General features: G+C 52.1%; 214 protein-coding genes, 2 pseudogenes, 2 riboswitches and 1 other annotated feature (1 of these 219 cut by a window edge). Of the genes and pseudogenes, 35 read left to right on the forward strand and 181 right to left on the reverse strand.

The features are described from left to right. The 8 genes from GC101_RS35705 to GC101_RS06355 form a co-directional block, all read right to left on the reverse strand. The coding region (locus tag GC101_RS35705; protein WP_216626488.1) for a hypothetical protein at positions 1-486 on the reverse strand (486 nt) is incomplete at its 3' end. Then, positions 452-2083 (reverse strand): amino acid permease, encoded by a 1632-nt coding sequence (locus GC101_RS06325; protein WP_171716574.1) that lies wholly within the window; start codon positions 2081-2083, stop codon positions 452-454. The genes GC101_RS06325 and GC101_RS35705, both read right to left, overlap by 35 nt. Before the next feature lie 125 nt (positions 2084-2208). Then, the gene (locus GC101_RS06330) at positions 2209-2901 is read right to left on the reverse strand and encodes a cupin domain-containing protein (RefSeq protein ID WP_171716575.1); all 693 of its coding nucleotides are present in this window, start codon (positions 2899-2901) and stop codon (positions 2209-2211) included. A gap of 398 nt (positions 2902-3299) precedes the next feature. Further along, a complete protein-coding gene (locus GC101_RS06335; RefSeq protein ID WP_171716576.1) occupies positions 3300-8723 on the reverse strand; it encodes a diguanylate cyclase in 5424 nt (1807 codons plus the stop codon). Between the two features lie 13 nt (positions 8724-8736). After that, positions 8737-9903, reverse strand: coding sequence for an Asp23/Gls24 family envelope stress response protein (locus tag GC101_RS06340; protein ID WP_171716577.1), 1167 nt, complete (start codon positions 9901-9903; stop codon positions 8737-8739). A 163-nt stretch (positions 9904-10066) separates the two neighbouring features. After that, positions 10067-10534 carry a GNAT family N-acetyltransferase gene (locus GC101_RS06345; RefSeq protein ID WP_171716578.1) on the reverse strand — a complete coding sequence of 156 codons (468 nt, stop codon included), beginning with the start codon at positions 10532-10534 and terminating at the stop codon, positions 10067-10069. A 177-nt stretch (positions 10535-10711) separates the two neighbouring features. Continuing rightward, positions 10712-11191, reverse strand: coding sequence for a heme-degrading domain-containing protein (locus GC101_RS06350; RefSeq protein ID WP_042138453.1), 480 nt, complete (start codon positions 11189-11191; stop codon positions 10712-10714). A 61-nt stretch (positions 11192-11252) separates the two neighbouring features. Further along, a complete protein-coding gene (locus tag GC101_RS06355; protein ID WP_246354200.1) occupies positions 11253-12338 on the reverse strand; it encodes a winged helix DNA-binding domain-containing protein in 1086 nt (361 codons plus the stop codon). A 347-nt stretch (positions 12339-12685) separates the two neighbouring features. On the opposite strand from GC101_RS06355, the gene GC101_RS06360 reads away from it, so the two are divergent. Continuing rightward, a complete protein-coding gene (locus tag GC101_RS06360) occupies positions 12686-13756 on the forward strand; it encodes a sugar phosphate isomerase/epimerase family protein (RefSeq protein WP_343049613.1) in 1071 nt (356 codons plus the stop codon). Between the two features lie 7 nt (positions 13757-13763). On the opposite strand, the gene GC101_RS06365 is transcribed toward GC101_RS06360, so the two are convergent. After that, positions 13764-14570 carry a hypothetical protein gene (locus tag GC101_RS06365; protein ID WP_171716580.1) on the reverse strand — a complete coding sequence of 269 codons (807 nt, stop codon included), beginning with the start codon at positions 14568-14570 and terminating at the stop codon, positions 13764-13766. Positions 14571-14710: 140 nt separating this feature from the next. On the opposite strand from GC101_RS06365, the gene GC101_RS06370 reads away from it, so the two are divergent. Together GC101_RS06370 and GC101_RS06375 are read left to right on the forward strand one after the other, a co-directional pair. Continuing rightward, positions 14711-15136 carry a VOC family protein gene (locus GC101_RS06370; protein ID WP_171716581.1) on the forward strand — a complete coding sequence of 142 codons (426 nt, stop codon included), beginning with the start codon at positions 14711-14713 and terminating at the stop codon, positions 15134-15136. A 213-nt stretch (positions 15137-15349) separates the two neighbouring features. Next, positions 15350-15754, forward strand: a complete 405-nt coding sequence (locus GC101_RS06375; protein WP_039293958.1) for a CBS domain-containing protein — start codon at positions 15350-15352, stop codon at positions 15752-15754. Positions 15755-15854: 100 nt separating this feature from the next. Here the strand turns inward: GC101_RS06375 and GC101_RS06380 are convergent, their stop codons facing one another. From GC101_RS06380 to map, 5 genes are all read right to left on the reverse strand, one after another. After that, positions 15855-16133 (reverse strand): STAS domain-containing protein, encoded by a 279-nt coding sequence (locus GC101_RS06380; protein WP_197074256.1) that lies wholly within the window; start codon positions 16131-16133, stop codon positions 15855-15857. A 1-nt stretch (position 16134) separates the two neighbouring features. Continuing rightward, positions 16135-18144, reverse strand: a complete 2010-nt coding sequence (locus tag GC101_RS06385) for a methyl-accepting chemotaxis protein (RefSeq protein ID WP_171716582.1) — start codon at positions 18142-18144, stop codon at positions 16135-16137. Between the two features lie 21 nt (positions 18145-18165). Continuing rightward, positions 18166-18558: an ATP-binding protein gene (locus tag GC101_RS06390; protein ID WP_042138462.1), complete on the reverse strand. Its 393-nt coding sequence runs from the start codon at positions 18556-18558 to the stop codon at positions 18166-18168. Positions 18559-18639: 81 nt separating this feature from the next. Further along, positions 18640-20070, reverse strand: a complete 1431-nt coding sequence (locus tag GC101_RS06395) for a SpoIIE family protein phosphatase (protein ID WP_171716583.1) — start codon at positions 20068-20070, stop codon at positions 18640-18642. Between the two features lie 179 nt (positions 20071-20249). Beyond that, positions 20250-20996, reverse strand: a complete 747-nt coding sequence (gene map, locus GC101_RS06400) for a type I methionyl aminopeptidase (protein WP_171716584.1) — start codon at positions 20994-20996, stop codon at positions 20250-20252. Positions 20997-21187: 191 nt separating this feature from the next. On the opposite strand from map, the gene GC101_RS06405 reads away from it, so the two are divergent. Further along, a complete protein-coding gene (locus GC101_RS06405; protein ID WP_171716585.1) occupies positions 21188-22252 on the forward strand; it encodes a CgeB family protein in 1065 nt (354 codons plus the stop codon). Between the two features lie 59 nt (positions 22253-22311). Beyond that, positions 22312-23391 (forward strand): annotated as a pseudogene (locus tag GC101_RS06410) (glycosyltransferase WbsX family protein). Between the two features lie 15 nt (positions 23392-23406). Here GC101_RS06410 and GC101_RS06415 read toward each other — a convergent pair. From GC101_RS06415 to lspA, 4 genes are all read right to left on the reverse strand, one after another. Then, complete coding sequence (locus GC101_RS06415; RefSeq protein WP_246354201.1) at positions 23407-23724, reverse strand: hypothetical protein; 318 nt, start codon at positions 23722-23724, stop codon at positions 23407-23409. A gap of 232 nt (positions 23725-23956) precedes the next feature. Then, a complete protein-coding gene (gene cysI, locus GC101_RS06420) occupies positions 23957-25672 on the reverse strand; it encodes an assimilatory sulfite reductase (NADPH) hemoprotein subunit (RefSeq protein WP_171716587.1) in 1716 nt (571 codons plus the stop codon). 84 nt (positions 25673-25756) lie between these two features. After that, positions 25757-27628: an assimilatory sulfite reductase (NADPH) flavoprotein subunit gene (locus tag GC101_RS06425; protein ID WP_171716824.1), complete on the reverse strand. Its 1872-nt coding sequence runs from the start codon at positions 27626-27628 to the stop codon at positions 25757-25759. A gap of 259 nt (positions 27629-27887) precedes the next feature. Continuing rightward, on the reverse strand, positions 27888-28343 hold the full coding sequence (gene lspA / locus GC101_RS06430) for a signal peptidase II (protein ID WP_171716588.1): 456 nt from the start codon (positions 28341-28343) through the stop codon (positions 27888-27890). A gap of 199 nt (positions 28344-28542) precedes the next feature. Here lspA and GC101_RS06435 point away from each other — a divergent pair, with 199 nt between their 5' ends. After that, positions 28543-29247, forward strand: a complete 705-nt coding sequence (locus tag GC101_RS06435; RefSeq protein WP_171716589.1) for a DUF421 domain-containing protein — start codon at positions 28543-28545, stop codon at positions 29245-29247. A 126-nt stretch (positions 29248-29373) separates the two neighbouring features. On the opposite strand, the gene GC101_RS06440 is transcribed toward GC101_RS06435, so the two are convergent. The 4 genes from GC101_RS06440 to GC101_RS06455 all read right to left on the reverse strand — a co-directional run bounded on the left by GC101_RS06440 (position 29374) and on the right by GC101_RS06455 (position 36186). After that, on the reverse strand, positions 29374-30348 hold the full coding sequence (locus tag GC101_RS06440; RefSeq protein ID WP_171716590.1) for an aldo/keto reductase: 975 nt from the start codon (positions 30346-30348) through the stop codon (positions 29374-29376). Between the two features lie 533 nt (positions 30349-30881). Beyond that, entirely contained in the window at positions 30882-34145 is a 3264-nt protein-coding gene (locus GC101_RS06445) for an ATP-binding protein (RefSeq protein ID WP_171716591.1), read from the reverse strand. Beyond that, positions 34132-34503 carry a response regulator gene (locus tag GC101_RS06450; RefSeq protein WP_171716592.1) on the reverse strand — a complete coding sequence of 124 codons (372 nt, stop codon included), beginning with the start codon at positions 34501-34503 and terminating at the stop codon, positions 34132-34134. Before GC101_RS06450 ends, GC101_RS06445 begins: the two co-directional genes overlap by 14 nt. Positions 34504-34551: 48 nt before the next feature. Beyond that, positions 34552-36186: a GGDEF domain-containing response regulator gene (locus tag GC101_RS06455; RefSeq protein WP_171716593.1), complete on the reverse strand. Its 1635-nt coding sequence runs from the start codon at positions 36184-36186 to the stop codon at positions 34552-34554. 246 nt (positions 36187-36432) lie between these two features. On the opposite strand from GC101_RS06455, the gene GC101_RS06460 reads away from it, so the two are divergent. Next, entirely contained in the window at positions 36433-36702 is a 270-nt protein-coding gene (locus GC101_RS06460) for an ACT domain-containing protein (protein ID WP_039293974.1), read from the forward strand. 33 nt (positions 36703-36735) lie between these two features. Then, positions 36736-38091, forward strand: coding sequence for a PFL family protein (locus tag GC101_RS06465; protein ID WP_268794603.1), 1356 nt, complete (start codon positions 36736-36738; stop codon positions 38089-38091). 119 nt (positions 38092-38210) lie between these two features. Here GC101_RS06465 and GC101_RS06470 read toward each other — a convergent pair whose 3' ends face one another. The 3 genes from GC101_RS06470 to GC101_RS06480 form a co-directional block, all read right to left on the reverse strand. Continuing rightward, the gene (locus GC101_RS06470; protein ID WP_171716825.1) at positions 38211-39113 is read right to left on the reverse strand and encodes a sigma-70 family RNA polymerase sigma factor; all 903 of its coding nucleotides are present in this window, start codon (positions 39111-39113) and stop codon (positions 38211-38213) included. A 102-nt stretch (positions 39114-39215) separates the two neighbouring features. Then, positions 39216-39662, reverse strand: coding sequence for a carboxymuconolactone decarboxylase family protein (locus tag GC101_RS06475; RefSeq protein WP_171716594.1), 447 nt, complete (start codon positions 39660-39662; stop codon positions 39216-39218). A 303-nt stretch (positions 39663-39965) separates the two neighbouring features. Then, positions 39966-41420 (reverse strand): MFS transporter, encoded by a 1455-nt coding sequence (locus tag GC101_RS06480; RefSeq protein WP_171716595.1) that lies wholly within the window; start codon positions 41418-41420, stop codon positions 39966-39968. A gap of 173 nt (positions 41421-41593) precedes the next feature. On the opposite strand from GC101_RS06480, the gene GC101_RS06485 reads away from it, so the two are divergent. Then, the gene (locus GC101_RS06485) at positions 41594-42037 is read left to right on the forward strand and encodes a MarR family transcriptional regulator (protein WP_171716596.1); all 444 of its coding nucleotides are present in this window, start codon (positions 41594-41596) and stop codon (positions 42035-42037) included. A gap of 148 nt (positions 42038-42185) precedes the next feature. Here the strand turns inward: GC101_RS06485 and GC101_RS06490 are convergent, their stop codons facing one another. Further along, positions 42186-42830: a DUF1796 family putative cysteine peptidase gene (locus tag GC101_RS06490; protein ID WP_171716597.1), complete on the reverse strand. Its 645-nt coding sequence runs from the start codon at positions 42828-42830 to the stop codon at positions 42186-42188. Between the two features lie 155 nt (positions 42831-42985). Here GC101_RS06490 and GC101_RS06495 point away from each other — a divergent pair, with 155 nt between their 5' ends. Then, positions 42986-43495, forward strand: coding sequence for a YbaK/EbsC family protein (locus GC101_RS06495; RefSeq protein ID WP_171716598.1), 510 nt, complete (start codon positions 42986-42988; stop codon positions 43493-43495). Positions 43496-43497: 2 nt separating this feature from the next. After that, on the forward strand, positions 43498-44730 hold the full coding sequence (locus GC101_RS06500; RefSeq protein WP_171716599.1) for an MFS transporter: 1233 nt from the start codon (positions 43498-43500) through the stop codon (positions 44728-44730). A 145-nt stretch (positions 44731-44875) separates the two neighbouring features. Here the strand turns inward: GC101_RS06500 and GC101_RS06505 are convergent, their stop codons facing one another. The 7 genes from GC101_RS06505 to GC101_RS06535 all read right to left on the reverse strand — a co-directional run bounded on the left by GC101_RS06505 (position 44876) and on the right by GC101_RS06535 (position 54346). Beyond that, positions 44876-46582: a type 2 periplasmic-binding domain-containing protein gene (locus GC101_RS06505; protein WP_171716600.1), complete on the reverse strand. Its 1707-nt coding sequence runs from the start codon at positions 46580-46582 to the stop codon at positions 44876-44878. Continuing rightward, positions 46579-47991: a response regulator transcription factor gene (locus GC101_RS06510; protein ID WP_171716601.1), complete on the reverse strand. Its 1413-nt coding sequence runs from the start codon at positions 47989-47991 to the stop codon at positions 46579-46581. Before GC101_RS06510 ends, GC101_RS06505 begins: the two co-directional genes overlap by 4 nt. Further along, on the reverse strand, positions 47984-49729 hold the full coding sequence (locus tag GC101_RS06515; protein ID WP_171716602.1) for a sensor histidine kinase: 1746 nt from the start codon (positions 49727-49729) through the stop codon (positions 47984-47986). Before GC101_RS06515 ends, GC101_RS06510 begins: the two co-directional genes overlap by 8 nt. Positions 49730-49858: 129 nt before the next feature. Then, complete coding sequence (locus GC101_RS06520; RefSeq protein WP_171716603.1) at positions 49859-51706, reverse strand: type 2 periplasmic-binding domain-containing protein; 1848 nt, start codon at positions 51704-51706, stop codon at positions 49859-49861. Positions 51707-51736: 30 nt separating this feature from the next. Beyond that, positions 51737-52630 (reverse strand): carbohydrate ABC transporter permease, encoded by an 894-nt coding sequence (locus GC101_RS06525; protein ID WP_171716604.1) that lies wholly within the window; start codon positions 52628-52630, stop codon positions 51737-51739. Positions 52631-52645: 15 nt separating this feature from the next. Beyond that, complete coding sequence (locus GC101_RS06530; protein WP_171716605.1) at positions 52646-53605, reverse strand: ABC transporter permease; 960 nt, start codon at positions 53603-53605, stop codon at positions 52646-52648. A 585-nt stretch (positions 53606-54190) separates the two neighbouring features. Further along, positions 54191-54346 carry a hypothetical protein gene (locus GC101_RS06535; RefSeq protein WP_171716606.1) on the reverse strand — a complete coding sequence of 52 codons (156 nt, stop codon included), beginning with the start codon at positions 54344-54346 and terminating at the stop codon, positions 54191-54193. A gap of 129 nt (positions 54347-54475) precedes the next feature. Between GC101_RS06535 and GC101_RS06540 the strand changes: the two genes are divergently transcribed. Then, positions 54476-55102, forward strand: a complete 627-nt coding sequence (locus tag GC101_RS06540; protein WP_171716607.1) for a GyrI-like domain-containing protein — start codon at positions 54476-54478, stop codon at positions 55100-55102. Here the strand turns inward: GC101_RS06540 and GC101_RS06545 are convergent. From GC101_RS06545 to GC101_RS06555, 3 genes are read right to left on the reverse strand one after another with little or no spacing between them, the layout of a single operon-like run. Next, the gene (locus GC101_RS06545) at positions 55099-55779 is read right to left on the reverse strand and encodes a JHBP domain-containing protein (protein ID WP_171716608.1); all 681 of its coding nucleotides are present in this window, start codon (positions 55777-55779) and stop codon (positions 55099-55101) included. The two genes, GC101_RS06540 and GC101_RS06545, sit on opposite strands and share 4 nt — an antisense overlap. Beyond that, positions 55769-56455 (reverse strand): hypothetical protein, encoded by a 687-nt coding sequence (locus GC101_RS06550; RefSeq protein WP_171716609.1) that lies wholly within the window; start codon positions 56453-56455, stop codon positions 55769-55771. The genes GC101_RS06545 and GC101_RS06550 overlap by 11 nt, the downstream gene beginning before the upstream one ends. A gap of 14 nt (positions 56456-56469) precedes the next feature. Continuing rightward, on the reverse strand, positions 56470-57099 hold the full coding sequence (locus GC101_RS06555) for a YhbD family protein (protein ID WP_171716610.1): 630 nt from the start codon (positions 57097-57099) through the stop codon (positions 56470-56472). A 363-nt stretch (positions 57100-57462) separates the two neighbouring features. Here GC101_RS06555 and GC101_RS06560 point away from each other — a divergent pair, with 363 nt between their 5' ends. Further along, the gene (locus GC101_RS06560; protein ID WP_171716611.1) at positions 57463-57612 is read left to right on the forward strand and encodes a hypothetical protein; all 150 of its coding nucleotides are present in this window, start codon (positions 57463-57465) and stop codon (positions 57610-57612) included. 300 nt (positions 57613-57912) lie between these two features. Here GC101_RS06560 and GC101_RS06565 read toward each other — a convergent pair whose 3' ends face one another. The 9 genes and pseudogenes from GC101_RS06565 to GC101_RS06605 all read right to left on the reverse strand — a co-directional run bounded on the left by GC101_RS06565 (position 57913) and on the right by GC101_RS06605 (position 69309). After that, a complete protein-coding gene (locus tag GC101_RS06565; protein WP_171716612.1) occupies positions 57913-59751 on the reverse strand; it encodes a fibronectin type III domain-containing protein in 1839 nt (612 codons plus the stop codon). A gap of 306 nt (positions 59752-60057) precedes the next feature. Continuing rightward, a pseudogene (locus GC101_RS06570) lies at positions 60058-61389 on the reverse strand (vWA domain-containing protein). Positions 61390-61585: 196 nt separating this feature from the next. Continuing rightward, positions 61586-62200: a 50S ribosomal protein L25 gene (locus GC101_RS06575; protein WP_171716613.1), complete on the reverse strand. Its 615-nt coding sequence runs from the start codon at positions 62198-62200 to the stop codon at positions 61586-61588. A gap of 292 nt (positions 62201-62492) precedes the next feature. Further along, positions 62493-63458, reverse strand: coding sequence for an ABC transporter ATP-binding protein (locus GC101_RS06580; RefSeq protein WP_171716614.1), 966 nt, complete (start codon positions 63456-63458; stop codon positions 62493-62495). Beyond that, on the reverse strand, positions 63451-64434 hold the full coding sequence (locus GC101_RS06585) for an ABC transporter ATP-binding protein (protein WP_171716615.1): 984 nt from the start codon (positions 64432-64434) through the stop codon (positions 63451-63453). Before GC101_RS06585 ends, GC101_RS06580 begins: the two co-directional genes overlap by 8 nt. Before the next feature lie 12 nt (positions 64435-64446). Next, on the reverse strand, positions 64447-65370 hold the full coding sequence (opp4C, locus tag GC101_RS06590) for an oligopeptide ABC transporter permease (RefSeq protein WP_171716616.1): 924 nt from the start codon (positions 65368-65370) through the stop codon (positions 64447-64449). Positions 65371-65385: 15 nt separating this feature from the next. Further along, positions 65386-66339: an ABC transporter permease gene (locus tag GC101_RS06595; RefSeq protein WP_042138520.1), complete on the reverse strand. Its 954-nt coding sequence runs from the start codon at positions 66337-66339 to the stop codon at positions 65386-65388. A 58-nt stretch (positions 66340-66397) separates the two neighbouring features. Next, entirely contained in the window at positions 66398-68167 is a 1770-nt protein-coding gene (locus GC101_RS06600) for an ABC transporter substrate-binding protein (RefSeq protein WP_171716617.1), read from the reverse strand. 239 nt (positions 68168-68406) lie between these two features. Continuing rightward, complete coding sequence (locus GC101_RS06605) at positions 68407-69309, reverse strand: ArsR/SmtB family transcription factor (protein WP_171716618.1); 903 nt, start codon at positions 69307-69309, stop codon at positions 68407-68409. Between the two features lie 211 nt (positions 69310-69520). Here GC101_RS06605 and GC101_RS06610 point away from each other — a divergent pair, with 211 nt between their 5' ends. From GC101_RS06610 to GC101_RS06620, 3 genes are all read left to right on the forward strand, one after another. Then, positions 69521-69796 (forward strand): GNAT family N-acetyltransferase, encoded by a 276-nt coding sequence (locus GC101_RS06610; protein ID WP_039309214.1) that lies wholly within the window; start codon positions 69521-69523, stop codon positions 69794-69796. 12 nt (positions 69797-69808) lie between these two features. Then, on the forward strand, positions 69809-70660 hold the full coding sequence (locus tag GC101_RS06615) for a GNAT family N-acetyltransferase (RefSeq protein ID WP_171716619.1): 852 nt from the start codon (positions 69809-69811) through the stop codon (positions 70658-70660). A gap of 233 nt (positions 70661-70893) precedes the next feature. Beyond that, positions 70894-71964 carry an SDR family oxidoreductase gene (locus GC101_RS06620; RefSeq protein ID WP_171716620.1) on the forward strand — a complete coding sequence of 357 codons (1071 nt, stop codon included), beginning with the start codon at positions 70894-70896 and terminating at the stop codon, positions 71962-71964. A gap of 44 nt (positions 71965-72008) precedes the next feature. Here GC101_RS06620 and GC101_RS06625 read toward each other — a convergent pair whose 3' ends face one another. The 6 genes from GC101_RS06625 to GC101_RS06650 form a co-directional block, all read right to left on the reverse strand. Further along, entirely contained in the window at positions 72009-72377 is a 369-nt protein-coding gene (locus GC101_RS06625; RefSeq protein WP_042138530.1) for a winged helix-turn-helix transcriptional regulator, read from the reverse strand. A gap of 78 nt (positions 72378-72455) precedes the next feature. Further along, positions 72456-73202 carry a hypothetical protein gene (locus tag GC101_RS06630; RefSeq protein WP_171716621.1) on the reverse strand — a complete coding sequence of 249 codons (747 nt, stop codon included), beginning with the start codon at positions 73200-73202 and terminating at the stop codon, positions 72456-72458. 35 nt (positions 73203-73237) lie between these two features. Continuing rightward, entirely contained in the window at positions 73238-73690 is a 453-nt protein-coding gene (locus GC101_RS06635) for a flavodoxin (protein ID WP_039309205.1), read from the reverse strand. 255 nt (positions 73691-73945) lie between these two features. After that, positions 73946-74341: a VOC family protein gene (locus GC101_RS06640; RefSeq protein WP_171716622.1), complete on the reverse strand. Its 396-nt coding sequence runs from the start codon at positions 74339-74341 to the stop codon at positions 73946-73948. Positions 74342-74344: 3 nt separating this feature from the next. Next, positions 74345-74719 carry a VOC family protein gene (locus GC101_RS06645; RefSeq protein WP_171716623.1) on the reverse strand — a complete coding sequence of 125 codons (375 nt, stop codon included), beginning with the start codon at positions 74717-74719 and terminating at the stop codon, positions 74345-74347. Between the two features lie 110 nt (positions 74720-74829). Continuing rightward, on the reverse strand, positions 74830-75741 hold the full coding sequence (locus GC101_RS06650) for an AraC family transcriptional regulator (protein WP_171716624.1): 912 nt from the start codon (positions 75739-75741) through the stop codon (positions 74830-74832). A 378-nt stretch (positions 75742-76119) separates the two neighbouring features. Here GC101_RS06650 and GC101_RS06655 point away from each other — a divergent pair, with 378 nt between their 5' ends. Next, entirely contained in the window at positions 76120-76983 is an 864-nt protein-coding gene (locus GC101_RS06655) for a class I SAM-dependent methyltransferase (protein WP_039309196.1), read from the forward strand. Positions 76984-76986: 3 nt separating this feature from the next. Further along, positions 76987-77733 (forward strand): RluA family pseudouridine synthase, encoded by a 747-nt coding sequence (locus GC101_RS06660; protein ID WP_171716625.1) that lies wholly within the window; start codon positions 76987-76989, stop codon positions 77731-77733. A 55-nt stretch (positions 77734-77788) separates the two neighbouring features. Here GC101_RS06660 and GC101_RS06665 read toward each other — a convergent pair whose 3' ends face one another. The 9 genes from GC101_RS06665 to GC101_RS06705 form a co-directional block, all read right to left on the reverse strand. Beyond that, positions 77789-78226, reverse strand: coding sequence for a MarR family winged helix-turn-helix transcriptional regulator (locus GC101_RS06665; protein WP_039309191.1), 438 nt, complete (start codon positions 78224-78226; stop codon positions 77789-77791). 436 nt (positions 78227-78662) lie between these two features. Further along, positions 78663-81104: a DNA gyrase subunit A gene (gyrA, locus tag GC101_RS06670; RefSeq protein ID WP_171716626.1), complete on the reverse strand. Its 2442-nt coding sequence runs from the start codon at positions 81102-81104 to the stop codon at positions 78663-78665. A 608-nt stretch (positions 81105-81712) separates the two neighbouring features. Then, the gene (parE, locus tag GC101_RS06675) at positions 81713-83695 is read right to left on the reverse strand and encodes a DNA topoisomerase IV subunit B (RefSeq protein ID WP_042237532.1); all 1983 of its coding nucleotides are present in this window, start codon (positions 83693-83695) and stop codon (positions 81713-81715) included. 72 nt (positions 83696-83767) lie between these two features. After that, positions 83768-84757, reverse strand: coding sequence for an ABC transporter permease (locus GC101_RS06680; RefSeq protein WP_039307732.1), 990 nt, complete (start codon positions 84755-84757; stop codon positions 83768-83770). After that, positions 84750-85730, reverse strand: coding sequence for an ABC transporter ATP-binding protein (locus GC101_RS06685; RefSeq protein WP_246354204.1), 981 nt, complete (start codon positions 85728-85730; stop codon positions 84750-84752). The genes GC101_RS06680 and GC101_RS06685 overlap by 8 nt, the downstream gene beginning before the upstream one ends. A 72-nt stretch (positions 85731-85802) precedes the next feature. Then, positions 85803-86732 (reverse strand): GDSL-type esterase/lipase family protein, encoded by a 930-nt coding sequence (locus GC101_RS06690; RefSeq protein WP_246354205.1) that lies wholly within the window; start codon positions 86730-86732, stop codon positions 85803-85805. 767 nt (positions 86733-87499) lie between these two features. Further along, positions 87500-88300, reverse strand: coding sequence for a CAP domain-containing protein (locus GC101_RS06695; RefSeq protein WP_171716628.1), 801 nt, complete (start codon positions 88298-88300; stop codon positions 87500-87502). Positions 88301-88641: 341 nt separating this feature from the next. Next, positions 88642-90606 (reverse strand): WG repeat-containing protein, encoded by a 1965-nt coding sequence (locus tag GC101_RS06700; protein ID WP_171716629.1) that lies wholly within the window; start codon positions 90604-90606, stop codon positions 88642-88644. 496 nt (positions 90607-91102) lie between these two features. Then, positions 91103-91597: a hypothetical protein gene (locus GC101_RS06705; protein ID WP_171716630.1), complete on the reverse strand. Its 495-nt coding sequence runs from the start codon at positions 91595-91597 to the stop codon at positions 91103-91105. 319 nt (positions 91598-91916) lie between these two features. Here GC101_RS06705 and GC101_RS06710 point away from each other — a divergent pair, with 319 nt between their 5' ends. Continuing rightward, positions 91917-92099 (forward strand): hypothetical protein, encoded by a 183-nt coding sequence (locus tag GC101_RS06710; RefSeq protein WP_171716631.1) that lies wholly within the window; start codon positions 91917-91919, stop codon positions 92097-92099. Positions 92100-92388: 289 nt separating this feature from the next. Here the strand turns inward: GC101_RS06710 and mglC are convergent, their stop codons facing one another. The 9 genes from mglC to GC101_RS06755 form a co-directional block, all read right to left on the reverse strand. Next, a complete protein-coding gene (mglC, locus tag GC101_RS06715; RefSeq protein ID WP_039307739.1) occupies positions 92389-93396 on the reverse strand; it encodes a galactose/methyl galactoside ABC transporter permease MglC in 1008 nt (335 codons plus the stop codon). A 52-nt stretch (positions 93397-93448) separates the two neighbouring features. Continuing rightward, complete coding sequence (locus GC101_RS06720) at positions 93449-94960, reverse strand: sugar ABC transporter ATP-binding protein (protein ID WP_171716632.1); 1512 nt, start codon at positions 94958-94960, stop codon at positions 93449-93451. Between the two features lie 151 nt (positions 94961-95111). Next, a complete protein-coding gene (locus GC101_RS06725; protein ID WP_171716633.1) occupies positions 95112-96191 on the reverse strand; it encodes a galactose ABC transporter substrate-binding protein in 1080 nt (359 codons plus the stop codon). 146 nt (positions 96192-96337) lie between these two features. Next, positions 96338-97360, reverse strand: a complete 1023-nt coding sequence (locus GC101_RS06730) for a substrate-binding domain-containing protein (RefSeq protein WP_171716634.1) — start codon at positions 97358-97360, stop codon at positions 96338-96340. Then, the gene (locus tag GC101_RS06735; RefSeq protein WP_171716635.1) at positions 97357-99183 is read right to left on the reverse strand and encodes a sensor histidine kinase; all 1827 of its coding nucleotides are present in this window, start codon (positions 99181-99183) and stop codon (positions 97357-97359) included. The genes GC101_RS06730 and GC101_RS06735 overlap by 4 nt, the downstream gene beginning before the upstream one ends. A gap of 3 nt (positions 99184-99186) precedes the next feature. Next, complete coding sequence (locus tag GC101_RS06740; RefSeq protein ID WP_076243329.1) at positions 99187-100836, reverse strand: response regulator; 1650 nt, start codon at positions 100834-100836, stop codon at positions 99187-99189. A 635-nt stretch (positions 100837-101471) separates the two neighbouring features. Next, positions 101472-101936: a GNAT family N-acetyltransferase gene (locus GC101_RS06745; protein WP_042138559.1), complete on the reverse strand. Its 465-nt coding sequence runs from the start codon at positions 101934-101936 to the stop codon at positions 101472-101474. Next, entirely contained in the window at positions 101926-103116 is a 1191-nt protein-coding gene (gene purT / locus GC101_RS06750) for a formate-dependent phosphoribosylglycinamide formyltransferase (RefSeq protein WP_171716827.1), read from the reverse strand. The genes GC101_RS06745 and purT overlap by 11 nt, the downstream gene beginning before the upstream one ends. Positions 103117-103264: 148 nt before the next feature. Continuing rightward, the gene (locus tag GC101_RS06755) at positions 103265-106918 is read right to left on the reverse strand and encodes a dynamin family protein (RefSeq protein ID WP_171716636.1); all 3654 of its coding nucleotides are present in this window, start codon (positions 106916-106918) and stop codon (positions 103265-103267) included. A gap of 383 nt (positions 106919-107301) precedes the next feature. Between GC101_RS06755 and GC101_RS06760 the strand changes: the two genes are divergently transcribed. Both GC101_RS06760 and GC101_RS06765 read left to right on the forward strand, forming a co-directional pair. Continuing rightward, a complete protein-coding gene (locus GC101_RS06760) occupies positions 107302-107652 on the forward strand; it encodes a PadR family transcriptional regulator (protein ID WP_039308867.1) in 351 nt (116 codons plus the stop codon). Beyond that, complete coding sequence (locus GC101_RS06765) at positions 107642-108199, forward strand: DUF2812 domain-containing protein (protein WP_171716637.1); 558 nt, start codon at positions 107642-107644, stop codon at positions 108197-108199. Before GC101_RS06760 ends, GC101_RS06765 begins: the two co-directional genes overlap by 11 nt. 143 nt (positions 108200-108342) lie before the next feature. Here GC101_RS06765 and GC101_RS06770 read toward each other — a convergent pair whose 3' ends face one another. The 9 genes from GC101_RS06770 to GC101_RS06810 all read right to left on the reverse strand — a co-directional run bounded on the left by GC101_RS06770 (position 108343) and on the right by GC101_RS06810 (position 119180). Next, entirely contained in the window at positions 108343-108609 is a 267-nt protein-coding gene (locus GC101_RS06770; protein ID WP_039308864.1) for a hypothetical protein, read from the reverse strand. Between the two features lie 2 nt (positions 108610-108611). Then, positions 108612-109322 carry an endonuclease III gene (gene nth, locus GC101_RS06775; protein WP_042138565.1) on the reverse strand — a complete coding sequence of 237 codons (711 nt, stop codon included), beginning with the start codon at positions 109320-109322 and terminating at the stop codon, positions 108612-108614. A gap of 214 nt (positions 109323-109536) precedes the next feature. Further along, entirely contained in the window at positions 109537-112287 is a 2751-nt protein-coding gene (locus GC101_RS06780; protein ID WP_171716638.1) for an S-layer homology domain-containing protein, read from the reverse strand. An 82-nt stretch (positions 112288-112369) separates the two neighbouring features. After that, positions 112370-113026: a GerMN domain-containing protein gene (locus GC101_RS06785; RefSeq protein ID WP_171716639.1), complete on the reverse strand. Its 657-nt coding sequence runs from the start codon at positions 113024-113026 to the stop codon at positions 112370-112372. Positions 113027-113134: 108 nt separating this feature from the next. After that, complete coding sequence (locus GC101_RS06790; RefSeq protein WP_171716640.1) at positions 113135-114577, reverse strand: N-acetylmuramoyl-L-alanine amidase family protein; 1443 nt, start codon at positions 114575-114577, stop codon at positions 113135-113137. 163 nt (positions 114578-114740) lie between these two features. Next, positions 114741-116315: an N-acetylmuramoyl-L-alanine amidase family protein gene (locus GC101_RS06795; RefSeq protein ID WP_171716641.1), complete on the reverse strand. Its 1575-nt coding sequence runs from the start codon at positions 116313-116315 to the stop codon at positions 114741-114743. A gap of 218 nt (positions 116316-116533) precedes the next feature. Beyond that, positions 116534-117136, reverse strand: coding sequence for a 3-isopropylmalate dehydratase small subunit (gene leuD / locus GC101_RS06800; RefSeq protein ID WP_039308853.1), 603 nt, complete (start codon positions 117134-117136; stop codon positions 116534-116536). A 30-nt stretch (positions 117137-117166) separates the two neighbouring features. Further along, positions 117167-118591: a 3-isopropylmalate dehydratase large subunit gene (gene leuC / locus GC101_RS06805; RefSeq protein ID WP_171716642.1), complete on the reverse strand. Its 1425-nt coding sequence runs from the start codon at positions 118589-118591 to the stop codon at positions 117167-117169. 196 nt (positions 118592-118787) lie between these two features. Beyond that, on the reverse strand, positions 118788-119180 hold the full coding sequence (locus GC101_RS06810; protein ID WP_171716643.1) for a hypothetical protein: 393 nt from the start codon (positions 119178-119180) through the stop codon (positions 118788-118790). 241 nt (positions 119181-119421) lie between these two features. Here GC101_RS06810 and GC101_RS06815 point away from each other — a divergent pair, with 241 nt between their 5' ends. Further along, positions 119422-120333: a LysR substrate-binding domain-containing protein gene (locus GC101_RS06815; protein ID WP_171716644.1), complete on the forward strand. Its 912-nt coding sequence runs from the start codon at positions 119422-119424 to the stop codon at positions 120331-120333. Between the two features lie 84 nt (positions 120334-120417). On the opposite strand, the gene GC101_RS06820 is transcribed toward GC101_RS06815, so the two are convergent. Next, complete coding sequence (locus tag GC101_RS06820) at positions 120418-120615, reverse strand: hypothetical protein (protein WP_171716645.1); 198 nt, start codon at positions 120613-120615, stop codon at positions 120418-120420. 440 nt (positions 120616-121055) lie between these two features. Here GC101_RS06820 and proB point away from each other — a divergent pair, with 440 nt between their 5' ends. Genes proB through proC form a run of 3 tightly spaced genes read left to right on the forward strand, consistent with a single transcriptional unit; the run spans position 121056 to position 124355 of the window. Then, the gene (gene proB / locus GC101_RS06825; protein ID WP_171716646.1) at positions 121056-122159 is read left to right on the forward strand and encodes a glutamate 5-kinase; all 1104 of its coding nucleotides are present in this window, start codon (positions 121056-121058) and stop codon (positions 122157-122159) included. 28 nt (positions 122160-122187) lie between these two features. Continuing rightward, positions 122188-123435 (forward strand): glutamate-5-semialdehyde dehydrogenase, encoded by a 1248-nt coding sequence (locus GC101_RS06830; protein WP_171716647.1) that lies wholly within the window; start codon positions 122188-122190, stop codon positions 123433-123435. A gap of 53 nt (positions 123436-123488) precedes the next feature. Then, entirely contained in the window at positions 123489-124355 is an 867-nt protein-coding gene (proC, locus tag GC101_RS06835; RefSeq protein WP_171716648.1) for a pyrroline-5-carboxylate reductase, read from the forward strand. 107 nt (positions 124356-124462) lie between these two features. On the opposite strand, the gene GC101_RS06840 is transcribed toward proC, so the two are convergent. The 24 genes from GC101_RS06840 to GC101_RS06955 form a co-directional block, all read right to left on the reverse strand. Beyond that, on the reverse strand, positions 124463-125263 hold the full coding sequence (locus tag GC101_RS06840; protein ID WP_171716649.1) for an AAC(3) family N-acetyltransferase: 801 nt from the start codon (positions 125261-125263) through the stop codon (positions 124463-124465). Between the two features lie 144 nt (positions 125264-125407). Beyond that, entirely contained in the window at positions 125408-126175 is a 768-nt protein-coding gene (locus GC101_RS06845) for a DnaD domain-containing protein (protein ID WP_171716650.1), read from the reverse strand. A gap of 23 nt (positions 126176-126198) precedes the next feature. Next, entirely contained in the window at positions 126199-127494 is a 1296-nt protein-coding gene (gene asnS / locus GC101_RS06850) for an asparagine--tRNA ligase (protein WP_171716651.1), read from the reverse strand. Positions 127495-127515: 21 nt separating this feature from the next. Further along, positions 127516-128724: an acetate/propionate family kinase gene (locus tag GC101_RS06855; protein WP_042215445.1), complete on the reverse strand. Its 1209-nt coding sequence runs from the start codon at positions 128722-128724 to the stop codon at positions 127516-127518. After that, positions 128721-129593 carry a 3-hydroxyacyl-CoA dehydrogenase family protein gene (locus GC101_RS06860; RefSeq protein WP_171716652.1) on the reverse strand — a complete coding sequence of 291 codons (873 nt, stop codon included), beginning with the start codon at positions 129591-129593 and terminating at the stop codon, positions 128721-128723. The genes GC101_RS06855 and GC101_RS06860 overlap by 4 nt, the downstream gene beginning before the upstream one ends. Positions 129594-129725: 132 nt before the next feature. Further along, positions 129726-131228 carry an AAA family ATPase gene (locus GC101_RS06865; RefSeq protein ID WP_171716653.1) on the reverse strand — a complete coding sequence of 501 codons (1503 nt, stop codon included), beginning with the start codon at positions 131226-131228 and terminating at the stop codon, positions 129726-129728. Continuing rightward, the gene (locus tag GC101_RS06870; protein WP_246354206.1) at positions 131221-131763 is read right to left on the reverse strand and encodes a hypothetical protein; all 543 of its coding nucleotides are present in this window, start codon (positions 131761-131763) and stop codon (positions 131221-131223) included. The genes GC101_RS06865 and GC101_RS06870 overlap by 8 nt, the downstream gene beginning before the upstream one ends. Before the next feature lie 628 nt (positions 131764-132391). Next, positions 132392-133159, reverse strand: coding sequence for an aminoglycoside adenylyltransferase domain-containing protein (locus GC101_RS06875; protein ID WP_171716654.1), 768 nt, complete (start codon positions 133157-133159; stop codon positions 132392-132394). Between the two features lie 296 nt (positions 133160-133455). Continuing rightward, complete coding sequence (locus GC101_RS06880) at positions 133456-133977, reverse strand: cell wall elongation regulator TseB-like domain-containing protein (protein WP_246354207.1); 522 nt, start codon at positions 133975-133977, stop codon at positions 133456-133458. Between the two features lie 26 nt (positions 133978-134003). After that, the gene (locus GC101_RS06885; RefSeq protein ID WP_171716655.1) at positions 134004-135305 is read right to left on the reverse strand and encodes an amidohydrolase; all 1302 of its coding nucleotides are present in this window, start codon (positions 135303-135305) and stop codon (positions 134004-134006) included. Continuing rightward, a complete protein-coding gene (locus GC101_RS06890) occupies positions 135292-135945 on the reverse strand; it encodes a redox-sensing transcriptional repressor Rex (RefSeq protein ID WP_171716656.1) in 654 nt (217 codons plus the stop codon). The genes GC101_RS06885 and GC101_RS06890 overlap by 14 nt, the downstream gene beginning before the upstream one ends. Positions 135946-136222: 277 nt before the next feature. Further along, positions 136223-139081 carry an ATP-dependent DNA helicase DinG gene (gene dinG / locus GC101_RS06895; RefSeq protein WP_171716657.1) on the reverse strand — a complete coding sequence of 953 codons (2859 nt, stop codon included), beginning with the start codon at positions 139079-139081 and terminating at the stop codon, positions 136223-136225. Positions 139082-139198: 117 nt separating this feature from the next. Beyond that, positions 139199-139840 carry a hypothetical protein gene (locus GC101_RS06900; RefSeq protein ID WP_171716658.1) on the reverse strand — a complete coding sequence of 214 codons (642 nt, stop codon included), beginning with the start codon at positions 139838-139840 and terminating at the stop codon, positions 139199-139201. A 114-nt stretch (positions 139841-139954) separates the two neighbouring features. Further along, the gene (gene panD, locus GC101_RS06905) at positions 139955-140338 is read right to left on the reverse strand and encodes an aspartate 1-decarboxylase (protein WP_171716659.1); all 384 of its coding nucleotides are present in this window, start codon (positions 140336-140338) and stop codon (positions 139955-139957) included. Continuing rightward, the gene (panC, locus tag GC101_RS06910) at positions 140331-141221 is read right to left on the reverse strand and encodes a pantoate--beta-alanine ligase (protein ID WP_171716660.1); all 891 of its coding nucleotides are present in this window, start codon (positions 141219-141221) and stop codon (positions 140331-140333) included. Before panC ends, panD begins: the two co-directional genes overlap by 8 nt. 1 nt (position 141222) lies before the next feature. Further along, positions 141223-142089 carry a 3-methyl-2-oxobutanoate hydroxymethyltransferase gene (panB, locus tag GC101_RS06915; protein ID WP_171716661.1) on the reverse strand — a complete coding sequence of 289 codons (867 nt, stop codon included), beginning with the start codon at positions 142087-142089 and terminating at the stop codon, positions 141223-141225. 319 nt (positions 142090-142408) lie between these two features. After that, the gene (locus GC101_RS06920) at positions 142409-143209 is read right to left on the reverse strand and encodes a biotin--[acetyl-CoA-carboxylase] ligase (RefSeq protein ID WP_171716662.1); all 801 of its coding nucleotides are present in this window, start codon (positions 143207-143209) and stop codon (positions 142409-142411) included. Continuing rightward, positions 143199-144581 (reverse strand): CCA tRNA nucleotidyltransferase, encoded by a 1383-nt coding sequence (locus tag GC101_RS06925; protein WP_171716663.1) that lies wholly within the window; start codon positions 144579-144581, stop codon positions 143199-143201. The genes GC101_RS06920 and GC101_RS06925 overlap by 11 nt, the downstream gene beginning before the upstream one ends. Positions 144582-144591: 10 nt before the next feature. Then, positions 144592-145749, reverse strand: coding sequence for an N-acetyl-alpha-D-glucosaminyl L-malate synthase BshA (bshA, locus tag GC101_RS06930; protein ID WP_171716664.1), 1158 nt, complete (start codon positions 145747-145749; stop codon positions 144592-144594). Between the two features lie 92 nt (positions 145750-145841). After that, positions 145842-146546: a bacillithiol biosynthesis deacetylase BshB1 gene (gene bshB1 / locus GC101_RS06935; protein ID WP_171716665.1), complete on the reverse strand. Its 705-nt coding sequence runs from the start codon at positions 146544-146546 to the stop codon at positions 145842-145844. Continuing rightward, positions 146546-146968 (reverse strand): methylglyoxal synthase, encoded by a 423-nt coding sequence (mgsA, locus tag GC101_RS06940; protein WP_039309895.1) that lies wholly within the window; start codon positions 146966-146968, stop codon positions 146546-146548. Before mgsA ends, bshB1 begins: the two co-directional genes overlap by 1 nt. A 15-nt stretch (positions 146969-146983) precedes the next feature. Continuing rightward, on the reverse strand, positions 146984-147787 hold the full coding sequence (gene dapB, locus GC101_RS06945; protein ID WP_171716666.1) for a 4-hydroxy-tetrahydrodipicolinate reductase: 804 nt from the start codon (positions 147785-147787) through the stop codon (positions 146984-146986). A 33-nt stretch (positions 147788-147820) separates the two neighbouring features. Further along, entirely contained in the window at positions 147821-148342 is a 522-nt protein-coding gene (locus tag GC101_RS06950) for a tetratricopeptide repeat protein (protein ID WP_042138606.1), read from the reverse strand. 59 nt (positions 148343-148401) lie between these two features. Beyond that, positions 148402-148731, reverse strand: coding sequence for a nucleotide pyrophosphohydrolase (locus GC101_RS06955; protein WP_039309889.1), 330 nt, complete (start codon positions 148729-148731; stop codon positions 148402-148404). A gap of 167 nt (positions 148732-148898) precedes the next feature. Between GC101_RS06955 and GC101_RS06960 the strand changes: the two genes are divergently transcribed. Continuing rightward, the gene (locus GC101_RS06960) at positions 148899-149771 is read left to right on the forward strand and encodes a YitT family protein (RefSeq protein ID WP_039309886.1); all 873 of its coding nucleotides are present in this window, start codon (positions 148899-148901) and stop codon (positions 149769-149771) included. A 398-nt stretch (positions 149772-150169) separates the two neighbouring features. Here GC101_RS06960 and GC101_RS06965 read toward each other — a convergent pair whose 3' ends face one another. The 53 genes from GC101_RS06965 to GC101_RS07225 form a co-directional block, all read right to left on the reverse strand. Beyond that, positions 150170-151075 carry a sporulation protein YpjB gene (locus tag GC101_RS06965; protein ID WP_171716667.1) on the reverse strand — a complete coding sequence of 302 codons (906 nt, stop codon included), beginning with the start codon at positions 151073-151075 and terminating at the stop codon, positions 150170-150172. A 55-nt stretch (positions 151076-151130) separates the two neighbouring features. After that, on the reverse strand, positions 151131-151778 hold the full coding sequence (locus tag GC101_RS06970; protein ID WP_171716668.1) for a DUF1405 domain-containing protein: 648 nt from the start codon (positions 151776-151778) through the stop codon (positions 151131-151133). A gap of 90 nt (positions 151779-151868) precedes the next feature. After that, positions 151869-152744, reverse strand: a complete 876-nt coding sequence (locus GC101_RS06975) for a menaquinol-cytochrome c reductase cytochrome b/c subunit (protein ID WP_042138609.1) — start codon at positions 152742-152744, stop codon at positions 151869-151871. 97 nt (positions 152745-152841) lie between these two features. Then, the gene (gene qcrB, locus GC101_RS06980; RefSeq protein WP_020427667.1) at positions 152842-153513 is read right to left on the reverse strand and encodes a menaquinol-cytochrome c reductase cytochrome b subunit; all 672 of its coding nucleotides are present in this window, start codon (positions 153511-153513) and stop codon (positions 152842-152844) included. A 5-nt stretch (positions 153514-153518) separates the two neighbouring features. Beyond that, on the reverse strand, positions 153519-154073 hold the full coding sequence (locus GC101_RS06985) for a Rieske (2Fe-2S) protein (protein WP_042138610.1): 555 nt from the start codon (positions 154071-154073) through the stop codon (positions 153519-153521). A gap of 221 nt (positions 154074-154294) precedes the next feature. Next, positions 154295-154720: a DUF2487 family protein gene (locus GC101_RS06990; protein ID WP_171716669.1), complete on the reverse strand. Its 426-nt coding sequence runs from the start codon at positions 154718-154720 to the stop codon at positions 154295-154297. An 80-nt stretch (positions 154721-154800) separates the two neighbouring features. Continuing rightward, positions 154801-154980, reverse strand: a complete 180-nt coding sequence (locus GC101_RS06995; RefSeq protein WP_039309877.1) for an IDEAL domain-containing protein — start codon at positions 154978-154980, stop codon at positions 154801-154803. An 18-nt stretch (positions 154981-154998) separates the two neighbouring features. Next, complete coding sequence (locus GC101_RS07000; protein WP_171716670.1) at positions 154999-155505, reverse strand: gamma carbonic anhydrase family protein; 507 nt, start codon at positions 155503-155505, stop codon at positions 154999-155001. 11 nt (positions 155506-155516) lie between these two features. Further along, positions 155517-156605: a hypothetical protein gene (locus tag GC101_RS07005; RefSeq protein ID WP_042138613.1), complete on the reverse strand. Its 1089-nt coding sequence runs from the start codon at positions 156603-156605 to the stop codon at positions 155517-155519. A gap of 90 nt (positions 156606-156695) precedes the next feature. Beyond that, positions 156696-157283, reverse strand: a complete 588-nt coding sequence (locus GC101_RS07010; protein WP_171716671.1) for a histidine phosphatase family protein — start codon at positions 157281-157283, stop codon at positions 156696-156698. Between the two features lie 157 nt (positions 157284-157440). Next, complete coding sequence (locus GC101_RS07015; RefSeq protein WP_039309868.1) at positions 157441-158031, reverse strand: anti-sigma factor family protein; 591 nt, start codon at positions 158029-158031, stop codon at positions 157441-157443. 5 nt (positions 158032-158036) lie between these two features. Further along, positions 158037-158624 carry an RNA polymerase sigma factor gene (locus tag GC101_RS07020; protein WP_039309865.1) on the reverse strand — a complete coding sequence of 196 codons (588 nt, stop codon included), beginning with the start codon at positions 158622-158624 and terminating at the stop codon, positions 158037-158039. Between the two features lie 980 nt (positions 158625-159604). Beyond that, positions 159605-160699, reverse strand: a complete 1095-nt coding sequence (locus GC101_RS07025; protein WP_171716672.1) for a prephenate dehydrogenase — start codon at positions 160697-160699, stop codon at positions 159605-159607. 57 nt (positions 160700-160756) lie between these two features. Next, positions 160757-161854 (reverse strand): histidinol-phosphate transaminase, encoded by a 1098-nt coding sequence (gene hisC / locus GC101_RS07030; RefSeq protein ID WP_171716673.1) that lies wholly within the window; start codon positions 161852-161854, stop codon positions 160757-160759. Positions 161855-161910: 56 nt separating this feature from the next. After that, the gene (gene trpA / locus GC101_RS07035; RefSeq protein WP_039301845.1) at positions 161911-162732 is read right to left on the reverse strand and encodes a tryptophan synthase subunit alpha; all 822 of its coding nucleotides are present in this window, start codon (positions 162730-162732) and stop codon (positions 161911-161913) included. Then, complete coding sequence (gene trpB, locus GC101_RS07040) at positions 162732-163928, reverse strand: tryptophan synthase subunit beta (protein ID WP_039301842.1); 1197 nt, start codon at positions 163926-163928, stop codon at positions 162732-162734. Before trpB ends, trpA begins: the two co-directional genes overlap by 1 nt. Beyond that, positions 163925-164605 carry a phosphoribosylanthranilate isomerase gene (locus GC101_RS07045; protein ID WP_171716674.1) on the reverse strand — a complete coding sequence of 227 codons (681 nt, stop codon included), beginning with the start codon at positions 164603-164605 and terminating at the stop codon, positions 163925-163927. The genes trpB and GC101_RS07045 overlap by 4 nt, the downstream gene beginning before the upstream one ends. Continuing rightward, positions 164598-165428: an indole-3-glycerol phosphate synthase TrpC gene (trpC, locus tag GC101_RS07050; protein WP_171716675.1), complete on the reverse strand. Its 831-nt coding sequence runs from the start codon at positions 165426-165428 to the stop codon at positions 164598-164600. Before trpC ends, GC101_RS07045 begins: the two co-directional genes overlap by 8 nt. Beyond that, entirely contained in the window at positions 165418-166458 is a 1041-nt protein-coding gene (gene trpD, locus GC101_RS07055) for an anthranilate phosphoribosyltransferase (RefSeq protein WP_039301835.1), read from the reverse strand. The genes trpC and trpD overlap by 11 nt, the downstream gene beginning before the upstream one ends. 133 nt (positions 166459-166591) lie before the next feature. Further along, the gene (gene trpE / locus GC101_RS07060; RefSeq protein ID WP_171716676.1) at positions 166592-168148 is read right to left on the reverse strand and encodes an anthranilate synthase component I; all 1557 of its coding nucleotides are present in this window, start codon (positions 168146-168148) and stop codon (positions 166592-166594) included. A 347-nt stretch (positions 168149-168495) separates the two neighbouring features. Next, the gene (gene aroH / locus GC101_RS07065; RefSeq protein WP_171716677.1) at positions 168496-168867 is read right to left on the reverse strand and encodes a chorismate mutase; all 372 of its coding nucleotides are present in this window, start codon (positions 168865-168867) and stop codon (positions 168496-168498) included. Further along, positions 168861-169964, reverse strand: a complete 1104-nt coding sequence (aroB, locus tag GC101_RS07070; RefSeq protein ID WP_171716678.1) for a 3-dehydroquinate synthase — start codon at positions 169962-169964, stop codon at positions 168861-168863. Before aroB ends, aroH begins: the two co-directional genes overlap by 7 nt. A gap of 1 nt (position 169965) precedes the next feature. Further along, a complete protein-coding gene (gene aroC, locus GC101_RS07075; RefSeq protein ID WP_171716679.1) occupies positions 169966-171135 on the reverse strand; it encodes a chorismate synthase in 1170 nt (389 codons plus the stop codon). 186 nt (positions 171136-171321) lie between these two features. Further along, a complete protein-coding gene (locus tag GC101_RS07080; protein WP_171716680.1) occupies positions 171322-171498 on the reverse strand; it encodes a hypothetical protein in 177 nt (58 codons plus the stop codon). A gap of 108 nt (positions 171499-171606) precedes the next feature. Next, positions 171607-172410 carry a CheR family methyltransferase gene (locus tag GC101_RS07085; protein ID WP_039301821.1) on the reverse strand — a complete coding sequence of 268 codons (804 nt, stop codon included), beginning with the start codon at positions 172408-172410 and terminating at the stop codon, positions 171607-171609. A 27-nt stretch (positions 172411-172437) separates the two neighbouring features. Further along, positions 172438-172881 carry a nucleoside-diphosphate kinase gene (ndk, locus tag GC101_RS07090; protein ID WP_171716681.1) on the reverse strand — a complete coding sequence of 148 codons (444 nt, stop codon included), beginning with the start codon at positions 172879-172881 and terminating at the stop codon, positions 172438-172440. A 137-nt stretch (positions 172882-173018) separates the two neighbouring features. Then, the gene (locus tag GC101_RS07095) at positions 173019-173987 is read right to left on the reverse strand and encodes a polyprenyl synthetase family protein (protein ID WP_171716682.1); all 969 of its coding nucleotides are present in this window, start codon (positions 173985-173987) and stop codon (positions 173019-173021) included. Beyond that, the gene (locus GC101_RS07100; protein WP_171716683.1) at positions 173984-174844 is read right to left on the reverse strand and encodes a menaquinone biosynthetic enzyme MqnA/MqnD family protein; all 861 of its coding nucleotides are present in this window, start codon (positions 174842-174844) and stop codon (positions 173984-173986) included. Before GC101_RS07100 ends, GC101_RS07095 begins: the two co-directional genes overlap by 4 nt. A gap of 3 nt (positions 174845-174847) precedes the next feature. Then, positions 174848-175450: a UbiX family flavin prenyltransferase gene (locus GC101_RS07105; RefSeq protein WP_076243346.1), complete on the reverse strand. Its 603-nt coding sequence runs from the start codon at positions 175448-175450 to the stop codon at positions 174848-174850. Beyond that, the gene (locus GC101_RS07110) at positions 175447-176322 is read right to left on the reverse strand and encodes a UbiA-like polyprenyltransferase (protein WP_039301813.1); all 876 of its coding nucleotides are present in this window, start codon (positions 176320-176322) and stop codon (positions 175447-175449) included. Before GC101_RS07110 ends, GC101_RS07105 begins: the two co-directional genes overlap by 4 nt. Continuing rightward, positions 176315-177043, reverse strand: a complete 729-nt coding sequence (locus tag GC101_RS07115) for a demethylmenaquinone methyltransferase (protein WP_039301884.1) — start codon at positions 177041-177043, stop codon at positions 176315-176317. Before GC101_RS07115 ends, GC101_RS07110 begins: the two co-directional genes overlap by 8 nt. Before the next feature lie 27 nt (positions 177044-177070). Beyond that, positions 177071-177940, reverse strand: a complete 870-nt coding sequence (locus tag GC101_RS07120; RefSeq protein ID WP_171716684.1) for a heptaprenyl diphosphate synthase component 1 — start codon at positions 177938-177940, stop codon at positions 177071-177073. A 113-nt stretch (positions 177941-178053) separates the two neighbouring features. Continuing rightward, on the reverse strand, positions 178054-178593 hold the full coding sequence (locus GC101_RS07125; protein WP_171716685.1) for a hypothetical protein: 540 nt from the start codon (positions 178591-178593) through the stop codon (positions 178054-178056). 107 nt (positions 178594-178700) lie between these two features. Further along, a complete protein-coding gene (mtrB, locus tag GC101_RS07130) occupies positions 178701-178949 on the reverse strand; it encodes a trp RNA-binding attenuation protein MtrB (RefSeq protein ID WP_042138627.1) in 249 nt (82 codons plus the stop codon). 110 nt (positions 178950-179059) lie between these two features. Beyond that, positions 179060-179332 (reverse strand): HU family DNA-binding protein, encoded by a 273-nt coding sequence (locus GC101_RS07135; RefSeq protein WP_019909963.1) that lies wholly within the window; start codon positions 179330-179332, stop codon positions 179060-179062. Between the two features lie 364 nt (positions 179333-179696). Continuing rightward, complete coding sequence (gene spoIVA / locus GC101_RS07140; RefSeq protein ID WP_039301803.1) at positions 179697-181175, reverse strand: stage IV sporulation protein A; 1479 nt, start codon at positions 181173-181175, stop codon at positions 179697-179699. A gap of 755 nt (positions 181176-181930) precedes the next feature. Further along, complete coding sequence (locus tag GC101_RS07145; protein ID WP_171716686.1) at positions 181931-182683, reverse strand: DUF3939 domain-containing protein; 753 nt, start codon at positions 182681-182683, stop codon at positions 181931-181933. A gap of 51 nt (positions 182684-182734) precedes the next feature. Continuing rightward, positions 182735-183103, reverse strand: coding sequence for a 2Fe-2S iron-sulfur cluster-binding protein (locus GC101_RS07150; protein WP_171716687.1), 369 nt, complete (start codon positions 183101-183103; stop codon positions 182735-182737). A 25-nt stretch (positions 183104-183128) separates the two neighbouring features. Then, on the reverse strand, positions 183129-183746 hold the full coding sequence (locus tag GC101_RS07155) for a hypothetical protein (protein WP_171716688.1): 618 nt from the start codon (positions 183744-183746) through the stop codon (positions 183129-183131). A gap of 80 nt (positions 183747-183826) precedes the next feature. Further along, a complete protein-coding gene (locus GC101_RS07160; RefSeq protein ID WP_039301791.1) occupies positions 183827-184006 on the reverse strand; it encodes a DUF2768 family protein in 180 nt (59 codons plus the stop codon). A 191-nt stretch (positions 184007-184197) separates the two neighbouring features. Further along, positions 184198-184473, reverse strand: coding sequence for a stage VI sporulation protein F (locus tag GC101_RS07165; RefSeq protein WP_039301788.1), 276 nt, complete (start codon positions 184471-184473; stop codon positions 184198-184200). 66 nt (positions 184474-184539) lie between these two features. Further along, on the reverse strand, positions 184540-185580 hold the full coding sequence (locus GC101_RS07170) for an NAD(P)H-dependent glycerol-3-phosphate dehydrogenase (RefSeq protein WP_039301785.1): 1041 nt from the start codon (positions 185578-185580) through the stop codon (positions 184540-184542). After that, complete coding sequence (gene plsY, locus GC101_RS07175; RefSeq protein WP_039301782.1) at positions 185573-186190, reverse strand: glycerol-3-phosphate 1-O-acyltransferase PlsY; 618 nt, start codon at positions 186188-186190, stop codon at positions 185573-185575. Before plsY ends, GC101_RS07170 begins: the two co-directional genes overlap by 8 nt. A gap of 12 nt (positions 186191-186202) precedes the next feature. Further along, entirely contained in the window at positions 186203-187528 is a 1326-nt protein-coding gene (der, locus tag GC101_RS07180) for a ribosome biogenesis GTPase Der (protein ID WP_042138631.1), read from the reverse strand. A 173-nt stretch (positions 187529-187701) separates the two neighbouring features. Next, entirely contained in the window at positions 187702-189015 is a 1314-nt protein-coding gene (gene rpsA / locus GC101_RS07185; protein ID WP_081970066.1) for a 30S ribosomal protein S1, read from the reverse strand. A 156-nt stretch (positions 189016-189171) separates the two neighbouring features. Beyond that, positions 189172-189759: a lysophospholipid acyltransferase family protein gene (locus GC101_RS07190; RefSeq protein WP_171716689.1), complete on the reverse strand. Its 588-nt coding sequence runs from the start codon at positions 189757-189759 to the stop codon at positions 189172-189174. Continuing rightward, positions 189756-190466: a (d)CMP kinase gene (gene cmk / locus GC101_RS07195; RefSeq protein ID WP_171716690.1), complete on the reverse strand. Its 711-nt coding sequence runs from the start codon at positions 190464-190466 to the stop codon at positions 189756-189758. Before cmk ends, GC101_RS07190 begins: the two co-directional genes overlap by 4 nt. 213 nt (positions 190467-190679) lie before the next feature. Beyond that, positions 190680-191333 (reverse strand): flagellar brake protein, encoded by a 654-nt coding sequence (locus tag GC101_RS07200; RefSeq protein WP_171716691.1) that lies wholly within the window; start codon positions 191331-191333, stop codon positions 190680-190682. 187 nt (positions 191334-191520) lie between these two features. Continuing rightward, the gene (ypeB, locus tag GC101_RS07205; RefSeq protein ID WP_171716692.1) at positions 191521-192879 is read right to left on the reverse strand and encodes a germination protein YpeB; all 1359 of its coding nucleotides are present in this window, start codon (positions 192877-192879) and stop codon (positions 191521-191523) included. Between the two features lie 150 nt (positions 192880-193029). Next, the gene (locus GC101_RS07210; RefSeq protein ID WP_171716693.1) at positions 193030-193176 is read right to left on the reverse strand and encodes a hypothetical protein; all 147 of its coding nucleotides are present in this window, start codon (positions 193174-193176) and stop codon (positions 193030-193032) included. Positions 193177-193252: 76 nt separating this feature from the next. Beyond that, positions 193253-193948: a glutamic-type intramembrane protease PrsW gene (prsW, locus tag GC101_RS07215; RefSeq protein ID WP_039301765.1), complete on the reverse strand. Its 696-nt coding sequence runs from the start codon at positions 193946-193948 to the stop codon at positions 193253-193255. A gap of 150 nt (positions 193949-194098) precedes the next feature. Next, complete coding sequence (locus GC101_RS07220) at positions 194099-194713, reverse strand: genetic competence negative regulator (protein ID WP_039301763.1); 615 nt, start codon at positions 194711-194713, stop codon at positions 194099-194101. A gap of 286 nt (positions 194714-194999) precedes the next feature. Next, a complete protein-coding gene (locus GC101_RS07225; protein ID WP_171716572.1) occupies positions 195000-195371 on the reverse strand; it encodes a hypothetical protein in 372 nt (123 codons plus the stop codon). A gap of 85 nt (positions 195372-195456) precedes the next feature. Here GC101_RS07225 and GC101_RS07230 point away from each other — a divergent pair, with 85 nt between their 5' ends. Then, positions 195457-196383 carry a polysaccharide deacetylase family protein gene (locus GC101_RS07230; RefSeq protein WP_246354208.1) on the forward strand — a complete coding sequence of 309 codons (927 nt, stop codon included), beginning with the start codon at positions 195457-195459 and terminating at the stop codon, positions 196381-196383. 662 nt (positions 196384-197045) lie between these two features. On the opposite strand, the gene GC101_RS07235 is transcribed toward GC101_RS07230, so the two are convergent. From GC101_RS07235 to GC101_RS07245, 3 genes are read right to left on the reverse strand one after another with little or no spacing between them, the layout of a single operon-like run. Beyond that, on the reverse strand, positions 197046-197876 hold the full coding sequence (locus GC101_RS07235) for a metallophosphoesterase (protein WP_171716695.1): 831 nt from the start codon (positions 197874-197876) through the stop codon (positions 197046-197048). Further along, the gene (locus GC101_RS07240) at positions 197873-198250 is read right to left on the reverse strand and encodes a hypothetical protein (RefSeq protein ID WP_171716696.1); all 378 of its coding nucleotides are present in this window, start codon (positions 198248-198250) and stop codon (positions 197873-197875) included. Before GC101_RS07240 ends, GC101_RS07235 begins: the two co-directional genes overlap by 4 nt. Then, a complete protein-coding gene (locus GC101_RS07245; RefSeq protein WP_039301751.1) occupies positions 198247-198840 on the reverse strand; it encodes a CPBP family intramembrane glutamic endopeptidase in 594 nt (197 codons plus the stop codon). The genes GC101_RS07240 and GC101_RS07245 overlap by 4 nt, the downstream gene beginning before the upstream one ends. Positions 198841-198905: 65 nt before the next feature. Here GC101_RS07245 and GC101_RS07250 point away from each other — a divergent pair, with 65 nt between their 5' ends. Continuing rightward, the gene (locus GC101_RS07250; RefSeq protein WP_171716697.1) at positions 198906-199811 is read left to right on the forward strand and encodes a hypothetical protein; all 906 of its coding nucleotides are present in this window, start codon (positions 198906-198908) and stop codon (positions 199809-199811) included. 113 nt (positions 199812-199924) lie between these two features. Beyond that, positions 199925-200151: a binding site (T-box leader), on the forward strand. A 241-nt stretch (positions 200152-200392) separates the two neighbouring features. Then, positions 200393-201985, forward strand: a complete 1593-nt coding sequence (gene serA, locus GC101_RS07255; RefSeq protein WP_171716698.1) for a phosphoglycerate dehydrogenase — start codon at positions 200393-200395, stop codon at positions 201983-201985. A 128-nt stretch (positions 201986-202113) separates the two neighbouring features. Here serA and GC101_RS07260 read toward each other — a convergent pair whose 3' ends face one another. Then, entirely contained in the window at positions 202114-202965 is an 852-nt protein-coding gene (locus GC101_RS07260; protein ID WP_171716699.1) for an SDR family NAD(P)-dependent oxidoreductase, read from the reverse strand. A 152-nt stretch (positions 202966-203117) separates the two neighbouring features. Between GC101_RS07260 and GC101_RS07265 the strand changes: the two genes are divergently transcribed. From GC101_RS07265 to GC101_RS07290, 6 genes are all read left to right on the forward strand, one after another. Next, positions 203118-204077 carry a helix-turn-helix transcriptional regulator gene (locus GC101_RS07265; RefSeq protein WP_171716700.1) on the forward strand — a complete coding sequence of 320 codons (960 nt, stop codon included), beginning with the start codon at positions 203118-203120 and terminating at the stop codon, positions 204075-204077. Between the two features lie 123 nt (positions 204078-204200). Further along, entirely contained in the window at positions 204201-205451 is a 1251-nt protein-coding gene (locus GC101_RS07270) for a methyl-accepting chemotaxis protein (protein ID WP_039301736.1), read from the forward strand. A gap of 504 nt (positions 205452-205955) precedes the next feature. Then, positions 205956-206052, forward strand: a riboswitch (cyclic di-GMP riboswitch). A gap of 118 nt (positions 206053-206170) precedes the next feature. Then, on the forward strand, positions 206171-207814 hold the full coding sequence (locus GC101_RS07275) for a thiamine pyrophosphate-dependent enzyme (RefSeq protein WP_171716831.1): 1644 nt from the start codon (positions 206171-206173) through the stop codon (positions 207812-207814). Positions 207815-207865: 51 nt separating this feature from the next. Beyond that, positions 207866-208228 carry a carboxymuconolactone decarboxylase family protein gene (locus tag GC101_RS07280; protein WP_216626509.1) on the forward strand — a complete coding sequence of 121 codons (363 nt, stop codon included), beginning with the start codon at positions 207866-207868 and terminating at the stop codon, positions 208226-208228. A gap of 200 nt (positions 208229-208428) precedes the next feature. Continuing rightward, positions 208429-208779, forward strand: coding sequence for a hypothetical protein (locus tag GC101_RS07285; protein WP_171716702.1), 351 nt, complete (start codon positions 208429-208431; stop codon positions 208777-208779). A gap of 102 nt (positions 208780-208881) precedes the next feature. Further along, a complete protein-coding gene (locus GC101_RS07290) occupies positions 208882-209874 on the forward strand; it encodes a 3-oxoacyl-[acyl-carrier-protein] synthase III C-terminal domain-containing protein (RefSeq protein WP_171716703.1) in 993 nt (330 codons plus the stop codon). A 196-nt stretch (positions 209875-210070) separates the two neighbouring features. Here the strand turns inward: GC101_RS07290 and glpK are convergent, their stop codons facing one another. The 21 genes from glpK to mscL form a co-directional block, all read right to left on the reverse strand. Next, positions 210071-211564 (reverse strand): glycerol kinase GlpK, encoded by a 1494-nt coding sequence (gene glpK, locus GC101_RS07295; protein WP_171716704.1) that lies wholly within the window; start codon positions 211562-211564, stop codon positions 210071-210073. A 121-nt stretch (positions 211565-211685) separates the two neighbouring features. After that, positions 211686-213125 carry an ATP-binding protein gene (locus tag GC101_RS07300; RefSeq protein WP_171716705.1) on the reverse strand — a complete coding sequence of 480 codons (1440 nt, stop codon included), beginning with the start codon at positions 213123-213125 and terminating at the stop codon, positions 211686-211688. Then, positions 213126-213842 (reverse strand): response regulator transcription factor, encoded by a 717-nt coding sequence (locus GC101_RS07305; protein WP_039301726.1) that lies wholly within the window; start codon positions 213840-213842, stop codon positions 213126-213128. Between the two features lie 75 nt (positions 213843-213917). Then, positions 213918-215180, reverse strand: a complete 1263-nt coding sequence (gene ccsA, locus GC101_RS07310; RefSeq protein ID WP_042138646.1) for a cytochrome c biogenesis protein CcsA — start codon at positions 215178-215180, stop codon at positions 213918-213920. Then, complete coding sequence (gene resB, locus GC101_RS07315) at positions 215177-216865, reverse strand: cytochrome c biogenesis protein ResB (RefSeq protein ID WP_076243354.1); 1689 nt, start codon at positions 216863-216865, stop codon at positions 215177-215179. The genes ccsA and resB overlap by 4 nt, the downstream gene beginning before the upstream one ends. Then, positions 216862-217386, reverse strand: a complete 525-nt coding sequence (gene resA, locus GC101_RS07320; protein ID WP_042138648.1) for a thiol-disulfide oxidoreductase ResA — start codon at positions 217384-217386, stop codon at positions 216862-216864. Before resA ends, resB begins: the two co-directional genes overlap by 4 nt. A gap of 112 nt (positions 217387-217498) precedes the next feature. After that, positions 217499-218257, reverse strand: a complete 759-nt coding sequence (locus GC101_RS07325) for a pseudouridine synthase (protein ID WP_039301714.1) — start codon at positions 218255-218257, stop codon at positions 217499-217501. A 20-nt stretch (positions 218258-218277) separates the two neighbouring features. Further along, the gene (locus GC101_RS07330; protein ID WP_039301711.1) at positions 218278-218622 is read right to left on the reverse strand and encodes a peptidoglycan recognition protein family protein; all 345 of its coding nucleotides are present in this window, start codon (positions 218620-218622) and stop codon (positions 218278-218280) included. 745 nt (positions 218623-219367) lie between these two features. Further along, the gene (locus GC101_RS07335) at positions 219368-219805 is read right to left on the reverse strand and encodes a hypothetical protein (protein ID WP_171716706.1); all 438 of its coding nucleotides are present in this window, start codon (positions 219803-219805) and stop codon (positions 219368-219370) included. Between the two features lie 30 nt (positions 219806-219835). Next, positions 219836-220324 carry a spore maturation protein gene (locus GC101_RS07340; protein ID WP_042141358.1) on the reverse strand — a complete coding sequence of 163 codons (489 nt, stop codon included), beginning with the start codon at positions 220322-220324 and terminating at the stop codon, positions 219836-219838. Positions 220325-220376: 52 nt separating this feature from the next. Further along, positions 220377-221048 (reverse strand): nucleoside recognition domain-containing protein, encoded by a 672-nt coding sequence (locus GC101_RS07345; RefSeq protein ID WP_039301699.1) that lies wholly within the window; start codon positions 221046-221048, stop codon positions 220377-220379. 876 nt (positions 221049-221924) lie between these two features. Further along, entirely contained in the window at positions 221925-223175 is a 1251-nt protein-coding gene (locus GC101_RS07350; protein ID WP_171716707.1) for a D-alanyl-D-alanine carboxypeptidase family protein, read from the reverse strand. 176 nt (positions 223176-223351) lie between these two features. Continuing rightward, a complete protein-coding gene (ytfJ, locus tag GC101_RS07355; RefSeq protein WP_171716708.1) occupies positions 223352-223840 on the reverse strand; it encodes a GerW family sporulation protein in 489 nt (162 codons plus the stop codon). An 82-nt stretch (positions 223841-223922) separates the two neighbouring features. Beyond that, positions 223923-224618, reverse strand: a complete 696-nt coding sequence (locus GC101_RS36715) for a DUF2953 domain-containing protein (protein ID WP_171716709.1) — start codon at positions 224616-224618, stop codon at positions 223923-223925. 182 nt (positions 224619-224800) lie between these two features. Then, positions 224801-225403: an SMC-Scp complex subunit ScpB gene (scpB, locus tag GC101_RS07365; RefSeq protein ID WP_039301691.1), complete on the reverse strand. Its 603-nt coding sequence runs from the start codon at positions 225401-225403 to the stop codon at positions 224801-224803. Continuing rightward, on the reverse strand, positions 225372-226163 hold the full coding sequence (locus GC101_RS07370; RefSeq protein WP_042138653.1) for a segregation and condensation protein A: 792 nt from the start codon (positions 226161-226163) through the stop codon (positions 225372-225374). Before GC101_RS07370 ends, scpB begins: the two co-directional genes overlap by 32 nt. 236 nt (positions 226164-226399) lie before the next feature. Continuing rightward, entirely contained in the window at positions 226400-226867 is a 468-nt protein-coding gene (gene ribH, locus GC101_RS07375) for a 6,7-dimethyl-8-ribityllumazine synthase (RefSeq protein WP_036727378.1), read from the reverse strand. A 42-nt stretch (positions 226868-226909) separates the two neighbouring features. Continuing rightward, positions 226910-228163 (reverse strand): bifunctional 3,4-dihydroxy-2-butanone-4-phosphate synthase/GTP cyclohydrolase II, encoded by a 1254-nt coding sequence (locus GC101_RS07380; protein ID WP_042237698.1) that lies wholly within the window; start codon positions 228161-228163, stop codon positions 226910-226912. Positions 228164-228223: 60 nt separating this feature from the next. Then, positions 228224-228892: a riboflavin synthase gene (gene ribE, locus GC101_RS07385; RefSeq protein WP_171716710.1), complete on the reverse strand. Its 669-nt coding sequence runs from the start codon at positions 228890-228892 to the stop codon at positions 228224-228226. 125 nt (positions 228893-229017) lie between these two features. After that, entirely contained in the window at positions 229018-230118 is a 1101-nt protein-coding gene (ribD, locus tag GC101_RS07390; RefSeq protein WP_171716711.1) for a bifunctional diaminohydroxyphosphoribosylaminopyrimidine deaminase/5-amino-6-(5-phosphoribosylamino)uracil reductase RibD, read from the reverse strand. Between the two features lie 223 nt (positions 230119-230341). Further along, positions 230342-230514: riboswitch (FMN riboswitch) on the reverse strand. A 106-nt stretch (positions 230515-230620) separates the two neighbouring features. Beyond that, positions 230621-230686, reverse strand: partial view of a large conductance mechanosensitive channel protein MscL gene (mscL, locus tag GC101_RS07395; protein ID WP_042141359.1) — the final stretch only. Its footprint extends 336 nt past the window's final position; 66 of the gene's 402 nt are visible here — the last part of the coding sequence; its start codon lies beyond the right edge, outside the window; the stop codon is at positions 230621-230623.

Here is a 230686-nt window from a genome sequence, read left to right on the forward strand (position 1 = left end):
ATACTGCCCACTTTCGGCGGAATTAGTGGGATTTTTCCCTTTGATTTTCGCATATAGCCCACTTTCGGCGGAATTAGAGGGATTTTTCCCTTTGATTTCCGCGAACAGCCCACTTTCGGCGGAATTAGAGGGATTTATCCCTTTAATTTCCGCGAACAGCCCACTTTCGGCGGAATTAGAGGGATTTTTCCCTTTGATTTCCGCATACAGCCCACTTTCGGCGGAATTAGTGGGATTTTTCCCTTTGATTTCCGCATACTGCCGACTTCTGGAGGATGCAGTGGGACCCCTGATACGAGGACAAGTTCTTCCTTCAGCGGAAACGGATCTGCTCCAATTTCCAAAGAAAGTATCCAGTACATCATGCAAGTTATATCCACAACAGACGAATATCATAATTTCCTGCATAACCAAAAGGAGCGCAGCCGTTCTGCGCTCCGCACCTCCACCGCTACTTCTGCTTCCGCTTCTTCCGCTTGCCTCCACCCTTTGCCCCGCCCTGGCTGGAATGCCTGCCGCTCTGATCCGGGCGGTTATGACGCTCCTGTAGCCGTCCCTGATGACGATCCGTCCATTCCTCCGCAGCCTCCATCTGTGCTCTGCCTCCAGGTACTTTAACCTGCAGGGAGGGCTGCCGCCTGCGCCCGGATTCTCTCCCCTTACGCAGTGCCCCCACCGCATAAATGCCTGAGAACACCAGAACAAACATAATTCCCGCGGCCAGACCTCCCCCTTGTCCAGGAATCAGCGGCATGCTGGCAAGTATGGCGACCAGACTACCCATTGCAATCCATGAGCTGTACGGATAGCCGCGTAACCCGCGCTGGCCCTTGAAGGGTCCTCCGTTGCGCCGGCGCAGCCGGTAGTGGCTGGCCATGATAATGAAGTAGGAGAACAGCAGCGCGAAGCCGCCGGAGCTGACCAGAAACAGGTAGACTCCCTGCGGCAAAAGCATACCCAGTCCCAGCCCGGCCAGCATGGCACCGCCGGAAATGAGGATGCCCCGGTACGGGATATCCGTACGGTCCCGCATCCAGGCCGGAGTATGCCCCTCCTCCGCCAATGAGCGGAGCATCCGGCCCAGGCCGAATACGGAGGCCAGCATCGTCGACAAAATAGCAGACACCAGGACGATATTCATCACTGTCCCGGTCCAGCCGAGGCCATACAGGCTGAGAGCTGACACGAACGGGCTGATCTGCTCAGAGACCAGAGCCCGGGGCAGCAGCAGAAACAATGCGGTCATCGCCGCCAGATAGAGGCTGACCAGCAGCAGGATCGTCCGCCGGATCGCTCTGGGGATGGTGACTCCGGGATTGCCTGTCTCCGAGGCTGCCAGTCCCAGCACCTCAAATCCCGCATAGGTAAACATCACCATGAGCATGCTGCCTGCAATTCCGGCAATTCCCCCGGGGAACAAGCTCTGGCCGCGCACAACTTGAATACCGGCTGCAGCTTCGCCCCTGGTTCCAAATCCGGCAACTATAGCCACCGCAATCACAATGAAAGCAACAATGGCCAGCAGCTTGAAGGCTGCCAGTCCGCTCTCCAGCTTGCCCAGCCGTTCTGCCCCGAGCAGATTAAGCAGCGTTACCAGAACAATGATCCCCGAGCCCGCCAGCGCCAGCGGCAGCGCAGGAAACCAGCCCCGCAGCAGAATGGATACTGCCGTCGCTTCACTGGACATCGCGAGCACAAGGCCTGTCCAGTATACCCAGCCGACCGTGAATCCCGCTCCCCGGCCGAACGCCTGCTCGGTGTACGTGCGGAATGAGCCGGGTGCCGGATTCGCCACCGTCATTTCCGACAGCGCGGAGAGGATGAGATAGACCAGAACCCCTCCGATTACATAAGCCAGCAGCACAGACGGGCCAGCCGCCCGGATCGCCACGGAAGACCCCAGGAAGAAAGAGCCGCCGACCACGGTCCCCAGTGCGAGCATCGTCAGCTGCCATACAGATAATCCTTTTTTGCCCGGGTTCCCGGACTTCCGCGGCTTCTCCAGCTTCTGCAGCTTATCCAGCCTCGCCAGCTTCTCCACCTGCTCATTCTTCACCTGACTACCTTGTTTTCCTTCCTCCATAATCCTGCCTCCCGGTTTGAGATAACAGAAGTATCTGCATATTCCGGGGAAATTAGCCAGGCTGCCTGAGGGAGAAAGATAATTGGCGAGATTCTGCGGGCTCCCGGTATCCCTTGTCAGTACGTTTAGCGGCGCGGATACATCGGATAGGGATAAAAAGCTGCCGCCGGCTGCTGGGCTGTGTATGAAGGCATGCCCTTGGCGGCTTTGCCCGCATTCATACCTTCCGTCATACCGTTATATGGCATCGCCTGTGCATTGGGATGGAAGGTATTCTCTGCGGCACCGGAAATAACGCATCCCGGAGGCGGACCAAGAATAACCGATTCCTTCAGCGGCGCAACCGCCTTGGCATAATCCTCTTCATTGATACAATAAGCCCGCTGGATCACTTCTTTGGGAACTGCTCGCAGAAAGTCTGACCCATACACGATATCAGGTGTTGGCGCATCGAAGATAGTCAGGAAATGGACCTGGTCGCTCTCAGCCAGAATCCAGTGGAACCAGCCTTTGGGTAAGATGGAGACCTGTCCGGGCTTCAGATGATAGGTCATCAGCTTCTGGGTAAACGGATCGAACACGGAGGTAATCAGCTCGCCGCTGATGACGAACACCATCTCCGTCACATTCGTGTGCCAATGCGGCTGTACAATAAACCCTTTGCTCATATGCGCATTGAAGAACCCGTTCCGGATCGCCGGAAGCTGCTCGCCAAAAAGCTGTGTAATATAGTTATTGGCATCCCGTTTATAGTTAAGTACCTGGTTCGAATCGGCTGCGAGCTTCAGGTCCGGTGCCTGCAATACTGGATCCAGCATTTAATATTCCTCCTATAAGCTTAAGTTTTGTGAGCCTGTAACTCAGCTGGGCAATCGTCCAGATACTTTATGCCGGGGAGGAATCTTTTGACACAGCGGCTTCTATGGCCCAGCAGCATAATCACTCTGACAGGTGAATCAAACGGTGTCGTACGTACGAATCAGATCGCACACCGGGCAGGCGGCTCAGAACCGCTTTTTAAAAAATGTTGAGCGCCCCAATTCAGTTTTTGGACATACCGGTCACCTAGTGACACCCTTCCTTTAACGTCTAATATGATCATTTTCCATTGTAGATAAAACAAGCAACAAGGCTGAAACCCTGAATTCCGAACACAACAAAGGCTGACACAGGCAGCCATTTCATGGCATAGCCGGTCAGCCCAGACTTCATTTCATTACCTCTCAAACAGCGTAACGCAGTTGCGGCCTTCCGCTTTGGATTGATAGAGCGCATCATCGCCCAGCTTGTAGATATCCTCTTCGCGGAGCCCGTCGACAAGAACGGCCGCTACGCCGATGGATACGGTAATTCTTCCGTATTCCGGGCTAAGCTCATGCAGAATCCGCAGCTCCGCGATGCTTCTTCTGATTGCTTCGGCATATTCCCGCGACTGCTGAGGGGTGAACCCGGCCACTACAATGCCGAACTCTTCTCCGCCCAGACGGAACGCAACACCGTCAGCCCGTTCAGCAAGCTCATTCAGCAGCTGGCCGACTCTCCGCAATACGGTATCGCCCTCGTAATGGCCGTAGGTATCATTGTATTTTTTGAAATAGTCTATGTCGAGCATCAGGTAGGTCAAATGCCGTTTGTCTGCAGCTGCCTTCTCTACCTCATCCAGGAACAGCTTATTGAAGTATCTGCGGTTATACAGCCCTGTCAGCTCGTCGGTAATCGAGATTTGCTCGATCAGTCCGATATATTTGTTCAATTCCTCGTTGTTAAACTCCAATTCCTTGGTCCGTTCCGCCACGAGCTCCTCCAGATGCTCCTTATGCCGCCGCAGCTCCTCTTCCGCCTTCTTGCGCTCGGTAATATCCTTCACGGTCCCCTGAATGGCCGGTTTGTCCATATACATGATCCGGATGACCTTGTGGATTACGATGACTTCACGGGTCTTGTCCTTATGAACAAGCCGGGTCTCATATTCATCAGGCACCTGCTTGCCTTCAACTCTTCTTGCATAATAATGCGATACTTTCTCCTTCTCGGAGGGGCTAAGGAAGTTCTCGAAGGGCTGATCCAGCATCTCATCCATCTCATACCCCAGCATCTGCGCCAGGGCCTCGTTGACATATTTACACCGCTTGTCCTGGGTAATGAATACCCCGTCCTGCAGATTGTTCACCAGTTCACGGTATTTCTCTTCCGACCGTTCCAGCTCGGTATAGAGGCTGGCATTCTCCAGCGAGAATACCATTTCTCTGGATAACAGATTAATAATCTTCATCCGTTCCTTGGTGAACACGCCGGTAACCAGGTTATTCTCCAGATAGATAATCGCAATCGTCTTATTCTGGTTGATCAGCGGCATACAGACCATCGATTTCGGCTGATGCTTCACAATATACGGATCGTTCACGAACGGTGTCTCCGAAAAAGCATCATTGTAAATCAGGCTCTCCCGGCTCTCTTCCACCTGCCTGATAATGGAGACCGGCAAATTATCCAGCCGGGACGACTCATGAACAGCCACCGAAATTCTGTCAGCATCGGCTTTATATTCACCCTCCACCAGAAGATTCGCCTGGGAGGTCATCAGAATGCAGCCCCGCTGGGCGCCGGCATTCTTGATGACAATCTCCATGAGCGCTTCCAGCAGATTGTTCAGCTCAATCTCCTTGGAGATTGCCTGGGAAGCCAGGATCATTGAATTCAGATCAATGCTCTCCGTGTAGTCCGTAACCGTCCGGCCATGGAGGAATTCCTTCGTGTTAATTTTTTTGACTATAGAAGAGTATCGCTCGTTAATGAACCTGATCTTCTCTTTGGCGCCCCAGACCGAATAATAGTATACGGATTGTCTGAGCAAATAAGCGGCGAACTCATTGAACTCCTTATGATAATAGAACCGGGCTGCCAGCTCATTGCTCAGCGCCTTATAGCGTACGAAGCTCCCTTGCTCACTGGTCTCAATCGCCAAATCATAATAGCGGCTTGCCTGATTCTCGTTCCCGCTGACTCTGGCCCATTCGGCCTTCATCAGATATTCATGCTGGCGGAAGGTTCCCGGCGCATTCCTGGCCCATTTGCGGACCCGCCCGTACTCTTTACGCATTCTGGATTTAGCCTTACGTTTGCCGTTCACACTTAAATCCTTATAGGCATAAGCCAGATTCAGGAACGTATACAGGGCGAATTCCTCCATAAAAGCAGAACCGGCCAGCGTTCCGATGATCGGGTAGGCCTTATCGATATACTCCAGTGCTTCATGGTGTTTCTCATAAGTGAACAGCAGCTTCATTTTATAAATATAATAGATCGCAATTCCCGAATAATACCGCGCTTCTTCCAGCTGGATCAAATAGGCCTCTTCACTAAATGACTCACTGTTGAAGGAAGTCCGGTCCGGCAACTCGCCTGCGAGACTGCGGAAATACTGGCGGGCCAGCTGCGCTGTGGCAAGCGATTCCTTATATTTCGTATTCTCAATCATAGAAATTGTACGCGTACTCTCCTGAAGCGTAGTCGCGATGTCCATCGACGGGTTCCAGAGATTCACATAGAATGCGGAATGGGCGAGATAGAGCAGATCCCCTGTCCGCAGACTGGCTTCAATCGAGGTGCCGAACCAGTCCTGCAAGGTATCCCAGGGCTCGGTCCAGGAATGGCTGAACAGCGTATATAATACATGTGCCGCGCCTTTCCACTGCAAATCATTGAACTTGTCGTTAATCCTGATCCCGAGCCGCCCGAATTCAAAGGCCCCTCTGGTATCTCCGAAGCCGGACAATAGCATGGCGTATCCGATAAAAGCAAGCGCCGACTCGGGGGAGTTGCCGTATTTCAGGGTCAGGCCGACCTTTTTGAGCACCACCAGTCCAAACAGCGAAGTCTCACCTGAAATAAAAGATGGCGGGATAAAATTAATCAGCAGCCGCATGACCAGCTTCATCTCCGGATCTTTCATTTCCGGCGATGTAAAAATCCCTTCAGGTGTTTTTCCCCGCAGCGCAGCCTTGATCACCAGCAGCTCCTTCAGTACAGAGGCCATTCCCACCTTGGCGGGAATCCGGATTCCCAGCGCCTGCAACCCTTGTCTGCCTGCAGCGATCGATTCCGGCATCATACCCAGATACATATAATGATTGGCCTGCATTTCGTAAATTTCCGCGAGTGTTATTCTGTCTGTAGTATGTATCTGTAAAAGGCTGCAGGCCTGATCCGCCTGTTCTACATGGTGGGTGAGATAGCCGCATTCCGCATACAGTCTGTAGATCTCCGCAGTCTGCTCCCTGTCCGCCAGCCAAGAATTCTCCGGCAGCAGCAGCATTGCCGCCTCCAGCAGGATGAATGCCGAATCATACCCGTAACCAGCCTTCGCTTTTTGCGCTGCACGGAGATTAAGAGCGATCACATCCTCAATTTCAGAGCGCTCGCTGATAAATTCCAGGCCTTTATTCATGTGTGCTGCAATATCTACGATCTTGTCCTCGGCATCCCCGTTGCCATAATTCTTCAGCAGAAGACGTCCGATGCTAAGATGCAGCCTTTTCCCCCGCTCAGCGTCAAGCATCTGGTAGAAGGCCTGCTGAATCCGGTCATGGGCAAATTTCAGCCGGATTTCCGTCTGCAGCGGTGCCGTCCCTGCCTCACTCAGTGTCCCGGAGAATATGGCATAGCGGTGGTCCGCAGGAAGAATATACTCCTCGTGTACGGCCCGGCTGATGGCAGCTGCAATCACCTCCGGCGGTTCTTCACCGATCAGGGTAAGCATGCCGTAATCGAATACATTGCCGACGGCCGAGCTTAACATTAAGATCCTGCGGACATCTTCCGGCAAATTCTGCAGCTGACCCACCAGGAAATCAACGACATTCTCATTGACCGGCAGCGCCTCAATCCGCTCCAGGTCCCAGTTCCATTCCCCGCTCAGCTTATCAAAAACAAAAAATCCGCGTTTATGCAGATCCTTCAGAATTTCCGTCAGGAAAAAGGAATTGCCTTTGGACCGCTTGAAGATCAGTCCGGTAAGCTTCTGCACTCTCTCCTTACTGCTGTACAATGTGTCAGCGATAAGACTCTGCACATCCTCCTCGTTCAGAGGCTTCAGGTGGATGCGTGAAACCTCACGGCTCTTCTCTATTCTGGCGATGGAGGCAAACAGAGGATGCCCTTCATGAATTTCATTCTGCCGGTAGGAACAGATTACAAACAGCCTCTGCAGATGGTTATCCAGCACCAGCTTCTCCACCAGCTGCAGGCTGGAGTAATCCGCCCACTGGACATCGTCCAGGAACAGGACGAGCGGTTTGTCATTATGGGTGATCCCTTCCACGAACTTGGCAAAGGTCAGGAAGAAGCGGTTCGTCTCCTCGGCTGGATTCAGGGGCTCAACCTCCGGCTGAACGCCGATCCAGGCGGCAAGCTCAGGGATTAACCCGGTAATTACACTGCCGTTTCCGCCCAGCGCCTTGTTCAGCGAACGGCCGATATAACTCTTGTAATCCTCATCCGGGCTCTCCAGCAGCTGGCTAATCAATCTCCGGAAGGCCTGGATCAGCGCGCTGTACGGAATGTTCTTGTTATACTGGTCGAACTTCCCTTCCGCGAACAGCCCTTTCTCCTGGCTGATGGTCTGGTGGAGCTCATGGACCAGTGCCGTTTTGCCGACACCGGCATCGCCGGATACCAGCATCAGCTGCGAGCTCGTTTTGAGGCTGCTGCGGAAAGCATCCCCCAGGCGGGACAGCTCCTGCTGCCTGCCTACAATCTTTTGCGGAATGCGGAAGGTATTCAAGAGGTCCTCCGTACCTATCACGAAATCCTCATGCCCGGCCAGACATTTCTTCAAATCCGCCTTGATTCCGTGAGCGCTGCGGTACCGGTCTTCCGAGGACTTCTCCATAAGCTTCATAATTATAGCCGACAAGCCGCTGGATACACGGCCCCCGCTTGCCTTATAGGGAGGAATAGCCTCTTTGGCAATGATGGAATAGATCTGCTCAAGCATTTCCTGTGAATTAAAGGGCTTAATGCCGGTCATCATCTCATAGAGTACGACGCCCAGCGAATAATAATCGCTCCGGTAATCAATATTGCGGTTCATCCGTCCCGTCTGTTCAGGAGAGATGTACAGCAGGCTGCCTTCAAGCACTCCGCTGTTCTGGAATTCCCGTTTCTCCTTGGACAGCTTCACCGCAAGATCGAAATCAATCACCTGCACAATATCCTGTTCCCGGTTCCAGATAATATTGGACGGCTTGATATCCTTATGGATTACATTCTGCTCATGAATAGAAGCCAGAATATCCACAACCTTGACCGCGAGCTTCAGCAGCGCCTCCTGCCCGGGTTTCTCCTCCGCCAGAACCTTCTTGAGCGAACGCCCGTGGATATCCTCCAGCACCATGATATACAGGCCGTTCTGCTCTTCCAGCTTAAGGGGCCGGATGACTCCCTGTACGGTGTGGCTAAGCTCTGTAAGCAGCCTATATTCCTGCTTGAAGCGCATGACCGCTTCGGTTCCGGTAAATTCCGATTTTAATACTTTTAGAATGACTGTTGCTCCGGTTGTAGCTTCGCTGCATCTGTAAACCGCTTTTATATTATTATCTGAAATGGTTTCCAGTATCTGATAGTTGTCGTTAACAATCATTCCTACTCCACCTTTAGCTCTGTTCTCCCGTGACTTCGATATCGGCGTCGAATTTAAACACGTACGCGGCAATCAGCCAAATAATCCAGCAATTCAGCCCAAAGAATAAATAACCGAAGTATCCAAGAAGCGGCATCTCGGAGAAAATATGAAACTTGTCCAGATAAGGCACGGAATATTTCCAATAATTCGGATTGGTAGGGGCATCGTCATGGAACCACTCACTGCCAAAGTTCCAGAACTCCCAGAAGAAGCCGTTGAATACGGTAGCCAGACCAATCAGCATGACCTTGGACCAGTCCCCGTTCTTAATCGGTGTAAAAGGCGTCCAGTAGCCGGCAAGCGCCATCGCTGCAGACAGCATGGGAACAAGCGCGACCCACAGCACCCAGAACAGCAGATATGGATAATAACCCATCCCAAATGCCAGGATCAGCCCGAGGATATAATAAATGATCAGGAAGACTCCGGATACCTTCAGTTTAGGGCCGTTATTATACCGGGTACGGAAAAAGCGGAAGGTCTTCAGGAGCAGATACCATTCGAAGATGGCCGGAAGAACAGTCGTATAGGATAAGGAGAACCAGAACACATTGCCGAAATTGGAGAACACTTCATTATTGGGATAATACCAGTTCTCGAGTACGAAGAAATTGAGATATTCGAAGGCAAACCAGCTGAAGCAGGAGACCACAGCCAGCAGCTGCATTACCTTGGGCTTGCGCGAGATAATCGAGGCCCCGTTATTTCTTTTATACACCAGTCCGTCCAGAATCAGAATGAATGACCACCAAAGCGGAACAAACGTGTAATACTCCAAGGAAACATGCAGCTTAAGCCGTGCCCACATCAGAAACCAGCTGACCGCGAGGACCGGCAGACTCCACCAGAACCAGACTGGAAAAGGTGTAGCTGCTCCCTTCTGCCGTGGGGCCTCCTGGGTTTTCTTGAAGCCAAACAGCCGGGGGAATACAAAAACCAGCGTAATGATCAGCGCTACAACACAGGCCAGAGAGAAATAAAGCAGGCTGAATCCGGGGTCAGCTTCCACCTTTTGGGCAGGAAAGTCGCCGTAGCCGGGGGGCAATCCGTGCCATTTCGCCAGACTCCCGAATAACGGAAGCAAGAAGATCAATCCAAAAGTAACGATCAGAAATAGTGTTTTTTTCCATGTTTTCATTGTGCAATACCCCGCTTATGTATGTAGTTGAAAAGTCGAAATTTGTTGATATTCGCTACTATTCGATAACCCTCCAGATTATTCCTGCTGACGGCACACAAAAAGATGCCCCAACGTCCACTTCCATGACGTATGGAGCATCCCGTGTGAGGTTTCTATACAATTACCCCTCCAGATCGAGCTTCATGCTTAGCGAACGTATCCCGCGCTCTTCTTCCTCTTCCCCAATCGGCACAAAGCCTTGGGAAGCATAGAAACCAATTGAATTCGGGGATGAATTCACGGTAATTTGCCGGACCCCGTCTGCCTTCATCTTGTCAACCGCATGCTGCAGCAGGATCCGGCCGATCCCGGTTCCTTTGTGTGCATTCTTCACGAACAGCAGCGAGATGTGATTATTGTTGCGGAGTTCTATGATCCCTGTAACCCCCGGCCCGGACGTGGTGATGAATATCTCATGATCCTGCTGCATGCGCTTACGGATCGCGGCAAGTTCAATATACTTATAGAATTCAATAACACCCTGCGCCGAATAGTTAACGGAAATATGTATATCAAACGCCTCGCGGATTAAGGGAGTAATCAGCTTCTCCTCACCGGGCATCAACTGTCTGATTGCTATAGCTGTCATACGGCAAGTCTCCTTTATTCTGACTGGATGCTTCAACCTTCTAAGAATAGCATAATTTAGGGAAATTCGCCCAGTATTTAAGAAATAGAAAAGACAGTCCGCTTCTTCCTGCGAAAACTGCCCATTATACACCATTTCCGCCATGATCTAAGCGATAATTCAAAATTGTTGTGCGGGTTAGCTGGCTTGCGGCTTAATGATTTGCTCCAGCACGGCAACGATCATCTCATGATCCTCCTCACCGGAAAGCCCGGACACGGATATGGTTCCGGCCGCTCCGGCATCCCGGATCAGAAGCGGGAAGCACCCGCCTTCGGCGGCGTATTCCATCGGATCGACAAAAGCATTCTCCTGAATTGTGGTATTCCATGATTTATACAGCACATTCATATAATAGGAGCTGTGTCCGAAATGGTTCACTACATTGATTTTGCGGGCGATCCAGCGGTCATTGCCGGGGCCGTTCTCATCCATTTTGGCGTGAAACAGCACGGTTCCGTTCTTCCGGATATCCACCGTAATCTGCTTGTCCATGCTCTGCGCTCTGGCCAGAATTGCGCTGCCCACCTGGATGGCTGTCTGATTGCTGAACGCGCTGAACTGCAGCTCCTGTTCCTGCTTAAGTATCTGCTCCAATAATGGGGTGTAGTCTTCCATAATCAACACTTCCTTAGTCCGGTTATAGTTGTAGTAGATGGATCTAATGCAGTTAATCGGGTCATTTGAGATATTCAAGTTTGGTTAAAGGCAGACCCAGGAACAGCGCATAGCGCTCAGCGGCCTGCTGCACTCCTTCTATTCCCTTGTGATCCAAGGGGGCGAAAGGGGTTATGAACAGCTCGACACTTTTTTTCTTAATCGTCCGCTTCCAGGTTCCGGCTACCCGCCCGTCAGCTACCACCGTCGCCAGGAAGATGCCGTTATTGCCCGGCACGATCAGCGGGAACGACTCCGGCTCCAGCACGGCACTCCGGTCTTTATAGCCGAGAATATATTCATCGAACCCGGCCAGCAGATGAACACCGGCAGGCTCTGCTGCCGTTACTGCAGCAGGATCAGGCATCCAGTATTCACTGCCGTCAATCACTTCCGGTTGCAGACTGCTCCGCACTGCCTCAAGACCTGCTCTTGCATCCGTTAACGTCAGCCCTGCCCACCAGGCAAAGTCCTGCACAGTTGCAGGCCCATGCGCCGTGAAATACAGCGAGGCCAGTTCATTCAGTGACTCCTCAAATGAAAGCTCACGCGAGTATTCCACCCATTCATCCAGCAGAACGAATGTCTGCTGCTTGCCGCTACGCGGACCAAAGCAGATCAGGCCGTTATACGCACTATGCCATAGAATGTGATAGCCGCGCTGGCCGGAGATGCTGATGCCCTGATCCTCCAGCAGCTTCAGCAGCTCGGGACGCGGGAGCTGGCGTCCGCCCTTCAGTGCGTTATAGATGATCTTCCGGCAGCGCTCCAGGATCTTGTCGTCAAGTTCAAGCTGGGTCAGTCTGGCTGCCGCCTGACGCAGAATGCGCGGGGCACAGAGCTGAAGCATCCACTTCGCATTCTCCGGCGGCACGAAGTGAAGCGTCCCGCGCAGCGTCCAGGTCAGCAGCAGCTTCCTGTCCGCGATGGCCTGCTCAACCTCTATTAATCCTGCTGATGGTGTTCGCAGCCCTATAGCCCAGACGGCCTGCATATAATCCTGAGCCTGCATCGCACCGAACGCACGCACCACTTCTCCGGGCTGAAGGGATGGAGGCTGCTGAATCCGCTGATGCATCAGCCGCTGATCGGCAATACGCTTGCTCATCACAATCATTCTCCTCTGCTGTCCCTGGTACTTTCCTCCAGTATAGGTATCTGCCTATCTGCTGTCCATCTCCAATAAGTAAGCTGCTGGTAGAGCGGCCGGCAATTTGCATCCGCAAGTATAACTCTTTTGCAGGTAAAAACTGTATTATGGCGAATTATACATTCTAAATAAACCTCACTGTAGACAACAATGTTGTACGTTTTACAACTTTGAATCACTGATAGCCGGGTGTTCGGGAAGATTGTTGTATGAAATACAAGAATAATCCTGCTAAGCCGCTTGGAGACGGTGAAATCCTGCTTTTTATACAACAATTTTGGATTTTGGCCGATAGGATGAGGAAAATGTTGTACTATGTGCAGGATTCTATAAACAACCTCCTGATCTCTGCCTCAGAAGTCGATGAATCAAGGACTTCCTGCGGCAACAGCTGCCCCCGGAAGTCCAAATTTCCACAGGGTGAAGGAGTACAAATCACTAAGACATACGGGGTGAATCATTTGCAGCAATTCATGATTGGTCAATACGGAGGATTCGATTACAGCAAATTCCGCAAGGATTTCAAAGCCGGATTCTATGGAATCGAGGCCTGCTCCTTCAAGTCAGAGGAAGATTGCCTGAATCTGATCGCTGAAGCGCAGCAACACCAGTTTCACACCGGTGTCCATTTCCCGCTGCGCGCCGATCCTGCGCGGCTGCGGGACGCCTTGTTCCTCTCGCCGGATGAGTATGAGCGTGCGGAAGCGTTCCGGCACATCCAAGAAGAGCTGGATTATATGGTCAACCTCCGTCCGGGATATGTATTATTTCATTATCCGAAGCCGGTCATCCTGGATGACCGCGTGGACTGGCAGCAATGGCGGTTCAGTGACCGCCGGGAGTACATCTATGAGAGTGAAACCTCTCTGGAAGAGCTGATCCGGCACAGTGAGTATCTGTTCGACTGGCTCAGCCGGAAAGGACGAGAGTATCATTTCCAGCCTATTTTGGAATTCGACGGACTGAACAGCTATGTCTATAATCAGGATTTTCTGGAACGTCTATTAGTGAGGTATCCTGATATTAAGCTGTGTCTGGATACAGCCCGGCTGTATCAGCAGGATAGGTTTGACCCCAATTTCGATGCCCGGGCGCTCCTGAGGAGATACACCAAATACGCAGCACTAATCCATCTGTCGACTGTTCAGGTCAAGGACACCGTCCGGCACAGCCATTACCCGGCACTCCCGGAACTGAGTCCCGCAGACGGCTGGGCACCTATTGAAGACTATCTCCGCATCATCCGCGAGGAGAACAGCGGAGTGAGGATCATGTTCGAGCACCGCTCAGACCTCATCACAACAGAGCAGCTGGAGCGTTGTTATGCATGGGTGGATGGCATTCTATCCGGGGCTGCTGAAGCTTCCGGAGCTTGATATTGCTTCAAAAGAGTCTGACTGCAAGTCCCTCCCGCTCCCTGTTCGCCCATTCTTCTTCCGTGGCGAAGGGCGGCCGGACAGGCCAGTGTTTCTCCAGATTGTATTTGTAGATACAATACGCGAGCGGTATGCAGGCCATCATAGAATCTCTGGCATGCGGATTGGCCTTCCCTGCCGCATCCAGTGTTCCAAGCGCAGACTGCGCCGTGACCGTTATCGCGAATGTTTCGTCCACCAGCGCTTTGAAGCGGGTGCCGATCTCCGCGGGCGCTGCCGGATCACTGCTTTTCAGCTGCAGGGTCTTCCAGCCATGACTCGGGTATACCTCATACAGCCGCGAAGCATGATCCCGTACTTCATCGAAGGGGTAAACGGATACCGCCTCCCGCAGATTAAACAGCAGCTTCCGTCCGCCATACAGCATTCCGTGCATGGCAATCGGTGTCGAAGAGACCGGGCTTTTGGCCTGCAGCGCAATGTCTGTCACCCGCATATCCCGGCTGTTCCTGCCGCTGTGTATCACCCCAAACCGCTGCCTGAAGGACTCGCGGGTATCGTCATAAGCCCCCTTCAGGAAATTGTCCCATGATGAATGATATTGTTCCTGCAAGTAATAGTCCGGTATGGAAAAAGGAAAGTCGAGGCCCCAGGGGGCCTGGCTTGAGCGGATATAATACGCCAGATCCAGCCTGTCTTCACAGCTGAACACCCGCTCTACCGTTAATTCCCCCGCCTCCAGGTTCCCTTCAGTCACGTAAATTTTGCCCTCCGGATTCTTCGCTCCGCTGAAATCACAGCCATATATTTTCACAGCATAGTCCTCCTGTAATTCTTGTCTCCACTTGTTTCCCTATCTTAGAGTCTGCCAAGTATATTTGTAAATAGACAGGCACATGATACAATATGACAGAACCGTGCCTGCCTTAATTTAACACTAGAGGAGTGACGCATGTGGCAATTGATATTTACTTGAATTTCAACGGAAATACCCGGGAAGCTGTTGAATATTATGCTGAAGTATTCGGGACCGAACCTCCGCATATTATGACTTTCGGCGAAGCTCCTCCCGATCCTTCCCACCCTCTGCCGGAAGAGGCCAAGCACCTGGTGATGCATGCCAATCTGAGAATTGCCGGCAGCACGGTAATGTTCTCGGATGTATTTCCCGGAATGCCTTTTGTGGAAGGCAATAACATCAACCTGACGCTGATGGATACGGATGAAGATAAGATCAAAGACTGGTTCCATAAGCTTAAGGAAGGCGGCACAGTCAGCATGGAGCTGCAGGAGACGTTCTGGAGCAAATGTTACGGCAGCCTGAAGGACAAATTCGGCATCTACTGGCAGGTCAGCCACGATAACGGCCAGAACGGCTAACAATTCCAGCATTAACATATCTTTTATATACAACAAAACCAGTAAGGATATGTTCAATCTTCCCCTTGGGAGGGCGGCATATCCTTTTATTATTTGCTCTTAGCCCTCTCCCTTACGAAGTTGTAACCCAATTGTTAATGCGCTTACATCATGTTATGTGTTTTAATTGAACTAACGTTTATGTACACATCCTACTGTAAAGGAGACTAACCTATGGAAATATCCTCTTTTTTGCTGCCCAAAGATCAGGTGGCGTTTATCACTTCCTCGATCTCAATGCGGGAAGCGCTGGAGCAGCTGGAGAATCATTATTACTCGGCCATTCCGATTATTGACGAAGAAGGCAAATATGTTGGGACCTTGTCGGAGGGCGATCTGCTATGGAAACTGAAGAACACCGAGGGTCTTAGCTTTGAGAATATGACCGGGGTGACTGTGGGCACCATTCAGCGTCATGTGCATAACGAGAGCGTAGAGATTCACGCACAGATGGAGGATATGCTGACACTGGCTGCAGACCAGAATTTCGTCCCTGTGGTGGACGGCAGCGGGATCTTCCTCGGCATCATCCGCCGCAAGGATATCATCGAGTATTACACCCGGAATATTACCGATTAACATCATAACGCCGCATTAAGTGATCCGTTTCATCTGCAGCAAAGGCAAAGGCAGGACTGTCCTCCGAAGGACGGCCCTGCCTTTGTTCAAATCAGCAAGTCTATATAATCTCAAACACATGAGTCAGCCGGGTCAGCTCAAAAATCTTCCGGACATTGTCATTCATCCCCGTCAGCCTAATGGTGCCGCCAGTCTCTACACATTTCTTGTAGGAGCTGACAATCACGCCAAGTCCGGTGCTGTCAATGAAACGGCAGGTCCCGAAATCAAGCAGGAAGCTTGAATGGCCGCCAAGAATATAATTCCGAACTTCTTCTCTGAAATGTCCGGCTTCCTCAACCGAGAACAGCTCCGGCATCTCAATAATAATCTCGCTCAAGCTACTCACCCCTGATTATAAATTTCTCAACAAGAATCTCCAGTTCATTAGCCATAGCACTGATCTCTTGCGCGGAAGCCGCGAAATTATTGACCGTTGCCGCCTGCTCTTCCGTTGCACTGGATACATTCTCTGTATTCGCTGCCGCAAGCTCCGAGATCGTGCCCATGGAATCAATCAGCTTAATAATCTGATCAGAGGTTGCTACTTCATCTCTGGTAATATCCAGAATCTCCTGCACATTCTCTGTAATCCTCTCAACAGACTGAATGATATGCACGAACGCGCGGTCCGTCTCATTCACAATGCTTACGCCGCTCTCTACCGCCTCTGCAGCGCCTCTCATGGAATCTACGGCCTGGGTAATCCGCGTGACCATCTCACTAACCAGACCTGTAATCTCGCCGGCCTGGGTATGCGTCTCATCCGACAGCTTCCGTACTTCACCGGCCACTACACTGAAGCCGCGGCCATGCTCACCGGCACGCGCTGCTTCGATGGCAGCATTCAGGGCCAGCAGATTGGTCTGCTGGGCGATCTTGTTAATCGTTCCGATCATTGTGGATACCTTCTCTGATAGCCCGCTGACCGTCAGCAATAGCTCTTCCGTCTCTTGGGTGCTGCTGTGAATCGTATCCATCGCCTGCACTGTACTGATAACTCTGGCTCTGCCTTCCTGCGCTGCCTGATTCGTGTTATCGGCATTACCGGAGGTAGCCGACGCTTTACTCTGCGCCAGCTGCACCAGACTGGATAGCTGCACAAGTACCTGGGAAGCATTGATTACCGACTGGTTGTTGTTCTCGGCTCCGGAAGCAATCTCCTGGGTACTGGAGCTAATCTCTTGAATCGATGCGCTGATCTCCTCTGAAGAGGCTGCCATTTCCTCGGACATGGAGGTTAAGGATACCGAGCCTGCTCTTACCTTCTCGATAATGGCCTCCTGCTTGTCAATCATGGTGTTGAATGATTCACTCAGCATCTGCAGCTCATCTCCGGAGCGGATTGAGGTATGAACGGTCAGATCCCCGTCACCAGCCCGGCCCATGGCTCTCTCCAGCTTCTTGATCGGATTCACAATATTACGTGTGGTAAAGAAATATGCAGCCAGCATGGCAACGACGATAAAGCCCAGAATAATAATCAGTGTAGTATTACGGATTTCGTCTGCCGGAGTCATATAATCCTGTACATTGGCCGTTGTAGCTACTACCCAATTGCCTGCGGGCTGAAAGGAAACATATTTATGCACGCCTTCATAGGTGTAGAAGCCGTGTGCGGTTTCTCCGGCCTTCATCAGCCGGACCAGCTCATTCAGTTCAGCATTGCTGTTGCCGTCCAGATTCTCCTTCAGCACCTTGTCCTGCTCAGGATGCGAGACGATCAGGCCGGTGCGGTCAATCATATATCCGTATCCGTGCTCTCCAATCTTCACCCCGGTTACCGGGGAAGTGATATTCTCAAACAAGGCGGTACCGATTAATACGCCTGTAATCTGATCATTTACCCGCAGCGGTCTGGCGATCGCTACGATGTATTGATTCGTCTCCCGCGACAGAATAACTTCACTGACGGCGTCCTTGCCTTGCAGCGCTTCCTGGAAGTATGCACGGTCCGATACATCAAGCCCGGGTGATTCGGAGCTGCTGGTAATCAGCGCCTTACCGTATGTATCGGCGATGATCAGCGATTCCAATAGCTTGGCGTTGTCTTTTTGTACACCGGATATGTAATTAAATGCTGTGTTTCTTAAGGATGCAGCAGAAGGATTCCCGGCGAAATCGGCCAGCGCGCTGTTCCTGCTGGTGATGCCCAGATCATTACCTACCGCTTCCAGCTCGGCATCTACCGCTCTGGCTGTAGAATTAGTAGTCCCTCTTAATTCCTCTTCAATCGTCTTCTGCAAGGCTCCCGAAGCCAGCTGATAGGATACAGCCCCGGATATGCCCAGCGGTACGCTGATAATCAGAAATAACAGGATACTCATTTTGACTTTCAAGCTTAATTTCACCGAATTCTCCCCTTTGTAATTCTATGAGGGACAGATACTCTTGCTGATGTACATCGTATTATGTATCATCTCTGCACTGTCCGAGAAACAGCGGATCAGGTATAAACCCCTTCCCCCTTCTTCCAGTAACTCATCGCTCCCGATAGCCTCCGGGAACACCAGTCCGCTGTCCCCGGCCCCCGAATCCTCTATCTGCAGCTTAAGCAGCTGATCCATTAGCAGATACCGGATGGTAATCGGTTTGCTGCAATCGCTGAGGTTCCCGTGGTAATAGGCATTGGTTACCGCTTCGATCAGAATCAGGCGGATATCAAACGCATAGGCTTCTAAGTCAAGCTCCTGAATGATTCCGTCAATAATCATCTGATGACGCTCCAGACCGTGAAGCATCACTTCCTTATGAATAGCTCCCATGACTCACTCCTTATAAGTTCTGAAATCATCGTCCCGCGTATGTACACGCCAAGAATCCGCCCTGCAGGCAGCGCCCGTCCGTCACTGGATATTCAGGCCGAGCCAGGTGCAGTCATCCTGCAGCGCTGCTCCGGCAAATCTCTCGAGCAGATACCCGTACTCCCGCCCCAGCTCGTCACTGTTAAACAGCAGCTCCATCCCGTCACTATAAAAGCAAAACCGGTCCCCGGATTCAAACGGGATGGTCTTCTCCTCAAATTCACTGCTCTCAAACATGCCGAGCGGTGCCCCCTTAACGGTAATTCTCTCGCAGTCCCTGCCGCGGGGAACATAGAGAAACTCATTAATTCCGGCTCCGGCTGCCTTGAGCAGTCCTGTCCCGAAGTCGAGCAGGAAGCAGCAGCCCGCGATATAATCCTCGCCCAGATGCTGCAGCGCTTTGTAATTCAGATCGCGCAGTACCTGTACGGGGTCCTGTGTACATGACAGGCTGTCCATGAACAGCACCCGTAGGGCCGAGATATTCAGCGCTGCAGTAATCCCCTTACCGGTCACATCACCGATAATGCCAATGACCTGTTCTTCGTTGACCTTATGGAAGATGAAGAAATCGCCGCTTAAGGTTCGGGCCGGGATGTAGAGCTTCTCCAGAACCGCCTTGCTGTCCAGCGGGAAGGACACCGCATGCCGGTGCTCCTGAAGCCGGACTGCCCGCTCCACTTCCCTTTTACTCTCGGTAATATCCCTGAACACCAGCTGCAGCGCCTTCGCTTCTTCATATATGACCGGCACCCCGGAAATTTCAAGATCAAAGCTACGGTTGTCCTGCCGCCTGATCAGCCGCTGTTCAATGCGGAAGCGTTCTTTCAGCAGACCTGTTGTCTTGAGCTTGTTATGCTCTGCACTCTGGAAGTACACCTCATTGAAGAAATCCTCAATTCTTTTGCCGGTCAGCTCCTGCTTCTTGGCGCCGAACATCCGCTCTGTCTGCTTATTGGCGAACAGGATAGTGCCGCTGCTATAGACCAGAATAGCCTCGGGGCACAGCTCGACCAGATCTCTGTACCGTTCTTCACTTTCTCGAAGCCGCTGCTCGGAACGGACCCGTTCGCTGATGTCGTGAATTACGGTGTATACACAGTTTTTGCCCAGCATCGTCATCATGCCGGTATGAACCTCCACATCAATGGGCTCTCCGGTGGCCAGAACATGCCGGTCGATGAACACACGGTTCTTCTGGTCAGCGCCCTCAGGCAGCGCCTTCTCTACAAATTCCTGAACCCCTGATTTCGGGTCAGCCGCCAGATCGCAGATCAGAAGCTGCCTGAATTGCCGGATGCTGTAGCCGTAGAACTCGCATGCTGCCCGGTTGGCATCAGCAATTCCGCCGTTCTCCGGGTCCACCAGCAACGTAATGAGATGATTATTCTCATAGATGCAGCCATAATGCTCCATGCACTGCGCCGGACTGGGGGAGCGATGCAGATTCTTACACGGTTTATCTGTTGCCATTTCACAAGCCTCTATTCTATTCAGCTTTAAAGTCTCCCCATTATATTCAATAAAATGGAGATAAGCCGTGAATTCCGACACAGTTAGACAGAAAAACCCGGCCTGCGGCATGAAAACATGACCACAGTCCGGGTTATAACCTGACATCCTTCATTAAAATAGCAGGCAGAAGCTGATTCTTACAGCTCTGTCAAAATAATGGTGCCCTGCGGAGTTACCGCCAGCGTATGCTCATATTGTGCCGACAATCCGCCGTCAAAGGTACGCGCTGTCCACCCGTCCGCATCAACCTTGGTCCGGTAGCTGCCGGTGTTCAGCATGGGTTCAATGGTGAACACCATACCTTCCTTGATGCGCGGGCCTTTGCCTGCCGGGCCATAGTGAGGCACATCAGGCTTTTCATGCATTTCAGAGCCGATGCCATGCCCGATGAAATCACGGACTACGGAGAAGCCGCTAGCTTCCGCGTATACCTGGATGGCATGAGCGACATCACCAATCCGGTTGCCGGCCACAGCCTGCTCAATGCCTTTGAACATAGCCTCTTTGGTGGTAGCCAGCAATTTGTCCGCCTGCTCGCTAATTGTGCCAACGCCATAGGACCAGGCTGAATCTGCCAGCCACCCGTTCAAGTTGACTACCATATCAATTGTTACAATATCTCCATCCTTCAGCTCCTCGTGCTTGGGGAAGCCGTGGCAGATGACATCATTCACAGATGCGCAGGTCGCATATGGATAGCCATGATAGCCTTTTTGTTCAGGGGTAGCCCCCTGGGAGAGAATGAACTTCTCAGCAAACTGGTCAATCTCCCAGGTCGTAATTCCGGGCTTCAGCATCTGAGCGATTTGCCGGTGGCATTCGGCCAATATTTTGCCGGCCGCACGCATTTTTTCGATCTCTTCCATCGTTTTCATGATGATCATTAAATTCGCCTCTTCTGTACAGAAGCCACTACTCACAGCAATGGCTCTTGGTTATGATTTTGTAGTGCTACTCTATATTATGTAAGAAAACCGCCGGAAATCCAAATTCATTCTGTGAATTGTAGCAAATTCACTGCTTTCTCATAAAATAAAACAGTGCAGGGTTGTGTAGGGAGGGATTTCGGCAGCGCATGAACAAGAAAACGAAACACCGTATCAGAACCACCGGCAAAACCATTCGGCTGCATCCCAGATCCAGAAAGCTTATTGCTCATACGGTAATCCGGGCACTCAAAAATATAAATATAAATCAACAGAATGTATCCGCTAATCTTCCGCAGCCTGCCAGGGCTGTTGAGTTCAAAAAACTGCGGGTTCTACTCGTATCCGCCATGCCGGAAGAGGAGCTGTGGCAGACCGAACAGCTGATTGCCGACCAGTTCAGGCTGCTTACCAAAGAAGTTGTAGCCATTAAGGCATTCCAGAGCTTCTCTACAGCGCTGGTCCAGCTCAATCCGGATCTGCTGCTGGTCGTCGGAGGCGATACAGACTTCTCGGACAATGATCTGGAGGTGATCCGCAGAGCCACTCTCCAAAAGGCAATCTGGATCACCGATAGCTCCGGCACGAGCAGCTCAACCGGGCGTCTGGCAGCTCTGTTTAACTATGTCTTTACGCAAAATATGTACCATATCCCATTTTATCAGCACTCCGGCAGCAGTTCTGTTATGTATCTGCCTTTTGCTGCGGACCGGAACCTGTTCAGTCCAAAATATGTGGATGAAGCCTGCCGCTGCGATGTGCTGCTGCTTGGCGACGCACTTCCAGCCGGTATAGCCTACCTTCACGAGCTCTCTCCGCTGCTCAGCGGCTGTAAGTTATATGCAGCCGGCAAAGGCTGGGAGGAATATCCCGGAATTACCCCGGTGTCTCCTGGTACAGAGCTGCAGGATTATTACAATGGCGCCGAGATTATTATCCACTGGGGGCAGCCGCCGCTTCGGGCTTTTCAAATCGCTTCCTGCGGGGCTGTCCAGCTGGCAGAGGATCATTCCAATCTGTATGCATATATGAATCCCGGCGAAGACATCATCACATTTCACACCGGCCAGGAATTGAACGAGAAGCTCAGCTACTACCGAAATCACCCGGAGTCCGCAAGGGCGGTTGCTACCCGTGCCTTATGGAAGAGCACCTACGATTACTCATTTATGCAAATGGCGGCGAAGCTGCTGCATACTGTTTTTAACAGCTAAACGGGGAGCCCGCAACAATAACCAGTGATTACCTGCAGCAGAATTGGGAGGTAGGTGGATTGAAGCTCATCGCTTTTTTATTGCCGCAATTTCATGTGATTCCCGAGAACAGCCTGTGGTGGGGGGAAGGCTTCACAGAATGGACCAACACCAGGAAAGCTGTTCCGCTCTACTCAGGACATCAACAACCCAAGGAACCGCTCGAACAGTATTATTATGACCTGACGGACGCTGCAGCGAGAAACTGGTAGGCAGAAGTAGCCAAAGCCTACGGCATCTATGGGTTCTGCTACTACCATTACTGGTTCAAGGGCAAGCCGCTGCTGGAGCAGCCCTTGAAGCAGATTATGAAGTCCGGCGAACCGGATTTTCCGTTCTGCCTCTCCTGGGCCAATGAATCCTGGACCCGGAAATGGGACGGCGGAGAGCATGAGGTGCTGATCCGCCAGGATTATGGAGATGAACAGGATTGGGAGAACCACTTTCAAGAGCTGCTGGGTGCCTTCAGGGATAAACGCTATATCCGCATCGGCAACAAACCATTATTCATCATATATAGACCGGGGAATATTCCCCGCTGCGAAGAGATGCTGCAGTTCTGGAATACCCTTGCGCTGCAGAATGGCCTGGATGGTATTTATTTTGTCCGCACACTGGGCGGTTTCGACATTCCGGGCCAGGGCGGCTTCGATGCCAATGTGGAATTCGAGCCGCATTACACCTTTGCCCACGGCAATACAGAACGTCTGTGGAATTACATGATTATCGACGGTCAGGAGCATCTCGTCTTCGACTATGACCAGGTCTGGCTGTCAATCCTGAGCCGGTCACCCCACCGGAACGGAGGTAAAATATTTCCGGGAGCCTACGTGAACTGGGATAACACCCCGCGGCTTGGCAAAAGGGGACAGAGCTGTATAGGGGCTTCGCCGCACAAGTTCGGATGGTATCTAGCGAAGCAGATCGAGAGAGCCAGAACCCTGTATCAGAGTGAATTCCTCTTCATTAATGCATGGAATGAATGGGCTGAAGGTGCGTTTCTGGAACCGGACCAGCAGCATCGCTTCCGCTATCTAGAAGAGGTCAAGAAAGCGCTGGAGCAGACGGGGAGCCTTCCTTCTATAAATTCCCGCAGCTAGGCAGACTGTATTACACTACGCCAGATGAATAGCCAGGCTCGGCGTCCCGCTGCTGACATCGATAAAAATAACATAATCCAGCCCGTCCGTGCCTTTCAGCACGAGACCCGGCTGATTCGGCACAGGCAGAAAATAATGTCTGACCTGCTGGATTACTGCCACGCCTGCTGGTAAGGAGGGCTGGTTACTGGCTGACAGCCGGCCTACCGCCAGCACATTTCCGCCTGCATCGACATCTCCGCCGGTTGCCAGGCTGTTGACAATGGACTGGTTGCCGTTGATCTGCATATCTCCCGAAACTGTTTCATTGCCTACAATGTTTAAGGCTCCCATTATTGTTTGATTTCCATTGACCTGCAGGTCCTGCTGAATTGTCTGGTTCCCTGTGACAAGTATGCTGTCGAAGGTTGGCAAGGCTATCATCCCTTTCAATCGGTGATACTATACTATATGTGATTATCAGTAGATGGATATAGTACAACCATACATTTCATAGAAATAATAAAAGAACCTGTCCCTGTGTCATTAGGGAGCAGGTTCTTTCGTATATGGAGAAAAGGCAAACCTAGTCGTGGAAGTTAAGTCCCGAAGTAACGGCTTTGACATAGCCGCTGCGGATAACGAAATCTCCGAAATGCTCACCGGTACTGCGTTCTTTGGCATAACGGTGAATGATCGGCCCGAGAGTGTCGAGAATCTCCTTCTCGTCAATGTTCTCCTTGTACAGCTTGTTCAGCCGGTCTCCGGTAAAGCCGGCACCCAGGTACAGATTGTATCTGCCCGGGCCTTTGCCGATGAATGAAATCTCGCCAAGCGCAGGCCGGGCGCAGCCGTTAGGGCAGCCGGTCATACGGATGATGATCTCTTCATTACGCAGGCCGGCTTCATCAATGATGACTTCCATTTTATCGAGCAGAAGCGGCAGATATCGCTCAGCCTCCGCCATCGCAAGACCGCAGGTCGGCAGCGCCACGCAGGACATAGCGCTTCTGCGCAGTGCGGAATGATGGGCTCCGTCGGTCAGCCCGTATTGCTTGGCAAGCTCGGCTACCTTGCGTTTCTTCGTATGGCTGACTCCGGCAATGATCAGATTCTGATTCGGCGTCAGGCGGAAATCCCCGCCATGAATCTTGGCGATCTCCCGCAGGCCGGTCATCAGCGGATACCCCGGGACATCCTGAATCCGTCCGCTCTGGATATACAGCGTCAAATTCCATTTGCCGTCGAAGCCTTTCACCCAGCCGTAGCGGTCGCCGTTGTGGTCGAAATGATATTCCCGTGCCGGTTCAAGCGTCCAGCCCAGCCGCTCATGCAGCTCGCCCGTGAACCATTCCAGACCGTGGCGGTCGATCGTGTACTTGAAGCGGGCGTTCTTGCGGACCGAACGGTTACCGTAGTCACGCTGAATGGTGACGGTCTTCTCCGCCAGATCAATCATCTGCTCCGGACGGCAGAAGCCGATAATCCGCCCCAGCTGCGGATACGTGCTGGTGTCACCATGCGTCATCCCCATCCCGCCGCCGACCGAGACATTGAAGCCGGCCAGCTTCCCGTCTTCCAGTATAGCAATGAAGCCCAGGTCCTGGGAGAACACATCTACATCATTGGAAGGCGGCACCGCCAGGCCAATCTTGAACTTGCGGGGCAGGTACACAGGCCCGTAGATCGGTTCAACCACCTTGCTGTCCACTACCTTCTCGCCATCCAGCCAGATTTCATGGTAAGCCGCGGTGCGCGGGGCTAAGTGGTCACTGATTTTTCTGGCCCACTCGTTTACCTCGGCATGCACCTCTGACTGATACGGATTGGGTCCGCTCATGACATTGCGGTTGACGTCACCGCAGGCTGCAAGCGTAGTCATCAGCGTATCATTAATTCCCTTGATCGTCTTTTTCAGATTCCACTTGAGTACGCCGTGCATTTGAAAAGCCTGTCTTGTCGTAATACGCAGTGTGCCGTTGCCGTATTTCTGGGCCAGATCGTCCATTACGAGCCATTGCGCCGGTGTCGCCACTCCGCCTGGCGCTACAACACGCAGCATGAACTGGTAAGCAGGCTCCAGCTTGGAGCGTTCACGCTCACTGCGCAAATCCCGGTCATCCTGCATATAACTGCCGTGGAATTTCAGCAGACGGTTGTCATCCTCCGGCAGCCCTCCGGTGATCGGGTTGCTGAGGGTTTCGACAAGCGCACCGCGCAGATAATTGCTCTCCAGCTTAATATGTTCAACATCACTCGGGGGTCCGCCAATCGGCTTCACCGCTGGTTCATTGTTTGCCACTATTGATCCTCTCCTTCCGCATTGCCTCGCGCTCTTCAAGAATTGTATCGTAAGCCCAGCGGAGGTTCCTCCGCTGAATGTCATTTAATATACATCACGCTGATAACGCTGCTCCTGCTGCAGATTCTCCAGATAAGCGGCTGCCCCTTCCGGGCTTAGTCCGCCTTCCTGCTGAATTACTGTAATCAGCGCAGCGTGTACATCATGGGCCATATGCTTCTCGTCTCCGCATACATAGACGTGTGCACCCTCCTGCAGCCAGGTGTACAGCTCCCGGCTCTTCTCCAGAATGCGGTGCTGTACGTAAACTTTCTCATCCGTATCTCGTGAAAAGGCAACGTCCAGCCGGCTAAGCACACCGTCCTTCAGCATTCTCTGCCAATCCGTCTGGTAGAGGAAGTCTGTGACGAAATGCCGGTCGCCGTAGAACAGCCATGACTTGCCCTGTGCCCCCTGCTCTTCCCGTTCCTCCAGGAAGGAGCGGAACGGGGCGACACCAGTACCCGGTCCGATCATGATCACCGGCGTATCCGGATTTGACGGAAGCTTAAAGTTCGGATTGTTCTGGATGTAGACCGGCAGTGTAGCGCCCGGCTCTGCACGTTCCGCACAATGTACGGAGCAGACTCCGTAGCGTTCACGTCCATGCGACTCATAGCGTACAGCCCGTACCGTGAAGTGTACTTCATCCGGGTTGGCATTATAGCTGCTGGCAATGGAATACAATCTTGCCGGCAGCTTGCGCAGAATCGTCACGAAGCTGCGGGCCGGAACTTCCCACGGTGCGAAATCCTGAATCAAATCCAGCAGATCACGCCCATGGATGTAATTCTTCAGCTCCTGCTGCCGGTCCGGGGACAGCAGCTCCTGCAGGGCAGGTGCAGAGTTCAGCTTGGCTGCCTGCTCCAGCAGCGGTTTCGTCAGTACGGTAATTTCGTAATGCCGCAGCAGTGCTTCATGCAGTGTGCCCTCTTCCCCCTTCTTGTTCAGGGGAACGGATTCACCCGCCTCCCAACCCATGGCAGCAATGATATCCTGCACAAGCTGCGGGTGGTTCTCCGGATAGACTCCGAGCGAATCACCCGGCTCAAACGTAATATTCGAACCGGCCAGCGACAGCTCCAGATGGCGGGTCTCACGGTCTGAGCCGCGTCCGTTCAGATTCAGATTCTCCAGCACCTCGGCATGGAACGGATGGTTCCGTGAGTATGCCGATTCCAGCGATTCTGCGCTCTCGGCTGCCAGCACAGCCTCATCCGCGATCCCCGCAGCCTGCTGCGAACCGGAACCGCTTAGCGAGCGGATTACATGCTCGAACCATTCGGCTACAGGCTCATCATAATCGAGATCGCAGTCCGCACGCGGTGTTAAGCGCTGTGCGCCCAGCTCTTCCAGCTTCTGATCGAAATCTTTCCCGGTCTGGCAGAAGAATTCATAGGAAGTGTCGCCGAGTGCAAGTACCGAGTAACGCAGCTGCGGAAGCTGCGGGGCTCTTTTACTGTAGAGAAATTCATGGAAGGCACGGGCATTATCCGGCGGCTCGCCTTCACCATGGGTGCTGACCAGCAGCAGCAGATTCTCAATCTTCTTCAGTCCATTCGGCTTGAAGCTGTTCATTGCGGCAACCGTAACCTTGAAGCCCTGCTCTTCCAGCTTGCGCGAGAGGCTCGCCGCCAGCCGCTGGCAGTTGCCGGTCTGGGAGCCGAACAATACGGTCACCTCTCGGGATACCTCCGGCTGTGGCATTGCGTTGGTGGACGTTGACACTCCGGCTGCCGCCTCAGCAGCAAGGGGAAGCACCGCCGGGCCTGCTTGACCGTTGTCTCCCAGCAGAGACAACGCGGATAAATAACCGCTTAACCATACCTGCTGCGAATGGGTCAGCGTCGGCAGCAGCCGGTTCAGAAGCTCAGCCTGACTCTCATTAAAGGGACTGTTCGTAACTTGTAATTGCAACAATATCGACCTCTCCTTAACGTGCAATCTTCTATCCTCTTAACATCATGAATTCAGGCTAACACATTAATAAGAAACGATCAACGAAGCAGATAACAGGCATTTTATGGTCACGAAGCATATTAATGGTATAAAACACACAAAACCCGCCTAAATCATAGTAAAAAGCTCTGATTTAGGCGGGTTCATTACAAATAATGATAACTTGTATTAGATAAAATGATAAACCGGAATAGCCTTAGGACCGCTTTTCTTCTCCTTACCGGGCAGCTTTGTGTCCAAAGTGGTCGACCAGCAGGTAGACTGCAATCAGAATTGCCCCGGCATTAATCGCCAGATCCGCCAGATTGAGAATCCCCCCGCGGTTACCGAACACTAGAAAGTCCGTTACCTGATGGTAGATCACACGGTCAATCGCATTGCCGAGCGCTCCGCCGACCAGAAAACCGCTGGCTGCCTCAAGCAAAGGCCCGCGAATCTTGCCCTGCCGCCGGTAATAGAACACTGCCGCTACAAAAACAACAGCGATTATGGAGAAATACTTTCCGTAGCCCTGAAAGGAGCTGAAGGCTGCCCCGCTATTCTCATAATAGACGAACTGCAGGTGCGGACTCCAGAAGGGAATCCTCTCCCCAAGCGCCATATGAGTGCGGACCAGCCATTTGGCGGCTTGGTCAACCAGCACTACCAAAATGGAAATCAGATAAAAAAGCATTTGCCGCCACCTCATCCCCCTGTGATATCATCAGAATGATTTCACTTCTCGCCTTCTAGTCTATCACAGGTAAGAGCCGGGATTCATCCTGCCAGCTCCAGCGGACAGGCCGCTGTCCCGGCCAGTAGCTGCTTGTTACATGATATGGGGCATTGGTTAAACACTCTTAGATTCATTCATATCTGGAGGGTGGTAGCCAATGGAGTACGGATCGATATTCATTAAGCTGATCGCCGGTTTTATCGGATTATGGGCAATGACCCGATTGCTGGGCAAAAAAGAGATTTCCGCCCTAACCCCATTCGATTTCATCTCCGCCGTTATTCTGGGGGATCTGGTCGGCAATACGATTTACGAGAAAGAGAATTCTGTGCTGAAGCTGCTGTTTACTCTGGCTGTCTGGACGGTGCTGTCCATCACCTTCGAGAAGATTACCCAACATGTCCGCAAGCTGCGTAAGCCGCTGGAAGGCGAACCGGAGATTCTCATCCGGGATGGTAAAATAGATCTCCGGAAGCTTCGCAGTAATAATCTGGACTTCGAGCAGCTCCGGATGATGCTGCGGGCGAAGGATACCTTTTCCATTAACGAGGTTGCTTATGCGGTCTATGAAACGAACGGCTCGCTCAGCATTCTGAAGAAGCCGCAATATGAACCGGTAACCCGGGAAGATCTGGATATCGACGTGAAGGGAGTTAGTCTTCCACAATGCGTCGTTGAGTCCGGCATCATTCAGCGTCCGGCGCTTGAGAGTCTCGGCAAACACGAAAGCTGGCTGATGCAGGAGCTGCGGAAAAAGGGTTATCCTGAGCTAACGTCAGTGGCTTATGCCGAACTGAATGAAGAGGGGGAGCTGTGCGTCATCGAAGCCGCCACGAATCAGGCAAAACCCGGTGAATTCTGAGCGGCTTCTTAGACCCAAACAGTGAAAAGACTTTAACAAAAAAGGGCCGGACTACCTCCCAAAGGATAGTCCGGCCCTTTTTACTTTAATAACTTGAATTTGTATTGAATTATGGTAATTACAGTCTTACCAGGCGTAGGCTTCCGGTGCCGGCTTGCCCGGTCCGGGGAAAATCTCGTCCAGCTTCTTCAGCACAGCTTCATCCAGTACAATCTCCGTAACACGCAGCGAATCCTCGAACTGCTCTATCGTACGCGGCCCGATAATCGGCGCTGTTACAGCCGGATTGGCGAGTACCCAGGCCAGAGCAACCTGATCCTCATGCTCGCCCAGCTCCTTGCAGAGCGCGGAGAATTGCTCCAGCTGGCTGCGGTGCTGCTCCAGTTTGGCGGAGCGGGCGCTGCGCACACCCGTCTTGGACAAGGCGTTGCGGCCGAGCAAGCCTCCGGCCAGCGGACTCCATGGAATGACGCCCAGCCCCAGCTCCTTGGATGCCGGCAGCACTTCAAGCTCCGGTGTCCGTTCCAGCAGGTTATACAAATGCTGCTCGGACACAAGGCCGAGGAAATGGCGTTCTTTGGCCTTAGCCTGCGCAGCGGCGATATGCCAGCCGGCGAAATTACTGGAGCCGATATAATCAGCTTTGCCCTGGGAGACAAGAATTTCAAATGCGCCCCACAGCTCTTCCCAGGATACATTCCGGTCAATATGGTGCATCTGGTAAAGCTCAATATGATCCGTCTGCAGACGTTTCAATGAGCCTTCGAAATGCCGTCTGATCTTATAAGCGGACAAGCCGGATCCGGAATTGGGTCCGTCCTGCTCGTCGAACATGTCATTGTACACCTTGGTGGCCAGCACAACCTTCTCGCGCCGTCCGCCCCCCTGCTGAAACCAGCGGCCGATAATTTCCTCGGTCCAGCCGCGGCGTTCCTGGCCGCCGTACACATTGGCCGTATCGAAGAAATTGATTCCCGCATCCAGTGCGGCATCCATAATCCTGAACGCTTCCTTCTCCTCGGTTTCCGGCCCGAAATTCATCGTGCCCAGACATAATTGACTGACCTTCAAACCGGATTTACCCAAATAGCTGTACTTCATCGCATTTCCTCCCATTCATTTCGGTTAGGTTGTCTGCATCGGGTCTAATATAATCCTTAGAGTAGGCTCTAAGGCAAGCTTTTTGTTGAACAAACTTCAAAATACAGTATTACTGGGCCGGGTAAGCGCTGGGTTCTTCGCTCATGAGGGCCTTAGCAGCCCAGCACAGACATGTGGTTACGCGGACTGAGATTCCCTTATTTGCGCAGATCAAGGTGATTTGACGGCTATCCGGACTCAGAATCGCTTATTCGAACAGATACACCTCATTTCAAGCCTAATTGAACAATATAACGGATTCTCAGTCCGTTTCAGCTGTGATAAGAGCTTAATCGTGAATATAAGGTCTTCTCAGTCCGCTTCATCCTGCTTAACCAGCAAACTGAACAACGCATGAAGACTCCGGTGATGTTCTGTTTATGCTTATATACTCAAAAAAACAAGCCCTCCGCGAAGAAGGACTTGTTCAATGAATTTATATAATCAGCTTAAGATTGCATTCACTCTATATAACTATGTTCTCTATTATACGCCTACTGCTCAGTTCCCCCGCTGTCCGGGAAAAGAACCTCACCCGTCTTCAGCTCGATTTGCACAATATCCTGCAAGGTATTCGACAGCTCGCCCGGCGGATACGGTTTGGTCAGATATTTCTGCACTTTATCCATCATGCTCTTATCTTCCTTATCCAGCGCCGAGGAGATGACAATCGGCACATTCTCCGTGCGGGGATCATTCTTCAGCATACGGATTAGATCCCAGCCGTCCAGCTCTTCGCCGAGCATAAGATCCACAACGATAGCTACAAAAGGCGTCTTCAATGCCTGATCAAATGCTTTTTGCGGATGATAGTGGTGAGTCACTCTGAAGCCTTTGCCCTTAAGCTCCTCAGAGAGCAGCAGGGACAGGCTGTAATCGTCCTCGACGATCATCACATTCGGCTTCTGCTCCTTGTCGGCACTCCATTTATGCGGCTCCTCTTCATGACGGCTGCTCTCCGCATGGAGGACCGGCAGGCTAAACCACACCGTGGTGCCTTCGCCTTCAACCGAATCAATTCCGATCATCCCCTTCTGCTTCTCAATGATCTCCTTGCAGATCGCAAGTCCGAGACCCGTTCCGCCAATCCGCTTGGATGCACTGTTATCCACCCGGCGGAATTTCTGGAACAGCTGTCCGATCTGATTCTTCGGAATCCCCAGTCCATGATCCTGAACCCGGACCATCACCGAATCCCGCTCATTATGCAGCGTTACCTTAATCTCATTGCTGCCTGGAGAGAACTTGATGGCATTGCTCAGCAGGTTGGTCAGCACCTGGATAATCTTGTCCTTATCCACCTCGACCTCGGCGTTCAGCGCCTCATCCTCCAGAAGGATATGGTGGGTACCGCTAAGCTTGTACTGGTCAATTACACTTAGAACGGTCTCGCTGAGATTGACCGGCTCTGCATTGTACAGCTGTGTGCCGGATTCCATGCGCTGCAGGTCGAGGAAGTCATTGATCAGCTCAGTCAGACGTTTGGCTTCCTTATGAATCGTTTCCAGATATTTCAGTTGCTTCTCCGGCTTCATTGTCTTGGATAACAGCAGCTCGGTGAAGCCCAGAACACTGGACAACGGTGTCCGCAGCTCATGGCTGACGGTACTGACCAGCTCCGACTTCATCAGATCCAGCTCGTATTCACGGGTGATATCCCGGTGTACAAACAACGTTCCCACCCGCGCTTCGCGGCGGAACACGGGAATCGCATAGACGTCGACATGCTTCATCGCTTCCTTGCCCAGGGAATACTTCATCGTGCTGGAATCCACGGAGTGCTCGGACATCGCCTTCTGGTAGAACTGCCCCATCTCTTCCGATTCATTCACGCGAAGGGTGAAGTGGTCCATCCATTGCTCTTTGGGGATCAGCATCCCCTCTGCCCACACATCATAGTCGAGCAATTGGCTGAGCGCCTTGTTGATATGCTGAATGACGCCTTCCGTGTTGACGAACTGGATGCCTTCATTGACATTGTTGACAATATCCCGGTTCAGCTTGCGGCCATTCTCGATTTCCTCATACATGAACAAACGCTCGATGGCCAGCGCCACCCGGTTCATCATCCCTTGAATTTCGCTGATTTCCTCTTCGGTGAAGGAATGCCCGATTCGTGTACCGCAGAAGATCGCCAGGATCTCATCCTCGGCATTGACTACAGTTGTATAGAAATCATAGCAGTAGACTTCTTTGGCGGAGATCCCCTGCTCTCTGGGTACTCCGGTCCGTTTCACAATATAGGACTTCTCCGTACTCATCCGGTATAACATATCTTTGTTGTTTGCATCAATATAGCGCTCCACATTCTCCTGCGGAACCCCTTTGACCACCGATATCTTATCTTTGACCAGCAGGAAAAGACTGCTGTCGAACGAGTACAGCCGGTTCATGAACCTGCTGAATTTCTCGGCAAATTCCTGCTTGTCCAGCGTATAGGTAATTTCATGATTGAGCTGGTTGTTAAGCTCCAGCATGATGGTGGTCTGCTCCGTGCTTTTCAGCGTCTCAGCCAGCTCCTGCTGGACACTCTTCATGGACGTAATGTTGTTGGCAATCAGAATGTACTGGTAAATCTGACCCTCATCATTCAGATACGGCATGACCGTCAGCTGGAGCCAGACGGCAGAACCATCTTTTGCCACAATCTGTGACTCATCGCTCCATACACCGCCAGTCGACAGCTTGCGTATAATCTGCTCCAGCTGAGTGTCCGAAATATTATGCAGTTCAAACAAACGGAAGGTATATCCGATAATCTCGGCGTTCTTGTAGCCGGTGTAGACGCTAATGTTATCATTGGCATACGTGAATACGCCCTTGTTCGATAGAATGGCTACAGCGGAGGTCTGGTTCAGCGCCTTCATCATACTTTCGATTTCACTGAGTGAACGCTCCAGCTTGAACTGCTGATCCTGCAGCTCATCCTGCTGGGCATGCAGCTCTTCATTCTGCATCATCAGCTCTTCTTCTTTATCCTGGATACTCCGGGCCATATTAAGGAAGGCCTCATAGAGACGGCCGATCTCATCCTGCTTATGCAGCTTGCCGAGCAGAACAGCCTCGCCTGCCGCCAGCGAATTCGTTGCTTCTTCCAGCTTAACAATCGGATCAAGCACCACTCTGAGCATCCGCCAGATCATCAGTGTGAAGAATAAGAGCAGTACAGCGCTGAGCCCGAAGGCGATAAACGTGAAGGTATCCGCCTGCTTGATGGACTGAGAAGCCATGGCGTTCAGCTTGCTGTCCGAGCTAGATTTGAACTCTTTGGTATAGGCCAGAAATTCATTCAGAGCCTGGGTGCTTCCGCCTTGAGAGAGATTGCGGATGCCCGTATAATCATCGTTCTCCACCAGCCGGATCGCTTCAGGAAGGGTCTTGGTTTTGTATTGCTCATAGAATAATTTCAGATCATCCCGGTATTGCGCTTCTTCAGGCGACAGATTCAGAGCCGAATATTGCTCCAGAATTCCGTCAAGGCCCGTGAGTGCAGCATTCAGCAGCTTAAGCTCACCGTCGCTTTTGAGGGCAACATAACCTCTGGCCCGGAAAAAGACATCATTCAGCGTCGCCGCCAGCTCATTGATGGTCTCAGTCTTATGCTGCAATACACCGCGGTCATGCTTCAGCTTGTCCTGCTGGTTATTGATGTAGAAGAACAGGCCGATACCAGATAACATAATCGCCAGGAACAAGATGAAGATAATCCGGAAATACTTGGTTTTGATGCTCACATCAGCAAGTTTATTGTTTATCACTAAGTATGCCCTCCACGATCTGCAGCAGCTCCATCGGGCTGAACGGTTTAGGCATGAAATAACGTGCTCCGGCTTCCCTCGCCCGGTTACGGTCCATTTCCTGTGCTTTGGCTGTCAGCATCATAATAGGGGTCTTGTTCTTCAGCTCTTCATTCAGCTCACCGAGCACTTCAATTCCGGTCATCTCCGGCATCATATAGTCCAGAATCACGAGATCGTAGGGGTCGGAAGTAAGCCGCGTTAGCGCCTCAACCCCATTCTCGGCGGTATGAATCTCAACGTCCTCTAGATCCTCCAGCGTATCCTCAATCAGCATGCGCAGTACATCTTCGTCGTCCACAATCAGTATTTTTTGCATTAACACTCACTCTCACTTTCAGTTCATCCACGGCTGGATACATTGCTATTAGAACAAGAATCTGTGGGCCAGGCGCTCAATCCGGGACAGCAGCTCCGGCAGATGAAACGGCTTAATCACGTAATCATCCGCCCCCATTTGCAGGGCATGGATAATATCGCGCTGATCATTGCGGCCCGTCAGCATAATCACCAGAATGTTCACTTCAGGGTAGCTGCTGCGGATCTTCTCCAGAACCTCAAGACCGTCGAGGCCGGGCATCACCCCGTCCAGCAGAATAATGTACTTCTCCTCCGGAACATACCAGTCCGATTTCAGAAAAAGCTCGCCGTCGGCATAACTGTTCACTTTCATTCCGGCGATATTCCCCGGCTCCCAGGAGGCGAAATTGCCTGTAATAATTCTGCGGATCAGCGGATCATCATCAACAATAATTACATTGAGTACCGTTTCCCTCTGGCCCGTTAACATTCCCTCGCTGTACAAGGTTGTCTGGTTTCGTCCGCTATACTTGCTGGAATACAAAGCCTGGTCTGCCTCATCAATTAGTTTATCGGTATCCTGCTGCCGTTCGCTTATCTCTGTAATGCCGCAGGAGAAGGTAACATGGAAGTTTTCCCGTTTGGCACAGAATTCCCTTGAGGCGAATTTCTCCTGAATCCGTTCAATGACAAGCAGCGCTGAGTCCGCAGAGGTATTTGGCATGAACAGGGCGAATTCCTCTCCCCCGTAGCGGCACAGTGTATCCTCCGTACGAATTGAATCTCTGACCAGCTCCGAAAAAGTCTGCAGGACCTCGTCCCCCACAAGATGACCATACGTATCGTTGACATGCTTAAAGTAATCCAGATCCAGCAGCGCGAGCGAGAACGTCCGGCCCGTCCGTCTGAAGTCCGATGAGAGCATCTTCAGGGTCTGATTGAAATATTTCCGGTTAAAAGCACCCGTCAGCTCATCTACAATGATGGACTCCTGCCATTCTTTTTTCAGTTCAAACCGGTTCTTGATCAGCACCAGGAACAGGTCGATATCCACCGGCTTCCGGATGTAATCCATCACACCGAGCGAATAGGCATATTTCTGGACTTCCTTGGAGTGTTCACCGCTGATGATAATGATCGGAATCCGCTCTTTTTTGGCTTTGCCGATAATCTGGTTGAGCACATCAATCCCGCTGCGGTCCGGCAGCAGAATATCCAGCAGAATTAGATCCGGCTTGGTCTCATAAAAAATCTTAAGTCCGCGTTCAGCAGACAGGGCAATGCTTACATAGTAGGACTGCTTCTCCAGTGACTCGCGCAAAAAAGCCACCAGCTCCACATCATCGTCAATGACCAGAATTTCGTACTGCTGGTGGGTGCTGCCATGGGACAACGCAATTCCCGGAATCTGGGGAGGCACTGCACCTGTACTTTCAGGCTCATCAAACAGCTCCAGCAGCGGATATAAATAATCCCCCCACTCGGCTTCCGTCCAGCTTCTATGGTTATCATCCGAGAAATAGAGCAGAGAGTTGCCGGAGAACGCCTCCACCGCGTCAAGGCCCACTGTACCGGAAGTGCCTTTTAAATTATGCAGAAAGCGATAGATATCCCTTTCCTCAACTGCCGGCTGCTGCGACCACTTCTGCAAGGTTTGTCTGGTGCGCTGTTCAACCAGCTCTTTATATTTTCTCGTTGTCATAATAGCTCCTTCAGTTCGTTCCTTCAGTTCAATAGGTCATTCAAACCTTCAATTAATCATATTTTTAAGGCGGTGTCAATTTTAATCTATTTTTGTCGAATTGCAAGCTCAAATCTCTGATCAGCCCTACAAAAAAGCTTTGGTTGATAACCTTCTGTTCATTTGACATAATAATTGAAACCGTTCATTCCGTTAAAGCGGCAGTGGGCGGAGAAAACAGAGGAATCTATAATAGGAGGCTTTCAATTGAAGGGGATTATTACGGTACTGGGAAAAGACAAAGTAGGAATTATTGCCAAAGTATGTACATACCTCGCAGAACACAATCTGAATATTCTGGATATTTCCCAGACGATTGTGCAGGACTATTTCAATATGATGATGATTGTGGACATTTCAGCCCCAAGCAAATCCTTTGAAGAAATCGCACGGGATCTGCAGCATGTCGGTGAAGACATCGGTGTGGAAATCAAGCTTCAGCATGAAGATATCTTCAATATTATGCACCGGATCTAGCCGGGCGGCAAAGAGAGGAACAACCATACTATGATCTCAATTGGAGAAGTGCAGGAAACCAATAAAATGATCCGGGAAATGAACCTGGACGTGCGTACGATTACCATGGGCATCAGTCTGATGGACTGCGCGCATTCGGATATGAAGATCTTTAACCGCAATGTATATGACAAAATTACCCGTTCCGCCGAGAAGCTCGTGAAGACGGGTGAGGATCTGGAGCGTCAATTCGGCGTGCCGATCGTGAACAAGCGTATTTCCGTAACTCCGATCTCAATCGCTGCCGGCGCCGTACATACCGATACTTATGTTCCTGTAGCACAGATTCTCGACAAGGCGGCCAAGGAGGTTGGCGTCAACTTTATCGGCGGTTACTCCGCACTGGTTCAGAAAGGCTGCACCAAAGGTGACCGGATTCTGATCGACAGCATCCCGGAAGCGCTGGCGGTGACGGAACGCGTCTGCTCCTCCGTGAATGTCGGCTCCTCGCGCAGCGGCATCAACATGGACGCCGTGAAGCTGATGGGCGATATTATCATCCAGACTGCACAGCGCACCAAAGACCGCGATTCCATCGGCTGCGCCAAGCTGGTCGTCTTCTGCAACGCCGTTGAGGATAATCCGTTCATGGCTGGAGCCTTCCACGGTGTCGGCGAACGGGAATGTGTCATTAATGTAGGCGTCAGCGGTCCCGGCGTAATCAAGCGGGCGCTGGAAGAGGTGAAGGGACAGGACTTCGAAACGCTGTGCGAGACCATTAAGCGTACCGCCTTCAAGGTTACCCGTGTCGGGCAGCTCGTTGCCCAGGAAGCCTCCAAGCGGCTGAATGTGCCCTTCGGCATCATCGATCTGTCGCTAGCCCCTACACCTGAAATCGGTGACTCCATCGCCGAGATCTTCCAGGTCATGGGTCTTGAAGAAGCAGGCGCTCCCGGCACCACAGCTGCGCTGGCTATTCTTAACGATAATGTCAAAAAAGGCGGGGTCATGGCCTCCTCCTATGTCGGCGGCTTAAGCGGCGCGTTCATCCCGGTCAGTGAAGACCACGGCATGATCCAGGCTGTTCAGCGCGGTGCACTGACGCTGGAGAAGCTCGAAGCAATGACTTGCGTGTGCTCCGTCGGTCTCGACATGATTGCCATTCCGGGCAGCACCAGCAAGGAGACCATCTCAGGTATCATCGCCGATGAAGCGGCGATCGGCATGGTCAATAACAAGACAACCGCGGTCCGCGTCATTCCGGTTATCGGCAAGGAAGTCGGCGAAATGGTTGAGTTCGGCGGCCTGCTGGGTTATGCACCGGTCATGGCGGTCAACCCGTTCAATTGTGCCGGATTTGTTAACCGCGGCGGACGTATCCCTGCTCCGATCCACAGCTTCAAGAACTAGGCCATCCTGATACAGACAGGATGGCCGGTTGAGCACCGCCCTTAAGAACTTAAGAACATAAAGACCCGTTACCTCTCCCGGCAGGGATGGATAGCGGGTCTTTATGTTATGCCCCGGGATTAACTCCGCGGCGTCTCGGGATGAACTGTAATACGGCTCATTTTGGCCGGGTCCATCATTAGGTAGATGTTCTGGATCTGCTCGCCGCTCCGGTCGGGAATCAGACAGATCACTCCTTTGATCTCACCCCGATGGGTGAAGATCAGGCCTGGCTCACCATTGACGATTCCATAATGCTGCTCCCATTCCCGCAGATAATGCATCACCCTGCGTGAGGTCAGCAGCGCCAGCACGCCTTTGCGGCCGGTCATCGGCCGGAGAATTGTATGCACTTCCTGTCCGCCGCCGTCAGCAACCAGCACAGGATGTTCCCCCAGCAGCTTCAGCATGCCGCCGACATCATAAGAGGTGAACGCGGCAGTGAAGCGCCGCAGCAGATTCTCTTTGACAGCTCCGTAACCGGGAGAAGGAGAAGGCGATGTAGCCGCACGCTCCGCCTGCAGTGTGCGCTTGGCCCGGCTGAAGATTTGCCGGCAGTTGCTCTCCGTCTTGCCTACCATCCCGGCAATTTCCTCGTAGTCGTACTGGAATGCCTCACGCAGCACAAATACGGCCCGCTCCGTTGGCGCCAGACGTTCCAGCAGCACCAGAAAAGCATACGATAGGCTATCCTTCCGCTCTGCCTCCGCTTCCGGACCATCATACCCTGTGCTGACCGGCTCCGGCAGCCACTCTCCGATATAGGTCTCTCTCCGGCTCCGCGCAGAATTCAGCATATTCAGGCAGCGGTTGGTTACGCCCTTGGCTACATAGGCTTTGATATTCTGGATACCGCTCCGGTCCCGGCGCTGGAGCTCAGCAAACGTATCCTGAACAGCATCCTCCGCATCCGCAACCACACCTAACATCCGGTAGGCAATGGAGAATGCATAGCCTTTATAGTTCTGATACAGCTCCTCCATACCTAAACTCCCTGCAGACGGACTCTCAGCCTCTATGCCTTCTTTATCCCGGACCTCCACGCGCTGCCCCTCCTTCACCCTTACGGCTATCTTAATTCAAGCTCAGTTGTAGCATCCGGGGAACATCCCCGTGGTAATGGCAATCCGGTTCCAGCTGTTGATCGTATTGATCGCCATAATCCAGTCTACCATTTCCTCTTCGCTGAAATGCTCCAGCACCTTGTGATACAGCTCCTGCGGAACACCTGCCTGGCTGATCAGGGTTACATGCTCGGCGAATTCCAGCAGCACCCGTTCTTTATCAGTGAATATCGGCGCTTCACGCCAGACACTCAGCAGCAGAATATGATCGGCATAGTTGCCCAGCTTCATCAGATCCTTGGCATGCATATCCAGACAGAACGCACAGCCGTTGATTTGGGAGACCCGTATTTTGACCAGTTCATACAGTACTTTATCCTTGCTGCGGCTTCCTGCATGCTGCTCCAGTGTCATCATTGCCCGGAAAGCCGGCGCGTTAACCTCACGATAATTCATTCTCAGACTCATGTCCAATCGCCTCCATTAATGTTCTACATTACTGTAGACAAGATGGGGCTGTGGTTTGTGACAGGATAGACAAAACTTATTAACTCGGATTTATAAACAAAATTAGGCGTACGATTAAAGTTAGCTCTCGGGTGGACGCTCCGTGAACAGAACGTTGTTACAATCGCTGTTGTCCCCAGATTTAATTTATTCTCCTTAGCGGTCAAAATCCGGGGACAAAGGCGACCGCTGCCGCTTTTCCGCGGGTCATTCTGTCCTCTCCGCTGTTTAAGCGGGAAAATTCCGTAAAGTGATTTAGTTCGTTTAAGCGCTCAATCTCTTAGCCCTGCGGGACGAGAACAGCCGCCAGCCGGTCAGCAACGCCGATAACAGGCAAATGCTGGACGAGGTCATGAACACAACATGCATCCCCGAGAGGAAAATGTCCGGTCGTCCTTCGATCAGTCCGGTCACCCGGTAGCCTGCCCTGCTGCTCATCACGTTGAACAGTATGGACGTAGCAACAGTGATTCCCACAACCATCCCTACATTGCGGACCAGCGAATTCACACTGCCTGCGGAGCCAAGCTGGGTACGCGGCACGGTCGACATCACCAGTGAATTATTCGGCGAGCCGAACAATCCGCTGCCAATTCCGAGCATGGCAATCCATACACCGACCAGCAGAACCGGACTGCCTTCATGCAGCCGGGCCAGCCCGAACTGGGCAATGACCATAACAATCAGCCCGGCAAAGGTCAGCAGCTCTGAACCAATCTTATCGGACAACGCCCCGCTAAGCGGCGCGACAATAACCATCGAGATCGGAAAGAGCATCAGCAGGAAGCCTGCACTGAAGGGTGACATATTCAGCATATTCTGCGCATAGAACGGCGCAATAATGTTGAAGCAGAAGTTGGAGACAAATACCAGAAAAGCACAGAAAATACTCAGCGAGAACAGCGGATTCTTAAACAGCGACAGCTGGAGCAGCGGTTGCTTGCGGCGCAGCTCTACCATCAGAAAAGCAATAAAGGTTATAGCAGCCGCGATCAGGGAGGCCAGAATCCGGTTATCCCTGTACCCAAGCTGCTGGCCAAGCAGCAGACCGGCGAATAAAGTAACAATAAAGACAGCAAACAGCATGCTGCCGGGAAGATCGATTCTGGACTTCACCCGGACCAGATCCTTCGGCAGCACCTTCCAGCCGAGCACAATCGCAATCAGTCCAATCGGAACATTTACCCAGAAAATATATTCCCAGCCCATAGTGGAAACAATGATCCCCCCGAGACTGGGTCCGGCTATACTGCCCAGTGACACGAAGGTCCCGATCAGTCCCAATGCCTTGCCCCGTTCGGTGGACGGGAAAATATCCGTAACAATCCCCTGGCTGTTCGCCATAGTCATCGAAGCTCCGACCGCCTGAACCACGCGCGCCGCAATCAGCAGCGGCAGACTGTGGCTTAGACCGCAGAACAGGGAGCCGGCGGTGAATATAATCATGCCTAATTTAAAAATCCTGATCTTCCCGGCAATATCGCCAAGCTTCCCGAAGAACAGGATGACAGTGCAGATGGCCATCAAATATCCGGTAGTCACCCATTCTACTTGAGCAACCGGCAGCTGCAGCTCCTTCACCAGCACCGGCAGCGCAATATTCACAATACTTCCGTCCAGTGTAGACATAAATGTAAATAAATTCAGGACGATTAGAATAATCCAGCGTTTCCTCTGAATCACTGCATCCTCCTGGTATGTAGCACCTATACTGCTCATCTGCAAACACCCTCTTGCGTCATATTTCAAAACTAGTTGCATGCGCAACAAAACAGCCAATCCCAGTGTACTGCAAATTAGTTGCGCACGCAACCATATTGTTGTAGTATTTGAGTCAGACGATATTTCAGTTATCCGGAAGACGTCATTATCCCCTGAAGAGGTGTCCGCCTGTGACTTCAAACAAAGAACCGATTGGCAAGCTGATCTCCCATCTGCACCGCCAGAATCAAAAAATCCTGGCCAAAGAGCTGTTGCCCTATGGTATCGGCAGCGGAGGGCAGCATAGCTTTCTTAAGCTGATTCTGAGCCACCCGGGGATCACACAGGATCAGATGACCTGTGAAATAAAATGTGATAAAGCCACCACCGCCCGCTCCGTGAAACATCTGGAGGCCTCGGGATATATCGAACGCCGGACCGATCCCAGGGACCGCCGCTCCTCCCTGCTGTACCCGACGGCCAAAGCGCTTGAATTCGCCCCAGTATTCCAGTCACTGTTAAATGATTTCAACCGCAAGCTGTCTGCAGGCCTGACCAGTGAAGAAATTGACACTCTCATTACTTTGCTCCATAAGGTCACGCGGAATTCAGATCAGCTGAACGGGCAGAATTGACAGAAGCTTCTCCAGCGGCTGTGCAAGTTATCCAGCTCAGATTAAATAGGATGTTAAAATCCGTAAAACACAGCAGAGCAACGGTTCTCCCGTCTTCCAGGGAGCCGCTGCTCTGCTGTTCGCTTATATTATAGTCTGCTTATAATCCCTACAGCAGATATATACCGTCCAGAATATAATCCCAGCTCTCCGCATCCCCCGCACGGTTCGGAATTCCCAGAGACGCAATACCGGGCAGCGGCCAGTCACGGTCAAGCACGGACTCCAGTCCATCGACACCGTTTACAATCAGAATATGGAAATCCCCGCCGGTTAAGGTGCGCAGCACAGTCTGAAGCTCACAGGCTTCCTCATACGTGCTCCCCCAGCGGATAAACAGCGCCTTCCGGCTCATCAGCAGGGTGTCCAGCAGGCGCTGGGAACGCATGTTAATTTTTTGCTTGAAATCCGGGTAGACGTGGCTCCACTCCAGCCCCTCCAGTACCGGAAAGTCATGCACTGAAATTACATTATAATAAAAGTCCTTCACAAAATAGGATTTGACCGGCTGGACGACTTCATTGTCCACAAACACATCATTGCCATCGATCACACCCATATTCGGGAGCTCCATATACCCCGAGAAACGCTGGCCCAGCAGCCGGTTCACATCCGTAAGCGATAACGACACCACCCAGTCCAGCGGCGATGAAAATACCCGGAGGCCTCTGCGGCGCAAATGGGCTGCAGGCTCGCATGAGCTTCCCAGACTGACAATGCAATCATATCCTCCCCTGATTTCCTCAAATTTCATCCGCGCTCACCTCTCACCCTTATTTCTATATTAAATGCCGCCGGTAATTGAAATGTTTGGATCATAGATGAGGAATGTTTTGCAGAGTCTGGTGAAACAGGTTAGAATGTAATCCAATATGAAAACCATGTAATTTCAGAAAGGATGCCAAGATCATGCCGATTGCCAATGTTAAAGAACATTTTCGTAAATTCTCCCGCGAGCAGGATGTACAGGAGTTTGCTGCCTCCAGCGCTACTGTAGAGATGGCAGCCGCTGTGATTGGCGTCATTCCGGCAAGAATTGCCAAAACCCTCTCCTTCCGCGGTGCACAGGAAGATGCCATACTCATCGTTGCGGCTGGAGATGCCAAAATTGACAACAAGAAATTCCGCGAGACCTTCGGGTTCAAGGCACGGATGCTAAGTCCGGATGAAGTCCTGGAACAGACCGGACATGAGATCGGCGGGGTTTGTCCCTTCGGGCTGGCCCGTCCGCTGGATGTATATCTGGATGAGTCCATGAAGCGGTTCAGCACGCTTTTCCCGGCCTGCGGGAGCACCAATTCCGCCATTGAACTAACCTGCGCTGAACTTGCCGAGTACTCCGGAAGCCGGGCCTGGGTCGATGTCTGCAAAGGCTGGAAGGAAGAACCTACAACATTTCAGATCGGAGACAACACCTGATTATGAAACACGCTGTAACCAAAACTGTACCTTCACCAGGCAAGGATCGTTTCCCGTTATCCCTGCTGGTCCTTACACTTGGAGCCTTCGCCATCGGCATGACCGAATTCATCATTATGGGGCTGCTGCCCAATGTCGCCAGTGATCTCGACGTAACCATCTCCCAGGCCGGCCAGCTGATTACAAGCTATGCGCTGGGCGTAGCCATCGGAGCTCCTGTGCTGACTGTCTTCACCCACCGGCTGCCGCAGAAAAAGCTGCTCGTCATCCTCATGGGTATTTTCATCTTCGGCAACGCCGTATCCGTTATAGCGCCTACCTATCCGCTGCTGATTATTGCCCGGGTATTGACCGCCTTCGCCCACGGAACCTTCCTCGGGGTCGGGACGATTATCGCTTCCCGGCTGGTCCGGCCGGAGAAACGGGCAGGCGCCGTGTCTATTGTACTGGCCGGGCTTACGGTCGCCAATATCATTGGTGTACCGTTCGGAACCTTCATCGGACAGCAGCTTGGCTGGAGGGCTTCCTTCGGCGCCATCACCGTGCTGGGCATTATCTCCCTCTTTGGGATTATCCGCTTCATTCCTGTCATTGTTCAGGAGCAGACAGCCAATCTTGCCGAGCAGGTGCGCGGGCTGATGAACCCCAAGGTACTGCTAATTCTGCTTACGGGAGCGCTGGGCTGCGGAAGCCTGTTCGCTTTGTTCACCTATATCACGCCAATTCTTGAAGACATTACCGGCTTCGCCGAGCATAGTGTCACCTGGATTCTGGTATTGTTCGGAGTTGGCGTTACCCTTGGCAATATCGCCGGCGGCAAGCTGGCCGACTGGAAGCTGATGCCTTCCCTGATCGTCAACTTCGCCGTGCTGGCCGGCATTATCGCATTATTCCCGCTGACGCTGCATCACCCGGTCCTTGCCGTTGCCAACGTCTTTCTCTGGGGGATCGCCGCATTCGGAATTATGCCCGGCATTCAGCTGCGGATCATGAATCTGGCACATAAAGCACCGCTGCTGGCCACCACCTCCAGCCACTCGGCGCTGAATTTGGGGAATGCCGCCGGAGCTTATCTCGGCGGGGTGACCATTAACACACTGGGAATCGCCACGATTCCGTGGCTGGCCTCGGGCCTTGCCGTTCTGGCCCTGTGCGGAGCATGGCTCAGCTATCGCTCCACCCGGGCGAATCGGGCGGAGCATGGACTCGCTGCTGAGATCGGCAAAACTGCCTGAGGAAGCCGCGGCTTTGCCATGATAAAGTCTGCCTGAACATTGCTAAGGCCGGAGTCCTGTGAAGGGCCCCGGCCTTATTTCTGCTACCTGCATCTTTTGCACATATGCTGATCCCTGTTCACCGTTTCCTCTTTACGATTCTTGTTCACTGGCTGCTGCTGTTATCCTGCTTACTCTCGGCCTCCCGGATGTTCACAATTTGCGTGACCTCCCGCGTGATTTGTCCGCCGCCCATGCTCATCCATTTCACGGTGAATTCATCAAAAGAGCTCAGCGGCGCATCGCCGACGATAATGTTAAGGAACGTCTCACTCTCCAGCTTCTGCAGCGCCGGCCACTTCGCCGCCATATGCATCGTACTTCCGTAATACACGCTGCGCACTCCCTCAACGGCTGTTGTGGACAACACGGCCACCCCGTATTTGTAGGCGTTGGCCGCCTTCCAGCCCTCCAGATTCTTCTTCGGCTGCTCTTCCTCCGCCAGCCAGCGGTCATAGATCAGCCGGGTATCGGGATCGAGCGCATCCGGGTCGATCTTGCCGTGCAGCGCCTGCTGAATATCCGCATAATGCTTCTCAATGGCATCGCTATAATCAATCAGCAGATCGAACGGGTAATAGGCCCGCGGCTGAATACCGGTCTGCGCTGCGAAATCATCCAGCTTCCCGACCTCCTCCACGTTCGGATCACGTCTTCTTTCCAGCCGGGTGAACACATTCAGCAGCTTCACTACAGCCTCGGGATGCTCGTATCCTTTGCGGACAACCAGATACCGGTCCGTGACCGGGGCTATATGGGCTACGAATTTGCCGGACTCATCCAGCGGTGCGGCGTAGGCCCGCCATTCGGCTTTGGTATCCTGGGCAACCGCTTCCGACAACGGATAGAAGGGCATCCACCAGGGCCCGAAGAAAATTCCGGCTTTGCCGGCAATAATCGGCTCCTGGGTTTCTTTGTACAGCGCAAACTCAGGATCAATTAATCCCTGTTTGTACCATGCGGCGAGCTGGCCCAGCGCTTTGCGTGTCTCCGGGGTAACCGAACCATAGACTACGTTACCGCTGCTGTCCTTAATCCAGTTGGTCGGGAAGGAATGAAAGGCGCTGAACACTGCGTCCAGACCGTTCACATACGGTTTGGTCCCGTACACAATATTCTTGTAGGCGCTAATGCCCACGGTATCACGCTTGCCGTTGCCGTCCGGGTCCTTGTCGATAAAAGCTCTGGCGATCGCCTCAATATCCCCAAGCGTTCGCGGAGCCGGCAGCTCCAGCCGGTCCAGCCAGTCCTGGCGGACCCACAGCAGGGAGGTCGAATCTGCATGAATGGCTACATTCGGCAGTCCGTACAATCTTCCGCCCCGCTGCGCATCGGCTAGAGCTTCGCCATGCGTAGAATCGTACATATCCTTGATCAGTCCGGAGCCGTACTGCTCATACGTATCGGTCAGATCCTCAATCATGTCGCTTGATATCAGCTTGCTGAGCTGATCCCGGTCCACCACCATCGCATCCGGCAGATCATTGCTGTCTATGGCCAGCTGCGCTTTTTGTGTAAACGGCTCTTCGCCTTTCGCTTCCCAGGAATGAATGACTCTGATGTTCGTCAGGCTCTCCAGATAGCGGGAGATCGGATTATTATCATTGCTGTCGCCTGTAGTCAGCCGGGAATCCGGCACCTTGAAGCCGATCCGCATCACGACTGGCTCCTCATACCGGCCGTAAGCAGCGGCATCGGCGGCATTAGCGGCTGGCACTGCCCGTTCCGCAGGCTCCCCTGCACCGCTGCTGCGGCAGGCGGACAGACTGAGCAGCAGCAAAAGAGGCAGGGAATATCTCATGACCCGGTTCACCGCTCCCCCATCCCTTCAGCACGGTATTCACTGGGCAGCTTGCCTACATGCTCACGGAACAGCCTGCTGAAATAGCGGTCATCCTCAAAGCCGGACCGGCAGGCAATTTCGCAGACCGGCGCATGGGTATCGCGCAGCAGGGATTTGGCCAGCTCCAGCCGCATGCTCCGCAGACTATCCCCGAAGGTCTCCCCGGCAAAGCGGGCAAAGCACTGGCTGAAATAGCCGCGGCTCATATTAATGGCGGCGGCTACATCGCCCTGATTGATTTTATCCCCGGCATGGCTTTTCATATAGTTCACAGCGCTGATCAGGCAGAACATCACTTCTTTGCTCATGCCCAGCTCAATCATCCGCTGCTGAACCTGACCGGAGAACTGGCGCAGCCAGCTTTTCCACTGGCACCAGCTCCGGTTGCGTTGTGCCGATAGTGCAAGCTCTGCCGCCTCCTCCGGCTTCATCAGCAGCCCGCTCCAGCTCTGCAGCAGCTCCCTTCCAAACTCAGCAATCGCCTCCTGGCGCGGCTGCCGGGACAGAATGGCTGCGTTGAAGTCTTCCCAGGCTCCCCGCTCAAGCGTCCACCGTAGATTCAGAGCACGCACCAGCGGCTCCGGTTCCTCTGCAGCGGCAGCGGGACGATGCCTTCCGGCAACCGTTTTGAGTTCACCGTAGATCAGCTTCGGCAGCTCATATTCACCGGTATAATAGAACAGCGCCTGCGGAACCGTCCGTTCCAGAACCTCCTCCAGCTCCTTCAGCGGCTGATCACGCACGCCTTCCACAAGTACAGCTGCCCAGCCTGCTCCAAGCACGGCCGCCAGCTCACGGCGGATTTCTTCCACGGCCACACGGCAGGGAAGCGGGGTCATCCACAGGTTCTGGAATGAGATCAGCGGATGGTTCTTGACCAGTGACAGTTCAAACAGCTCCGCTTCCTTCCCTTCAGGCTCCAGGGGCAGATAGAGCAGAGCCTTGTCTGCAGACATAACCTTCAGTTCGCCGGATACCAGGGCGCCCCGGTTGCCGTCCTCCCACCTGATCCGCTCCACCAGCCTGCGGATGGTTTCGTCGGCATTCTCCACCTCCAGCAGCGTTTTCACAATATAATCGACTGCTCCAAGCCGCAGTGCCTCCTGCACATAATCGAATTCATGGTGGCAGGTGAGCACCACACAGCGGACAGCCGGAAACCGCAGCCTGACCTGGCGGATCAGCTCGAACCCTGTCATCCCCGGCATTGTAAGATCCACGAACAGCAGATCCGTCTCCTGCTGGCGGAGCAGCTCCAGTGCAGCATTGCCGTCTCCGGCTTCACCGGTGATCACCACCCCGAAGGACGGCCAGTCAATCAGCGAGATGAAGCCTTTGCGCACCAGCCGCTCGTCATCCACGACCACAGCTTTAATCATTGAAGTCCTCCTTGCTCATAATGGGTATGATGATGGATACCGTTGTCCCGCCGCTCTCCCCGCTGAGAATATCCAGGCTCATCTGCTCCCCGTAATACACGCGCAGCATCCGCATCACATAAGCGAAGCCGATGCCAAGCCCCCGTCTCCGTACGGTCTCCTCCGCAAGCAGCTCCTCAATCTTCGCCTGATCCATTCCCGCACCGTTGTCCTTTACGATGAGCTGCACTTCATTCGTACCGTGCGCGGTAATGATTACATCGACCTTGCCGTTGTCACTCAGTCCGTGATAGATGGAGTTCTCGACCAGCGGCTGCAGCAGGAACCGGGGAACCGCAGCGGACAGCACCTCCGGATCGGCCTCTACATTGAACTCGAATTCATAATCGTAACGGATGCGCTGCAGCTCCATATAATTACGGATCGCTTCAATCTCCTCCCCGATGGTGACGATGATGCTCTGCTTGCCGAGGTTATAATGCAGCACCTTCACCAGCAGGGTAACCAGCTTGTCAATCTCCTTCTGTCCGTTCAGCCGGGCGAGCCACTGCACCGTATTGAGCGTATTATGCAGGAAATGCGGATTGATCTGGCTGAGCAGCTTCTCAATCTCGAACTGGCTTTTCTGCTTCTCATTGCGGGCCACAGCCAGAATCAGCTCATTCACCTGATCCTTCATCTGCTGGAAATTGCTCAAGACAGAATCGAATTCCTCCACATTCGTGAATGCTACCGGCGTGGTGACATTCTCCGCCATGCGGATAATTTCGAGATTGACCTTGCGCAGCGGACCATAGACCCTTCTCCAGATCAGCCAGGCCAGAAATCCTGCGAACAGGAGGGTGAACAGCGCCAGCAGAATCATTTTGTAGATCCAGGTGTAAATCTCGCTGTTGAACACCGACCGTTTGACCACGGCTACAAGCTTCCAGCCCTGCGGACTCTCATAGCGGAACAAATGATAGCCATTCAGCACCTCATGCGCAGATCCGCCGCTCCGGCCGGCCTGTTGCACAATCCTTTCCGGCACTTCACCGTCAATGACATGAGTAAGGGTGCCGCTCTGATTCACCAGGAGATGATTAACCTTCATTCCGTAGGCTTCCTGATTGAAAATTTTGCGCAGCAGACTGTAATTCGTCTCCAGATAGATATACAGCTCATGCTGTCCGCTCACCCGTACGATCCGCCGCTCCGAGAAGACCACATTATCACCGACAGCATACATCGTGCCATGCGGACCGTAATAATCAGCCCCGTTATAGCGCATGAACGAAGGCAGGCTGCTGAGATCGAAGCCCCTTCGCGTACTCATGTTGGTGAACAGCACCGGATCATCACTGTCAGGCATGATATAGGCGGTCAGCCCGATATAGGGATTGGTGAAGTTGACCAGGTTGATCTTCTGATTGATCGAATTCATCATTTGCGACTTGCGGTAGATCTGCTTCTCCTGCAGAAAAGAAGACATCTCCTCCACAATCTGTCCGTCCAGCGCAAACTGCTTGGAGGCGAAATCCAGATTGTCGATGGCATTCTCCAGGCTCAGCGCTTCCTGGCGCAGACTGGCACTGATGCCGCTGCCGATTTTGCCGGACAGTATGGAATAGATGGAAGTGTAGGATATGAAGCCGACAATCAGCAGCGGCAGCAGCGTACCGATCAGCAAATAAATCACCAAAGTAGTCCGCAGGGACTTCCCCTTCGGCGGATGGCCTGCTTGCTTCTTTCCAGGCATGGGCCGGACCTCATCTCTTAATGAAAGCGTTTCAATATATAGAATCAGAATACCAGATTTTTCTTGTTCTGAAAATAAGAAGGCAGAACAGCCCGGTCGCTGCCCTGCCTATTCCCTATCCGCTGCCGCTTACTTCACACTTTTGCGGGCTTCGAACAGCTCTTCCGCTTTCTTCACCGAGAAGTCCATCACGTCCTGATAGCCGAGACCGTTAACTTTGTCATGCAATTCTTTGTTCAGCTTATCGAATTCCGCCTGATTTTTGGCGAAGACCATCTTCCAGGAGATCTGTTGGATCACAGTACCAATCTGCTTGTTTTTCTGCTCCAGCGTTTTGTCCATGGTCAGCGGCTCTTTGCCGGTGAAGCCCTGAGGAGCTACGGCGAGCAGATTATTTTTCTCAAAATATTCCTTGGCCGTAAGCACGCCCATCTTCGCTCTCCAGTCACTGTCGAGCTTCGACGGATTGCGTTCCAGTGTGGTCTGCCACAGATTGTGGTCATACGGCTCATTCGTAGCCGGATTCACCATCGCCGGAACCACGAAGGAGAAGTTCATCTGATTCGAGCCGTAATAGTAGTCGCCGCCGCCGTATTCCTCGGGAACCTGCGTGTTCTGCTGATCGGCATAAGCCTTCCAGCCGAAGTCGGTCACGACCGGCTTGCCGCTGCTGTCAATATCCCAGGCCAGTCCCTGCGGTCCATTGGAGACTGCCGTCCCGCTGCCTGCCGAGATCATTGCGCCTTCCGGTGTGTACATCCAGTTGATGAACTCCATGATACGTGCCGGCTCTTTGGCCTTGGCGCCGATGGCGATAATTCCGTTGCCGCCGTATACGTTGAAGCCTGTGGAGTACATCAGCTCATCCTTGAACGGTACAAGCGCGAACCCTTTGCCTTCTGCGGTTCTCTCCGGTGTATTGTAGTTGGCTGCGCCCAGCCACGGGAACCAGGAGAAGAGCAGACGCCCATCCTTGTATTTCGCTACCACATCATCGAACTTCTGGGTAAGCGAGTCCGGGTCAAGCAGGCCCATCTGATTCGCTTCGAAGTAGAGCTTCAGTGATTTCATATACCAGCTGTCCTCGGAGAGGAAATCATAGTACTTCTCTTCATCCGCTTTGACATACAGCGCGGTATCCGCGATTTCGTCATAGCCCATCATGTTGGCGAATTGCTTCGCCAGCGTCATTTTATAGTTGCCGTCCCAGTCGGACCACAGTGAGAACGCATAGGTTTTCTTTCCCTGCTCATTCTTCGGCTCCAGCTCCTGCATCTGCTTCAGCACCGGGAGATAGTCCTCGATCTTGCTGATTTCAGGCGCACCGAGCTGCTGATACAGGTCCCAGCGCAGGTCGGGTCCCCAGGTCATGTCCTTGCCCTCGGAAGGTCCCGACGGGTTGGTTGCCACGTTATTGCCGATACCGAAGACGGAGCTTCCGCCGCCAAAGGCCACTTTAGCCTTCTCTACCGCTTTGGGGAACTGCTTCACGATATCCGCGCCGTATTTGTCCAGCAGGCCGTCCTGCGTCCAATCCAGCAGCAGCTTGCCTTTGATCGCGTTCGGATAATGATTCTTATCATCCCCGAAGATGATGACATCGCCGAGGTCACCGGAGGCCATCATGGCTGAGATTTTGGTGTCCCCGCCGGTCAGGTTGGAGGCGACAATATCCAGCTCAATGTTGAATTTGTCTTTGATGACTTTGGCGAACCAGCCGATTTGCGGTCCGGCGTAATTGGCCGTTGTCGAGAATACGGTCAGCTTGAGCGGCTTGGAATGGTCCAGCGCCCCGTCTGCCGGAGCCGCTGTCGCCTCTGTGCCGGTGGCTGGCGTGGCTTCGGCCGCCGGCTTATCCGTGCTGGCCGCCGTGCCCGAATTGCCTGAATTTCCGTTGCCTCCGCCGCAGGCTGCCAGAACCAGCACCATTATCGTGCTTAGCAGAAGTAGCGATACTTGTCTAAATCTGAATCTCATTGCTTCATACCCCCTGATATATTAGTTCGGTCAGCCTTTGACGGCCCCGATCATGATGCCTTTGACGAAGAAACGCTGAAAGAACGGATACACAATCAGAATCGGCAGGACTACGATCATCGTTACCGTCATCCGCACCGACGTCGGAGTCTGCATATTCTGGATGCTGGCCGCCATATCCGGTGAATTGCGGATCAGCGCGGCGAGCGAGCTGGATTCGTTCAAATACCGCCAGAGCAGGAACTGCAGCGTGTAATATTTCGTGTCGGTCATCAGGAACGCTGTATCAATGAAGGAGTTCCACTGGTTGACCGCCGAGAAAATCGTAATTGTCGCCAGAATCGGCGTGGTCAGCGGCACAATGATGCTCCAGAATACCCGCAGGTATCCAGCGCCGTCCATCGCTGCCGATTCCTCCAGGGAAGGCGGAATTGCCTCCACGAAGGTTTTGACCAGAATAATGTTGAACGGGGTAATAATCGTCGGCAGAATATAGGCCAGATAATTGTTGGTCAGATGCAGATTGTGCATCGTGATGTACCAGGGGATCAGCCCCGCGCTGAAATACATCGTGACCACAATGCTGCGGTACCAGATCTGCCGGCCCCACATTTCTTTCTTGGTAAACAGATAGCCGAGAAAAGCCGATGCCCCAACCGTCAGGAACGTGCCGACTACTGTTCTGTAGACCGAGACCAGTGCCGCGTGGCTTAGCCCGCTGATCTTCAGCACCTTGAAGTAGTTGTCGAAATGAATCTGCCGCGGATAGAACTTGATATACCCTCCGGCGCTTAGATCATTGGAGCTAATCGTGTTAATGAACAGATAATAGAACGGATAAATACAGCTCAGGGTGAATAATCCGAAGAGCAGATAGATGATTCCCTGAAAGAGGGCATTGCCCGGTTTAAGCTTGTTCCGCATGTGGAATCACCGCCCTTAAATAATGGATTCGTCACGCACAATCTTCGAGAGGGTATTGGCCGCGAACAGCAGGATAACGCTGACCACCGACTTCAGCATGCTGACCGCCGTTGCGAACGGGAAGTTGTTGGCAAAAGCGATATTGTACACGTAGAGGTCCAGCACCTCGATCGTGTCCTTGTTCATCGCATTCTGGAAGGCGAAATACTGCTCCATTCCGTTATTCACAAAGTTACCGATCGAGAGCAGCAGCAGGACGAAGAAGGTAGGAATGATGCCGGGTACCGTGATATGCCAGATCTTGCGGAAACGGCTGGCTCCATCCACTTCCGCCGCTTCATACAGCTCCTGGTCAATTCCGGCAATGGCCGCAAGGTACAGGATCGCTCCCCAGCCCAGCGACTTCCACCAGTACCAGGCGATCATCGTGATCCAGACATGAGAGCTGGAGGCCAGGAAGTTGAAGCCTTCATCCGCGAAGCCGAACTGGACCAGCAGGTGATTCACCACGCCGCTGTCTACGGAGAACAGCGAGAAGGCCAGCGCATAGACGAGAATCCAGCTGATGAAATTCGGAATCGTGGTCAGCGTCTGCACCAGCTTGCGGTACCAGCCTGACCGGACCTCGGTCAGCAGAATGGCAAAGATTACGGGAAACACTGAGGTCACCAGCCCGAGTGAGCTCATCGCAACCGTATTCTTCAGCACCCGCAGCACCTCAGCTGTCTGAGTCGGATTAGCAACAATGGTCCTGAACCACTTCAGGCCGACAAAGGGCGTGTCCGACAGGGGAATGCCGGGAATGAAATCATAGAAGGCATAAATCCATCCGCTTATCGGCAAATAGTAGAAAATAAAAGTTACCGCCAGAAACGGAAGCGCCATGAAAAACAGCTTGTATTTGTTCTGCAGCTTCCTGTGGGGCGGCGGGGCCGGCTCCACACCATGCAGCAGTTCACCAGAGGGTACTCCCATATCGAAATCTCCTATATCCAGATTTTGTTTGCGCTTTCAGTCTAGCAGAAAGCAGCCTGCTATCAGGAGAGAGGAACGGCGCCCGGCGCGTGACAGCGGTAGGAGGCTATCGGACCATTTTCACAGCGCAGATGACCATTTTCACAGCTCAGCGGACCATTTTCTCAAACCTGCAGCCAAAAAAGATGTTGCCCATCAGCAGCACTCCTGCCGATAGACAACACCTGATCTTACCTGAATTGAATGGAGATATTCATGGTATCCATATCCAACTAGTAGAGCATCAGAACTGGAGATGTGAGTTGATGTTGATCCACTATCGCAGCATGTAATAGTTGTAAAATGTGCAATTAAAACAGCGAAAAAGCTTGCTGGCATCCTTTAACTGTATTCTGTACAACTAAATCTCCCGAATGGGTGCTAATCGTTCAACATATGGCAGTTTAATTGCACGAAATACAACTAAACGGATAACCGGTTGTAAATCAGATGTTTTAGTTGTACAAAGTACAGTTAAGTCTACCGGAGGAACTACCGTAATCAGGGTCACTGCAACCCCTCAGCAAGCGATTTACCTAAGTGTTCTCACAAGCTTAAATCTGATGTTATACTATCCGCATTAACTGCACAGCGGTTCCCCCCACGCCCTTCACACCCGCGCTTGCCCTCTACCTGATCCCAATGCGGTCCTTCACCAAGCGCAGCCTTGGCATCGGTAACTAATTCAATTTGTCCGTTCAACGGAAATCCTCCCAGCCCTTGCCTCCGCAGCGCTATTGTACTACCGGCTGCCTGCCAACATGACATACACCTGTCCAGTTCAGCATGGTATCCTTCATATAGCAGAATAATAATGACGAGGTGATCCGGTTGAAAGTTGAATGGAGAAAACAAGACAAATCTCTTTACCTGCCCGCTGCCGAACCCGCGCTGATTCAAGTGCCCGCCTATAATTATTTCTTACTGCGGGGTGAAGGCAATCCGAATGCTGCGCCTTTCGCTGAAGCCGTCGGCGTACTGTACTCCCTCTCTTATGCCATTAAGATGCTGCCCAAAAAAGGGCCGGAACCGGATGGGTATTACGACTATACGGTCTTCCCGCTGGAAGGCGTGTGGGATCTCAGCGAAGCCGGCCGTAAGAAAGCGGTCCTCGATAAAGACGAACTGGTCTACACCCTGATGATCCGGCAACCGGACTTTGTAACCCCGGAGCTTGCCGCTAAAGTGCTGGAGAAGGTCAAGCACAGCAAGCCGCATCCGCTGCTGCACAAAGCCGCCTTCGATAGCTTCGAAGACGGCCTCAGTGTACAAATGATGCATACCGGCCCCTACGATGATGAGCCGCACAGCTTCGCAAGAATGGAGCAATATTGCGCAGACCGGGAGCTGCGGCGGATATCTCATCTTCACCGGGAAATCTATATTTCGGATGCCCGCCGGGTCCAGCCGGAGAAGCTGAGAACAGTGCTGAGGTTCAAGGTATCGCGCCAGAATTAACGCAGTAATTTCACCGGATTCCGTACCGTTGCGCTCTTATGAATCTCTAGGGTATCACGGTACTCCACAGTATCGATCTCGCAGCCTGTGCCGATGATAACCCTTCCTCCACGCACAGTCTGCGCCTGCGTACTCTGCAGCTCAATCTGGTCCCCTTCAATCAGCCGGGCCTGAAAGCTCATTTTCTTGCCTTGTCCGGGCCTCAGCAAGGCTCCGGTCCGGCTGCGTTTGATAGAAATGCTGCTGCCGCCGACCGCATCCGCTCTGCAGGGTCCAAACAATCCCAGTTCGAGCTTCCCCGCATTAAGCAGTCCGCTCACCTCAATAATTCCGGTAAGCTGCAGCTCCTCTGCCTCGCAATCTCCGGTAACCATAATCCCGCCGGTTAGTTTGATATCATCTATCCGCAGCCCGCCGCCTGCCGTAAGCTGACCTTGTCCGCGCAGACTGGCTCCGTCGATCCGCCCCTTAACCTCACACTCTCCGGTAATCTTCATATGCTGCAGTCGCAGATTGCCGTCCACTTTGATCTCTCCGGTCTGGCTGAACTTCAGGCAATCCACATCCCCGGTAAATTTACATTCTCCGGTCACTTTGACATCCTTGAAATACCCGCCAACAGAACTGGAGGTCCCCAATATCTTCAGATCATTGCGCGTTACGGAATCATGCACCATTCTTCTCCTCCTTCTCCACACGGGCTCCGGGATGTACAGTCAGTCCCGTTCTATATTCGACCCGGCCGATGCTGCAGCCTTCCCCGATAATGACGGTACCGCCCCGGACCACATCCGCCGTTGTATATTCCAGATCAATATAATCGCCTTCAATGAGATTGGCGCGCAGCTCCAGTTTGAACTTGGGAATGATCCCTCCTAACAGCCTACCCCAGGCTGCGGAGCCGGTTTTGCGGATAATCAGGCTCTCCACCCCAATTTCGCCGGCCTCTGCCAAACCATGAAGCCCGAATTCTATCCGCCCTGCACTGAGCAGCCCGCCTACAGTAAATACCCCTTCACCAATCAGCTCCTCAACCTCACAATTACCCTTCAGCTTCAGCATGCCGTCCAGCTCACAGCGCTCTCCCCGCAGATTGCCGTCTCCGGTCAGCACACCGTTCAGCTTCATTACACCAGCCTGGAGGTTGCCCTTCAGTCTGAAATTACCGTTAATCTCCATCTCTTCCGCGGCAAGATCACCGTTCATCTTCATTACGCCGTCACATTTATAGGTATGCGCGCTCAGCGCTCCGTTAATCTTGCTTACGCCGTTGATATTCACCTTGTTATATTTGCCTCCGGCGGCTGTATTGACCCCATCCATCTGCAAATCCGGCAGCTCCTTCTTCTCCATTGCCAGTCCTCCCATTAGCTTAATCTTACTTTCAATTGTTCTGTCAGGTCGGCAAGACTAAGCCTGCTGACTACCCGGACTCCTTCATCGAAGGCCAGCTCTGCCCCGGACAGCGCCATCAGATAGAAACTGACCCCCATCTTCCGTACAAAAAACAGTTCCCAGTTCTTTCCCGCAAATCCCGGGGTATGCACTCCAAGTGTCAGATAGAGCCGGTCTGCTTCCTCCAGATTCAGCTCCCCCTTACTCAGCAGCAGATCTACAGTGAATAGATTCAGAATCTGCTCAAAGGTTAGCTGCATCCCTTCACTGTCCGGCCTGCCGAACCGCTCCAGGCTACTGTTCGAAACAATGTTACGTTCCCTTAGCTGCGCTACTGTTAATATGACCTGATGCTGAGACAAAGGCTCTGACAGCTTTCCAGCGAGTTCATCAAGAGAAAGATCATCTTTCTTCTGCAAAATATGCTGCACCCGCCCCAGTATTCGTTCCCGCGGGAAAAAAGTCTCTTGTCCGGTAAACGTGGACTTGCGGATGAACCATTCCTCAGGAATCAATTGTTTCCTCTTCCAGCGGTATAACTGGCCGTATGAGATGCCGGTTTCATCCAGCAGGTCCTTCTTGGATATTAGCTCCTCTTCCATACGATCACTCCTTGCGACCATCGTAACATAACACTGTTACGTTGTAAATAAACAAGCATCGCTTTCGCTTTATATACTTTCTTGAATTCATACTGAGGTTCACAGTGGAATTTGGCAGACAAGGACTGACACCCCACTCCTCCAGTTCCATAATTCTCCACCGCTTTTCACTGTCAATACAAGTTGCCGGTTAGCCGCTGCGGGACTGGCGGAATACGTCAATTTCAATTTCTTACACTTGATACGTTACCAGTTGACTTGGGACTTCTTAGAGTCAGGAAGCACTGTAGACGTGTAGACATAAATGTTGTACGTTTTGCAACATTGATTGCTGGATAGCCGGGTGTTCGGGAGGATTGTTGTATGGAATACAACAATATTCCCGATAAGTCGCTTGAATCAGGTGAAATCCTGCACTTTATACAACAATGTTGGATTTGGGCCGGCATATGGAGGGAAATGTTGTATTATGTGCAGGATTTCAGGAAAAGTCAGCTAGAAACATCCGGCTAGGAGAAGCTACCAGCTCCCTGCCCCGGAAAGCGGATAAACGGGGAAATTCCCGTGACAAAAGCAGCCGCCCGGAAGCGCAACTTTTTACAGGCATTAAGGATTGGTATCTTATGATAACCACTGCGGTGAACATTTGGACTTCCGGCCGCTGCCCGCCCCCGGATTTCTTGATGATTACCGCTGTTCGCGGTGGAAATCCGGTGACAAAGGCATCAAAAAAGCCAGGCAACCTATTGGCTGCCTGGCTCATCCTGCTTACTTCATGACAATAGCTCTATTCCGCGCCGCCGCTAACGCTGCTTACTGCACATAAGTGTAATGCGGCGAATCATACTGCGGGCCGGATTTCTCGTAGGTGAACCAATATTCAATACTGCTGCCGGTGCTGAGGCCGCTTACGGTCTGGCGCCAGGTTCCCGAAGACAGCGTCATGCGGTAATTCAGCTGTGCGCCGCCGTTCACCTTATAGTGGACATCGACGTACAAGGCTGACGTTACCGGTGTGATGAAGATGCTGGCCTCAGCAGCCGACACCTTCGTTACGCCTGCCGTATAATCCGCTGTCACGTGATTCCCGCTGCCGCCGGAAGCATTCGTGGTTACAGTCACGGCATTACTAGCAGCGGAGAGGTTGCCTGCGGCATCGGCCGCTTTTACCGTGAAGGTATACGCCGTTGAAGCTGTCAGTCCGCTGACGGTTGCAGTAGTTCCGGTAACAGAAGCCGCCTGGGTACCGCCGCGGTACACGTAATAGCCGGTTACTCCCGTGTTATCGGTGGATGGCGACCAGCTGAGGCTGACCGTTGTGTCTGTTTTACCTGTTGAGGCCAGATTCCCTGGTACCGTAGGTGCTGTAGTATCTCCAGGAGTGCTGCCCCCGGTCAGATACTGGCCGGTGAACGGGTTGAACCGGTGCAGCGAGAGGATCAGCCACCCGGTGCTTGATACGCAGTTCTGCTGGGCCATCACCCAGTAGCTGTTGCTTGTCCCCTTGAGCGAATACGGGATTCCGCCGAGCGACGGGCCGCTGGTTCCCTGTTTTTTGATAATCTCCGTGTTGATGGCATTCGCCTTCGTTGTATTTCCCTGCATGTAGTAGGCAAGCGACATAAAAGCCGTTCCCTCCAGCCACACATCCGCACCCGTATTACCAATCTGATTGCCGTTGTCGTCATACGCCGGGAGCACTTCATCCGTCCAGTCAAAATCATACCCGGAAAGTGTATTTCCGGCATCGTTATAGGTCAGGGTCTGCTTATAGCGCGGATTAGCCAGTGTTCCCGGTGTACCGGCCGCGTTCTCCACATAGGTCAGGCTTGCCCCGTAGTTGCGCGTTCCGTTCAGCCCGAGGGCGAGCACTCCCCAGGGATTTACATCCAGCGGGATTTTGGGATCGATCAGATTCGTATCATTCTTCCAGCCGCCCTTGAAGCGCTTAGCCGCATCATCCCAGACCACATTGTCCAGGAAGCTCTTCACACCCGTTGCCGCTGCTGTATAGGATGCCGTCTTGCTGGAATCTACAGAAGCATAGTACTGCAGCACGCGGTACAGATCGATATTATGCTCCGTCGAGCTCCAGGGCTCATCCGAATTGCTCCATGCGCTCCAGCCACCGGCGATCCCGCCGTTTGCTTTGGAGTAAGTCAGGCACCAGTCCAGCGCCTTGAGCGCCATCGGACGATAGCGGGTATCATTATACTGCTTCTCATAAGCCATAGCCGCCATGGCCATCCAGGATACAGGTCCGACATGCTTGCGGATTTCTTCGCCATAGCCATTGTTATACCAGTAGGAGTTCAGCCAATAGCCGGACGGGTCCTGGATGTCACGCATTTTGTTCAGCACCTTCTCGGCCCGGGTCCGTTCCCCTTTGACGATGAAAGCGATGGCTGCGACGGCCTGATCATACGTATAGACAATTTGCTTGGGATTGTCCGGACCCCAGAAATCCTCGAAGCTGTCAACCAATCCGTCAAAAGCATATCCGGCCGTTGCATCCTGCTGCACCTGCAGCCAGGTCAGCGCCCGGTTTGAAGCATCACTTACCGCATCCGCGCGGGCAATACCGGCAGCGGGCAGTGAAGCGCCCAGAATCAGCACGGCGGTCATCAGGAAGAGAATCAGCTTTCTTTTCATTCATATTCCTCCTTGGTCGATCTATTACTAAAGCGTTTTCAAAGGGCGGAAAAGCGGGTAAAGCTATGCCATACCATGGTATTTATCCTCATTCTCAGCTCTGATAGCGCTTTCGTCAATCTAAAACTGGGACATTTTTACTAAATGAGGCGAAACACCCGTTCGCCCCTTTTTTCGACAAAGCGAAAGTCCTGAATAGGTTTCTGCGGAATTCGTTAATATGCATTTTTTGACAGCAAGGCATGCAAAAAAAGCTCCGGAATGTTGATTAACGCTCCGGAGCCTTACTCTTATTTCAGCTGAGCTCTATGAGCGCAGGACACCCTTCTCCCGGGCTTCACGCAGCCACTTGGGATACTCATTAAACAGGCGGTCATACAAATCCTCATCACTGACCTCATCCAGATCATCCAGCGCAAAGAAATCGGCATTATCGACATAACGGCCCTGCAGATCATCGAGCTCACGCAGCACACCATAGTCCGCATTGCCGAGCCCGACAAACTGCCAGAAGATGTTATGCTTCGAGCTTTGGATCAGCAGCTTCGAGATCTTCGGTGTCTCATAAATTCCGCCGTCACTGAAGAACACAATGTAAGCAGGCAGAGCGCCCGGCTCTTCCTTCGTGTACTTCTTGATAATATCAGCCATAACCACCGGCTCATTATTGCCGATGCCCAGCCCGCCGAACATCTTCGGCCCCGGGTATGTTCTCTTCACATAATCCTCGTACCCGTGCTCATCTACACTCGGCATCCGCTAGCTCTTGGTCGCGAAGAACCATACATCCAGCCTGCCGTCGTCATCCATGCTGGCTGCCACGGCCAGAATCCGCTCAAATGCCCGCTGAACAACGCCCCTCGAATACAGCCCGGACATGGAACCTGATGCATCGAACACAACGGCCACCCTGGCCTTCTCCTGCTCCAGATTCTTCTTGCGCAGCGAGATTCCGACCTTCTGCTTCAGCAGGTCAATCTTCGTTAAGTTCAGCGGGGGCCGGGAAGCCGTCTCCTGCGCCACACTTCCCCCGGTTCCGCTATATGTAGCAGCAGCTTCCGTGTGACCCTGCATCACTTCAGCCTCCGTCTTGCTGCTATTCTCCGGCTCTTCGTCCTCCACCTCGACTCCGTGCGCTTCAGCCAGCGGCTTCAGACCGCCGTGAAACCCCCGGCCGACAGCTCTAAGCTTGAAGCCTTCGCCGTGACGGTATAACTCTGCCAGCACCAGCGAGGTCTCGGCATTACTCTGATTTATTTCATACACCAGCTCCGTGTTGGCCGCAGCCGCACTGATTCTGCAGCCCCTGACATCGGCAAAAGTCCCCGGGCCGTCCAGCGTGGCTGCGAAAACGCATTTGGCAACCGCAGATTGCCGCAGCGCATGCAGATCAATGGCAAACTCGCCGCTGTACTTGTCGATGGCATTGAACTCTACGATCCGCTTGGGATCGGCGGGCTGGTTGTAGAAAATGAAATAATCATCGGACGTAACCTTGCCGTTCTCCCCAACCATGAAACAGCTGATATCCAGCTCCGCCGGTGAGCTGCTGCAGGAAATCTTCACCGTCGCCTGCGGCGAGGCTTCATCCAGCTTGGCATTGGAGCCGGTGACCAGCTTAACGATATTCAGATTCATGAATGCTCTCTCCCTTACTTTCACAATGTATAATAGATGATTGCAGGATTCCGCTATTTAGCAAAAAGGAGCAGACAACTCCCTGATGAGGATATGTCTGCTCCCGGTTGATCAAGCTTATGATCCGCATATCAGCCGGTCTTAACGGGCTGTGGTGCGGCTTGTCCAATGAACTGGACTATAAATACATAATAAGTTACTCTTCTGTCTTGCCTTCATCAGCTGCTTCTGCCGCTGCTGGTTCAGCAGCATCTGCATCAGCAGGCTCTTCAAGGACAAGCGGAGGTGAGATCCGCACGATCAGCGTATCCTCAGGGGTAAGGATCTCCCAGCCTTCATGCTTCGGCAGATCGGAGACCAGCAATTGATCACCGATGTCGAGTCCGCTGATATCCACCTCGAAGGAAGCGGTCAGCTTGTCCGGCAAAGTACGGATATCCAGCTCATAGAGCTCTACCTGCTGGACGCCGCCGCTCTTGACACCGACAGGATCGCCGGTGAAGTGGAACGCAACCTTGGTGTCCAGTTCTGCCTTCATATCAATCTGCTGCAAGTCTACATGGAGCAAGGAACGTGACAGCGGCTGGCGCTGTACTTCCTGAATGACCGCATTTTTGGAGCCTGAACCGGGGAATTCCACTTTCAGGATCGCCCGCGGGTTTTTGCCGAGAATCTCATTGAGTGTTTTGGCTTCTGCTGTAAAGGACTGGGTATCTGAACCTGCACCGTAGACGACGACCGGTACAAGGCCTTTGCTGCGCTGGGAAGAGGTAGAGCCGGATCTTTCTGTCAAGCGTACTGTGGTATTCATGATATTCCTCCTAAAGGTTTTTTAGCGGTGCATACTTTCAGGGGCAGCTTCTGATGCTGAACAAAGCTGGCCTGCAAGCATCCGCCAAGTGGTGTCAGCATAGCTGCAAGTGATGGTTCTTCGTACAATACTGGCTTATTGCTAAGGTAATAAAAAACAAGACCAATTAGATGTCTTAAGTCTAATCAGTCTCTTATTAACCATATTTGCCTGCTGTGGAATCAGTATAGCACTGGGAAGTAGGCAAGTCAAAATAGGTTGATATTCAATTTAAATCCATATTTAATATTTATTATACTAAATGACAGGCTACAAAATGTCCTGCGCCAGCGTCCCGGAACAGCGGAATCTCCGCCTTGCAGACCTCTACGGCAAAAGGGCAGCGCGTATGAAATTTGCAGCCTGAAGGCGGATTCGCCGGGCTTGGAATATCGCCTTTCAGCACGATCCGCTCCCGCTTCAGCCGGGGGACCGGCACGGGTACGGCAGACAGCAGCGCCTTCGTATAGGGATGCAGCGGATGCTGGAACAGCTCATCCCTGGAGGCGGTCTCCACCATCGATCCCAGATACATCACGCCGATCCTGGAGCATAAATGCTCCACTACGCTAAGATCATGGGAAATGAACAGATAAGCCAGGCCTTTGCTCTGCTGCAGCTTGCTGAACAGATTGATAATCTGCGCCTGAATTGATACATCGAGCGCCGACACCGGCTCATCCGCAATAATCAGCTCCGGATTCAGGATTAGCGCCCGGGCAATGCCAATCCGCTGGCGCTGTCCGCCGGAGAATTCATGCGGGAAGCGGTCGATATGATAAGAAGATAAGCCGCAGGCCACCATGGCCTCTAGCACCAGCTCCCGCACCTCCCCCCTCGTGCATAATCCATGGTCCAGCAGCGCTTCGCCTATTGCATCGCCAACCCTCACTCTCGGATTAAGCGCACTGTAAGGGTCCTGGAAGATCAGCTGCATTTGCGGCCGGATCAGGCGCATGTCCGCAGCGGACAGGCTGTGGATGTCCACTCCCTTGAACTTTACCTCACCGTCCGTTTTATCCGTCAGCCGCAGCACTGTCCGTCCCACCGTGCTTTTGCCGCTGCCGGATTCGCCGACAAGGCCGAAGGTCTCGCCCGGCTGAAGCGTAATGCTGATGTCGTCCACAGCCTTCACATGCCCCACTGTGCGGCCCAGCAGCCCTTGTTTTACCGGGAAGTACTTCTTCAGAGATTTAACTTCCAGCAGCGCTTCAGACATACACTTCCGCCTCCTCATACAGCCAGCAGGCTACCTTCTGCCCGCTTCCGGTTTCCTGCAGCTGCGGCTGGCGGGTGCGGCAGACGTCCATGCAATGTCCGCACCGGTCATGGAAGTAGCATGAAGGCTCAAGCGCAAGCGGACTGGGCACCTGGCCGGGAATGGAATAGAGCTCCTCCAGGCGCTGGCCCATGACGGGCTTGGACTTCAGTAGCCCCCGCGTATACGGATGCTTGGGATTCTGGAACAGCTCTACCACACCGCCCTCCTCAACGATCTGGCCGGAGTACATGACAATGACATAATCGGCCATCTCGGCCACTACGCCAAGATCATGGGTAATCAGCAGGATTGACATGCCCGAGTTCTCCTTGAACCCGCGCAGCAGATCAAGGATTTGCGCCTGAATCGTCACATCCAGTGCGGTCGTCGGCTCGTCCGCAATCAGCAGCTTGGGCCCGCAGGAGATTGCGATTGCAATCATAATCCGCTGCAGCATGCCTCCGCTCAGCTCGTGGGGATAGCTGCCCATAATCTGTTCCGGACGGGATATCCCCACCTGGGTGATCAGTTCAATGGCCCGGGCCCGGGCTTGCTTCTTGTTCATTCTGAGATGAACCAGGAGCGGCTCCATAATCTGCTCGCCAATTCTCATGACCGGATTCAGTGACGACATCGGCTCCTGAAAAATCATAGCGATCTCATTGCCGCGGATGCTGCGCAGCGTATTTTTGTCCAGCCGGAGTAAATCTTCTCCCCGGAAATCAATGCTTCCCCCGGAAATCTTACCGCCCGGCTCCTCCACCAGCCCCATAATCGACATGGCGGTGACACTTTTGCCGCAGCCGGATTCACCGACAATGCAGACCGTCTCGCCTTCCCGGATACTGAAGCTTACCTCATCAACCGCGGTCACCTTCCCGTCCTCTGTGAAGAACACGGTGCTTAGACGGTCTATATTCATTAAAGGCTCCATCGTTATGGCCACCTACCTCTTCTGTTTAGGATCAAGCACGTCTCTGAGGCCGTCACCAAAGATATTAATCGCAATAACCGTGGCAAAAATCGATAACCCCGGCGGAATCCACAGCCATGGCCGTTCCTGGAAATCGAGGATATTATTCGCCGCATCAATCATGTTCCCCCAGGTCGGCGTAGGCGGCATAACCCCCAGCCCGAAGAAGCTGAGCACCGATTCGCTGAGAATCGCACCGCCGATATTCAGCGTTGCCATGACGATCAGCAGCGGAACAATATTCGGCAGCAGATGGCCAAACAGCTTCCTGCGGTCGCGCAGACCCAGCACCACGGCGGCCTGCATGAATTCGCGTTCCCGCAGGCTGAGCATCTGTCCCCGTACCATCCGTGCCAGCCCCGGCCAGTTCACCATGCTCAGCATGAGCATGACGATGTACATCCGGTAATCCGCCTTAATCTTCCATTCCGAGAGCAGCGCACCGAAGATGAACAGCAGCGGAAGGCTGGGAATAGTCATCAGCAGATCGGCGATCCGCATAATGATCTGGTCCAGCAGACCGCCGTAATATCCGGCAACCGCACCGAGCAGCGCTCCCAGGAACACAGACAGCACCATGGAAGCCAGCCCCACCGTAAGAGAGATACGCCCGGCCTGCATGACCCGGGTTAAGATATCCCGTCCCAGCGCGTCTGTCCCCAGCCAATGCTGCAGATTCGGGGCCTTGTTCATCATGGCCATATTGATTTTGTTATCCGTATAAGGCGAGAAGAACGGGCCGATGAAACATAACACAAACATAAATAAGACAACCGCGAAGCCCGCCACCGCCAGCTTGTTGTGCAGAAGCCTCCGCAGGGATTGCCGGAACAGGGAAGATTTCCGCAGGTTGACCCTTGGGGCCGTTATTTCACTTACTCTGCTGTCAGCTGCCATAAGATCCTCCCCCTCCTATAACCGGACACGCGGATCAGCCACCCGGTACAGAATATCCGAGAGCAGTGTTCCGATTACGGTCAGAATAGCCAGAAACATCGTGAAGCCCATCAGCAGCGGGTAATCCCTCAGTCCGAAGGACTTCATATACAATTGGCCGATGCCCGGCCAGTTAAAGATTTGCTCAATAATAATGGAACCCCCGAACAGCGCGGGCAGCTCGAAGCCGACCAGGGTGATCGCAGGCAGCAGCGCATTGCGCAGTGCATGGGTGAACAGCACCTTCCGCTCCTTCAGCCCTTTGGCTCTGGCCGTACGGATATAGTCCTGCTTGAGCACATCGATCATATTGCTGCGGAAATAACGGGTTAATGAGCCCAGACCCAGCAGCGTCATGACGATGACCGGCAGGGTCATATGATGCACCACTTCTTTGAAGTAGGCGAACCCGGTGGCATTGCTGCCCGTAGTCATCATTCCCCCCGGCGGCAGCCATTTCAGGTCAACGGCCAGAATTTTGATCAGAAACAGGCCAATGAAGAATGACGGGAGCGACATCGCCGCGAAGATCGCAATCATTACCAGCGTGTCGAACCAGGAGTATTGCTTATAGGCAGAAATGACGCCGATGATCACAGCAATCAGCCAGGTGAGGAACGTAGAGACAGCGGCCAGCAAAAAAGAATTCCAGATATAATCACCGAACAGCTGAAGCACCGGCTTCTGCTGGGCAAGTGAATATCCGAAATCCCCGTGAAAAGCATTGTTCATCCAAGTCCCGTAACGTTCCAGCACCGGCTTGTTCAGGCCGTAAATCTCCCGCAGCTCCGCTTTGCGCTCTGCAGTCAGCTTAATATTTCCGGTAATGAAATCACCCGGGGTAAGTGCATACAGGCAGAAGATCAGCAGCGATGCGGCAAACAGGATGATCAGCATATACAGCATTCTTTTGGTCAGATAAGTGCTCATGATCGGCTCCTTAGGATTCATCCCCTGCCCATGACGCAGGCAGGGGATGAACAATTCTTTATTTCAGAGTCCAGTTTGGCAGGCTGCCGGCAAGACCGATGAACGGACTGACCGATAGATTCTGGATGCGGCCGTTATAGGCATATACTGTTTTCTTGTAGTTGGTGAAAATAATCGGCAGTTCATCGTTGAACAGCTGATACAGCTCTTTATAGACTGCTTTGCGCTGTTCAATATCTGTAGTTGCCAGCGCTTTGTTGTACAGCTCCACGAATTTCGGATTCTCATAATCGGTGATTTCACCGTCGAAGAACTGCATGAAGCCGTCCGCCGGATCAGTCAGCATACTGGTGGAGTAAGACACGAGATCATAATCCCCGCTCTCCGTCTTGGAGACCAGCGAGTTGAAGTCAGCGAAGATTTCCGGCTGGAAGTCGATGCCGAGCGCAGCGAAGTTCTCTTTGGCCACCGCGATGAAAATATCCGAGTTCTTGCTCTTGCTCGCCAGATAATGAATGCTCAGCGGCTTCCCGTCCTTCTCGCGGATACCGCCTGCCCCTACGCTCCAGCCTGCCTCATCCAGCAGCTTGTTCGCTTGGTCCGGATCATATTTATAAGGGTTGATCCCTTCTTCTGTATAGGACCAGGAGATCGGCGAAGCCGGAATGTTGGCCACAGCACCCGCGCCTTCAGCAGCATCTACATAGATGCTCTGCCGGTCCAGTCCATAGGCAATCGCCTGTCTGACCCGCTTATCCTTCAGCTGCTCATGCTTCAGGTTGACCTGCATGTAGCCGTAAGTGCTTGGGGTATACGGAAGTATGTTCACATAACCTAGTTCCTTCAGCTTCCCGATATTTTCTTCCGTAGCCGGGAAGGATGCGTAGTCCACCTCACCCGTCTCAAGGAACTGCCAGGCATCGCCGGTCGTTGTTTTGTAGATAAAGTGCTCTGTCTTCGGTTTGCCTTTGAAGTAGTTCTCATTGGCTACAAGACGGACCTCTTGTCCGGGAATGAATTTCTCCAGCTTATAAGGGCCGTCGCCCAGCGGCTTCTCATGCAGCTTCTTGATATACTCCAGCTGGCCGAACTTATAGTCCTTGCCATAGTAAGCCTTCGACAGCACATTGGAGCCGAGAGTCACCAGCGCCGTAGCATTGGGCTGTTCCAGCGTAACCGATATTGTCTGCGGATCAATGACTTTAATGCCATCTATAGACTCTGCAGTTCCGGCTTTGTAAGCTTCGCCGCCCTTCACCTTCAGCGATGGAAGTGATGAGCCTCCGTCATAAGCTTTGTCGTACTGGATCGTCCAGGTGAACGCCACATCATCCGCAGTGAGCGGTGAGCCGTCGCTGAACTTCAGGTCTTTGCGCAAGTGGAACGTATATGTAAGCTGATCCGCCGATACCTCCCAGCTCTCGGCAAGCTCCGGAGTTGGCACACCCTTGTCATCTACCGTCACGAGAGACGCATAGAGCAGAGAGGATACATTTCCGTCATAGCCGCTCTCCTGGAAATAAGGGGTGAACGCCCCGCTCGGATCGGTAAGACCAACGATGATCGTATCGGTGCGCTTCTGGGCGACTGCGGGCAGCTTCGTAAGATCGGTTGCTGTAAAAGGCTCGCTGAGCGCACCGGCAGGTACAACCGCCGGGGCTGCCGGTGCTTCCGTACCGCCAGCCGCTGCACCCGGATCAGCTGTTGCTGCCGTGTTTGCAGGGGTGTCCGTGGATGCTGCATCCGTGTTGCCGTTCTCCGAGCAAGCGGACAGCAACAGGGAACCTGCGATTAACAATGAGGATAATAAAAGCGTACTTTTTCTCATGACATCATCTCTTTTCTCTCCATTTTATAAATGCTAACAATTCCTACCCACTAAGTATGATTAAAGACCGATAGTTCACATTATAGAAAGTAAAAGTTGTTCTGTAAAGAGAGAACTTGAAAATAATTCTTCCCGAACAGAATAAAATTGGATGATCGCAGCAAAAAAGCCAAAATCTTCTCCATAACAGAGAAGACTTTGGCTCTGGTGAGGTACAGGAATATTAGGCAACGCTATATTTACTTCAAATAAGCAAACAGCTGTTCATTCATCTGCTGAATCCCCTCAAGCCGCAGACTGTAAGAGGTGACGTTCTCTCCTTCGATATAAGCATTGAGCAGACCGGCGCTCCGGAGACTGGAGATATGATCATGGACAATGCCCTTGGACAGGCCGGCCTGTCTGGCAATTTCCGTGAACGATTTGCGTTCTCCGCCCAGTGACTTCAGGATCTTCAGCCGGCTCTTCTCGCCCAGACTGCGGAGCGTCCGGTGCATGGACGGCGAGATTTCCTCTTCAGCAATTTGAATTTTCCCGGCATAGTGACAGATCGTCAGCGGACCAAAATTATAGATAATATTGATCGGCTGGAAGTGAAACTGCGGGATCAGCACAAGCCTGCGCAGACCGTCACCCGGCATGAAATAGAATCCGTTTGTAGTCTTATTCACAAAATCGGCTACCGGGCTGCCGGCCAGCGCCTGTCTCCGTTCCTCCGCATGCTGCTGCAGCTTCTTCATGATGTCCGGACTACAACTGCTGAAGTATTGCCGGTTCCACTCCGACAGCAGGAAGACCATGCGGCTGCGGTACTGCTCCATTTGTACCGGGAATACACTGACATAACCTGCGAGAGCCTCGTACATCTCTCCTACGGACAGGCCTTCCAGCCACTCCAGCACACGCTCCACGCTGTCTTTGTCCGGACACAGATAGATCAGCAGATTAAGTAGCTTCCAGTCATTGTCGAGATCCGTCTCCTCCAGTGCTTCCAGCAGTTCGGGGCTTAAGCCGCGTGATACTTCTGCCGCCCAGGGTGTACCCAGATCTATCTTTTTACTACCCTTCTTGCATATAAACGTATGTATACTGCTGATTAATTCATATACCGGCTGAAAATGAACCTCAACCTCGTAATCCATGGCTATTCCTCCTGATGCAACTTCTATTCGTTACAGCGTTAGTGCCTTAATCTTAGGGCATCGGGAAGCCAATGTGCAAGTCATTCCGCTTTTACTGACCTTGTATGGAATACGCATGTTATATTGCTGGCATTCCTGCCATGCCTTTTCTCGCTTTTTGCCGGGCAGGGTAGTAAAATATAGGAAATACACCGGAATGGAGTGAAGAAACATGGAACAGATTGCTAAGGGAGAAGGACGTTTCTATATAGCTGGTGACGGTAAGGACCTTGCCGAGATTACATACAGAACGGAAGAGGCTACAGGTAACCTCGTGATTGATCATACCTATGTCTCCGAAGAGCTGCGCGGTCAGGGTGCCGGGGAGAAGCTTGTGCGGGCGGTCGTTGACCTGGCCCGGGAAGAGAAAGTTAAAATTGTGCCTGAGTGCCCGTATGCGGCCCATCAATTCGAGAAGCACACGGAGTACCGGGATCTGCTGACATAGGGGGAAGATAGATTGACTACGGCTGATACACTGAAAGAAATAGAAGAACTGCAGCAGCGCTGCGAGCAATATGAAGGCATTACACTCAAACTGAATTGGGACATGCTGAGGCTCCCGGCGGGAACAGGCGGAGTGGAATGGCTGGTGACCTATGAAGAGGAGCTGCTGGTCGGCTTCATCGGGTTATACAATATCGGCGGAGACATGGAAGTCTGCGGCATGGTGCGGCCGGGATACCGCCGCCGGGGCATCTTCAGCTCGCTCTGGCAACGGGCGCAGACCCTCATCTCACGCAGTAAGATTAAGACTCTGCTGTTGAATACGCCCGCGGCCTCAGCCTCAGGTACTGCTTATCTGAAGACACTGCCGCTGGAATTCAGCCACGCGGAATTTCAGATGAAATGGGATGGCGCAGCCAGGAACCGCGGGGCCTCTGAAGCAAGTTCAGCCGCCGGTAACGTTATGCTCCGGCCTGCACGTGCCGACGAGACTCCGGTATTAATCGCCTTCGACTGCGACGGATTCAACATGACGGAGGAAGACGCGGCCGAAACGTACACGCAGCTTGAGCTTGAAGGCTCCCAGGAGCATATCATTATTGAAATGAACGGACAGCCTGCCGGCAAAATGCGGCTGTGGTCCGAAGACAACGAGACCTGGATCTATGGTCTTACCGTAGACAAGAATCTGCGCGGCCTCGGCATCGGCCGGAGTGCCCTGATGCAGACTATTGAACGGGAACAGCGGAATTACAACGGTGTGAACCTCGAGGTTGCCCTGGATAATCCCAATGCGCTGAAGCTCTATGAGAGCTGCGGGTTCGTTATTCTGAACCAGCAGGATTACTACCGTGCTGCGCTCTGAACCTTAAGGCCAGCCTAGCCGGCCGGTTCAACAATAGATACTAATTGCATTTAACAAATCACGAAGCATTCTTTCCTAAGGGCCGGATCAGCCCTCAGGCAAGGATGCTTTTTGTTGTTTTTTTGATGTCCTTATGTTACCTCAAGGTACCTATATGACCTCAAAGTGCGTACTGTTCAGTACTCCTGCGGCAATACATAATGATGGAATACTTTGACGAAGGAGAGCTGCACATGAACCCTTTGGATTCAGACTTACGTAAAACAGCACTTATAATCGGCGCGAACGGCGTCATAGGGCGCAACCTGATTGATCATCTGGCTGCACTTCCCGATTGGGATATCATCGGCGTGTCGCGCCGCGGAGGGCTGGACACCAGCCGTGTGCGTTATATAGCTGCGGATTTACTCGACCCGTCGGAGAGCCGGCGGAAGCTTGGCGGTCTGGCGGAGGTGACGCATATTTTCTATGCCGCCTATCAGGACCGGCCTACCTGGGCAGAGCTGGTCGCTCCTAATCTGGCTATGCTTGTTCACGCGGTTGAGGCGGTCGAACCTGCTGCGCAACGGCTCCGGCACATCAGCCTCATGCAGGGATATAAGGTATATGGCGCGCATCTCGGCCCGTTCAAAACACCGGCACGCGAAACCGATGCCAATCATATGCCGCCGGAATTCAATATTGCGCAGCAGGATTATCTGGAAGAGAAGCAGTCTGGCAAAAGCTGGACCTGGTCGGCGCTGCGGCCTTCCGTCGTCTGCGGATATGCTCTCGGCAATCCCATGAACCTGGCGATGGTAATCGCCATTTATGCCTCCATGTCGAAGGAGCTGGGAATTCCGCTGCGCTTCCCCGGCAAGCCGGGCGCCTATCACAGCCTGCTTGAGATGACAGATGCCGGTCTGCTGGCCAGAGCAACGGTGTGGGCAGCAACGGAACCGCGTTGTGCCAATCAGGCCTTCAATATCACCAACGGCGATCTGTTCCGCTGGAACGAGCTATGGCCCAAGATTGCCTCCAGCTTCGATCTGGACACGGCGCCCCCGCTCCCGATGTCCCTCTTAATGGCCATGCAGGACAAAGAGCCGCTCTGGAACCGGATGGTCGAGAAATACGGGCTGGAGCCGAACAGCTATGCTAGTGTCTCCTCGTGGGCCTTCGGTGATTTCGTATTCTCCTGGGACTATGATTTCTTTGCCGACAGCACCAAATCCCGCCGCGCAGGGTTCCTTGAGTTTATGGATACGGAAGCCATGTTTATGGACATCTTCGCGGATCTCCGCCACCGACGGATCATTCCCTGATCCGCGCAGAACAGCCGGTCTCTGAAATTCAGAGACCGGCTGTTCTATTCTTCCTTCTGCGGTTGAGAGAGCACGACTGCCGTATCTCCGTACACTCTATCGACATGGGTATCGCCCCATCTGCACATCAGATGCAGAATTTCCTTGAGGCTCCAGCCGTAGTCGGTCAGCTCATACTCCACTCTGGGAGGCACCACATTATACGAGGTTCTTGTGATTACCCCGTCCGCTTCCAGCTCCCGCAATTGCTGCGTCAGCACCTTCTGTGTAATGAACGGCATCTGGCTGATGAACTCCCCGTTGCGTTTCTTCCCAAAGGTGAGCAAGAACAAAATGACCGGCTTCCACTTGCCCCCAATCACTTCGAGTGTCGCTTCCACTCCGGTGTTGTAGGTTCTAATTCCTTCAGACATGGGTCAAGGACACCTCCTGTGGCTTAACCATATCTTCTTTGAACGCCCCCTGCAAGGATTACGATGAAGTTCTCCTGTCTACATCAGGCCGTATCCGCGAAGGATAGGCTCATCCCGGTCATTGCGGCGGCTGCCGTTTTTCATGCAGCCTTCCGCATGCTCTTCCCGTTCCAGGAACACAGACAGCAGGCGCACATAGTCGAGCGACTCCTGAAGCGGGATACCTGCTCCGTCAAAGATATGCCGCCGTCCATCCAGAAGCGAATAGATTCCGATTGTCTCTGCCGGTTTCCCGTAGGCCTGATGACAGAAGACGCTGGCCATATGCAGAAAGCCGGTGATGACATCTTCATTCCCGCTCACCATGAATTTCTGGATATTCAGACAACGCCCCTCCTGCCCCGAGCTCCAGGCGAGCTGAAAAATCATCGCCAGTTCAATTTCAAGCTCCGGCACAGGAACATGCCACTGTTCATACAGCATCACCGGAATCTCTCCGGTGTGATTGCCGGCGACAATCCGCATCAGCTCATCGGCAACTGCTTGCTTGATATCCCAATAATGCATCAGGGAAGGAAAAGCATGACCCTTCGGCGGCCAGCGGCGCTCCAGCAGAAATTGCACAGGCGTCTCCCGGCGCACCTCAGGCTGCAGAGTGTAGAAGTCATTAAGCGTATGTCCGACCGCGTACTGGACCTGCTGTCTCCAGCGGGGAACTCCAGTGGCCGGAGCTCCGCTGCCGTTCATCTCCGCTCCGCCCAGCATGATATGCTCCATCCGGAAATCATTCAGCCGGCCATAGCGGACAGTCCCTGCATCCTGCATCTTTCCTGCGAAGCATCCTGCCCCGGCGCCCATCCTTAAGAAACCGCCGCGCAGGTCTCAATGAACTGGCGTCCGAAGCTGCGGCAGGCGTCTTTCTCTGCTGCGTTCGGCCCGTACTCAATCTTCAGGCTGGCCTGTACGATCTCGGCACCGCGTTCCTTCAGCTTCTCTTCAATCTGATCAACCGCTCCGCAGTAGATTTCATAACCGGTATCTCCGCTTCCGAAGGCGGCAGCCTTGCAGGAGCTGAGGTCGAGCTCATCCATCTCTTCATAGAAGTCAAGGAATTCATCCGGCAGCTCGCCGTCCCCCCATGTATACGCACCCAGCAGCACAGCCTCGTAAGCCTTTATCTCATCCGCATTGCAGTCAGTGACCGATTTCAGTACGGCCTCTCCGCCTGCCTGGCGTATTCCTTCCACAATCAGTTCAGCGATTTCCTCCGTATTGCCTGTCAGGCTGGCATATGCCACTAGCACCTTAGCCATCACTCTGTCCTCCCAAGGTAAATATGAAATGTATTCTGTATAGTCCATCTCAAAAGGCAACCATGTTTTGCTAATCTCATTCTATTTGATAATGATTATCATTGTCAATATTTTAAAAGCTGGCCGCTCCGGGAATTTAGGCATACTTGTCCCCGATAACAGAAGCAGCGGCAATGCCGGACTTGAACTGCTGTCCGGCATTGCCGCTGATCTTTATCCATATTTTCAGATGAAATGCATAGAAGAATGCCTAACCTATTCTCCTTTGCCGTCCGAACAAATTTCGATAAGATTCCCCTCCGGATCAGCGGTATAACAGATTCGCAGTCCATACGGTTCAGTTGTAGGCGGGTACACCGATTGGACGCCCGCCTCCATCAGCCTGTCATATTCCAGATCGACATCTGCAAAGTGAGGCACATTAAAGGTGATCTCCATCGTACCGTTCAGCCCTCCGGGATAGTCAAACTTCCGCGATAACTGGCTCTCCAACAGCTCACGCTCACACAAATTGAAATAGATGCCTCCTGCTGTCCTGACTCCTGTAAACCCTCCGCCGTCATAGTCCAGTTCCATCCTCATTAAATCTCTGTAGAACCGGACCATCTTCTCCATATCATCCACGCACAGGGCGATTGCTCCCAGCTTCATGCACTAAACCTCCAAATATCCGCCTTCCAGCAGGGTAATGCCGTTGCCGTCCGGATCACGGAAATTCATTTCTTTACCGCCGTATTCCATCGTCACCGGAGGCTGACAATCCAGCCCTTTCCCCTTAAGCTGCTCATAGGTTTCATCCAGGCTGCTGCAGGAGAATACCAGATTAACGACTCCTGTCGTGTGCTTGCCCCATTTGCTCTCGTCCCAGATAATCAGCCCCGGCTGGTTGCGGTCGAAACCAATCTTCGCGCCGTCATACTGTCCAAAGCCTTCAAAAGGAATCGGGACTCCCAGTACCTCGGAATAGAATGCCGCGAGCGCCGCCGGGTCCTTGCTGTACAGATTGATGCCGTCAAAACTTGTAATCATAACTTAAATCTCCTTCCGCTCAATAGCTGTAGTATGATCCGGCTGTGGTTAGCCTGTCTGACCTCATTGTACTTCTGTCCTGCCGGGCTTGTATTGCAAAAAAACGACATTCAGCTCCGCGCATAGCTCAGCGCATCCAGCGGTGTTCTGCCGGCAAATTTCCGGAAATTGTTGATGAAATGCGATTGGTGGCTGTAGCCGTAGGCAAAGACAATATCCTGCAGACCGCCTCTGTGCAGCGGTGTCCGGTACAGCTCCAGCCAGACATTCTGGAAGCGGACAAGATCTGCCACTTTTTTGGGCGGAAGTCCGATATGCTGGCGGAACAGGCGTTCAAGCTGGCGGCTGCTGAAGCCTGAGCTAAGCTCAAGCTCCCCTGCACTCACCACCCCGCGGGATTTAAGCATCCGATGGACAGCGTTCATCATCCCGTCACTGCTGCGGCCGGCATTCTCCAGCCTGCGCAGGAGGAATAATTCTGCCATGGCAATGCGTTCGGACATCGTATGTGTCCCCCATAGCTTGTCTCCCAGCTCCTTGCGGAAGGAACGGAAGTATTGCTCCACTGGAACGTGGACATTCAGTACATCCTGCAGCTGCTCATCTGCAAACAGATGAACCGCCCAGAAATGAAAACGGATAGCGAAACGCTGTCTCCCCGCAGGCTGCCGGGCTTGTCCCGCCTCAAATGGGGTGTCATTTATGCCGCAAAATATTCCGTCAGCCTCCCCTGTACGCTCATCCCACTCCCATATGATATCCATACAACTGTCCGGTATGATCGTTTCCGTCCGCTTATGCAAGATACTTACACTTTCACTTTCATTTTCACTTTTACTTATAACTGCTCCGTTATGCCCTTGTGCAATTTCAACGGATTGCGCTTTCTGCTGCTCACCCGGCGGCGGTACAGTCCCCCAGAAACAGCGGATGTACGGCTGCAGCAGCCTGCCGGGCAGATACTCGCCGCCCCCGGCCGGGTTCGCGGTGATCGGGTAATACAGCTCCGAAAGGTTGAACATAACATCCGGCCTCACCTTCGTAATGCTTAGGCAGCAAAGGACGGAATTACTGTTCAGCGCCTAAGCTCATTTTATTTTATAGCCGCCTGTATTAACTTCATTAATGGGTTTTGCTCCAGATAACAGCCTTGCGTAATCTGATCATACACAATCTGTGCAAGATGTGCCAGAAGCACGCCGGCCAGATTCCCCTTACATATGCTTTAGTATTTTTCATGGCGCATCCTGCTCCTGCAAACTTTTATGGGAATCTTATACATGGATGCACTCTTGGCTAAAATGAGAAATAGTCGCAGCTTTGCAACCATTATGTTTGTAGCAGCGTGCTTATATGTTGTACAATAAAGGCTAAATGACTTTTTGAAGGATGGATTAATAATGTATATAGCAAGTGACTGGAAGGACTATGAAGTGATTGATACCGGAGGCGGAGAGAAGCTTGAACGCTGGGGCGATATTATGCTGCGCCGCCCGGACCCGCAGATCATCTGGCCGCTGGCCAGCGAGAGTGCCAAATGGCGTGATGTGCACGGACACTATCACCGCAGTTCCGCCGGGGGCGGACAATGGGAAATGAAGAAGAGCATTCCGGATGACTGGAAAATCAGCTACGGCAAGCTGAAGTTCCATCTCCGTCCAACGAACTTTAAGCACACGGGTCTCTTCCCTGAGCAGGCAGCCAACTGGCGCTGGATGATGGACAAGATCGCTGCGGCTAACCGCCCGATTTCCGTGCTTAACCTGTTCGCATATACCGGCGGAGCAACCGTTGCAGCGGCAAGTGCCGGAGCCTCCGTAGTTCATGTCGATGCCGCTAAGGGCATGGTTCAGTGGGCCAAGGAGAATGTAGCCTTGTCCGGGCTTGCCGACAAGCCGGTCCGCTACATTACAGATGATGTGTTCAAGTTCGTGCAGCGTGAACAGCGCCGCGGCAGCAAATATGATGCAATTATCATGGACCCGCCTTCCTACGGAAGAGGCCCTGGCGGTGAAATGTGGAAGCTCGAAGCCAGTCTCTATCCGTTCCTGGAGAGCTGCATGGAGATTATGAGCGACCGGCCTTTGTTCATGCTGATTAACTCCTACACAACGGGCATTTCGCCTACCGTACTGCGCAATATGCTGTCAATGACCATGGGCAAGCGCTACGGAGGTAAGCTTACCTCCGGTGAGATCGGACTGCCGATTACATCCTCCGGCATGAATCTGCCTTGCGGAATTCTGGGCCGCTGGGAGGCGTAAGCCATGACCGCGCAGAACAACGGAACAACCGGGAAGTCCGGCGGCGGACAATCCCGGTTCGAGATTTTATATGAGGACAACCATCTGCTGGGCATCGTGAAGCCCGTTAACATTCCGGTGCAGGAGGATGCTACAGGCGATGCAGATCTGCTGACCCTGCTGAAGGAAGATGTGAAGGAACGTTACGCCAAGCCGGGGAATGTCTTCATGGGCCTCGTTCACCGGCTGGACCGGCCGGTAGGCGGTGCGATGATCTTCGCCAAGACCTCGAAGGCAGCCTCGCGGCTGTCTGAGAGCGTCCGCACCCACGCCTTCCACAAGGTGTACCTGACAGTCGTTCATGGCAAGCCCCCTGCATCCCAGGGCCGGCTGATTAATACGCTGCTGAAGGATGAGCGGAGCAACACGGTCAGTATTGTCCGCCCAGGAACACCGGGCGGCAAGGAAGCGATTCTCGATTATACGGTGCTCGGCAGCGCTGAGGGCTACACCCTACTCAAGATCGATCTGCTCACCGGACGCTCCCACCAGATCCGCGTACAGCTGAGCGGCATTGGCTGCCCGCTGTACGGAGATCAGAAGTATGGTGCCGCAGTGAACAGACCCGGACAGCAGATTGCGCTGTGGTCAGCACTGGTCGGGTTCCCGCATCCGGTGACCAAAGAGGAAGTTGAATTGATCTCCCTGCCTCCACAGACCCATCCCTGGAATCTGTGGACCCCGCAGAACCAAAAGCAGGCTATCCGGTAACGGACAGCCTGCTTTTGTGTGTATGCATATATATGAGGTCAACACTGGACATCTATTAAGGAGTCGAACCTTCAGGTGCCGGAGCGGGAGCCACCGCCATCTTCCCCATCAGATAGAGCAGCAGCTGCTGGTTATGTGATGAAATGGGATCGAGCGCTTCGGCAAAAAAATCACTGCGGATCTTCAGTCCGCGCGAGGTCTCGTTCTTGCCTGTCTCGGTGATGCTCACCCAGACGATCCGCCTGTCGGAGGCATCTCGTTCACGGATAATGAGATTATGCTTCTCCATCCGGTCAAGCAGCATAGTTACAGCCGCCGGGCTGGTGGCCAGATGCGGAGCCAAATCAGAAGGTTTCATCGCGTCACGTTCCTGCAGCAATTCCAGTACGGTAAGCTGGGCATCGGTCAGTGTAGGGGCAAGCTTGCTATCCATATGTAGCTTATAGTCCTTTAATATCTTATGCCAGATTTTACTGAATTCAGTGGAGTGCACACTTATTCCTTCCTTTCCCTGCGGATCTCTATCCGGTATACCTAAACATTTTCGCGAAAAAAATTCCATTTCCTGCAAAAGAAAAAAATAAAATCACGGCCGCTAGTCATTTCATTATATAATTCCTGCACGAAATACAACATTTCCCTTATGATATCGGCCTTAACCCAGAATTGTTGTATTAAATACAGCAATCCCCGTCTTATAAGGAGCTGCACGGGTTTATTCTTGTATTTCATACAACAATACCTGTGCATACCCTGGTATCCATGAGTCAAAGTTGTAATACGTGCAACATTAGGCATTCAATCCAGATCAACAACATCAATAATCCGGCTAAGGAAAATGCAAATCAAATAAACGGCGTTCGGAGCTCTGTAGACCAGAGCAGCCAAACGCCGTTTAAATTATTTAATATTCTAAGCTTCTGCCCCGGCTATTTAACTGCCGGGTACAGGCTGATGATCTCATCCTTCTTCTCGACAGCAACCAGCTGCTTGCCGATGGAACGGCGTTCACCAAGCGGTGCCGATTCGGAGGAGAAGGCATGAACCGCACCGCTCTGGGTGATGGCGGTCAGCTCCAGCGGCTCCTTGCAGTAGAAGGCCCCCACAAGTCTGCTGCCGTTCGGGCGAACCCGTTTGCCTTCTTTGAACTCGAATGTCGGCATTCCTTTGCCTCCGCGGCTCTGGGAAGGGTAATCCAGCAGCAGAGAGCGTTTGGCGTAGCCAATCTCGGTAACCGCAAGAATCTCCCCTTCGTCCTCACTGACCCAGAAGCTGGAGACGACTTCGTCGCCTTCACGCAGCTGAATCCCTCTTACCCCTGTGGCCACACGGCCCATAGGGTTGACTTCACTCTCCCGGAAGCGGATGCTCATCCCTTCACGGGTCACAAGCACGATGTCCTTGTCTCCGCTGCTCAGCGCCACTGTAATGATCTCATCACCGTCAGCTACCTTACAGGCGGCCACGGCTCCGGAACGGCTTGTAGAGTACTCCTTGAGCTCTGTACGCTTCACCTGTCCCTTACGGGTGACGAAGACCAGACTTGCCAGCGGATCCTCCAGATTGCCGACCGGCAGCACACTGACAATGCCATCGCCTTTGGCGAGACCGATCACGTTCACGATCGCCGTACCAGGCTCCTTCCATTTGAATTCCGGTATCTGATGAACCGGAAGCAGGAAGTATTGGCCCTTGCGGGTGAACACAAGCAGGCTGTCCCGGGTATTCAGGTCCAGCAGCCTGACGATATGATCTCCGTCCTTGACACCCGATGAGTGGCGCTCTCCGCCTGAACGGGTGAAGGATGGCATGCCTGTCCGTTTGATATAACCACCCTCTGAAATGGCGACCAGCACATCCTCCGCATTCACGAGAACCTCCATGCTGACCTTCAATTCCTCCACTTCACCCTGAATCAGTGAACGGCGGTCGATCCCGTATTTATCACGGATCTCCAGCAGCTCTTTGCGGATGACGGCAACCAGCTTCTTGTCACTGTCCAGAATGCCCTGCAGGACAGCTATCTTGGCATGCATCTCATCAAGCTCCTTCTGGAGCGAATGAATCTCCAGATTGGTTAACCGGTACAGCTGCAAGGTAAGGATGGAATCGGCCTGGCGTTCGCTGAAGCCGAACATCCACACCAGATTATTCTGGGCATCCTGGCGGTTCTTCGACGCCTTGATTGCAGCGATCACTTCATCCAGAATGTTCAGAGCCTTAACCAGCCCTTCCAGGACATGAGCCCGGTCCTCTGCCCGCTCCAGATCAAACTGGGTGCGGTGGGTAACTACTTCACGCTGATGGGCGATATAGGCTTCAAGAATCGACTTCAGGCCGAGCTGCTGCGGAGCCTTGTTAACGATGGCCACCATGTTGAAGTTGTAGGTGATCTGCAGATCGGTTTTTTTGAGCAGGTAGGCCAGTATACCATTCGCATCGGCTTCCTTCTTCAGCTCAACCACAATCCGCAGCCCTTCACGGCCGCTCTCGTCGCGGACTTCAGCAATGCCTTCGATCTTCTTCTCCAGGCGGATATTCTCCATGGAGGTCACGAGCCGCGACTTCACAATCTGGAAGGGCACTTCAGTGATAACGATCTGCTGCTTGCCGCCGCGCAGGTTCTCAATCTCCGTCTTCGAGCGCAGGTAGATGCGGCCTTTACCGGTACGGTACGCGTCCATGATGCCGTCGCCGCCCATAATCGTTCCGCCTGTAGGGAAGTCGGGACCTTTGATGAAGGTCATGATGTCCTCCAGCGCGATGTCCGGCTTCTGCATGACAGCGATACAGGCATCGATGACTTCACGCAGGTTATGCGGCGGAATTTCCGTGGCGAACCCGGCAGAGATCCCGCTTGTCCCGTTGACAAGCAGATTCGGATAACGGGATGGAACCACGACCGGCTCCTTTGCCGTATTATCGAAATTGTCCTTGAAAAGCACGGTGCGCTTCTCAATATCACGCATCATCTCCAAAGCGATTGGAGACAGGCGCGCTTCTGTATAACGCATAGCTGCTGCAGGGTCATCATCCATCGAACCCCAGTTGCCGTGTCCGTCGACAAGCACATGTCCCAACTTCCAGGGCTGAGCCATCCGGACCATCCCGTCGTAGATCGAGGAATCTCCATGGGGATGGTAGTTACCCATGACGTCACCGACTGTTTTGGCCGACTTGCGGTATGGCTTATCCGGCGTGTTGCCAGAGTCGTACATCGCATACAGAATCCGGCGCTGCACGGGCTTCAGCCCGTCGCGGACGTCCGGAATCGCCCGGTCCTGAATGATATATTTGGAATACCGGCCAAATCGGTCACCAACGACCTCTTCCAGAAAAGCCGGCAAAAATTGCTCTGATAAACTGCTCATTCACTTTTCACCTTCTGTTCCTCAATCTGTCCACGTTTGTAATGATTGATGATCTGACTGCTGCGCGCCTGAGATATTTGATTCGTATTGCCTCAAGGCTCTTAAGAATAAAACTAAACAAATCAGTGTTAAGCCGTAACTGCGGTGAGTTTTGGACTTCCGGCCGCTATTGTATTTAGATTTCTGATTCATACGCTTAATATAGATTGAACTTAAAATAATTCCAATGGGGATGTTGTTCATAACTGCGGTGGATATTTGGACTTTCGGCCGCTGTTGTCACCAGATTTCTTGATTGTTACCGCCTTTAGCGGTAGAAATCCGGTGACAAAGGCGGTCGCTGTCGCTCCTACAGTTCCAAAATCCCCCTCCGTTATTCTCATCTGTTATTCTCTTATTCAGTTCAAGCTATAGCGGATGAAATCTAAATACCAAAGCGGACGCTAGCGCTCCTGCAGTTCAAACTTCCCCTCGTTACAAACCACATTATTTAGCTTCGCTTTATTCTAAAGTTCTGGCGGCAATCTGCGAATATCCCATTCGCTGCGCTTAAAGCAATCATCAAAAATTAAAAACAGCGGAAGTAATCGTCACTTCCCCACTAACCCCTACTCTACTATTTCTGTAAAGTCGACGTTCTCGACAATCCAGCGCTTACGCGGATCAACCTTGTCGCCCATCAATGTGGAGACGCGGCGTTCCGCCTTGGCGGCATCCTCGATCTGCACCTGCAGCAGCGTGCGCGAATCCGGATTCATCGTTGTTTCCCACAGCTGGTCCGGGTTCATCTCACCAAGTCCCTTGTAACGCTGCAGCTCGAAATTCTTGCCGAATTCCTTCAGGTAATTCTGCAGCTCCTCATCACTCCAGGCGTAGCGGACTGTTTCCAGCTTACCCGATTTACGCGTCAGCTTATACAGCGGAGGCTGGGCAATGAAGACCTTGCCGGCATCGATCAGAGGCTTCATATAGCGGTAGAAGAAGGTCAGCAGCAGCACCTGAATATGCGCACCGTCCGTATCGGCATCGGTCATAATGATAATTTTGGAATAATTGCTGTCTTCCACGGCAAAATCAGGACCAATGCCCGCACCAATCGCCGATATAATCGCCTTGTATTCATCGTTCTTCAAGATATCCAGCAGCTTGGCCTTCTCCGGATTCATCGGCTTCCCCTTCAGAGGAAGAATGGCCTGAATCTTCGAATCACGGCCCTGCTTGGCTGAGCCTCCGGCGGAGTCACCTTCTACGATGAAGATTTCGGTACGCGTGACATCCTTGGATTGTGCAGGCGACAGCTTGCCGCCAAGATTCGAGCTCTCGCTGCGTTTCTTGCCGCTGCGGATTTCATCGCGGGCTTTGCGGGCCGCTTCGCGCGCCTTGGACGCCTGGATCGATTTCTTCAGCAGGCTCTGCGCAACCTGGGGATTTTCCTCAAGGAAGCGCGCCATTTTCTCCGAGACAATAAAGTCTACGGCACTGCGGGCAGAAGCACTCCCCAGCTGATCCTTCGTCTGTCCGACAAATTCCACATCCGACATCTTAATGCTGATAACCGCCATCATCCCCTCACGGAGATCATTGCCCTCAAGATTCTTATCCTTCTCCTTAAGCAGCTGCGTCCGCCGGGCGTAGTCATTCAGCACACGGGTATAGGCTGTCTTGAAGCCGGTCTCATGCGTCCCGCCGCTGCGCGTAGGAATCGAGTTGACGAAAGAAGCAATGGTCTCCGTGTACCCCGCATTGTATTGCAGCGCAATCTCCACTTCAATCTCATCCTTCTCGGAGCTGAAATGAACCACATCATGCAAGACATCCTTGCCCTCATTGAGGAACTGTACAAACTGGCTCGCGCCGCCCTCATAAAAGAACTCATCCTGCCGTCCGCTCCGCTCATCGCTGAGGTTGATCCGCAGGCCCGAGTTCAGGAAGGCGATCTCCTGCACCCGTTCCGCAAGTGTGTCGTAATTCAGTGAAATGCCAGTCGGGAAGACGCGAATATCCGGCTTGAAGGTGATCTTCGAACCGGTCTTATTCGTATTCCCCAGTACCTCAAGGCCAGTCACAGGCTCGCCGACATGTTCTTTCCCGTTTTTGTCGACCCAATATTCGAAGCGTTGCCGGTGGATCTTGCCTTCACGGTAAATCTCCACTTCCAGCCACTCGGACAAAGCGTTGGTTACAGATGCCCCTACGCCATGCAGACCGCCCGATTTCTTGTAGCCGGAGCCTCCGAATTTACCACCCGCATGCAGAATGGTGAAAACAACCTGCGGAGTCGGCACTCCCGTCTTGTGCATCCCGGTCGGAATTCCCCGTCCGTTGTCAATTACGGTGACCGATCCGTCCTTGCGGAGTGTAATATCAATCTTCGAGCAAAACTTGGCCAAATGCTCATCTACGGCATTGTCCACTATTTCCCATACTAAATGGTGCAGTCCCGAGGAACTCGTACTGCCAATATACATGCCGGGCCGTTTGCGGACCGCAACCAGACCTTCGAGCACCTGAATGTCGTCAGCATCGTATCCAGTCCGGCCCACTTCGGCGTTCTTAGAGACTTTTGCAAACATATCGATCTGTTCGAGCATTCATGCTCCTCCTTCTTGTGTCTTACTATCTCTATAAAATGCAAACAAACGTTTTCGTTCACTTTGTACATTCTAATTCAAAATATCCCGTTTCGTAAAGACGGCGAATGAAATGATTACTGCAGCCAGTCCCCAAATCGCCAATACTGCCATCGAAAATGCCAGTGTCATGCCCTCAATCGGTGCGGGAGTACCTGCTAAATACCCGGTAAGCTCCATATTAACCATAAATAAATATTTGGCCGCAGTCCAGGCTGAAGCCATATTCGTCAGGATTGTGCCTGCAATCAGCGCCGCCATCATCACCACTATACTGGCTGCCGTACTGCGTACCAGAACCGACACCATGAAAGCCAGCAGAGCAACAACTACGCTGACGAACCAGATCAAACCGCCCTGCATCAGCAGGTATTTCCATTGCGGCACGGCGTGAACCGTGGTCATATCGACCGTATCCCCGCTCAGCTGGAAGCCTGTGAACACCGGAACATTGAATCCTTTGTATCCAAAAGCCAGCCCCGACACCAGATAGCTGATGATAAAAGCAGACAGGACGATTAAGGAGACAAACATCATGAGGGCCGTCATTTTACTGAACAGCACCTTCCAGCGTTTGACCGGACGCGTCAGCAGCATCTTGATCGTTCCTGTCGTTCTCTCCCCGGAGACCAGATCTGAGGCCACCGCCATAATCAGCAGCGGAATGAACAGGGACACGGAATTGTCCAGAAACTCACGGGTAAAGGTAACGCCGCTCGGCTCGTTCGGATTCACATCATGATCCAGATAATACTGCAGCTGCTGGACAAAAATCCGCCGGTACGACTTCCACTCTTCCGGAATCCGGTCGCTGCCGAGGGAGTTCTGGTTATCGGTAATCTGCTGCTGGACCTCCAGCCTCCAGTCAGAGTTAAACTTATCCCGGCTGCGTTCCGCTATACGCATCTGTGCATAGGTAAACATAGGCACAAGCACAAGCAGAATGAGCAGGATGACATAAAACCGTTTCTTTTTTATGATTTTGAGGCACTCATTGCGGATGAGCGGCAGCAGGTTAGTCAATAGTTTCACCTTCCGTTAGCTTCAAGAATAGCTGTTCCAGTGTAGGGTTGATTTTATGCACAGCCCGGACCTCAACCTCTCTAGTAACCAGTACGGCGACAATTTCCGGGATTAAATCCTCCTCCATAACCGTGATCAGGGAATTCACTCCCATGCCTGCGATAATCGAGTCGTCCAGTGTTACCTCATCCAGCTCCAGCAGATGGATATCCGGCCGGCCGGTTAGTAATTCTCTTGCCCTCTTCAGCGGCTCCAGCTCCCACAGGACGTATGGAGAATTGCGGGCAACCAGCTCGTCCACACCGCCTACGGCGAGTACCCGCCCTTTACTGATGATCGCCACACGGTCGCACAGCAGCTGAATCTCGCTCAGCAGATGGCTGGAGACGAACACGGCAAGCCCTTCATCCGCGAGCTTGCGGATGAATTCGCGCAGCTCCTTGATGCCCTTCGGGTCCAGGCCGTTCGTCGGCTCATCGAGAATCAGCAGCCGTGGCCGGCCCAAAAGTGCCTGGGCAATGCCCAGCCGCTGGCGCATCCCCAGTGAATACGTGCTGACCTTGTCATGAATACGCTGATCCAGCCGTACAATATCCACTACCTCGGCAATCCTCGCCTTGTCCACACCAGGCTGCATGCGGGCGAAATGCTGCAGGTTCTCCCAGCCTGTCAGATACGTATACACCTCGGGATTCTCGACGATGGAGCCGACGTATTGCAATGCTTTTTCCGGGTCACGGTTCACATTGTAGCCGCAGACGGTAATCGTGCCCTCACTTGGCCGGATCAGGTCAACCAGCATGCGGATCGTTGTGGTTTTGCCGGCCCCGTTGGGACCGAGGAAACCGAAAATCTCGCCTTTCCGGACGTCAAACGTAACATCATCTATGATCCATTTGCGGCCGATTTTTTTGCGGACCCCATGTACGGACAGGACTACCTCCCCGGAGGCTTCTTGCATTGGTTTAGCCATCTCTATACAACTCCTTGCTGCGGTCATTTCTGTTCAGAATGTTCCCTGCCCTGCTCCATACCCTGTCCCAGGTTAATGTACAGCCTGTACAATCCGCTCACTCATCCGCTGATAACCGTCCCCGTTCGGGTGGAAGTGGTCATTCGAGAGATACTTGTCCAGATGCCGGTTGAACAAATCGAAGGTCGGAACGAGCGTCATATTGCTGTGGGTGTTGATGATATCCATCGCTGCATTGTTCCAGGCGGTTACAGCCTGATTGCCCGGAACCAGCAGGTCCGCAATATCTCCGAAGGGATTATACAATCCCACGTAATAAATCTGTGCCTGCGGATTAATCCCGGCAATGGTGTCAAGAATACTGCCCAGCCGCCCCGATGCATCAGGCAGAGCCGAGAGCAGAGACTCGGGGGTCAATTCGTCAGTGGAGGCTGTAGGCACGGGTGCTGAACCTTCTACCGTGTTATTCGCAGCGGATTCAGTCCCCAGCGGCGCTATTCCGTCCGCAGGATTCTCCGTATCTGCTGACGATTCTGCCTCTCCGCTGCTGCTGCCTGTCCCCAGAATATCCGAGCCGCGGAACAGGTCGTTGCCGCCTATAGAGATCAGGATTACATTCGCCTGGCGGAGCGCGTACTGCACACCCTCCTCCTGAAGCTTGCTCTGCAGCCCGGCTGTGGTTAAGCCGTTAATGCCCATGTTGCCGAGCAGCTCCGCCTTGCCTCCGTCCGCCGATAATGCCTCCAGCGTACGCTTCACAAACCCCTGTCCGGAATTGTCGCCGGTCCCTTTGGCCAGAGAATCCCCCAGCGCCAGTATCTTCAATTCATCCGTTGCCGCGGCTGTCGGTGCAGCTGTTTCCTGCGGGAGGGATGACAGGAGTGTCTCCCCCTTGGGGTTGATAATATCGCTTACCGCATACACAAACCCTGTAATTAAAAGTAAAGTTGCCAGGATGGATACCAGGCCCACTGCCCTCCAGGTCCATTTGGAATCGTTCAATGCTATCCCTCCGTATGCCGTTCTATTCTCCATTGTTCCACATTTTACAAACTTCTTACCTATGTAGATAAACATAATTCTTCTTTGCTTAATTTGCAAATAAAGCGGGGGTTTTGGTGAAAGGCGCGGCTGCGGTGATTTTGGACTTCCGGCCGCTGTTTTTCCCCAGTTTTTTTGATCTGTACCGCTCTTCGCGGTGATAATCTGGTGACAAAGGCGGTCGCTTCCGCTCCTACAGTTCCATAATCCCCTCCGCCGCTTCCACCTAAACGGGGTGGAGCAGGCAGGGCGGCACTATAGCGCGGCTCTGATCATGCGAAACTGCAAAACTGCAAATTGATTTATCTTCGTCAGACAAAAACCTTCATTTCCCGATCCAGAACAAAAAAGACAATGCCGGATTGAGGTACTGAGAGGCACCCGCTCTTGCAAGAAACAAGTGGAAAAATGTATCTTAGCTCTTCGATTTCTGAGGAATAAGCAACAGCAAGTGGAAAAACAACAACTATTATTGGTGTTTCTCGCTGCTTTGGGTAAATTGGGATGATTTAAGTGCTGTTTATCCAACTGCTGTTCTGGCAGGGTCCATTCGTTCATCAGTAAGTGGATGAAATCCAACTACTCCAGTTTCCTCCCATCATCATATCCACAATAGAAGACTAACTTCATTTACTAAACCTCAAAAAAAAGCCCTCCGGAAACCGGAGGACGAGTGAAGCTTACAAATGAACCATAAGAGTTTAGTAGAGTTACGTTGAGTGGTTATATTATTTGCCGATGAATTCCTGAACCCAGTAATTATTGTCGAAGCCTACGCCGATGTAGTTGAAATTCGAGCTCAGAATGTTAGCCTTATGGCCCGGGCTGTTCATCCAGGCAGTCATAACTTCCTGCGGCGTTTTCTGGCCCATTGCGATATTCTCTCCGGCTGCCTGATAAGTAATGCCGAACGCGGACATCATATCAAAAGGCGATCCGTAGGTCGGGGAAGTATGGGAGAAATAGTTGTTCGTACGCATGTCAGTAGCCTTAGCTGCTGCGACTTTGTTCAGGCTGTCCAGTGCGGAGACAGGAGCCAGTCCTGCTGCTGCGCGTTCTTTGTTCACCAAGGCTACAACCTGTTGAATGTAGCTTGAAGCGCTGTCTGCGACAGCTGGAGCTGCAGTTGCAGCTGGGGTAGCTACCGGCTTAGCTGTGGCCACAGGGGCAGCCGTCGGTGCTGGTGTAACAACAGGCTTAGCGGTTGCTACTGGCGCAGCTGTGACTTCTGGTCTAGCTGTCGCTACTGGTACAGCGGTAGCCACCGGCTTAGCGGTTGCTGCCGGAACTGTTGCAACCGGATTCTTATAAATAACGGTCTTGGATACGGTGAACGTATTCCCGTCAAATACAAATGACTTCGAATTGTACTGTGTGAAATATTCCATGAATTTTGCGAAATTCGTATCTGAAGCGGTTGCCGTAGTGGCTCCAGCTGCTGCGCTTGCCTGTAATGGAAGTGAAATGCTAAGTGCCATAACAGCGGCTACACTTCCACCTATCATTGCTCTTAAAGTCTTGCTTTTCATTCTGCCATCTCCTTATTCTTGTTGTAGAATTACCTGGCTGCCGAGAGTTGCGGACATCAATTGTTACAAAGTTGTAATTTGTTCCTCAGTCATTGTAACATAAAAAATCCGGCTGTGCGCTTCTAAATTATGACATTTTTCTTCACGGCTGAGGCTTGTCCACTTCTGTTCAAAAAGTGGAAACGGCTTTGCCGTCCTTTAATAAGCACGGTGCCGTTTCAACGAGAGATAAAAGGATACTTTATAACGCGAAGCATATATATTCTTATATTTAAGAAACCGTCCACTTCAGAACGGTCGCTTGTTCTTACAATTAATATCGGCATTCACCGGCCCCCCGCTTAATGAAAGGACTGCCAGAATTCCCCTTCAGTCGAGATCAGGCCCATAATTTCGGCATACGGAATCCGGAATGTAGGAAAGCCCGCAGCATACGGAGCAATTTCATAAGGGGCAAAATAGAGATACAGCGCTTCGCCATCCACATAAAAGGGCTGGTCAGCCGTAATGCCTTTGTACGTATCCGGAAAAACATAAGAATACTGCGGATCATCCGCAATCTGTTTTCCGACAATATCACTGAGTTTCTGCACATATTTGCTGCCAGGCTTGAACAGATCACTCAGCGTGTAAAATTTGCCGGTGCGCAAATTGATATGCTCATAGATCATAGTCGGCATTCCATGTGCCGCTCCAAACGGAAAGCGGTATCCGCTGAGCTCCAGTACCAGCAGGTTTTTGCGGAAGAAGGATACGGCAAAGTCCCCCGTATAGCTGAAATCCTGCCCCGCTCCTCCAGTTCCTGCACCCTCTGCGAGAGAGAGACTGCGCAGCTTATCATTGACTGATTTGGATATCTCAGCGACAGCAATTCCTTCTACTACCGGATAGTAGACCAGGTAATCCCTGTTCGGTTTATATTTCTTCTCCAGCACGGAGTACGGAGGTCTGAGCGGAATGACCCCATTTTGCCGCCATACCTGCTTGCCTCTGCGGTCATAGTAGGCAGTACGCTGGTCAACATCCGCACGGATCAGGTTGCCGCTGAAGGATAGAGATCCTGAGCCGGCAATGACCGGCGGCTGGGCAGCTTTTTTACCGCTTTTATCGATAAAATAGGTATCCTTGGCATCATACACCGACGCAAGCCCGTTCTGATAATTGTTCACCCCGAGCAGCGGATGGGTACTGAGAATTCTGCCTGTAAGCGCATCGGCAATCACATAACGTGAACCCCGGTACGGCTGATCGGCATAAAGCGGAGTTCCCAGCGCAACACGGTTCTCACCCAGCTGCTGGACTTCATAGTAAGTCGCCGGAATAATGGCTTTGCCTTGCTTGTCAATCAGACCGTATGCATTACCGTAGTCCTCAGCTGTGTTGATTACCGCACGCCCTTCCGAGAAAGGCAAGGCTGCCGTAAACTGCGGCTGGATGGCAATGCTGCCGTCTGTATGGAGGTAACCGTATTTCCCGTTCTCCGTAGCCTGAAAAGCAAGCAGACCTTCCCCCGGATACCCCACGAATGGATATTTATACGTATGCAGCACCGTTCCCTGGGGATCAATCAGCGCGTACTCCCCCTCAGCGACTTTGACCAGAGCCGTTCCATCATTGAAATCCCCCGCATCCAGATACACCGCTGGCAGCACCTCTTTGCCTTGGGCATCCAAATATCCGTAGTATGAGTTCCCCCCGGTTGTATTCTGCTTGGAGAACAGCGCGCGGCCTTCATGCAGCGAATTCAGATAGTCATACCGCGCGGACGTGACCTCTTTGCCTTTCTCATCAATAAAAGTATAGCCTTTGGCATCCGAAACCACAGCCCGCCCTTCGGCAAACGGAGCAATAAAGGAATATAGCGGTTTGACCTTCTCCCGCCCGGAGCTGTCAATGAGGCCGCTGTAATTCTTGCGCTGCACTACCGCCAGGCCATTCTCCTGGAAATCCTCCGCATAGTCGTATCTGGGCTCGATCACAGTCCGTCCGTCGTTATTAATGTAGCCCCACAGTGTTCCGTCTTTAAGCTTAAAAGGAGCCGGATGCAGCAGCTCTGCCCGCAGCCCGCTGGCATCTACCTCCGGAAGCACGATAAGCGCCTCCAGCGGCTTTTTGGAGTAGTCTACGCGGTATAATCCCGCCTCTGCCGGGATCGTCACGAACAGATCATCATCCGCACGGATGAAATCCTCCTCCTGCTGTGGAATAACCTCATTCCAGCCGATTCCGTCCCACCGCCATACCTCCGTCTGAATCAGACCATTGTCATTCTCTTTTCCCAGCTCGTTCAGCTTAATCCTCAGCATTCAGTCGCTCTCCCTTACAAAGGCATTTGCCTATAGAATATGAGAGTGAGGGGGAAAGGGTGTTTATGTGCCCAGAGCTGCCGATACGCGTGTGTATGAGCGTGTGCGTGGAGTGCGTTGAGAGCGTGGAGTGCGTTAGGAGCGTGGAATGCGTTGAGAGCGTGGAATGCGTTGAGAGCGTGGAATTCGTTAAGAGCGTGGAATGCGTTAGGAGCATGAGGGCTTAAAGCAAACTAGGAAAGGTGCGGCCGTAACTGCGGTGAATGTTTGGACTTCCGGCCGCTGTTGTCTCCAGATTTCTTGATTTGAACCGCTATAACGCGGTGGAAATCCGGAGACAAAGGCGGACGCTCCCGCTCCTCCAGTTCAAACTTCCCCTCCGTTACTCTCCACCTTTCTTCAGCAAAACCAAAGTCACAGGCACAAACTACATCAAAGACATAAACTGCAACCCTAAGAGCAGCACAAAAACACCCTTTCAGAGGGTGATAGCCGGTTATTCAAGGTCTGCTTCGCCTGCCCTATCACTGGTGAAATATGGTATAGTAGCTGCGCTTGCTGGCTGTTTCGTTGAAAATTTCCAACTAACTTTTATTTTGGTCCCTGATCCAGTTCCAAAATGCTTCTCACATAATAATTTGCAAAGTCCAATTGTTTTCTCATAGGTTTCAATAGGATTGCTAACAGCAAATCTGATTGAAATCTCTTCGACCTGCTCCGCTAATTCACCACAGTTCATCTCTATTTCTATAATGCAACTACCATCATCAAGAGTGTAATAGCACCTAGTGCTTTGGTAACGATGTAAATCTAATGGTGTATATGTGCCGACATTCGGAATGGAGGAAATAATTTCAGCGGTTTCAAGGAATGAATTGCCTACAACAAATCCGCCAACGATGTCTAATATATTATCCCCGTATTCATCTGGTGCCACAATCGCCTGATTTCTTTTATCAAACATCAGAAAATGATAAGATTCCTGACCCATGCGCTTCACCCTGTTCCACGATTTATCCTAAGTTAATGCCTAAATTTAAGATTTTTAAATGAGTAACCCGCTCGTTGTTATTAAAAATCTTGCACTAAATACAACATTCTCATCATTATACCGTCTCTAATCCACGATTGTTGTATAGAATGCAGCAATTCGCCTTCTCCAAGGTAAAATGCAAGAAAATTATTGTATTTCGTACAACAATACGCCCGAACACCTATATATTTATGCTTCCGAGTTGTACTGTGTACAACAATTTATACAACTGGTTACTTTGGGGGTTGCTGCTCACTTAAGCGTGGAGATATTGGGCATGGTTTTGGAGCAACGTTGCGACAAAATCATCAAGCCCAAAGCAAAAGACGTTTGCGAAATACCGCAAACGCTTAATTTGCACCACCACCACCTGGGTGAGGTGATGGGAGTAACGAAGGTAAAGTTTGGAACTGGAGGAGCGGCAGCACCCGGAGAGTTCTTGCTTTCAATCGAAATGTAAGATGAACTATAAACCCCATATAAGGTGAGAGTAACGGAGGGGATTTTGGAACTGTAGGAGCGATAGCGACCGCCTTTGTCTGCGGATTTCTACCGCGATGAGCGGTTTAAACCAAGAAATCTGCAGACAACAGCGGCCGGAAGTCCAAAACTCACCGCAGTTACGGCCAAGCCTTATCCCCAGGTTCCACAGTTCATCTTACATAGAGCATTGAACGCAAAAACTCCGGGTGCATCCAGCACCCGGAAGTCCAAATTCACCGCAGTTACAGCTAATCACCGAACCACAATTATTTCTTCGAAGAATATTTACGCATATCGAACGATACAGCCGCGATGATGATAAGGCCTTTGATGATCAGCTGGTAGTAAGGGCTGATGCCGATGAAGGTTAGACCGTAGTTGATCAGGGTGAAGATGATAACACCGACCAGGACGCCTGGAACCGTACCGATACCGCCTGTAGTGGATACGCCGCCGACTACGCAAGCCGCGATGGCGTCAAGCTCATACATGTTACCATAGTTGTTGGTAGCGCCGCCTGTTCTTGCAGCTTCAAGCACACCTGCCAGACCGTAAAGGGCCCCAGCGATAGCGTAGATGTAGATCAGGTTCTTGGATACATTGATACCGGAAACCTTGGCAGCCTGCATGTTACCGCCGATAGCGTACATGTTTTTGCCCAGCTTCGTTTTGTTGAACAGCACCCACACAACGGCCGCGACCGCCAGGGCTATGAGGACGATATAAGGTATAGAATATTGGCCGCTGCCGATAAAGCCGGAGCCGATTTTGGTGAAGTCAGGACGCAGACCGCCGATTGGCTGCGATTGGTTAGGGTCCATATCGAAGTACAGGGAGTTCAAGCCGTACACGATAAGCATGGTGCCCAGGGTTGCGATAAATGGCGGAACGTTGAGCTTGGAGACGATAACCCCGTTGATGAGACCACAGAGCAGACCGGCAACAATAGCAATCAGGATGGGCAGCCATACCTGTACTTGCGGCAGATCAGGGAAGAAGCGGCGTGAATAATCCGGTATCTGCAGCATGGATGCGGAGATAACCGCTGTGAAACCAACCACGCGGCCTGCCGACAAGTCGGTACCGGCTGTGATGAGGATAAAGGCAACCCCAAGCGCGATGATAACGCGTGTAGACGACTGAATCAGTACGTCACGCAGGGTGTTGATGGACATGAAGCTTGGTTCATATATGATGATCCCCATAATCAGCAGTACCAGCACGATGTAAATTGCGTTTTGAGTCACAAAGGACTGAGCTTTTTTAACGTTCATTAGTAGTGATCCCCCTTAAAATTACGCGAGCATATTCTCCTATCCGTACTCCTTAATGCTGTGCAGCGAGACGCATAACTTCGGTTTCCGTAGCTTGCTCGCCTTCTAGTATTCCTGTAAGCCGTCCTTCCGACATGACCATTACGCGGTCAGACATCCCCAGCAGCTCAGGCATTTCCGAAGAAATCATGATAATGCTCTTCCCCTGCTTGGCCAGGTCGGCAATGATGGTATAGATTTCGAATTTGGCACCCACGTCAATTCCGCGTGTCGGCTCATCCAGCAGCAGGACTTCAGGCTCTGTAAGCAGCCATCTGGCCAGCAGCACCTTCTGCTGATTACCGCCGGAGAGATTCATAATCTGCGTTTTGGTGGTTGGTGTCTTGGTGCGCAGCTTCTCAATCATTTTATCGACTTCAACTTTCTTCTTTCTGCCGTTCAGCAGGAAGTAAGGCGTCTTATAATGGTCAAGGTTGGCAATTGCGCCATTCTCATGAACGGACAGTACCGGGAAGATACCGGTTACACGGCGTTCCTCGGTTAACAGCGCCAGGCCATGTTTCTTGGCATCCTGCGGCGAATTGATCTTCACCTTTTTGCCTTCAATTGAGATGGAGCCGGATTTGATTGCACGAAGGCCAAACAATGCTTCAATAACTTCCGTTCTCTGCGCACCGACAAGACCACCGACACCGAGAATTTCACCGCGTCTCAGCTCAAAGGATACATCCTTAAAGGATCTTGGCTCCGGTGAGGTCAAGCCTTCCACCTTCATATAGACTTCGCCTGGAACATTCGTGCGCTCAGGGAAGCGGTTAGTAAGGTCACGGCCGACCATTTTGGAGATAATCAGATCCGTGGTAAGCTCGGCCGACGGCCAGGTACCGATCTTTTTACCGTCACGCATGATGGTTACTTCATCAGAGATTTCAAGAATTTCTTCCATCTTGTGAGATATATAGATAATAGCTACGCCTCTTTTTTGCAGATCGCGGATAATCCGGAACAAATGCTCAACTTCTACACTGGTTAAGGAAGAGGTTGGTTCATCCATGACAATGACGCGTGAATGAAAAGAGACAGCCTTCGCGATTTCAATGGATTGGACCTTGGATACGGACAGCTTGCCCACCAAAGTTTCGGGATTCAGATCAATATCCAGATCTTTAAATAAATTTTCCGTGTCCGTGAACATTTTTTTGTGGTCAATAAACTGAATCGGCCCGATGCCCTTGGTCGGAAAACGTCCTAGCCAGATGTTCTCCATGACACTGCGGAAAGGTACCGGGTGCAGCTCCTGGTGAATCATCGAAATTCCGTGCTTAAGTGCATCGTTGGAGTTAGAGATGGTGGCCTTCTGGCCATCCAGGAAGATCTCACCGGCATCCGGTGAATAGATTCCAAAGAGACATTTCATCAGTGTCGACTTGCCTGCGCCGTTCTCGCCCATAAGTGCATGAACCGAACCCGGTCTTACCTTTATGCTGACTCCGTCCAGCGCCTTAACGCCGGGAAATTCTTTAGTAATGCCGTTCATTTCCAGCAAAAACTCAGCATTTGCCATGTTGTTACGCCCCCTACGCTTTTTTTCTTTTTCCATGAGAGGCACAGCGGTTCCATCCTGTTCCCTACCCGAAAGGAATTCCGGAGAGCGGGTGACCGCCCTCCGGGATTTTTGTTTATGAAGCTTATCTGTATCTGGAGCAATCTAACTATTATTGAGCGTCAGCTACGTTGTCTTTAGTGATCTTTTTGTAGGAGATCCATACGTATTGGTTGTCAGTGATATCGAAGCCTACAGTTTCTTTGGTAGGTGTTTCGCCTTTTGCCAGCAGGGAAGCCAGGACGATTGCCGCTTTACCCTGGTTGTTGGCATCGTTCAGTACAGTACCGAGCATCGTTCCGTCTTGCAGCGCTTGAACCGCTGGAGCAGTCGCGTCAACGCCTACAACCGGCATGTATTTGTCTCCTGAGAAGTACCCTTGAGCTTTCAGAGCTTCAATTGCACCGAGAGCCATGTCATCGTTGTTGGCAAGAACGGCTTCAATCTTGTCGCCGTGGGAGCCGAGGAAGGCTGCCATTTTTTCCTGTCCTTTTACGCGATCCCACATTGCAGTATCTTCAGCCAATTTCTCAACCTTGATGCCTGCATCTTCGATAGCCTGGATGGAGTAAGTGGTACGCAGCTCAGCATCCTGGTGTCCAGGTTCGCCTTTGAGCATTACGTACTGCAGCACGCCGTCGCCGTTCTTGTCAGCTTCAGGGTGAGCCTTCCAGTAGTCAACGATCAGCTGGCCGGACATTGTGCCGGACTCTTCTGCTTTGGCGCCTACATAGTAAACTTTATCCCATTTCTTCATATCTTCTGGAAGCGGTTCGCGGTTCAGGAAGACAACCGGAATGTCAGCTGTTTTTGCTTTGTCGATGATAACGCCTGCAGCTGTGCGGTCAACCGGGTTGATCAGCATGCCGTCATATTTTTTGGTGACGAACAAATCCACCTTGTCATTTTGTGTAGGCTGGGAATTCTGGCTGTCTACGATATCTACAGTAGCGATGCCTTTGGCTGCAGTATCGATGGCGTTACGGACACCCGTCATGAAAGTATCATCAAATTTGTAGATCGCTACGCCAACCTTTGGAGTTTCAGCAGCGGAACCGGAGTTTGCAGTTGCAGCAGCGTTGCCTGTGTTAGCTTTGTTACCAGTGTCAGCAGCGTTGTTGTTGCCGCCGCAGCCTGCGAGAGCAGCACCCAGCAATGCACTAGCAAGTAAAACGGAAGTGATTTTTTTCATAATCAATTGACCTCCTGAGGATATTTCTTTTTGTTATCCCGGTGTGTCCCGGGTACATCCTTATTATGCCCTACATGAAAACGGTTGCGAATATAAAATACTACTCATTTTCATGAAAATTCTAATGTTTAAAATCTGATTTTCTCCTATCTGACAAACGGGAACAGCAGCTTCTGGTTCTCAGGCCACAGCATATTCTCCAGATCAATCAGCTTGGTGCCTGTGTCCACCCGCTCTGGAATAGTCGCACCTTCAAGCGCTTCTACAGCGTATTTCACGGCTAAATACCCGTTGCTGAAAGGGTTCTGGATCACGGTCGCCTGCACCGTGCCATCCTGCAGCGATTCCATCATGGAGGGGGAACTGTCAAACGCAACCATCTTTATGTTGTCCAATCTTAAGCTTTGTATGACTTTGGCTGCTCCCTGGGAAGCAATTTCATTCAACGTGGCAATCCCGCGCAGATTAGGATGCTTCTCCAGCATCTCCCGGGTCAGGGTTTCGGCCTCCACCGTGCTTGAGGAAGTGTAGGAGATCTGCACCACTTTGACATTCGGATAACGGGCTGCGTAATTGAGGAATCCTTTCTCGCGCTCATCCGCATCCCTGGCCCCGTAATCAATGCTGCCTGTAGACCCCGGGTCCACATTCAAAGAGGAATTGGTGAAGTTAATAATTCCGATCTCGCCATATCCCCGCAAAAGCTGAATCAGCCGCTCCGCGGACTTCTGTCCGGCTTCATAACCATTCGAACCTACATAGGCTTGAACCCTGGCCGATCCGACTTCCGCATCGACTGAGATCACCGGGATTTTGTAATATGCAGCCTGGTCTACGACCTGGGCCAGTCCCATATAGCTGCTGGCAGCGAGAATAATCACATCCGCTTTCTCTTTGATGGAGTCCTCCACCATCCCCACCTGCTCATCGATATCACTTTCCGAGTCCGGCGCTTTGAACGTCAGCTTGACATTGAATTCCTTCGCTGCTGCTTCCGCACCCAGCTTCACTGTATTCCAGTAATCCCCCTTGTTCATCTTGACAATCAGGTGGATATTACGTGTCTTGCTCGTATTGATATAAGCAGGCGACGAATTAAAGCAGGAGGACACAGAGATCCAGAGCACCCCGCATAGCAGCAAGGTCAGCCAAAAACGTATGCTTCTCACCGGTTTGTCTCCTCCTTCTGCTCATCCATGTCTTCTCCGGCCAGCCGGGCCGGGAACACAATGGTTACGATAGTACCTTCTTCAATTTCACTCTGAAAGGTTAGTCCATATTCGCGGCCATAATATAACCCGATCCGTTCATGAACATTCCGTACGCCGACTCCTGAGCCGCTTACGCTTTTGACGCCTCCGCTCAGAATCACGTTCATCGTTTCTACGGACATCCCGAGGCCGTTGTCACTGACCCTGATAATAATGAGCCCATCCTGAAGCTCAGCGCTGATGGAGATCAGCCCTTCATCCGGCATCATTTCGATCCCATGGTAAAGTGCATTCTCAACGATTGGCTGCAGGATCAGTTTAACCGTCTGGTACTGCAATACTTCATCCTGTGCCGTTATTTCGTAACGGAACTTATTTTTGAAACGGAAGCTCTGAATCACCAGGTAATGGCGGATATGATCCAGCTCCTCCTGGATAGTAATAATATTCTTGCCCTTGCTCAGACTGATCCGGAAAAATTTCGAAAGCGACTGAATCATCGTGACGACCTCATCCGTTTTGCCGCGTTCTGCCAGCCGGATGACCGAATTCAGTGTATTGTATAGAAAATGAGGGTTGATCTGCGACTGCAGGACTTCTAGCTCACCTTTGCGTTTGGTCTCCTGCTCATAGATGATCTGATCCATCAGCTGCCGGATACGCTGGAGCATCATATTGAAGCGTTTGGACAGCTGTTCCACCTCATAGGCACCGCTGACATTAATCGGGGTATTTAGGTCTCCCTCGCCCACCTGCTTAACCGTGCGCTCCAGCTTGCGGATCGGACTGGCAATCAGCCAGGACAGGAACACAGATACGGCAACCACACACACCAGGACAACTGCGAGGAACCAGGACAGAAATTGGTTCAGGTCGCGTTTGGTCGTGACAATCTCATCGTAGTAAGCAACCCCAACGATCTTCCAGCCGGTCTGGGCCAATGTACGCACGGTAATAAACCGCTTCTCTCCGGTCGACTCATCCAGATAGCTGCGGAAGGCATATTCCAGCACCGGCTCCACATTCTCATATTTGAGGCCGGCATAGATCAGCTGCTGCTGCGGATGGTAGACGATATTCCCGAGCGGATCGAGAATGTAAGCGTATCCTCTTTTACCGAGCTTCACTTGCCGGCTCAGCTCATCAATCGTCCTGAAATTGAAATCCAGCAGCAGGACACCGGTTTTCAGCTCACCCTTCTCCCTGTACTGAATCATTTTGCTGATCGATACGACCCAGGTATACCGTCCCTTGAATAAATTCTGAATATGCGGGGCTGAGTATGATATCTCCGAGGTCCGCTTGGCCGTGGTGAACCAGCTCTGGCTCTCCAGCTGAGTGTTCAGGCGCATGCTTTGACCAGGCGTACCTACTACATATTTGCCCTGCGGTGTAAAAACAGCCATGGATACCAGGTCCTCACGGCTGCTCATCAGTGTGTCCATGCGTTCATAGAGCAGCGGAGAGTCAATGGATTGACTCGTGGTGATCTGCTTCTCCGCCGTCTCAAAAATGCTGCCCATCCCTTTAACATACAGCTCCAGATTATAATTCACCTGCTCGATAATCTGCTGCATGTTGAGATTCGCATTCTCCTCCGCCGTGTTGGCAAACTTGCCGTAGAGCATAATGCTGACGATCACTGCAACGGCTACCGTTATCGCAGTGAAGGTCAGGGTAATGATGAGCTGGATGCTCCGCAGCTTGGAAGACAGGCGGATTTTGCCTCTCTTGCGGGGCTGCGGGCGAAGCGGAAAGAAAGTACCCTTCGGCTTGGTCATGAGTTATCCTCCCCGCGAGCTGTTCTTATACTCTTTGGGTGACTGTCCGTATTTCTTGCGGAAGCAGAAGCTGAAATAATTCGGATCGGCAAAACCGATCCGCTCGGCGATTTCAAATGCCTTAAGCTCGGTCGAGCGCAGCATTTCCTTCGCCGCCTCCAGGCGGATCTGCAGCAGATAGCTGACAAAGGTCATCTTCATTTCTTTCTTGAAAATACTGCTGAAATAGCCTGTGCTGATATGCAGATGCTGGCATACCTTGCCGATGGAAATGTCAGACTCCTCATAATGGGCCCGGATATAATCCTTGGCCTGGTCAATCAGCTGCTTATAGCTCGACTGCCGCTCGGAGGCAATGGTGTCCATCAGGCGGCTGCACACCGTGATAATCCACTGCTTGGCTTCCCCCATATTATTGAACTTATTAAGCTCGGTCAGCGAGGAAATGCCGGAGCCGATAAAGTCATTCGTTTCACTGCCGGATTCCTTGGCCACCCGCAGAATCGAAGTAATGATCTCCAGCAGGAAAATCTGATAATCCTGTGTCGAGACCTGCGCCGTATCCAGCCCCCCGAACAGCTCGTCCACCACTTCCCGCAGCTCCTGGACTGTACCCAGCTTGATCGTGCGGATCAGCGACTGCTGGGTCAGCTCATCATAGGCCAGCATCTGGCTGGATCTCGATTCCACATCCTCAATCCAGATCACGCGGTTGTTGCCGAGAATCAGCCGGTAATCCAGTGCCTGCAGTGCATCTCCGAAGGAATTGAACAGCAGGGACGGCATCCGGCATACTGTTCCTGCACCGGCAGTCACTGTAAGCTTCAGGAAACGCTGTACATTCTGGCGGATTTCTTCAAGGATAGCGAAGGTTCTGCCTGTGATTTCGCTCTCATCGGTTCCCTGGCTGACGGAGAGCAGCACCACATCATCGCGGTGGATGAATACCTTGCCGAAGCTGTGCTTCTGGCAGATTTCCTCAGCAATGTTCAGCACGGCAAAGAGCTGCAGATTACGGTCACCGGTGTCCCGTAAGGATACCGGTCTCACCTCAGAAACGCCGGAGCTTCTGTCCGGGCGGATATAATCAATACTGATAACAGAGGATTGGAATAGCTCCCCGCTCAGATTGATGCCGTATTCTGCGCTTTTCTCGGCAATTTCCGCGGAGCGCAGACGGCGTGACACCAGGGAGGACAGGAACTGCTCACGCAGCACCGGCAGGCTCTTGCGGTAATGCTCGCTGAGCACGAATACATTTTCCTTCTCGGCAATCTCTGTCTCAATCGCGGCTCTAACCTTCAGCAGGACATCAATCAGCTCCTGGGAAGAGAAGGGCTTAAGAATATATTCATCAATCTGCAGCTTAATCGCCTTCTGGGCATATTCGAATTCATCATAGCCGGTCAGAATGATTATCTTCGTGTTAGGGTGACGGCTGCGGATCCATTCCGCCAGCTGCAGTCCGTTCATGAACGGCATCTGGATATCGGTAACCACCACATCCGGCAGCAGCCGGTCTATCGCATCTGCGGCTTCACGGCCGTTCTCGGCCTGTTCCACCACTTCGAATCCGTATTTCTCCCAGTCGATCTGGGCGATAATACCTTCTCTTACATCTTCCTCGTCTTCGGCGAGAATTAATTTATACATGCTTCATCCCTCTTCGGATATGGTTTGGAGTTTTACAGCATTATAATAGCTGATTCAGTAAGCTCAATCTATGTTTAAATAATGAAAGCTGTAGCAGCGGATCAAGTCAAATACGGGGAGCAATTCACTATATAGGCTGAATGCATTTATTGCAAGTAAATATTATGTACATACATAGTGCAAATCCATTACAGAATGAAATTCCCCGGACCGCCTGACGCCGCTACATTCCCTGAATCACACTCTTATAGGTGAGGTACGGTCCATCCCGCTTCATGATCAATAAGTGGAATTTGGACACTTAATTTCATCATATAATCTGTCATCACCATTGTAAGTGGAAAAACAACACTTAATCCCTTGATTCGGGCACCAAGTGACGGATGCTGGATGAATAAATGTATTTTTTCCAACTACTGTTCAAGAAACGTCTGTTTCGGCAAATTTAAATGCTCTTTTTCCACTAATTACTTGAGGAAACGGCCTTGTCGCCGTGAATCATGAACAAGGATGATACCGTTTCAGCAGGAAATAGATGGATATGTTATCGGGTGAGACTTATAAATTCTGTATTCCGGCATAAAAAAAACCATCCCGCTTATGCCGGGATGGGGATGTTCGGTTACGTATAGGAATTATAGCAATGCTTTGTTAAAGCGGTAGCCTGCTGTCTTTTCGAATCCGATATGGCGGTAAAAAGCATGCGCCGGTGCACGTTCGACGCGGTTGCCGCTTCGCAGGAACAGCTGGCAGCAGCCTTGATGGCGTGCCCATTCTTCCGCTGCGGATACGAGTCTTTTGCCAAGGCCCTGTCCTCTAAGTTCCTCTGATACGATCAGCGCGGTAATTTCCGTAATACAATCTGCATGTTTGTAATAGGACTTCACCTGCCGGAGTCCGATCATTCCCACAACTTCGTTATTGAGTTCTGCGACCATTGTGCAGTGGAGCGGATCATGCTCCATGCCTTCCATTCTCTCTTTCATCACGCTAAGCGTCGTCGGATAGCCGAATTCCCGCAGAAGGGCTGTAACTCTCTCCAGATCATTCATGCCACATTTGCGAATTTGCAGTACCTGCTCCTGAGTACTACTGTTCATCCTCGTATACCTCCACTTTTAGCATAGACGCCGCCTGCTTGGCCGTCGTCCGCGCGATTTCCACATCTTCCGCTGAACTGAGTGTTACTGCCATCCGCCGTCCAGGGCGGATCTCCGGTTTGCCAAATACACGGACTTGCGTTCGGGCAAAGGTTAGTGCCTTATCTATCCCGGTTACCGCAAAAGCTTGTCCAGTTCCTTCGGCCTTCAGCGTAGCTGAAGCACCCGGTGTCAACAAACGTACCGATTCCAGCGGAAATCCAAGAATGGCTCTGACATGCAGAGCAAATTCCGACAAATCCTGCGTAATCATTGTAACCATACCTGTGTCATGCGGTCTGGGTGATACTTCGCTGAACAGTACCCCGTCCGGGGTCAGAAACAGCTCCACTCCAAAAATCCCATATCCGCCAAGCTCATCCGTAACGGCCCGGGCCATCGACTGTGCTTCGGCAAGCAGCGCTTCACTCATCTGATGCGGCTGCCAGGATTCCACATAATCGCCATCCTTCTGGATGTGGCCGATCGGCGGACAAAATATAGTTCCGCTAACCGAGCGGACGGTAAGTAATGTAATCTCACTCTCGAAAGTGACAAAAGCCTCTACAATGACGCGTGTACCTTTGGCACGTGCTCCTTCCAGAGCCGTATTCCAGCATTCTGCGGCATCCTCAGGTGTCCTGCAAATACTCTGTCCCTTGCCGGAAGAGCTCATAATCGGCTTGATCACACACGGTGTTCCAAGCTCACTTACGGCCTGGCGAAGTTCGTCCAGACTGTCAGCGAACCGGTATCCGGCGGTCGGCAGACCCAGCTCTTCAGCCGCAAGGCGGCGGATGCCTTCCCGGTCCATCGTCAGTCTAGCGCTACGTGCGGTCGGGACCACGAGGAAACCTTCCTCCTCCAGTTCCACCAGCGCTCCGGTAGCAATAGCTTCGATTTCGGGGACAATCAAATCCGGTTTCTCTGAACGGATTAATTGCTTCAGTGCCTCTGCATCCAGCATATCCAGTACATAAGAGCGGTGGGCTACACCCATCGCCGGTGCAGCTTCATAACGATCCACAGCTACGGTCTCTACGCCAAGGCGCTGAGCTTCGATAATGACTTCCTTACCCAGTTCACCGCTGCCGAGCAGCAGCAGCTTCTTGCTCCGGGCTGAAAAAGGAGCTCCCCACATTGTCGACTCCAACCTCTTTTCGCAAATTTGACTGCCGACTTCTCTATTTCTGTAAATTGTCGCAGTTTCATTGTAAATTTTCAGGCTTCTTTATTTTCATCCATCAACCAGCAGATTGCAAGCGTTCTTCGACATTTTCCTACAAACTTCACAGATGACTGTCCACCATATTGACGAAAGATTGCTCCATGAGCGATAATTCGCCGGCAATTTGGCCCCAGTGCTGCGCTGAATCACCCCCTTTCAGGAGTTCCGACATGGCCGCTTCCTGCTCGGCCAGACCTTCGCGCAGCTGCTCTGCGGCAAGGGAAAGTGCCGCCGCTGCCGCACCGGTATAGAAAGACAGCAGCCGTTCCTCCTGGCTTACTGCCGCAGCAGCAATAGCTTCTTTGAACCAGTGCTCGGCAGCTGTACGGATGTCTGCCCGTCCAGGGCCTTCAAAGAAATGACGCGGTGATCTGAAGCGGCTCCAGAGTGCTGCCCAATCCAGCGGGGCAAGGGAGCAATCGAGCTTAGCCGGCGCAGGCCAGCGCTCGTCTGGATTCTCCAGAAGCTGAAGCTCCTGACCCGGGATGGAAAGTTCTGCGGCTGCAGCCGCAGCCGCCTGAGTTACCAGCCTGCGCCCTGCCGCCTCCAGCCGCAGGGTGGTCGCCCACAGCTCCTGCTCCAGTTCACGCAGGATACTGCGCTCCAGCTCCCGGCCGCAGGAAACGAAGATATCTTTCAGGTGACCGCCCTCTTCCCGGAGGATAGAGGGATGGAACGATTCCTGAAAGGAACGGCCGAAGGAGAAGGACAGGCGCTGCCGGACATGATAGAGGAGCTCCTCACCCTCGCGGCGCAGATCCCGGATGGGCCGCTCTTCCCGCTCAAGCTGTGCCAGCCGGAGGCCTGCGTCATCCCGGCGCTTCCGGAACCGCCGGAGCCCTTCTTCCCGCTGGTCCGCTGCCATAAGCGCCATATGCTGCCATTCCTCCGCGCGGAGCCGGACCGAGCTAAGGCTATCCCTCGCCGCCGCCAGTGACAGGCGCGGCAGCTCCTCACCCGCAAATTCAGACAGCGCTTCTTCGAAGCTGTTGAATCCGGAAGCCTCGTAGGACTCCCGTACCCCGCGCGACTTGCCCTCCAGCGCGAGCAGACTGGACAAGGCATAGATCCGCGGGGAGGTCAGGCCGCCGGCACGCAGATTCTGCGTCACATGCTGCTTCACTTCTTCCAGCTCTGCCTCGTCTGAAGCGAGGTCGGACGCATTGATGATGAAGAACATTTTATCCAGGGCAAAGCTGTCCTTGATTCTTCCCAGCTGGGCCAGGAGACTGCGGTCGGCTTTGGAGAAGGCATGATTATAGTAGGTCACGAAGCAGATCGCATCCGCATTCTTCATGTAGCCAAAGGTTACACCGGTATGCCGGGCATGTAAGGAATCCGCTCCGGGGGTGTCAACCAATACGATGCCGCTCCGTGTCAGAGGGCTGTCATAATAGAGGTCGGTACTCTGCACGAAGCAGGCCCGTTTCTCATCGGCTACCAGGCTGCGGTATTCCTGCAGGCTGACCGTACGCTCTGTTCCGAGCAGCGGGCCGGATTCCTCCCAGCCCGCTGCCGCTGCGCGCAGGAATCCGGCATGCGGCAGCGAGGACGGATGAAGCCCGCCGGTCTGCAGGCGGGCCACCGCTGCAGTCCAGGTTGAGTGCTGCGGCGGTGCCAGCTGCAGCACACTGAAGGAATGGAGGATATCGTCCCAGAAATCCTCCGCAGACTTCATGGTCACGGCCGCAGTCGCGTGGGCGAATCCGCCCTCCGGGGCCAGAATGCGGCCGACGGCAGCCGTGGCGGGATGCGGAGACACGGGCAGCACCTCTTCGCCCAGCAGGGCGTTGGCGAAGGAGGATTTGCCGGCGCTGAATGCTCCGAACAGCGCCATCGTGAAGCGGCCGCCGGCGAGGTCCTCCGCCCGCGCCGCCAGGCTGCGCGCAGCCGAGGCCATGGCCGGCTCGAGGCGCAGCAGCCCGGCCGCAGCGTGCAGCGCCGCTGCGGCCTGCGTCAGCCGGCGGCGTCCGCCCGCCGGCTGTGCCGTACCCGCCGCCCACGTTGCGGCGGCGGGGTGTGAAGCCGCTGCGCTGCGCGGCGGCTTCACGGGGCTGGCGGCGCTAGGCGCGCCAGCCGTAAGGGCCCTCACCTCCGGCAGGACGCCGGGGGTGAGGGTACGGCGCGGCGGCAGCAGCGCCGCGAGTTCGTCCGCGCGGGCGGCAGCCGCGCGGTCCAGGGCGGCCAGCGCGGCGTGCGCGTGCGCCTGCCGCAGCAGGGCCGCTTCGCGGCGCGCGAGCTCCGCGCGCCGCTGGTCCAGCAGCGGCGGCAGCTGGACCAGCAGCTGCTCACCGAAGGCCAGGGCCGCGCGGCGGAACTGTGCCTTAATCTCTGCCGCAAGCGCGCGGCAGAAATTAAGCAGCGCCTCGCCCGACGACCCGGTTCCCGGCTTGACCTGATCCGCCAGCCACTGCTGGCTCACCGCCGGGAACGCCTGCTTCAGCAGCGGCTCCGCCCCTTCCTGCCACAGCCCTGCGCCTTCAGCCCAGTCACGCACGAGCTGGAGTATATGCCACTCCAGCTGGGCAGTGATCTCTCTCTGCTGAAGCCCGTGCCAGTGGAGAAGCCGCGTTGCCTGCTCCTTCTCCCGCTTCGCCGCGGTGAACAATAGCCCGCGCCGGAAACCGGGGCTGCTGCTCTCGATATAGGCTCCAGCAGCATCCCTTACATCGGCTGGCATCAGATTGCTGTTGCCAAGCAGGGCATCCAGCTTACTGCGCAGCTCCAGCCGCATCTGCTCCGGCAGCTGCACGAGCAGCTCTTCCGCCTGCGAAACCGCCCGGATCTCTGCCTCCACCTCTTCCTTATTCGCACCCCCGGCCGCTTCCAGTAACTGAGAGCGCTCCTCCTGCTGCTCCTCGCGGTAAGCCGCAAGCACCGCAGCTGCCGTATGGTGCATGGAACGGGACAGACTGTAGCCGAGCAGTTCTCCGCGCTGCTCCAGCAGAGCTGCAATTACCGCGAGCAGATCATCCCATTGGTTCAGAGGATGATCCTTCACTTTGAGTGAAGTGAACAACAGACCCGCGGAATGAATTCCCCATTCACGGAAAGCGCTTTCCACTTGTTGCCGGTATTCCACTATGGAGATTTCCAGTTCTCTGTGCTTGTCGATCTGGTTGATGATAAGGTACAGCGGCTTGCCCCAGTCACTGAGACTTTTGGCAAACGCCAGATTATTCTCCGACTGCACATGGTTGTAATCCATGACGTAGAACACGGCATCAGCCAAATGCAGCGCCGAGTGGGTCGCTGCCTGATGCCCCTCATCCGTGGAATCCACCCCGGGAGTATCCATTAGAACGCCGTGCTTCCCCAGCAGCGGGACTTCCTCCCAGACCTCAATCGCTGAATATTCAGCGCCCTGGCGGCAGTACTCCTGCAGCCGGTCTGGTGTAGTTTCTATTGCCGGTGCAGAACTCCCAGGTGCCTCCGGCTCTGCATGAAGCACTACCCGCGGAGCCCCGCTGCGGATCGATACGATATTGGCGCTGGTTGGAACCGGACCTGATGGCAGCACAGCTTTTCCGCATAGGCCATTAATCATACTGGATTTACCAGCTGAAAAATGTCCGCAGAAGGCAAGGGTCAGCTCTCCCGCCTGCTCTTTGAGCATCAGATCTGCAGCTATCTGTGCACTATTCTGTTCGCCCCAGCTCTCCAGCTGCTGCTTCAGCAGCATAAGCGTTGATGTACCGGATATTACTTCTCTCATCCTGCTCCGTTCTGCTCCCACGACAACCCCACCTTCTGCAATCTACAACATGTGCATCCAATTATATTTATAGATAAGAATTTATAGGCTTCGGACTTCCACTTATGTGAAGCTATAACATTAGTATGTTTATCTGATCAGCAAGAATAGAATAATTACATTTTATCATCAGATTGTCACAAATCAACTAGCCGCTTTTACAAAATCAGCTATAATCCTTCACGAAAAACAAGACTTCGCTGGACTAATCCCCCCTTGACAGATGATTCCAGATTTATTACTATATCCATATCGGATATATCCAACTCGGATATAACCAACTTGGATATATCCAACTTGGATATATAACTAAGGATCTTCTATTATCGGACAGGAGGTGTGTAATGACCAAGAATAATCCATTGCAAATGGAGCAATTATCTGACTCAGCTTATTATATTCTGCTCGCGTTGCTCACTCCGAAGCACGGCTATGCAATCATGAAGTACATCGAAGAGCTAACCGAAGGCGAGGTCAGGATGGGACCCGCTACACTCTATACACTTATCAAGAAGCTGCAGAAATCCGGCTACATTCTATTGAACGAGGATGAGGATGAGCGGCGCAAGACCTATCAGATTACTTCAAGCGGAACGGCTCTGGTGGAAGCTGAGATTGAACGGAGACTGCGCATGTCGAGGCACGGGAACATAGCACAGCTAAATGCTAAGGAGGCGTTGACTCATGAAAACTAATAAGCAGACACGGTATATTCCGTCTAAAGGACTGGCTTTTGCCGAGCAGAATGAAATGAATAAATTAAGCAGGTTGTCGGAGAAAGGCTGGCTGCTGGAGCGGTTCTCCCTGTTTGGTTCTGGCTTCATTGTCCGCAGAGGTCCTGCGCATAAGCAAATTTATTGTCTGGACATCCAGCATGTGCCGCAGAAGGACGAGAATGAGTACCGTGAAATGTTCGCTGACAGTGGCTGGGGTTATGTGTGTTCCGCCGGGGATATGCATATCTTCGTTGCTGAACCGGGAACCGTTCCCATTCATACAGACCGCTCAACACTCTATGAGAAATACCGCAAAATCACCCGTACCAGCAAAATTTTCGCTATTGTAGTCATGCTGCTGACGCTCATCACTTGTGTGCTGCTATATCTTTCCCGGCAGGTGTGGGACCATCAGCTGCTTCAAAACATCTCGCATGTTTCCCTGCTGCTGTGTGCCGTGTGCTTCCTGCCTTCTCTTATGGTTTACATCGCCTATTCTCTAAGGCTTAGAGCGTTCTCAGATTAGCCAACCACGCATATAACACCTAACACCCTAAGGCCTTATCTTCGATGTTTACTCAGAAATTTGCCGGGTACCAAACATATATTCTTATCGTTTAACGCAAAGAGCCGGCCCAAGGGCCGGCTCTTTGTACATATGAATTGCTATTAAGCTGTTTCCAGGACTGGAAGCAGGATTTCGAACACTTTACCGTGCTGTAGAATGGTAAGACCACGGGCTTTGTCCTTCATTACAACCACTTCAGGTTTCACGGACATACGTTCCAGGTAGAACTCAGGCACATCGCCGGAATGGCTGATTGTGATGCCCTCTACTTCCTGCTCTTCATTTTCTTCCATAGGGCTGTCCACCACACGGTCAAAAATATCGGAGAACGCTTCAAAATTATCGGTGTATACAGAAATGCACTTCATCTCTATCCCATCCTCTTCTTCATCTCTAAATCTTTGTTTGATTTCGTATGAACCTTATCTTTCCTGATTACAGCGGTTTTCATACGTTTTTTGCCTTCCCGGCATACATCCAGCAGCGGGCAGACCTGACATTGCGGATTCTGCGACTTACAGTGATAACGCCCGAAAAAGATCAGCCGGTGGTGCGTTAGCGTCCATTCGTCACGCGGCACCGCCTTCATCAGCTTTTTCTCCACTTCCAGCACCGAATCTTTCCAGCCCGCAAGCGCGAGCCGTTTGGCTACCCGTTCCACATGAGTATCCACGGCAATGGCCGGTACGCCGAAAGCGTTGGATATGACCACATTCGCAGTCTTGCGGCCGACACCCGGTAAGGTTACCAGCAAATCATGGGCCTGAGGCACTTCGCCGCCATACTGCTCAATCAGAATGGAGCAGAGGTTCTGAATATGCTTGGCCTTGTTGCGAAATAAGCCAATCCGCCGGATATCCCGCTCGAGCTCTTCAAGCGGCACTGAAATGTAGTCGATTGGAGCTTTGTACTTCTGAAACAGGTCCTCGGTCACCTTGTTCACTGTTGCGTCCGTACATTGGGCCGAGAGCAGCACCGCTATGGTTAGCTCAAAAGCGTTACTATGGTTCAGCTCGCAATGCGCATCAGGGAACATGCCTCCGATGGTATCCAGGATGTGGCGGACTTCTGCAACTTTCATAGCGTCCCCTCCACGGAGTACTTACACCCGAAGTTGATCACTCGGGCATAACTTCTCTAGATAAAAGAAATATAAGCAAAGAATACATTATATCGTATACTTCCATAGCGTTCAAGTGAACACAGCGCTGTCCTTATATTTCAAAAAAAACGTCTTGATTCAGGGCAAAAGCCTGAATCAAGACGGTGTTTCACACGGAAAATCACCAAAACGATTATTGTTTCACTATTTCCACGATCTTGTCGTTGTTGAAATACATTATAATATTATCATTTTCTTTGAGAGATTGCACGGGTAAAGTCGTGTCACCTTGATGAATATATGCGTTTGCCGCAAGCACAAACTTATAATTTTCATTCAGAGTAGCGCGTTTGGTCATCACTTCATTGGTCGCAGTCTCATAACGCGAGAAGGTACGGCTAAGCTGACTGAATACCGAGATTATGATTACCCCGCTGGCATCCTTACGCGCTAATACCCGGTCTGCTGTAGTAAGGCCGCTCAGATCAGTAGTGGTTACACCGTCCCGGGTAATTCTCACCCCTGCGCTGGCGGTGAAATTCTGCGACACTCCGGAATAATCCTTCACGGTCAAGGTTTTCGCTGCAGCGTCCACTGCTGAGATTTGTCCGGAATACTGCTTAACCGACTGCAGCGATAATGCTGTAGTCCCGTCAAAGTTAATGTTCACATAATCGCCAGTCTTTATCTCACTAAGAGTAATTGTCTGGCCGGCTTCATTGCTAAGTGGAACGGCCGCTACGTAAATATCGCTGGTTCCACTGCCTGTTTTGACAGTGACTTTGTTGGTATTGGCATTCACTCCTGCAACCTCAAGCTGTGCAGATGAAGCTACCCGCAGGACCGAAATTACCTCTTGATTGCCAGTGAGTATTGCAGTTACTGGTACATTCACCGAAACATCTGCCATAGTCGCACCTGTTTTGCCAAATATATCTACGGCAAGCGGATAGCCCATGGTCATCAGCTGGCCATTACTCATTTTGAAAACAATGGTCCTAGCCGAAGCATTAATCGCAGTCAGTGTACCGGAATATTTGGTTGATAGCTCAACCGACAGTGCCCGCTCATTAATGGCAGTCACATCCACTTTCCGGTTTTCGGCAAGTCTTGCACCCATACTGGTAATGGAAGTTGTCGGAACGCCATCATAAACCATTTTAGTACTTGTATCCAGTTTTATTACATGTGCTTTTCCATCATTATCAGTGAAGGTAAGGAATTGTGTCTTCGCATTGAAATCAACCACCGTTGCTCCGGTAAACTGATTGATTTGCCGGCTGACCACCTCAATTTGGGTCACCTGATCACTGCTGTTAAGCGTAAGCTGAACATTGTCTCCGCCAGTTTTATCAGAGATAAGATCACCCATCACAGGATTAGCCACATTCGGAATTACAATTACCGGTTTGTTGGCCAGAAGTTTAACTTCACGGCTGCCATCCGTCTTTTGATAGACAATAGTAGAATTCGTCAGCTCATAGATAAAGCCCTTAACAGTACGCTCTACACCTGAAGTAACTTCCACAGAACGGATCACGTTATCCTTAATTGTGTAGGAGACAGCAGCACCTGCCTTCAAATCAGCCGGCAGAAGAATGGAATTCTGGGAGCTGAATAGGGAAACTCCATCTTCCCACTTGAAGCTTTCCGTTGTTCCGTCTGTATTCTTGAACGTTATGCTCTTGGAAGCCGCATCTACATTCTGAATCGTGCCGGTTGCAGTCTTATTAACTACGCCAGAGGTCACTTGGACCTTCACCACTTTATGAGAACCGCTGTACGTTTCACGTGTTAATCTAATTTTGCTGCCTGCAGTAATAGATGACGGCTGGATCACTGACCCATTCACATCGGTGAATACAGTTTCGGCATCATAGTCATATTGATCGTAACCCAGAGCTGAATCCACCCAGACGATACCCGAAGAGATCTTGGTAAACGTCCCCTCCGCCTGATCGAGTTGTTGTGTAGGGTCTGTCAGTTCTACATATGCTGCGTTATAGGTTGCTCCGATAACAGTCACCTTGGTGTAGGGCTGTATCTCGTTCAGAGAGATGCGGGTCTCCGAAGTACTTGTGAAATAAGCAGTGTTCGCATTCAAAGTGAAGTCCGTAGTGCTGCCGTTACTAAATAGTGTCAGCTTGCCGTCTTTCAGTGAACTTACCGTTCCTTTGAATGTATTGTCGTAGTCAAGCGTGTTGTGTGCCTCGGCACGGCTGAAGAAGGTGGCTAGCTGGGCGCGGGTAACTGCGCCCTGCGGATCGAAGCGGTTGCCGTCCAGTCCATTGGCCAGGCCCAAATCAACTGCGGTGTTAATATAGCCGCGCTTATTCGCAGATACCTTGGAATCGTCGGCAAAACCGGTCGGTTCACCCGCTGCCGCTGCTGCAGATGCACTCTTACCCAGTGCCCGGACCAGTAATTCTGCGACCCACTCGCGGCTGGCCTTGCGCTCTCCCCAGGAGGTCTTCAGGTTATCTGCAGCCATTTCTACTGTCTTATCCAGCAGTCCCTGCTGAAAAGCCAGCACAACATAAGGCTTGTAGTAGTTAGTTACAATGAAATCAGCAGGAAGAACCACATCTGTGCTTGTGTTCACGTTGCCCTGCAGCTTCATAAAGCGCAGCGCCATCAGCACAGCCTCTTGCTGCGTAACAGAGTCACCCGGACGGAATAAACCGTTATTCCCCACAACGATGCCTTGGGTTGCCAGCTTGTAGATATGTTTCTCGGCCCAGAAGGCTGTTTTGACATCACTGAATATTCCTGCAGCTGTTGCTGCTGACTGGGGAGTTACGGCTGCTGCCGGCGTTCCGGTTGATGGGGTGTCGGCAAAAGCTGCTCCCGTGCCGCCAAGCACCATAGTGCCGGCCAGAACGGCGGACACCGCTTTAGCAGAATAAGATTGAACCTTACGCTTTAATTTTTTGTGACCGGACAATTAGATATTCCCCTCTCTATGGCTCATCTGAATTTCTATGTTGCCTACTTCGTCAGCCATTGGCCTATTTCCTGCGCAATGCTTACAATCCGTTGTTCTCACGCGTTATTGGATGCACTAGATCCACATGCCCCATCAGGCTCTCCACTTGTTCTCCGTCTACCAGAACATCGATATTCTTCACTTCTTCAAACTGGAAGAAGGTCTGGGACAACGCGCTGATTGCCAGGGCCTCACCGCCTGCACCAAGCTGTGCTTCATCCGGCTTATGGATATCCAGGACAATCTGTCCATTCGTGAATTCCAAAGATTTCAGCTCAATTTTGCTCCACAGCGGAATCTGGTCGGCATTCTTGCTGCTCTGAAGAGCCTTAAAGGCCTCTGTGTATTTGTCTTTGGCATCTGTGAAGCTGACAGAGACTTCGGCCGCCACCAGATCTGTCTGCTGCGGATCTGTATAATAGACCTTGATATTCTGGCTCTGCTTCTCTGGTGCTGCCGGCTGTTCAGTAGCTACAGGGGCTTCCGTGGCTGCCGGTTCCGGCGTACTTGTAGCCTGAGGTGCATTAGTGCTATTAGCGTTGCTGTCGTTCCCTGCGTTTCCTTCAGCTCCGCTCGATACGGAGGATGAATCCTGTCCCGCTGCATCTGCCGGTGAGGCGGTTGGTTTGTCACCGCATCCCGAAATTACTGCGAGCAGTAATACTGCTATACCTGCATATGTCAATTTCTTGTTCATCACTAAATAACCCCCTCCATATGAATACGGGCAGGACAGGGCCGCAAAGTCCTCTGACCCCAATCTATGGCCGAAATCCGACTTTGCGGCCCTGGCTGCCGCCCGCTGTTATTGAACCCCGAGATATTCCTTAATCCCGCTGACCATTGATGCAGCAACTTTGTTCTGAAGTGATTCCGTGAACAGAAGTGCCTCATCATTCTTGTTGCTGAGGTAGCCAACTTCAAGCAGTACCGCAGGCATCGTTGTCTCGCGTATAACGTGGAAGTTGCCGTAACGTACACCCCGGTCACTAAGTCCGGTAGCCTGTACAAGATACTTGTGCATCACATTCGCCAGAGCCTTGCTGGCTTCGCGCTGATAGTAGGTCTCCGTTCCGCTTGCTGCAGACGAGCCGCTGCTGTTGGCATGGACAGAGATGAATAAATCAGCTTTGAGGTTGTTGGCAATTGCCGCCCTGTCCTTCAGTTCAAGGAAGGTATCATCACTGCGGGTCAGAACCACGTCAATTTTGTTCTCCTGCTTCAGCAGCTCCGCCGCCTTCAGAATAACAGCCAGATTGAAATTCTTCTCGTATTTACCGGTAACCCCAACGGCCCCGGAATCCTTGGCGCCATGCCCGGCATCGAGCACCACCAGTTTACGCCCACTGTTGCCGGGCTGTGTAGAAGTATCTCCAGTGCTCTGCGCATTCAAATCAATGACAATCAGCTTGGAGACATCGCCCGAAACTTCAACGCTATAATTTCTCGAAGTAGTAAGGTCAATTACAAAACGTACAGTGTACGGGGCGGTACTATACAGCGAGTAACGCACACCGGATACATCCGGATAATCCGTAACCGTAAGCATACCGTTCAGGTTGGGATCCAGCTGTTGGCCTGTACCGAATACATCCGAGAAAGTGGCATTCGGCAGGTCAATTACAATCCGGTCCGGTCCGCTCACTTTGGAAACCTTCGGCTGGGTGTTGCCCTCAAGTGCAATGCTTAGCCTGTTCTCGTTGAAGCTGATTCCGTTAATCATGCTCAGGCCGCTTGCCGCATCATCCGGCGGTACTACAACGGTTCCCCCGTCTCCGTTACTTCCACCTGTTTCCGTGTTAGTATCCGGGATTTCCGGGGTAATAAGATCTACAATCTTCTTCGTATTGTCCCATTTGACTGTAAGGCCAAACTGCTCTCCGATGAATCTGATCGGCACGAGAGTTGTACCGTTCCGCAGAAGCGGTGACGTGGTCAAGACCACGGTCTTGCCGTCTACGGAGGCTGCAGTCTGATTCACGATCAGCTGCATAGTCTTACCTTGCTGTTCAATCGTAACGGTCTTGCTTGTCTGATTCCAGTCTACCTTGTATCCAAGGTTCTCAGCGATCATTCTTAGCGGCACCATAATGGAGTTGTTTACATTTTCCACCGGAACATCCTGCCCTGCGGTCAGTTCCTGTCCATCCAGGAAAATCTTGTTGGTAGCCGCAGCAGCTTGTCCATGCCCCGGCAGAATCACAACAAAGAACAACAGCAGCAACAGCATACAAGCAAATTTCTTCATTCTTCACCTCTAAGACTCTAGTATTCCGCCCCCAAACGAGCGTTCTTGGTGCTATCCTACCGACAACCTTCGACATAGTTTAGACGCCTGATGAACTTAAAAGTTGCGAATAAATACCATTAAAAATCAGGACTGTTCACACGCAGCTCCCTTGCCGCGTTACTTAAAGCCCAAGATATTCCTTAATTCCCGCTACAATTTCCCGTGCCAGATTATTTTGCATCTGCTCGCTGTACATAGCCGCTTCATTTCCCGGATTCGTCAGATAACCTGCCTCCAGCAGAACAGCTGGCATGCTTGTCTCTCTGGTGACATGCAGACTCTTCGATCTGACGCCGTTATCTTTGAACCCTGTACCGGCTACCAGATGCTTTTGCATGATTTGGGCAAGCGGAAGACTTTCGCTGCGGCTGTAATAGGTTTCACTGCCATTGACTTTGTCACGGTTCGGATACCCTACATCCAACGAATTCCCATGCAGCGAAACAAACAGCGTAGCCTTTGCAGCTTCAGCAATTTTCACACGGTCCTGCAGACCGAGAGTAACATCCGACGTTCGTGTGTATACAACATCTGCCCAGCCCTCTTGTGTCAGAATCGCTCCAACTTTTAGGATAACTGCAAGATTGAAGTCTTTTTCCGCTTTGCCTGTGAGACTGATTGCTCCCGGCTGCGTGCCTCCATGACCTGCATCAAGCGCTACAATAGGCTTGCCGGTAAGTCCTGTATTCACCGGTGTGCCAGCTCCGCTATTCCCCGTGTTGAGATCTACCGTAACCAGCCCTGTGCTGTCATCCGTACTCAGCTGGTAATTCTGGCTGCCTGCGGTTTGGATTACGAACCGGACCGTAGAAGGACTGGTGCTGAACAGTGCATAGCGTATTTCAGATACCAGCAGGTAGCCGCTTACGTCCAGCCTTCCCTGCGGACTGCCGCTGGCAGATACCCCCGGAAAGCTGCCGCTGAAATCAGAGGCAAACGCAGCTCCCTGAAAATCAACTACAATCCGGTCTGGTCCGGTAATCTTGGTCACCGTAGGCTTGGCACCTCCGGCAACCGCTACAATAAGACGGTTCTCGCTGAATACAGCCCCCTTCACTGTCGGGGATGTAACTGCAGGAGTCGGAGAGGCCGTAATACTGCCCTCGACCTCTTCAGTATTCTCTGTATTGGTCTGAGGCTGCTGTGTCGGAGCAGGGGATTGCACTGCCGCCACAGGGCCTGCAGAGGCTGCAGGTGCCACGGTAGCTGAAGGCAGCGGATCTGCAGATACAGGGGATTCAAGCGGAATTCCGCCGCTTAAGTAGACTGTTTTGTCGGAATTATCCCAGCCGACACTGAGTCCGAACTGTTCACTCACGAAACGGATAGGAACCAGTACAGTACCGCCATTCTGCTTGGGCGCGGCATTCAGCAGCAGACTTACGCCATCGGCTTCAGCCGTCTTGCTTCCTACTGCGAGCTGTACTGTCTTGCCGTCCTGCTGGACGGTTACTTTGCGGGTGGTCTGCTCCCAGAGCACTTCAAAACCAAGGTTCTCCACCACCACCCGGATCGGAATCATAACGCTTCCATTCACGTTCTCAAGGATGACTCCTTTGGGCAGTGCAAGCTCCTTACTGTCCATCACAATCCTTCCCTGGCTGCTTGCGGCAGCGGCAGCTTCATGGCCGGCGAATGACAGTAACAAGAGCGGCAGCAGCAGTAGGAATAACATCCGTTGTCCGGCTTTCTTCATCCTTTCCTCTCCCTTTTGTCAATTGATAGAACCATAGATAAGATTAAGACGACAGAAATCCCCAAAAGTTGCCTTCACAGGCAATGAATATATCGATTATAGCAAAAAAACTTCTATTTCCGACACCCGGAAATAGAAGTTTTGTGTAAAATTTGTAAAGTTTACGAATTTCTTCGCCAGATGTTCACTCTCTTCCCTGCAAGCATCCCGGCATTTACTTAGCCGAAAAGCTTGGCCGCATGACGTTCTTCGTACGCGGCAATCTCATCTGCGTGCTGAAGCGTCAGACCGATATCATCCAATCCCTGCAGCAGAAACTGGCGGCGGTGCTCATCCAGCTCAAACGTAATGGCAAGGCCGTATTCATCGCTCAATCTGTTGTTCTCCAGATCTACAGTCAGTGTATAGCCTTCATGCTCTGCGGTACGGCTGAACAGGTCATCCACCTGCGTTTCCGACAGCTTGATCGGCAGAATGCCGTTCTTGAAGCAGTTGTTATAGAAGATGTCGGCATAGGACGGTGCGATTACCACTCTGAAGCCGTAATCCATGATAGCCCAAGGTGCATGCTCCCGGGAGGAGCCGCAGCCGAAGTTCGCACGCGAGATCAGCACGGATGCTCCCTGATAACGCGGCTTGTTCATCTCAAACGCTGCATTATCATTTCCTGCTTCATCAAAACGCCATTCGTAAAAAAGAAATTGTCCAAACCCAGTACGCTCGATCCGTTTCAGGAATTGCTTCGGAATGATTGCATCCGTATCTACATTAACCCGGTCTACCGGGGCTACAATACCTGTTAATTTCTTGAATTCTTCCATTTGCTATGTCCTCCTGCTCTCTCAATTATTCTATGAGTTGACGGCTTCCGTCTTGTAATTCCAGTCACGGACATCGGTGAACCGTCCTTTAATTGCAGCCGCAGCCGCCATAGCAGGAGAAACCAGATGCGTGCGTCCGCCGCGTCCCTGGCGTCCTTCAAAGTTACGGTTGGAGGTCGATGCGCAGCGTTGTCCAGGCTGCAGAACATCCGGATTCATAGCCAGGCACATACTGCAGCCTGCTTCACGCCATTCAAAACCGGCTTCTGTGAAGACCTTGTCCAGACCTTCCTTCTCAGCCTGCAGCTTAACGCGTCCGGAGCCCGGTACAACAATTGCCGTCACCTTATCGGATACCTTATGGCCTTTGGCTACTTGAGCCGCAGCCCGCAAATCCTCAATCCGGCCGTTGGTGCAGGAGCCGATAAAGACATAATCAATACCGATTTCAGAGATAGGCGTACCTGGCGCCAGATCCATATATTCAAGCGCTTTTTCAGCAGCTTTACGTTCGTTTTCAGTGGTGAAGTCTGCAGGGTTAGGCACACTTGAGTTGATGTCCGTACCCATTCCCGGGCTGGTACCCCAGGTAACCTGCGGAATCAGCGTTTCTACATCGAATTCTACGATAGTGTCATACTGTGCGCCTTCATCGCTTACAAGACCTTTCCAGATCTCCACAGCAGCGTCATAAGCTTCACCTTGGGGCACATATTGACGTCCGCGCAGATAGTTGAACGTAGTCTCATCCGGTGCGATCAGGCCGGCTCTAGCTCCGCCTTCAATCGACATATTGCAGACTGTCATGCGTTCTTCCATCGACAGTTCACGGATTGCTTCGCCTGTATATTCGATAACATAACCAGTCGCAAAATCCGTACCGTATTTGGCGATGACGCCGAGAATCATATCCTTGGCGGTTACTCCCGGATTGCGGTTACCTGTGAAGCGCACTTCCATCGTCTTCGCCTTGGACTGCTGCAGACACTGGGTTGCAAGCACATGTTCAACTTCGCTGGTGCCGATCCCGAAGGCAAGCGCACCGAACGCTCCGTGTGTGGAGGTGTGGCTGTCCCCGCAGACAATGGTCTTGCCGGGATGTGTCAGGCCGATTTCGGGCCCCATAACGTGTACAACACCCTGGTCAATATCATTCAGATCGAACAGTCTGACACCGAAATCACGGCAGTTCTGTGAAAGGGTATCTATCTGCTGCTTGGAGATCGGATCTGTAATATTGTAGCGGTCCTTGGTAGGCACGTTATGATCCATAGTCGCGAAAGTAAGTCCCGGACGGCGGACTGGACGGCCGCTCAAGCGCAATCCTTCAAAGGCCTGCGGAGAAGTAACCTCATGAACCAGATGCAGATCGATATAAATGATGCTTGGCTTGCCTTCCTCTTGATGAATAACGTGATTATCCCAAATCTTTTCAAACATTGTCTTGTTGCCCATGAATTTCACCTCATATAGTAGAATCGTTCCATTTGGAAGAGAGCGTGGAGTCTCTCTTGAATGTTCTAAATATAACATCAGTACGTTTATAATTCCAAGATATGATTTCTATAGCACTTATAGGTTCATCCTATAGCGCACGCCTGCAGCACAAAAGCCTAATGCTGATTCTTACTCTTTAAGCTTCTGCTGTTCCTTATTGATACGTACCCGCAATGATTCCACGCTGAACGTCTATTTCCAGCTTAATCTCATTAAAAACATCTTCCAGTGTACTGCTCGGAAGCAGTGTGTTCTGCCTGATATGACTGAGTACGACAGCCGTGCTCCGCTCGAACTTGTGATAATGTTCGCTTTTGACATTGACGAGTACCTGGCTGCAGAGAGCGGTTAATTGCAGGTAATCCGCCAGCACATGCTTCTGCATGTAGGCCTGATGAGGCTGTGGCTTAGACCAGAAGCCCGTCTCCCCGTATAGATAGTCATGCTTCTCATCCAATGGCTCGATGGCCGAATTATTATGAATGAAATACCCCAGCTGTTCTTCGAGCTCGTCAAATGATTGTATTAATCTTGCCAGCACGCCCATAATACACCCCCGTTTATTCGAAGAACGTATGCCTAGAGCATGCATAAGGGCTCCTGAAGAATAATTTAAGTATATACTTATGTTCAAAATAAAGATATTTAATATGCAAATTATGTAAGAATATCAACCCGCTGAAGCACACCACCCTTTTGGTTGTCAAACATATACCTATACTAAATCAGATATCTATAGGTTATACTTATAGACAGATATCCATTCTTTATATTAAAGGAGCCTGTCCGTGGAACTCAGACAATTGCAATACACACTTCAGATCGCTGCAGAAAGAAACTTCTCACGTGCAGCAGACAAGCTGCATATCGCCCAGCCCTCACTGAGCCAGCAGCTCTCCAAACTGGAGAAAGAGCTGGGTGTTCTTCTCTTCCAGCGTAATACCAGCTCCGTTGAGCTGACCCATGCCGGGGAGAAATTTGTTGAGCAGGCCCAGGCGATCATTGATGCCGTGGAGCTGCTGCGCCAGGAAATGTCCGATATCTCCCAGCTGCGGACCGGACGGGTCGTGGTTGGCAGCATGCCGATCACCGGTGCGCATCTGCTGCCGCATGTACTGCCGGTATTCAAAAGCAAATATGCCGAGGTTGAAATCACCCTGCTGGAGGACTCCTCTATGAATCTGGAGAAGCTGACTGCCAGCGGCCAGACGGATCTAAGCCTGCTCTCCCTGCCGCTGGAGATTCCGACTCTGGCCTATGAGGTGCTTGGCGAGGAACGGATCGATCTGGCGGTCCCGCCTGAGCATCCGTTGGCAGCGCGGAGTGCTCAGGGTATCCGCACCTCACTGCATGAGCTTAAGAATGAACCGTTTATCGTGCTCAAAGAAGGTCAGGGCTTCCGTAAAATGACCGTTGAACTCTGCCGTGAAGCCGGTTTTGAGCCGCAGATTGTTTTTGAAAGCAATAATATGGAGACCGTTCAGTCACTTGTAGCCACCGGTATGGGGGTAACGCTGGTGCCCCATTTCATCGCTCGTGCTCCGCGGAGTGAATTCGTACCTGTCTACCTGCCCTTGGCTGATCCGGTACCCAGCCGTACCCTGGTGGTCGCTTACCGGCGCGGACGCTACTTATCCCGGGCCGCCGAAGCTTTCATTGAAACCTTCAAAGCAACGGTTGCCGGACTGGCGGACGAATAAACAGCAGAAAAATGCAAATGCCCATCCGGCTCCTGTCTTGAAGCCGGATGGGCATTTGCTGTATTTTCTCGGGGGAGCAATTATTTATTTGCGCAAATTATGCTGCGTGATCAGACGGTTCTGATCATCCGGCAGACGGGCTGTACTCTCATCAACCGGTCCTTTAGTACGGGAATCTCCGGCTTTATCCTCGACAAATTCTCTGATCGCCTTGTTTTGAATTTCGGCGGCTTCTTTGGCATTTTGATTCTGTTCCTGCTGGACATTAGCGCTCTTACTCAAATCAATCCACCTCCTGGTAACAGATTATAAATACTTTACCCGTCCCCCTGAAGGTCAAACATTAAATTCGCTTCCCTCCATCCCAAAAAATTCGCCGGACGGCTCTTTGCAAACCCTGCTTTCCCATGGTATTCTAAATGACAAATAGTGAAACGTGCAGACGGGACCAGTAAGAATTGACTATGATTCGCGTGCAGAGAGTAAATTCCGGAAGGCTGGGAGAATTTACCGCGGATGTCCATTCCGAATCCTACCCCCGAGCGGCCTGCCCTGCAGGACGGATACTCCCGTTACGAGAATGAAGTCGGATGAACCCTCATCAATGAAGGTGGTACCGCGGAAGTTAACCAAGCTTTCGTCCTTTGCTAAGTCTAAGGATGGGGGCTTTTTGTCATTTTCGGGCTGACAGCGATTGAAATTGGAGAGGAAAGTGAAAGACAATGACGACAAGAATCGTGGTCAAAATCGGCAGCAGCTCACTGAGCGGCCCTGAGGGCGGATTGAACCGGTCTGCGGTCGCCTTCTTCGCCGCCGAGATTGCCGCACTCCGCAAGCAAGGCTGTGAAGTCCTGCTGGTTACCTCAGGAGCGGTGGCGGCCGGATTCCGTGCCATCGGTTACCCGTCCCGCCCCAAGCTGCTGCACGAGAAGCAGGCCGCAGCAGCGGTAGGACAGGTTATGCTCATGCAGGCTTACCAGGAGGCCTTTGCCGGGCACGGTATTCCTACCGCACAGATTCTTCTGACCCGTACGGACTTCTGCAGCCGCCGCGCCATGAACAACGCCATGATGACTGTGGAGGAGCTGCTCCGGCTGGGCGCTGTACCCGTGTTCAACGAGAATGACACTGTATCGGTAGACGAATTGAAATTCGGTGATAATGATACCCTGTCGGCGCTGGTCGCCAATCTCCTGAAGGCCTCGCGGCTGCTGGTCCTGACGGATATGGATGGCGTCTACAGCGGGGACCCGCGCAAGCATCCGGATGCGGTCCGGTATCAGCATATAGAAGAGATTACACCGGAGATCTATGCTATTGCAGGCGGCGCAGGCTCAAGCGTAGGTACTGGCGGCATGCGTTCGAAGATCGATGCTGCCAAGATTGCCACCCGGGGAGGCGTTCCTGTCTTTGTAGGCAGAGTTACGGAGCCTGGTGATCTTTCACTTGCAGCTGAAGGTACAGGCAAAGGCACATATTTTGCCACGACCCTCTCCTCCCTGCCTGTCAAGAAACAATGGCTTGGATTCATGTCCACCCCGCTGGGCTCCCTGTACGTTGACGACGGCGCGGTAGAAGCTTTGCTCCATGGAGGCCATAGCCTGCTGCCGGTCGGGGTCAGACGAATCGAGGGCAGCTTCCATTCGGGAGATGTCGTAGAAGTACTCGGCCCGGATGCCAAACTGCTTGGACGGGGCATCGTCAATTATGATGATACCCAGCTCCGCAGCATCCAGGGGCTTCCCAGCCGCGAGATTGTCCCAAGGCTCGGTGAGGTGCACCGGCTCGAGGTTATCCACCGCGACGAATGGATTACACTGCGTTAAGCCAACAAAACTTTTAGGGGGAATCGTCATGAGTGAAGTGGTAAACAAAACGACGCTGGCCAAAGCGACCACAGGGGTACTCGCCAGCTTGACTACCGGCCAGAAGAATGAAGCTCTGCTTGTTATGGCCGCAGCCCTACGCGCCGAAGCGGATTACCTTATTGCCGCCAACGCTGAGGACTTGGAGCGCGGCCGGCTAAGCGGCACTCCGGAGTCGATGCTCGACCGGCTGGCACTGGATACAGGCCGGATTGACAGCATCGCTGAGGGCTTGCAGCAAATCGCCGTGCTGCCTGATCCGATTGGTGACAATCTGGAAACCATCGAACGCCCGAACGGCCTTTTTATCGAAAAGGTCCGCGTTCCGCTTGGCGTTATCGGTATCATCTATGAAGCCCGTCCGAACGTAACCGTTGATGCTGCGGGCCTGTGTCTCAAAACTGGCAATGCCGTGGTCTTGCGCGGCGGCTCGTCCGCCCTGTCCTCGAACCGTGCGATCGCAGAGGTACTACACCGCGCACTGGCGGGTACAGCAGTGCCGCCTGATGCCCTGCAGCTGATCGAAGATCCCAACCGCTCCTCCGTAGATGAAATGCTGAAGCTGAACGGCCTGCTGGATGTCATCATTCCACGCGGCGGAAGCTCACTGATACAGAATGTCGTGCTTAATGCCACGGTACCGGTAATTGAAACAGGTGCAGGCATATGCCATACTTATCTGGATGCCACTGCCGAACCCGGGATGGCGCAGCGGATCAGCCTGAATGCGAAGGCGCAGCGGCCTTCTGTCTGCAACTCTATGGAGACTTTGCTCGTTCACCGTGATTTCGCGGCCAGTCATCTGCCGGCTTTGGCAGAGGCCTTCCGCGGTGTCCATGTGGAATTGCGCGGCTGTCCGGCTACAATCGCTCTTGTCCCTTGGGCTCTGCCGGTTACATCGAAGGATTTCGCCACGGAATACAATGACTATATTCTCAATGTCAAAATCGTGGACACGTTGGAAGCGGCTCTCGGGCATATCGCCGAGTTCAGTACCAAACATTCTGAGTGCATTGTGACAGAGGATGCCGATAATGCTGCCCGCTTCCTGCAGGAAGTGGATGCCGCCGCTGTATATCATAATGCGTCCACCCGGTTCACTGACGGGTTCGAATTCGGCTTTGGTGCCGAAATCGGGATCAGCACCCAGAAGCTGCACGCCCGCGGCCCGATGGGGCTGCCTGCGCTGACTTCAAGCAAGTATATTATCCATGGCTCCGGCCAGATTAGGGGATAATCAAGTATCCATGCTTCATAAGCTAACATAACTTTTTAGGGGGACTACCAGCCATGTGTCAGCAACCATCCATACCACTTATTAATCATAATATCGTTTTTTATGGCGCAGGCTCGATGGCTGAGGCAATTGTGCGCGGAATGATCGCCCGGAACGTAGTGGAATCCGGCAAAATCATCATGCTAAACCGCAGCAGCAGCGAACGTCTGGCCGAGCTGCGCAGCCGTTATGGCGTTCTGGGCTTCAATGATCCCGAACAAAAAACAGAAGCTCTGCGTACAGCACCCGTAATTGTGCTTGCGATGAAACCCAAGGATGCCGCAGAAGCATTACGTAACCTGGGCCCGCTGCTGTCGCCGGATCAGCTCGTAATTTCCGTGATTGCCGGACTTACGATCCGCACCATGCAAGGTCTGCTGGGTACACAGCAGCCTGTAGTCCGCTCGATGCCTAACACCTCCAGCTCCATCGGCCTGGGTGCAACCGGCATAGCCTTCTCCAAGGAGGTTGACGAACCGGGCCGCCGCACAGCCCTTAATATCTTCGAAGCTGTCGGGTTAACGGCCGTTATTGATGAGGAGCGGATGGAAACCTTAACAGGGATTTCCGGCAGCGGACCGGCTTATATCTACTACATGATGGAGGCCATGATTGCCGCCGGCATCCGCGGCGGACTGCCGGTTGAGCAGAGCCGCGAGCTTACGGTTCAGACCGTGCTGGGAGCTGCCCGGATGGTGCAGCAGACGGGTGAAGAACCTGCCGCGCTCCGCAAGAAGGTCACCTCGCCGAACGGCTCTACCCAAGCCGCGATTGAAGTGCTGGAACGCGGAGATTTTTTCGAAACGGTCATCGCTGCCGTTAACCGCTGTGCCGAGCGTTCCCGTGAAATGGGATCGGCTTTGGAGAAAGAGCTGCAATAATTCTTTAGGATTAGTACATGTCCATTATTATCCCCAGTTCCACAGCAAATAGCCCGCAGTTGCTTCCCCCGAAGCAGCTGCGGGCTATTTGTTTGTCTGCCTTCCCCCTACCTATGCTGCTCCATCCAAACCGTTGCCCAATCCACCAATGACCTGAGTTCCATTAATCTTACCTCTGCATTCCCGGCCCGGTGAATCTGCAGATTCACCGCCTGCTCATACTCCTGCCCCAATGGGACAAAATCACTATCATCTACTGCCTGTGTCGGGTAAGTTACCCGCTTGCGGACACCCTCCACCAGAACTGCACTGCTCTCATTAACCATCTGCTTCCCCGGATAGTCAGCACGGGTCTCGGCCAGATGCAGCGATGTATTCTTGTCATAGCCTACGCCAATCAGAAGAATATGCCCATTCAGCTGATACAATTTGTCCAGGGGTGAACCGGCGCCAAAGATATTGCTCAGATCATGGTCTTTCACCAGATACTCCGCATGTTTGCCGAGCGCGGCAAAAGAACGGGCCGGATGGTCCGATCTGACGGCTCCCGGCCATTTCCGGAACATTTCTGCCGCTACTCCCATCCCGATCGCCGGAGTAACTTCCTTGTCGTACGCAGGCCAGTGCTTACGAATGAGCGGCCACCACTCCGCAGGCTCTTCCCAGTGCACCCCGGTCTCAGGATCGAGATTCTTCCAGGTCTGCGAAGGCATCATCAGGGTGCCGTTCACACCGACAAGCTCCAGCAGCGCACGAATTAACGTCTCCGCCCCGCCAATCACGAAACCCAGACGGCTAAGGGATACATGTACTATCAAGCTCTGTCCTTCCTTGATCCCGCAGGCCCTTAACTGTTCCACCAGCTCTTCCTTCGTAAGAATCTGCCTGGGTTCTTTACGTTCGGTCATACGCTCCACTCCCTTTTCTGAACTCAATAAATAATACAAAAAAAACAACCCCGCAGTAAGCTGCGGGGTTGTCTCCGGTATACCCTGGAAAGCAGTGCCCTTGAATTCAATTCATTCTTTGACAGGCATGGTGACGTTATGATTTCATCTTCCGCCGCTGCGGAACTTCTGGGAATAGGCTTTGACATCCTGGGCATTCTTCACCCGGTTGCGGGCCCATTCCAGCAGAATGCGGTCAATATAGCGGAAATGAACTTTCCCGGCGAAGACTGATTCCTTCAGTGCAAGCAGAATCAGCTCCTCAGGATACCGGTCCTCATCCACCCAGCCGGAAATGGACTCACATTCCATCGGAGACAGCGGACGGCCGAATTCCTTCTCGAAAATACTGAACAGGTTACGGCTCTCCTCTGCTTCGGTGCCACCCGGTACGGCCGGCCGGCCATAACCGCCCTCCGGTGCAGGTGACCCGGAATAATGGGCGGCAGCCCGGGAACCCGGCTCACTCTCAGTACGGCTGCGCTTCTCCTGCGAATTCTCCTGCGAGACTTCGGCCAGATAAGCACCGAGCTTGCCGTACAGTCCGGAGAAGTTGTAGCGCTCATAATGGATATCGCGCAGCTCATCGTTGTCTCCGTCGATGCTGATGAATCCTTCCTTCATGAGCTTCTGCAGCTCTCCGGCAATAACCGAGATACTGCGTCCGGTTACGGCCTGCAGCTCCTCAAGCGAAGGGAAATCAATCCCCTCCACTTGCCGGAACGAGAGCAGATGAATCAGCAGCATTGCCTCACTGCCGGTCAGATTCAGCTTCCGGTAATATTTCAAGAGTGCATAAGGAATGACGGCCATTCCGTTCTCCAGGCCGAAGGCTACGCCTTCGCCCCAGGTATTCCATCCTTTTCCGTCCATACTTAAGCCCCCTTTGCCCATCCTTACGGGTAAAGACGGTACAGCGTACGAGGGAAGGCAATCGTTTCACGTACATGGTCCAGACCGCAAATCCAGGCCACAGTACGTTCCAGCCCCAGACCGAAGCCGGAGTGAGGAACGGAACCGTATGTGCGGAGATCCATGTACCATTTGTAGGTATCCATCGAAAGATTATGTTCCTTGAAACGAGCTTCCAGCAGCGCCGGATCGTCGATACGCTGTGATCCGCCGATAATCTCACCGTAGCCTTCAGGAGCGATCATATCCGCGCACAGCACCACTTCCGGACGCTCAGGATGCGGCTTCATGTAGAAGGCTTTGAACGAAGCCGGATAGTGGGTAATGAAGACCGGCTTGTCGCTCATTTCGGCAATAGCCGTTTCATGAGGTGCACCGAAATCATCGCCCCAGGCGATTTCATAGCCTTTTTCGTTCAGGAACTTGATTGCATCGTCGTAGGAAATACGCGGGAACGGCGCTTTGATGTTCTCCAGCTTCGAGACATCGCGGCCAACCGCCTCCAGCTCAGCACGGCAGTTCGTAAGTACGGACTGCACCACAAAGCTGATGAAATCTTCCTGCACACGCAAGCTTTCTTCATGATCCGTGAACGCCATTTCCGGTTCAATCATCCAGAACTCGATTAAGTGGCGGCGGGTTTTGGATTTCTCCGCACGGAAGGTAGGTCCGAAGGAATATACGCGTCCGAGAGCCATTGCTGCGGCTTCCATGTACAGCTGTCCGCTCTGGGTCAGGTACGCATCCTCTTCGAAATACTTCGTATGGAACAGGTTGGTCGTACCTTCAGCTGACGTTGGAGTCAGAATTGGCGGGTCAACCTTCGTGAATCCACTCTCATTGAAGAACTGCTGAACCGCACGGATAATCTCCGCACGGATCACCATTACTGCCCGCTGCTTGGAAGAACGCAGCCAGAGATGACGGTGATCCATCAGGAAGTCAACACCATGCTCCTTGGGCGTAATCGGATAATTCTCAGTAAGATGCAATACCTCTATACCTGTAACCGTCATTTCATAACCTGACTGGCTGCGGGGCTCTTCACGGATAATTCCGGTAACATACAGTGAGCTTTCCTGGGTAAGGCTCTTGGCATCATCCCAGACCTGCTCAGGCACTTCCGATTTCACCACAACGCCCTGGATATAGCCTGTACCATCCCGAAGCTGCAGGAACTGAATTTTGCCGCTGGAGCGCTTGTTGTTAACCCAACATCCGATAACAACACTCTCTCCAACATGCTCATTCACCTTCTTGATTACACTCTTGTTAGCCATGCCTAAGATCTCTCCTCTAATTTAGCCGTTAATTCCTTGCACAATACTGTAAGTATCACGTGCAATGACAAGCTCTTCGTTTGTCGGAACCACAAGCACCTGAACCTTGGAACCAGCCGTAGAGATGCGGCGCGGATCGCCGGAGCGGACCTTGTTAGCTTCTGCATCCAGTTCGATTCCGAGGAACGTAAGATTGTTCAGTACTTTTTCACGCAGCAGGGAAGCATTCTCGCCCACACCGGCAGTAAACACGATTACATCTACGCCGTTCATGGCAGCTGCGTAAGAACCGATGTATTTACGCAAACGGTACTCGTACATTTCAAAAGCAAGCGTAGAATTAGCCTCGCCTTTCTCCGCACCGTCAATAATATCACGCATGTCACTGCTAACGCCAGAAATAGCCAGCAGTCCGCTGTGCTTGTTCAGCATGGAGTTCACTTCACCGACAGACAGCTCTTCCTTGTTCATCACATAAGGAACAATTGCCGGGTCAAGGTCACCGCTGCGTGTACCCATCATAAGGCCTTCCAGGGGAGTCATACCCATGGAAGTATCCACCGATACGCCGCCAGCAACTGCAGTCACGCTGGCACCGTTACCGATGTGGCAAGTGATAATCTTCAGTTCGCCCAGCGGACGGTCCAGATAATCTGCAGCAGCTTTGCTGACGAAATCATGGGAAGTACCGTGCGCGCCGTAGCGGCGGACTTTGTATTTGTTGTACAGCACTCTCGGAATGGCATACATATAAGCCTTCTCAGGCATCGTCTGGTGGAAGGCAGTATCGAATACAACTACCTGAGGCACACCAGGCATATTAATTTCAGTCGCTGTAATCCCCATCATAGCAGCCGGGTTATGCAGCGGCGCAAGGTCAAACAACTGGCGGATCTTCGTCTTCGCATCTGCATCTACAAGTGCGGAAGCCTTGAAGAATTCCCCCCCGTGTACTACGCGGTGCCCTACGGCATTGATCTCGTCGGTGGAAGCAATTACGCCATGTTCCTTGTCAGTCAGACAAGCAAGCACTTTGCGGATTGCTGTGTTGTGTTCAAGAATTTCGCTTACTTCAGTTACTTCCTGTTTGCCGGTTGGCTTGTGGTTCAGAATGGAGGAATCCATCCCGATACGTTCTACCAGACCTTTGGCCAGTACAGATTCATCTGTCATATTGTACAGCTGGTATTTCAATGAAGAACTGCCGGAGTTAATAACTAAGATATTCATACACGGTCACCATCCTTGTCATACTTGAAGAAGCCTTCGCCCGATTTCGCACCTAGTTGTCCTGCACGTACCATCTTCTTAAGAATCGTGGAAGGACGGTACTTGAGTTCGCCGTATTCACGGAACATGTTCTCAAGTGCAGCAAGAACGGAATCCAGACCGAAACGGTCTGCCATTTCAAGCGGTCCGTTCTGGAATTGGTAGCCAATGCGCATAGCGTCATCAATATCTTCAGGAGAAGCGACACCTTCCTGCAGCACATGCATAGCCTCGTTAATGAACAGGCAAATGAGGCGTGAGGTTACAAATCCCGGGGATTCATAGATCATTACGCCTTTTTTCTCAACGATCTCATCAACAAAGGTTTTGGTATCTTCAAAGGTGCTTTCGGAAGTTTTCAGTCCGCGCACGATTTCAACCAGATCAACCTTCGCTACAGGATGTATGAAGTGCATGCCGATTACGCGTTCCGGATACATTGTCGAGCTTGCAAGCTCAGTCAAACTTAAAGTTGACGTGTTGCTGGCAAGGATAATGTGGCTCGGACACACCTGATCGAGCTGATTGAATACCTTCTGCTTCGCTTCCAGATCTTCAACGATGGTCTCGATGACCATATCGCAGGAGCTCAGTTCAGCAAAATGTGTCACTTTTTGAATACGGCTAAGAATCAGTTTCTTCTCCGCCTGGGTAATGGCCCATTTCTCCAGCTGTTTGTCGAGACTGGTCTCGATCATTTCGTAGGAGTAGTTCAGTCTGTCTGCAGTTTTCTCCACCAGCATTACATCCAGGCCCTTGGCTGCCAGCATTTCAGCAATCCCTTGTCCCATTGTGCCACCGCCGATGACACCGATCTTTTTAAAATTCATTTAAAAGTCTCCATCCTTTCAGGTATCTATACTTTTGTATTGTACCTTGTCTGTCGAAAAAAATATGTAGCCCGACATATAATGATATCTTAGCATGTCTGAAAAGTAAAAAAAAATAACCGGCATAAAGAATTATGCCGGTAAAAGGACACTGTCACGAAATTGACAACGAAATTGCTCCCCGGAGAGAACTTCTTCCTTCATTAAAATGTCAAGAGAGTAATCAAATACATTTCTTTGCTTATTCAGCAGGTCATTCGTGCGGACCATCAGCTCATCCAGTATTTTACTATTCTCTTTCATCAGCTCTTCAGTGGTTACCATTTGCAGATTCGCAATCCCGAGGGAGGTAAGTCCCGATTTCATCATTGTTTCGACAATATTCAGCGCCTGGTCAAAGTCTCCGCGTGAACCGGTACTGCGTCCGCCGTAATACATCTCTTCGGCAGCTGCTCCGCCCAGGGCAATCATAATCTGATTCTCCAGATAATCCTTCGTGTACAGATACTGCTCGGTCTGCGGATTATGTCTTACATACCCTAGAGCTTGTCCGCGCGGAGTCAGGGTAACCTGGCTAACGCTTCCCGGACGCAGCAGCTCAGCCATAATAGCATGTCCCAGCTCATGAATCGCTACCCGCTGTTTCTCCTCATGATTCGTTTCCCGGTCCGTCTTCTCACCCATCATGACTTTATCAATCGCCATCGAGAGATGACGCTGCTCTACCTGGGTCAGATTCTCACGCATCATGTAAATCGCCGCTTCATTCATCACGCTTTCCAGCTGTGCACCTGAGAAGCCATAAGCTTCCTCGGCGATTTTATCCAAGCTTACCGTTTCATGCAGCGGTTTGTTCTTGGCATGCAGATCGAGAATCGACCTGCGGCCTTTCTTGTCCGGCATGTCCACCTGAATGTGGCGGTCGAAACGTCCCGGACGCAGCAGTGCGGAGTCCAGCATTTCCTTGCGGTTCGTTGCTGCTACCAGCAGAATGCGCGGGGCTTCATTGTTATAGATCCCGTCCATCTCGGTCAGCAGCTGATTAAGCGTCTGGTCGTATTCACGCTGCTGCCCGCCTTCACGCTTGCCGCCGATGACATCAATCTCATCAATAAATATAATGGCGCTTTGCTTATTTTCCTTAAGCGCACGGGTACGGGCATCCTTGAACAAATCACGGACGCGACCGGCACCGACTCCCACATACATTTCCACGAACTCACTGCCTGATGCCGCTACAAAAACAGAGTTGGTATAATGTGCCGCAGCCTTGGCCATCAGCGTCTTACCGGTTCCCGGAGGCCCTGTCAGCAGAATCCCCTTCAGCGGGCGAATCCCGAATTTGCTGATTTCTTCATGCCGGATCAGAAAGTCCAGTGCTTCCCGCAGCTCCTGCTTAGCGTTGTCCTGGCCGCCGATTTCTTCAAAAGTCAGCTTGGACGGCCCATTCTTCTTGCGTTTCTTATCTGCGCCTGCATTTACCGCCAGACCGCCGCGTGCGTGGGCAATAAACAGGAGGGCAGCGACCATGCCAAATGCAATAATGACAGGGAAAATGTTAATCCCGACAAAAACCATAAAAATCAGCATGACCGGAACAAATCCGGCCAGGACCTCTTTCCAATACTTAGGCATTGTTCCACACTCCCATCGTAGCCGCCGCACGCGGCAGAATGATGAACTTACTCTCTGTACCGTTGCTCAGACTCACATACACATTGTTGTCATCAATTTCCGTTGTTGCTATAACCCCGCTGTACTTGCTGTCTTGCGTCTTCAGACCATCCAGCTTGGCAGGGATTAATGTATACTTCCGGCTCTCCATCGCCTCTGCAACAGAGAACATGGCTTTATCCCAATACTCATCCAGCAAAGCGCTGGAGTTCTGTTCGACATCCAATTTGAGCGTCCGGCCGTTGATAGCTGAGCTGCCCTCTTTGGATACATACTGCACGAGCTCACGTAATTTCGTGCCCGGCTGCAAATCAAGTTTCAAAGTAACCTCATTGCGTTTAATACTAATATGGGAATCCTTCACTCCCTCATAGGATGATACAAGTTTTTGCAGCGGCTCCTGTACAGCGAACTGGCGGTACGAATACCAGCCACCGAATAACAATGCAGCGGACAGCAGAGACGTTAGCAGTACAGGCATAAGACGCAGTTTCAAGAAACGTCCTCCTCTCAAAAATGACCGAACATAAATCTATAATAATGACCAATCTAGCGTGTCTAGCGCCCTTCCGAGACTGACATGCTCTTAAGCATGTCCTGATACAAGTAGTAGTATATCACAGGTGTATATACGATTTTACATAAAAGTGTGAATATATTTAAAATTTTTGATACTAATTTCTGGATGTTTCAGTAGATTATCTTTCTTATCGGCAATAAAAGTGTACAGAATTAGCTTTGCCGGCAAGGATAACGAAAAAGAGCGCCCTGTAGGCATATTAATGCCTGCGGCGCTCTCTTTTGTATGAACATGGACATAGGAAGTCGTATTAATTCCTCCAGGTCCAAAGCTGAAGCTGGTTTGCCTCTTTATTAAGGTCGATGCTTCAAAAAAATCCGTCTGCCGCTGGTCTGCCGCTGTCGCGGACTCAGATTCCGTTAATTGTGCAGATTAGGCGGATTTGCGGGCCAAGCGGACTCCGGTTCCGTTAATTGACCGATTACATCCCAATTTGGGCTCAAATGAACAAGATAACGGAATCTCAGTCCGCTTCAATGCCAAAATAGGCTTTTTAGAAGAAATAAGGGCTTCTCAGTCCGCTTCACTCATTGTTAGTTTGAATTTACACTTTAGCTTGGTGCTGTCTGATTTCGCCGGCCATGTACTCTGCATAATCAATTAATAACGCCTGATCATATCCGCCGCCGCTTACCCCTCCGCTATATTCATCCAGGCATTGCTTAAGCAATCCGTGATATTTAGCCGGCAAATGCTGCAGCCCCCATATCCCGCCTTCCTTTTTAGAGGATATATATCCTTCCTGCAAATAATACAGCACCCGGCACAGATTCAGTGTGTAGTAGACTGGCAGATTTATAATGTTCTGCGGTGCATCTCCAATATCACCAAGAATGGAATCCAGGTAATACTGCCGGTCTACCGGCAGAAACGCTTCCCGTATAGGCTCACCATACAGGATAATCCCCCGCTGATACACGACCGCGAAATGTGCCGCCAGATCGGCATCCTCAAACCCGCCGCACAGATAATGCTCATCATTTCTATACCGGTCCAGATGAAAGTCCGAGAAATGAAACTCAAAAGGCGTCGGATGTACAAAATTTTTCAAATATTTCTTCAGTACTATAGTTAGCTCAACCCCGCGCCGGTTCGGCAGACTGTCGTGATAAGCAACCACTTTTCCGGCCAATTTCCTGCTGACCTCTACAGGCAGCTTGTCATGTACGACAATCAGCAGATCAATATCACTTCGATCCTGATGAAAGCAGCCCATAGCCAGCGAACCATGCAAATAGATCCCTGACAGATTGGTCCCAAGCTCATCCTTGAACAGTTCCACCGCTTGATCTAAATAAGCCAAAACTTCCATTTTATTCATCCCCCTGTATGCAAAATCACGAACGTTTCTGCTGCTGATTTTGTGTATTGAAGTATTGCAAATCATATGTATTTCCGTATATACGGAAAGATACTGTCAGATCATCAGCCGGCTCTACAGCCGTCAGCTTTACAGTTATAATTAAGCCATAGTTAACCCGGAGCCACAAGCGCAAGAATAATTCTAGCCGTTCTCCACCTGAAATTAACTGTACATTACAACAAAAAAGCAGGAGAACAGTGACTCTGTTTCCCCCGCTTAAATTGTAATATACTGCCTGCAGCCGCTTACCGGTTGGGCAGGCTATACCCTTCACCGATGGCACTGCCGTCTGTGAAGCGATAGAAGCTGTAATAGAACCTGCCGTCCTTTTTGTAGAACAGCTGCCAGGCATATTCTCCGTTATACACTCCCGGCAGCAGCCGCTTAATCGTAATACCCGGAAGCTGGGCAGCTATAATATCACGGATCTGCGCCTCTGAGGTCCCCTTGCTGAGCTCCTCTGCGTATAAATCGTTGTCGCCTCCGGCTGGCTGGCCGTCCTTGGTAAAGCGGACCCAAACCATCAGCTCGGTTCCTGCATCATTTTTTCCGGTAAGCACCCAGTAAATCGCATTTTCATCCCAGACGGATTTCTGTGCTTTGGATACCTCAGTTAAGCCGGCGCGCGCTCTGGCAATCTCTTTGGCTTCACTCCGCTCGTTCCACTGATCCTTCATAATGTAGGCATAAAACTGGCTTAGTCCGAACAGAAGGAGCAGAACCAGGGAAATCCCCAGCGGAAGCCATTTTCTCCTCTTCTTCAACATGCAGCTTCCTTTCCATATAACCTGTATTACCGTTTAAGCAGCCCCTCGAACGTTTCCTGCGCTTTGCGGCGGATGGCTTCTTCATCTAGTGTCAGACATTGTCTGTGCTTCACAACCAGTTTGCCGTTCACCCAGACATGCTCCACATCCTTGGCAACGGCTGAATATACCGCATGGGACAAAAGATCGGTATGCGGCAGCAAATGCGGCTGATCAATATCAATCGCAATGAAGTCGGCCTTCATCCCTGCTGCAAGCCGGCCTACCTGGTTCAGGAAAATAGAATGTGCACCATATTCGGTCGCCATCAGCAGCGCCTCTGGAGCCGGTACTGCTGTTGGATCACCGCTTACGCCTTTGTGAATCAAAGCGGCCAGACGCATCTCTTCGAACATATCCAGGTTGTTGTTGCTTGCTGCACCGTCCGTACCCAGGGAGACCTTAACGCCTGCTCTGAGCAGCTCAGGAACACGGGCTACTCCGCTGGCCAGCTTCAGATTGCTGCCGGGATTGTGGGATACGCCAACATTGTGGCGGGCCAAAATCTCAATCTCTTCATCATTCAGATGAACACCGTGGGCGATCAGGGACGGCCGGGTGAACATTCCCAGCTTCTCCAGATGAGCGACCGGACGCAGGCCGTAATCGGCCACATTCTGCTCCACCTCATGACGCGTTTCGGACATATGCGTGTGCATCGGCAGATCAAGATCATGAGCCGCCTGGACAAACTTCATGAAGAACTCCGGAGGACAGGTGTAAGGCGCATGCGGCGAGAGCATTGCAGTAATTCTGCCGTCAGCCTTGCCATGCCAGTTCCGGGCAAAAGCAATCGCTTCCGCCAGCTTATGATTCTGCACCTCTTCCGGACACAGGCCAATAACACCGCGCATAAGTACTGCACGGATGCCTGACTGCTCGGTAACCTCAGCAACCCGGTCCATATGATCATACATGTCGAGGAAGGTCGTAGTTCCGCCCTTCAGCATCTCAAGAACGGATAGCGAAGTGCCCCAGTACACATCTTCACCGGTGAATTTCTCTTCCATCGGCCACATTTTTTCCTGCAGCCAAGCCTGGAGCACCATATCATCACCGTACCCGCGCAGCAGGGACATTGCCGCATGGCCGTGGGTGTTGACGAGACCCGGCATAAACAGCAGACGGCTGCCGTCAATAACCTCGGCATCCTCTTCAATTACAGGCTTCGTTTCACCTATGTAAGTAATCAGATCATTTTCGATGGTCATATAACCGCTCAGCACCGGCTTATCGCTGCCAGGAACCAGAAAACGTCCGTCTTTAATAATGGTTTTATTGCTGCTCATCTTCAGCTTCGTCCTTTCCGTCATGCAAATAATAAGCCAGACTCTGCAGATCCGTAGTGAAATCGGCGGCATGAATCCGGATATTGGATGGAGTCTTAAGAATGACAGGGGCAAAATTCAGGATCGCCTCAATGCCCGAATCCACCAGAATGTCAGCAACGTTCTGTGCTTCACTGTCCGGAACGGTAATAATCCCGATGCGGATGCCCTGTGCACGGATGGTATCCCCCAGCTGACTCATCGGCTGAACAGTCAACGAGTTGATCTGCTGGCCTACCTTAGGCTCATAAGCATCAAATATAGCTGTAATCTTCATCGTATCCTTCAAGTAGGCATTGTAATTCGACAAGGCGTGGCCGAGATTACCTGCACCTACCAGAGCTACATTAATCTGCTGGTCCAGCTTGAGAATATGCCGGATCTTCTCAATCAGATAAGAGACATCATAACCAATGCCCTTTCTGCCGAAATCACCAAAATAAGCCAGGTCCTTGCGGATCTGGGCGGGGTTGAGATCAAGCTTCTGTCCCAGCTCCTGAGAAGAAACTGTTGAGATTTCACGTTTTTGGAGATCGTTCAGGAAACGCAGGTACACTGGGAGTCTGCGAACGACGGCCTCCGATATTTTATCCGATTTCATGTTTTCTCCTCCTAAAAGTTTTGATAGCATATGCTGCTTGATTCAACTTCGCAAAACTCGCTTCGTAAGCATTCACTTAGGTTTGATAGCATATACTTCTTGATTCAACTTCGCAAAACTCGCTTCGTAAGCATTCACTTAGGTTTGATAGCATATACTGCTTGATAAGCCGGTTATAGGAACCGTGCTCCGGGACTGCCCGTTTGGGCAGCACCCCTTGAGCGCGGGACTTCAGAACAATAATTACTTATACATAATATCAACCGGAGACGGATTATTAAACCCCGCCATCTTCAAGCCATTCTGCAATCCGCGGAACGATCTGATCCGTCAGCATATGCTCCATCTTGGGACCGGGCAGCGAATACAGGAAATACTTCCCATAATAAGATTCGATTACCCTGGTATCATATACAATAACGATTCCGCGGTCCTGCGCGGTGCGGACCAGCCGCCCGAAGCCTTGCTTGAAGCGGATTACGGCCTGCGGGACGGACAACTTCATGAACGGATTCTTCTTCTGTGCCTGGAGCAGCTCCGACTTCGCTTCAGCCAGCGGATGATTGGGCGGCTGGAACGGCAGTCTGACAATGGCCAGACAGGTCAAAGCTTCGCCGGGAATGTCTACACCTTCCCAGAAGCTGCTCGTACCCAGCAAGACTGACGCCGAACTGTCCTGGAACCGCCGGATCAGCTTGCTCCGGCTGCCGCCTTCTACACCTTGTCCAAGCACCGTGATATCCTGCGAAACCAGGGCCTCCTTCAGCGGATCATAGACCTGGCGCAGCATCTTGTAGGAGGTGAACAGCACCAGCATCCGCCCGCGGGTAGCCACGGCAGTTTCTGCCAGTGAATGGACGAGTGTATCCACAAAGCGGGCATCCCCAATGCTTCCCTTGACACTCGGGAAGTCACGTGGAATGACAAGCAGTGCCTGCTCACGGTATTTGAACGGTGACGGAAGCAGGGCTGTCATCAGACGGCCCTGCTCTGCAGCCTCACCAAGACCGAGATTATCTATCATGAACTGGAATGACTTATCCACAGACAAGGTGGCCGAGGTCAGGATGATACTCTTCTTCTTGTCGAAGAACAGCTCTCTGAGCTGGGTGCTCACATCCACCGGAACGGCATACATCTGCAGCGATTTGCCGCGGTAATTGCCGCTCCCCTCCAGCCAGTACACGATATTCTCGTCATTCAGCCCCATAAAGAAACGGATCTGCTCCCGGATGGAGGCCAGGTCCTTGAACAACCCGCCGATATCCGTCACAAGACTGTCCGAAGAGGACTGGCTGTCCGTATCACGCATCTCACTAAGCATTTTATCACCCTTGCGGATGATATCGCTCAGGCTGAGGTTAAGTGTATTCTCCAGAGCGGCCAGCTCCTCCCACTCTTTGGGCTTCTTGCCCGGCTGCAGGCGTGCGACCAGCTGGCCGGCTTCACCGGCTCCGGCATCGCTGCGTTCAGGCAGCAGGCCGAAGAGCTTGTCGCTAAGTGTATCCCATGACTCCTTGACGGTAAGCAGATCCGGATAGATCCGGTCGATAACGCCGCTCCATTCCGATGCCTGCTCACTGCCGGACGATTGCAGGGTCTGGCGCAGGGCAGGCAGCTGTCCGCTACGGCTGTCCTTGTACAGACGGGTGAGCGTATGCGCCACGGTGAAATATTTCATCTGCATTCCGAGATGTTTGCCGGCAATGTCCTCCAGATGATGCGCCTCATCAATGATGAGATGCTCGTAAGCCGGAAGCAGCTGATGCCCGGCCTTAACATCTGCGAATAACTTGGAGTGGTTAGTCACCACCACATCGGAAATCCCGGCTTCATGCTTGGCCCGGTGATAATAACATTTCCGGAACCACGGGCATGAGCGTCCCAGACAAGAGTCGGTATCACTGGCTACGGTCTCCCAGAAATCACCGCCGCGCCCGCTTAAGTTCAGCTCTTCATCATCACCGGTCTCCGTCTGGGTCAGCCAGACCATCATCTGCGCAGCCGTAAGCGCTTCTTCCCTGGGACTTGTGAAGTCCCTTTTATTAATTCTATGTTCAAACTTGCGGAGACACAAATAGTGTCCTCTTCCCTTAAAGATCGCTGCCTTGAACGGGAATGGCACAACACTCGTCAAAAGAGGGATGTCGCGCTCACGCAGCTGATCCTGGAGGTTGATCGTATGCGTGCTGACCATGACCTTCTGATTACTGCGGACACTGTGATAAATGGCCGGAAGCAGATAGCCCAGCGATTTGCCGGTGCCGGTTCCTGCTTCAATCAGCAGATGCTTATCCTGATCAAGCGCCGTCATGACCTCATGGATCATCAGCTCCTGGGCTTCACGGCTCTCATATTGCGGAAGGGTGTCCTTCAGACGTTTGGTTACCTCTTCCATATACTCCCCGAAGGTAATATTCTGCAGCGGGTTGTCAGATCCTTCCTCCCGAGGCGGAGCCAGCTCTGCCCAGTCGCCTACAGCAAGGGCCAGCTGACGGTAGAAGGTCAGGTCTCCTTCCGGCTGGAAGGTCTCCATTTCGCGCTCACGCTGCAGACCGTCGAAATACCAGGCGAGGTCACTGTCTTCATCGGCGAACAGCTCATTGAGCCGCTGGATGGTCAGGAGAGGCAGGTTGTCCAGCTCCTCCAGACATTTCAGCAGCACAAGCGCCGTCGCGAGGGCATCACTGTCCGCTTGATGGGGACGCTCATGCGTAAGGCCAAAATGGCTGCTCACGGACCCAAGCTGATAGGTAGTCAGCGAGGGAAAGCATATTTTGAGAAAATCGATAGTATCCAGAATCCGGCCCTGAAACGGCAAATAGCCGCAGCGGTCCAGCGCATTCTGCAAGAAATGAAAATCAAACGCCACATTATGTCCAACCAGCACAACATCATCGAGCAGTGGCACCAGTTCCATCATCATCTCATCAAGTTCCGGCGCGTCCTGCACATCACTGTCTGTAATTCCGGTCAAGCCCGTAATAAAAGGAGGAATGGGTGCTCCGGGCTTGACATAGGAACCATACACCCGGGAGATGGACCTGTCTTCCTCTATAATGGCAAGGCCAACCTGGATGATCTCTCCCACAGATTGGGTTCCCGTAGTTTCAAAATCAAGCACGGCAAATTTCATTATAAGTTCTATTCCCTTTCACTTGAGACTCTTTATCAGCATAACAGAAGTTACGAAAAAAGGCGATGCACACCCCTGGTGAAGCAGGGCCACATCGCTTGAACGGATGAAAATTAATTATAAAAGCGAGACCAGCTGTTGTCCGAACTGAAGCTTCCCGCCCCGCTTGCGGCAAACCTCCAGATTAACATTCGGCTCAGGAAGAGCGGGATCATGCAGCAGAGAAAGACTGAACAGCTCACTTGCTTCATTAAAGCGTTCCTGAGAAGCTCTGATGCAGCCAAGCGCATTATAAATCATCGCCTTCAGCTTCGTTTCACGGATGAGGCCGAGCATATGATTCAGATGCCCCCATGCCGTCTCCCCTTCACCCTCCTGCAGATAAGCCATAGCCAGATACAGCCGGGCAGCCAGACTGTCCGGGTGCCGGGCAGTGACTTCCTTGAACTGTTCGATACATTTGCGGTACATAAGCAGCTTATAATAACCCTGTCCCCTGACAAAAGCATCCATAGCAAGCTCTGGCGCTTCCTCCTCAGGGATTTCCTGCTCCGGCTGCGGCTGAAAATCAGCCTGATCGCGGAACTGGCTAAGCTTCTCGGCAAAGGCCAGCCATTCATCCATTACATCATCGCTGATCCTGTGGAGCATATTATATTTGGATAAAAGGTCGTTGCGGCGGGCACCCTCCGCAGTAGGATAGTCAGCACTGATCTCCTGCAGCATCTTGTTCATCTCAGCAAATAAATGTTGAAACACCGGACATCCCACCCTTACTGATAATGAAGTCAGCTTAAGCTTGCCTGACTTCATTTTTCACAAGTCGGGGTGTCTTCATCCCTGCCATTGATTACATGGCTCAAATAACGGGATTTAGGCAATCGTCGCGTGAATCTCATGATCCGCCAGCTTCACCGGCTGATTGCCGGCATCTACAAATACAACGGTCGGCTTATGGGCCGCCAGCTCTTCGGATGACAGCATCGCGTAGGAAATGATGATAACGGTATCCCCCGGCTGCACGAGACGAGCAGCTGCACCGTTCAGACAAATAACGCCGCTGCCGCGCGGGCCAGGGATGACATAGGTTTCCAGCCGGGAACCATTGTTGTTATCCACGATCTGCACTTTCTCGTTCTCCAGCAAATCCGCGGCTTCCATCAGATTCTCATCTATGGTAATGCTGCCGACATAATTCAAATTGGCTTCGGTGACGGTAGCACGGTGAATCTTGGATTTCATCATATGTCTAAACAAGAGCGTGAGCCTCCTTGGGAATAAATACATTATTGTCGATCAGGCGGGTTCTGCCGAATTTCACGGCAAGTGCCATAATGACCTCTCCGCCGGCAGCACTCAGCTTACTGCCGCCTTCCAGGCTCTCCAGATCCGGAAAAGTCAGTATTTCTGCGTAATCAATAACCGCGAGCGGGGATTCAGAAATAACTGAAACCAGCAGCGCCCGGGCCTCATCCACCGTTCTCACCTTGCCGTCCTCCAGTGCCTGGCGGACTTCGCGCAGGGAACGGAACAACACCAGTGCCTGTCTGCGCTCTTCAGCGCTTAGATAGACATTGCGTGAGCTGAGGGCCAGTCCGTCTTCTTCCCGCACGATCGGGCAGGCGATAATTTCAACATTCATGTTCAGGTCCGCTACCATCCGGCGGAGAACAGCTACCTGCTGGGCATCCTTCAGCCCGAAGAAGGCATAATCCGGCTGTACAATATTGAACAGCTTGCTGACCACCGTAGTCACTCCATCGAAGTGACCCGGACGCGAAGCTCCGCAGAGCTGTGTTGTAAGGGAAGACACCGAAACTCCCGTGCGGATCGGCTGGGGATACATTTCCTCAACACTAGGGATAAACACAATATCCGCACCCTCGCGTTCAGCAAGCGCCAGATCACGCTGCTCATCGCGGGGATAGGAAGCATAATCCTCATTAGGGCCAAACTGCAGCGGATTGACAAATATACTCATCACCACTGTGCCGCTCTTCTCACCTGCTGCGCGCAGCAGGCTGGCATGGCCTTCATGCAGATAACCCATAGTAGGTACAAAACCGACCGGCCCATGGCCGCCTTGACGCATATATTCCAGCGCTTCACGCATCTGTGCAATTGTTCTGATTACTCTCATCTTATTTCGCTCCTTTGCCGGCACCGCCGTATAGGGATTCCAGTACCGTTTCATCCGCGTTAAACACATGTTCCTCCGCCGGGAAGGAGCGGTCTTTCACTTCCCGCACATAGCTGCTGATGCCTTCACGGATCAGACTGCCGACATCGGCGTAGGTTTTGACAAACCGTTTCTCCCGGTAAGGGGAGGCATAGCGCAGCACATCATGGAAGACCAGGACCTGACCGTCACAATAGCGGCCCGCGCCAATGCCGATGGTCGGAATACTGATTGCCTTGGAGATGGCAGCGGCCACTTCTTCCGTCACCAGTTCAAGCACGATGCCGAAGGCTCCGGCAGCTTCAAGCCCCTTCGCTTCATCGATCAGCCGCTGTGCATCCTTGGCATCCTTGCCCTGGATCCGGTAGCCGCCGATCATATTCACCGATTGCGGAGTCAAGCCGATATGTCCGAGAACAGGCACTCCGGCGGCAACTACAGCGGATACCGCATTGCAGATTTCAAGGCCGCCTTCCATTTTGACGGCATGGGCCTGACCTTCCTGCATCAGCCTGCGCACTCCGCGCAAGGTCTCATCCACACTTCCGTGATAGGTCATAAAAGGCATATCCGCGATGATAAATGTGTTCTGCGCCCCGCGCTTCACCGAACGGGTATGGTAGACCATATCGTCTATGGTAACCGGCAGGGTGGTATCGTAACCAAGCACGACATTCCCGAGCGAGTCGCCTACCAGAATCAGGTCGACCCCTGCCTCCTCAGCCAGGAGGGCCGAAGGATAATCATAAGCGGTCAGCATGCTCAGCGGCACACCTTCCGTTTTCATTTTTTTCATTTTGATAATATTCAGCGGATGTTTCTCTGCCATTAGCTCTCATTCCCCTTTTCCATAAAATACGCGTTACCGCGCAAACAAAAAAACCTTTTAGCATGGTCCGCTAAAAAGGTCCGAAGGGCAAAAAAGAGTCACTCGCGATCGTCCCTTCTGTCTCGGTCCTTACGGCTCAGAGCAGAATCCAACGTAACCGTTACATACAGTTATGAAGGTAAATCCGGTAAAACAACTCTATAAAAGTTCAGTTGCTTAAGTACAGCTCGCCATAGCGATGCCGCCTCTGAAGCTATTATAACAAAATCTGCAGACAATTACACCTAAAAATATGACATAAGGCGGCATGTCTTGACGCTCAGATCATTTCGATTTCCCCTGACAGCACGCTGGTAATCTCACCAGCGCTATTGCGCAGCCGCAGTCCTCCGTTGTCATCCAGACCTACTGCCATGGCTTCGGTGCGGCCTTGCGGCGTATTCACACACACCTGGCGGCCCAGCGTTACCGACATCGATTCCCAGAGCTCCCGAATAGGCCGGAAGCCCTGCTCTATGTATTGAAGGTACAGATATTCGAGCTCAGCCAGCACCGCTTCCGCAAGCCTGGTACGGTCAACGGGAATGCCGCCCCCTTCAATCAGCAGGGAGGTTCCCACCTCCTGCAGTTCAGCCGGGTAATCTTCACGGGTCAGATTAACGGCAATGCCGATTCCGGCGATACAGTAATGAAGGCCGCCTTCCCTAAGGGAGGATTCAAGCAGAATGCCGCAAATTTTGCGTCCGCCGGCCAGCAGATCATTGGGCCACTTGATGCCGGCAGGAACACCGGTAACCTCACGGATCGCCGTGCAGACAGCTACACCTGCCAGCAGAGTCAGCTGCGGGGTCAGGGACAGCGGGAGATTCGGACGCAGCACCAGGCTCATCCAGATTCCCTTGCCGCGCGGGGAATGCCACTTGCGGCCCATTCTGCCCCGGCCGCCGGTCTGCTCCTCGGCCATAATCGCGGTGCCCTCAGGGGCACCGTTCTCGGCCAGCTTCTTGGCTTCCTCTTGTGTAGACGCCACCGAATCCATCCGTACGATTTCGCCAGGCCAGCTTGAAACGAAGTCCTCCCGCTTCATACGGCCGGACGGCAGCGTGTCATCACTCTTCATCTCTATCCATCCTTTGTGCTTCCTGCAGCAATAATTGTTTATCATTTGCAATGACGCCGGCTGCAGCAGCCAGCAGCAGCTTGTTCAGCAGCACGCCAAGCCATGGCCCGGGCCGCTTCTGCAGCAATTCTGCAAGCTCGTGGCCCGTCACCGCCAGCTCCGCAAGACTGCGGAGCGGCATAGCTGCGGTCCAGGAGCGCAGGAGCCGGGCTTGGACCGTCGCGGAAACGGGCTGCTGCCCTGCGGCGGGGCTGAGGGCAGGCGGCGCTGTAGCCGCGCCCGCAGAACCCTGCGCCAGATCCGGCGCAGGGACAGGCCCCGCGGCGGCATCCTCCGCCGCCGCAAGCAGCGTCAGCCACCCTTCGGCGGCTGACTGGCCGTGGGCCAGCACGGCGGCGATCCACCGCCGCCGCAGGCCCTCCGTGGCGCCTGGAGCATCCGGCGCCACCGAAGACAGCGCCGCGTCCCAGGCTTCGCGGACGCGCAGTACGGCGACGACGCTGCTGCGCGTCGCCCCCGGGAACGTCCATGCCCGCAGGAGCTCATCCGCCGCAGCGGCGGACGATCCCAGGGCATGCAGCAGGAGCGCCCACCGCAGGCGGGCGTCCTGCAGGTTCCCCAGACCGGCTGTACGGGCGGCTGCTGCCGCCAGGTCACTGCCGGTCCAGGGGAACGGCGCTTTGCCGCGCGGCAGCAGGCCGCTGCGCAGCAGGAGGGCCAGCCCGCGCTGCGGATGCGGGCCCTCTACGATGCACTCAACCTCCGCGCGCACCCGCTCCACAGCAATATGCGCCAGCTTATCCCGCTGGCGCATCAGGCCGCGCCACGTATTCTTGGCGATGGCGAAATCCAGCACGGAGGCGAAGCGCACACAGCGCAGCATCCGCAGCGCATCCTCGCCGAAGCGTTCCTCCGCCAGGCCCACACAGCGGATACGGCGGAGCTGAAGATCCCGCTCCCCGCCAAAGGGATCAATCAGCGCACCATTAAGCCCGGAGCACATGGCGTTGATCGTGAAATCGCGGCGGCGGAGGTCCTCCTTCACATCGCTCACAAAAAAGACGTGCTCCGGACGGCGGTGATCGGCATAGCCGCTCTCCGTCCGGTACGTCGTAACTTCAAAGCTATAACCATTCTGCAGTACAGTAACCGTGCCATGAGCCAGCCCGGTAGGAACACAGCGCGGAAACAGGGCCATAACCTCCTCCGGCAGTGCAGAGGTGGTAAGATCCATGTCATGCACCGGTCTGCCCAGCAGTTCATCGCGCAGGCAGCCGCCCACGAAATAAGCTTCATGCCCGCCCGCAAGCAGACCGGTGATGACGGTGCCGGCGGCTTCCGCCATGCCGGATGATGCCATTGTCCATTCCATGCCCTGCTCCTTACCCCCGGATAGGATCCAATCCGAGTACCTTGCGTCCTAGCACGCGGTAATATATATCTTCGTATTGATTCGTAATCATATCCCTGCTGAAATCATGACAGGCCCGTTCCAGACAGGCGCGTCTGAAGCTCTCTGCCATCGCGTCGTCCGAGAGCAGCTGAACCGCATAATCAGCCATTGTCTGAGTATCGCCTACCGGCGCGAGGAATCCGGTTTTGCCATGCTGAATCAGCTCTGGAATCCCGCCGGTCTGGGACCCGATGGTCGGAACGCCGCAAGCCATCGCCTCCAGGGCAACGAGCCCGAAGCTCTCCTTCTCCGAAGGGAGCAGCAGCAGATCAGCCAGTGAAATCACCTGGGCAATTTCATCCTGCTTACCCAGAAACCGCACTTTGTCATCCAGGCCCATCTCGCTGATTTTGGCCTGAATCTTCGGCAGATCAGGCCCTTCCCCCACCAGGAGCAGACGTGAAGGCAGATGTTTATTCACCTTCGCGAACACATCCACCACATCACTTACCCTTTTAACCGGACGGAAGTTGCTGATATGCATCAGGATTTTTTCATCCGGAGCAGCGTAGTCACCGCGCAGGTCCGTTACATCGCGTGGATAATACACCCGTTTGTCCACGAAATTATAGGTCAGATCAATTTCCCGTGTAATATCAAGCGCCTTACGTGTTTCCTTGATGAGATCCTGGGAGACGGCAGTCACCGCATCACTCTCGTTAATGCCCAGGCGGATCAGATCCTTCAGGGATTCATCCTGGCCCAGTACGGTAATATCCGTGCCATGCAGGGTTGTAACCACTTTAATGTCGTTGCCCAGGATCTGCTTGGCCAGAAAAGCACAGACGGCATGCGGCACCGCATAATGCACATGGAACAGATCCAGCTTCTGCATCTTGGCTACCTGAGCCATCTTGGTCGCAAGCGCCAGATCATAAGGCGGATAACGGAACACATAATAATCGTTAACCTCTACCTCATGATAAAATATATTCTTTTGAAACGTTCCCAGCCGGAACGGGATGCTGTGTGTAATAAAGTGGACCTCGTGGCCCTTCTCGGCCAAAAGCTTGCCCAGTTCAGTCGCCACTACGCCCGAGCCGCCAAGAGACGGATAACAAGTGATGCCTATTTTCAGCCGGTCCATAGCTCCGCCCCTTCATTTTACATAAATCTATTACTTCAAGTAATGACATGAATTTATTATAGTTGTTTTTCGGGCTTTTTCAAATCCGAGCCTTATTTACCGGCAGCATCGAAGTAATCCACCGTATGCGGCACCTTGCCGGCGAACCCTTCTGCATAAGGAATGAGCCTCCGCTGTCCGAGCAGCATATCTCTCGAACGGACGCGCTCGATATACCCTTCTGTTAAAGGGGTCTTCACAGCATCTTCACCAGGGAGAATGCCAAATTGTGACCGGTAGCAGGACAACGCCTGCTCTTTGAGCGGATATTGTTCCGTTACATCGACAATCAGATCGGTACGGCCCAGATCGTTAATGAAATAGAAATATAATTGCGGTTCAGGGATAGAAGGCATGTCCGGCATATACTTACGCAGCTTGGCGTTAAATACGGCCTCTTCCACCAGCTTGCTGCAGGCGATATGATCCGGGTGCCTGTCCTCCCAGTAAGGGGCGAACACTATGGAAGGGGCATAGCGGCGGATTTCCGCAGTCACTGCCGCCAGATGGTGCTCTGTCATATAGAGCCCCCGGTCAGGAAGTCCCAGATTCGTACGCACCGCAGCCCCCAACACGTCTGCAGCCTGCTGCGCCTCAAGTTTACGGAGCTCCACCGTTCCGTTCGAGGACATTTCCGCCTGTGTCAGATCACACATCCCCACTTTGAAGCCGGCAGCCGTGTGTTTGGCGATGGTTCCCGCCATGCCGATCTCCGCATCATCGGCATGAGCGCCGAATACCAGAATGTCGAGTTTCATTATTCATCCACACCCGGTTTGTATTTATGTACCAGCTCGCGCCAGCCGAAATCTCCGCGGTCAATTGCCTTTACCAGAATTTCCGCTGTGGCAATATTGGTTGCCACCGGGATTCCATACACATCACACAGGCGGAGCAGTGCCGTGATATCCGGTTCATGCGGCTGTGCCATAAGCGGATCACGCAGGAAAATAATCAAATCAAGCTCATCCGTCGCCACCATGGAGCCAATCTGCTGATCTCCGCCCAGCGGGCCGGACATATAGCGGTGAATGACGAGTTTTGTTGCTTCCATAATCCGTTGTCCGGTCGTTCCGGTGGAATATAACTGATGCCCTTCAAATACATGCTCATAGGCGGTTACGAAATTCACCATCTCATCTTTTTTGCGGTCATGTGCGATAAATGCGATTTTTAACATGTTGCTCTCCCCCGTCTATTCTATAAAATGCTCAAATCCGTAAATCAAACCGGTATACCCCATCACCTTCTGGATTCCCATCTTGACTCCCGGCATATACCCGGCACGCTCGTATGAATCATGGCGGATCTTAAGCGACTGTCCAAACCCGCCGAATACCACTTCTTCCTGGGCAAAAACGCCGGGAAGACGTACGCTATGAATCCGGAACCCGTTGTAGTAACCGCCGCGTGATCCCTCAATAATCTCTTCTTCCCCCGGGTGTCCCTGGCGAAGCTCCTGCCGTGCCTCAGAGATCATCTCTGCCGTCTTAATGGCTGTTCCTGATGGCGCATCCAGCTTCTGGTCTCCATGATACTCGATTATCTCCAGGTGCGGGAAATATTTGGCAGCCTGGGCTGCGAATTTCATTAGAAGAATGGCTCCGATGGAGAAGTTCGGTGCAATGAGTCCGCCGATCTCCTGATCCTGGCATTGCTTGTCCAGCTCGGCGATCTGTTCAGGCGTAAATCCGGTAGTCCCGATCACCGGTCGAACGCCATATTTGATGGCCAGGGCAGTATTGCTGTAGGCTGATTGCGGAATGGTGAAGTCCACCAGCACATCTGCAGCAGCTCCTGCAAGAGCTGCCTCCAGGTCCGAAGTCACCCGAATACCACTATCCTCAAGGCCAACCATCCGGCCGGCATCGCTGTCGCCCGCAGAGCGGTCGACAGCGGCTGCCAGCTCCAGTTCATCATCCTGCAGCACCAGCTTCACAACTTCTTTACCCATTCTTCCTCCGGCTCCGGAGACAATAACCCTGATCTTGTCGCTCAAATTAATTCCTCCCCGCTTTCCCTGGCTCTGATATTATTGTATATATTTTTGCAGCGATTTCTGCAGATCCTTCATCAGCTGACGCAGACCGGTATCATCCGGGTGCAGCGACATCACTTCTTTCAGTACAGCTATCGCCTGCAGATGCTCGTTCATCCGGCTGTGTGCAATAGCCAGCCATACATAAGCATCCCCATATAAGGGGTCCAGCGATACCGCTTCTTTCAGCAAGGTAACCGGATGGTATGGATTCACCGGCACCGCCGCCTCATCCTCCAGCAGCCGTTTCGCTTCCTGCACGAGCTGCAGTGCCTGCAAATGCTGAAGGTGCAGATCATATTCCGGTTTGGAACCATCCAGTTTGCGTGCGGCTACAGCGTGTTCAAGCGCCTTCTCCAGCATTCCGCTGCGGGCATAGGTGATGGAGCAGCGGTACCTTACCTCAGCATCATCCGGACTTGCCGCAATGGCCGCTTCGAACAGAGTGATGGCCTCAGCGAAGTCACTGCGCAGAATAGAGCGGTATGCCGCTTTTACATAGTCGTTATGATTCATATCCTCACCATCCTCACGGCTAAATCCCGTTCGTTTGGTACAGCATATGTAGTAAAGGCCTAATCGGTGTTTTTGAGCGTCCAGCGCCCGGCATCGCGGGTATTGAACTTGTGCATAACCTTGTTATGGGCTTCAGTAAGGTCTATGCCCAGTGAATTGGCGAAACAAACGGTAATGAAGAGAATGTCGCCCAGCTCCAGCTCGATCGAGTTATCGGCTTCATCCGCTTTTTTCGGTTTCTCGCCAAACTGATGGTTTACCTCCCGCGCCAGCTCTCCGACTTCCTCGGACATCCGGGCCAGCATGGACAGCGGGCTGAAATAGCCTTCTTTAAATTGTGAGATATACTGATCAACCTCACGCTGAATGTCACTAAGACTTTTATCCATAAATTGTTGTTTCACCCCCCGTCTGTTCTTGCCTTCTGTTTGCCCCTATGTTATCGTAAAGACGTTTTGAAGACAAATCTTTTTTGAAAGTCTTCGTGGATTTGCAGCTGTATCCGTGAGAATAACTACCTATAAACTGCCCTTTAGAGGCATAGGCGAGGGATTATATGAAATCATCAGTTAAATTCAGCACCATCAGCAAAACCATTGCCCCCATCATGCTGGGAGCTGCTATCTACGCCTTCGGACTTCTGTACTTCATTGTACCCAATCAGCTGATGGAAGGCGGAGTCACCGGGATTACCATCCTGCTCAACTACGCCTTTAGCATACCGATCTTTTTGACCACACTGCTGCTGAATCTCCCGCTCTTCCTGCTTGGCTGGAAGGTGCTGGGGGCGAATCAGATCGTCTACACAGGCGTTGGTATCGGCGCCCTGTCGTTTTTCCTCTGGTTGTTCGAACGAATGATTAATGCAGGCTGGATTGTAACGTTCAGTACGGAGCATGATTTTATTCTTGCTTCATTATATGCCGGGGTAACACTTGGGCTGGGACTGGGGATCGTCTTCCGTTTCGGCGGCACCACCGGCGGGGTAGATATTGTAGCGCGGATTCTCGGACGCAAGTTCGGCTGGAGTATGGGACAGATTATCCTGGCAGTCGATGTGATCATTATTGGCGCTTCCCTGCTCTATATCCCCCGTGAAAAAATATTGTACACCCTGGTCGCCGTCTTTATTGCTTCACGTGTCATTGATTTCATTCAAGAGGGGGCTTATGCCGCCAAAGCGTTCACCATCATCAGTGATGATGCTCCGCAGATTGCCGAGCTGATTACCGCAGAGATGGAACGCGGCGTCACATTGATCCCGGCGATCGGAGCCTATTCCAAACAGGCCAAACACATGGTGTACTGCGTTGTTTCCAGACAGGAAATCCGCCGGCTCAGCCTGCTGGTCAAGTCTGTTGACCCTAAGGCCTTCGTCATTATCAGCGACGTTCATGATGTGCACGGTGAGGGCTTCCGGGAGACCTGATTAGCTGAGGGGAAGCTGTTAACATGAAATCCTGTACATAGTACAACATTCCCCTTATAATCTTGGTCATAATCCGAAATTGTTGTATAAAAGGCAACAACCCGCCTTCTCCAGGCGGATTAACAGTGGAATTCTTGTATTCCATACAACAATCTTCCCGAATACACTGGTATATTGATATTCAAGTTGTAGTATGTACAACATTTTTGTTTACACTGTGCAAACCTGAGGAATTCAGGTTCCGTCAGCAACATTGTACTTACTTCGTTAGTTACAGTTTCAAATGTACTCAAAAAGCTCCCTTCATCCGCCTCAGCGGAAAGGGAGCTTTTGTGAGTATTGAGGATTCATACACCTGATGGGAAGAACACCAGCTTCAGCGAATGCCACCCTCCCGGCTATACAGCCTTCCAATCGCCGTTCTGGCCCCGGTACTTGCGGTAAGCGGCGTAGGCCAGCACGGTAAGGATGAATGCGCCTGCCAGCAGCCCCCAGGCCCCGTACTGCTGCGGGGCGAGCGGCAGCGACAAGGCCGGCTCATCGCGCTCTTTGCCGAACATGACCCGGGCTGCATCCTGCCCGTAAGACACAATCTCCAGCAGCCGGGCCCGTTCCAACGGCTGCGCGGAGGTGGCGATCCCCTGGGCATACGAGATCCAGGAATCGAACGTATTGACAGCCTCGGGCGGCCGGGAGATGATCACCGCAGGCCGGATATTATCGTACCGGCTCTGCAGTCTGGCCAGAGCGGCCTTCCAGCTCTTCAGATCATTAGCGGCAGCGCCTTGCTCCATATTATTCAGATCCTCGCGGACCAGCTTGTAATACTGCAGCCACATGGGCTGTCGGGGGTGATTCAGACTGTTCGCGGCGAGCCGGAGCCTGGCTGCGGCAGCTTCCCACCGCTGGGGAGAAGTCTCTACAGCAGCCACTGCAGACTTCATGTCCATAATCACTGTAGAGAGCGCATGGATTCCCTCTACCGATGTCAACCCTTCGAAGGAAGAGGAGATAAAAATCTGCGAGATTTCCTCACTCTCCTGCCTAGCCTTGACCACATCACCTTCAAGCACATAAGCATATAGGGCTTCGGCTGCCTGCTCCAGCCGCTGCGCCCCGCTTCTGCCGGTGAGGGCAGCGGGATCACTGACGGTGAATCCTGTTGCCTCTATGTATGCTTCAGTTCCAGAATTGGCACCAGCCGCCGCCGCTTCCGCTCCGGCCAGAACCCTACCTCCATTCATGCCAGCCAGCAGCCAGCACAACACAATCCCTGACAGTATGAACCTTCTCCTGCGCGGCATGAGACATCCCTCCCACCTTAATGTATGGCGGAAGGACAAGAGTTAGAACAGCCTGTCAGTGCCTCTCAGCAGGTTTGCCCGGAAGTGCAGGACGCCTTGTCCTGCCGCCGAATAACCACGCAGCAGCTGTGCTGAACAAGGTAAGACCCATGGTGAAATACTGTACGGCACTGATATCATCATCCAGCACTGATGGCAGCCACGGAAATACGCCTTCAGAATAATCCACCATATCATTCGCGAAAGTCCATAACAGCGCAACGGGCAGCATTCTGCGGAAGGAGAAGTAGCGGGCATAGATCAGTGCTTCAACCGCCATTCCGGTATGAGAAATCATCAGCATCCAGTCTTTCCAGTTGACCGTATCGCCCTGATAACCGCCGGCCACAATCATGCTGACCGCCCAGATGCCGTATTTCACCGATGTGACTACGGCCAGCGCCTCGATCAGCTGACGAACCAAGGTTCCCGTAAGCCCCTTCGGCGGGTAGAGCAGCAGCAATAATGCAATTGTAAAGAACAGGCTGGCCGTAGGACTGTCCGGAACAAAGGGCAAGAGCCAGACAGGATAATTCTCAGCCGTGAACGCCAGCTGATTGCCATACCACATGTATCCGTAAACCGTACCCAGAAGATTCACGATGAACAACAGCCAGATGATCCTTCTGTCCCTGAATAATCTGTCAAACCAATGAACCGGCATATAGACAACTTCCTCCCGACTGTTGCAGCTTCAATTCAACAAAAGCAAAAACCTGACCGCATGCACGATCAGGTTTGCGTTAATTTTATTTTACTGTTCGCTTTTTTGTTTGGCAAGCCAGCCGGCCAGATCATCAATATCCTGCTCGGACAGCCCTGCTCCCATAGCGGTCTCGTACATCGGAGGCATTTGTCCTTTGCCTTCTTTAATAATAGTAAGAATCGCTGCCTTATCATGCTTATCCCCGACCCCGCGCAGTGAAGGCGGCCCTCCGGTGCCCTTCATATCTACCGCATGGCAGGATACACAGCTGGCTTGCTTATAGAGTGCCATCGCCGGATCATCCTTGTCCACAATGGCAATGTCCTTCGTTTGGACGACAGTTGTGGTAGGCAAGCCAGCCGCCCTGTTCTCGGCCGCTTTCTCCTCACGCTGCACATCCTCCGGAATCTGTCCCGTCTCCGCCATTTCATGCTTGTATTCCGTCCAGGCGGTATTGGTCAGGTACACAATGGCCGCCAGGGACAGGAACATAAGTGAGGAAGCAATCGGTCTTCGGTAGAACCGGCGCTCACGGCCCGTATCCAGAAAAGGGGCCAGAAGCAGTGATCCAAACGCCACACCGGTCACGCCAAGCGTTCCCAGCACGATATAATCTCCCGATGCATAGGGCAGCTTGAGATACTGATAGAGAAACAGAAAGTACCAGTCCGGGATAGGAATTACCGTCGCTGTGGCATTCGCGGGAAATCCGAGCGGAGCCGGCTCCGATATCGTCAGAACCAGAATACCCACCAGCACCACTACGCCAACCATCCATTCCTTAAGCAGAAAGTTAGGTATAAAAGCTTCAGACTTGCCCGGATAGGCCGAATAGTCAGGCGGAGTAATGAACCCGTTGCCCCTGCGGACCCGGGAATCCCCTACGAATACCACCTTCTCTTTGGAGTCGTCTTTATGCGCCATGACCGTTCCTCCTAAAAGTTTTGTGAGCCTCTGCTTCTCGAACCGCTTCGTACAAAACTCGCTTCGGAAGCATACTCTTAAGTTTTGTGAGCCTCAATTACAATGGGCCGGAAATTCCTTGTCTGCGGATCATAATGAAGTGTCCGACCAGCAGTATAAGCAGGACCGCCGGGAGGAAGAATACATGGAGGGCGAAGAAGCGGGTCAGCGTCTCGGCGCCAACAATCGTACCGCCCTGCATCAGTTCCTTCAGCACCGGCCCCATAACCGGAACAGAGTTCGCGATCTCCAGGGTAACCTTGGTTGCGAAGTACGCCTTGTTATCCCAAGGGAGCAGGTAGCCGGTTAATCCCAACCCCAGCATAACGAAGAAGATCAGCATCCCGACGACCCAGTTCATCTCGCGCGGAGCTTTATAGGAGCCGGTGAAGAACACGCGCATCGTATGAAGAAACATCATGACAATAACGAGACTCGCTCCCCAGTGATGCATCCCCCGGACAATTTGGCCGAAGGCGACTTTGGTCTGAAGGTACTCCACACTGGCATAGGCATTTATGATATCGGGTACATAATACATCGTCAGGAACATGCCTGACAGAATCTGAATGACGGTTATGAAAAAAGTAAGTCCGCCGAAGCAATAGACAAAGGCTGAGAAGTGATGGGCCGGATTGACATGCTCGGGAACCTCGTGGTCGGCAACATCTCTCCAGATCGGCGTAATATCCAGACGTTCGTCAATCCAGTTATAGACATTTTTAAACATTGGATTCACGCCTCCTTCTTAGCTTCAGTATTTGGAACGATGTCGCCCAGATACACCCAGCCGCCGTCAATCTTGGTGGTGTACTGGTCAAGCGGCTTCGGGGCTACCGCCAGATTCTTGCCCAGTTTCGTATAACGCGCTCCGTGGCAAGGGCAGTGGTATTCATCCGGAAAAGCCTTATCATTGTTCCAGCCTACCGTACAGCCAAGGTGCTTGCAGACCGGTGAAAGCGCATAAATTTCTCCGCTCTCATCTTTACGGATCCACGCCGTCAGCATTGCTGTACTGGCATACCATCCGTCCTGCTGTGGCAGTTCAAAGGTGAACTCCTGGGGCACATCGGTAATCTTGGACGTTTCCGCTACCTTGATAAAGTCTCCTTCGCCTTTTTTATGTAATATCGGGTCTACGGCAAAACGAATCATCGGCAGAATGGCTCCGGCTCCCATAAAAGCGGTGGCACCGCCTAGTGTATAGGCCAAAAACTGTCTACGCGATATATCCTTCCGTTGGGGCTGTTCTTGCGGAAGCGGTTCCTGTTCTTCATTAAGGCTGCTCATACTGTGTGTAACCCCCTTTTCAAAATTTGAGAAGGCACCTGCAGAGTCCGTTCAAAGACAATTCTGGTAATTAATTCGTTTTCAATGAAAAAAATCACATGACATATAAGTTCACCCTAATCATAGCTTAGGCTCCAAAACCCGTCAAGAATATTGTCTAAATTGTGACAGGCATTTGTGGCTGATTTCAGAATAATTGTTGATTTTTCGTCACATTTAACTCATTTTACATTTAACCATAATCTCTGGATTTCATCCCGTATACGGGTGCTCACCGGAGTCTCAGAATCCCTCTTCATTTCAGGCTGGCAAAGGAGTAAATCGCTTTCATAAACCTCTTCTGTTAAAAGCACTTCATTTGCGGATGACACGATTACATACTGGAAACCAATGGATTTGACTTTTTGGCAAAGGACATTAAGTAAAGCTATACTTTCTGCTCCTGCATACTGTACCGCCGGATACGTCACTACCCGCCCTTGAAAAGGCTTCTCGACTAAATCGAGGAAATCACGCTGACGCTCCAGCGCTGCAACAGTCTCGGGAGGTGTCTCCGTCCCTTGAAGTCCTGTATACGGAATAACACAGGTATCATAGAACTGTCCGTTGGCTTCCCAAGTCTCACGGTCAAAATCACTGAATTTCATCGGCTGGCCCCCTTCTTGCCGCTCATGCAGCATTTAGAACATCATAATTGTAAAAAAAGAAATGCGCCAGGCGCATTTCCTTATGCCAAACTTTTCAGTTCTTCAGTCAGATTCCGGAAAGCCGCCTCATCTCCGGCAGCCAGCGCCGTGTCAATCTTCCGGTACAAGATGTCGGTACGACGCTTTCTTAACGCTTCATCCCAAACCATTTCTGCAGCAAGCCCCAGCATCACTTCATAGGTAGCCTTCATTTTGTCCATTCGATACACCTCCGCTGTTTAAGAGTTTCCGTATTCCAATGCCTTCTTCACATAGCTTTCACTGGTGCGTGCCATCCTCAGCAGATCCTGTTCGGTCAACTCACGGATCACTTTGGCCGGGGTGCCTAAGGAGAGCGTGTACGGCGGAATGATTTTGTTTTCGGTTACAATGGAGCCGGCTCCTATTAAAGCATATTCACCAATCTCTGCTCCGTTCAATACAATTGCTCCCATTCCGATTAATGTGCCTTTGCCTATCCGGCAGCCGTGGATAATCGCGGAATGGCCGACCGATATATCATCACCCAGAATTAGCGGTACACCCTCAGCCACATGACCCACCGTACCATCTTGGATATTGCAGCGCTCTCCGATTATCACCGGAGCCAAATCTCCTCTAAGCACGGCATTGAACCAGATACTGGATTGTTTCCCCATCCTTACATCGCCAACGAGCTTAGCGCCTTCCGCCACATAGACTGATTCATCAAGCTGCGGTATGTAACTCCCATAAGCAATCCGCATCTCTCTCCCCCTTACTTGAGCAGCAGCTTCGGTACGGCCGCTTCACTTCCCCAGGGCGTCATCATGACCACCGGTCCTTCGGCACCTTCTCCGAGTCTGATCATACCCAGATGCAGCATCATCCGCAGAATACGCTGTTCGAGTATGGCACCGGCATCATCATAATAGAACGGCTTAATCAGCCAGCCCAGCCCTTCGGATAATGAAGCCACTGTAACCCATCTGCCTGCACTAAGACTGATCCAATAGACTAGCGACGGCAGGTTTGGAATTGCGCCTTTATACAGTCTTAACCAAAAGGAGAATAACTGCATCAGCTTTTCCGATTTCCCTTCCTCCAGGAATTGCTCCCCTAAGGCTGTGAGCTTCAGACGGTAGCCCTCCTCCGAGATCCAGCGGCGGTGGCGGGCATAATCATACAGCAGGGCAAATCTCGGCGGATAATGCTCACAGGCCCTGCCGTAGCCGAATCTCCACCCGCCTTTGCCCAGCAGGGGCTCAGCAATTTGCAAGGCATTCATCACTCCCTGCTGATTGCGTTTATACAGTGCCCCCTCCTGGCCAAGTTCAGGCTCGTTCTCCTTCACATAGCGCAGGAAGAGCAGCAGATCGCCCGCCAGCAGATCACCCTCGCCCCGGTACATTGCCGGTTCAGGACTTGGAGTAATCCCTTCCTTCAGGTGCTCCCCCATCCTGTCGCGGAAGCGGTTCTTCAGATCCAGCGGGACCTGAAACAGATACCTGCTCTGCTGCGATGCACCGGTAAAGAGCCAGCCGCCGTTTTTGAACCTGCTGACCATATCGCGGTAGCTGCCGCTTTTACCGGAGGGTGTGTCAAAACATGCCTGCCTTGCGGCGGCAAGAAGATCTTCCAGACTGAAATGGCTGCGCTCATCAAATAGCAAAGTGTTCAGGAACCGCAGTTCCTCCGGGGTACAGCCCCGGATATGAGACTCCATAAACTCACGGCTGCCCAAGGTAATGAGAATACTCTGAATCAAATCATGTTTGGAATTCCGTTTGCACTCACATTCATAGCGTCCCGCAATGGCGGTAAGCTGACCAATGTCTGCGTAAGTGAGCATATCCGCCAGATTCATCTTTTATCGCCTCACCGTTTTACTACCATTATGGGAAATACAGCCCTTTTTATTCCTTATTACGCAAAAAAAATAACCCGAAGGGTCGGGTTAACGCTGATTCTGCAAGATATGACGGGTACAGTTGTACAATAACGGATTCCATTCCTGCTCATTTTTCTCCAAAATCGTCAGGGAGAGGTTGCCGAGCCGTTCCGAATACTTGTCTTTGTATAGCGCGGTATACAGCTGTGCAAGAAACCCTCCATGGGAGATGACCAGTACATTCTGATCCGGATAACGGGCTGAGAGATCCTCAAGAAAAGCAAGCCCGCGGACCTGAAGCGCCGCATCGCTCTCCTGCCCCAGTGTTAACTGATTCCAGTCCTTGCCCCATTTAGCTTCGCGGGCTGCAGCCGTCATGCCTTCTACTTGGCCATAAGCGCGCTCGCGGATTCGATGATCCGGTTCCAGTAAAGGAATTCCCAGCTTGGCGGCAACGATCTTTCCTGTCTCAGCTGCGCGGGAAAGACTGCTCGTAATGCAATAGTCCCAGTGGTAAGGCTCCTGCAGAAGCCGGTCACCCAGCATCTCAGCCTGCCTGCGGCCTTCGTCGTTAAGCGGAATGTCACTTTGTCCCTGAATCTTACCTTCCGCGTTCCAATCCGTCAGCCCGTGGCGTATTAAGCCGATCAGCATTGCCTATCACCTTTCCCTTCCATTTATGTTTGCTTAATAATGTAACACGAATGAAAACAAATGTCTTCTTTTTTAACAAAATTACAGGTCTATTCCTCACTTGAAGCTCATATCCGGATACGAAAAAGCCCTCTTCACTATATAAGTAAAGGGGCTTTCATTGTCTACGGTAACGGTTCAGGCGTACCAGCAGGAATATAGACAACCCGACGCCAAGCGTCGACAACACCATCCAGTATTGCGGGTGGGAAGGGCCCATATTGGCTACAAGCGGTTCAATAATACCGCCCTCTGACTCGACCGGATAAGAAGATGACCAATCCAGTGTCAGTCCTGCCACACCTGTTTCTACAATCCCGCTCTGGGCCGCAGTAGTATTCGAGGGTGTTTTGAACATGGTGAAATATAAAAAGCTGGAGATGAACACAGCCAGAAAACAGGCGATCCACAGGCTCAGACGGCGGCGGAAAACAGCGGAGCTGCCCGCAGATTTACCGTCCCCGGGCATAAGCCAGGGGCTTTCCAGATAGATCCGCTCCATAACCTTAAGGTTAATCGCTTCTGCGCGTTCATCACTGACTTCAAACCTTGAGTCCTGCATAAGCTCACTTGTCTCCTGCCACAACGCCCATTCGGCACTGCAATAGGAACAAGTCGCGATATGCTTCTCCAGTCTAATCCGTCTGGGATCCGTGGGGGGAGCGTCCCACAAGAGCGGAATGGAATCCTGCGCTTCCCTGCAATTCATTGGCCTTACACCCTCTCAGCCTGCTCATCAAATTCAGGCTCATAGAAATAGGATTCGAGCTGGAGCTTCACACTGCTCCTGGCGCGGAACAATAGTGATTTCACGGAGCTGACACTCTGATCCAGAATCACTGCAATTTCCTGATAATCCATCTGATCATATTCACGCAGAATGAGCGCAGAACGCTGCTTCTCCGGGAGATTGTTAATTGCTTCACGGACCAGATTCATCCGTTCCTTACGTAATGCCGCCTGTTCGGGGGCAACGTCAAGCGGTGCCACAGGAGTATAACCGCTCTCTTCAAGCGATACATTTCCGGCACGGTTCTTGCGCAGCTCACTAAGCACTGTATTACGGGCAATAGTGTACAGCCATGTAGAAAAAGAAGCATCCACTTCACGGAACGAATGAAGACTCCGGAAAGCCTTGTAGAAGGTCTCAGAACAGAGGTCTTCGGCAATCAGCTCCATATGGGAATTCTTAAGCATGTGATACACGAACGCCAGTATCTTGCGTTGATAACGTCGCATCAATTCCGAGTATAATTCTGTATCTCCTTGCTTAATAAGCTGGATCAACTGGGAATCCGTCATGGTGAGTTCGGCCCTCCTCGCCCTTGCACGTTTAATCCCGTCCGGTCCGTATCTGTGTATACCGGTCAGGTAAGAAAAAGTTGCGGCATTGCTACAAATTTGCACGATTAAATGAAATACTTCCTATGTATATTCAACCAGCCGTTAATTAAGGCATACTGTATGTAAATACAGAAAGAAATTCGCATCTTTACAAATTTCTATTACTGTTCAGATAGGCATATGGCTCCCTATACTTGGAAGAAATCTATAAACATACTTAACCCAGTATAGCATACATTCTAACAGGATGACATTAATAGACTTTTAGATTCAGCGGGAAGTCGAATATTGAAAGCGGTATTATTTAAGTTTGATAAAGGGGTTGACAGAATGTAACCGTATACATATAATAAAAGTACAGTATGGTTTCTCTCCACTCCTATCCAAACACTGTACAATTCCAATTCATTGTGAATTGTAGCCGCTTACTTTGTAAGCGGTCTTTTTTTGTGCATTTTTATGAACAATTGGGTATTTTACAGGCTGATGGCTGCTCCCGCATTATTCTTCCCTAACCTAATCATCCGAAGCGCAGTCCGTGACGACACAAATACGCTCCGCGAAATCTTCCGCTCTGCGTCATTGAACGTTGAGAGTTGCCGCAGCCTTCATAACCTGCCCGTCAGTGAGGAGGACTGAGAATACGTTATTTGAGTAAAATCGGCGAAATTGCCGGTTAATCGGACTCAGAATCGCTTAATTGACCTGGAATGCCCTCTTTCGTGTTCCATAGAACAAGATAACGGAATCTCAGTCCGCTTCAGGATAATTGGATCTGGGGAGAAGCGGCTGGCCTGACAGTTTGATAGCAAGTGGAAGCGGCTAAGCCGTCCTTAAGGACAGTGCGTTTCAGCGAGAAATGAAAAGACTAGTAATCATGCACAGCAAATAAATTCTTAGATTAAGAAAAAGCCGGGGCATCATGCCCCGGCTCTTCGCTATACATATACCGTATAATCATTCTGCTGCAACACAACCTTGGCCCGCTCCATATCATGCTCCTGGCGGAACGACAGGCGCATGATCCCGGGTACATCCTCCCGGCTCTCAATAATCTGCACGTTGCTAAGGTTGATGCCCTGGTCGCCCAGCTCTGTGGTGATGCGTCCGATAATCCCGGGATGATCGGGAACATCAATATGAAGGTCGAACAACGGGACAATCATTCCCTTCCGGCGCTCAGGCAGCTGGCTGCGGAATTCATTCGCCTCATGGAAGGCCGACTCAATCCCCGCACCATCGCCCTGCTCCAGCAAATGAATGAATGAAGAAACCTCGTCATTCCAGTCTTTGAGCAGACGCAGCATAACCGAGCGGTTATTCAGCAGGATATCGCGCCAGATGATCGGATCACTTGAGGCAATCCGCGTAATATCCCGGAAGCCGCCGGCCGCAAGTGTGCTGTACAAAGAGTCTGAATCATGGTAAGCATGAATCTGATTGACCAGCGCCACCGCAATAATATGCGGCAGGTGGCTGATCGCTCCGACAATCTCATCATGGCGCTCCGGGTCAAGCCGGACAATATGCGCTCTGGTATGTAGAAGCAAGGATTCCAGTGCAAGATAAGCTTCCTCCGGAACTCCGGGCGGAGGCGTCAGCACGTAATAGGCATTCTCGAACAGCAAGGAGGAGGCTGCCTCTACACCCGAGCGTTCCGAGCCGGCCATCGGATGGCCGCCGATGAAATGCACACCGGGAAGGTCAAGGGAAACTGCGCAGGCGGCTATGCTGGCCTTGGTGCTGCCGACGTCGGTGATAATACAGCCCGGCTTCAGCGGCAGGCGGCTTAGCTGCTGAAGATAATCCTCTATCATGCCAACAGGCACACACAGAAAAATATAATCGGCGCCAAGCGCCGCTTCTTCAAGCGATAGGGTAGCCTCGTCGACTACACCTCTGCTGACATATTTGATTGCTGATTCAGGACGGTGGGCATGCCCTACTACGGTCAGGCCCTCCTTGCCTTTGAAGCAAAGGGCCAGTGAGCCGCCGATCAGACCGACACCGAAAATTGCTATTTTTGTCGTCATGTTCTTAGAACTACCTGCCTTCTGTGATATCGTCAATCCTGCTTCTTCTGATATAGGTTATGCGCGTACTCCCTGTTCTTCAAGCGCTTTCTCCAAGGCAGCGATGAAGGCCGTATTCTGCTCGGCAGAGCCGACAGTAACCCGGATGTAGGTCGGGTAGCGGTGGTGGCCTGCTCTCACGATAATACCTTGCCGCAGCAAGGCATCGAAGACCTCAAAGGCCGGCTTGCGCACATCCACCATGATGAAGTTGCCGTGTGCCGGGAAGGACTCAAGGCCTAGACGCTGGAACTCAGCTTGCAGCTGCACAATCCCCGCACTGTTAAGCGACCGGCACTGCTGGACATATTGCTGATCAGCCAATGCAGCCAGCGCCCCTACCTGGGCTAAGCGGGTGGTATTGAACGGTTCCCGCACTTTATTGATCAAGGAGATAATCTGCGGGCTGGCCACGCCGTAACCGATGCGGAGTGCAGCAAGACCGTAGATCTTGGAGAACGTGCGGAGTACAACGAGATTGGGATGAGTATCCAGAAGTTTAATCCCGTCAGAGTAACTCAGATCGGTCACGTATTCGAAATATGCCTCATCCAGTATAACCATAACTCCAGCCGGAACTGCATCCAGGAAAGTAATCAGGGCATCCTCCGGCACAATGGTTCCTGTCGGATTGTTCGGATTGCAGATCCAGATTGCCTTCGTACGGTCCGTAATCTTCGCCAGCATGGCATCCAGATCATGGGTACCATTCTTCAAGGGTACTTCAATAGATACAGCACCTTCTATATCAGCGTTGCTCTTATAGACGGAGAAGGTCTGGTCCGCCATTATAGTCTCATCACCGGGCAGGAAAAACGCCCGTGCGATCAGAGCAATAATCTCGTCAGACCCGCAGCCGAAAATAATGTTGTCACTTGCTACTCCCAGATGTCCGGCCAATGCTGCAGTCAGCTCGGCAGCGGAACCGTCCGGGTATAAATACAGATTATCCAGTTCCGCTACAATAGCGGCTTTTGCGCTTGGCGCTGCCCCGTAAGGGTTCTCGTTGGATGCCAGCTTAATAACATCGCTTAAGCCCAGCTCCTTCTTGACTTCTTCAATCGGTTTCCCCGGCTTGTAGACAGGGAGGTCGACGATATTAGGTTTCGGGTTCATGGCCCATCCTCGCTCTCTAGAAGTAATTGGCTAGTATCAGGTCAGTATGCAGACCGTTATGGTCTTAATTGTGCCACAAATTCACGAATTTGCAACAGTCCGGCACTTCTTGTCTCCGGCTGGGCCAGCAGAGGAATAACATCCTCTACCTTGCGGACAATCGCACTGCCGACGACTACACCATCGCAAATTTTCGCAAACCGGGACACTTGTTCTCCAGTAGAGATCCCGAATCCTACAGCGATCGGCAGGTCTGTAGAGCGGCGGACGGATTGAATGAAGTCATCCACCCCGGTATGAAAGGTAGACCGTTCTCCGGTTACACCAAGCGAAGATACACAGTAGACGAACCCGCTGGCGCCGGAAACAATCCGCGCAATCCGCTCACTGGAAGTCGGGGCTACCAGCGGAATCAGATTCACTCCGGCCGCACGGCTGCGCTCACGCATGTCCTCCGACTCTTCAACAGGCAGATCGGGAATAATCAGCCCGCTGATTTCATGGGCATCCAGCTCGGCAAAGAAGGTATCTAGCCCCATCTGCATCACCGGATTATAGTAGGTGAACAGGATGAAGGGCAGCTGGCTGCCGGCCTGACGTGCCTTAAGGGCTGTCTCCATGCAGGTGCGGAGATGAATATTGCTGCGCAAGGCTCTGGAGGAAGCCCGCTGAATGACCGGACCGTCGGCTAACGGGTCGGAATAGGGAACGCCGAGCTCCAGAATGTCCGCACCGGCCGCCTCCAGCTCAGCGATAATATCCAGCGTCGTCTCAAGATCGGGATCGCCTACGGTAAGAAAAGGAATCAGGGCTGCCCGGCCCTCTGCCCGCAGCTTTTTGAAGGTCAGATCCATCCGGTTTGTAGTTTCGGTAGTCATTATTTCCCCGCCCCTTCCGTATACGCCATGATCGATTCCACGTCTTTGTCGCCGCGTCCGGACAGGCAGATGACTACAATATCATCCTTGGTCAGTGTCTTGCCGAGCTTTACCACATGGGCAATCGCATGGGCAGATTCCAGGGCAGGGATGATGCCTTCCGTCTGACAGAGCAGCTTCAGCGCATCCAGCGCCTCGTCATCCGTAACCGGCACATACTGTGCGCGGTGAATATCCTTGAGATAGGAGTGCTCGGGGCCGACACCTGGATAATCCAGTCCGGCCGATATAGAATGGGCTTCAGTCACCTGTCCGTGCTCATCCTGCAGCAGGTAGCTGAGTGATCCCTGGAAGACGCCATGACTCCCCTTACTCATGGTTGCTGCATGGAACGGAGTATCAATTCCCTTGCCGGCAGCTTCAACACCAATCATACCAACCTGCTCATCCTCCATAAAAGGATAGAACATGCCGATGGCATTACTGCCTCCGCCTACCGCGGCAACCAGCAGATCCGGCAAGCGTCCTTCCGCCTCCAGAATCTGGCGGCGGGTCTCATCCCCGATAATCCGCTGGAAATTACGGACCATCATCGGATAGGGATGCGGGCCTACGGCAGAGCCAAGGATATAGAAGGTATCCTCAACGTTGCTCACCCAGTAGCGCAGTGCCTCATTACCGGCGTCCTTCAGGGTTCTTGACCCGGAGGTTACAGGAATCACCTCTGCACCAAGCAGCTTCATACGGAAGACGTTCAGTGCCTGGCGGCGGGTATCCTCTTCGCCCATGAATACCTTGCATTCCATACCGAGCAGGGCTGCAACTGTAGCGGTAGCCACGCCGTGCTGGCCGGCTCCTGTTTCGGCAATCACCTTGGTTTTACCCATCATTTTGGCCAGAATGCCTTGTCCGATAGCGTTGTTGATCTTGTGCGCACCTGTATGGTTCAGGTCTTCACGCTTCAGATAGATCTTCGCCTCACCCAGGTGTTTGCTAAGCCGCTCTGCATAATACAGCGGGGTCTCGCGTCCGGAATACTGCTTAAGCAGGTAATCTATTTCCTCCTGAAATGCCGGGTCTGCCGAGAATTTACGGTAGGCCTCCTCCAGCTCAATCAGTGCATTCATCAAGGTTTCAGGAACGAAGCGGCCTCCAAAAGAACCAAAACGACCGTTCTTGTCCGGTACTTGTATCATGATTGCTTCACCCTTTCCACGAAAGCTGTCATTTTTGCGATATCCTTAAGGCCGTTACTCTCCACTCCGCTGGATACATCCACGCCATATGGCGCGTAGCCGTCCAGCAGCTCATTCACGTTGTCCGGGTGCAGTCCTCCGGCTATAAATAAAGGCAGCGCTACTTCCGCCGCCGCCTGCTGATATAGCGGAATCTGTTCCCAGTCAAACGTACGTCCGGAGCCTCCGCTGCCCTGCGGATCATAGGTATCCAGGAGCAGCGCATCGATTGTGCCTGCGTAGCTCTCCAGGAGAGCATGAATGCCGGTTCCGGCATCAGGGGCATGGCCCGCCACAGAAAGTGCTTTCCATACTTGAATCTGCGGAAAAGCCTGCTTGACCCCGCTGCAGAACAGCGGGCTCTCTTGCCCATGCAGCTGCACGACGTCCAGCGGTACTGTTCTGAGCAGCTCTGTCAGCTCTGTAAGCTGCGGATCGACGAAGACTCCAGCAACGCGGGGTGCTGTCCCAGTCTCCCACTCCTTCAGCTCTGCAACAAGCTCGGCAGCAGCTTCAGCAGTCACTCTGCGGCGGCTCGGGGCAAATACCAATCCGATATAATCCAGAGGCAAACTCTTCATAGATTTTAGCACTTCAACGTCCTGAAGTCCACAGATTTTTACGAGTGTATCAGCCATGCAGCGCACGGTCCTTCCCTGCAGGAAGCGGTCCGAGCAGCTGATGGACAGCCTGCTCTACATCCGGCTGGCGCATCAGATATTCTCCTACCAGCACGCCGGTAGCCCGGGTCTTGCTTAAGAATGCGATGTCCTCCGGACCGGTAATCCCGCTCTCACTAATGACCGGCAGTCCCTCCGGAAGCAGTGCCGCAAGCTCGGCTGTGGCAGAAAGCGCGGTCTCAAAGGTCTTCAGATTCCGGTTGTTGATGCCAAGCAGCACGCCGGAATGAACAGCCTTGCCGGTGGCCAGCACCATTTCCAGTTCAGCACGGTCATGCACTTCAATCAGGATATCCAGGCCAAGCCCTGCAGCGGTATCGGTGAATGCGCTCAGCTGTTCAGATGTCAGAATAGCGGCAATGAGCAGAATAGCATCTGCTCCCAGCAGGCGCGCTTCGTAGATCTGCTTCTCATCAATGATGAAGTCTTTGCGCAGCAGAGGAAGCTCCACCGCTTCCCTTACCTGCTGCAGATACGATCCGCTGCCCTGAAAATATTCCCGGTCCGTAAGCACAGACAGGCAGTCCGCGCCTCCTGCTGCATAGCCTTTAGCAATTGCAACCGGATCAAAATCGGCACGGATCAGGCCTTTGGAAGGCGAAGCCTTCTTCACCTCGGCGATCAGCCCCATGTCCCGGTTCCGCCGCCCGGTCAGCGCAGCGCGGAACCCTCTCGTTGCAGGCAGAGCAGCGATAGCCCGTTCAGCCTCTTCCAATGAAAATGTCTTATTTAACGCCTCAACCTCTTTCACTTTGGTGGCAACAATCCGGTCAAGATACATAATCAAGCTCCTTCGTCATGGCTTTTAACTGTTCCAGCTTGCGCAGTGCTGCTCCTGAATCCACTACCTCTCTTGCCCGGTCTACGCCTTCCCGCAGTGTATCTGCAAGACCGGCAACATAGATGCATGCCCCGGCATTCGCTAATACGATATCACGGTATGGATTGATTTGTCCTTCCAGCACTGTAGTGATAATTGCCGCATTCTCGGCCGCATCACCTCCGAGCACATCCTCCAGCGGATGCTGGCTCAGCCCGAGCTCCTGCGGTGTAACCTCGTAGGTTGTGACCACACCATTTCTCAGCTCGGAGACCTGGGTCGGCGCCGAGATGCTGATTTCATCCAGACCGTCCAGACTGCTGACAATCATTGCCCGCTTGGAGCCCAGCTCGCCCAGTACTTTGGCCACAGTCTCCGTTTTGTTGCGGTCATAGATGCCCATGAGCTGCCGGTCAGCTCCTGCCGGATTCGTCAGCGGGCCAAGCATATTGAATACAGTACGCACACCCAGCTCACGGCGGGGAGCAGCAGCATGCTTCATTGACGGATGGTAGATTTGTGCGAACAGGAAGCAGATCCCTATGCTATCCAGACATTGCCGGGCCTGCTCCGCATTCAGATGAATATTGACGCCGAGCGCCTCCAGTACATCGGCGCTGCCCGCTCTGCCGGAAGCCGAACGGTTGCCGTGCTTCGCAACTCTTACAGAGGCGGCTGAGGAGATGATTGCCGAGGCGGTGGAGATATTAAATTTATGGATACCGGAGCCTCCGGTGCCGCAGGTATCGAGCAGCTGGCTACGTTCCGTAAGTACCGGAGTCCCGAAACCGCGCATCGCTTCCGCGAACCCGGTGATTTCCTCTACCGTTTCACCCTTGATACGCAGCGCCGTGAGCAGTGCACCGATCTGCGCATGTGTTGCCGCCCCCTCCATAATGGTCCCCATTACCTCCCGTGCCTGTGTGCGGGTAAGATCCTTGCCTTCGATTAATCCGGCAATTCCTGATTGTATTAACTGGCTTGCTTCCATATTGATTCCCTCCTAAGAGTTTTGTAGGCGGACTTCCTGAATCAGCTTCTTACAAACCGGCTCCGGAAGCATACGCCAAAAAAAGTATGGAGCATTCTCTGCTCGTCTTAGCTCATCTCTGCTTATCCCCGGCTCACGGGGTATATTCGTACATATAATCCTGGTTGATAACCTGCTTCTCCTTAACCTCGGCGGGGAACATGGCTTCGGCCATCCGGATCGCCTTCAGCATGCCCTTGGCCTTATTCAGGGTCTCTTCATATTCCTTCTCCGGAACCGAGTCCCAGACAATTCCCGCTCCAGCCTGCACATAAGCCCGGCCTTTGCGGAAAATAATTGTGCGAATGGTTATGCAGGAATCCATATTCCCGGAGAAGCCGAGATAACCGATGGCGCCGGCATAAGCGCCGCGTGCTTCCTTTTCCAGTTCGGCAATGATCTCCATCGCCCGCAGCTTCGGTGCCCCCGATACAGTCCCTGCCGGGAGGCAGGAGAGGAAGGCATCGAAGAAATCTTTATCGTCTGCCAGCGTCCCGGACACGTTCGAAACGATATGCATCACATGCGAGTATTTCTCGATCTCCATGAACGAGTCGCATTTCACCGTGCCGAACTTCGACACACGGCCCAGGTCATTACGGCCCAGATCCACGAGCATCAGATGCTCCGCGCGTTCCTTCTCATCCTCCAGCAGTTCAGCGGCGAGCTGGCGGTCCTGCGCCTCGGTCTCTCCGCGCGGCCGGGTTCCGGCAATCGGGCGGGTCTCAACCCGTCCGCTGCTATCCACCTTTACCAGCGCTTCCGGTGAAGTGCCTACGATGATTTCTTCGTCCATTTTTAGATAATACATATAAGGTGAAGGGTTCAGCGTCCGCAGCATCCGGTACACATGCAGTGGAGATACCTCGGTTTCTATATGCAGCCGCTGGGACAGCACCACCTGGAAGATATCACCGGCGCGGATGTACTCTTTGGCCTGCTCCACATTGCTAATGTATTGTTCCTTGGTCAGGTTGGAGTGAATCTCACCCAGCTCAATGTCCTGCGGGATGCTGCGGCGGTTGACGTTCTCCTTCGGTCCTTCCTTTTGAAGCTCTTCAGCCATGTTCTCCAGGCGGCGGCTCAGTTCCTCATAACTTGCCCGGATCTCGGAATCGGTATCTCCATCCTTGATATGCAGATTGCCCACCAGCAGAATCTGCTGCTTCACATGGTCGAAGACGATGATGCGGTCACAGAACATGAAGCGGATATCATCCATATTGAGGTCATCTACGGCATGAGCAGACAGCTTCTCGTAATACTGCAGCAGATCATAACCGAAGAATCCGATAGCACCGCCCGTAAACGGCGGCATCCCGTCCAGCTTGGGACTGCGGTAGGAGCGGAGCAGCGCCTTAAGCTCCTCGACAGGTTTGCCAGGCAGCTGTTTTTTTTCACCGCCTACTTCAACGTGGATCAGGCCTTTTTTGCCTGAAATCATCAGGAACGGATCACTGCCGATAAAGGAATAACGTGCCCATTGACTGCCGCCCTCTACACTCTCCAGCAGGAATGCACGATCCTGCTCGGCAAAACGCTGGAACAAGCGGATGGGTGTTTCCATATCAGCCAGCAGCCTCTTCACTACCGGGATCAGATTATACTTCCGCGACAGTGACACTACTTCTTCAATGCTCGGATTCGTCACTTGGCTAACCTCCTGGGATTCTATAGGTAATGTCCGAAATACAGAAAAACCTCTACCGGAGTAGAGGTTTGTGTTAGCAAGTATGTGAATAAGCACCTGGGACCGGCAAAAACCAAATCGAGTACAGATCATCCCCTCAGAGGATACACTTATAGCGTATGGGCAGCTGCTGCACAAACTCTATACGGGTATACCAAAAAAAGAATGCTGATAATCAATGGTCTGCTCTTCAAAAAAAGTCCTGCACTCTGCTCAACTATACTCAACTCAACTATACTCTGCTTCACTCGGCTAACTACACTATACATGATGGCGGCGGTTCATGACAACCCCGCATAGATAATTTATTACTTGCCTTGTGAGAGATCGGGACGAAGCCGCTGGGCTTCATTCAGATACACATGGCGGATGTCCCGCTGTGATTTATCCGTATTAACCTGGACCATCAGGCGGATGCACTGCGGCAGGCTGCCTTTGACCGGAATCTCTACGGAACACATCAGCGGCACCATTTCCCAGCCTTCAATCTCACGGATGGCACGCGCCGGAAAAGTGGCGTCCAGGTCTGCGGTCATCGTGATCCACACACTGCAGATATCCTCGGCGATAACATCGTTGCGCTCAACAATTTCCCTCAGCAGCACAACAGTCTCGCTTAAAATTTCAGTTTCCTCATTCTTCGTTACGGTTGTTGCACCGCGTATCCCCCGGTTCACCATGGGCTTTCCTCCTTCTTGAGCTGGGCGATAACCCCGCGCACATCACTTGCCTGCACATCGCCCACAATACTGACAGCGCCGATGTCGTCCGGCACGATAAAGGTCATTCTGCCTTCCTTGAACTTCTTGTCATGCATCATGGCTTCCATCAGCTCATCCTCATCGTATTCCACCGGCAGTCTGATCGGTAGAGACAACGCGGTGAGCATAGATACCGTATCTTCATAGATCGCTCTGTCCCGGCCCAGCTTCGCGGCCAGCAGGGCTGAACCGGCCATTCCAATAGCAATAGCCTCACCATGAAGAAATACGCCATAGCCGCCTACTGCTTCAATAGCATGTCCAATGGTATGTCCCAGGTTCAGAATTGCACGCTGCCCCTGCTCCGTCTCATCATTGCAGACAACGTCAGCCTTGATCGCACAGCCGCGTTCCAGCGCGTAACCCAGAGCCTCCGGGTCCAGGGCAAGCAGCTCTCCGGCATGCTCACGGCACCAGTACGCGAACACTTTGTCAAGGATCAGACCATGCTTCACAACCTCAGCCAGTCCCGAAGCAACCTGCCGTGGAGGAAGTGTAGCAAGGGTGTCCAGATCGTACAGCACCATGGACGGCTGATAGAAGGCGCCAAGCATATTCTTGGCCAGCGGATGGTTGACCGCAACCTTGCCGCCTACACTGCTGTCGTGGGCGAGAATCGTGGTGGGAATCTGCATGAATCCGATTCCCCGCATATAAGAGGCGGCGACGAATCCGGCCAGATCCCCTACTACTCCCCCGCCAAGCGCCAGCACTGCAGAGCTGCGGTCCAGCCCGCCCTGAATGGCTGTCGTAATGACCTCTTCATAGACGGCCAGAGATTTGGAAGCTTCACCAGCCTGAATTACATGGCTGACCACCGTATATCCGCTGCCGCGCAGGGAAGCCTCTACCTGATTCAGATAACGCGGAGCCACTTCACTGTCCGTGACAACCAGCAGCGGACTGCGCTGCGGGAAACCGGCTTCTATGCAGCGTTCACCAATATTCTGCAGCAGTCCGCTGCCGATATAAATAGGATAAGAGCGTTCGCCCAGAGCTACCGTAATGCTGCGCATCTTAATAGCTCTCCAGCTGCGCCAGGTAATTATTATAGTTGGCTTGGATCTCTTCCATTGAATCGCCGCCGAATTTATCCAGGAAAGCCTTGGCAATCTCCCAGGCCACCACATTCTCCAGTACGACACAGGCTGCCGGAACTGCGCAGGCATCCGAACGCTCCACCTGGGCAGTGAACGGTTCCTTCGTATCAATATCTACGCTTTGCAGCGGCTTATACAACGTCGGAATCGGCTTCATCACTCCACGGACCACCACCGGCATTCCGTTGGTCATTCCGCCTTCGAAACCGCCCAGCCGGTTGCTTGCCCGGTAGTATCCCTGTGATGCTTCATACATAATCTCGTCATGAACCTGTGAGCCGCGCAGCTTGCCGGCCTCGAAGCCGATGCCGATCTCCACACCTTTGAAGGCATTAATCGACATAACGGCTCCGGCGATGGCTCCATCGAGCTTGCGGTCAGACTGCACATGACTGCCAAGGCCGACCGGCAGACCCTCGACAATACATTCCACAATCCCGCCGATGGAGTCGCCTTCTTCCTTGATCTTGTCTATGTAAGCCTCCATCTTCTGTTCCGTCTCTTTGTCGACGACTCTCACAGAGGACTCTTCGGTCTGCACGATCAGCTCATCTACCGGGAGCTGGTTGGCAGGTGCTTCGATTTCACCGATACGGATCACTTGTCCGGCAATCTTCACCCCGAATGCCGCCAGCAACTGGCGGGCTACTGCGCCTACCGCAACCCGGGCAGCCGTTTCACGGGCGCTGGAGCGCTCCAGTACATTGCGCAGATCCGTAAGGTTATACTTCAAGCCGCCGTTCAGGTCGGCATGTCCGGGACGCGGACGGTTGACCCGGCGCTTCTCCTCATCACTGCCTGGAATCGGCTCGATATTCATGATGTTCTTCCAATGCGTCCAGTCCTTGTTCTCCACCACCAGGGCAACAGGAGCACCCGTTGTGGAACCATGGCGCACGCCGCCTACAATCTCGGCGGTATCCTTCTCAATCTGCATCCGGCGTCCGCGGCCGTAGCCCTTCTGTCTCCGGTGCAGCTGGAAATTAAGCTCTTCGAAATCAAGTGTCAAATTGCTGGGCAATCCCTCAATAATGGCTGTAAGCTGGGGGCCGTGCGTTTCCCCCGCTGTTAAATAGCGTAAACTCATGCTGCGTTCCCCCTTCACACTTTTAGACTGTAAACCGCTAAAATGTTAAATGTCTTTGCTTATTATAGTATAGGCCATCGGCTTTGACAAGAAAGTGATCACCTTCAAGAGCTACTCTATTCCTGAACAAGAATAGCGCCGCTCCTGCTCTTTCGAGCAGAAACGGCGCTGCTGTGCATCCCCGCCCTAAGAGCCTGTCTCCAGCTGCCGGTCACCCGGTGCGGGAGGCAGGCTGCCGGTTCTGCCCTCCTCCGCTGCAAGCAGGCTCTGCAGCTGCAGCTCCTCAATCCCGAGAACCTGTCCGCATTCGCGGACTGTGAGGAAGCCGCGTCGATACGCGGCTATAACCTTGCTTTTGTCCATCTAATATAACGACCTTTCACTTGGCATACGGTTTCTACTCTTCAGTATCACTGAAAAGAAGTTAAAGTATACCTGTAGTGACAGGCAATGCGGATAAGCAGCAGCTGCCTACTTCTTGCGGTAGAAGAAGGTTTCTGTAGATTCGAAGCCATACTGCGCAGGCGTGAAAATCTGTTCCGTGCTGCCCACGAACAGATAGCCGCCGGGACGCAGGCTGGCCGAGAATTTGTGATACAGCTTATTCTTGGCTTCTTCTGTGAAATAGATCATTACATTCCGGCAGATGATCAGGTCGAAGCCTTCATCAAACTTATCGAGCAGCAGATTCTGCTTGCGGAAATCGATACTCTTCTTCAGTCCTTCACTGACCTTGAACACTGGTCCCTCCGGAGTGAAATACCGGTCAGCCACATCTTTAGGGACATCTTTCAAGGAGCGCTCCAGATATAACCCCTGCTTCGCTTTGGCCAACGCCCCGTCATCAATATCCGTTGCCAGAATACCGGTCTGGGCCAGAATATTCTTGTCTGACAGGATCATCGCAAGGGTATATGGTTCTTCTCCGGTAGAGCAGGCGGCACTCCACAGCTTCAGTCTGCGGCCGGAACGCTGAAGATCAGGCAGAATAACATCCCTTAATACTTCCCAGCGGTTCGGATTACGCCAGAATTCGGAGACATTAATGGTCATCCGGTCGAGAAATTCATAGAATAAAGCCTTGTCCTTCATCATTGCGGCATAAAAATCACTAAAAGAATTGTAACCGTTCTTCATGCGGAGCGTCGTAAGACGCCGCTTCATCTGCGCTTCCTTATACTGGGCGAGATCAATTCCGGTGCTCTGTTTGACATTATGAATAAATCCGGTGTAATCCGGGTCTGGGGTTAATGCGGGTTCTTCACGTTCTGCCATAAATATTCTCCTGTCTTCCGCCGGACCTTACATCCAGACTGAGATGTCTTTGTTATACTGGGCCAGTTCAGACGGAGCAAAGAAATTGGCAATTTCACGTGCTGCGCTTTCCGGCGAGTCTGATCCGTGGATCAAATTAAGCGGGGTGTGGCTGGCATAGTCACCGCGGATCGTTCCCGGCAATGCCTCGCCCACTTTGGTTTTGCCTATCAGCAGACGCGACAGCGCTACGACATCATCGCCTTCCCATACCATGGCAAACACAGGACCGGAGGTGATAAAGCCTACCAGTTCCGGGAAGAAATATTTACCTTCATGCTCTGCGTAGTGCTTCTTGGCTTGTGCTTCTGTAATGATAATCAGCTTCGCCGCAACCAGCTTGAATCCCTTATCCTCCAGGCGGGCGACAATACGCCCGATCAATCCGCGTTGTACACCGTCCGGTTTGATCATCAGATACGTTTGTTCCATAGAGTCACTCTCCATTTCCCTAATTCTTAATGAATGCTAGGTTTGTCTATACGGGATTGCATAATCAGGTTGTTCATTTTCTGATATTATCAGAAACCTCGGCATCTGTGAACGCTTAATCTGCGGAAGCTGCCAGATTAATAAGCGCGTCCTGTGACAAAAAAGGCGATGTCCCGCAGATTACGTTTGGTCCGGTTGCCCGGGAGCTGCTCCAGCGCCTCCAGCGCCTTGGCGATGTAACGGGAAGCCAGCTCCTCCGCACGGGCAATTCCGTCCCCGGAAAGGATCAGGTCGATTGCACGGCCAACCCCGCCATTCCCCGCGCGGATCAGTTCCAGCTCTTCCATCAGTCCTTCGCGCAGCCTTGAGTCCTGCAGGCTGTAAATCACCGGCAATGTAATGTTGCCCTGGCGCATATCGCTGCCCGGCGGCTTGCCGATTTGCTTCTCCGTTCCGGAAAGATCGAGCAGATCATCACGGATCTGAAACGCCATCCCCACGTTGTATCCGTAATTATAGAGCAGCCTTGCTGTCTCCGGCTCTGCTTCTGCAGCCAGGGCGCCGAGCTGACAGCTGACGGCTATTAGCAGTGCTGTCTTGCGGCGGATTCTCCGCAGGTAATGACGCACGCTCTGCCCGCTGTTGAAGAAATCACGAATCTGCTCCATCTCTCCGATCGACATCTCCACCATAGCTTTGGAGAGAATCTGATGAATCCGGGGATTCTTCAGCTCCGAAGTCATGACCAGTGCCTTGGCATAGATATAGTCACCGGTATACATGGCGATCTTGTCGCCCCACTTCGCCTTGACGGTGGGCTCCCCCCGCCGGAGTTCAGCATCGTCGATGACATCATCGTGGACAAGGGAGGCGCTATGTATCAGCTCCAGCGGAATCGCTACACGCTTCAGCTTGTCGAGGTCATACTGTCCGAATTTGCCGCCCATGAGGACAAATACCGGACGAAGGCGCTTGCCTCCCGCCTTGAGCAGGTGCAGCGAGGTTTCTGTCAGCAGGTCATCATCACCCTGGACACTGCGGTACAGTTCCTTTTCAATCTGATCCATATCTTTGTTCAGCAAGCCGAATATTTGCATTCGCTTCATTCTTTCACCCGTGTCAGCAGATTGTGGCTCCAAAGCTCCATCTTCACTTCCTGCGGCAGCAGGCCCATTTCATAGGCATAGCGGAAATAGAGGTTCAGACCTTCCTGCTGCCTTTCCCCAAAGTCATAACATAAATTACGGAAGTAATCGTTCCAATAGGATGCCGTACCTCCGATGGTGCAGCGGGCTTCATGTGTAATTGGCGCCAGATCGCGCAGGCCGCGCCTTTTGCTGACAGCGAAGGCTTCCGCAATCTCGGCAATCGCTTCCGGATTACGCAAAGCAGCCCTGCGGTTAACTGCCCAGACGGCAAAAGTCATGCTAAGTCCGGTCCATTCCTTCCAGAGCTCGCCCAGATCCGTTACGTAATATCCCTGATCCTGCCAGGATGCCCGGATGGCATGATCCCCGATCAGCAGACCGGCATCTGCCTGATTCATCATTTCGTTCAGATCAGGAGGGACACTGATATATTCAGGGGTGGCACCTATAGCCTTGTCCATCAGAATTTTCAGCAGATTGACAGAAGTGGCCGATGTATTCGTTACGGCGATCCTGCCGCTGCCGATAGACTGCACCGGCATTCTTGAGAAGAGCAGGATCGATTTGACCGGCCCGTCAGCACTGACGGACAGATCCGGAAGCAGCAGAAGCCGGTCGCTGGCCGCTGCGTACGCGAAGGAGGATAATGCGCCTACATGTATGCTCCCGTCGGCCATGCCTTGATTGAGAATGGCGGGCACTTCACTCACCATCTCTGCCGGGAAGCTTAGAGAAGAAGGATGGAAATTATGAAATACCGGCCATGAATTGGTGTAACTGATTTTACCGATAACGGTGTGCTCTGGATGTGTCATCCTTCATTCCCCCCATCTGCGAAATAAAGTATGTTCAATATTAAAGCTGTCCAGCACTTTGCCTACCATGAAATTAATCAGATCATCGATTGTTGCGGGTCCAAAATAAAACGCCGGCATCGCCGGGATAAGCTTGACTCCCATCCGGGACAGCTTCAGCATATTCTCCAGGTGAATCGCGTGCAGCGGTGTCTCCCGGGGAACAAGCACCAAGGGGCGCCCTTCCTTCAGCATGACATCCGCAGCCCGCGTCATCAGATTATCAGAACTGCCCTGCGCTACAGCAGACAGTGTTCCCATCGAGCAAGGCATAATGATCATCCCTTCCGTCCGGAAGGAGCCGCTGGCAATTGAAGCACCAATATCTGCGATAGGGTGATACAGAAGAGAACCGGGATAGCTGCTGAACCGCCCGTCCAGAAACCCTTCCCGGTCTGAGGCCGTGAAGCCTAATTCTTCTTTGAAGACGCGCCAGCCAGCATTGCTAACCACCAGATGTACCGTGTAACCGAGCGAGAGCAGGGTTTCTGTAAGCCGGATGCCGTAGATCCCGCCGCTCGCGCCGGTAATGCCAACCACGAAATTTTTGGGCTTAAGCTCGGTCATTTGTAGAACTGCACCACCAGGTCAATCAGAGTAAAGGAAAAGACTACAATACTAAGCACCCCGTTCATTGTGAAAAACGCCGTCTGCAGTTTACTGAGGTCGCTCGGGGATACGATATAATGCTCATAAAATAAAATAATGTAGGCAATCAGCATACCTGCCACATACCACCAGCTCAATTCGGTAATAAAGAGCAGCGATACAAATCCGATTCCCGTAAGCAGATGAAACACCTTGGCAATAAGAAGCGCACGGGCAACTCCGAAGCGGACAGGAATAGAGTACAGTCCTTCCTTAAGATCGAATTCCACATCCTGGCAGGAATAAATAATATCAAAACCCGCTGTCCAGAAGACGATAGTGAAATAGAATACCATGGAGGTCCAGTCTACAGTGCCCGTAACCGCAACCCAGCCGCCGAGCGGCGCAAGCGCGATCGTAAGACCGAGAATCAGGTGGCAAGCCCAGGTGAAGCGTTTCGTGAACGAATAGAACACCAGCAGGAAAACAGCAATCGGCAGCAGCTTCGCTGACAGCGGATTCAGCTTAAAAGCAGCCCAGAACAGCAAAAAGAACGAGAAGGCGATAAATAACGATACTTCTCCAACCTTCAGCAGTCCTGCAGGAATCGCTCTCCCGGCTGTCCGGGGATTCTTCGCATCGCTGATCCGGTCGATCAGCCGGTTAAGTCCCATAGCCGCGCTGCGTGCACCGAACATGGCAATCACAACCCAGCCGATCTGGCTCCAGGAAGGCAGTTCACCAAACATTACAACCGATCCGAGCAAAGCGCCCATAAAAGCAAAGGGTAGAGCAAAAACCGTATGTTCAAATTTAATCATTTGTAGAAAGATGCCGATTTTCTTAAACATTGCTGTTCTCCTTGAGCCCAATATGTAATGCCGCGATGCCGCCGGTCAAGGGGAAAGATTCCACTTTTTGCAAGCCGGTTTCACGGAAGATCACTGCCAGCTGCTCTCTGTCCGGGAACAGGGCGAGTGACTCGGGAAGCCACTTATATTGCTCATACCGCTTGGCAAAAAGCTTGCCGAGCAACGGAAGCACACGCTGGAAATAGAAAAAATAAATTCCTTTGAACGGCTGCTTCATCGGCTTCGAAAGCTCCAGGCACACCACCATACCGCCCGGCTTCACCACACGCTTCATTTCGTTCAGCACTTGAACGGGATCAGGCACATTGCGGAGTCCGAAGCCAATCGTCGCATAATCGAAGGAATTATCACCGAAGGGCAGATCCATCGCATTGCCCTGAATCAGGGATATCCGGTCCTGGAGTCCGCGCCCCTCTACCTTGCGCTTGCCGACCTCCAGCATGCCCGCACTGAAATCCAGTCCCATGACACAGCCGGTCTCACTGGCCTCAGCCAGGGCGATGCTCCAGTCGCAGGTCCCGCAGCACAGATCCACTGCCGAATCCCCGCGCTTCATGTTCATCTTGCGCATTGTAAACTTGCGCCACGCTTTGTGGCGGCGGAAGCTTAAGATATCATTCATCAAATCGTATTTGCCGGCAATGCTCTCAAATACGGAATGTACGAATTGTTCTTTCGGCTTGATGCCTTGGTCACCCATAACGGAAGTTTTATCTACAGTCATCCTCTAACCCTCCACGGCAGCTTGTCCGGAAATTTTCATTTGCAGAAGAAGGCGGTCCAGCGCAGCACTCAGCTCACTGATCAGTTCCTCGTCCTTGATACCCTGCAGCAAGCCCTGAATGGACTCAAGCGATGCATGCAGCTTGTCTGTCAGCAGGGCATCACATTTGCTTCTTAGCTTAAGCTTCTTCCAGTCCCTGCTATCCAGCTCCTGCTGTCCCAGCAGCTGGCGCTCCTCTTCTGTCGCCGACTCCAGCACCTTCCAGTAGCAGTAGCCTTCCAGAGCACTTACTGGGTCTGCGCCGCGGCGCAGCTCCTGCGTTACGGTTTCGCACTGGCTGAACTCCACCAGCAGCTTTTCCCAGCTATCCCGGAGCGGCTCCTCAATCATCGGTGTAAAAGAAAGAAACAGCCTCATATTGAGCTGTACCGTGTGCTTCAAATATTGTTCGGCTGTGAAAAGCAGCCCTTTCATCTTGCCGTAAAGATTAGCCTTCATCACATTAAAATCAGCGATAGCCGTACTTAGAATACCCACCATCTCAATTTGTTCGTGTTTGGCGAGCAGGTGATAGAACCAGCTGCTGAAGTAATCGCCGGCCAGCACCTTAAGCTGGCGGGAACGCATCATATCACCGCCGGGCTCATCATGATAACGGTCTATGCTCTCATGTGTGTCCAGCCCGAGCTGCACAAGCCCGGTCACCAGAGTGAACAGCTCTCCACTCTGGAATCCGGCACTCCGGCCGTGACCCAGAAAAATATATAACAAATGACCCCGCCCGTCTGAGAACGGCGGCAATTCCGTATGCCGCTGAATCATGTCGTAGTCGGTGTAGGGTTTAGCCAGTTGCGGTATGCGGTACGGTTTCATTTCAGCCTCCGAAGCCATTGACGTTTGACTATATCTTTGTTCACAATCTTGTCTATTATATCACATGTTTTTTGGTCACGCACGGTCGTGCATTCTAGTTTCTTTTACCCACTTCAGGGATAAATGAACTGTTTTTTCCACAGCTCGCTTTCACTAATGCGGAAGCCGTTCTTCAGCGAATCGGGCAGCGGGGAATTGCCGGCATTCTGCAGCTCATCCTGCAGCCGGGGAGACCATTCCGCCCGGCGGATGTCACCAGCCAGCAGCAGGCGGCGGGTATCCAGCCATTTATCCTCGGCCACCACACGGAGCAGCAGCTGATCGGTATTGCCGGTCTCCTGAAAGGCAAACGCAATCGCCAGCGCCATGTTCTGATACAGCTCCTGCGGTTCATGGTCATTGCCGGTCACCTTAAGATCCAGAGTTAACACCTGGTCCTTCCAGCCCGCCTTGTCTATAACCAGGCTAAAGGGAATCTCCCCGAGCCTATCTACCAGATTGTCATCGCCCAGAACGGTGCTGTCCCGGCTTATAGTCTCCACTGTACCATAGGCGCCCTGGGGGGCTGCCCCGAGACTGGCGAGCTGAGGCAGCAGCATAGTAGATGCCGCGGTCAGCAGCAAGACAGTTCCAATCAGCCAGCTACGGTTCATGACAAGCCCCCTTACTCAGAATTTCCGCTGCGCAGCAGGATTATACTGAACCACTGACAGTCCTATATCTAGTTATATTTTGAAAAAAAGCAGGCTATGCCTGCTTCTCAGCTTTCACTCTCTAATTGTCCGTGTTTGCTCCAGATTTCAGCTTTCCCGCGGATTTTCATTGCTGAGGTATGATCTGTGAATTGGGCAATGAGGACTTCGCCTTTATCAAGCTTCTCCGTATGGTGAAAGCGTGTATCCAGGCCCCTTGTCAGTCCGATGACCTGAACTCCGTTCTCTTTGGCTTTGATTACGATATAATCGCTGCCTGATGGTGCAGGATTCACTTCATTGTGCTTCTCAGTCATTTGTGATCCTCCTTAAAGTATGGTAAGCCTAAGCTTCTAAAAAACAAATGCCGCCTTGGAGGGCGGCATAGTTGTTATTCAAAGACTATGGGATAGATATGTAGAAATCTCTATTTGATTCCGTCTTTCAGCGCTTTACCGGGTTTGAATGCCGGTACCTTGCTCGAAGGAATTTCGATTTCTTCACCAGTCTGCGGGTTACGGCCTTTACGTGCGGAACGTTCGCGCACTTCAAAGTTTCCGAATCCAACCAGCTGTACTTTATCTCCGCTTTGCAGTGCACCTGTGATAGCTTCGAAAACGGCATCTACCGCTTTAGTAGCATCTTTCTTGGGAAGTTCAGTTGCTTCTGTAACTACGTTGATCAAATCTGATTTGTTCATGTTTTCTCACCTCCCTGGGCAAATTTCCGGTATCATACACTGTTTCCGTTTCAACGCAAAATATACGTGATAATCCCGTTTATTACTGGATACTGGCGCCTCTCTTCAAGAAGCGCAACAAACTTATAGTAATACAGCCCACCCATAATTTCAAGGCGTTACTCAAAAAAGGAGCAGAAAGTAGCATGTTTCCACATGTTTTCGGGGTTTCGCGCAGTCTATTACTACCAATTATTCCGTAAAATCGGAGTCTTTCCTGGGAGATTCCCCCTTTTGCCCGCCGCTAAGCTATCCTCAAAATCTTAAAATCAGCAGCAAAAAAGAGCGGAAATTCTTCCGCTCTTATCGCTAGGCCTGCTTACATTTAGAGAATTATGGCAATCAGTCCGCCTGAACCTTCGTTAATAATCCGGCCCAGCGTTTCCTGCAGCTTATAGCGGGCATTATCCGGCATCATGGCAATCTTGCCCTGGATGCCCTCACGGACGATGGAATGCAGGGAACGGCCGAAGATATCCGATTCCCAGATCTTGATTGGGTCATTCTCAAAGTCCTGCATCAGGTAACGCACCAGCTCTTCACTCTGCTTCTCTGTGCCGATAATCGGCGAGAATTCAGATTCGACATCGACCCGGATCATATGGATCGAAGGTGCTGTAGCCTTCAGCCGGACCCCGAAGCGGGAGCCCTGACGGATCAGCTCAGGCTCATCCAGAGCCATCTCGGCCAGGGATGGGGCTGCTATACCATAACCTGTAGTTTTGACCATCTCCAGAGCTTCTGAGAAGCGGTCATACTCACGTTTGGCATGGGAGAAGTCCTGCATCAGCTGGAGCAGATGGTCTTTGCCGCGGATCTCCACGCCGACCACCTCCATGAGAACCTGATCATACAGCTCTTCAGGAGCATATAGATCGATCTCCGCTACCCCCTGGCCCATGTTCATGCCGCTGAGGCCAGCCCTGTCAATGAAATCATATTCTGTAAACTGGGAGACGAGCCGGTCCACATCCCGCAGGCGGCGGATATCCTTCACCGTATCGCGGACAGAATTCTCATAGCTGCTGCGCAGCCAGTGATTCTCGCCCAGCACCATAACCCAGCTCGGCAGATTGACATTAACTTCATGTACCGGGAATTCATACAGCACTTCACGGAGTACCCCGGTCACATCATCTTCCGTCATATTGGCGGCGCTGAGTGTCATTACCGGAATATCATATTTGAGTGCGAGCTCGTTGCGCAGCTGCTGTGCTTCCTCACTGCGCGGCCGGGTGGAGTTGATTACAAGCACAAACGGCTTGCCAACCTCCTTCAGCTCAGCAATGACGCGCTCTTCGGAATCCACATACGAGTTCCGGGGAATTTCAGCAATCGTACCGTCGGTTGTCACTACCACACCGAGTGTGGAATGCTCCTGAATCACTTTGCGTGTGCCGATCTCAGCCGCTTCCTGGAACGGAATCGGTTCCTCAAACCACGGTGTTGAGATCATACGCGGACCATTCTCATCCTCGTAGCCTTTGGCACCTTCTACCGCATAACCTACACAATCGACCAGCCGGACATTGACTTCCAGGCCTTCCGCCACCTTGATCTGCACCGCGTTATTCGGTACAAATTTGGGCTCAGTGGTCATAATTGTTTTGCCCGCCGCACTTTGCGGCAGTTCATCCACCGCTCTTACCCGGTCCGCTTCACTTGTGATGTTCGGAAGAACAATCGTTTCCATGAACCGTTTGATGAATGTCGATTTCCCCGTGCGAACCGCGCCGACGACGCCGAGATAAATGTCTCCGCCGGTACGCTCGGCAATGTCCTTGAAAATATCCACTTTTTCCAAAAGAGATCCCCTCCTCATATTACTCCGAAGAAAAAATGCCTGAAGAGCATCGACTTCGCGTTCCGCCGGCAAACTGACCCTTGCAGGACAACCACCGGACTAAGCTTTGCCCGCCCGAAGCCTAGCTACTGCCTGAGGCGGAACATGTTGCCCCGCGCTAAACTCCGAATGCTCGGACATGCATTTGGACTAGTATCATCATATGTATCCAGAACGGATTTATGACCCTCGTCCGTGCATTTTGCAGCTGAAATTTTGTATGCCCGCTCTAGCACGCCAATGCGTCACGACGCCCGGAAGTCTTCTCATCAATCCTATGAAGCCGGGTTTTCGCCTAGAACCACTATATGGTTTGACTCAGGTATTTTGTTTTGAGTGCACGCTCTAACTGTATTTTGTGCAACTAAAGCGGTCGATTAGCATGCTGCTAGAGCTTTAATTGTATTTTCTACATCTAAAAATCCCCATAACACGAAAAGAGGGCTTTCCGCTAATTTTAGTTGTACAAAATACAGTTAATCTGAAAAATCCGTTTTTTCACCGTCTTTTAACTGCACGAAATACAACTAAACGCCGTGCACTCCAAACTATTTACGCCTTGATCCACCAGGTTGCCGCTGCGGACTGCCAAAATAATCAGTAAATCCGTGGACAGCTGCCGGGGGAGCGAATCTAACAGCGGTGCTTACACTGAATAAATTCTGTAAAAATATAAAAAAGCACCGGAATTATAATCCGGTGCTGATCTAAAGCTTCTATTCCGTCGGAGCCTGCGGAACCGGCTGGCTGTCAACCCACAAATAAGGCAATGACTTAACGGGCACGTAATACGACGCCTGCTCCAGCTCCAGACGCAAGTCGCGGTCTGCCTCAGGCGCCCCGCCATTCTTATCTATAGCTGAGCTGATATCCGCACCGTAATCGGCATATACCGTACCGTCCTTGTCCATAAGGAACTGCAGGGCCTGGCCGGAATACACACTGTTCAGCTTAATAGACGCTGTTCCCGCCTTCTTGGCATCAATTGCAGAGAGGCCCGGATACACTTCTTCTTCCGCCGGCAGTTCTCCACCATGTGCGGACTTGTAGAGGTTAACCTTGCGCTGTACATCGTTAACCTTCTGCACGGTCACCAGGTCCATCAGCTTCACCTGAGGATCACTTTCTTCGTCCAGAATCAGAAAATACGCGCTGCCGCCCTTCTCAAAAGCCGCTGCCGGTATTTCATCCAGGTACCCTGCCTGCTGCAGCTTATTCAGATCGACCACGAATTTCTCATATCTTGGCGTTGCTTCATCGCTGGTCTTAATCGGAAGCAGGCCTTCCTGCTCCTGATAGTCATCTACCGCTGCCTGCACCCGCTTCACACTCTCGCGGTACCCGTTGCCGGGCTGCCGCTGCTCAGAATCCCCGGGATACATGCAGCCGCCAAGTGACCATAGCAGCAGGGCAACCCAAAGCAGCAGGGCTGCTCTTCTCAGCGATCGCCGGCGTTTCACCTGATACATGGAGTTGATAAATACGCCCCCTTTCTCTGGTTATCTGCTAAGCCTTCCCAGTCACCATAAGTCCTCTGCTTCTCCACGGCGCGCAGCTTCCAGTCTGCGGCGTACGGCCGCCTTAAGCGGGTCCTCGGGAATGTGCACGCTCACATCCTCCCAGACAGCGGCCTGGCAGGCCAGACGGACGCCTTGATCCAGCAGGCTGCCCAGCTTGCGTCTCTCGGCCTCTGAAGGAGGTCTCAGCGCTGCTGACTCTCCGGGATCTATTGACACTTTGCACATCAGGCATCCGGCTTTACCGCCGCAGCGGGTGGGCAGAACGATTCCGGCTCTGTGTACAGCCTCAAGCAGCGATACTCCATGCGGCACGGAGACACGCCGGGTGTCGGGCAGGAAAGTGACATTTATTTTTTTATGAGGTGCCATGATGTTGTTCCTTCCTTGGTTCATCTTAAATCTCTATGGATGTGGATATCTCCAGCAATGCCTCCAGCTTCGCCTGCAGGTGATCTTCCAGATGGTTCTCTTGAATTAACTGATACAGCAGCGGCAGATGGGCGGCCATATCCTGTTTGATCAGCCCCGCAATTGCTTGGCAGCGCCCGTCCCTGCCCCGCAGCAGATTAAATATCAGCTCATGAACCACCGGCATCAGACGCACAAGGCCAATCCCTTCGTAATTGCGTACCGGGGCATACTGCTGCAGCATGCCGGCATCCACTGAATATTGCCATTCGCCGCTGCCCATTCTGAACCCGCCCACCAGTTCAACCTTGGCCTCCCCCATGAAATAGAGAGCGCGCAGTGAATAACAGCTTCCGCTGAAATCCTCTTCCGGCGGACTGACTGCATACCGGAGAAGGGATTGATGAAGCTGCCAGGTATCCTTCAGGTCGCAATAGACATCAATATCACGCGGCGGGACAGCCAGTTGGGCCCCGTGCAGCAGCAGCCCGCAGCTCCCTCCCAGAAGCCATACAGGGGGTTTGCCCAGCCCGTAGAATTCTAAATCTTCTACTATGCTGCCCAGCGCTGTCTCAAGTGCATAGGGGATTCCTGAACCGGTCATAGATCAACACACGCTCCATTCCTGTAAAATCATCAATCGATTCTGTCAGAAATACGTCTGTCTGAGTGTATTGTAAATGCTTACATAATTGAAGCGGCTCCGCCTAATATACCGATCAGCATAATCACAAATGCAAGTACGGATAGTACGCCTCTAAGCCAGCCTTTGGTCCTGCTGCGTGCAAATGTAATCAAAAAAACGGATAAACCCATAATCAGTACCGCAATCAGAGACAGCCACATTTTCGTCATCGGATCCATAGTCCATGCGCCCCCATTTCACTATACCCGGATTGCGACTATTATAGCGTGAAACCTTAGATATTATAAGTCTTTATATTAAAAAAAGAGCAAAAACCTCGGAATCTGGCTAGATTCCCGGGTTTTTGCCCTACACAAGCAGACAAGCAATTTGCCAGCCCTGGAGGGGTGGCTCCTATATGCATGATATGCTATTTTTTCAGCAGCATTTTCATTAAAGACTCCATCGAACCGGAACCCGCGCCGCCTTTTTTAACGGCATTGATGATTTCCTGCACGGTAGCTTCACTGACTGGCACTTTGGCCATTGCTGACACCTGCTTAATTAACTGGCGGAGCTGGGCTTCATTCTGCGTGGTGCCCGGCTTGACCGTCCCGGCCAGCTTCTTGATGGCACCTTCCGTAATGTTCTTGCCCGCCTTCTTGTTAATGGCGTTCAAAGCATCCTTGGAAAAATCTCTGCTCACTATTCATCCCTCCTCCGTCAATCCCCAATACAACATATGAGGCTCTCCGGCAAAAGGTGAACGCGATCAGGAATGCCATTGCTCCCAGGTTTCCTGTGAAATGGCTTCCATCTCTGTCTTTCGGTCACGGCCCATCAAGGCTTCCACCGCATTACGCGGTGTTCTTCCCTTGAACAGCACATGATAAATCTGGTCCGTAATCGGCATCTGCACGCCTAATTTAAGCGATATCGCATAAGCAGCTTCCGTTGTCCGGATACCCTCCACTACCATGCCCATGGACTCAAGTACCTCTGCCAGCGGCTTGCCCTGGCCCAGCATGGAACCTGCACGCCAGTTGCGGCTGTGCTGGCTGGTCGCCGTCACGACAAGGTCACCGAGTCCGGCAAGGCCGGAGAAGGTCAGCGGGTTCGCCCCCAGCTCTACACCGACACGGGAAATCTCGGCCAAGCCGCGGGTAAGAAGCGCTGCTTTGGCATTGTCCCCGAAGCCCAGACCGTCGGATAGCCCTGCCCCCAGCGCGATGATATTCTTCAGTGCGCCAGCCAGCTCTACGCCGACCTGATCGCGGTTGGTATATACCCGGAAGTCATTGTTAATGAACAGCCCCTGCGCTGCAGCGGCACGGCTATCGTCAGGTGAAGCCACCACAACGGTAGTCGGACAGAGCCGTACTACTTCCTCCGCGTGACTCGGGCCGGAGAGGACAACGACCTGACTTTCATTGCAGCCAAGCTCTTCTGAGATCACTGTCGACATACGCTTCATGCTCTCCGTCTCAAAGCCCTTCGTAGCATGAATACAGAGCATATCTTCCTTCCAGAAGGGCTTCAGGCTGTGCGCAACCTGGCGCATTCCGGAAGAAGGCGCAACAATAACTACTGCCTTCGAACCGGAAACAGCCGTCTCCATGTCCGTAGTGGCAATAATGTTCGCAGGAAGAGTGATTCCCGGCAGAAAATGATGATTCGTATGGGCTTCATTAATCTCGGCAGCTTGTTCCGGCTTTCGCGTCCACAGATAAACCTCCGAGTGGTTAGCCGCCAGCACAGTGGCCAGCGCAGTTCCCCAACTGCCCGCGACCAGCACGGTTACTTTATCAGACAACGCGATTCGCCTCCTTAACTTTAGAGCCGATTTTGTTCTCCCGGCCCTGTGAAATCTTAAGTATATTGCTGCGGTGACGCCAGAACGCAAACAGTGCGATAATCAGGCTGCCCCACAGCTCAGGCGTTGTGAACCCGGTAAACAGCAGGAATACCGGTGTCAATGCCACGAAGATCAGAGAACCCAGCGACACATACCGGGTCAGAACGATTGCCAGAATAGCAATCAATCCCGCAATCAGTGCAGGCCAGAATACAAGCGTAGCCATTACGCCAATTGTCGTTGCAATGCCTTTCCCTCCGCGAAAGTGAAAATAGAGCGGCCAATTATGCCCGATGATAGCAGCGATACCACAGCCCACTGCAATCCAGGTTCCCCAGCCGCCGGCCCATGTTCCAAGCCAGACTGCGGCAATTCCCTTCAGTACGTCCAGAAACAGCACCAGTATGGCCGGTCCCTTCCCCATCACACGCAGTGTATTGGTTGCCCCCGCATTGCCGCTTCCATATTGGCGGATATCGATGCCTTTAAGCAGCCGGGCGAGCAATACACTGAAGCTGATAGAGCCAAGCAAATAGCTTACAACGATAACCAGAAGTTCAAACGCCACTACTCTTCTCCCCTAACCTTCGTTTTCGGATTTGCGCCGTGTAAAGAGACGGATCGGTGTGCCTTCGAAATTGAATGCCGCGCGCAGCTTATTCTCCAGATAACGCTCATAGGAGAAGTGCATCAGCGAAGGATCGTTGACGAATACCACGATTGTCGGCGGCTTCGTAGCAACCTGGGTTACATAATTGATGCGCAGACGGCGTCCTTTGTCTGTCGGCGGAGGATTGATCGCTACTGCATCGGATACCACATCGTTCACCAGATGCGTGGTAATCCGGAGTGCATGCTGCTGTGCAACATGCTGCACGACCGGCAGCAGCTTCTGCAGGCGCTGTTTGGTAAGCGCAGACAGGAACACGACTGGCGCATAACTCATGAACAGGAAGTGATCACGGATATTGCGTTCGAAATTCTGCATCGTCTTGTCGTCTTTCTCAATGGCATCCCATTTGTTGACGACAAAGATAGAGGCTTTGCCCGCATCATGGGCATAACCGGCAATATGCTTGTCCTGATCAATAATGCCTTCTTCACCGTTGATTACGACCAGTACAACATCAGCACGTTCAATAGCCTTCATGGCTCTCATCACGCTGTATTTTTCAGTGTTTTCGTAGACCTTGCCGCGTTTGCGCATGCCCGCAGTATCAATGAGCACATAACGCTGGCCATCCCGTTCAAACGGTGTATCGATCGCATCGCGTGTAGTACCCGCAACATCGCTGACAATTACGCGTTCTTCGCCAAGAATAGCATTCACCAGCGAGGATTTACCTACATTTGGACGGCCGATCAAAGCTACACGAATGACATCATCGTCATATTCCTCATCGGTTTTATCAGGCAGACGTTCAACAACCGCATCCAGCAGATCTCCGATTCCGGTTCCGTGGCTTCCTGAAATTCCGATCGGGTCGCCAATTCCAAGACTGTAAAATTCATAAATATCCTCGGTGCGTTTCATGTTATCCACTTTATTAATAGCCAGAACGATCGGCTTGCCGGAACGGAAAAGAATCTGTGCTACTTCTTCATCCGAACTCGTAAGTCCGCTCTTCGCCTCGCACATAAAGACGATGACATCCGCTTCTTCGATCGCCAGCTCCGCCTGAACGCGGATCGACTTCAGAATGGCGTCTTCACCGTCAATTTCAATCCCCCCGGTATCAATCACACTGAAGGATTTGCCGTTCCAATCCGAAACTCCATATATCCGGTCACGTGTAATCCCCGGTTTATCTTCTACGATGGCCAGTCTATCGCCAATCAGCCTGTTAAAAATCGTCGATTTACCGACGTTAGGCCTGCCAACGATGGCCACAACGGGTCTTGCCATATTCATTCCTCCTGTCTTCCTTACGTTACTCATCATAGCAAAAAACAATACAATTGGCTAACAGTCTTACAACTGTTCCGCCGCTCCATACTTGCCTGTAAAACACAATCGGCGAACCCTCTTATCGAGGGCTCGCCGATTACTTTACCCGTTATGATGAAATAACAAAGGGATTAGTTGTTACCCTTGAATTTGTCCAGCTTATCGCCGAAACGTTCAGCCAGTGTGAAGCTGAGGCCTTCATTGCTGAGCGATACGTTAGGATTGTTCAGCACTTCTTTAGGCGCTCTGTCTCTGCTGTTGCTGCGTTCAGGTCTAGCCGTAGGAGCCGGAGCTTCTTCGGTTTCCTTGATGCTGAGACTTACGCGCTTCTCGGATGGATTGAAGTCAAGCACTTTCACTTGTACTTCCTGTCCTTCCTTGAGCACTTCATGCGGAGTGCCAATGTGCTTGTGGGAGATCTGGGAAATGTGCACAAGGCCTTCAACGCCTGGAAGCAGTTCAACGAATGCGCCGAAGTTTACAAGGCGTTTAACTTCGCCTGTAACTACATCGCCGATGTTGATCTGACCAGCTGCGGAATCCCAAGGACCCGGAGCAGCGGCTTTGATGCTGAGGCTGATTTTGCCTTTTTCAGGATCAACCTTAAGTACTTTTACGCGAACCTTATCACCTTCGGATACTACATCGGATGGCTTCTCCACGTGGTTCCAAGCGATCTCGGATACGTGAACCAGACCGTCAACGCCGCCAACATCCACAAATGCGCCGAATTGAGTCAGACGTTGTACAGTACCTTCGATGATTTGTCCTTCGGACAGCTCGGACATGATCTTCTGCTTGTTAGCTTCGAATTCTTCTTCCAGAACTTCTTTAGCGGAAAGAATAACCTTGCTGTTCTCACGGTCAAGTTCTTTCACTTTCACACGCAATGTGCGGCCTTTGTAGTCGCTGAAATCTTCAACGAAGTGGCGTTCAACCATGGAAGCCGGAATGAATCCGCGCGCGCCAACGTCAGCCACGAGGCCGCCTTTGACAACGTCAGCCACAGTAACTTCGAACGATTCCTGGGAAGCGAAGTATTTCTCAAGATCTTCCCATGATTTTTCGCTGTCGATTGCACGTTTGGAAAGAACCAGGCTTTCCTTGTTGTCGTTGATGCTGACAACCTTGCATTCCACTTCTTGTCCTACTTCTACCGCTGCTGCGGCATTGTCCAGTTGTACGGAAGACAATTCGCGAATAGGAATGACGCCGTCGTATTTATATCCAATGCTTACATAAGCTTGGTTATCTTCGATTTTGACGATCGTTCCTTTCACGGTATCGCCTTTTTTCAAAGAAATGATTTCCAGGCCTTCTTGGCTTGTCACTTCTTCTTCGGTACCCGTAACAGCTTCTGCGGATTCCACAGCTTCTGTTGCTTCCACGGTTTCGTTGTTCTCAACGTTATCCGCAGCTTCTTGATTTTTGATTTCTTCAGACATGTGATTACCCTCCTCGATTCAAAACCCCATTTATTTAAACCCGCGTATAGCAGAGTTCAAAACAATCATCAATTGCACTTTGTACGTTAGTATGTTCCAAAAAATAGCGGTTATGCTATTAATCATCTGCGATTCGCAGATGCAGGGCGCCCGGGCTTAACGCGTACTGGGCTTGCCTGTTTGGATCATCTCTTGGATACGCCCCATAATAACATCGGTTACCGCTTCCAGAGATTCACTTCCTGCTCCTTCAAACGAACTGAGATCTATGGGAGCCCCGTAAACAACAGTCATCCGGCGAAAGGGCTTGTAAGATCCGATAATAGCTGCAGGTACAACGGCTGCGCCGCTGCGAAGGGCAAAACTTGCTGCGCCTTTCTTAGCTACACCGGAGTCAGAATTGCGCGTGCCTTCCGGAAAGATGCCCATAACATTTCCGCCGCGAAGCGTATTAAGGGCCGTTTTTATGGATTCTTTGCTTACGCCGCCACGTTTGACAGGAAAAGCGCCCAGTTGCTTAATGAGCCAGCCTAATACAGGAACATTAAAGAGCTCCGCCTTGGCCATGTATTTCACCTGTCGTTTCAGCTTAATCCCAATCGTCATCGGATCGAGCAGGCTGATGTGATTTGCGCAGAGCAGTACTCCGCCCTCCTTTGGCACATTTTCTCTTCCCACAATCTTAAGCGGGAACAGTATGGCATAAATAAAGCGAAGCAATCCACAGCAAATTGCATAAATCATAGATGATTTCTCTCCCCGTCAACATAAGTTCTGCAGTGGGAGACGATGGCTTCCACGGCCTGACCGATATCCATATGGGTCGTATCCAGAAGAACAGCGTCTTCGGCACGGCGCAGCGGTGAAATCTCACGGCCCTCGTCAAGACGGTCCCGCGCTGCAATATCATGTTCAAGCTGCTGGAGAGTCACTGTTTCCGTATCCTTCAGTTCCTTGTAACGACGGAGAGCACGCTCCTCCACACTTGCCGTCATGAAAATTTTCACTTCGGCATCCGGCAGTACGGTTGTACCGATATCCCGGCCATCCATTACGACTCCCTTACGGAGTGCCATCTGGCGCTGCAGCTGGCTGAGTCTGGATCTTACACCCTCGATCTTCGAATACTGCGACACTTGGCCGCTGACCTGAAGACTCCGGATATGCGGGGTCATGTCTTCCCCATTAATCAACACTTTCTGCACGTCTTTCTCCGGAAGAAGATCAATATTCATGTCCTGGATCCTCTGATCCACCAGTTCATGCTCCTCCGCAGATATGCCTTCACGAATCATATACCAGGTGATCGCCCGGTACATCGCACCCGTGTCTACATAAATGTAAGACAGCTCCCGTGCTACCAATCGGGCTACAGTACTCTTGCCTGCCCCGGCAGGTCCGTCGATGGCGACGTTAATTCTGTCGTAAGTATGTGTCCCCTGCCTGTCCAACGGGGCATTCCTCCTCAAACACTCTTCCGCAGGAAATATGCCTATCGACATATCTCTCTAGGGACTTGCTGATATTATCAAGAAAAAAGCAGGCATTGCCTGCGACTTATAAAATTATACCACAGTTTATACCTCAGTGCAAAATGACTCGGAGGTTTTTGAGGAGAAAAAAGCTTATATTGATGCCTTTTGGGGAATCCCCGCACAGTCCTGTCACCGGTTACGGAAATCAAATTGGCGTTCAAAACAGTAACGGATTATTTTTTGGCGTTCCGAATCGGAAATGGACGAAAACTTCAGCATGACCAGATTACGTCCGGTTTCGAGCTTTTTGATCCGTACAATTTCGCCTTCGAAATTAACATGCTCCGTGCTGCCGTTTCGGTACGCTACCAGCAGCCAGCAGCCTAGCTTATCTCCAACTTTCAAAGTAATTTTGGCATCGCTTAAGAATGAGGTCCCCCCGCCGCCGATATCCTCAGTCCGCACCAGAAAGCGGCTGCCCAAGGAATCTTTAACAGCGAGCTCCAGCTCGGCATTCACGCGGAAAAAGCTGCGGCGCTGAATTTTGAAGATGGATTCCACAGCAGGCTTGCGCAGGCGCACCATCCGGATAACCTCTTCCTTGAAGCCAATTACATGGGTGTTGAAATAATTCTTAATGCCGCCTTCTGTAAGAAAATAAACAGACAGCTCATCTCCGACAAACAGTTTTTTCAGCCGCCCGTTACTCTCCTGCATGGGGATTTCTATCAGAAAAGTATCTTCCTCCATGTCAGCAATTCTTGCCCGGTATTCGACCTCTGACTCCGCTGCATCGCTGGAAGCAACCTGCAGGTATAGATATTCGTTGATTTTGGGATACACACCTGTCACCGCCGCTTGAGTTAGTAATTAATGCTAACCCGATTATAGCATGGCCTTTCATGCCCGGTCAGAAATATTATTTGGGCCAAGTGGTTAAATACCGTTATCCGGCCAGCAAAAAAGGCGCTTTCCACTTTTGGAAATGCGCCTTTTCTTAAAGTTTAGCTTACTCTGCCTGTATCTCCGGTTATTTGTCCTGTGCTCCGGAAGAGGTACGGATCTGCTCTACCGCTTCCTCATTACCGTCAGCAGCATTCAGGTAGATCCGGAACTGTGAGCCGTTGATTTTGCCTCCGAATTCATAGGTCAGCAGCTCTTCAGCATCTTCATTCTCAATCCAGGCCAGCCTGTTATACAGCTCCTTGAACTCCGGGTTCAGCATGGCTCTGACTTCGGCCAGGGACAGCTCCGGCTTAGGAATCACGCGCTTCTCCTTATGCTCCTGCACATAATCGCTGGCCTGGAATCCGGTGGCTTCTCCCGTGTCCAGTCCGACCCGTACCGTCATCTTCTCCGGATAGATCAGGACACCGTCCTGGCTGGTAACAAAGGTTAAGTTGCCCAGGTTATCATATCTGTCTGCACTGACTGCGGTCATGCCGGGATAACCCTTCTTCTCCAGAAACTTGCCGGCCTTCTCCACGGCCTGCTTCATGGACACCTTGGCCGGACCTACCTCACGGTTGTCGTTGTAGGAGATCAGCAGCCCGCCTTCTGCGGTGAAATCCATGGTGACCGGCTCTTTATGCTCCTTAGATGTGATTGTAGCCGTATAGGATGCCCACTCGGTTCCTTTACCGTTCTCCTGCATCTTCACATTGGCATTCCCGCCCAAATCGGCGAATTTCAATGCCTTGGCTTTGATCTGCTCTGCTGTGACGGGCTTGCCGCCCAGCTTCTTGACTGAACGCTTATCATAGATGCTGGCTACTGAAGGTCCATAGTCCAGCTCAGGATAGGCAGCAACCCGTTTGTCGACTGTTTTGAACCCGTCAATGATCGTGTTGTCTTCCGCTTTCTCCTCTGTAGCAAGTGCCGTTTCTACGTCCATCCAGCGCAGCCTGTTGCTGATGACTTTGTTCTGAACATCCTGCAGATCCTTGGAGATCTCCGCCGAATTCGCATAAAGTGTCTTCAAGTTAGCCATTTCACCTTCGGTCAGCGGCTTCTTGGTGAAATCCCGTACCGCTGCCTTATAGGAGAAATTGGAGATCTTCGAGAGGAATTCCTCCGTCTCACTGAACGGCAGCAGCGTAAGCGGCAGCTGGTTGATCTCGTTCTGCGCCTCGCTTGTAATCCGCCATACATTCACCAGACCCTTGCGGTGCATTCCATTGGAGGTGGTGTTGACCGCCAGCGTGTTACCCAGCTCTCCATGAAGCCGCTCCACATGATAGGACAGATCATGGAACGCACGCTGATATTGGTTCTCCGCTTTAATCAGAATCGAATTCTTCTCCTGGTTCTCCTGATACCCCCAGACCAGTGCTCCAAGCAGCAAGAGTGCGGTCAGCGGGAACATTATGGCGCTTAATCTTTTGTACATAGGTCCGTCAAACTCCTTTCAGTAGCTTATTGCCGTTAGTTTGACAATAACTGAGAAGTCTTATGCACCCATGCGGAAACAGTTGCGCCGTTCTTTAAAGGACGGGAGTTTCAGGGAAAAATAGAAATTCTTCTATTCGGTTAACAGCTGTCAGGCCCGCTCTTCAATATCGAAACCGCTGACACTGCTGCACAAGCATTGCTTGAAGCCGGTCTGAATGACTCCCTGCTCCTTGTTTCCTCTTAATATGTAGGTTTCGCCGCACTGTTTGCAGACAATCCGAACTTTTACACGCAAAAAAAGACACCCCTCTCCTCTCTGGAATTCCTAGCCTTACGGAACTGCCCTGTAGGATTAAGTGTGTCCATCTCTATTATAGGTTAACCTCTTCCTCCCGCTTCAAAAAACGAAACGGGGAGCGGCTGTTGGCCCGCGCCACCTTGCCCATCCCTCCGTACCATAAAACAGCCATCAGGGGCACGATGAACCAGATCCAATAATTAGCCGTAGTTGTCAGTATAAAATCATAAATCCCGTGCCAGAGCCATGGCAGCAGCAGGGAAATAAGCAGAATCCCTCTGGTCTTGACTCCTTTTGAAAACTTGGCCCTTCCCATATGATATCCCATAATCACGCCAAACATGGCATGGCCGGATACCGGGAGCAGCGCCCTCATGACCATTGAACCGATTGAAGCATTGCTGTACCAGGCATACATTACATTCTCTATCGTTGCGAAGCCGAGCGAAATCGCCACGGCGTATAGTATTCCATCATAGGGCTCGTCAAATTCGGTATGATTGTAAATCATATGGTACAGCACAAACCACTTCAGACCTTCCTCCACGCCGGAGGAGATCAGAAACGAATCTACATAAGGGCCGCCGTCCAGACCAAGCACAAGACCTCTCTGGATAATCATCACCGGCAGTACTATAATCAGGCCGAGCAGGAACACCTTCAGCACCATGTGGAGCGGCTCCTGATCATACTTGTCTTTCAGATAGAAAAAAGTCAGCAGCGCAAGTCCCGGTGCCACTGCTGACGAAATGACCGATAACAAAAGCACCGAATAGCCTCCCCCGCGCCTAAAAACTAGTATCTTTCTGAATTTCAATCCAGGGCTGAACTACTGCCCGTCCTTAAATACGATCGTCTCCCGTCAGCAAAACCTCAGGGAAGGGCAGTTAAGCCGATGCTTCCTTGCCCTTCTCCGTCTTTATTCCTGGCGTTTAAAATGAGTGCATAAGGTCTCGATTGCATTCTCCGCCATCACTGTCTTGCCGTATTCAGCCAGAACAGCCTGAGTAACCGGAGATGAATCTCCAAACTCTGCAAGCACGCCTACAAGACCCGATAATGCCGCTTCTTCGAATTCCTTCGGATCAAAGTAGAGATACCATTTATCATTATAAGAATACAGCTGTCCTTGAGAAGTAATATTGCCGATGAGCACATGGGCCGCTTCAACCAGAACCTCAAAATCGCGGAATGCATACACAATGGAGTCGCTTTGTTCAAGAGTAACTTCCATCTCGTAAATCTCTTCAGGCAATTCATCTTCCCCGGGACCACCGTACGAATGGTGATCATATTTCCCCCGGGTCACAATAACGACCATGCCTTGCGCGGGCAATGCGAAAACTTCCACGGCAAGCGGACCGGTAGCGTCAAAACCAAGTTCACTGTACGCCTGATCCATCATTTCCGTAAAGAGGTCGTGCACCTTGGGAACTTCCTGCCACATGTCTTCCTTCTGGATGCCCCGCTCGCTCAGGTCGTCAAAAGTGAGGAAAATCCGTATCTTATCTTGACTTAATCGCTCTATTCTCATGACAGGATCCTCCTTTTGCAAGCTCATTTAGTATTAATGTATGATGAGTCCCGAGTAATGAGCCAAAAATGGTTACTATGTATGTATGTTATCATTTTGACGCTACAAATGCACGTAAATAAATATAGAAAAGGCCCAATTTACTGCCCAATATCTGCAAAGCCCGGCTTCACCGCCTTTTCGTTGTATGCACATGCATGTATTCGAAACCTCTTCGCGGGCAGAAAAAAGAATCATTCTGGCGACTTTGGTGTCTCCAAAATGATTCTGCAGCGGCCTATTCCGGTTACAATCCCGGTATGGCTGTATGTGTATCCTTGAGAATCTGTTCTACTTCATGTTTCACATCGGGATTGCTGCGGATGAAGTCTTTGAGCATATTCAGGTTGGATTCTTTGGACTTCACCGGTGAATCCTCCTGCTTGTGTTCGCTGCTGCCGGAAGCATGAGAGCCGTTATCATGGCTGCTGCCCTCAGCGGTACTTCCGAAGCCGGTCATAGCCATTCCCATAATTTTGTCCTTGGCTTTCTCACCGGCACTTTCTGAAGAACCGCCCGTGTGAAGCAGTGAAGACATCATGGCACTGCGTTTTTTGGACATAATCATACTGGCGGCCGCACCCATCAGCACTCCGCACAGAAATGACGAAGTATTCATATCTCTAACCTCCTTGTATGGTAAAATCATGCTTAGTGTTCGCGGAAAGATTCCGGCTCATACAGCCAAACAACAAGAAAGCGAGATGAAAAAAGTGGGTAAAGCAACAACACTGCTGCTCCTGGCTGCTTTTCTGCTGTCAGCTTGCAGCAACAACGACGGGAATACAGGCAACACCGCTGCGGGGAACGCATCACAGCCTCCGGCTACAGTACAGCCTGCCACTGACCAGCCTGCCTCTGCTCCGGCTCAGACGGACTCTCCTGCCGGGGAATCCCCCGCTGCGCAGGCAACTCCTGCCGCAACAACAGATGCGGCAGTTACAGCAACCGCTCAGCCAACCGGGGCGGCAGCTTCAGAGGAAGTACCGCTGCTGTACCATATGAACAAAAACTACGACATCATCCCGAACGATGCCGCAACCAACAAAAAGGTCGTCCTGCTGACCTTCGATGACGGGCCCAAGGATGCGGAATTAATCAATCCGCTGATGGATACGCTAGACAAGCACAAGGCCAAAGCCATTTTCTTCGTCAACGGATACCGGGTGAAGGAGCATCCTGAGCTGCTTGAGCTGATTCATAACCGCGGCGGCATTATCGGGAATCACAGCTGGGATCACATTGTGCTGAAGGATAAATCCGAAGCTGAAGTTAAGAAACAGATTGAAGATGTGCAGAATATTGTCAAGGAGGTCACCGGTCAGACTCCCGTGTTCTTCCGCCCGCCGCACGGTGCAGGCGGTGACGTCGGCAAAAAAATCGCCGCTGACAATGGACTGCTCTATATGACCTGGTCTGTCGGCTCGCTGGACTGGGAGATGAAGGAAAAGGACACGAATAAAACGGAAAAACTGATCACAAATGTTACCAGCCAGCTGCATTCCGGCAGCAATATTCTGATGCATGAGCTCCCGTGGACCGTGGAAGCGCTGGATACACTGCTGACTACGCTTGAGGGCAAAGGCTACAGCTTTGTCGATCCGCGCAGCATTGAACTGAAAATGCGTTAAGTCTATCTGAAAACCGCAAGACAGCAAGGCCGTGATTCTCCTGTTATTGGGGAATCACGGCCTTGCGTTTTTGATCCACCGTGGCTTGCTTTAGCATAGGATCGGCAAGCGAAAGCCAACCGACCCCAAGTGTCACTTTTTCCATGTGCGAAGCAGAACGCACCTGAAGCCCCAATTATACTTCAGATGTCCAAATACACTACCACTCCCCCATTTCCTGCATACTTGGTGCAGCGTTTCCCCAAACAAAGGTGTAGCAATTGGCATTCGCCTCGCCAGAAACCGAAGCACGGCGTTATATACCGCTTTGAGGACATTCCTCATCCATCCGCTCAGAGCGGAAGCAATTAATTAAGCGTTCGAAAGTCGGGTCGCTGCCGAGCGGTTTCTTTTAATGTGTGTTTTTTAAGATTGAAGATTCGTATTTCGCTTAAACAGTGGAGAGGACGGACTGACCCGCGGAAAAGCGGTAGCGGTCGCCTTGGTCTCCGGATTTCCACCGCCAAGGGGAATGATAAAAATCTGGAGAGCACAGCGATTGGAACAACGGTCCGTTCGCGGAGCGTCCAATCAAGTGCAAACGTTGATCTTACTCAAAAAAAGGAGACTTCTCAGAAGCCATTACATGGCTTTTGAGGCAGTCTCTTAATTGTTTATAAGTGTTAATCCTGCCTGCAGCGGAGTGTAAGTACATGCATCTCGGCCGGGCTGCCCCAGCGCAGCGATAAGTGTGCAGTCCCGAAGCCACGGCTGATCAGCAGCTTCAGCGGGTGAGCGGCAGTCCCATACCCGGGAATTTCGTACATGCCGGCATTATAGTGACGGTAGAATTCATCCCCATGCCTGCTTCCGATAAAGGGAAGCACCACTTGTCCGCCATGTGTGTGTCCAGCCAATATCAGATCAGCGGGCACCACCTGCTGCTGGGACAGCCACAGCGGATCATGCACCAGGATGATCCGCAGGAGCTCTGTATCTGCGGCAGCCACGGGCGGCAGTGCTGCATAAGCCTTCTTGCCGCCTTTTCTCGGGAAATCCATGCCGGTGAGTATTACCCTTGACCCGGACCGTTCAATAGTCACATTCTCATCCAGCAGCAGTCTGGCTCCGCTGCCGCGGATGATATTATCGACAAGCAAGATATTCGCCCGGTAATCATGATTGCCATGAACTGCGTAGACAGGCGCCAGAGAAGCTGTAAGCGTCATATTATCCAGCAGGCGCTCCGCCGGACTGCCCTTTTCCGTCAGATCGCCGCCCAGGAAAACTGCATCCACCTTCCCGCGGAGCGGTGCCAGCATTGCAGCCGGAAGACGGCGGCGGTGAATATCGGTAATGAACAGAATACGGAAGCCGTCAAAAACAGCCGGCAGTCTGTCAAGCACTATTTCCTCGGCAATAATGCGTTTTTTGAAGGCTGCGGCAACCATGACTATACCCGCAGTCCCCGCCACTCCAGCACAAGCGCTCAAGAGAATCAGCAGCCACATCATTGCCATAGCTCATGCAGCGGAGGTGCTCCTTTTATTCCCCAGAACAATAGAAAAGCGAGCAGCATTACAAATATGACGATCAGCGAGTTAATAAACATTTTGCTGAAACGGATTCGTTCGGACGGATAACTCTGCGCCCGGGAGGGGGTTGCCTCTCCTTCCTGCTGCTCCACTTCACGCTTCGGTTTCCTGGAGGTTGGCTTCTCAGCATGTCGGACCTTTCTCGATAAAGTTCCTGGAGCAAGGACTGGAGCTTCCAGCTGTCCGGCAGCTGATTCGGAAGAACCATTTCCATTATTTTCTTTGACAGGAGACTGTCCTCCGCCCTTATACTGTTTCTGGCGGGATCTTACCCGGCTTAGTTCTTCGCTCATGATGCCCTCCTGTAACGAATCACCATTCCTGAGAACAAATCTATGAGGAAGTGGCACAGGATCGGTGCCCATAGACTGCCGGAATGGATATAGATGTAGCCGAGACCGTAGCTGCTGAGAAATACCCAGCCGGTTGGAATCCAGTGGCGCAGATAACGCACATGAATAACAGCAAAGAGAATGCTCGTCCAGTACGGCCCCAGTGAATGCTGTATGGCGCCACGGAACAATAGCTCTTCGCATACTGCGACAATCGCTGCAATGACAATAATATGCCACAAAGGACGGTTGCCGAACAGCAGCTCATTAATCCCCCCGTCATCCATGCTGTCCTCAGGTACAATATGGGTCAGCAGGAAATCAACAACCAGCATAACAGCAGCAAGTCCAAGGCCCCAAAACACAAAATGTGCATTCTCCGGAAAATTTAATATGTGAATAGGATTTCTTTTCTGTAATAATATCCATATCAAACCGATAAATAGAGTAAGGCCCTGAGTAATATACAGATTTATTAACAGCAGCTTGTCCGTTAACTGCTGAGGATCGGCCTTTTTGATTTTGATTTCACCCAATTTGAATTTTTTCATCGTAACCTGCCTGTTCTTTAATATTTTTACATAAGATAATTTCCCTATACGAAGGAGCACTAATTATGAACAGCCGTACCTCCCGCACTCAAATGTTGTACACACTAGGTTTTATATTGTTTCTAATATCCGCATTCGCCTCATTTTTTACGGGAGTAAAGGTTGGAGCAGACAAAACGGAGGCCAAATATGCACAGCTGGCCGGGCATGAAGTTACGGAGGAATTCTCCGGCTCCTACCAGCAGCAGGATCTTGTTACGTTCTATCATAACGTATTTTTGCCCTATCGGGAATTCAAGCGCAACTGGAACGATCAGGTGGACAGCCTTGCACGCAGCACAGATGCACGGCAGAACGCGGCAACGTTGAAGAACCTCAGCATTCTGGCCGACAAGCAGTATGACAAGGTCACGCAGGATTCCCTCTTCACCAATTCGCCGCTGCTGTATGAGTCACAGCTTAACGTCCTTAAGAGCCTGACTCTCTTCTCACAGGCTTCAGGGAAGGTCACTGCCGGATCTTCAGGAGCCGAAGCCGCCAAGCTGCTGAGAAGTGATAATTTTACCGCCAGCGCTGTGAAATTCGGACTGACGGCCCAGAAGAACTTCTATGATTCTATGCTGAAGTGGGGAGCCAAGGCCAACTCTGCTATACCCGATGCCTCCGGGGAACTGAAGACACTGACTTTCATTCAGTGGAAAAAGATGCCTTTGCTCCTCAAGAATGCTTCTATCGCAAACATAATGCTGAACCGCGGAATTTATGCCGGCTATGACCCGCAGGATATTACAGCCAAAATCGACGATATGATCTATTCCGGAACCGCCAGTTCCCTGAAGCTTGGGGATATCCAGTCGTCGGTCACCCTGCTCATTTCTACCGGTGCCGTGCAGGAGCAGGACTTCATTAAATGGCGGGAGCAATATTACGGCAAGGAAACGATGCCTCAGCTCCCTTTCTTCTATGAGTAGGACCAGTTATTGCATCATAACGAAAAACAGGGCTCACTTCAAGGCGGCCCGCCGCAGAAGAAGCCTATTGACACACTTGGCATCACCATGTTACATTATGAAAAATTAATCAAGCAAAACCGATGATGGAACAAAGATTACTGATGTCTTCAGAGAGCCGGTGGATGGTGCAAACCGGTGGCAGACGGAAATCTTTAGCGCTCCTGAGATATTGTATTGAACCTTGAGTAGATACAATCGGATCACCTCCGTTACCAGTGTGGCCTATTCAGGCCAATGAGGCTGCTTCTTAACCGTTGCAGTGAATTAGGGTGGTACCACGAGAACTCTCGTCCCTTACTACGGCAGTAGTATGGGGTAGGGAGTTTTTTTTGTACCCGGATTCTCTAAATCTGCCTACCCTGCCCATACACTGCCTGAATCAGCATTTCTGCACGCCTTTTCTTTTATGCGACAACGCGTTGCCCCGTTGTTCCAACAAATTTCAATCCTTTTTTATGAATCTGGTACTGCGGATTACCCCACCAGGGAATCCTTGGCATATATAATAGGCTTTCCAATTTGAAGGAGGACAAGAGACCATGTTTAAAGTATTAGTATCGGATCCGATCAGTGATTTGGGCATTCAGCAATTGATGGACGCAAGCGATGTGACTGTGGACAAAAAAACAGGACTTAGTGAAGACGAGCTTATTGCAATCATCGGCGAATACGACGGCTTACTCGTTCGCAGCCAGACAACCGTGACTGAGAAAATTATCGCAGCCGGTACTAATCTTAAAGTGATTGGCCGTGCCGGGGTCGGTGTGGACAATATTAAGCTGGAGGCAGCTACACAACGCGGTGTGGTGGTCATTAATGCTCCGGACGGAAATACGATCACCACCTGTGAGCATGCCTTTGCCATGATGATGGCACTGGCCCGTCACATTCCTCAAGCCTATGCCAAGACCATCTCCGGCGTATGGGACAAGAAGACTTTCCTCGGCGTAGAGCTGCGCGGCAAAACGCTGGGTGTGCTCGGCATGGGACGGATCGGCAGCGAAGTGGCAAAACGGGCCAAGGCTTTTGGAATGGATATTCTGGCCTACGACCCCTTCCTGACAGCTGACCGTGCGGAGAAACTGGAAGTAAAGCTGGCTTCGGTAGATGACCTCGTCCGGGGAGCAGACTTCATTACTGTTCACACACCGCTGACACCGGAAACCCGCCACATGATCTCCCGTCCGCAATTCGAAGTCATGAAAAAAGGAATGCGCATCATCAACTGTGCCCGCGGCGGTGTAATTGATGAGATGGCGCTGGTTGAAGCAATCGACAGCGGTATTGTTGCCGGAGCAGCCTTTGACGTCTTTGAGAAAGAGCCGCCGGAAGCGGATCACCCGTTCCTCTCGCATCCGAAGATTATCGTGACTCCGCATCTGGGTGCTTCGACCGTTGAAGCCCAGGAGAATGTTGCGATCGATGTATCGGAGCAAGTACTGCATATTCTGCGCAACGAACCGTTCATTAACGCCGTGAACATCCCTCCGGTTGCTCCTAGTGTAATGAACAAGCTGCAGCCTTACTTCACCCTCGGCGAGAAGCTCGGCAGCTTTGTAACTCAGATTACAGATGGAGCGATCCGCGAGATTCATGTGGAATATGCCGGTGACCTCTCCGACGTGGATACACAGCCGCTGACCCGCTATATTGTCAAAGGCGTGCTCTCCCGCCATTTTGCCGGGGATGTTAACATCGTCAACTCCATGCACCTGGCAAAGACGCGTGATGTTAACGTAGTAGTGACCAAAGCTTCCAAGACCAAGGGCTTCACTAACCTTATTACCGTTACACTCAAGGCTGAGCATGACGAAGAACGCCTGGTTGCCGGAACCCTGCTGCAAGGCTATGGCGAACGGATTGTGCAGGTTAACAAGTTCCCGGTAGATATCGCTCCGGAAGGTCATCAGATCGTCATTTCCCATAATGATAAGCCGGGTATCATCGGACTCGTCGGTACACTGCTCGGCCAGAACGACGTCAACATCGCCTCCATGCAGGTTGGCCGTAAAATTGTCGGCGGAGCTGCGATTATGCTGCTGACTGCTGACAAGGCTGTTCCGCAGGATGTACTGGTCAAGCTCGCCGGATTGCCGGAGATCAATACTGCGGAAGAGATCACTCTGCTGTAACTGAAGAACGCGGGCTTATATTCTTGGAATACCTGAGTTCAATATAAGCGCACCAAAAAACACTCTTGAGGAATGCCGGCCCGTGCCGGCATTTCAAAAGAGTGTTTTTGCATCCTCCGGCTTACGGGCTACTCCGGAATGTTAAATACCGGGACCCGCCGCCCGTCTGTGTCTGTATACCCATATTTCTCCGCCAGACTCCCCACCTGCTGGGGTCTGCCTGTCAGCTGCATCACCTCAGGATCAGCAGCGAGCGCCACGGCAGCCCGGCCGATGTACGCTGTAGACTCACTAGCCTGCAGCTCCTCTACCTCCTGCCAGTGCTCTTCATCCGTCTTCATGCTCTCCAGCACCAGTTCTGTACGCATCCAGCCAGGCGATAAGGGAATCACAGCGATCCCATCCGCAGCCAGCTCAAGGGACAATCCGTAGGCCATGCGCACAAGCGCATTTTTGGACAGATCATAATAGAAGTTCCCTACATATTTATACTGGTCCCAGAAGGTGGTATGAATGATTAGCTTCCCGGTTCCAGCACCTGCACCTTCACTGCGCATCAGCGGAATAGCATAATAGTTAGTCATGAGCTGCGCTCTGACTCCGGCATTGAACATATGGTCCCAATGAGCAGCGGGGAGCTCCCAGAAGGGCTTGTTCTCAATCGGAAGATTATTGCCTCCCCAGACATTATTGACCAGAATATCAAGCTTGCCCTGCTCCGCGGCAATCTGCCGGATCACAGCTTCCGTCTCCGCGTCATTGGTGTGGTCACAGCGGATATACGATCCTTCTCCGCCGAAGCTGTGAATCTCACCGAGTACACCGGCAAGTGTCCGTTCGCCCCCTTCCTGCATTGAACCGGCGTTTCTACCCGTAAAATACACATACGCACCTGCGCGGGCCAGCTCCAGGGCGATGCCTCTGCCCGCTCCCCTGCTCCCGCCTGTAACTAATGCAACTTTCCCCTGCAACTCTGTCATTATATCCGCTCCTCTCAGCTTTCATCAGATGATCATGAAGTTATCTTTTATTAATATTAACTTTTATATATGACATCAACTGACATATATATATGATAAACTTAAAATATGTTCTGCTTAAGCATTTCATTATAACCAGGAGGCCATCATCCATGAGAGCAGACCGACTATTATCCATTCTGCTGCTGCTGCAAAGCCGCGGTAAAATAAGCTCCCGCGAGCTGGCACAAACGCTGGAGGTTTCCGAACGGACCATCTTCCGGGATATGGAGTCACTGAGCATCTCCGGCATTCCCGTGCTGGCAGAACGCGGACGTGAGGGGGGCTGGAGGCTGGCTGAGGGTTACCGGACCTCCCTGACAGGTATGAAACCCAAAGAGATTGGTGCACTGCTGCTGCCGGCAGACCCTGCAATTCTGCAGGCGCTGGGGATTCAGGAGGAGTTCTCTTCCGCTGTCCGCAAGCTGCAGGCCGCTGGTGCAAGACAGCCCGCTACCGCCTTCAGCCTTCTTAATGAGCGTATTCATATTGATGGTGCGGGCTGGCATCCGTCGGGCGAAACCTATCCCAGTCTCACTGCATTACAGGAGGCTATATGGGAGGACCGTAAAGTGAAAATTAGTTACATGCGCGGGGAGGAGAGATCAGAGCGGCTGATTTCACCCTTTGGACTCGTAGCCAAACGTGGTGTATGGTATACCGTAGCCGAAACAAGCGGTGAAATGCGGACCTACCGGGTATCCAGAATAAGTAGTGCTGAAGTCACGGATGAATATTTTAGCAGACCTCAGGATTTCAATCTGACACAATACTGGGAAGCCTCTACTATGGCATTCAAATCTGCATTGCCCCGCTATCCTGCCCAGCTGCTCGTGAAGGACAATATAATGAAGGATCTTATACAAGAACGTTATGTTTCCGTACTATTCCAGGAGCCTTCACCTTCACCCGGCTGGCACTCCGTCGAAGCCGAATTCAATACACCGGAGTCTGCCTGCCGAATCATCTTATCCCTAAGCCCAGGCATTAGAGTTACCGCTCCGGCGGAGCTTGCAGACAATGTTGCGGCCACTCTGCGGGAAGCGGCTGCATTATATGAAGACAATGTGTAAACATCCTCTTTTGGAGCAGCCCGGAAAGAAGTTTTATGTCAGTTCTTACAATAGACCGATTACGCTTTAATCCCCTATAATATTACAATACACAATATTTATTTCTAGGGGGAACTATAGTCTATGGACTGGATGAACAAGCTGCCGTTAAAACAAAGAATCGTTGCCGGATGTTACCTGGTTGCCGCTTTATTCGCTGTCCCTGTGTTAATTACGCTCATTGCAATGGGAAAGGTGATTATCGGTATTATTCTGATTGCGGTATTGGCTGCACTGACCTACCCGCTTGCGCGCTTCATTGAGAGAACGCTTACATCTTCATTTGAGGATATCTCCAATGTGACGCATACTATCGCCAAAGGCGACTTCACCAGCCGCGCAGACGAGAACGGATCAATGGGCGACATCAGCCGCTCCTTCAACACTATGATCGATAAATTGAAGAAGATCCTGACCGACGTTTCACAGCTTACCCGCCAGGTTATGGATGCCAGCCGGGGTATTGAGGACAAGAACCAGAACCTGAAGATCGTAATGGCACAGGTAGCCTCCTCCTCCAACGAACTTGCCCTGGGTGCGAATGAAATCTCGGTGGATATTGCCGACATGACGGAATCGATCAAAGATATCGAAACCAAAGTCTCCAATTATACGAACTCTACCAAGGAAATGAACAAACGCTCCACCCATACACTGGAGCTGGTTGAAAAGGGACGCCAGTCCGTAGACACTCAAGCCGAAGGCATGCGGAAGAATATCCAGGCTACACAAAAAGTAGCAGATACGATCGAAGCGCTCTCACAGAATGCCCGCGGCATTACCATGATCACCAAGACCATCACGGAAATTGCCGAACAAACCAATCTTTTGTCGCTTAACGCCTCCATTGAAGCTGCACGCGCAGGTGAGCACGGACGCGGTTTCGCAGTTGTAGCGCAGGAGGTCCGCAAGCTTGCCGAAGAATCAACCGCCTCCACCAAGGAAGTATTCGGGCTGGTACGCAGCATCGAAGCCGATATCAAGCAGGCTATCGATAACATCGCTATTAATGAAGAGGTTGTTCAGGTGCAGAACGAGATGATAACTGAGACCGCACATATTTTCGCGCAGATCGTACATAGTGTGCAATACATAACCGAGCAGATCTCCTCCTTCTCCGCTGAGAGTGATCTGATGCTGGAGAGTGCGCTCAAGATCTCCGGGGCAATCGAGAATATCTCGGCCATTACCCAGGAGACGGCAGCAGGTACCGAGGAGGTATCCGCGGCAATGAACGAACAAATTCATGCCCTGCAGTCCGTGGCGGAAGAGACCGAGAAAATGACACAATCTGTCTTCCAGCTGCAAAAAACAATCCATATTTTCAAATTCTAGCAGCAGCCCAAAGAGACCCTTTCCGCAGAGCAGTCTGCGGGAACGGTCTCTTTTTGGCATGAAAAAAGCAGATTGTAATGTAATATTCACAAAGTGTTAAAATAGTGCATAACCCTAAAATAACGCCTTTGCACTTCTTTACTGCTAATTCTTTATTACTAATAAACTAACATTATTTTAAATTTTAATCACCTATTTCTTAAGACCTATTTAAGGGTTCTTCCAGCCTATAATTCTAACACATCTGCATAGTTTCATGAGGTTCCTAAGATGTTATGAGGCTTATGGCTTATGCAGATTAAATTCTGTTCTATTTCTGCATTTGCATTATAAGACTTTGGTCTTCCAGACGCATCCATTTTCAAAAGTTTGAATATCTAATATTTCATCTCCTATTACATCTGAATATTCGCCAAATTTCGCGTTTTGCTGCAAAAGGCTTATTGACAAAAGGCGAGCGAGGAATATATTGTAAAGGAAAATTATCCTTCGCTGTATTGATAACAACATATGAGGCAAAATTCACCGAAAGGGAATGACGCAAAGCCATGGATCTACAGTCTCACTTATCCGGTGAGATCATGACAGCCAGGTTGCTGAAAAACTATGAACGTCCGGGAATCCGCGTTCAGTAATGGTGATTCGTGCAACAGGCCTGTGCTCCTATTTCGAGTACAGGTTTTCTATTGCTAGCATACAATCAAAAAACAACTTGTGGGGTGGATGTTCTGAAGACAGTTGCAGATTATATGGCGGAAGCATTACGCGATCTTGGGGTAACACATTCTTTTGGTATTATTGGCAAGTCCATTTGTCCTATAGCTCTCAAACTTGTTGACTATGGCATTGAGTTTATTCCCGGCCGGCATGAGTCCAGCTCCGGCTTCGCAGCAGGCGGCTATGCACTGAAAACAGGCAGTCTCGGGGTTGCCTTCGGCACTTCCGGTCCCGGCGGAACGAATCTGTTAACCGCAGCAGCACACGCCAAAGCCAACAATCTCCCGGTGCTCTTCATTACCGGTCATCAGTCCATTAAAGAGCTGGGGATTCCTCAGTGTCAGGATTCCACATCCTACCTTGCCGATTTGGCAGACATGTTCAGACCGGCCACTCTTTTCAGCAAGCTGGTTGAACGCGGCGACCATTTCAGTACGATTTTCAATCATGCCCTGTCTATCGCCCTTGGTGACAAGAAAGGACCTGTTCATTTATGTATTCCGTTTGATGTTCAGACCGAGCGTCTTGAAGAATGCCGGATTGTCCTTCCGCAGCGGGAAAGGCTCGTCAGCTACGCCAACTACGAACGGGTCATTTCAGCGATCAATGCTTCCAGCAGACCTCTGATCATTGCCGGTAAAGGAGTCAACCGCTCCGGTGCGCACAAGGAACTGGTTCAATTGGCCGAGACCTTCAACATACCTGTAGTAACCTCCCCCGGCGGTAAAGGAGCCATTGCTGCGGATCACCCGCTCTATCACGGTCCTGTGGGCGTTGGCGGATGTACGCATGGGGATGAGATGTTGAACAACAGTGATCTGTTTATCGTGCTTGGTTCGCGTCTGAGCGATATGACCATATGCAATCTTAAGAAGGAGAATCATCCGGATCAGCTGATCCAGTTTGATGTCGATCCAACCTTTGTCGGTAAAATATTGACTTCCGATACCATTTCCGTCGGCGGCGATTTGCGTGACAACCTGGAGCTGTATCTCGGCAAGATTGATCCGTCCACCATAACCAGACGTGAAATAGAGCTCTCCAATCACTATACTGAAGAGCTGCCTGTGCTGTCCAAGCTCTCGCTGGCTTCGGTAATGAGCACGATGAGCGATTTGATTCCATACAACAGCAGCGTGTTTGTTGATGACGGCAGCCACGGCTTCAATGCGGTCAAATGGTTCAACGTGAAGAAACCGGGGAGCTTTGTATTTGATGCCTATTTCGCCTGCATGGGGAATTCAATCGGCATGGCCATCGGTGCCAAGGCTGCTGCGCCGGAAGAGACGGTCTTCTGCATTACCGGTGACGGCTGTTTCATGATGCTCGGAACTGAAATTAACACAGCGGTTTGCAAGAATATCCCGGTTATTTTCATCGTTGTGAACAATATGCAGCTGGATATGGCACTTAAGGGTATGGAAAAAACAACCGGACGTATTGATGGAACCATCTTTGAAGTCCCTATGGATGCAGTGAAGTTTGCTGAGTCCCTGGGAGCCACCGGCTTCCGCGCAGAGACGCAAGAGGAGTTTGCCTCTGCAATCAGCCAAGCAGTTGAACTTAACCGCGTAGCTGTTATTGAGCTGTTGACTGACCGTGACGAAATGCCTCCTACGGCCCACCGTACACTGGATCTCAACTAGGCTGTATGTTACAGATTTCCTAACTTACTATCAGGAGGCAAACAAGTGAATATGAACGTAGACAGCGGACTGGACCATTTCACCAATCTTTCCGGGGACTATGGGGCCAAAGCCCTAGCTCCTATTAAAGAGCATTTTCCCGAATTAGCCGAGTATATCATGGGCAATGCATACGGTGATATTTTTCAGCGGACCACCATCGCTTCAGACTGGAAAGAAATTGCCGTCATCTCTTCTTTGATCACCATGGGACAATTTGAGCAGCTGGGTGTTCACTATGTAATGGCGCTCCGCGTGGGGATGACCGTTGATCAAATCAAAGGTATCCTGCTTCATCTGACACCTTGTATCGGCGCACCCAGAGTGATCTCGGCGTTCAATGTTCTGCTGGAGACGCTGGAAGAAATTCGATAATTAATAACACAATATTACATCATTCGACTTTTGTATTGCGTATTCAAGAAAGTTCTGGTTATAATGAAGGCAAAATATCCCAAAACCAAGTTCACTTTGTCGAATATCGTCGCAGGAACGTAGTTTTTTGGGATATCAACATGATGAATCATCAGGTCACTCTGAATAGTCATGCAATTAAAATTACGGGAGAGATGAACATGGGACAATTTATTTTGAAGACAGACAATGCGAAGAAAGTAATTAACATCGAGCTGGAAGGAACCTTCTCGAACGAGGACGGTCTTAAATCGATACAAGCCTATCAGCAGACCATCAATCCGATCAACCCATCCGAATATGCACTGGATATCGATTGCCGCAAGCTGAATGTAACCGCTCCTGATGTTGTGCCGTTGCTCGAAGGCTGCTTCATCATGTTCAAGGCAGACGGCTTCCAAAAAGTGAGCCTTACCCTTGAGAATAACCCTATTCTCAAAATGCAGCTGGCACGTCTGGGCCGCAAAGCAGGACTCGAAAACCTGGAAATCACGTCTACGGTACAAGCTTAGGTTAACTTATTTTTAAACCATTATTAGCGGTTTGAAACGCAGGATTCGCTCACGAAACTAAGTGTATGCTTACGGGCTACCCAAACTTTTAGGAGGTTTACTATGGCAGGGATTCGCATTAAGGACATTGATATCTATCATCCAAGCAAAAGCATCAGCAATGACTTCTTCATTCAGCACTTCGATGAGAAGGGAATTGATATCCGTGGCCTGCTGGCTGCTCTTGGCCGTGAAAACCGCTACAGTATCGACAGCAAGGATGAGAACTCCCTGACGATGGCTTTTGAAGCCGCAAGCAATGTACTGGACAAGACCGGCCTGACCGGCGCAGACATTGACCTGATCGCTTATGCAAGCCAGACTCCTGAATATATTTTCCCAACGAACTCATTGATGATTCACCGCCTGATTAATGGTGCATCGCATACGATCTGTATCGACAGTAATGCCAACTGCGCAGGAATGACCGCTTCGGTTGAACAGGTCAGCCGTCAAATGATGGCGAACCCAAGAATCCGCCGTGCACTTGTCATTGGTTCTGACTACGTTGCCCCGCATGCGGACAAGAATGACCCGGTATATTACGCCAACTTCGGTGATGCAGCTGCCGCGCTCATTCTGGAGCGTGACGAGAATTCGGTAGGCTTCATTGATTCGATCTATCAGACCGATACCTGCGTCTACGGCAACTCGCTGTTCCCGGCGGAAGGTTTAGCCAATCTCGGACGTACGGGTGTGGCTGCCGGAGAATTCAATGTGAAGTTCATCCCGTTCGATGATTCCATCTGTGTGGATGCTGCTTCAGAATCAATTAACACCCTGCTCAGCAATAACGGAATCGCACCTGAATCCATCAAGGCCGCCTGCTTCTCGCAGTTGTCACTTCCGAATATCAAGGCCGTTGCCGGCAAAACCGGAATTGACGCTGATGCAGCCGTCTACATCGGGGATGAATTCGGCTACACCTCCACCAGCAGCCCGTTTATTGCCCTGCACAAAGCAGTGACTACCGGACAGCTGGAACGCGGAGACAAGGTCCTGTTCTGGACAGTAGGCGCCGGATGGCAGAATGTCGCTTTTGTAATGGAGTATTAGTCCTAGCTGTTGAACTTATAGTTTCTTGTTGATATCCAAACAGCCCGCAGCAGAATTCCTGCCAGCGGGCTGTTTCTTTATGTATACGTCAGGGCCCGACTCTCCCCAGGCAGAACCTGCAGCGTTCATCCTGCCTGAGGTGAATCTATCCGATTCATCCGGTAAGCGCAGTCTGCCATATCAGCAGCTGTTCTTGTTACCTCTGCCCTTCATGCTTTTCCCAGCCCATAGTCCGGGACACCGCGTCCTGCCAGGCATTGTAACGGCGTTCACGCTCTTCCGTCTCCATCTGCGGTGAGAATACCTTCTCGGCCTTATTGAAGCTCTCCAGCTGCTCCCGGGTCCATATGCCGGAGGTGAGTCCTGCCAGTAGCGCAGCGCCGAGCGCTGTGGTCTCCGCATACGTAGTACGGGTTACGTCGCTCCCAAGAATGTCCGCCTGGAACTGCATCAGCAGATTATTGCGCACGGCGCCTCCATCCACTCTCAGGCCGCTGAGCGGCATGCCTGCGTCTTTTTCCATCGCCCCGATGACATCGCGGGATTGAAAGGCCAGCGACTCCAGCGTTGCGCGGACCAGATGTGCGGCGGTCGTTCCCCGGGTAAGTCCAAACACGGCGCCCCTGGCATACATATCCCAGTAGGGTGCACCAAGGCCGGTAAAGGCCGGCACGACCACAACCCCCTCACTGTCCTCCACCTCACTCGCCTTCTCTTCCGAGTCCGCCGGAGCTACAATCAGCCCAAGGCCCTCCTGCAGCCATTGTACCGCTGCTCCAGCCACAAACACACTGCCCTCAAGGGCATAATAGAGTTCGTCTCCCATACCCCAGGCTACCGTGGTCAACAGGCCATGACTCGAAGTCACTGCCTCAGTGCCTGTGTTCATCAGAATGAAACAGCCGGTGCCGTAGGTGTTCTTGGCGCTGCCTGCCTCCAGGCAGGTATGACCGAACAATGCCGCCTGCTGGTCCCCAAGCACTGAACGGATGGGGATATCTGCACCGAACCACTGCTTGTCTGCAGCCCCGAAGTCCCCGCCTGACATCCTTACTTCAGGCAGAATAGAGGGCGGAATGCGCAGCACCTCAATCAGGCCGTCATCCCATTTGCGCTCATGCAGATTGTAGAGCATGGTCCGTGAAGCATTGGTAACATCCGTAGCATGCACAGCGCCTCCTGTAAGCTTCCAGATCAGCCAGCTGTCAATGGTTCCGGCCAGCAGCTCTCCCCGGTCCGCCCGCTCTCTGGCCCCCGGCACATGGTCCAGAATCCAGGCCAGCTTCGTTGCCGAGAAATACGCATCGATGACAAGACCCGTCTTCTCAGCGATCTCTCCGGCCATTCCCTGCGCCTTAAGCGCCTCACACTGCTCTGCAGTCCGGCGGTCCTGCCAGACGATCGCCGGATAGACCGGCGTTCCGGTAGCCTTGTCCCAGATCAGTGCAGTCTCACGCTGATTGGTAATGCCGATGGCCGTAATACTATCAGCAGGGGCGGAGCTTGCCGCGATAGCGTCTCTGGCCGCAGCAAGCTGACTCTCCCAGATTTGCTCCGGATCATGCTCTACCCAGCCCGGCCGGGGAAAGGATTGTCTAATCTCATATTGCCCTTGCGCGATCATTCCCGCCTCCTCATCAAAGAGGATCGCGCGTGAACTGGTGGTACCTTGGTCCAAGGATAAGATCATTATGCACAGCCTCCTGCAAGCCTCAGCTTCTATGATATGTTCCACGTTGAACAAGATTAATGTGGTGGTTTCAACAAAAAGCACCTCTGCTGTCAGAGGCGCTGTCATGCATTGTCCGGATTTACTGTTTTTCGACAGGAAGCCGCAGGGTAAAAGCGGTGCCTTCTCCAAGCTTGCTGGAGGCGTGGATACTCCCATGATGCGACTCGACGATGTTCTTCACAATCGCTAGTCCCAGACCGGTTCCTCCCGATTCTCCCCTTACGCGTGCTTTGTCGGCTTTGTAAAAGCGCTCGAAGATATACGGCAGATCCTCAGGCGTAATGCCTACCCCTTGGTCCCGGATCTCAATCTCCAGAACCCTCCGGCCTTCCAGCACGGTGGAATCCGCCCGAATGGATATCATTTTATCGGCCGGAGTGTGGCGGAAGGCATTGTCGAGCAGATTGGTGAGCACCTGCTCCAGCTTATCTTCATCGGCAGCCTTAAGGAGCAATTCGGTATCCGGTTTCTTCAGCTCAAGAATGATATCCCGCTCCTTGGCTCTGACCGAAAACTTGCGGTACACCCGTTCCAGCAGTTCCCCTGCATCCACTTGCGCCTTCAGCATATCCGTATGCCCCGCTTCCATGCGGGCCAGATCGAGCAAATCCTTCACCAGCCGGCCCATACGGAGCGATTCATCGTGGATTACCTGGACCAGCTCGCTGCTCTCCTCCGGAGAGGAGGCCATTCCATCCAGCAGCGCCTCGCTGTAGCCTTGCATCATCGAGAGTGGTGTACGGATCTCATGCGAGACATTGGCGACGAAATCGCGGCGCATTTTCTCCAGCCGCACTTCCTCCGTCACATCGCGCAGCACCGCCACCGCACCGCGGAGATTATCTTCGGAGTATAAGGGTGCCATATGCACAGACCATACACCCTGCCGGACATGGATATTGGAGCGTTGATCGCCTCCTACGCTGAGTGTACTGAAGAACAGCGGCCGCAGCGGCGGAGGCACATCACGGGCAGGTCCAGCCTGCGGGTACAGCCCGCCATCCTCTTCCTGCTCCCAGGTAAGGTCACTCCAGGTTTCCAGCAGCGTCTGGCCATGCGGATTGGTGAGGATAATCTGCCCCTCAATATCGAAGGTGATCACGGCATCGCTCATACTGCGCAGGACGCTGGACAAATGCCCTTTTTCATTATTCAGACTGCGTATATTCTCTTCCAGCTCTTCTGCCATGTGATTGAAGGATGTCGCTAATTGGCCGATCTCATCGCTGGTAACCAGCGTCAGTCTCGTCCCGTATTCGCCGCGGCGGATATCATTGGCCGCCTCAATCACCTGCTGCATCGGCTGGGTAATCTTCGTAAACAGGAATAAGGCAAAGAATGTCGTTAAGGAAAACCCGATCATACAGGTATACATAAATAAACGCTTGATCGCCCCGGAATTGGCGAAATTACTGTCGATGTAGGGTAACAGAAACAGCCCCAGCGTAATGAGCACGACAGCAACCAGACAGATGATCGTGATCCACAGCTTACCGACAAGACTTCTCCAGAAGTTCACTTATTTAGGCACCTCAAGCTTATAGCCGACTCCCCATACGGTAGTGATCATAGCCGCCGATTCCGGGGACACCTTATTCAGTTTCTCGCGAAGACGCTTGACATGGGTATCCACGGTACGCAGATCTCCGAAGAACTCGTAATTCCACACATCCTTGAGCAGTTCCTCACGAGAGAACACCTTATCCGGTGAGATCGCCAAATAATGCAGCAGCTCATATTCCTTAGGGGTCAGACTTACCTCCTGGCCGCCGGCGGTTACGCGGTGTGCATCATGCTCAATAATAAGAAACGGAAACACGATATTGTTGCTTGAATTGCTCTCTTTGGACAAAAAAGCAGTTGCGGAAGAACGGCGCATTATCGCCTTCACCCGGTAAATCACTTCACGCGGGCTAAACGGCTTAACGACATAGTCATCTGCGCCCATTTCAAACCCTTGAACCCGGTTAATCTCTTCACCCTTGGCAGTAAGCATCAGGACCGGTGTAGATTTGACTCCTCTGAGTCTGGTCAGCACTTCAATCCCGTCGATGCCCGGCAGCATAACATCCAGCAATATCAGACCGTAGTCATTGGCTGTTGCTTTGCGCAGAGCAATTTCCCCATCTTCCGCCTCGTCAATTTCATAACCTTCTTTTTCAAGATACATTTTGAGCAGGCGGCGGATGCGTTCTTCGTCATCCACCACCAGAATTCTATTCAAGTGCTCTGCCATTTACACAACAACCCCTTCATCAAATACAGTAGAACGTTACCCTAAATCTTGTGCGTGCCAGAGAATATAGTCTACTCAGTCTGTCCCCGCATAAGAGTGAAGTCCGGCGATCACAAGATTAACGCCAACCAGGGTAAACATTACGATCAGAAAGCCGAGTACAGCGAGCCAAGCGGACTTGCGTCCCTGCCATCCGCGGGCCAGCCGCAAATGGAGATAAGCACTGTAGAACAACCAGGTGACGAGTGCCCACACTTCCTTAGGGTCCCATCCCCAGAACCTGCCCCAGGCCACTTGAGCCCATATCATTGCAAAAATCAAAGCCCCCAGTGTAAAAATCGGGAAACCGATGGCGATCGCCCTGTACGTTATTTCATCAAGGTCATTCTCATCAATTCCGTCGAGTACCGGATGAATCGCCTTACCCAGCGGTTTGCGGACAGCCAGGCGGAGAATTCCATATAGAATCAGCCCGGACAGCAGTGACCAGATAACGGTATTGAACTTGCGCCCGGCATTGACACCATTCATCCAGGATGGAGCTTCGAAGAGCGGTTCTTTTATGCCAAGAAACGACTGGAAGCTCTCAATTTCGCTATGGTAAGGTGCCACAATCGGCGGCATTTTATAACTCACTTTCTCTATTGTACTATCTCCCTGCCCGGGGCTGTCAATCGTAACGTTAGTGCGGACAAAAACAGATTCATAGCCGGCACCGCGGAAGGCAAATACAGATCCAAGAAAACCAATTATAACAATGATTGAGAACAGAGTAAATTCGACAAGTCTCTGCTGCTTGCGGTCACTGCGCTCCTTGCTGCTGAAATCGACCGTCCGCAGGAGATACATCAGCCCAGCGGCAAAGCCTACAGCGAAGAACGATTCCCCCAGTGCTGCCAGCGTAACATGAATGTTCAGGTAGATGGATTTCAGCGAGGGGATCAGCGGCTGTACTTCCTGCGGAAATACCGCTGCATACGCCATCACAATAATCGAGATCGGAACCGCGAAGACACCGAGAATAATTTTGCGGTAAATCGCGAAGATCACCGTAAATGCAACCATTACCATCATCGATAAAAAAGTCATGAACTCATACATGTTACTTACCGGAATATGACCCGATCCCATCCAGCGTGTAATGAAGTATGCCAGATGGCACAGCAGCCCCAGCGAGGAGGCGATAAAAGCGATTCTCCCCCAGCGTGCGGTATGCTCCTCCGGCTTCCTGCCGGACCACCTGCGGCCCATAATGGCGATGGTGAACAACATGAATGCTCCGCTGTATAAAAAGAATGCGGCAATAAAGACGTCACTGCTGAAATCGAGCAAGCTCATGCCAGGCCTCCTCCGTTGTCCAATGATTTTTCATCGACTGTCATGTCTATCTTCTGGAGAATAGAAACGATCTCGCGGCGGAAGCCGAACCAATTCTTGTTCGTATGGCCTCCCAGCACCAGTTCCCCGCCGTCGACGGTCAACCAGATGCGTCTATGCTGCCAGTAGAAGCCGAGGATCAGCCCCAGCATGATAATACCCGCGCCAACCCAGACAAATGGCATTGCCCGGTCGACCCGCACATTGAGATAAGTGGTGGATTCCGAGAAGTCAACGTCACTCATGCTGCCGACCTCAAGCTCCAGAAACCGCCCGCTGCCGCCAAGCTTGTCGTTGATGGCTGACTGCTGGAATTGCTCCTTGTCAATCTGCTTCGGAAAATAGAAATACTGCTGCCCCCCGGCCGGAAGCTCCGGCCCTTTAATAAGGAAGAGGAATGCAGGGGCATTCGGATACGGTGATTTGGACACCGGCTGGCCTTCATCGCTCAGTCCGAAATCCATATATTTCTCTTTCAGCTCCAGCGTATATGGACCTGCCTGGAAGCTGCGCTGCGGATTCTTCATATCCAGTTCAAACTTGCCGTAAATCTCGCCAGTGGACGAATTCGTCAGCCCGGGCTGCACAGAACGCAGCACAGGAGTCAGGTCATAATCAAACTGATACGCTTTCAATCCTTGGTAGCTGAGCGGTGAATTCACCTGAATGTCATGCCGGGCCACTTCCGTAAGCTGAGGCTCCTTAGACGGGTCCGTGCAATCGGCAGTACATTCATAGAGAACCGCCCGGGTCTCGTAGAGCTTGGGAAGCACCTTGATTCCGCGGAACTCCTCAGGCATCTCTTCTTCCGTATAGAATTCTACGGTGAACTTTTCATTCTTAAGATAGAGGCTGGTGTCCGGTATTTTGACGGTCTCCCCTTGCGGAAAAGCAAGATGCTGGTCCATATTCAGCCCCGGAAGTCCTCTCGCCAGCACGGCGAGCAAAAAAATAATCAGGCCGATATGTATTACATAAGGTCCCCAGCGGCTGAAACGGTGTTTCTCGGCCAATAAAGCGCCGCCCTCCGTCCGGACGCGGTAACCTTTCTTCCTGAGCGGCTGGACGATGCGCGCCACCCACACCTCCGGCTCCTCTTCCACTTGCGTGACGAGCGTCAGCTTCTGACGGGTCAGAAACTGGCGGTGCTTGCGGATCTTTTGCCGGGTTAATGCCTTGTACAGCGGAAGCACACGGTCCAGGCTGCAGATGACCAGAGAAGCTCCGATCATTACGAGCAGCGTCACAAACCACCAGGATTCATAGGTATGCGAAAGGCCGAGTCTATAATATATATTCCCGGCTGTTCCGTACGTTTCTTGATAATATGTTGAAGCGTCAATATTCAGAAAAGTGCTCTCTTGCGGAAAAATCGTACCCAGCATAGCGCCCAGCAGTGTCAGCACAATCAGATAGATGGCGATTTTGACCGAGGAAAAAAAGTTCCAGACCCTGTCGATCACTCCGGGACCTACACGCTGTGAACGGCGGGCTACCCCATCGTAACGCATCTCCAGATTCTCAGAAGAGTTCCATTCCTTCTCATCCAGCGGCTTGCCGCAGGCTTCGCAGAGAACAGTGCCCACAGGATTCTGGTGACCGCATTCGCATTTGGTATTGCTGATCAGCGGCATGTGCTCCTTCATTCTCCCACCAGCTTCCCGATTTGCTCGTCAAGCGAGCTCAAATCCAGCTGGCCGATATGAATGCTGTCTACCTTGCCCTTCGTATTAATGAAGAAGGTGGTAGGCAGCGGGGAAACCCCGTAACTACGGACGGCATCACGCCCCGTATCCATCACAACCGGGAAATCAATATCCACGAGCTTCACGAAATTGTCCACTGTCATCTGATCCTCGCCTACATTAACGCCTACGACCACTACGCCCTGGTCTTTCCACTTCTCCCACTGTGCCTGCAGGGCAGGCATCTCCTTCACACATGGAGCGCACCAGGAGCCCCAGAAGTTAAGCACAACCGACTTCCCTTTGTACTCCTCCAGCGTATGGGTCACGCCGTCCAGCCCAAGCAGTTCAAAGTCCGGCGCTCTCCCGCCTTCCGTGGGTTTGCCATCCCCTCCGAATACGGAGGAACCGATTGCATAACCCCCGAGCAGAAGGATTAGAAATAGTATCACGATTTGTATTGGCTTTCTGGCTTTGCCCATACGAGGGTGCCCCCTTCTGTGACGCAACTCATTACTTTAGTTGTTAGGTGTGAACATCCTATGAACATTATAACGAATATTGTCACAGTTTTAGGAGGGGGAATTGTGAACTTTATGTGTCTTTGCGTGTCGTATTCTCTCTTAGCGCCCCGGCCTTGGCTATTTGCTGCAGATGATTGATTTCATCCTTGGTCAAATGACGGTAGGAACCGCGTTTGAGATTCTGGAGCAGGATATCTCCGAACGAAATCCGTTTCAGGCGGATCACCGGATGGGCAATTGCCTCAAACATCCGCCGTACCTGACGGTTGCGGCCTTCATGAATGGTAATGCTGATGACCGTTTCTTTATTCGCTTCATCAACGTCCTTGTATTCAACTTCCGCCGGAGCCGTCATGCCGTCTTCCAGCTTAATTCCAGCCTTCAGCTTGTCCAGCGCCGTGCCGTGCGGCACACCCTTGACCGTCGCCAGATACGTCTTCGGCACATGATGCTTCGGATGCGTGAGCAGATTGGCAAACTCACCGTCATTCGTCAGCAGCAGCAGCCCTTCCGTATCATAATCCAGACGGCCTACAGGGTATACGCGCTCTGTAATGCCTTTCAGGTAATCGGTTACCACCTTGCGGCCCTTGTCATCGGATGCGCTTGTAATTACGCCCTTGGGCTTGTTGAACATGATATAGATTTTGTTCTCGCCCCGGATCAGTCTACCGGAGACCTTAATAATATCTGTTGCGGGGTCCACCTTCGTGCCAAGCGTAGTTACGAGTTCCCCGTTGACTTCCACTTTACCGGCCAAAATCATTTCTTCACATTTGCGTCTGGACGCAACACCTGCTTGCGCCAAAATTTTCTGTAATCTTTCCATTTTCGACTACTCACCTCAGGTTAATGATAACCATCAGAGGGATAAATCACAAGATCATTCCATGGAAAAAATGCTCCCGGACAAGTTTTGCTATGCGGTTCAACGAGTAATGGCGCAATTTGATAGCGCCCTGCCAACTCCAAAATGAGTTTACCTGCCGCAAATAGCTGCTGCTGGCGTTCCGGCAAGCCGGGAAGCTCATCCGCTTCACCGTAGTTGCCTTCCAGGCAGATATGAATATGTTCGGGATCTGTCAGCAGCGGCGCAGCGTAGATCCCCCCTTCCAGCCCGACCCAGAAGTCAAACCCCTTGCCGTTAATGGACGGACAGCGGGAATGATGAAGAATAAAGCCTTTGTATTCCATCCCTTGTCGGCCTCCCTCCGTATTGCTGAAATAGCATATGAAGTGGGGAGGTGCGGGGTGATGGCCGGTTGTTAAAATCTTTGGGGCTCGTGGCGTGGTGTGAAAGCACAGATCGGGCGCGGGCTAATCGTAACTCCGGGGAATGTTTGGACTTCCGGCCGCTGTTAAAGTTGGATTTCCTTGATTCTACTGCCATACAGCAGTTGAAATCCAACTTTAAAGGGGGTCGCTGACGCTCCTCCAGTTCCAAACTTCCTCTCGGTTACTCCGCCAGCGCCAAGCCACCCCTGAACAGATTAAAACAAACAGTCCTCACCCCTCGGTGGTAAGTGAGGACTGTAGTGGCAAGCGGTAGCTGCGGTACCCGTACCATTATCTCGCAGTCTAAATCCTGCACGAAATACAACATTTCCTTCGAGATATCGGCCTTAATCGAAGATTGTTGTATAAAAGGCATCATTTCCCCTCCTTTTAGGAGAAAAACGAAAAAATTCTTGTACTACATACAACAATCCTCCCGCACAGCGGCTTTCACCGGATGCGAGTTGTAATCCATACAACATTTTACATGTATCCGGTGGTCAGCGGTGGTTCTGGTGCTAATTGGAGTAGTCTTACGTTGCAGGCAAGGATCAGGACGAGGCGGTCCAAATTCCACGCTGTCTCAAAAACATCTGTCCCGAAATGGAGCAGATACAGTAAAACCGGTATGTACTGGCCATCAATGTACAGCAGTGCCCATTCACTAAAATATCGTATCATCCGGCTCTTCCAGTGGAACAATCCGATCTAATAAAAGTGCCGCACCAAAAACAATCAGATTAATCAATGAACTGAACATGATGTTTAAGCCCAGTCCGAAATCATCCAAACCATTACCGGTAATATTAGCTACGTAATAATGAAACATAACCAGATCAAATATGTATAAAAAGCCCATACAGGCTACTAGAATCTTCCTTCGGGCAAAAAGCGCTAAGAGTCCTGAGAACACGATGACCCCAAGCACTGCATTGAATTGCAGGATACCACTTCCCGCACGGTCCCGGCTTATATTCAGCACCAGGAAGTCAGTCAGCAGAAGCAGGATAAATCCTCCCCATAAAAGCAACAGCTTGCGGACAAGATCTTTCCGGTCCTGCCCCCAATCTTCGCGGAAAACATCAGCCGCATGCCGGATCAAATGAATAAAAACAAATTCATCCCCCCTCTCTTATCCGAACACCAGCAGACAAACCGCAATAGCTGCGATAAAGCCGACGACATCTGAGAACAGGCCCACCTTAAGGGCATAACGGCCATTGCGGATCCCTACAGCGCCGAAATAAACAGTCAACACATATAAGGTTGTATCCGTGCTGCCCTGTATAGTAGAAGCAATCATGCCTATCAATGAGTCCGGGCCGTGGACCCGGATCAGATCTGTGGTATAGGCAAGTGATCCAGTGCCCGTCAGAGGGCGCAGGAGGCCGAGCGGGAGGACTTCAGCAGGAATCCCAAGGCTTTGCACAAGAGGGCTTACAAAGCCCATCAGGAAGTCCAGCGCACCTGAAGCGCGGAAGACACTGATCGCCACCAGCATGCCGACCAGATGGGGGATAATCGCAATGGCTGTGCCGAATCCGTCTTTCGCACCTTCCACGAAAGATTCGTAGACCGGAACCTTGCGGGAGAAAGCATACAGCGGAATAAAGGTGACCATTACCGGAATTGCCCAGGCGGATATTAGACTGATTAACTGGAACACGGAAGGCTCACCCTTTCACTGAAGAATGCGGGAGCGTAGCGCTCCCTTTCGCTGCAGCGGTGCCGGACCTTATCGCAGGCGGCGGTCCGGGCGGCCTGCGCAGCAGTGTCAGGCGGCGGCACAGCCTGTCCGCAGCAATGGCGGCAAGAGTAGCCACCGCCGTCGCCGCCAGCGTGGTGCCGACGATTGCCGCCGGGTCAGCCGATCCGTAATTCAGCCGGATCGCAATCAGGGTTGCCGGAATCAGCGTGATACTGGCAGTGTTCAGTGCAAGCAGGGTACACATGGCTGGCGTTGCGGTTTCCTTATCCGGGTTGAGTGTCTGCAGCTCCTGCATTGCCTTAATGCCCATGGGTGTAGCGGCATTTCCGAGTCCCAGCAGGTTAGCGCTCATATTGGAGAGGATGTAACCGATCGCTGGATGGCCTTTGGGCACATCAGGAAACAGAAACGATACTACCGGTCCCAATACTCTGGAGATCTTTTTCAGCAGGTCTGCATCCTCCGCAATCCGCATAATCCCCAGCCAGAACACCAGCACACTGATCAGCCCGAAGCTTACGGTGACCCCGCTTTTGGCACCGTCAAACACGGCAGCTGTGAATTCGTTCATCCGTCCGTTTACCGCCGCAAATACAAACCCGATCAGGATCATCCCCAGCCAGATACCATTTAACATGCTTATCCCCTCCTCCAGCTCTATTTTCTTCTTACCTGCCCTAGTCCTCTGCATAGCCCACTTTGAAATGCAGCTTAAAGTATACCTGTACAAATGCTACTGTCTGAGTATGACTTCTTACTTAACGATATATTTCGCGGATGGAGTAGTGGGATTTATGTTACTTATTCTCCGGATTTCAGCTGCTTTATGGTTTTTAGATGGTTTTTTGCTGCTTAATTCCACCCATACCCTAGTGATCTTCCAATTTAAATGAAATTAGATGTTGTTAATCCAACTACTACGTCTTCGAATATTCAGCTTTCCGCATTAACAGATGCCTTTTCTCCACCTAACGCCTCTCACGGCATGAGCAAGATACGATAAGAAGGTCTGACTACGGAGCTAGGTGAATGCTAGTTGGCGCCACTCGAGTGCTAAGTGAGTGCTAAGTGAATGCTAGGTGAGCACTAGTTGACTGCAAGTTGAGTGCTAGGTGAGCGCTATAAGTGCTAGGTGAATGCTAGTCGAGCGCTATGTAGGGCCAGGTGAATGCTTGTTGAATGCTTGTTGAGTACTTGTTGAGTGCTAGTTGAATGCTAGTTGACCGCCAATTGAGCATTAGTTTAGCGTCCGCTTTCAAGTAGTGAAACTTATTGGTAAAATCGCTTGCGGAGGGCTTGCAGTGACCATACTACGGTATATGCTGGAGGCTTAATTGCACTTTGTACAACTAAAACGTCTGATTCTCAACCTATTATCCGTTTAGTTGTATTTCGTGCAATTAAACTGCCAGTTGTAGATGATTTCCAGCGATTTGGGCAAATTTAGTTGTACAGAATACAGTTAAAAGTTGTAAGCCTACCTTTTCGCTGTTTTTAATTGCACATTGTACAACTATCTCTGATCTTCGCCGCTCTTGAACAAAGCACGCAGCGCGCTGCCGAATGCCTGCAGCCAGTTGTCCGCCGGATAAGCCGTACCTCCCGCAGGACTGTATTTCTTCTCATAGGGTGATGTTTCCGGCGGCAGCTGGCTTGGCGTATACACCGGAACCCGGCCGATTTCCTTGCCGCCGAGCTGCATTATAATTACACCCTTCAGCCCGAAGCTGCTGGTGTTGGCGCTAGTGTTGGTGCCGGTCTCAGTGCCGGCATTGGTACGCACCTCAGTTCCCGCGGTACTCTTTTCTTCGCTTAATACCAGCTTGGTAACAAGCCTTGCCTCTTCCCCTTGTCCGAGCGGATAGGCGAAATCCTTGCCGGTCACGAGGGTGTAGCCGCTGACGGTTTCTCCGCGTTCCACTAATGTCTTGAGCGGATAATGGTTGAAGCCGAAATCCAGCAGCGCCGAATGGTCATTCCAGTCATTGCCGTCATTCAGCGTAACAGCGACAAGCTGCTGGCCGTTTCGGGTAGCGGAGCTGACCAGGCAGCGGAGCGCTTTTTTGGTATACCCCGTCTTCACACCGTCGGCCCCTTCGTAGAGGCGCAGCATTTTATTTTTATTGCTCCACTTGTAATCCCATTTCTCATACGGATTGTCTGCCGTCTTCTCTTTGGTAGCTACAATCTCCTTGAACACAGGGTTATGCATCGCGTAAGCAGTCAATACAGCCAGATCATTTGCGCTGGAGTAGTGTCCTTCGGCATCGAGCCCGTGCGGATTGGCAAAATGCGTATGGGTTAAGTTAAGCGCCTCCGCCTTGGCATTCATCAGATAGACGAAGCCCTGCTCGGAGCCTCCGACATGCTCGGCAATCGCGGTTGCCGCATCATTACCCGATCGCAGCATTAATCCATACAGCATATCCTCCAGCGTCATTTCTTCGCCCTGCTTCAGATACAGTGAAGAACCTTCCTTGGCATAAGCATTTTTGCCGACCTTGACCTTTGAGGTCAAATCACCGCTCTCTATCGCTACAAGTGCTGTCATTATTTTGGTCAAGCTGGCAATCAGCATCGGCTCATCCCCGCGGCTGCTGTATAGAAGTCTTCCCGACTCCACATCAATCAGCGCCGCCGCTCTGGCATGAGTGGATATGGAGCTGTTCTCAGCCCGGATAGAAGACAACGGCACCAGTGCAAGCAGCAGTAAACACAATATTAAGGAAATCAACGATTTTCGGGTTAATGTCTTCATGTTCATCCTCCGGCTTCTTATCAGGTCTAGGGCAGCGGTTCTTCCGTCTTGCCTGGTTGTACAAGTGTATGCGGTACGGGGGACTGGTATGTCCCATCCGCTTCTGTCCGTCAAAAAAGGGATATCACCTTTGAAAGGCGATACCCCCGCTTATTCTTATCCCGCCACTTTCAGCCGGTGTGTTAATGTGCTGATGTATGCGTAGCCGGCTCCGTTTTCACTACAGTTTTGGTCACCGTAGCACCCGCTACATCTGCTCCCACCGGCATGCCGTTCGGCTGGAACATATTCTGGATTTTATCGATCAGGTTTGGTGTGGCATCAATAATTTTCTCGAACAGATGGGTTTGATTGTCAAGCGGCACAATATGTACCCCATCCCTGCCCACTACCAGAAAAGCGATTGGCCGTATGGATACACCGCCCCCGCTACCGCCCCCGAAGGGAAGCATTTTGACTCCGGTCCCGCTGCCGTTTACGCCCGGAGCATCGTCTTCCACCCGGAAGTCACTGCCGCCTGCGGCAAAACCGAACGCGACCTTACTGATCGGCAGAATGATACTGCCATCTGGTGTTTCTACTGGATCTCCGACAATGGTATTTACATCCACCATGCCTTTGATATTTTCCATAGCCGTCTGCATGAGACCTTGAATAGGATGATCTGACATTGTTTTTCTCCTCCTCGTGTGTATATAAGTGTACCTGCAGTCTTATCTTGCCCACTATGGAAGGGAGTATGTAGTCTTTTTATCACTGGGCCCGGCTGAGCAGTTTCTTCCATCTTCCAAGGCCGCCTTCCACCTTCGATACACGCCGCAATAATAACAGTCCCGCATAAAAAGCATAGCCCGCAGAAAGCTTGCCTGTGCAGACCGCTTCCGTTGAGAAACAGGGGTCGTCCCGGAACACCGGGGCAACGAACATCCGCGGATTCCGCTGCAGTCTGACGAAACGCGACACCCAGCCGATCATGGTCCACTTCATGCCCCATAAAGCGCCAGCCGCGGTTGCCGTATCTGCCGCATCGCCCAGCGAGAAATCCGTGGACCAGTCCAGCTTGGTAATCCGGACGTGCGATAACGTGCCAACCAGCCATTTTTTGAGACCGCGGGTTGCCTTGAGTGCAGTACGGATGTTCTTTAACCATTCCGTCACGGATTCCCGGTCGATTTTTTCTTCTTTGTCGCTGTCCATTTTCACCGGGGCGATTCCGCTTTTTTCGAGCTTAACCTTAATGCCTTGTTCAAGGCTGTCAAAAACCAGCGCAGGCAGCTCATAATGGAATTTGACCAGCCCGTATACAGCTTTGATATCAAATTCAATACGGTCATCCTTTCCCAGCCTGCATAGACGGAAATGAAAATGAATCGATGAAGCCAGAACCAGCAGGCACAGCAGAATAACCAACAGCAGCAGGGATAAGGATATTACAAGCCATAACGTCACAATCGTAACCTCCAAGCAGCCTCAGGTAATGTGAATAGTGGAGCCTCTGGTTTAGTATGGCAAATCCTGCTGGATAAAATTCGGCATTTCAGCAAACATCTCCAAAAGATTCTGCCGCCAAAAAAATGCCGCTGTCCCGGCGGGGACAACGGCATTGCTGGAACAGCGTGTATCCGCTGCGTTTATTCTGTCTCTACCTCTTCAAAGGTCATCTGGCTGTCCAGCTTGCTGAACAGCAGCTGCGTCTCTTCTTCCAGGCCCTCTGAGGTGTCGAAGCTCGACGGCTCCGGAAGCTCCTTCAGGCTGGCCAGGCCAAAGCTGTCCAGGAAGGACTTGGTCGTTCCGTACAGGATCGGACGGCCGACAGCCTCTGCCCGGCCCACCTCATGAATCAGATCCTTATTTCCCAGCGTATGAATGGCCCGTTCGGACTTCACCCCGCGGATTTCTTCGATCTCCACTCTTGTAATAGGCTGGCGGTAAGCCACAATAGCAAGTGTCTCCAGCGCTGCCTGGGACAGGGAAGATCTGGAAGGGGAATACGCCAGACGCTCGAAATATTGCGCATGCTCCGGCAGTGTCGCCAGACGGTAATTCCCGGCGATCTGCACTACCTGCAGGCCCCGGCCCTGCGAGCTGTAATCGTCTTTCAAATCCTCCAACGCCCGTGTAGCCAGATCGGGCCGCTGTTCGGTAATCTCGGCAATCTGGCGTACAGATAAACCTTCATCCCCTGAGAGAAACAGCAAACCTTCAATAATTGATTTCAGCGTGTTGTAGTCCACTGACTTCCTCTCCTCCTCTCCACTCCATCACAATATCGTCAAATAATTTCTCCTGGTAGCAGAAAATCGCCTTCATCTTCATCAGCTCCAGAATGGCCAGGAAGGTCACTACAATCTCATGCCGGGCCATCTCATCATGCAAAAGCGACGAAAAGCGCAGTCTGCCGCCCATCCCCTTACGCTGCAGTGCTTCCGACACATCACGAATCCGGTCTTTCACCGAAATCTCATCACGGGTAATCCGCTGATAAGAGGATCTCCGGGCCGCTTTGCTCAGCGCCTTACGGAACGCGGCAATCAAATCTGCGGTGTGCAGTCCCTTCAGCGTATTATCGGTCTGTGTAGGAACAAAGGGGCCCAGATCCTCGGGCTCCTTCGTGAAAATCAGGCTGCGCTCGCTCTCCATATCCAGCAGCTGCACAGCAATGCTCTTGAATTTGCGGTATTCAATCAGCCGCTGTACCAGCTCCGCCCGCGGATCATAACCGTCGTCCTCGTAATAATCGAAATCCTCGATTTCGATCACCGGCGGCTTCGGCAGCAGCAGCTTGCTCTTGATCGACAGGAGGGTAGCAGCCATAACCAGAAATTCGCTGGTGATATCCAGCTCAAGCTCCTGCATCCCCTGCAGGTATTCCATGTACTGCTCGGTGATCTCGCTGACCGGAATGTCCTGGATGTCGATTTCCGCTTTGTCTATCAAATGCAAGAGCAGATCGAGCGGACCTTCGAACGTCTCCAGCTTGTACAATACAGTCACGCGGTTTCCTCCAGCCCAAAAAAAGTAAAGTGCAGCGCCGCACGGACGCTACACAAGTAGAAAGATCCTTGAGACTGCGACGAAATAAAGTACCGCTAATTTGTTGACAAAACTCCCAAACCCATGGAGATTTGTCAACAAAAGCGGATACTAATTTCCTCGCAGCTCCTTATGTTCATGCTTTCTTCTCATACATATAAATAAGCACGACTTACGCTGATTCGTCAAGAGGGGTGTTATTTAAACAGCTTGTTCAGGTTCGCCATTTCGATCGCAGCAGTTGCCGCATCCCAGCCTTTATTGCCCGCTTTGGTTCCGGAACGCTCAATGGCCTGTTCGATATTCTCGGTCGTCACCACGCCGAAGATCGTCGGAACGCCTGTCTTGAGATTAATGGCCGCAACGCCCTTGGCAACTTCATTGCACACATAATCATAGTGTGTTGTAGATCCGCGAATAACCGTACCTAGTGTGATTACTGCATCATACTTGCCGCTTTCGGCCATTTTTTGCGCGATCAGAGGAATTTCGAATACTCCCGGTACCCAGGCAACATCCACTTCATCGTCAGCTACGCCATGGCGTTTGAAGGCATCGAGCGCTCCGGAGAGCAGCTTGCTTGTAATAAATTCGTTGAAACGTCCTACGACAACCCCGTATTTCAATCCTTCAGATACTAAATGTCCTTCAAAATAATTCGGCATTATGCTCATCAACCCTTCATGTATAAGTTAGTGATTCTATAATTAAATTTTGGAATCCTCGTTTTGTTCGATCTTGTCAAAAGTCAGCAGATGGCCAAGCTTGGCCTGCTTCGTATGAAGATACTTAGTGTTGTCCTTGTTCTCCGGCATCTGGATGGCTACACGCTCCACCACTTCAAGGCCGTAGCCTTCCAGCCCTTTGATCTTGCGCGGATTGTTGGTCAGCAGTCTGATCTGGCGGACGCCCAGGTCCTTGAGAATCTGTGCACCGATGCCGTAATCACGGAGATCCGCCGCGAAGCCCAGCTTCAGGTTGGCATCTACCGTATCCAGTCCTTCTTCCTGCAGCTTGTAAGCACGCAGCTTGTTGATCAGGCCAATGCCCCGGCCTTCCTGGCGCATGTAGAGTAGCACCCCTCTGCCTGCTTCTTCAATCTGGCGCAGCGCCGCTTCAAACTGCGGGCCGCAGTCGCAGCGGTGGGAATGGAATACATCGCCGGTCAGACATTCGGAATGCACACGCACCAGCACCGGCTCATCACCGGAGATATCCCCTTTTACCAGAGCAACATGCTCTTTGTCATCCACTTCATTCGTGTAGGCAATCGTCTGGAAATCACCAAAATCAGTCGGCAGATTCACCGCAACCTCGCGCGTAACCAGATGCTCCTTCTCATTACGGTAGTGAATGAGGTCTTTGATGCTGATCAGCTTGAGATCATGTTTCTTCGCGATCTCAATCAGGTCAGGCAGGCGGGCCATCGTGCCGTCAACCTTCACCACTTCGCAGATGACGCTCGCCGGATAGGCGCCGCACATGCGGGCCAGATCTACAGCGGCTTCCGTATGGCCTGAACGCCGCAATACCCCGCCCTTCTTCGCGATCAGCGGGAACATGTGGCCCGGTCTGCGGAAGTCGGAAGGCTTCGCATTCGGGTCCAGCATCGCCTTGATGGTCATGGATCTTTCCCCGGCGGAAATACCGGTGGTCGTATCCTTGTGGTCAATCGATACGGTAAAAGCGGTGCCGTGGTTATCGGTATTCTGGGCCACCATCGGCTGCAGATCCAGTTCCTCTGCACGTTCCGCGGTAATCGGCACGCAGACCAGGCCGCGTCCCTCGGTAATCATGAAGTTGATAACTTCAGGGGTTGCCCGTTCGGCAAGGGCGATGAAGTCCCCTTCATTCTCGCGGTCCTCATCATCAACAACGATGATCACCTTCCCGCGCATCAAATCATAAATCGCATCCTCAATCGGGTCCAGGACGCTGTCCTTCTTGTCTTGCTCGCTCATGTTACTGTCCTCCTGATGGCTGTACGCTGCCTTACCGGCTGCCGTATGCCTAATCTTTAATTATACAAACCCGTTGGCCGCCAGAAAATCGTGGCTGATCTTCGAGCTCTTCTTATCTTCTTCATCGCCGGAACGTGAACCATAATGCAGCAGATGATCCACATACTTGCCCAGCACATCACATTCGATATTGATACTGTCACCCGGCCGTTTATGGGCCAGCACCGTTTCTCCAAGGGTGTGGGGAATGATAGAGACAGTGAACGTGGACGACTCTGTATCCACTACGGTGAGGCTGATGCCGTCAATCGTAATGGAGCCTTTGGGGATGATGTACTTAAACAGCGATTTGCGGTCCGGCGCAATTTCGAACACAACCGCATTCTGATCGCGCTTCACGCTGCGGATCTCGCCGGTTCCATCCACATGACCCTGGACAATATGCCCGCCGAACCGTCCGCCGGCTGCCATCGCGCGCTCCAGGTTCATTTTGCCCCCGGTCCGTAGGTTTTTGAGATTGCTGTTGCGGTAGGTCTGAGGCATCACATCAACTGTGAAATATTGGTCGCCTATGGATGTGGCTGTAAGGCAGACCCCATTGACGGAGACGCTGTCGCCAATCTTCAGATCCCCCATAATGAGGGAGGCGCCGATATTCAGCACCATCATCTCCCCTCCGCTGGTGACGCTGCGGAGGATACCCACCTCTTCAATCAGGCCGGTGAACATACTATCCCTCCTTCATAACTATATAAGACGCACTTAAGATTTGAGCTTGAAGCATAGTCGTCACGGCGGTGAGCATTTGGACTTCCGCCGCTGCCCGCCACCCGATTTCTTGTTCTTATCCGTTGTTAGCGCGCCGGGGTACCGCTGATACAGACATTATCCCCGAGCACTTCCACTTCCAATCCTTCGAGCGTAATGGCATCCCGCATCAGTTCCACACCCGGAAAGTCGAAGGTACCTGCAGCAGCGGCGCCGCCTCCGACAATCTTCGGAGCGAAGAAGAGAACCACGCGGTCAACCAGTCCCTGCTCCAGCATCGCACCGTTCAGCGTACCGCCGCCTTCGAGCAGGATCGAACCAATCTCCATTCCGCCCAATGCTGTCATCGCGGCCTGCAGATCGACACGCGGTCCGCTGCCTGCGGCCACAACCTGAACACCCGCAGCGAGCAGTGCTGCCTTCCGCGCCGGATCACCCGCTTCAGTAGTAACGACCACCGTAGGTGCCAGTCCGTCAGTGACAACGGCGCTCTCCAGAGGCAGCCTCAGTGTAGAGTCGATGATAATCCTGATTGGATTGAGCCCGGGCACATTCAGCCTGGTCGTCAGCGAAGGGTTATCGGCAATCACCGTATTCACCCCGACCATGATTCCCTGATGGCGATGGCGCAGGGTATGTACTAGCTCCCGGGATTCAGCATTGGATATCCATTTGCTGTCCCCTGTACGGGTGGCAATTTTGCCGTCCAAGGTGCTGGCGCTCTTCAGTGTAATGAAAGGCTGCTTCGTCAGAATGTACTTGATAAACTTCTCATTCAGCCGGATAGCGCGGCTCCGAAGCAGGCCTACCTCAACCTCAATGCCCTGCTCGCGCAGCATTTCAACCCCGCGCCCTGCAACCTGCGGATTAGGATCTTCACAGGCAACGACAACCCTTGCGACCCCTTCATCAATTAGGCGCTGGCTGCAGGGAGGCGTGATGCCATAATGGCTGCAGGGCTCCAGCGTAACATACGCTGTGCTTCCCTGTGCCTTGCCAGCAGCCATATTGAGCGCATGAACCTCGGCATGCCCGGTGCCGCGCTGCAGATGCGTGCCGATCCCGATCATGGCACCATCCTTCACAACAACACATCCGACCACGGGATTGATTCCGGTCTGTCCTTGAGCCCTTTCCGCCATGTCCAGCGCCAGAGACATATAAAACTCATCATTCATCTTATCCATGTGACTTCCCTCCAATCAGCCGGCTATATTCATAATGTGCACAGTTTAAACAGAAAAACCCGTCTCAATCTCCAGGAGGAGTTCAAGACGGGATATACGAGAGGTATCAGCAGCTCAAAAAATAGGTGCGTAAATAAACGCCGGACTTATGGCATTGTGAAAATTCGCACGTAATGTTCGAAAATACTGCAGCACGGCCGCCTATATAAGCACAGCACGTCAATCTCTCCTTCTTCCATCCAGACTATACTGTCGGTCCCGGAATTGCACCAGGTCCACCGTCCGTATCACCAGCATACGGATCGGGTAGCGGACTGAGCAGCAGAACTGGCCAGAAACAGCCAATCTAACAGCATCACCGCCGGTAGGGAATTACACCCTGCCCTGAAGGATTGATATATTCAGTTGAATAACAAGTTTTGCCTACAACAAAATTATCACTTACGTGCGGGAAATGCAAGTGTGTTTCGGAAATTTACTTTATTTATGTAACTTAGTTCCCTTAATTCCCTGACTCCCGCTGCTTGTCCGCTCTCAGCAAATCACGAATTTCGATCAGCAGCGCAAC

The sequence above is a fragment of the Paenibacillus phytohabitans genome, assembly GCF_013141775.1.
In the GTDB taxonomy this organism is placed as follows: Bacteria; Bacillota; Bacilli; order Paenibacillales; family Paenibacillaceae; genus Paenibacillus_AQ; species Paenibacillus_AQ phytohabitans.

Bases quoted from the DNA above. Each gene is read 5' to 3' on its own strand.
- GC101_RS06375 (WP_039293958.1), top strand. From the start codon at position 15,350: ATGGAAATATCCTCTTTTTTGCTGCCCAAAGATCAGGTGGCGTTTATC.
- GC101_RS06325 (WP_171716574.1), bottom strand. From the start codon at position 2,083: ATGGAGGAAGGAAAACAAGGTAGTCAGGTGAAGAATGAGCAGGTGGAG.
- GC101_RS07020 (WP_039309865.1), bottom strand. From the start codon at position 158,624: ATGACGGATTCCCAGTTGATCCAGCTTATTAAGCAAGGAGATACAGAA.
- GC101_RS06920 (WP_171716662.1), bottom strand. From the start codon at position 143,209: ATGAAGAGTGATGACACGCTGCCGTCCGGCCGTATGAAGCGGGAGGAC.
- hisC (WP_171716673.1), bottom strand. From the start codon at position 161,854: ATGAACCCGAAACCTAATATCGTCGACCTCCCTGTCTACAAGCCGGGG.
- opp4C (WP_171716616.1), bottom strand. From the start codon at position 65,370: ATGGCAGCTGACAGCAGAGTAAGTGAAATAACGGCCCCAAGGGTCAAC.
- GC101_RS07260 (WP_171716699.1), bottom strand. From the start codon at position 202,965: ATGACAGAGTTGCAGGGGAAAGTTGCATTAGTTACAGGCGGGAGCAGG.
- GC101_RS07045 (WP_171716674.1), bottom strand. From the start codon at position 164,605: ATGGCTGATACACTCGTAAAAATCTGTGGACTTCAGGACGTTGAAGTG.
- mgsA (WP_039309895.1), bottom strand. From the start codon at position 146,968: ATGTTAAAAATCGCATTTATCGCACATGACCGCAAAAAAGATGAGATG.
- ccsA (WP_042138646.1), bottom strand. From the start codon at position 215,180: ATGAGCTTGCTCGATTTCAGCAGTGACGTCTTTATTGCCGCATTCTTT.
- der (WP_042138631.1), bottom strand. From the start codon at position 187,528: ATGGCAAGACCCGTTGTGGCCATCGTTGGCAGGCCTAACGTCGGTAAA.
- GC101_RS06340 (WP_171716577.1), bottom strand. From the start codon at position 9,903: ATGAAAACATGGAAAAAAACACTATTTCTGATCGTTACTTTTGGATTG.
- GC101_RS06650 (WP_171716624.1), bottom strand. From the start codon at position 75,741: ATGTTCAACCTTTCGGAGCTGTATTACCCGATCACCGCGAACCCGGCC.
- GC101_RS06655 (WP_039309196.1), top strand. From the start codon at position 76,120: ATGTATATAGCAAGTGACTGGAAGGACTATGAAGTGATTGATACCGGA.
- lspA (WP_171716588.1), bottom strand. From the start codon at position 28,343: ATGCTTTTTTATCTGATTTCCATTTTGGTAGTGCTGGTTGACCAAGCC.
- bshA (WP_171716664.1), bottom strand. From the start codon at position 145,749: ATGGACCGGCTGAAAATAGGCATCACTTGTTATCCGTCTCTTGGCGGC.
- GC101_RS07005 (WP_042138613.1), bottom strand. From the start codon at position 156,605: ATGAATCTGGCGGATATGCTCACTTACGCAGACATTGGTCAGCTTACC.
- GC101_RS06470 (WP_171716825.1), bottom strand. From the start codon at position 39,113: ATGGAGGAGCTGTATCAGAACTATAAAGGCTATGCATTCTCCATTGCC.
- parE (WP_042237532.1), bottom strand. From the start codon at position 83,695: ATGCTCGAACAGATCGATATGTTTGCAAAAGTCTCTAAGAACGCCGAA.
- GC101_RS07155 (WP_171716688.1), bottom strand. From the start codon at position 183,746: ATGACCGGTTCAGGAATCCCCTATGCACTTGAGACAGCGCTGGGCAGC.
- bshB1 (WP_171716665.1), bottom strand. From the start codon at position 146,546: ATGAAACTCGACATTCTGGTATTCGGCGCTCATGCCGATGATGCGGAG.
- rpsA (WP_081970066.1), bottom strand. From the start codon at position 189,015: ATGTCTGAAGAAATCAAAAATCAAGAAGCTGCGGATAACGTTGAGAAC.
- GC101_RS06755 (WP_171716636.1), bottom strand. From the start codon at position 106,918: ATGAGAGAAGTAATATCCGGTACATCAACGCTTATGCTGCTGAAGCAG.
- GC101_RS06685 (WP_246354204.1), bottom strand. From the start codon at position 85,730: ATGGCTAAACCAATGCAAGAAGCCTCCGGGGAGGTAGTCCTGTCCGTA.
- GC101_RS06765 (WP_171716637.1), top strand. From the start codon at position 107,642: ATGAAAACTAATAAGCAGACACGGTATATTCCGTCTAAAGGACTGGCT.
- GC101_RS06600 (WP_171716617.1), bottom strand. From the start codon at position 68,167: ATGAGAAAAAGTACGCTTTTATTATCCTCATTGTTAATCGCAGGTTCC.
- GC101_RS07325 (WP_039301714.1), bottom strand. From the start codon at position 218,257: ATGGAAAGATTACAGAAAATTTTGGCGCAAGCAGGTGTTGCGTCCAGA.
- asnS (WP_171716651.1), bottom strand. From the start codon at position 127,494: ATGGCTAACAAGAGTGTAATCAAGAAGGTGAATGAGCATGTTGGAGAG.
- proC (WP_171716648.1), top strand. From the start codon at position 123,489: ATGTGTCAGCAACCATCCATACCACTTATTAATCATAATATCGTTTTT.
- GC101_RS06475 (WP_171716594.1), bottom strand. From the start codon at position 39,662: ATGAGTCTGAGAATGAATTATCGTGAGGTTAACGCGCCGGCTTTCCGG.
- leuD (WP_039308853.1), bottom strand. From the start codon at position 117,136: ATGGAAGAATTCAAGAAATTAACAGGTATTGTAGCCCCGGTAGACCGG.
- ribE (WP_171716710.1), bottom strand. From the start codon at position 228,892: ATGTTCACCGGCCTGATTGAAGAGGTGGGTATCCTCCGCAGCGTCACC.
- GC101_RS07190 (WP_171716689.1), bottom strand. From the start codon at position 189,759: ATGATTTATGCAATTTGCTGTGGATTGCTTCGCTTTATTTATGCCATA.
- GC101_RS07340 (WP_042141358.1), bottom strand. From the start codon at position 220,324: ATGGTCACCTTTATTCCGCTGTATGCTTTCTCCCGCAAGGTTCCGGTC.
- GC101_RS07145 (WP_171716686.1), bottom strand. From the start codon at position 182,683: ATGTATCAGGTGAAACGCCGGCGATCGCTGAGAAGAGCAGCCCTGCTG.
- GC101_RS06745 (WP_042138559.1), bottom strand. From the start codon at position 101,936: ATGAACAGTAGTACTCAGGAGCAGGTACTGCAAATTCGCAAATGTGGC.
- GC101_RS06830 (WP_171716647.1), top strand. From the start codon at position 122,188: ATGAGTGAAGTGGTAAACAAAACGACGCTGGCCAAAGCGACCACAGGG.
- GC101_RS06610 (WP_039309214.1), top strand. From the start codon at position 69,521: ATGGAACAGATTGCTAAGGGAGAAGGACGTTTCTATATAGCTGGTGAC.
- GC101_RS06865 (WP_171716653.1), bottom strand. From the start codon at position 131,228: ATGCCTAAGTATTGGAAAGAGGTCCTGGCCGGATTTGTTCCGGTCATG.
- GC101_RS06585 (WP_171716615.1), bottom strand. From the start codon at position 64,434: ATGGAGCCTTTAATGAATATAGACCGTCTAAGCACCGTGTTCTTCACA.
- GC101_RS06625 (WP_042138530.1), bottom strand. From the start codon at position 72,377: ATGTCTGAAGGAATTAGAACCTACAACACCGGAGTGGAAGCGACACTC.
- GC101_RS06360 (WP_343049613.1), top strand. From the start codon at position 12,686: ATGTTGTACTATGTGCAGGATTCTATAAACAACCTCCTGATCTCTGCC.
- GC101_RS06455 (WP_171716593.1), bottom strand. From the start codon at position 36,186: ATGACAACGAGAAAATATAAAGAGCTGGTTGAACAGCGCACCAGACAA.
- GC101_RS06985 (WP_042138610.1), bottom strand. From the start codon at position 154,073: ATGAGCAGCCTTAATGAAGAACAGGAACCGCTTCCGCAAGAACAGCCC.
- GC101_RS07230 (WP_246354208.1), top strand. From the start codon at position 195,457: ATGAAAAAAGTGGGTAAAGCAACAACACTGCTGCTCCTGGCTGCTTTT.
- GC101_RS07220 (WP_039301763.1), bottom strand. From the start codon at position 194,713: ATGAGAATAGAGCGATTAAGTCAAGATAAGATACGGATTTTCCTCACT.
- leuC (WP_171716642.1), bottom strand. From the start codon at position 118,591: ATGGGCAACAAGACAATGTTTGAAAAGATTTGGGATAATCACGTTATT.
- GC101_RS06415 (WP_246354201.1), bottom strand. From the start codon at position 23,724: ATGGGAGCCTTAAACATTGTAGGCAATGAAACAGTTTCGGGAGATATG.
- GC101_RS06580 (WP_171716614.1), bottom strand. From the start codon at position 63,458: ATGTCTGAAGCGCTGCTGGAAGTTAAATCTCTGAAGAAGTACTTCCCG.
- aroB (WP_171716678.1), bottom strand. From the start codon at position 169,964: ATGCGCAGCATTACGGTAGCTCTGGGCGAACGCTCTTATCCTATTTAT.
- GC101_RS06350 (WP_042138453.1), bottom strand. From the start codon at position 11,191: ATGGAAGACTACACCCCATTATTGGAGCAGATACTTAAGCAGGAACAG.
- GC101_RS06740 (WP_076243329.1), bottom strand. From the start codon at position 100,836: ATGTATAAATTAATTCTCGCCGAAGACGAGGAAGATGTAAGAGAAGGT.
- GC101_RS06995 (WP_039309877.1), bottom strand. From the start codon at position 154,980: ATGGACAAAATGAAGGCTACCTATGAAGTGATGCTGGGGCTTGCTGCA.
- proB (WP_171716646.1), top strand. From the start codon at position 121,056: ATGACGACAAGAATCGTGGTCAAAATCGGCAGCAGCTCACTGAGCGGC.
- GC101_RS06335 (WP_171716576.1), bottom strand. From the start codon at position 8,723: ATGATTGTTAACGACAACTATCAGATACTGGAAACCATTTCAGATAAT.
- GC101_RS07245 (WP_039301751.1), bottom strand. From the start codon at position 198,840: ATGAAAAAATTCAAATTGGGTGAAATCAAAATCAAAAAGGCCGATCCT.
- GC101_RS06390 (WP_042138462.1), bottom strand. From the start codon at position 18,558: ATGGGAGCTATTCATAAGGAAGTGATGCTTCACGGTCTGGAGCGTCAT.
- GC101_RS07225 (WP_171716572.1), bottom strand. From the start codon at position 195,371: ATGAATACTTCGTCATTTCTGTGCGGAGTGCTGATGGGTGCGGCCGCC.
- GC101_RS06855 (WP_042215445.1), bottom strand. From the start codon at position 128,724: ATGAATATCTTAGTTATTAACTCCGGCAGTTCTTCATTGAAATACCAG.
- GC101_RS07095 (WP_171716682.1), bottom strand. From the start codon at position 173,987: ATGAAGCGAATGCAAATATTCGGCTTGCTGAACAAAGATATGGATCAG.
- GC101_RS06480 (WP_171716595.1), bottom strand. From the start codon at position 41,420: ATGAGCAGTATAGGTGCTACATACCAGGAGGATGCAGTGATTCAGAGG.
- GC101_RS06520 (WP_171716603.1), bottom strand. From the start codon at position 51,706: ATGAGATTCAGATTTAGACAAGTATCGCTACTTCTGCTAAGCACGATA.
- GC101_RS06785 (WP_171716639.1), bottom strand. From the start codon at position 113,026: ATGAACAAGAAATTGACATATGCAGGTATAGCAGTATTACTGCTCGCA.
- GC101_RS07000 (WP_171716670.1), bottom strand. From the start codon at position 155,505: ATGCGGATTGCTTATGGGAGTTACATACCGCAGCTTGATGAATCAGTC.
- GC101_RS06660 (WP_171716625.1), top strand. From the start codon at position 76,987: ATGACCGCGCAGAACAACGGAACAACCGGGAAGTCCGGCGGCGGACAA.
- GC101_RS07280 (WP_216626509.1), top strand. From the start codon at position 207,866: ATGAACGTAGACAGCGGACTGGACCATTTCACCAATCTTTCCGGGGAC.
- ypeB (WP_171716692.1), bottom strand. From the start codon at position 192,879: ATGTACAAAAGATTAAGCGCCATAATGTTCCCGCTGACCGCACTCTTG.
- GC101_RS06925 (WP_171716663.1), bottom strand. From the start codon at position 144,581: ATGGAATGGACAATGGCATCATCCGGCATGGCGGAAGCCGCCGGCACC.
- dinG (WP_171716657.1), bottom strand. From the start codon at position 139,081: ATGAAATTTGCCGTGCTTGATTTTGAAACTACGGGAACCCAATCTGTG.
- ribD (WP_171716711.1), bottom strand. From the start codon at position 230,118: ATGGATAAGATGAATGATGAGTTTTATATGTCTCTGGCGCTGGACATG.
- GC101_RS06525 (WP_171716604.1), bottom strand. From the start codon at position 52,630: ATGCGGAACAAGCTTAAACCGGGCAATGCCCTCTTTCAGGGAATCATC.
- GC101_RS07115 (WP_039301884.1), bottom strand. From the start codon at position 177,043: ATGGGTGACCAAGGCATCAAGCCGAAAGAACAATTCGTACATTCCGTA.
- GC101_RS06440 (WP_171716590.1), bottom strand. From the start codon at position 30,348: ATGAAGTACAGCTATTTGGGTAAATCCGGTTTGAAGGTCAGTCAATTA.
- GC101_RS07100 (WP_171716683.1), bottom strand. From the start codon at position 174,844: ATGACACATCCAGAGCACACCGTTATCGGTAAAATCAGTTACACCAAT.
- ndk (WP_171716681.1), bottom strand. From the start codon at position 172,881: ATGGAACAAACGTATCTGATGATCAAACCGGACGGTGTACAACGCGGA.
- GC101_RS06450 (WP_171716592.1), bottom strand. From the start codon at position 34,503: ATGCAAAAAATACTGATTGTGGACGACGAAGATGTACTGCGCATGCTG.
- GC101_RS07160 (WP_039301791.1), bottom strand. From the start codon at position 184,006: ATGGATCCGATGACGAAAATGTGGCTGTCTCTGATTGCGGTACTGATT.
- resA (WP_042138648.1), bottom strand. From the start codon at position 217,386: ATGGGCAAAGCCAGAAAGCCAATACAAATCGTGATACTATTTCTAATC.
- GC101_RS06575 (WP_171716613.1), bottom strand. From the start codon at position 62,200: ATGAATACCACAGTACGCTTGACAGAAAGATCCGGCTCTACCTCTTCC.
- GC101_RS06530 (WP_171716605.1), bottom strand. From the start codon at position 53,605: ATGGGAGTACCCTCTGGTGAACTGCTGCATGGTGTGGAGCCGGCCCCG.
- GC101_RS06405 (WP_171716585.1), top strand. From the start codon at position 21,188: ATGAACAAGAAAACGAAACACCGTATCAGAACCACCGGCAAAACCATT.
- GC101_RS06490 (WP_171716597.1), bottom strand. From the start codon at position 42,830: ATGAAATTTGAGGAAATCAGGGGAGGATATGATTGCATTGTCAGTCTG.
- trpB (WP_039301842.1), bottom strand. From the start codon at position 163,928: ATGATACAAGTACCGGACAAGAACGGTCGTTTTGGTTCTTTTGGAGGC.
- GC101_RS06990 (WP_171716669.1), bottom strand. From the start codon at position 154,720: ATGAAATTCAGTGATTTTGACCGTGAGACTTGGGAAGCCAACGGACAG.
- GC101_RS07025 (WP_171716672.1), bottom strand. From the start codon at position 160,699: ATGACGACAAAAATAGCAATTTTCGGTGTCGGTCTGATCGGCGGCTCA.
- GC101_RS06790 (WP_171716640.1), bottom strand. From the start codon at position 114,577: ATGAAGAAATTTGCTTGTATGCTGTTGCTGCTGTTGTTCTTTGTTGTG.
- GC101_RS07105 (WP_076243346.1), bottom strand. From the start codon at position 175,450: ATGACCGAGCTTAAGCCCAAAAATTTCGTGGTTGGCATTACCGGCGCG.
- gyrA (WP_171716626.1), bottom strand. From the start codon at position 81,104: ATGAGCAGTTTATCAGAGCAATTTTTGCCGGCTTTTCTGGAAGAGGTC.
- GC101_RS06555 (WP_171716610.1), bottom strand. From the start codon at position 57,099: ATGGAAGAGGAGCTAATATCCAAGAAGGACCTGCTGGATGAAACCGGC.
- GC101_RS07285 (WP_171716702.1), top strand. From the start codon at position 208,429: ATGGGACAATTTATTTTGAAGACAGACAATGCGAAGAAAGTAATTAAC.
- ribH (WP_036727378.1), bottom strand. From the start codon at position 226,867: ATGCCGAATTATTTTGAAGGACATTTAGTATCTGAAGGATTGAAATAC.
- GC101_RS07345 (WP_039301699.1), bottom strand. From the start codon at position 221,048: ATGTTAAATGGTATCTGGCTGGGGATGATCCTGATCGGGTTTGTATTT.
- GC101_RS07240 (WP_171716696.1), bottom strand. From the start codon at position 198,250: ATGAGCGAAGAACTAAGCCGGGTAAGATCCCGCCAGAAACAGTATAAG.
- GC101_RS06645 (WP_171716623.1), bottom strand. From the start codon at position 74,719: ATGATTACAAGTTTTGACGGCATCAATCTGTACAGCAAGGACCCGGCG.
- GC101_RS06560 (WP_171716611.1), top strand. From the start codon at position 57,463: ATGGAATACAACAATATTCCCGATAAGTCGCTTGAATCAGGTGAAATC.
- trpA (WP_039301845.1), bottom strand. From the start codon at position 162,732: ATGACTACCGAAACTACAAACCGGATGGATCTGACCTTCAAAAAGCTG.
- qcrB (WP_020427667.1), bottom strand. From the start codon at position 153,513: ATGTTTAAAAATGTCTATAACTGGATTGACGAACGTCTGGATATTACG.
- GC101_RS06705 (WP_171716630.1), bottom strand. From the start codon at position 91,597: ATGGGTCAGGAATCTTATCATTTTCTGATGTTTGATAAAAGAAATCAG.
- glpK (WP_171716704.1), bottom strand. From the start codon at position 211,564: ATGATCTTATCCTTGGACCAAGGTACCACCAGTTCACGCGCGATCCTC.
- GC101_RS07330 (WP_039301711.1), bottom strand. From the start codon at position 218,622: ATGGAATACAAAGGCTTTATTCTTCATCATTCCCGCTGTCCGTCCATT.
- GC101_RS07080 (WP_171716680.1), bottom strand. From the start codon at position 171,498: ATGGACAAAAGCAAGGTTATAGCCGCGTATCGACGCGGCTTCCTCACA.
- ytfJ (WP_171716708.1), bottom strand. From the start codon at position 223,840: ATGTCAGATCATCCTATTCAAGGTCTCATGCAGACGGCTATGGAAAAT.
- GC101_RS06395 (WP_171716583.1), bottom strand. From the start codon at position 20,070: ATGGCAACAGATAAACCGTGTAAGAATCTGCATCGCTCCCCCAGTCCG.
- GC101_RS06635 (WP_039309205.1), bottom strand. From the start codon at position 73,690: ATGGCTAAGGTGCTAGTGGCATATGCCAGCCTGACAGGCAATACGGAG.
- resB (WP_076243354.1), bottom strand. From the start codon at position 216,865: ATGAAGGAGCACATGCCGCTGATCAGCAATACCAAATGCGAATGCGGT.
- GC101_RS06760 (WP_039308867.1), top strand. From the start codon at position 107,302: ATGACCAAGAATAATCCATTGCAAATGGAGCAATTATCTGACTCAGCT.
- GC101_RS06435 (WP_171716589.1), top strand. From the start codon at position 28,543: ATGGAGTACGGATCGATATTCATTAAGCTGATCGCCGGTTTTATCGGA.
- GC101_RS06640 (WP_171716622.1), bottom strand. From the start codon at position 74,341: ATGAAGCTGGGAGCAATCGCCCTGTGCGTGGATGATATGGAGAAGATG.
- GC101_RS06355 (WP_246354200.1), bottom strand. From the start codon at position 12,338: ATGAGCAAGCGTATTGCCGATCAGCGGCTGATGCATCAGCGGATTCAG.
- GC101_RS06890 (WP_171716656.1), bottom strand. From the start codon at position 135,945: ATGAAATCGGATAAAATATCGGAGGCCGTCGTTCGCAGACTCCCAGTG.
- GC101_RS06880 (WP_246354207.1), bottom strand. From the start codon at position 133,977: ATGTTGAAGAAGAGGAGAAAATGGCTTCCGCTGGGGATTTCCCTGGTT.
- GC101_RS07380 (WP_042237698.1), bottom strand. From the start codon at position 228,163: ATGAGCGAGCAAGACAAGAAGGACAGCGTCCTGGACCCGATTGAGGAT.
- GC101_RS06515 (WP_171716602.1), bottom strand. From the start codon at position 49,729: ATGCCTGGAAAGAAGCAAGCAGGCCATCCGCCGAAGGGGAAGTCCCTG.
- GC101_RS07085 (WP_039301821.1), bottom strand. From the start codon at position 172,410: ATGGCAGAACGTGAAGAACCCGCATTAACCCCAGACCCGGATTACACC.
- GC101_RS07110 (WP_039301813.1), bottom strand. From the start codon at position 176,322: ATGTTTAAGAAAATCGGCATCTTTCTACAAATGATTAAATTTGAACAT.
- panC (WP_171716660.1), bottom strand. From the start codon at position 141,221: ATGAGAGTAATCAGAACAATTGCACAGATGCGTGAAGCGCTGGAATAT.
- GC101_RS07010 (WP_171716671.1), bottom strand. From the start codon at position 157,283: ATGCTGATCGGCTTAATACGCCACGGGCTGACGGATTGGAACGCGGAA.
- GC101_RS06975 (WP_042138609.1), bottom strand. From the start codon at position 152,744: ATGGCGCATAAAGACGACTCCAAAGAGAAGGTGGTATTCGTAGGGGAT.
- GC101_RS06860 (WP_171716652.1), bottom strand. From the start codon at position 129,593: ATGAATTTTAAAAAGATCGGTGTCATCGGCGGTGGCACAATGGGACAA.
- GC101_RS06500 (WP_171716599.1), top strand. From the start codon at position 43,498: ATGAAACACGCTGTAACCAAAACTGTACCTTCACCAGGCAAGGATCGT.
- nth (WP_042138565.1), bottom strand. From the start codon at position 109,322: ATGAAAGTTGCAGAAGTCCGCCACATCCTGGATACCATCGGAGGCATG.
- GC101_RS07270 (WP_039301736.1), top strand. From the start codon at position 204,201: ATGGACTGGATGAACAAGCTGCCGTTAAAACAAAGAATCGTTGCCGGA.
- GC101_RS06845 (WP_171716650.1), bottom strand. From the start codon at position 126,175: ATGGACGGAAAAGGATGGAATACCTGGGGCGAAGGCGTAGCCTTCGGC.
- GC101_RS06620 (WP_171716620.1), top strand. From the start codon at position 70,894: ATGAACCCTTTGGATTCAGACTTACGTAAAACAGCACTTATAATCGGC.
- GC101_RS07235 (WP_171716695.1), bottom strand. From the start codon at position 197,876: ATGATGTGGCTGCTGATTCTCTTGAGCGCTTGTGCTGGAGTGGCGGGG.
- GC101_RS07135 (WP_019909963.1), bottom strand. From the start codon at position 179,332: ATGAACAAATCAGATTTGATCAACGTAGTTACAGAAGCAACTGAACTT.
- GC101_RS06875 (WP_171716654.1), bottom strand. From the start codon at position 133,159: ATGGAAGTTTTGGCTTATTTAGATCAAGCGGTGGAACTGTTCAAGGAT.
- GC101_RS06965 (WP_171716667.1), bottom strand. From the start codon at position 151,075: ATGCCGCGCAGGAGAAGGTTCATACTGTCAGGGATTGTGTTGTGCTGG.
- GC101_RS07015 (WP_039309868.1), bottom strand. From the start codon at position 158,031: ATGAATTGCAGGGAAGCGCAGGATTCCATTCCGCTCTTGTGGGACGCT.
- aroH (WP_171716677.1), bottom strand. From the start codon at position 168,867: ATGGTGAACCGGGGGATACGCGGTGCAACAACCGTAACGAAGAATGAG.
- panB (WP_171716661.1), bottom strand. From the start codon at position 142,089: ATGGCAGAGAAACATCCGCTGAATATTATCAAAATGAAAAAAATGAAA.
- GC101_RS07305 (WP_039301726.1), bottom strand. From the start codon at position 213,842: ATGGCAGAGCACTTGAATAGAATTCTGGTGGTGGATGACGAAGAACGC.
- GC101_RS06770 (WP_039308864.1), bottom strand. From the start codon at position 108,609: ATGAAGTGCATTTCTGTATACACCGATAATTTTGAAGCGTTCTCCGAT.
- GC101_RS06960 (WP_039309886.1), top strand. From the start codon at position 148,899: ATGAAATCATCAGTTAAATTCAGCACCATCAGCAAAACCATTGCCCCC.
- GC101_RS07350 (WP_171716707.1), bottom strand. From the start codon at position 223,175: ATGAACATGAAGACATTAACCCGAAAATCGTTGATTTCCTTAATATTG.
- GC101_RS07250 (WP_171716697.1), top strand. From the start codon at position 198,906: ATGAACAGCCGTACCTCCCGCACTCAAATGTTGTACACACTAGGTTTT.
- GC101_RS06565 (WP_171716612.1), bottom strand. From the start codon at position 59,751: ATGAAAAGAAAGCTGATTCTCTTCCTGATGACCGCCGTGCTGATTCTG.
- GC101_RS07150 (WP_171716687.1), bottom strand. From the start codon at position 183,103: ATGGCACCTCATAAAAAAATAAATGTCACTTTCCTGCCCGACACCCGG.
- GC101_RS06545 (WP_171716608.1), bottom strand. From the start codon at position 55,779: ATGGTGCATGATTCCGTAACGCGCAATGATCTGAAGATATTGGGGACC.
- map (WP_171716584.1), bottom strand. From the start codon at position 20,996: ATGATCATCATGAAAACGATGGAAGAGATCGAAAAAATGCGTGCGGCC.
- trpC (WP_171716675.1), bottom strand. From the start codon at position 165,428: ATGTATCTTGACCGGATTGTTGCCACCAAAGTGAAAGAGGTTGAGGCG.
- GC101_RS06710 (WP_171716631.1), top strand. From the start codon at position 91,917: ATGGTTTTGGAGCAACGTTGCGACAAAATCATCAAGCCCAAAGCAAAA.
- aroC (WP_171716679.1), bottom strand. From the start codon at position 171,135: ATGAGTTTACGCTATTTAACAGCGGGGGAAACGCACGGCCCCCAGCTT.
- mglC (WP_039307739.1), bottom strand. From the start codon at position 93,396: ATGAACGTTAAAAAAGCTCAGTCCTTTGTGACTCAAAACGCAATTTAC.
- GC101_RS06605 (WP_171716618.1), bottom strand. From the start codon at position 69,309: ATGGATTACGAGGTTGAGGTTCATTTTCAGCCGGTATATGAATTAATC.
- GC101_RS06810 (WP_171716643.1), bottom strand. From the start codon at position 119,180: ATGGGCGTGCTGGCAAGATTAATACAATCATTTGACGAGCTCGAAGAA.
- GC101_RS06720 (WP_171716632.1), bottom strand. From the start codon at position 94,960: ATGGCAAATGCTGAGTTTTTGCTGGAAATGAACGGCATTACTAAAGAA.
- GC101_RS06495 (WP_171716598.1), top strand. From the start codon at position 42,986: ATGCCGATTGCCAATGTTAAAGAACATTTTCGTAAATTCTCCCGCGAG.
- GC101_RS06840 (WP_171716649.1), bottom strand. From the start codon at position 125,263: ATGACCGAACGTAAAGAACCCAGGCAGATTCTTACGAAGGAAGAGCTG.
- purT (WP_171716827.1), bottom strand. From the start codon at position 103,116: ATGTGGGGAGCTCCTTTTTCAGCCCGGAGCAAGAAGCTGCTGCTGCTC.
- GC101_RS06550 (WP_171716609.1), bottom strand. From the start codon at position 56,455: ATGGAGAAGAAGGAGCTGCCGGATTTGCAGATGGATGGGGTCAATACA.
- trpD (WP_039301835.1), bottom strand. From the start codon at position 166,458: ATGGAAGCAAGCCAGTTAATACAATCAGGAATTGCCGGATTAATCGAA.
- GC101_RS06970 (WP_171716668.1), bottom strand. From the start codon at position 151,778: ATGCCGGTTCATTGGTTTGACAGATTATTCAGGGACAGAAGGATCATC.
- GC101_RS06955 (WP_039309889.1), bottom strand. From the start codon at position 148,731: ATGGATAAAAGTCTTAGTGACATTCAGCGTGAGGTTGATCAGTATATC.
- mtrB (WP_042138627.1), bottom strand. From the start codon at position 178,949: ATGACTGAGAAGCACAATGAAGTGAATCCTGCACCATCAGGCAGCGAT.
- GC101_RS06630 (WP_171716621.1), bottom strand. From the start codon at position 73,202: ATGCAGGATGCAGGGACTGTCCGCTATGGCCGGCTGAATGATTTCCGG.
- GC101_RS06345 (WP_171716578.1), bottom strand. From the start codon at position 10,534: ATGACAGCTATAGCAATCAGACAGTTGATGCCCGGTGAGGAGAAGCTG.
- GC101_RS07120 (WP_171716684.1), bottom strand. From the start codon at position 177,940: ATGAAACCGTACCGCATACCGCAACTGGCTAAACCCTACACCGACTAC.
- GC101_RS07290 (WP_171716703.1), top strand. From the start codon at position 208,882: ATGGCAGGGATTCGCATTAAGGACATTGATATCTATCATCCAAGCAAA.
- GC101_RS06950 (WP_042138606.1), bottom strand. From the start codon at position 148,342: ATGAATCATAACGACTATGTAAAAGCGGCATACCGCTCTATTCTGCGC.
- GC101_RS06330 (WP_171716575.1), bottom strand. From the start codon at position 2,901: ATGCTGGATCCAGTATTGCAGGCACCGGACCTGAAGCTCGCAGCCGAT.
- GC101_RS07265 (WP_171716700.1), top strand. From the start codon at position 203,118: ATGAGAGCAGACCGACTATTATCCATTCTGCTGCTGCTGCAAAGCCGC.
- GC101_RS07125 (WP_171716685.1), bottom strand. From the start codon at position 178,593: ATGAACCGTAGCTGGCTGATTGGAACTGTCTTGCTGCTGACCGCGGCA.
- GC101_RS06795 (WP_171716641.1), bottom strand. From the start codon at position 116,315: ATGAAGAAAGCCGGACAACGGATGTTATTCCTACTGCTGCTGCCGCTC.
- GC101_RS06510 (WP_171716601.1), bottom strand. From the start codon at position 47,991: ATGATTAAAGCTGTGGTCGTGGATGACGAGCGGCTGGTGCGCAAAGGC.
- serA (WP_171716698.1), top strand. From the start codon at position 200,393: ATGTTTAAAGTATTAGTATCGGATCCGATCAGTGATTTGGGCATTCAG.
- GC101_RS06725 (WP_171716633.1), bottom strand. From the start codon at position 96,191: ATGAAAAAAATCACTTCCGTTTTACTTGCTAGTGCATTGCTGGGTGCT.
- GC101_RS06885 (WP_171716655.1), bottom strand. From the start codon at position 135,305: ATGAGCAGCAATAAAACCATTATTAAAGACGGACGTTTTCTGGTTCCT.
- GC101_RS06700 (WP_171716629.1), bottom strand. From the start codon at position 90,606: ATGCTGAGGATTAAGCTGAACGAGCTGGGAAAAGAGAATGACAATGGT.
- GC101_RS06695 (WP_171716628.1), bottom strand. From the start codon at position 88,300: ATGAAAAGCAAGACTTTAAGAGCAATGATAGGTGGAAGTGTAGCCGCT.
- GC101_RS06735 (WP_171716635.1), bottom strand. From the start codon at position 99,183: ATGACCAAGCCGAAGGGTACTTTCTTTCCGCTTCGCCCGCAGCCCCGC.
- GC101_RS06595 (WP_042138520.1), bottom strand. From the start codon at position 66,339: ATGAGCACTTATCTGACCAAAAGAATGCTGTATATGCTGATCATCCTG.